We start from the raw sequence: 230,686 nt of genomic DNA on the forward strand, positions 1-230,686 counted from the left end.
TTTTAGATTTATTTATATCTATAACTTTCAAAATGTTATATAAATCCTCTTTAGTTGAATCAATTAAACATCTATTAGTAATAATCTTCTCAATCTCTATAAAGTCCCCTAATCCATTAACATGGGATAGTTCAAGATTAATGTTATTACTATTAAACAAGTATCCTTTTTTCTCCTTTCTTATATACTCTTTAAACCCTAATTGGTTCATAACATATAAAAAATTATCCTTATGATCGATATTAAACTCTTTTTCAATGTTAACTTCAACTTTATCCTCATGGGATCTATCCTTATAGGTAACTATATAACTGTCTCCGTCTTTTCGTAATCGAACCTCTTTTCTAGCTTCTGAAAAACTATCTATACCTTCAAGATAGATATCTTCCTTATGATACTGCTTAACAAACTTATAATTATCTTTTAGTAACTGTAATGTTTTATCAAAGTCATCAACCCAAGCTTTTATCTCTACTTCTATACACATGACTTCATTATAAAACAAAAAAGCCCTGGAAACAATCCAGGGCGTGAAATTAAAAAGTAAGAAGATATTAATAATCTAAGATTGAAGAATCATAATCTTCTGGTGCTTCAAATCCTAAAAAGTTCATACATGTAGCAGTAATTGAACTAATTCCTAATCCCTCTTTTAGCTCCTTTTTATACTCATTGTTGTAAGTAGGATCAAAGATAATACATGGAACAGGGTTTAATGAGTGGGATGTTTTAGCCTTAGGATGACCGTCTTCTAATGTAACATCTCCAGATTTTTTATTATGCTCATACATATCATCAGCATTACCATGGTCAGCAGTTAAAATTAGAACTCCTCCAACTTTTTCTACAGCCTCTTTTAATCTAGCGATTTGTCTATCCATAGCCTCCATAGAAGTCTTAACAGCTTCAAAAACACCTGTATGTCCAACCATATCACCGTTAGGGTAGTTTAATCGAATAAAGTCATAATCTCCAGACTCTATAGCTTCAACAACCTTATCTGTAATCTCTTTACACTTCATCTCTGGCTTCTCTTCAAAAGGGATTACATCAGATGGTACTTCAACAAAAGTTTCTAACGACTCATCAAAATAACCTGACTTATTTCCGTTAAAGAAGTAGGTAACGTGTCCATATTTCTGAGTTTCAGATATTGCATACTGTCTAACCTTATTAAAAGCTAGGTATTCAGACATTGTTCTAGTAATAGTTGGGGGATTTACCAGGTATTGAGCAGGGATGTGTAAATCACCATCGTATTCCATCATTCCAGCATACTCAACATCAGGAACTCTAACTCTGTCAAATTTATCAAAAGAGTCTCCTTCTTCAAAGGCTTTTGTAATCTCTAGGGATCTATCACCTCTAAAGTTAAAGAAGATAACACTATCTCCATCTTCTATAGTTCCAACTGGCTGTCCATCTTCATCTGCAACAACAAAACCAGGAATATCCTGATCGATAGCCTTAGTCTCTTCCCGTAACATTTTTATAGCATCTACTGCTGATGGGAAAATCTGCCCTAAACCTAGAACATGGGTTTCCCAACCTTTTCTAACCATATCCCAGTTAGCATCATATCTATCCATTGTAAGAACCATTCGACCACCACCTGATGCAATTTTAGCATCAAATGATTCATCGGATAACTCTGCTAAGAAAGCTTGGAAAGGCTCAAAATAGTCTAAGGCAGATGTAGCTCCAACATCTCTACCATCTAAAAGTGCATGAATTCTTACAGTTTTAACCCCATTAGATTTCGCAGTTCTAACCATATGCTCTAAATGATCTATATGAGAATGAACATTACCATCTGATAACAGACCAATAAAGTGTAGTGTTCCATCTTTTTCTTTTACGTTATTTGTTAATTTCAACCAAGTTTCACCTTGATATAGATGACCTGTAGCAATTGAGTTAGAAACTAATTTTGCTCCCTGGGAGAAAACTCGACCACAACCAATAGCATTATGACCAACTTCTGAGTTACCCATGTCTCCATCAGATGGAAGACCTACAGCTGTACCATGGGCCTTAACAGCAACATGGGGACAACTTGCTGTTAAACTATCAAGATTTGGAAGTTTTGATGCTTTAACTGCATCACCCTCTTCATATTTACCATAACCTACACCATCCATTATTGCTAATACAACTGGACCATTCTTCTTACTTAAAGAAGGGTGTTTTTTTAATTTTTCAACCATAATATTCTCCTGTTTAAAAGATATATAAATATCGATACTATTTCAACTGTTTTAACCAATATGGAACGCCATCTTCTTTAAAAACTGCAGTAGCTTTAATTAAAGGTCTTCCAATTAAAACCCTATAGGCACCTAATGCCTTAGCTTTTTTAAGATGACTTATAGTTCTTAAACCACCATCAACCCAAACTTCATTAGCTATTTTTTTAAGTTCAGGAATTAGCTCTTTAAACCTATAAGCTATACCTTCACCATTATCAAAAACCCTACCTCCATGATTAGAAACAACAACAATATCCGGCTTAACCTTAATCATTAATTCTAGATCATTTTGGCTCTGTATACCCTTAACTATAAACCTTTTATTACAAGCTTCTTTTAATTCAAGTAGTTGCTCTTCACTTTTTTGCTCTAGGGATACTAAACCCTCCATAGTTGGAATTCTGTAGGAGTCAATATCTACTCCCATAATATCTACATAGGGTTCAACCATTTTAAATCGTTCTAGAATAATGTTGTTTGGATATGGTTTAATAAATGCTGTTCCAGTTATATTATTATCTTTTAAAGCTTTAATCCCACTTTGTAACTTGAAATCTGGAGTTCCATCACCAATACATGGCATAATACCAGCTTTTTTAGCACCAGAAACCATATAATTATGAAAAACCGACTCAGGGTAGACATTCCCCATATTCTGCCCTACTCCTGTCATTGGAGCAATACCAAGGAGGGGAAGATCAACACCTGAGATATCAACTTCAATTTCATTCCATGATTTAAAATTATTTATAAAAGTAAGAGCTTGACCCTTCCCACCCATACCTGGGACTTCACCTCTACAACCGTAACCGTTACAAACAGAACATCCTCTACATGACTTATGCATAAGCTTAGCAACAGTTCTATTAAATTCTCTATTATCCATTGTTACCTTGTAATAAATCCTCATATATCTCTATATACTTAATAGCGGAATCAGACCATAAAAACCGCTGTTTAAATGCTTCCTGTCTAATAAGGTCAAATTTCCCTGGTGTATTGTAATAAACATCAACAGCTTCATTAACCGAAGAAACTAGCCCCTTTAAAACACCTCTTTTAGTTAATCCATTAAAACCAAAACCAGTTCCACCACTTTTTTTATAAGAACGAACTGTATCTTTTAGTCCTCCTACAAAACGAACAAGGGGCGGTGTGGCATTACTTAAAGATTCCATCTGAGTTATACCACAGGGTTCATATAGACTAGGCATTAAAAAGAGATCACAACCAATACTAATAGTTGAGGCTAATTCTTTATCAAAAGCAAGTGTAACAGATACGTTTTCTAAATCCTTAAACTGCTCTAAAAACTCTTCATATTCAGGGAGTCCAGATGCTAATATTGCTATATTTATATTTTTATTATCAGTAATATGCTCTAAAACACTTTTACCATTAAAAATCTCTTGTAAAAGTTTGAACTTTTGTTCAACAGCTCGTCCAACAAAACCAATTAAAAAGTTTTCCGGATTTTTAAAGTGGCTACTAAGCCTCTTTTTTGCATCTTTTTTCTCTTCTAAAACTTCTTGGTAAGATCTCCCCTCTTTATATTCAAAACCATTTAAAACACCGTATAAAGTTCCCCTCTTCCCGTGTTTTCTAATAGATTTCTCCAAGCCATTCGCCCCTGAGAAGTAGTTAAAGTCGCAATCCTTTTTTAACATCTCTTTTTTATATGTAGGACTTACAGCATTAACAGCGTCTGCACACTCAATCCCTAATTTTAGGGGATTTACAGAATTCCACTTATTTCTAGGGTCTTTAAAAACCTTTCTACTATCCTTGTTATATAGATACTCCATAACACTCCAGTTACGAATTGCAGGAATCCACATATTTCCTTGGTAGGAGTTATTATGAATTGTAAGGAGTCTTAAGGCGCTGTTATTGTCATATTTTAACTTTCCTAATAAAAAGCCTAATCCCCAATCATTAACATGAACAATATCTGGTTTAGTTTCTTCAATAAACTTAGCTGAAGCTAAAGAGAAAAAGTGAAACCGAATAAAGTCATCATAAAATGGTGTATGTTCACTAAAAACATAGGGAACACCATAATCACCTTCAAAATATGTAGTATTCTTAATAAAAGTAACATCTATATCCTTGTATGTAGATTTATGGACTGTTACTTTTTCATCTTTTTTTTCACCATTTTTATTCTTAAAGGGAATAATATAACTTTGATAAGAGTTCTTCTCTATCCAAGATTCATCTACTGATGAGTAGTAGGGAGTAACAATTTCAATATCTATTCCCTTATTTTTTAGTGCTAAGGGTAGTTCTAAGGCAACATCCCCTACACCCCCTACTTTTGAAAAAGGTTTGCATTCTAAAGCAAAATATAAAACCTTCACTATTATGGCTCCTTTGTAAACTGATGGAAATTATTATTAATTATAGAAACGAACTCATTATATGGAACTCCCTTAATTTTTGCTATTTCCTTATATGTAGTATTAATATTATCTAAATAGATTTTTTGACCCACAGAGTTAAATTGATCATCATTCATATCTGATTCTATCAATAATTTCCCTATTGGCATAGCTTCAATAACTTTAATTCTCCTATTCATATAACAATCTTTTAAGGAAAAAGAGAAATAACTGTTGGATTTTAAAGCTATCTTTAAAGAGTCTAAACTTCCTGAATATCCATGGAAGAGTTTTGGTAAACTTTGAAATCCCTCATCTAATATACTTAACATAGGCCCCCAAGCCTTTACACAGTGTAGCGATATACTCTTGTTGTATTTTTTTGCTAATCTTAAAAACTCTTTAAATACAACTATCTGTGTTTCTAAACTATCTCCCCTTTTATCTAAACCAATCTCCCCTACATTAGTGTACTTATCTAATAACAGTGTTTCAAATAACTCATAATCAATTTTTGAATCTATATAAAGGGGATGAACTCCAATATTTTTTACTCTTTTATTAATTTCTCTTATATTAATAATGTCCAAGTTAGTAACTGTGTTATAAATAGATAATATAGGTAATTTAGATCGAATATGATGATGCACATCTATTAGCTGGTCCATGAGTACATTATACATGATAAAAAAAATCTATCAATTTATTAAAAAGTATTGACCATTTTTTCATCTTAAAGTATATTTCTTCACGTTGTTAGCCGCTGTAGCTCAGTCGGTAGAGCAGGGGACTGAAAATCCCTGTGTCATGAGTTCAAGTCTCATTGGTGGCACTATACAATAACCGTAGATTTATCTACGGTTTTTTTTTGCACTAAAAATAGATATCTGTTATATTATACCTATGTGTAAAAAAACTCTAATCCTATTTATAATTCTTTTAACATTTGGATGTACTACAATTAAGGTAGAAGATGATACTTATATTGTTAAAGATAATCTATCTAACGTTGAAAAAGAGATAATTATAAAACCAGAGGATATCAATAAACTAAGAAGCGCACTATCTGATAATATCCTTGCTAATTCAGACCCTTATTATGGTGATTTTGCCTCCTTAATTTTAGACTTAATTAGGAAAAAAAAATGGGAGTTTTTATCTGAACTTACAAATATCAGTAAGTATAATAGTTATGTATTAGAGAGTAATGGGTCCTTAATAGACTATTCTATGTATATGTTACACACAGGGGATGAGGGTATATCTACAAACTACTCTATAGATAATATTGAAAATGCATTTTATACCAATAGTTATATAGATGGAGAGAGTAGAGTTTTCGAAGGTATATATATATACCCAACTGGGGAGACTGAGTTTTTTAAGATTGATATAATAGATTCTAAATATGGTTTAATATTAACTAGGGAGTAATATGGAAAATGTAGCTATATTTTGGGATATAGAAAATGTAACACCTAAAAGTAATAATACACTTTTTATAGAGGGAATGTGGGAGTATTCAGAGTCAATAGGCCGGGTTGTATCAAGTCACGCCTATGCAGATTGGAGTAAACCACAATTTAGAAAAATAGGTCCAGTTTTAAGCTCACTTCACTTTCATATGGTCCATATCCCAAGGGAAAAAACAAGAAAAAATAGTGCGGACATGCAACTAGTTACAGATTGTCTAGAACTTTTAAGATATTATCATCATATTGATACCTATGTATTAATCACTGGGGATAGCGATTTTAGGCCACTACTTCATACACTTAGAAAGACAGGGAAAAAAATACATATTATTTGCGATATAACAACAGCAAGTCAGGACCTGCTCTATTTAGCGGATTTTTTTGTTGATTATAGGGATATTATTCATTATAGCGAAAATGAGCATGAAGATTTAGGATCAATGTTTACCGTAGATGAATTTGATGAGGATGTTGACTCTAAGATTTATACTGGAACAGATTCTAGGGAATTTTGGTATCCAGCTATAGGAGAAGCAGCAGCCCTTTTAGAACATGAAGGGAAAAAGTGTAACATGTCTACACTTAAGATAAAGCTAAAGATGTTAAACCCAGATTTTGATGAAAAGAAGTTAGGGTTTAAGAGATGGAGCCTCTGTGTACACCTAGCAGCAAAAGCTGGATATGTAATTTTATTAGAAAAAGATAATCAAACAATAATTAAAGCTATAAAAGATGAGTATAAAAAAGGAGAGTTACAGACTTCCTTCTCACTTCTAGTTAATATACTAAATGAAGTTGATCCAGATGAGTTTAAAACCTACGCTATAATCAACTCTAAAATGGAGAATCAAGGTGTAGTATTTGAGGATTTAGGATATAAGAAGTTTAAAAAATATGTTTTAGCAGCTGAAGTTAGAGGTTTAGTTGAAACAAAAAATATTAATAATGCTCAATATTTAAGAGCAATTAGGAGATAAATTATGATGTGGAGGGCATCCCATATATTAGTAAAGGACCCACAACTTGCAACTCGAATTTTAAAAGAGTTAAAAGATGGAGAAGATTTTAAAATTCTTGCTAAAAAATACTCAACATGTCCAAGTAAAAAAAAGGGTGGAGATCTAGGTTGGTTTGGACCTAACGCTATGGTACAAGCCTTTGAAAACTCTGTTAGAACTCTAACTGTTGGTAAAATAAGTAAACCAATTAGAACCCAGTTTGGGCTACATATTATAAAAAAGACAGGTCAGAGAAATTAAGAGTATTTATATTTAATTGTTTTCTTTTTAGTTATTGATCTTTAAAGTAGTAATCATTATCATTAAATAGAGGTAAACATGGAACTAAGTTATAATAAAAATATAAAAATAGAGGCTTTTGACTCACTAAATACTCTTTCTAAAGATTTGGTAAATTTATTAAAACCCGGAAATATAGCTCTTTCTGGAGGCTCAACTTATTTAAAGCTATTAAAAGAGTGGAGTACTCTAAATCTAGATCTTGATGGGATTACTTTTTTCCCAGTAGATGAGAGAGTTGTGGATTTTAATAGTGAAGATAGTAATTGGGGTAATACCACAAGAAACTTTTTATCTAAATTTAGTATACTCCCAACTAACCACTTTATAGACCCAAAAGAGTATCAAGTTCGATTAAGTAATATAAGTATGGATCTAGTTTTTTTAGGAGTTGGTGATGACGGACACACCGCTAGTCTCTTTTCTACAGATGTGGTATTTGCCCATCCATATAAAAAAGTTATATCCACAATAAGCCCTAAGGAACCAAAAAATAGGATTTCTCTAACTGGGAACTACTTAGTAGAATCTAATAATATTATTATTATATTATTTGGGGATGGGAAAAAAGATATAGTTAATAAAGTTCTAAATAATATTGAACTACCTATAACAACCCTTTTAAAGAGAGTTAAAAATGGTACTATTTATATACATAAACCACTAATAGGAGATATCCATGAGTAAAACTGTTTTACTAATATTAGGAGGATCTGGAGACTTAACAAAAAGGAAACTGATTCCAGCCTTAAGTTCTATACAGAGTAAGAAGTTACTCCCTGATGAATTAGTAGTTATTGGGTCTGGAAGGACAGATTATACCCATGATACATATAGAGAGCATGTTGAGACTACAAAGGAGCTTTGTGACTGTTTATACTACCATGTAGGTTTAGACAATATAAAAGAGTATATAAATAGTTTTGGAGATATTGGTAAAATTGTTGTTTTCTTCTCCCTGCCTCCTAGTGTCTATGCAAAGAGTGTTCAAGAGTTATATAAACAGGGCTTAGTAGGTAATAACGTATCTTTAATTATTGAGAAACCCTTTGGTAGGGATTTAGAGAGTTCAAAAGAGTTAGAAAAAGATATATTAAAATTTTATCCTAAGGAGTCAATATTTTTAATTGATCATTATCTTGCAAAAGAACCTGTACAAAATATTTTAATCTTTAGATTTGCCAATCGTATTTTCGAACCTAATTGGAATAGATTTCATATAGAGTCCATTCAAATAAACTGCTCAGAATCTATTGGAATAGAAGATAGAGCTAAATATTTTGATCAAAGTGGAATGATTAGAGATATGATTCAGAGTCATCTCTTACAACTGTTAACAATTTTAACTATGGAGACTCCTAAAAGTAGTAGTGCTTCAGATATAGTAGCTGAAAAAATAAAACTTTTAAAAAAACTTAAGGTTAAAAATGTTATTAGAGGGCAATATGAGGGGTATAGGGATGAAAAAGGTGTAGACCCTAAATCAAATACAGAGACATTTGCTCAAGTTGAGTTTAGAATAGATTCTGATCGTTGGTATAATGTTCCAATTTATATAACAACAGGGAAGGCTTTAAAAAGAAGAGGAACTGAAATAGGTGTTGTTTTTAGGGATGCGGATACACCAATATTTGAAAATGATAATTTAAAGAAAAATGCAATTGTTTTTACAGTACAACCCCAATCAGGGATTATTGTAGATCTTGTTAATAAAATTCCAGGATGGGGAGTCTCTCTAACTAATACAAATATGAGTTTTTGTTACTCAAATCAGTTTTCAAACAATATTCCGGACGCTTATCAGAGATTATTAGTAGACGCAATTAAAGGGGATAAAACTCTATTTGTTGGTATAGAGGAGACAGGAGAAGCTTGGAGGGTTATTGAACCTGCCCTTTCTGAATCTGAATTAATATACTATAAAAAGGGAGAAGATCCCATAGAAACATTAATTGAAGATCCTTTAGATTTTACAAAATATATAAATATCTGTTAAAAAAAAATCCCCAAATGGGGATTTTTTTTTATACATTATAATTAGTAGAGGATGTTGTACCACCCCGACCTGTCCAGTTTGAATGATAAAAATCATTTCTCTCTTTATCAACTCTCTCATATGTGTGGGCACCAAAATAGTCTCGCTGGGCTTGAATTAAGTTTGCAGGTAATTTACCACTTTTTAATCCATTAAAATAGTTTAAAGCAGATGTAAAAGCTGGAACTGGTATCTCATTTAATAGAGCTATAGAGCATAGGGATTTAAAACCATCTAGTGATTTTATTAATTCCTGTTTAAAATAGTCATCTAATACAAGGTTTACTAGATCATCTTCTTTTCTAAAAGCATCAGCAATTTTATCTAAAAATGTACTTCTAATAATACAACCTCCCCTCCATGTTTCAGCTATCTCTGCCATGTTTAGGTCCCAATTGAACTTTTTATCTGCATCTCTTAAGAGTGTGAAACCCTGGGTGTAGGATATCATTTTTGCACTATATAGAGTTTTTTCTAAATCTGCTAATACCTCATCCCTACTCTTTAATAGTTTAACAACTGGAGTTTTAAACTCCCTTTCAACCTGCAATCTTACATCTTTTATCGAGGATAAGTATCTACTAAAAACCGCCTCAGTTATTAATGTTAAAGGGTTGCCTAAATCCAAGGAGTTTTCTACCGTCCACTTTCCTGTTCCCTTTTGTCCTGCAACATCTAAGATCTTATCAAGAGTATAATCTCCATCCTCTTTAAACTTGAAAATATCAGCTGTAATCTCTATTAGATAACTATCTAAGACGCCACTATTCCATGTTGAAAACTGTTTGCCAATCTCTTCATTACTCATATTTAATAGATTTTTCATAATATTATAAGCTTCAGATATTAATTGCATATCACCATACTCTATACCATTATGAACCATTTTTACAAAGTGTCCTGCCCCACCATTCCCCATCCAGTTGGAACAAGGATCTCCATTTTTAGCCTTAGCTGAAATAGCAGTAAAAATATCTTTTACAAAGGGCCAAGCCTTAGGATTACCTCCTGGCATTAAAGAAGGTCCTAATAAAGCTCCCTCTTCTCCTCCTGAAACCCCAGAACCAATAAATAAAATCCCTTTAGTGGCTAATTCATCAACTCTTCTTTGTGTATCTCTATAATCAGAGTTTCCCCCATCAATTATTATATCATTTTTATCTAAAAAGGGTAGAATAGTATCTATAGTTTTATCAACAACCTCTCCAGCCTTAACCATTAACATAATTTTTCTAGGTTTACCTATAGAATTAACAAAATCCTTTATTTCCTGGGATCCTACAAAGTTTTTACCCTTAGCCCTACCCTCTATAAAGTTTTTTGTTTTACTATATGTTCTATTAAAAACTGAAACAGAGTAGCCCCTACTCTCCATGTTTAATGCTAGGTTTTCGCCCATTACTGCAAGCCCAATGACTCCTATGTCTGTTTTATTCATAAATTACCTCTATTTAAATAATACACTAAAATGATAACGATTATCAATAAGAATAAAAGTTATTTTCTTTAATCAATTAACTTTTATTCTATATCATTTTTATATAGTATTGAAGGAATTAATGGAGAATATATATTGTCTAAGCAAAAACTCGCTATTTTATTAGCCCTACTATCAACACTACTTTGGTCTACAGTTGCGACTTCTTTTAAGATATCCCTTAAACAGTTAAACCCAGAAAATTTAGTTTTATACTCAACCCTAATCTCCCTATTTATTTTCACTATTATATTAGTTAAAAATAGAAGATTTAATTCAATAAAAAACTTGGGTAAGAAAGATATTCTATACTCTATAATTTCAGGATTTTTAAACCCATTTTTATACTATTTAGTTCTTTTTAAAACCTATAGTCTATTACCTGCTCAGGTTGCTCAGCCTTTAAACTATACATGGCCAATTATATTGATAATTTTCTCATCTATAATTTTTAAAGAGAAACTTAAAAGAAAGGATTTTTTATCTTTTTGCCTATCTTTAGTTGGAATTTCTCTAGTCTCATCAAATAGTTTTTCAAATATAGATATTAATGGGTTAGGTGTCATATTAGGTGTTTTAAGTGCTGTAATTTGGGCTCTATATTGGGTAATTAATAGAGTAGACAGTAGAGAGAACGATATTAAACTCTTTCTAAACTTTCTATTTGGCTCTATTTTTATACTTATATATAATTTTCTGTTTGTACCTATTCAGATACCCAATATGGTAGGAATTTTATCAACAATTTATGTGGGACTTTTTGAAATGGGTATTACGTTTTATCTGTGGGCAAATGCTCTTAAGTATGCTAACAAAGCAGCAACTATTAGCCTTATTGTCTATCTATCTCCCTTTTTATCTCTAATTTTTATATCCATTTTTTTAAAAGAGACAATTACTATAACAACAATAATTGGATTAATACTAATTGTATCATCAATATTATATAATAAATTAGCTGGCAAGTAGCCAGCTAATATCTCTATAAGTTACTATAAAACTCTGATAGCTTAGTAAAAATAATTCCAAGAGCCATTGCTCCTGCATCAGGAAAGTTAAGACTTCTCTCCCCAACATAGCTAGCACGACCTTTATTCGCAGTCATTGTTTTAGTTTTTTCTGCTCCCTCTCTAGCTGCTTCTGCTCCTTTATTAAAGGCATCAGAAAAATTAAGTCCATTTTCAGCGGATTTTCTTAATGAGACAGCTGTGGGTATTAAAGCATCTAAAAGAGTCTTATCTCCTAACTGGGCATTTCCCCTTTTTTGTATTCCAGCGACTGCAGACTCCATTAAATCAGCAAATTCCCCCAAGTTTAACTCTGTTTTTCCCTTTGCAGACTTTCCCGCTGACCTAAAAGCAGATCCCCATATAGGACCAGATGCACCACCACAAAACTCAGTAATTATCATTCCTGAATCCTTTAAGAATGAACCAATATTATCCTTAGAAATATCTTCCCACTCACTATTTAACTGTTTAAAACCCTTAGCTACTGACATACCAAAATCACCGTCTCCAGCAACTGAGTCTAGTTCACAAAAATATACTTCATTATCAATGATAATCTCACCCATTTTTTTAATAATATTTACCATGTTTTCAGTTGTAATTATACTCATAATCTCTCCTATTTTTTAAACGCTAATGTATCCGCCTTAGCGTCATACAGGGATTTAAGTTCTTCATCTAATTTTAAAATGGTTAATGATGCTCCAGCCATATCTAACGCTGTCATATAATTACCAACAAGGGTGTCGTAAACATTTATGTTTCTCTCTTTAAGTAGTTTAGATACAGAGTTATTAAATACATATAACTCTTGTAAAGGAGTACTACCAAATCCATTTATCATAACAACTACTTCTTTATCATCATTAGGTAACTCTTTTAAAACTCTCTCAACACACTCTAGGGCTAACTCATCAGAACTCTTAACCTTCTCTCTTGCAACTCCAGGTTCACCATGAATTCCAACACCAAACTCAATCTCATCCTCTCCTAAAACAAATGTAGGAGTTCCCTTTGCAGGAACTGTACATGATGTTAGGGCAAAACCAATAGACTTTACATTTTTGATAACCTTTTCAGCTATCTCTTTTACTTCTAATAATTCAAGCCCCTTCTCAGCTGCTGCTCCTGCTATTTTATGTACAAAAACAGAACCTGCAACACCACGTCGACCAACTGTATAGAGACTATCCTTAACAGCAACATCATCATTTACATAGACTTTTTCAACTTTAATATCATCATCTTCATCTGCCATTTCAACTGCAGCTTCAAAGTTCATAATATCTCCAGAGTAGTTTTTAATAATTAGTAGTGTTCCCTTTTTTGATTCAGAGTCAACAATTGCATTGTAAACTTGAATAGTAGATGGAGAGGCAAAAACATCTCCACATACAGCTACATCTAACATGCCCTCACCTACATAACCTGCGTGGGCTGGCTCATGTCCAGAACCACCACCACTTATTAGAGTAACTTTTTCACTGTTAAACTTTTTTCTAGTTAATAGTTTATATCTTTTTTTAAAATTAAGCTGATTAGGATGAGCGGCAACTATCCCCTCGCACATCTCAACAACTAAATTTTCTGGTTTATTTATTATTTTTTTCATTCTATCTCCCTAATTTATCCGCAGTATAAATTGCTGCAAAAACATCATCTGAAGTAACTTTAAACGGCATGTTATGTATTGTTTCATTCTCTGCACAGGAGAGTTCTGCTACCGCTCTTACTTTTTCATCTGTAATAACATTAACTCCTAAATCTCCTAAACATGTAGGTAGTCCAACAGATTTACAATATGATAAAACCTCATCTAACTCACTTTTTGGTGCATTTTCTAAAACTAAATGAACCAGAGTTCCAAAGGCTACTTTCTCTCCATGGAAAAACTTATGTGTCTCTTCTAGGGCTGTTAAACCATTGTGTATTGCGTGGGCTGCAGCAAGTCCAGATGATTCAAAACCCATTCCACTTAGAAGAGTATTTGCTTCTATAATATTCTCTAGTGCTTGGGTTACACAGTTACTCTCTGATGCTGCAATAGCTTTTAAAGAGTCCTCTAGTAGTGTCTCATAACAGAGTTTTGCAGCAGCTACTGCTAACTTAGTACTCTTACCACCTGGGATATTGTCAGCAAAGGCTCTTTCACAAGCTCTTGCTTCAAAATATGTTGATAAAGCATCTCCCATACCTGCTATTAAAAATCTAGTTGGTGCTTTTGAAATAATACCTGTATCTACTAAAACTAGGTCAGGATTACTTCTATAAAATCTATACTCCTGAAACTCACCTTTCGCATTATATACAACAGATAAAGAGCTACATGGTGCATCTGTTGATGCAATAGTAGGAATTGTAATAACTGGTAACTCTTTTGAGTGGGAAACAGCTTTTGCAGTATCTAAAGCCTTACCTCCACCAAGTCCAATTATAACATCACAACTGTTTTCATTATTAATATTAATAAGTCTTTGAACTTCTTCTGTTGTACACTCAAGATTGAAACCACCATAAATAAGTTCAAAATCACACTTATTTGTTGCTTCATCTAATATATGTTGGACCCTAGATTGATCATCCTTTGAAGCAACTAATAGTGCTTTTTTACCAAATGCTAGAACATACTCTCCAAGATTAGCTAAAGCACCATTATCTTGAACATACTTTGACGGTGAAATTAATATTTTTTTCATAAACAATATCTCCTATATAAGTAAATTATCCCACGGAATTTACCTGCTGGCATTGAGTTATAAAGCTGAGATAGAGTAATTATTAGGTGTATTTTTTTAATATTTTGTGAAATAATAGTAACTTTATGCTCTTATGTGCTTTAAATTACTATTTAAAGATCTAGATTATTTCTATAATTTGATGGAGTCTTCCCTATATATTTTTTAAACACTTTAATAAAATAACCACAATCTTCATATCCTAAATCTAGGGAGATATTTACAATAGGTTCATCAGTAGTTTCTAACATCTCTTTTGCTCTTTTTAACTTAACAATATTAACATAACTAGAAAATGTTTCCCCTGTCTCTCGTTTAAAAATTTTACTAAAATATCCAGGGCTTATATTACATAAATAGGCCATCTTTTCCATATATATTTTATCCCTAAAATTATCTTCTATATACTCAAGGGCCGGTTTTAGTAAACTTAATTTATTATCCTTATATGGTGGGATCCCTTTTGTTTCAATTATATTAAATTTGTTTTCTATACTTCCAATATCTTGTAGTTTTTGGTTCGCTTCATAAAGTTGATTCTTTAAAGCCGCCTCACCTACAATGTGATTAGCTAAGTTATTTATCATATGGGCTATAGCCTCTATCTTCTCTAACTCCATTATACCTAACTCTTTATGTAAACTTTTTAACTCAGGGAAATTATCTAAGTTAACCTGATATTTTTTACTAACGATCCTTTCTAACTCTTCATTATCCTCTAAAAGTTTAACTTGTCCGGCCATTATTGCCCCAATGTATTGATCATTTACAACTATAGGAATTGCAATGTCTACTATATTAAAGTGGCAAAGATAGATATATGCATCTTGATTTCTAGCAGCTTCTAATCCTCCACGGGAGTCACACTTTTCACATAATTCGGTAAGCTTTTTATCTTTTCGAACTCTTGCACAAAATTTACTACATGAGCTATGTTTTGTTATAGGTATGCCCTTGTAATCTACCAATATAACTGCTAGCCCTGTTGCCTTAGCAATATCATCCTGCATTTTCTGAAATTTTTCTATATTTATAATATAATCCAACTGATCTAAATTAGAATTCATTTTGTAATTTTCGCATAGTTTAATAAAATTGAGTAGTTTAAAATAACTTTTTTCAAATAAATTAAACTTTAAAAAGTTACAACTCTCTTAAAATCAATATCTAGACTTAAAGAACTTAGATATTTGAGAAAACTAAGTACTAAACCTTATAACATATAGGAGATATCCCTATTCAATTTGAGTGTTAAACCTCATTCCTGTAATTAAAATTTAGATGTATTATTTATTCATTAGTTAAAGTTAATTATTAAAAGTTATTATATTTAAAAATGTAAATAAAAGTTGATTATAAAAAGTTAAAAAATTATTAAAAATCAGGGTCTGTAATAATACAGATTCTTTTTATCTATCAAAATATTAAACTATAATTTTATATAAAATAAGATAATCATACCTATAATCTATCATACTTTAGAGTTTAAACTCTCGTTAAATGACAAAGGTTGATCTAAATAATATAACTCAAAATTCTATACAAATTGATAACCTCATAATGCCTTTGTTGAGCTGACCAATCTATTGGTTCTGCTCCAACTGTTTATTATGGATTAATCTATCTACTAAATCTCTTAACTTATTATCAGGGTCATTTATATACATTGATTTCCCTTTAGGGTATAAATCAAATTCACCACTATAACTGACAACACCTGATAAAAATAAGTCATCTTCTCTATAATAAATCAAAATATGAGTTGACTTATCATTTTTAATAAAACTAAAAAATATTTTATCATATACCTTTTTTTGTTTCTTAGGCTCAAATATTACACTATTCATTGATGACGTAATAATATTATAATCTTTTGAATATTGTTCAATCTTAATTTTTTTTTCAACATTCCCAGCTGTATCAATAAAAACATGAACAAAATCAAAATTGTTATTTAGTATAAAATCCAACCTATTATTTGCTCTTATTCTACCAATAAATGAAACTAAAATAATTATGAAGAGAACTACTATTAATAATACAGGTCCGATATTTATTGTTTTTTTTTCATTCATTATTTATTAAAAACCTTATTATATCCCCATTCTGCATGTTGTTTATTCCTCAACAGACTATACTCCCATGCAGACATTCCATTAAAGACATTCCCTGCCCCTCCTCTACCAGCTGTAGTACCTGACGCACCTTCTGTCATTGCAGAGTAAAATTGTCTTTTTAATTTATCTTGTGAAAAAGGTACTACATCTCCAATGAGTTCTGTATAACCATTTAGCTGAGCAGAGCCAATAAAGAATCCTTTTCCCAATTTTATTTCTTTTCCATTAGATAGTTTTATGCCTGGAATACCCAAAGATACTCCACGACCTTTCCAATCTCCACTACTAATATTGTGTGTAGATCCTAAAACTAAATTTCGAATATTATCTGTATAAGGTCCAATTAAAGTTTCTGCTACTTTTCTCTGAGATAAATGACGAGGAAGCTTTGCATAGAACTCACTTATTCCTACATCTACACCGAAGCCTATTCCTAAACCTTTACCATTTGTTGAATAATTTGCGTAAGTAGCTTTGAAAACGTCATTTGTATCATGATTAGTTATAGTCGCAAAAGAAAGGCTCCCTGATAAGAAAGAATCAAGATTATCTGTTTGTCCACCAATTCCTGCTAATGCTGATAATTCTGCAAACCCAGCTGAAAATAAATACGTTGGAGCATCAATTGACATACCCTTTAAAGTAGAATCTCCTCCCAACCAATTACCTGAATCATCATATTTATCTCTTACTCCAGCAGCTTCAGCAGCTTCCTGCCAATCAGTAAAGCCAGCTTTATCAACTAAATGGTTGATGTAGTCTGTATCTTCAGTCGCAGTCCATGTTTGATCAGTTTTACTATATTCCCATTCAAGACCTGTCGGATCAATTCGATTTAGGGGGTTATTACCAGCATAAATATACCAGTTGTTACCATCTCAGCGGCTCACCCAAAATTAAAGAAACTAAAACACTATAGCTCTCTCTAAAAAATCCCTTCGCTTATAACTATGTCTATAAATATACAGGAGAACCAAGCTCCTGACCACTACTATTTCTGTTATGAATAATGATAACGACACGAAATTATTGATAGAAGATCTTCATCAACAGCGTAGATTAACCTGTTAGTATGATCTATACGTCTAGACCAAAATCCAGAGAGATTTTTTTTAAGTTCCTCAGGTTTACCAATCCCAACATATGGAGTTCTCATAGTATCCTTGATCAGCTTATTTATACGCTTTAAAGTCTTTTTATCCTGTCCTTGCCAATAGAGATAATCAGACCAAGCTTCTTTAGTCCAGGATAATCTCTCAATCATCAGCTAGCTCATGAGTTTCTGTCTGACCAGACCTATACTGTCCAATTGATTTCTCAAGATGTTTAACATTAGCAGGACTACTTAATAAATGAACAGTTTCCATTAATCCATTAAATTGATCTAAAGACATTACAACAGCGTCCTCAGAGTCTCTTCTTGAAATGATGGTATAATCGGCATCATCTGAAACCTGATCTAAAACTTTTTTAAAGTTGTTTCTAGCTTCTGAAAAGTTAATAACTCTCATAATATGCTCCTCTAACTTACTATAAACCATGAATACAAACATGTACAAGATATAAGGCAAGTGTTTTCTATTATTCATCTGGATAAAGCTCATTTTCTCTTGGATGATAAGTTTTATGTAGTTTCTTTAATCCCTTAACAATAACTTTTTTGTAAATTACAGTTGTTTAAATTGAATAATGTCCTAGAAATTCCTGGACTAATTAATGATAGCTCCGTTTTGTAGAAGATGAGTTGCGCAACTATGACGGAGAGATTAAGGAGTAAACTCCTGCCCATCTAGGTTTGATAACTCCAGGTATTTTTTGAATCTTCTTCTTACCATATCTGCTGTTAGTTTCTGATAGGAGAAGTTTAAAAATAGAGATTTCTGGTTTATATTTACGCCCTTAGGTTTATGACCACTTAAATTCCTAGATACCATTTAGAAAACTATATAGATTACTTTATTGATACTATCTCAATAAAACTATTTCTGCTCTGATTTATAAATAAAAAAGCCAACCAGAAATAAATTCTATTTTCATAAAATAATTTCAAAGGGTTGGCGATCTATATTAACACAGCTTAAAGCTGTTGATTATAAAAGAAAAAGTCTAGCGATCACCTACTCTCCCACTAACGCAGTACCATCGGCGCAACTTGGCTTAACTTCCGTGTTCGGTATGGGAACGGGTGTGGCCCAAGTGCTATCATCACTAGACAAAATTTTAATTAAAAACTCTTTAAAAAAGTGTTTAATTAAAACAACTTAAGGGTAAACTTAAGTCTGTTTTAACGATTAGTTTTAAAAATAAAACTAAATAGGGTATAAAAATCATATCCTGTTAAGGAAAATAAAAATATGGTCAAGCCTCACGGGAGATTAGTACCTCTCAGCTAAATACATTACTGCACTTACACTTGAGGCCTATCAACCAGATCATCTCTCTGGTCCCTTTAGGAGAGTTAAACTCTCAGGAATGTCTCATCTTGAGGCGGGCTTCCCACTTAGATGCTTTCAGCGGTTATCCCTCCCGAACTTAGCTACTCTGCAATTACCGTTGGCACGATAACAGATACACCAGAGGTTCGTCCATTTCGGTCCTCTCGTACTAAAAATAGATCCTCTCAAACATTCAACGCATGTGGCAGATAGGGACCGAACTGTCTCGCGACGTTCTGAACCCAGCTCACGTACCGCTTTAATTGGCGAACAGCCAAACCCTTGGGACCTGCTTCAGCCCCAGGATGCGATGAGCCGACATCGAGGTGCCAAACTTTGCCGTCGATATGAACTCTTGGGCAAAATAAGCCTGTTATCCCCGGAGTACCTTTTATCCGTTAAGTGACGGCCCTTCCACTCGGGACCGCCAGATCACTAAGACCTACTTTCGTACCTGCTCGACTTGTAAGTCTCGCAGTCAAGCTACCTTCTGCCTTTGCACTTACAATCTGATTTCCAACCAGATCAAGGTAACCTTTGCGCGCCTCCGTTACTCTTTAGGAGGCGACCGCCCCAGTCAAACTGCCCACCAGACATTGTCCAAAAACCGGATAACGGCTTCTGTTAGAAAACTAATTAAACAAGGGTGGTATTTCACCAACGACTCACCCCAACCTAACGATCAGGGGTCATAGTCTCCCACCTATCCTACACATGTTTAACCAGATTTCAATATCAGGCTGCAGTAAAGGTTCACGGGGTCTTTCCGTCTAACCACATGTAATCGGCATCTTCACCGATACTTTAATTTCACCGGGTCTCGGGTTGAGACAGCGTCCAATTCGTTACACCATTCGTGCGGGTCGGAACTTACCCGACAAGGAATTTCGCTACCTTAGGACCGTTATAGTTACGGCCGCCGTTTACCGGGGCTTCAATTCGCTGCTTCGATAAATCTAACAACTCCTCTTAACCTTCCGGCACCGGGCAGGTGTCAGTCCCTATACTTCATCTTACGATTTCGCAGAGACCTGTGTTTTTGGTAAACAGTCGATTGGACCTCTTTTTTGCAACCTCTCCTCGCGGAGTAGGCCATACTTCTCCCTAAGTTACGTATGTAATTTGCCGAGTTCCTTAACCCGAGTTATCCCGTACGCCTTAGCATACTCAGCTCGCCTACCTGTGTCGGTTTGCGGTACGGTTCCTGTTAATCGAACCTTAGAGATTATTTCCTGGCACGATGAATCCTCTATCTTCCTGCACCCGTAGGTTTAGTACCCTTAACAACTCACCTCAAAATGCGGATTTGCCTACATCTCTCAAAAGCTTGTTGCTTGGACCGGAACTACCATTCTCCGGCATAGAATCTCCTTATGCGTCATCCCATCGAAATTAACAGAAGTACTGGAATATTAACCAGTTTCCCATCGACTACGCTCTTCAGCCTCGTCTTAGGGGCCGACTCACCCTGGGAAGAAAACCTTTACCCAGGAACCCTTAGGCTTTCGGCGGGAAGGGATCTCACCTTCCTTTTCGTTACTCATGCCTGCATTCTAACTTGTGATACCTCCAGCAATCCTTCCAGATCACCTTCAACAGCCTACACAACTCTCGTCTACCATCCGTATTAATACGAATCCGTAGCTTCGGTACTATGCTTAGCCCCGTTACATTTTAGGCGCTCGACTACTCGACCAGTGAGCTATTACGCACTCTTTCAAGGAGTGGCTGCTTCTAAGCCAACCTCCTGGCTGTCTTTGCAATCGAACTTCCTTCTCCACTTAGCATAGTTTAGGGACCTTAGCTGACGGTCTGGGCTCTTTCCCTCTTGACCATGGATCTTATCACCCACAGTCTCACTGCAATATTTTGTTTATCGGTATTCAGAGTTTGAATAAGTTTGGTACCCGGTGAAGGGCCCTAGCCTAATCAGTGCTTTACCTCCGACAAAAATCATATCACGCTGATCCTAAAACCATTTCGACGAGAACCAGCTATCTCCGAGTTTGATTGGCCTTTCACCCCTATTCACAAGTCATCACTGCCTTTTTCAACAGACTAGTGTTCGGTCCTCCACTTGATTTTACTCAAGCTTCAACCTGCTCATAAATAGATCACTCGGCTTCGGGTCTACGGCAACATACTTGGCGCCCTATTAAGACTCGGTTTCCCTCCGGCTCCGGTACTTCTATACCTTAACCTTGCATATTAACGTAACTCGCAGGCTCATTCTACAAAAGGCACGCCATCACGTCTCAAGGACGCTTTGACCACTTGTAAATCCACGGTTTCAGGTCTATTTCACTCCCCTCCCGGGGTGCTTTTCACCACTTCCCTTACGGTACTCGTTCACTATCGGTAGCTATCTCGTATTTAGCCTTGGAGGGTGGTCCCCCCAGATTCCAGCAGGATTTCTCGTGTCCCGCTGTACTCAGGAATATACTCTACAGCTATATTAGTTTCGCTTACGGGACTATCACCCACTCTGGTACTAGCTTTCCAGCTAATTTCTGCTACTAATATAGTTTCTTACTGCAGTTCGCATCACACAATACAAAACAGTACATCCTACAACACCCCTACTGCAACTCCGTGCAGATATTACACAGTAAAGGTTTGGGCTATTCCCCGTCCGCTCGCCGCTACTAAGGGAATCTCGTTTGATTTCTTTTCCTTCAGGTACTTAGATGGTTCAGTTCCCTGAGTCTCACTCCAATACACTATTTTATTCATGTAAAGGTAATAGACATCCAGTCTATTGGGTTACCCCATTCGGCAATCTGGGCGTCAAAGGATGTTTGCTCCTTAACCCAGCTTTTCGCAGCTTACCACGGCCTTCATCGTCGGATAGCTCCAAGGCATCCACCATGGATCCTTATTCGCTTGACCATATATTTTGCTAGCAAAATATAGTCGACAAAAGTTTCAAAGAAACTTCGACAGACATATCGTTACTATCAAAAATATTTGTGCTTTCACACTATAATTTTTATACCCTTCGCTACTTAGTTGTACCTGACAGAAGTTTTATAGAAACTTCGATAAGGTTGTACTCTAAAAAAGTCTCTTAGAAACTTAAATTGAGTTTTATGCCAATTAAGGCAAGTCAAACATTTCTAATAGAAAAGTTTGATATTTAAGCCACTGGAATCGAACCAGAATTAATCTTACCAAAGACTTAATTTGGGGCTGACAAGAGTTGAACTTGTGACCTCACGCTTATCAGGCGTGCGCTCTAACCAACTGAGCTACAGCCCCGCTTACTGACCAGAGACTAAGTCTTTAGTCAACTATATATTAGTATTGAAACTTCAACACCTTCATAATGCAAGCACTATGAATAATAAAAAAAGAGAAAAAATACAAACCAAAATCATACTGCAGTTTTACTTTACAAGAGTTACCTCTCTTGAATGTCTTTTACCCAAGACATTTAGGGTTTAAAGATAAATCTTTAAGGTACTTAGTAAAAACTAAGCTTCCCTTTCTCGTAGAAAGGAGGTGATCCAGCCGCACTTTCCAGTACGGCTACCTTGTTACGACTTCACCCCCCTTACTAAGCATACCTTCGGCGCCGTCCTCCATAAAGGTTAGACTAACGACTTCGGGTACCCCCAACTCGGGTGGTGTGACGGGCGGTGTGTACAAGGCCCGGGAACGTATTCACCGCATCATGCTGATATGCGATTACTAGCGATTCCACCTTCATGGAGTCGAGTTTCAGACTCCAATCCGAACTGAGACCGGCTTTTTTGCGGTTAGCTCCACCTCGCGGCTTCGCATCACTCTGTACCGGCCATTGTAGCACGTGTGTAGCCCAGGGTATAAGGGCCATGATGACTTGACGTCGTCCCCACCTTCCTCCGGTTTGTCACCGGCAGTCTCGCATGAGTCCCCAACTTAATGATGGTAACATACGATAGGGGTTGCGCTCGTTGCGGGACTTAACCCAACACCTCACGGCACGAGCTGACGACAGCCATGCAGCACCTGTAATAGTGTCCCCGAAAGGAAAGAACTATCTCTAGAACGGTCACTAATATGTCAAACCCTGGTAAGGTTCCTCGCGTATCATCGAATTAAACCACATGCTCCACCGCTTGTGCGGGCCCCCGTCAATTCCTTTGAGTTTCACCGTTGCCGGCATACTCCCCAGGCGGTACACTTAACGCGTTAGCTTCGGTACCGAGGTTTGACCCCCGACACCAAGTGTACAAAGTTTACGGCATAGACTACCAGGGTATCTAATCCTGTTTGCTCCCTATGCTTTCGCGCCTCAGCGTCAATCCAGGCCCAAAATGTTGCCTTCGCCATTGGTGTTCTTTCTAATATCAACAGATTTCACCCCTACACTAGAAATTCCACATTTCCCTACCGGATTCTAGTTAATCAGTTTCCTGTCCGTTTCCGGTGTTGAGCACCGGTCTTTCAAACAAGACTTAATTAACCGCCTACACGCCCTTTACGCCCAATAATTCCGAACAACGCTCGCTCCTTACGTGTTACCGCGGCTGCTGGCACGTAATTGGCCGGAGCTTATTCATGAGCTAACGTCATCTACTACTCATTTCCTAGTAGTTTTATTCCTCACTCATAAAAGGATTTTACAACATCTCTGCATTCTTCATCCACGCGGCATCGCTCCGTCAGACTTTCGTCCATTGCGGAAGATTCTTAGCTGCTGCCTCCCGTAGGAGTCTGGGCCGTGTCTCAGTCCCAATGTGGCCGATCACCCTCTCAGGTCGGCTAACTATCGTCGCCTTGGTAGGCTCTTACCCCACCAACTAGCTAATAGTGCGCAGACTCATCTTTCAGCACAGCAAACGCTGCTTTCCTCTAAAAGCTAAAGCTTAAAGAGATTATTCGGTATTACTCCATGTTTCCATGGGCTATCCCCAACTAAAAGGTAGATCATCTACGTGTTACTCACCCGTTCGCCACTCTCGGAAGTGCAAGCACTTCCTACCGTTCGACTTGCATGCTTAAAACGTGCCGCCAGCGTTCGTTCTGAGCCAGGATCAAACTCTCCGTTATTATGTTTACTAACCGAAGTTAGTAATAACTAAGTTGATCTTTATACTCATTTGGTTCAACTATAAAGTTGTAAACTATCTCTCATAAACACCTTACAAAACTAATAGTTTTGCAACATATTTTATGATTAAAAAGTTTTATGTATTTTTTCCCTTCTCTATTAACAATGTAATACTTAAGAGGTTAATAAAACTGCTTAATAATAAACAAATTAACATTAAGATTTTAGTTACAAAACAAGCTCTTATTAGAAGTTGTTGTTGCAACGCTCAATGAATGTATCAATTCATAGTTTTTTTGTCAATACTAAAATATTTTAATTTAAAAACATTTTAGTAATTTAAACTGTTTAAGCTAAATTGTAACTTCTACAGTGGAGTATCTTTTAATAAAAGAGTTCTCCGTAACAACGAGACGTAATATAGCAATCAACTATATTTTAGTCAATCTCTATATGACACAAGTTATTTAAAAATTATATTGCTGTAATACCCGCATCTACTAAGGATTTAGCAGCAAGATCAATTTTCTCTTTTAAAACTACAACATGATTCGCTTCATAGGATGAAATTATCCAAAATGATACCTCATTCTTAGTAATAGCTAATGAGATTTTCTTAATAATTCCTAAATTATGAAATCCTTCACAATCAGAAATTTTTATAAGTTTTAAATCCTTTAGCTTAGTACAACATGAAAGGTTAATTTCTTCATCACAAATCATTGTTAACTCATTATCAGTTTTTGTAACATTAAAAAATGATGATTGATAAATCTCTCTAGGAACACCCCTATTCTCATCTAATCTGTATAAACAGAAGCTCTTATCTATTATTTCAAATTTCATAACTATATTTATACCATGGGTAAAAAATAACAAACACTTAACAACCATGTAGTATATAGATAATTTACAAAAATTTAATAGTATCACTAAAGATTTCAGACATGGTGGGATGTGGAAAGATTATCTGCTTTAATTGATCTATTGTTAACTCCTGTTTAACTGCTATAACAAAGTTAGATATTATCTCTGATACATCTGTTCCTATAATATGAGCACCTAAAATAATCCGGCTTTCCTTATCAGCTATAACAATACAAAGGCCATCTTTAAACCCGTTCTCCACTAGATATCGACCATTATTGTTTAAGTAATAGTTACTTTTTAATATATCTTTTCCCCTCTCCTTAGCTTCCCTTAGGGTAATCCCAACTGTTGCTATCTCAGGTTCACTATAAATAATAGAAGGTATTAAATCATAATTCATTTTACTAAGTGGATTAAACATATTGTTAACAGCAATCTCTGCCATCTTTATACCTCCATGGGCGAGAAAAGTCTTACCTGTTACATCCCCAGCGGCAAAAACTCCATCTAAATTAGTTCTCATATATTCATCTACTTTAATCCTCCCAGATTCAACTACACCTATAGACTCATACTCTTTTGAGTTGGGTATACGTCCAGTTGCAATTAAAACTTTATCGGCGGCTAAAGACTCTTGGTTGTTTTGCCATTTAAAGATAACACTATTATTTGTGATTTCACTTACAGTAACTCCCAATTTAATTGTAAAATCTATAGCTTTTAAAAAAATTGATGAAACTCTTTTTTCTATAGATGGCAGAAGCTGGTTATTATACTCCAAGACAGTAACATTACTTCCAATAGATGAAAAAATAGATGCAAACTCTAAGCCGATAACACCTGCTCCAATAATTACTAAATTATTAGGAATCTCCTTTAAGTTTAGAATAGATCTACTTGTAAGACAAAGATGGTTATTACTACCTTTAATATTTGGTATTAAGGATTTTGATCCCGCTGCAATTAAAATATTCTCACCTTTTAACTTCTTTCCATCAACTTCCACAACCTTATTGCCTAATAATCTAGCGTCTCCATATTCAACATCGATTTTTTTACTCTTTATCAAAGCGGATAGCCCTTGTTGTAACTGGGAAACCTTAAGATCTTTCCACTCTATTGCTTTAGATAGATCAAAAATAGTTTCTCTACTTACGACACCAAGATCATTTAAATTACTAATTTTTTTAAATAATTTTGAAGAGTGTAATAGGGACTTTGTTGGTATACAACCGGAGTTTAAACAAGTACCTCCAAGTTTAGACTTTTCAATTAATAAAACTTTCTTATCTAAGTTAGCTGCTTCTAATGCCCCGGTATATCCTGCAGGTCCTCCACCTATAACAATTAAATCGTACATCTTCCATCCTCTATTTGTTTTGTTAAATCTAATGCATTATATGAACTACGAACAAAGGGCCCAGAAGAGACACCTAAGAAGCCCATATCTAGAGCAATTTGTTTCCAGTTTTCAAATTCAAGGGGAGTGATATATTTTTTAACCGATAGATGGTTAGATGATGGTGGAAGATATTGGCCGATAGTTAATAGATCACACCTAACACTTCGTAAATCCTTTAATAGAGTTATTACGTCTCCCTCTTTTTCTCCCATGCCAAGTATTAGACCTGATTTTGTTACAATATTAGTGTTATTATCTTTTATATACTTCAATATGTTCAGACTTCTTTGATAATCTGCACCAATTCTAATATTAGGGTATAACCCCTCTACGGTCTCTATATTATGATTGATGACACTTGCTCCAGAGTTAAGAACCTTATCTATGGCACTTTTTTCACCCTTAAAATCTGGAATAAGTAATTCGATTGATGTTTCTGGGTTTATATCTTTTATTACTTTAGAGACATTATAAAAATGACCAGCTCCACCATCAACTAAATCATCCCTTGTAACAGATGTAATTACAACATATTTTAACTTTAGTAGATCTACAGCCTTAGCTATATTTTTAGGTTCATCTAGATTAATTTCTTCAGGTTTATCTTTTAATATATTACAAAACCTACAACCCCTTGTACACTTAGTTCCAAGGATCATAAATGTTGCGGTTCTATTATCGAAGCACTCCGCTCTATTAGGACACTTTGCGGCACTACAAACACTATTAAGATTCAAATCTAGCAGGGTTTTTTCCACAAATAAGATATCCTTTCCATTTAATACTTTTATTTTTAACCAAGCAGGCTTCCTAGCTTTTATCAATAAAAACACTCCATAAAGACAACTTCAATACTCTCTTTAATACTCTCTTTTACAGAATCTATATTAAGTTTTTTATTTAATACTTCTAAACTACTTGTAGCCTTAATATCTTTTAACCCACAGGGATTAATCCAATTAAAAGGTTCTAGATCCGTATTAATATTTATAGCAAGGCCATGAAGAGTAACACCGTTTTTTATCCTTACTCCAACACTTGCTATTTTTTTCCCATTAACCCATACACCATGATTAAGTTTATTTCGACTCCCTTCTACTCCAAATTTTTTAAGGGTAATAATTGTTATCTCCTCAAGTCTTCTTATATACTCTCTTACTCCTATTTTTATACTTTTAATTGATATAACTGGATATAGAATTATCTGACCTGGGCCATGGTAGGTAATATTTCCTCCCCTATCTGTAGGGACTAAATCTATTTTTTTATCTATTAAAAGATCAGTAGTTACTAGTAAATTCTCCTCTCCACCATTTTTACCTAGGGTAAATACAGGAGTGTGTTCTAATATAAAAAACTGATCTTCAATACTGCCCTTAACTCTACTTTTGTAGGTGTCTAACATTAGATCATAACTATTTTTATAACTTAAAAGACCAGACAATATATGAATATCCCCCAATTAAAACTCTCCCTTTAAAATTGGTTTTCTAGCTGCTAATGTTTCATCTACTCTCTCACATTTACAGTTTTTAGGAGAGTTAACTAAGATATTCCCATCCTCTTTTGCCTCTTTAGATATAGAGACCATAGCTTTTATAAAATTATCCAATGAAGTTCGGGATTCACTTTCTGTTGGTTCAATTAACATAGAACCGGTTACAACTAAAGGGAAATATATAGTTGGTGGATGAAATCCCTTATCTTCTAGTCTTTTTGCTATATCTAAAGTTGATACTCCAAACTTTTTTTGATTTTCATCATTAAAAAGGACCTCATGCATTGAGTCAGCATTATAAGGAAGATGATAATAATTTTTTAATCTAAACCTTATATAGTTTGCATTTAAAACAGAGTACTCTCCAACCTTTTTAAGACCATCCCTCCCCATGGATAATATATAGGTGTAGGCTTTTAAGATTACGGAAAAATTCCCATAAAAACCATGAACTCGCCCTATAGACTCTTTACAACTATAATCAAATGTGTATTTCCCACTGTTAAATACAACTTTTGGGTTAGGTAAGTATTTAGAAATGTGTCTTTTAACACATACAGGCCCTGCTCCAGGGCCACCACCACCATGGGGTGTTGAGAAGGTTTTATGTAAATTAATATGCATAGCATCAACACCTGTATCTGCAACCTTTACCTTACCTAATAGAGGATTAAGGTTTGCTCCATCACCATATACAAGACCACCACACCTATGAACTAATTCCGAAATATCCCTAATATTTTTTTCAAATATACCTAAAGTATTAGGATTTGTAATCATAATTCCTGCTATATTAGAACCAAGATACTTGGAGACTTCCTCTACAGTAAGGACCCCATCTATATTGGATTTTACAACCTGGATTTTAAAACCACAAAGGGAGGCTGAAGCTGGATTTGTTCCATGGGCAGAGTCTGGAATTAGTATAGTATCCCTTATTTTCTCTTCTCCATTATCCCGATGAAATTTCTTAAACATCATAAGAGATACTAGCTCCCCATGGGCACCTGCAGCAGGTTGAAGAGTTACATCATCCATTCCTGTTATCTCTTTTAAAAGTTCTCCTGTTTTAAATAGCACTTCCAAACAGCCCTGACTTAAGTCATTCCCCTGTAATGGGTGACAGTTAGTAAAGCCCTTTAAAGATGCAACTTTTTCATTTAATTTAGGATTATATTTCATGGTACAGGAACCTAAAGGGTATATGTTTGTATCAACACCATAGTTCCATGTAGAAAGCCTTGTAAAATGCCTTGATACTTCAGGCTCACTTAGACCAGGGAGTTTAAAACCTCTTCTTTTATGTTTTGATTTAAGTATAGTCTTACCTGTTTCACATCCAGGAATTGAAAAGCCTACACCTTGTCCATCACCAATCTCCCATAATAATGGTTCCTCATATATCATAAAACTCCTCCAATGGCCTCAATAAAACTATCTAAATCACTCTTTTTAAAGACCTCAGTAACAGTTATTAAAAAGGAGTTATCAGGAAGAGTTTTATCAACTACTTCTATTCCAGGGACATAACCTAAGTCAAAAAACTTTTTACTACTTAGTTCCCTAGGATAAGTTACAACAAACTCATTAAAGGTTTCACCAGAAAAATTTATTGAACAGCCTATTTTCAATAGTTCTCTTTTTAAATATTCACTATTATTATAATTTATTTCCCCAAGCTTTTTTAATCCAGAAGACCCAAGGAGGGATAGATAAATAATTACCCGAAGAACACATAATCCTTGATTGGAACAGATATTACTAGTAGCCCTCTCCCGCCTTATATGCTGCTCTCTAGTGGCTAAAGTTAGACAAAAACTTCTTTTACCATTTTTATCTACACTCTCTCCGACAAGCCTACCTGGGGCTAAACGTAATAACTTTTGACTAAAAGCAAAAACACCTAAGTATGGGCCGCCAAAACTCCTACTTAACCCAAAACTCTGCCCCTCACCACAGGCAATATCTGCTCCATAAATTCCAGGAGGATTAAAAATAGAGAATGCTAATATCTCAGAGAATATTGATATAAACAGAGTTTTTTCTTCTCCTATTCTAGGTTTAATTAGATCCTGATCCTCTATAACTCCAAAATAGTTAGGAGATTGAATTACAACAGATGCAATATCTTCTAAAGAGTCCATTTTATCTAGGTTTGTCTTCCCACTTTTATCAATATCCATAAAGATAACTTGAAACCCTATAGCCTCTTTATATGTATTTAATACTTCTAAATATCTTGGATTTATCGCTAATGAGACTAAAACCTTATCTCTTTTTGTTGCCCTAAGGGATAATAAAACACCTTCAACAAAACTTGTTGCTCCATCGTACATTGATGCATTTGAGTAATCCATACCAAGGTATTTTGAGATATATGTCTGATACTCAAATACAGCCTGAAGTGTTCCCTGGGATATCTCTGGTTGGTAGGGGGTATAAGATGTTAAAAACTCTGATCTAGAAGTTAAATAGTTAATAATATTTGGTATATAGTGACTATAACTTCCCCCTCCTAAAAATGATTTTCTACTATAATTCTTATCACTTACTTGTGTAAAATAATCAGTTAAATCCCACTCTGTTAAGCCATTGGCTATATTTAACTGATCCTTTAAAATTAGATCTTCTGGTATTGAAGAAAACAGTTCCGATATAGATTCTAACCCCAATGTTTTAAGCATATCCTCTACATCGTTTTTAGAATGGGGTAGATATCTCACACACTCCCCTCCGCAAGCTCTTTAGCTTTAGAGGCTGATAAAAGATCATCAAAATCATTAGGATTTTCAGCTTCAATCTTAACTATCCATGAGTTATACGGGTCACTATTAATAAGTTCTGGATTATCCTCTAATAGGGGATTTATCTCTATAACTTCACCATCAAAGGGCATATTTATCTCAGATACAGCTTTTGAAGACTCAAGTTCTCCTAAAGCACCATCTTTTTCAATTTTATCCCCAACTTCTGGAAAGTCAACATATACAATATCCCCTAATTGATTTTGTGCAAAATCGGAAATACCTACTATAAAAATATCACCCTCTTTTTTAATCCACTCATGACTAATTGCATACTTTAACTCATCTGGGTAACTACTCATACTCTCTCCTAATTCGATTTATTGACAATCTAGCGGTTCTATTTGGTCTTATATTTTTGACTATTTGAACTTTCAACTCTCTTTTTCCATCATTTAATATAACAATATCCCCATACTCTAAAGGTATATTTACTCTTATAAAACCTGAAACAAGCCCCTTCACACTATAATCCCTAGGTAAGTTGTCTGAAGTAATAGATAGAATCTCTTCATCAATCCTAGTAATGGAGACCTCTGTAACACATGTCAAAACCCTCCCAATAATACTTTTGTTAAATAGAACATCACCCTTTGTCGATTCGTGTAATTTTCTAACATCGTACCCGACATAGGAGTAGGTATAAAAAGGTGAGTTTAAAAATCTATTTTCTACACAAAAATCCCATGGGGTATTACCAAAAGGCCACGGACCAATATCCTGATGGGAAAGGGGCAACCCAGCTCCTGTTCGTAGAGAGTCTCTAGATGCTAAACCACAGGGTGTAATACCCAAATCTGAACCAAGTTCTAATAAGGTATCCCAAAGTTTTGGAGCTTTATCACTCTCCACATATAATTCAAACCCAAACTCACCTGTATATCCAGACCTTGAGATAAGGATATTTCCATTATCAAATGAACCTTTAAATGTAAAGTATCCAAAGTTATTAAATAGTTCTTCCCCCATATAATTCTCTAATAGTTTAAGGGATTTGGGCCCTTGCACATCAATTTTTGCTAAACGATGGCTATAATTAACTATTTTGCATCTATATAGGTCAAATGATTTTAGATGGTTAATTACTATTTCATCCATACCACAATTAACTATTACAAAAAACTTATTTTCTGAGAATTTATATATAACAGAGTCATCTATAACAAAATTTTTATCATCAAGGAAAAGCCCATAAATTAGGTGATTAACTTTTAAATGATCCAAAACCCTAGAAAATGATAAATCTAATAATTCTGAAACTTCACCACCTTCTATTGTAAAAAAAGACATGTGGCTAGTATCAAAAATTCCCACATCCTTTAGAACTGATAGATGTTCATTTTTTGCAGATTTGTACCATAAAGGCATGTTATATCCATTAAAACTAGCCATTTTTCCATTAAGACTCTTATGTTTATTAATTAATACAGTCTCTTTCATTTTATTTCCTGTAGTGCTGAACATGGAATTTTAGTATTAAACTCTTTATAAACTACAAATGTTTCAACTCCCAAGATATCACTAATTAAATTCATCTCTTTTAAATAAAAATCTGCTAAAGAATAGGAATCACTTAATAAGACAGTAGCCATTAGATCAAAACGTCCAGTTACTACTAAAACATTTAAGACACTAGGTAGATTACTAATCTCCTCCCCCTTTCCTACTAAATCCATAGTAGATAGCTTAATACCTATTTGAACCATACTATAACCAGGAAGAGCCTCTAGATCTACTTGTCCCCTTATTTCTAATACTCCTGATTCAATAAGTGAGTTAACCCTATTTCGAACAGTTCCCTCTGAAAGATTTAAATTATCAGCAATTTTCTGAAAGGACTCTCGACCATCTTTAAGGTTTTGTAATATTTTAAATGAAGTATCATCTATATCCATATCTTAAATTATACACAATATTTTTAGTAAAACCAGCAAAATAAGCTGTTTAAATCAAAAATATCCTTAAAAACATCAGCTATTCTAAAAAAAATAGTTAAAGGATATAATTATAAAATGAGAGAAAAATTAATTAAGCTGACAAAAGAACTTATAAACACTAACAGTGTAAGTTCTAATTCAAATAAGTCTATTATTGAAATATTCACGAGACTATTTAAAATTAACAATTTTGATATAGAAGAGATAAACTATTTAGATGATAATGGTGAAAAAAAATATAACCTTGTAGCAAGAAAAGGACATAAAAGTGGAGGGCTGGCTTTTTTAATACACTCAGATACTGTACCACTAGCTAATAATTCCCAACTAAACCCCTATATAGAAGATGGAAAATTATTTGGACGAGGGGCTTGCGATATGAAGGGACCTGCTGCGGCTTCTATCTTAGCAGGAATAGAAGAAGACAATCTAAACTATTCACTTACATATATTATTACAGCAGATGAAGAGATTGGCTGTTTTGGTGCTGATTTTGTTGTAAAAAACTCTAAACTATTAAAAGAGTTTCCACCTAAGTGGGGTATAGCCACCGAACCTACAGAGTTAGTACCTATATATGCTCATAAAGGATTATGTAGTATATCAGTGGAGGCTGATGGGATTGCAGCACACTCAAGTACTTCTATGGGAGAGAGTGCCAATTTTAAAATGATTCCATTTTTATATTATATCTCTAAACTTAAAGAAAAGTACAAAAATGATAAATCATATCAAAATATGGAGTTTAATCCTCCAACAAATACTCTAAACCTTACAATTAGCGATTTAAACTGTGCACCTAATGTTACACCAGCAAAGAGTATATGTAAGATCTGTTTTAGAACTATGCCCCAGAGTAAAACTGATGAAATTATAACTGATATTAAAAATAAAGCGGCAGAACTTGGACTAAGTTTTAGTTATCTATTATTAGATTCAATACATAGTGACCCAGAGTCAATTTTTGTTAAAACCTGTAAGAAGTTAACGAACAGAGAGCCTAGTACAGTCGCATACTTAACTGACGCTTGTCACTTTTCAAAAATTCTAACACCTATTGTTTTAGGTCCTGGTTCTATAAAGAGAGCCCATACAAAGGGTGAGTATATAGAGGTTGATGAACTATATACGGGATATAAATTATACCGAAAAATATTAAGAGAACTAAGCAGGATTTAAATGGATTTTTACATAATTTCAATTTTAACAATTGTAGGATTTATAGCGGGCTTTATAGACAGTATCGCAGGAGGTGGTGGATTAATAGCTCTTCCAGCATATCTTTTAGCCGGGGTTCCCCCTCAAGTAGCCCTTGGAACAAATAAGTTTCAAGGAACTCTAGGAACATCCGTTGCAACAATCAATTTTATTCGTAATGGAAAGGTTTCTGTTAAAATTGTTTTATCTGGTATATTTTTTGCTCTATCTGGAGCCTTTATAGGTTCTAAATTAATTCTAACCCTTGATGTTGAAGTTGTTGGAAGAGTTATTATTTTTTTACTTCCATTGGGGATTTTTGCGACTCTATACCCTAGACAGGGAGTTATGCCTTTTAAACAGTTAGGTCCTAGGGATTATCTGTTAACAATTCCTATAATTTGCCTTTCTATAGGTTTTTATGATGGTTTTTTTGGTCCTGGGACCGGTTCATTTCTAACTTTAGCCTTTTATACCTTCTTAAAACTAAACTTTGTAGAAGCCAATGCTAATGCTAAGGTATTTAATCTAATGTCAAATTTAGGGGCATTAATTTCTTTTCTTATTGGTGGAAAAGTTCTTTTTATTTTAGCTATACCAATGGCACTATCAAATATGGTTGGGAATTTTGTAGGTTCTCACTTGGTATTAAAACAAGGTGAAAAAGTAATTAAGTTTTTTTTAATTATTATACTAATTATATTGATAATTACACTAGCCATTAAGTATTTTTAATTTGTATTTTATTTAAGAATTAAATTAAATAACATTTAAATTGAATGATGGAATCTTCATAAATTTATTGGGGTTGAAATTACGGAATATAGATTCTCTAAATAGAAACCTCCAGTTTCCTGGAGGTATTAAAAAATTATTTTACAGATTTGTTTCCAACTAATTTAGCTGTTTCATCCATTGTAAATGCATCTAATTGAGCTTGAGTAGAAAAGTAAATATCACCTTCAACTGTTGAAGATTTATCTAAAGAAAAACCATCAGCCTCTACGTAAATATCACCTTTAAAAGTACCACCTGTGATTCTAAAGTTAGGACTTTTAACAATCATTTTTGGTGCAGTTACAGTGTACTGCTCAGTAATTACACGATTTTCATCTTGAGTATAAAGTGCTAACTTTCTATCAACTACATCTCTGTTAGTAAATTCACCCTCAACAACTAGAGTTTCGTTAACTACTACATCGTTTAATGTTGCTGCTAACCAAGCTCCATCTGCAGATACAGCTTTTAATAAAGCTTCGCCATTGTCAACAATAGATGCTGTTGTAACAACATCAGCTTCTTTTACTTCCGCAACAACTTTAGCTTCTTCAGCTTTTTTAGAACAACCTGTGAATGCTAATGATACAACTGCAATAGCAACCATTAAAAAAATGTTTTTTTTCATTTCTCTCTCCTTAATATAATAAGTATATCTCTATACTAATTTTCTAAACAAAAAAGCTGATAATAAATGAACCAGCCCATAAAACTCCAAAAACTAAGAGGTTTTTAACTGCTACGATAAAGGTTTCAGCCTTGATTTGAACACTTAAAAAAACTTTTATGTTTTTATATATTGGAATTGCTGCAATTAAAACCAGATAATTTTCAACTGGTAATATTTTAAAAACAACCCCTATAATTACAACTATAAATGGTAAAATATTTAATAATACATATATCAATAGAGAGTTTTTTTTACCTATATAATATGGTAATGTATATCTCCTATTAATCACATCATCATCTAAGTCACAAATATTATTTGCCAACATGATATTAGATATTAAAAATATAAGAGGCAGCGATATAAAAAATATAGATAACATCTCTTCTAAATTTACATTTAAGCTTAACATTAAACTACTTAAATCAGCGCTAATAATATTAGTATCAAAGACCTGTATATAAACCGTAAGAAAGAGTATTAATCCTCCCATTACAACACCAGAGAATAACTCTCCAAAGGGTGTTCTTGAAATAGGGATAGGACCATATGAGTAAGTTACACCTATGGCAAAACTTAAAATCCCTACAAATAGAACAACCAGATCAGTAATTAAAAAGAGGATTATCCCTAAAAAAGAACCAAGAATAAGCAGTGTAATTATTGTTACTAACGCTGCTTTTTCACTAATACCATCTCTAACCATTGCATTGTGGATTTCATAGTTGTAGCCATCCTTCTTAATAGCTTTTTTATAATCCATAAAATTATTTATAGCTGTAGTAGCTAAGTCAATACATAACAGACTAACAAAAAATATTAAAAAAACTAAGATATCAAATCTACCGTATCGATGAAGTGTAAACAGCGTTCCAATAAGTAGTGGAAACAGACTTGCTACTTTAGTTTGTATCTCTACAAGTTTAAAAAATGATTTTAAATTCATTAAAACTCCTATTTAACCCTATCTATAAGCCTTGGCAAAAGCTCCATAAGAAGGTCATAACCACTATTTTTTGGAAGCCTATTAATAACTTGTAATGCTCTATCATGATACCTAATGGCTAAATTTCTACACTTCTCTATAGCACCTGATTTTTTTATTAGTAAAATTACTTGTTGTATATTATTCTCGTCTATACCACAACTAAATATCTCTCTAATTGAATCTTTATACTCAGATTCATCATTTAGTGCAAATATCACAGGAAGACAGTAGTAACCCTTTAAAATATCAGATCTTAAATCCTTACCTACCTCTTCCTCGTCACCTATAAAATCTAGTAAATCATCAACTATTTGGAAAGCCATCCCTAGTTGATAACCAGCATGTGCTAACCGTTTTATTGTTTTATCATCAGCTTTTGTTATATAAGATCCAGCACTTAAAGAGATAGCAAAAAGTGCTGCTGTTTTACCAGAAACAACTCTTAAGTATCCAAAAAGAGAGGTATTCATATTATACCTATTTTTAAACTGTAAAATCTCTCCAATACAAATTCTACTAACAACTTTTGCTAGGGCAATAGCCAACTCTTTTGGGACGTTAAGCTCTGTTAATAGTAAAAAACATTTACTTAATAGATAGTCCCCCATATAAATAGCATACTCCTTAGAGTATTTAGACTGAATAGACTCTTTACCTCTACGCAGTTTTGCTTCATCTATAACATCATCGTGGAGTAGCGTTGCTACATGTAGGGTTTCAATTGCTGTTGCAATATCAACTAAATCATCACCCTTTTTTTTGTATAATTTACCAAACCTGCTACCTATCAATAATAAAATGGGGCGTAACATCTTACCCCCATCCTCTAATAAATAATCCAAAGATTCATTAAAGTAGTTATTACCACTTTTCAAATCTTTTTGTAACTTATCTTTAATAGCATTAAGTTGGTTATTTAGGGTTTTATCCTCAAACCAATCTAACATAGAACCTCATTTTTATAAGTCAGTAAATAAATACCATTTTTTAACAAACTTAAGTTTTCTCCATCTTTTATTTAGGAATGGAAGAACATAATAATCTAAACCAAATGTTGAACCACTACCACCTATCATAGCAATACCACCAGCGATAAACCATAACATCTCAAACGGAGCCATTCCTGAAGCCCAAATCATAATTCCCATAACTACCGAAATAATTGATGCTAAAGCTGTAAAAAGTCCACCTAAAAGACATAAACCAACAACAATCTCTGCTAGAACCATTCCTGTTTGGAATATAACAGCCATAAATGTAAATTCACCAGTAGAAGTATAGAATATCAAGTTCATTGACCAATCAACAATACTAGTAATAAATTCTGGTACAGCTAAGGCTTTTACAGCTTCTGTTGCAGCTTCTGAAGTAGCACCAGTTACATCAACCTTTGAGGCTAACAGAAAAATATAAGTTGGATCAGCAACTATTTTTATTAACTTCTCAATACCCTCATATAACCACATTCCACCTAAAAACATTCTAAATGGAACTAACCAAAAATTCGGTGATCGTTTAGCAAAATGTCCACCAAGAAAGCTTCTTCTATCTTCAACATGGAAAAATTCATACATCCAGTATTTCCACAACTTATGGAATCCAGCAACCTCAACAAAGTAGATAAAGTTGACAAAATGTTTAATAAACATAGCTAAGAAACCAGAAAATACAAACTCTCTTTTAGTTGTATTAATCTGAGCAACTCCATATTTACCACCAATACTAACCATGGCACCATGAAATGCAGGTTTATATGATTTCAACTCTTTTTCTTTAATTGTTGCTTCAATATTATTTGCAACTGTTGCAGAGGAGTGTTCTGCATTTTCAACCATCTGTGGAACAGGTTTATCACTACCCTCTGGGATATAAAATATATTATCACCTACAACAAAAACATCTTCTTTGTTTTTTGCCCGTAAAAACTCATCAGTTTGAACACGATTTCTAGCCAGGATCTCAAGATTATCATCTTCTATAGAACCAATAATATCTGAACCTTCAACACCTGCTGCCCATATTACAGTATTAGTTTCGATTTTACCCTTTCCGTCTATTTCAATACAGTCTTTAGTAACATCTTTGACACCAGAATTAAGCATGATTTCAACATTCATCTTTTCAAGTCGTTTAGTTGTTTTATCAATAAGTTTAGGGTGGAAATTTGGAAGAACTTTTGGAAGTAAATCTGCAACTATCATTCTAACCTCATTCTCTGAAATATTAAATGTATGACAAAGTCTCTCTCGCCACTCAGCTAATTCACCAATCATTTCGATTCCAGTAAATCCACAACCAATTACAACAAAAGTTAATAGTCTTTTCCTAATAAAAGGGTCTGTTTCTACACTAGCTTTTCCAAAAACTTCCCACATATGGTGTTTAATTTTTACAGCATCTTCATAGGACCATAGAGGGAAAGCGTGCTCTTCTGCACCTTTATTACCCCAGAAAGTAGGTTTTGAACCAGTACCTAATACTAAATAGTCATATTTTGTACATGTAACACGGCCCTCAAGAACTTTCTTATCAAAATCAATTGAATGGATATCATCTAAAATTACATCAACGTTTCTACCTGCAAATATCTTATCGAAGTTTATTCTAACCCCATCCTCAGGTATTCTTCCTGCTGCAACCTCATGTAGCTCTGTTAGCATAGTATGATAAGTATTTTTATCAATTAAAGTAATTTTAACTTCTTCACTCTTCTTAAATTTTTTCGCTAGCTTTTTAGCGGTGAGTACACCTCCGTAACCACCACCTAGGACTACAATATGTTTTGCTTTATCCATTTTGACTTCTCCCTTTACTATTTAAATACTAGACTAAAACTAGTATTTATCAATTTAAAATTCTCTTTCATTTCCTTAGGTAGATAAATTTTAGAATCCTTGGTTATATATATAACATATACTCCGCCAATTTTTTTCGCTAATTCTAGACCACTATCTATATCCATCTGAAAAAATATAGTTGACAGAGCATCCCCATCAATCCCCTTATCTGTAATAACTGTTACAGAAGATACATCAGTTACAGCTGGAAACCCACTAACTCTATTAATAATATGATGGTATCTCTTACCATCAACTTCAAAATATCTCTCGTAATCACCACTTGAAATTATTGATTTATTTTTTAGCTCAATGGTACCTAGATAAGAGTTCCTATTATCAAAAGGATTTTGTATTCCCACAATAAAATCACTACCATTTGGTTTATTACCAATTAACTTTACATTACCACCTAAATTAATTATGCCACTATCAACACCATTTTGCACTAAATATTCTGCAACAATATCTGCAGCATACCCCTTAGCAATACCTCCAAGGTCTATAGACATACCCTTATCCATGGATATGGAGTTTTGATCTATTTTGATATTTTTATAATTAACTAAAGGAATTCTCTTATTAATATCCTTAATATCAGGAACTTCAAAACCACCACTTCCTATTTTCCATAATTTAACAAGTGGGCCTATAGAAATATCAAAGAGACCATTTGATAAGTCTCCATAATATAGTCCTTTTTTTATTACACTTAAAGTTGAATTTGTTAACTCTACTGGAGATATTCCAGCGTTTAAGTTTATTTGGGAGACATCACTACTATCGATATTAACTGACATCTTCTTTTCTATATCTAACAATATATCAAATGATCCATCTAATAATTCTCTACTATTATCCGCCCAAATATTAATTGTTACAAATGTACCTAAAATAAACTTTGTATCACTTACAGGCTTATTGTTAACATCTTTTTTTTCACAACCAAGGAGTAAAAAAATGGTTATAAATGTATATATCTTAATTAATCTCATCGACTACCTAAATCCTACCCAAGGAGTATACTATGTTAAGAATCTATTGTCACTATATATTCTGTCTTTTGAATAAAATATTATCTATCTAGATAGGATATTCTACTAAGCAATCCAGGTTTATTAAGAGTGACCCTATTTCGACCTAGCTCCTTTGATCGGTATAGTGCCTCATCAGCCTTATTTATTAAATAACTAACATCATGATTTGTTGCCCAATTAAAAACTGTTACCCCAATGCTTATTGTTACTTTCAAGTCATTCTCTTCGTAAGATATAGATAAGTCCTGGATAGATTTACGAATTCTTTCTGCAATTATAGTTGCTTCTACGCTTTTAGTCTCTGGCAGAAGAACAGTAAACTCCTCCCCCCCAAACCGAGAAATGACATCTTCCTCTCTTAAAACCTCTTTTAACTTATTTGCAATAGCACAAATAACTACATCTCCAGCTATATGGCCGTAGGTATCATTAAAGTTTTTAAATTTATCAATATCCATCATCATAAGCGTAAAACACTCACTTCTTCTTTTTGCTCTAGCAATCTCTTCATTAACTCTTCGAATGAAAAATGTATGATTATATAAACCTGTTTTTAAATCTTTTACAGAGTGCTCATAATGAATATTATTTTGTATTCCTATTGAGATAAATTTCATCAATCGATCAATATATGAAACCTCTTCGTTAGTGTAATCTTCATCTAAAATTTTAGGCCCAAACAATACTAATCCATATAGTCCTGAGTGACCAATTATTGGAATAATAATCTCGGTATTAATCTTCTTAAAACATTTTACTAGTGTAGAATCCTTAATTTCGGACTCAAAAATATAATAACTAATTGTTGAGTTATGATTTTTGAAAAACTCTTCAAAGGGTTCTAAGCTTTTAAGCTCAATATCCATAGTAACTTTTTTTAAGTTTTTAAAATAAAGAACTTTTAATTTATTATTAATGATTTCTTGATTAATAATTATAACAAGATCAGAGGGTATAAATTTTGATGAAAGGCACTCTATTAAATAGTCTACTAACTCTGTAATAGATTTTTTTGTTGATATTGTATATGCATCTTCAATTAAGTTTTCTAACTCTTTATTCTCAATTTTCTGTTTTTGAATATAGTCAAAGATCCCTATATCATTTAATAAACTATAATTTTTAATATATAAAGGATTAAGTGATATATCTTCAAACTCCATAAAGAGAGATTATACCATAATTAACTTTTTTTAAATAGAAATTTACTCAATAATCTCCTGAACTCGACCAATTATACCAGATTCTAATCTAACTTTTATCCCATGGGGGTGAAAACTTGATTTAGTTAACAGATCTTTTACAATACCATTAGTTAAAATACCACTTCGTTGATTACTCTTTTCTACAATATTTACCTCTATACCAGGCTTTATATCTTCTCTATTTTGTCCATTCATTATTTTAACCACCTTTTAATTTTTTTAAGAAAGACTATTTAGGAATTAAAACAAATTTCCCAAAATGCTTTCTAAGAGAGAGCTCTTTTTGTGCCTTAGCAATATCCTCTAAGGGATAAGTTCCAGCTATATGTGGGTGTATTAACCCTTTTTCAATATATTGTATTAACCTGGGAAAACTATCTTCATCCCACGCAGTACATCCATAAAGTGTAATATCCTTTAAATATATCTGTCTTAAGTCAATATCTACAATTGGTCCTGCTATAGCTCCTGAGGTGACAACTCTTCCACCTGGACGTATAAGGGATATAAGTTTTGAAAAGTTATCTCCTGCAACATTATCCACTAGCAGATCAATACTCTTCTCACCAATTTTTTCAACTAAATTTTCAGACCTATCCAGTACAATATCAGCCCCAGCATTTTTAAGAACTTCCATTTTTGACTTTGAAGTTATTGCTATAACTTTTGCTTTACGTATCTTTGCTAATTCTACTGTAGCAGAACCTATACCCCCTGAAGCTCCTGTAATACATACAGTCTCACCTTCCTTTAATTTAGCTCTGCCTAACATGTTCTCCGCAGTACCATAGGCACATGGGATAGCTCCTAACTCTACATCTGTTAAACTACTATTAATTGGGAAAACCTCTTTTTTGGGAACAACCACATACTGGGCAAATGCACCATTAAAATCTGAGCCCATCCATATATGGTCCTTAGATTCAAATCCAGAAGTTCTCATTGATGGTCTAATTAAAACCTTCTTTCCAATAAGCGAGCTACTATCATTTTCATCTATAACAACTAAGCCATAACAATCAGTTCCCTGAATAAAAGGAAATGGAGTTTTCTCCCCCCAGCCACCATCGGTAACACTACTCTCTCCAGTAGTACTATTTGTACCTTTATTAACAGAGGATGAATACCAGCCTAAACGGGTATTAATTTCAGTATTGTTAACTCCACAAGCTAATACTTTAATTAAAACCTCCCCCTTTTTAGGTTTAGGGGTTGGAACTTGACAATAATCTAATTTATCATATCCTCCTACTCCAAGAGTTACCACTGCAAACATTTTATCTGGGATTATCATAACTTAATAATAGTATAGTTTAGCATCCTATAACAAGATGTGAACTAAACAAGACTAATAAGAGTTTAGACAAATTGATATAATAATGATTCAGGGAAAGGATAAATCACTAACAACATATTTTGTTGAGTAATGGCTTAAGTAATGTTTAAACTAGGGAATTGGCATTTTGCTAATAATTACTTTAAAGATTGTCAGAAACTTCTTGTTAGTGATAAAATTGTTAATATATATTTAGAGCGCTGTAGGAACTACCTTTATAAACCACCAATAAATTGGACAGGAGCTATAACTTTAGACTTTAAATAGTATAATGTTAAATCAATTACAATTTAGAAGGTAGATATGAAACAGAGTAAAACAGTATTAATTTACATATTAATTATTTTAACTTTCCCAATATTTGGACAATCCTTTAAAGGTGGGGGGCGTAATAACTCAGGGGGCTTATTTACTGTGGCAACACCAGGTAAAGCTGGTAGAGTTGTAACTGTAGGTGGTAGATTATCTCCAGTTTTAAAAATAAATCATACAGTTCCAGTATCTGGTTATATTGAAACTCTACTTGTAAAGGTTGGGGATAGAGTAAAAGAGGGTCAGCCCCTAATTAAAATTACTAGAAATGTAGCTGGAGAAACATTCCTTCCTGTTTTTATTGAGTCTAGAATTAGTGGCATTGTTTCAGAGATAAATGTATTAAAAAAACAGGAGGTTAATAGTGGAACATCTGCTATTACAATCATTGATAACTCTAGTTTTCTACTGGTTACTAGTTTAAGTGATAGGGACAGCCAAAGTATAAGATATTTAGGAAACATGCCTGTAGTTGGTGTTAATACCGAGGAGAAATACTTTAATGGAAGGATTTTATATGTCTCCCAAGAGCCAGACTACAATACAGGGCTTTTTACACTAAATATACAGTTCCCTTATCAAAAAGGGTTATTTCTTGGTATGGTTCTGTTTGTTGATATAGAAGTACAAAAATCTGAAGGCATCTCTGTTCCCAATAGTGCCATATTTAAAGAAAATGGAAAAAATTACCTATGGAAATTAGGCAAGGATAATAAATTAATTTTATCAGAAATAGTTGTAGATAAAGTGACAACTACAACAGTAATTATACAATCGGGACTATCTATTGGAGAGAGATATATTAATAATATTAGCGGTAACGAAAAGGAAGATATGGACCCAAAGGATCTTATTAAGGCTAATCTAGAAAATAACACTTCCAGGGTAAAAACTGATGCTTAACTATATTTTAAAAAAGTCTACTGGCATCTTTTTAATTACAATAGTACTTCTACTCTTTGGTATTTATACAGTTTTAAGACTTCCTGTAATGATGTATCCACAAACAAGACGACCCCAAGTTCAGATAGATTTAAGACACTCGGGTATATCTGCTGTTGATTTTCAGGAACAGTATGCAGGACAGATAGAGTCAAGGCTACTATCTATAAAAAATGTAGGTCTAATTGAAACTACATACTCTACTGACTCAAGTAGAATTAACCTAACATTTGATTGGAATATTAAAAGTGATGATGCTCGGGTTTCTGTAGAAAATACAATGATAACTATTAACTCCTCGCTACCAAGTGAAATTAGAGACTCCTACAGTGTTAGATTTAGGGATGGAGAGAATGCAGGATATCTTGTTATAGGTATAACATCGGCTAGTATGCAATCAGAAGAGTTATATCAAATATTAAAAAATAATATTGAATCAAAGCTTAATCAATTACAGGATTTAGATGAAATTGGATTTTATAATACCCAAAGATTAATTGTAGATGTCTCCTTAGATCAAAAAAAGATGTTATCCTATGGTATTACAATTATAGATGTTAACAACGCTCTCCAATCTGGTTTTTTACCCCAACCCCTAGGTTCTCTAAATACTTCCACAGGTAGACTTAGCCTACGTTTAGAAAGAAATGGAAGAGGTTTAAGGGATTTACCAAGAATTGAGGTTAAAAAAGTAGGAGATTCTAGCATCACTCTAGATGATATTGCGACACTAAATATAGAATATACCCTACCCTCTAGGGTTTTTCTTGTAGATGAAAAACCTGCTGTTCAACTAACAGCTACCCCTGTTGAAGGTGGTAATATAAATTATATGACTAAAGAGATTGTGGCTATAATGGAAGAGGCTAGAGTAAGTGGTATAATTCCTAGTGACTCAGAATTCTCACTCTACCTTGACCCGGCAAAATACATTAGTAAATCAATTAAAAACGTAATTCAGGCTGCTCTAATTGGTGGATTATTAGCAATTATTATAGTTTTTTTAATTTTAGGAGAGTGGAAAAATACATTTTTAATTGCAGCCTCTCTCCCTGTAACAATAATTTTAAACTTTATTTTAATGGATCTATTTAATGTATCTATAAACTTAATTTCCCTAGGAGGGTTAGCCCTTGCTGTGGGAATGATTGTTGATTCAACTATTGTTGTTATGGAAAATATACATAGGCATAGAACAGATTCTGGAAATATAAACGCTCCCCTAAAACAAATTATAGTTGAATCCGTGGCACAGGTTAGATCCCCTGTTATCGCTTCAACCCTAACTTCAGTTCTTGTTTTTTTACCTATATCTTTTACAGCTCCATTAACAAATGCAATTTTAGGGGATCAGGCAAGAACTGTTGTTTTTTGTCTATTAGTGTCCCTTGTTGTTTCTTTAACAATTGTGCCCTTAACGTCCTACCATCTTTTTCGATTTCATGTAAATAAAAGAAAAAAGATAGGAACTATTCAGATTCATATTGAGGCTGTAATAAATATAATAATTAAAATCTATAATAAGAGTTTAAAATGGATTTTAGATAAGAAGATACGGGCTTTTTCCTTTTTAATACTAGCTTTTACAGCCTTAGCTATCTCAGTTTTAATGGTATTACCACAAATTCCAAAGGAGATTATTTCTACACCTACATCTGATAGAGTAGTACTATTTTTTAGAAATTCAACAATTAGTGATACTGAAGAGTTAATGATAGATATACTACCGGAGATGAATAGTAAAATAGAGGAGTTACTCGGTGATCGCTTAGTAAATAAATATACAAATCTTTCAGGTCGTTTTAATCAGACATTTCTAGATTTAAGAAGTTCTGATGATACAGAAGATGTTATTACACTACTTCAGAGGGAGTTTATATCTAAAGGAGATTGGTATTACAGTATAATACCATGGGACCCAGCAGCCCTACCCCTTCCTAAAAGTTACGACTTTCAGATGAGTATATATGGCTCTGATCCTGGGAAAAAGGTAGAATTACTTGTAGCAATACAAGAGCTTCTAGAAAAAGAAGAACTCTATTCATGGGTTTTTACCCGTCCTTCATCTTCTGCTATAGAGCAATTAAATATGACGCCACGGGAAGAGAGTATAAATAGGCTGTCTCCATGGTCAGAATCAAGCCTAATATCCCTTATTAGAAGAGTATTAACAGGAACTTCTTCAATAACTCTAAATGATGGTATAAATGACGTTAATGTTTCAGCCGACTACCCAAAGGAAGATTTAGATTCAAGGGAAAAAATTGAAGATTTTCTAATACCCTATAAGCAGAGTTTTATCCCTTTAAAACACTTCTTTAACTTTAGTACCAGTAAAGGGGTGTCCCAAATTTATAGTCAAAATGGAGAACCTGCATATCAGATATATGGTTCAGCAGGATTTAGAATTAGCGATGCAGAAAGAGTAGAAATTCAAAATAAGACAGAGAGCTACTTAAAAGAAGTCTTAACCCTTCCAGATGGGTATAGTTATAGTTTTGATAACCCTAGAATGGAGATGGATAAGTCAATAAAATCCCTCTTTTTTGCTCTTTTAATATCAATTATTTTAATCTATATTCTTTTAGCCTTTCAATTTAACTCATTATGGGTCCCGATTATAATTCTTGTTACTATTCCTCTTGGATTTATAGGTGTTATAATCTCTTTAAGAGTATTTAATTCAACACTTAATCTAAACTCTCTACTTGGCACAATTCTTTTAGGAGGGATTGTTGTTAATAATGCTATTATGATGATAGATTTTTATAAAGAGACAAGGGATGATTATATAGATTACAAAACAGCCCTTATTTCAACTGCTACAATACGTTTTAAACCAATATTAATAACAACTTTAACAACAATATTTGGTATGTTACCTATTGCGATAGGCCTAGGAGAGGGTTCTAATATTCTTCAGCCCTTGGGAATTGCTGTATCTGGGGGATTAATTGTTTCTACTTTTTTAACTATTTATGCAATACCTTCTATAATAGTTTTAACCCATAGCAGTAAGTCTAAAAACCAAAACAGTGGAAAAGGAGTAAACTTTTGAAAAGATTTTTTGTAACAATAATTTATATTTTACTATTTATCCATTCAATCCCCTTAATTTCTCAAGCTATGAATATAGATGAGGCATGGATTAAAATGGAAGAGAATAACCCTACACTACTTAGTCTACTAATAGATGAGGAAGCAGCTTTAAGGGAGATAAAAAGTAGAGAGTATCTTATCCCAAGTATAGGTATTTCAAGTAATATTTCTAGAACCTCACCGTTAATTAGTGGTTTAACCAATTCTGATAATATTGGAGCTGAGGCAGATAACTGGTCATTAAGAGGTGGTATAGATCTACGTTTAAACTTAAACAAAACAGTAAAATTAGAAGATAGAATAAAAAGTATAGAGTATAATATTCTTCTCCTAGAAAAGCAGATAAAAATTAGGGATCTAAGAGGAAGCCTAAAGAGATTATATTATCAGATTTCCGCAGGTGAGCAGAGTATTAAACTTCAAGAGAGGATTTTAGGTCTATCCCAAAGTCGGTATAAACAGATAGAGGATCTATATAATAAGGGCTTAAGATCAGAATTTGAACTTTTAAGCTCGCAAATATCAGTTGCTAGGGACAAACCAGCACTCAAAAAGGCCCAAATAGACCAAGATAAAAGACTAATTCAATTTAGGCAATTAATTGGGGTGGAACCAGAACTTAAAATAACCCTAGTTTTCCCAGAAGATTATTACAATAGTATAAATTTAGAACCCAATAATATTAATCTAAGTCGAAATGAAGAGTTAAAAATTTCCCTTTTACAATTAGAAAAAACAAAAATAAATAAAGAAATAATTATTAAAAACCAAAGAACACCTTCCCTTGGTTTTAATCTTGGTTGGTCAACAGGTTTTAATCCACTCTTTAATAAAGAGACCTGGAGTAGTGAAGATTGGAGGGACAGTTTAGGACTAGGAGTATCATTTGCTCTCCCTTTAGACCCATTCTTAAGGGGATCTAAAGGAGAGTTAGAGAGATTAAAAATTGATGATAATATTAAAAAGCTTGAAATTAACCTTGAGGATTCTAAAAGAAAATTGTTTGATAATGTACTCTCTTTACTCCTTGATTTAGATCTTAGTAATTCAAATATAGAAGTAAACAAACTAAATATCAAACTCCAGGAAAATAATTTTGTAAAGGTTCAAAAAAACTATGAGAACGGGAGGACATCTCTACAGGATCTAGATAGTACAAGACAGGAACTACAAAAAGTTCTTATATCCCTTGAAAATGAAAAGCTAAATAGGAACCTAATATTTATCGAACTCGAAAAAATATTAGGAACTACATTTTAATTATAACTCAAGTTTGTTAGCTATCTCTTGTAAGTTACTTGCAGATCTTTTGTTGTTATTAGTCTCTTCAACTAAACCTTCTAGGGCATTGGTTATTTGGGTTAATCCAGCAGATTGTTCCTGTAGTGAATCTGTTATCTCATGGGATAATGATTTAAGGTTTTTTGCATTTTCTAAAATTGTACTAGTAGCAGAAGCCTGCTCATTTGCAGCTGAATCAATTGAATTTATCATATTATCCACACTCTCAATGATATCTACAATTGTATTAATAGAGTTTAAAGACTCATTAATATTAATAATATTAGCTTCAACATCTTTATGGCTCTTATCAGATAAGTCCTTTGTTTGAATAACCTCAAGCTTAATCTCTTTTATAATCTCCTCAATACTTCTTGATGATATTTGAGCACTATCGGCTAATTTCCCAATCTCATTTGCTACAACACTAAAACCCTTTCCTGATTCCCCAGCGTGGGCTGCTTCTATAGCTGCATTCATGGATAAAAGGTTAGTTTGAGAGGATATCTTATATATTACCTTAAGGATATCATCAACCTTTTGAGTCTTCTCATCTAAAGAGTTTATTTTATTAGTTATTAACTCTAAACTCTTATTTATTCCAGACACAATATTTAGTGTGTTTTTAATTTTATTTTCCCCACTTTTTGCAACGTTAACATTCTCTCTAGACATATTTGATGCTTTTGTTGAATTTTGGGAGACAGACTCTATACTTGCACTCATCTCTTCTAAAGCTGCTACAGTCTCTTCTATAACAGAAAACTGTTTAGATGTATTATTACTTATACTATTTAAGTTTTGTGAGAATTCTACAGAAGTAGCTGATATCTCTTCTGTTGTTGAAGCTTCTAACTCTATAGTTTTTAATAGGTTTAGTGATAATTGTTTAATGTGTTCAACCGCTTCATCAAGCCTTGTTTTTGTAGTTATATCCGTTACAATCTCTATATGACCTATCTTTTTACTTCTATCTTTTCTACTGTATAGATACATTGTATCTACTTGAAAGTTTCTATTAACTCCCTCATTTTTAAAGTATGATATTGGATCTCCATTTCTTAACATTTTAACACCACATTTAGGTGTATCACAAATATCGGCTCCCCAATTATTACACTGTTTACCCATAACTTCATCTCTTTCAACACCGATAATATCCTTTACAGGTTTATTTATAAAAGTCCAGTTCATATCAATATCTGTAACAGAGATTGGTTGGGGAATTGCATCTAATAACTGTCCATACCAATCGTCTAAATCATTATAGGAGTTTAGTAGTAGATAAAATGCTAAACCGATAAAAACAGCAAATATTGGAAAAGTAAATATAACAAATGATCCCAATAAACCTTTCAAAATAGTCATAGCAACTATATCAAAGCAGAGAAGAACAAGGGGTATTCCAATAAGTATAATAAGTCTTTTTTTAATTTTTTTATTTATCATAAAAATCTCCTATAAAAATTATAGATTGATTATTAAGACAAATAAAGCTTTATTTTAGTTTCTTATATCTCTTCAAGTTCTTCAAGTTCTTCATTTGCATCAATTTCATTAAAGTACTCAATTCTTTTAATAGTAGAATTATCAATTCCCTTAACTTTAATCTTTTCAAAATCGTTCTTAGTAATATTTTTCATATCTATAATATTATTATTGTCACCATCATAAATTTCAAAAATAGAAATCGGCTGGTTCTTACCTTTTATATCTATTAAACCAATAAACCTATAATTATATGATTCTAAACTATTTAATTCTAAAAAAAGATCATTACTTATCAATATATTACTACCAAACATCTTTGTTAATGATTCAATTCTTGATGCAATATTCACAGTATCAGAAATTACGGGACCTTCTAATTCATTTTTACCCTCCAAAGGCTTAATGTTAAGTGATTTTTCCCATTCATTTAATGAGATGTTTAATAAGTCCCTTGGTTGATATCCTGAAGGAATTGCATTTTTTGCTAATGTTATATAGGGAGCACAAGTTAAGGCACAACCTACTTCATTTTCTAAGACTTCTATAGTATTATGACCTACGTAAATCTCTTTAAATAACACAGACTGGTTTTCACCACATCTTATTATAGAGTTTACAATATTATCTTCAAGATTATCTAAATCTGAATGATTAAACCCCGCATCCTCAATAAACATACATGCATTTTTACTCCTATCTTCAGGTATTGCTAAAGCTATAGCACACCATAAAAGTTCAGGGCCTCTCATAGTTATAGATTTATTAGCACACACAACCATAGCTCTGATTATGCCTTCCAAAAAGTCTCTCTGCTGCATCTAAAAGTGGTTCAACAGATCGAACAGGGATATTAATACTATCATGCCTTTTAATTTCTCTTTTTATATAACTTTCAGACTTAAATTGCTCCTAGGAACAAACATCATACCCCAGATTAATCCATTTAATCCACAAAAAGATGATGCTGTTAACATATTTATTTGCCCCACATAAGCGTCATTTGCTTCTGCAGAATCATATGAAACAATTTTTTCAAGTCAATTATCCATATCAGCGACCACTTTGCCTACTGATAATTTTAAAGCGGCTATATAACCATTACCAGAAGCACTAGGATTTAAATATCCTGCGCAATTGTTTTTAAACGAGCCTATAGCTCCATCAATAATTTTTTTAGAATCCACAAATTTTCCTTTATTAAATATATATATTTTAGTTATGTATAAACTTTATATAAATATTCAACTATAAACAACAATAAAATTTTGTGTTTCCAGATTAAACTTCTATAATTGAGCTAAAAATCTATATTTTCTATTTTGTGGTTATATAACCTAGTTGTTGGATAGGCAAAATCGATATCATTATGCTTTGCAAACTCTCTTAATATTTTTTCATATATAGTATGTTCACTATTTCTTCTTTTTTTAGGCCTACAAAGATATCTTATGGTTAGAAGTACCCCAGAGTCCTTAATACTTGTATAAATTATAGGTTTCATATTTGCATACATTATCAAGTTTTTCTTTGTTGCTTTTGTAAGTTCCATTTTTGCTTCTTTATTAAGGGTATCACTCTCTACCTCAATAATATCTAAAAGTATCTTTTTTGCCTTCTCCCAGTCACTTTCAAATGTTACAAGTATCTTGATCTCATTCCAAATATAATCAAAATTTTTATTAAAGTTGATCTGTTGATTAGTAAAAACAAAACCATTAGGAATATCAATAATTCTACCAGTACTCTGATCAGCATCGACCCAATTTCTTATCTCTAAAATAGAGAATTGAAATAATTTTATATCAATAACATCCCCTGCACTACCATTGATTTCGATACGATCACCAATTGAAAATGGACGACGAATAAATATAAAAAGCCAACCAGCTATATTTAGGAATATATCCTTTAGGGATATGGCTATACCTGCGGTAAACAGACCAAAGACAGTTCCTATTTTACTAAAGTTTACTATCCATATTGAACCTATAACAATTAGTGAGATTAGTGTTACTAAATAGTGAACAATTTTTCTAACTGTAAAACGTGCATTTTGCTCGCTCACTTTTTTATGGATGATATGACTAATAAAAAATTTTAAAATCCATGAAATAGCTAGGGTTATCAATGTATAAACTACTTTTAATAGTATCTCTTTATCCCCACTCAAAAATAAATCATCAATAATTTTATTCATTATATCTCCTAAATTTATTACTATTTACACTATATCCTATAATATATCTAGGGACTACTTCAATTAGTTTATTAGTTCTAATCCCACCAAGCTTGATACTATAGATATTTTACATTAAAATGCACTTTTTAAGGAAACATATGAAAGAGTATTCTAATAATTTTTTACAACTAGGCTTAGTTAAAGATATCTGTTTTGCTGTGGCAGACAGAGGGTATAAAGAACCAACACAGATCCAAAAAAGTGCTATTCCTTTATTGTTAAATAACAATGATTTAATTGGTGTTGCACAAACAGGAACCGGGAAAACAGCTAGTTTTACACTACCCCTTTTAAATAAACTATTTTTGAATAAGGTAAATAGAGATAACGGTATTAGGAGTTTAATATTAGTCCCTACCAGAGAGCTGGCAATTCAGGTTGGTGAAAATGTAAAACATTATAATAAATACATTAAACTTAAGATTAATACAGTATTAGGTGGGGTTAATATAAACCCACAGATGATCTCTTTAAGGGGAGGTGCTGACATATTAATTGCAACCCCTGGTAGACTTTTAGATCTCTTTGATAAAAATGCTATAAATTTTAAATGTTTAGAAACCCTAGTATTAGATGAAGCTGATAAGTTATTAGATCTTGGTTTTGAAGACGAATTAAATAGGATTCACTCTTTATTACCAAATAAAGTACAAACAGTTATGTTCTCTGCTACATTTTCTAATAGTATAAACTTACTTTCAAGTAAATTTTTAAAAGATCCTGTTGAAGTACGAATAGAAGAGGAAGTTACAACAGCAGAGGGTATAAATGAGTGGTTATACCCTGTTGATAAATCAAAAAAAAATCTTCTTTTACTAGAGTTAATACATACAAACTCATGGGATAAGGTTCTTGTTTTTGCTAAAAGTCAAAATAGAGTTGATAGACTAGTTAGATTTTTAGAAAACAAGGGAGTTAACGTTGACTCCATACATGGAAAAAAAACACAGTTTGCAAGAACAGAGACTCTAGATAAGTTTAAAGGTGGTAAAACTAGGGTTTTAGTAGCTACTGATATAGCCTCTAGGGGTATAGATATAAGTAAATTACCAGTTGTAGTTAACTACGATATGCCCCATGTAGCGGAAAACTATATTCACAGAATTGGTCGAACAGGAAGAGCTGGTAATAGTGGGTTAGCTATATCATTTTGTTGTGAAGATGAGTTTGATGATCTTATTAAAGTAGAGCATCTTTTACAGACCCATATAACAAGAGAATTAATTGTAGGTTTTGAGCCAAAGAGTTCTTTAAAAACTTCTCCTAGGATTAAACCATTAAAACCGAAGAAGCCAAAAAAGAAGAAGTCTAAGACTCAAAACATTAGTTAAAACTATTCAATTACTACAGCAGTACCGTAGGCTAGAAGTTCTGCAGCACCATCCATTACACTTGTTGTTACAAACCTTACAGCAACAATAGCATTTGCCCCTAAAGCCGTTGCTGACTCCTGCATTCGATCTAGGGCTTGCTCCCTAGATTCTGCCATCATTTTTGTATAGTCTGAGACTTCCCCACCTACAATATTTTTTAAACCTGCAAGAATATCTCGCCCAATATTTCTTGCTCTTATTGTATTACCTTTTACTAATCCTAAAACCTCTTTAATCTCTCTACCAGGAATTGTATCACTTGTTACAACTATCATCTAACTATCTCCTTATATCTATCTTTTTTAGACTCTTTAACTCTACCTATAACAGTATATATTAGCAGTAGAACTACTCCAGATAAAACTCCTACAGTAGAAACCCTCATTAATAGATACTCATCACTATTATTAATAAAATCCCATATTCCAACAAAAATCATGGTTAAATATGGTACTAAAATTAATATAAACCCTAATGTTCTAATCACCTTTGAAGATCTTTTTTTCTCAAACTCAATAAAAAGATCTTCTGGAGGTTTAACCTCACCGGTAATACTTATCCTACGATTAAGCTCTAATAAATCGTAATACTCATTTCTACAACTAGAGCAACTAGATAGATGAAGAAAAAAGTCACTTGTCTCATCATCTCTTAAGTTTAGCTCTCCATCTGCTAAAGCTCCAATCTTTAATTTGTATTTATCACAAACTCTACCCATTATACTCTCCTTTTAAGTATTCCCCCATTTTTTTTCTTGCACTGTAGAGTCTAGACATAACAGTTCCAATAGGAATACCTAGAATCTCAGAAATTTCGGAATATGAACAATCTCTAAAGTGTTTTAAAATCAAAATCTCCCTATCCTTTGGAGGTAGTTTATTTAAATATTCTTGAATCTCTTTTTTGAGCTCAAATTCAATATAATCCTCCTCAGGAGTCTTAATTTTAGATTTTAGGTCATAATCAACTAAACCCTCACATTTATATCCCCTACTTTTTAATCTATTAAGTGATAGGTTTTTTGCTATAATAAACAGTATTGGGAATTTACTATTAGAAGTTTTACTAAAATCAATTTTATCAAAGGCTTTAATAAAAACATCTTGGGTAATATCCAAAGCATCATCCCGATTTTTAAGATAGAAAAGTGATGTTTTATAAACTCTGCTGTAGTAATTAGTAACAAGCCAGTTGAAAACCTCTTTATCCTTTTTAATCATCTCTTTCATACTCCATATTATATATACAACTCATATCTGTTTTTATTCGTTTTTTTTGTTTTTAATGTATAAATAAATTAAAATTAGAATTAAGAGGGGCTAAAGTGGAAAATAGGCGGATAAATAGAAGAGTTAAACTACAACAACTTATTGAAATTTCTTACTCTAATCAAGAAAATTTATTAGATGCAAACTTAGAAGATATATCTATTTCAGGGCTACGATTTTCTGTTAATAGCCCTATAACAACAGGATCAGAGATTTTTTTAATGTTTGAACTGCCACAAGAAAATGAAGGTAAAATAATTAAGTGTTATGGAGAGGTTCTTTGGCAAGAAAAAAACAACAATACTTATATTATTGGATTAAAATTCAAACATCTATACAGAAGTGATAAAGAAGCATTAGAATCATATCTAAAAAATTCTATATAGTTTTCAACTAATATTCAACTTTTAAACTAATAAGATATTGTACAAACACCACAAAAACTCTATATTAAGGAATATAAAAGAATATAGAGGAATATAAAACTTAATGAAATAGTTGGTCAAATAGTATCATAAGACCTATAATATCTATAATGATATTATTCAAAAAGGAGAGCTACATGAAGCTAAGTTCATTGATAGATAAGGATTTTATATTAACAGGGAATAATTTTAATAGTGTATTAGATTGTGTAGATGCATTTATTGACCTTTTTGAAAAAAAGAAAATCCTTACAGTGTCATCGAATATTGTAAAACAAAAAGTTAGAGATAGAGAGAAGCTTGGTGGAACAGTTTTACCAAATGGTTTAGCCCTACCCCATGGAAGATGTGAAGCAGTAGATGATTTAATTATCGGGGTTTGGGTACCTAAAAAACCATTAAGTACTGAAGATGGTGAGGTAAAAATACTTTTTTTCCTAATCACTTCAATTTCTGGGTCAGCACTCTATCTGCCAGTACTTTCTGCAATAGCTAAACACTGCTTAGATGATGAAACAATGCCCAAAATATTAAATGGTTCACGGGATGAGATTCATGATATTTTCGACACAATAACTATTAAGACAGAAGTTACAGTAGAGGATATAATGACAGCTAACCCAATTACCTGTACGAAACATACAACTCTAGGTCAATTAAGTGATATTTTTTACAAAAATGGTCTTAGCTACCTACCAGTTGTTGATGAAAATAGAAAGCAAATTGGAGAAGTAACAATTAAAGATGTTTTATCTAGAGGGGTTCCTGATTATATAAAAAGAATTGGCAATATAAAGTTTTTAAAAACCCTTGAACCATTTGAAGCTCTATTAAGGGACGAGGATAAGATTCTTGTTAAAGATATTATGAGAGCTAGTAAACGAAATATTTCTAAGGATGCGTCAATAATTGAAGCTGTTGTTATGATGACTGATAAGGGTTATAGACACCTACCAGTTATAGACAACAAAGAGGTTATTGGAATCATAAGTGAGACAGATGTACTCAAAAAAGTAATTAGAGGTTAATTATGCATACAATTATAGGTGTAGTATTTTTTATACTACTATTTGTTCTTATCTCATTAGAAGTTGCAAATAAAACAATTTTGTCCCTACTAGGAGCGGTTTTATTTATCTCTATGGGAATTATTCAGCAACATGAAGCATTTGAAAGTGTAGACTGGAATGTTATATTCCTTTTAATTGGTATGATGGTAATAGTTGGAATTACAAAAAAGTCTGGGGTATTCCAATATATAGCTATTAAGTCTGCAAAGGTAGTTAAGGGTGATCCTATTAAAATCCTAATACTTTTTTCAATTATGACTGCTATACTTTCAGCATTATTGGATAACGTGACTACTATTTTAATATTAACACCTGTTATTATATTAGTTTCTGTTGAGTTAGGAGTTCGTCCTATACCATATATAATTAGTGCTGCTCTAGCATCTAATATAGGGGGTATGGCAACTCTTATTGGAGACCCACCAAATATAATGATAGGAAGTGCTGCAGGTTTAGGTTTTACAGACTTCCTTGTAAATATGGGACCACTTGTTTTAATATTACTAATTGTATTTTGTGGAATAATATATCTATTTTTTAGAAAAGAGCTAGTTGTAAGTATGGAGAGAAGAGCTAGGATTATGGACTTTGATGAAAATGCCTCTATAACCGATGTTCCACTTCTTATTAAAAGCTTATCTGTTTTAGGTGTAGTTCTAATTTTTTTCCTACTACATAGTATTACAGGATTAGAGCCTTCAACAATAGCTCTAGGTGGTGCAGCTATTTTAATGTTAATAGCTGGAGGAGAGGAGATTGAAGAGTTCTTTAACGAAGTAGAGTGGTCTACAATATTCTTTTTTATAGGTCTTTTTATGATGGTTGGAGGTTTAGAAGAGTTGGGAGTTATTGAATTCCTTGCTGAAAAATATCTATCTGCAACCAATGGGGATGTATTAGTTACTTCCACATCAATTATATGGGTTAGTGGTATTTTATCTGCAATATTAGACAATATACCCTATGTAGCAACAATGATTCCATTAGTTGAGAGACTTGGCCAAGAGTTAGGTGGTAGTGCTATAATTCCTGTTTGGTGGTCACTAGCTATTGGGGCCTGTTTAGGTGGAAATGGTACATTAATTGGGGCATCTGCTAATGTTGTAAGTGCTGGAATCTCTTCTAGAAGTGGTTATAAAATCAGTTTTTTAGAGTTCACTAAGTACGGGGTAATAATAATGTTTATCACATTAATAATATCCACAGTTTATGTCTATCTTAGATACCTTATCTAATATATAAGAGTAGGATCAAAACTGATCCTACTCTAGAAAAGATCTTATCTCACTCATAAATATATCACCATACTCTAATAGTTTTTTATTCCCTACTCCATTTACAAGTAAAAAGTCATCAGAAGTTTCAGGTTTTAAATTACTCATATCAGTTAATGTCTTATCTGAGAAAACAACATATGGTGGAACGTTTTTCTCCCTAGCAATATCTAATCTTACCCTACGTAATCTTTCAAATAGTTCTTCATCCTTAGTTAAAGTTATAGCTTCCCTACTTTTTTTACTCTTCTCAATCACAGGTTTAAACATAGAGGTTTTTATTCGTCCATATAGAAGATCTGTCCCCTTTTCAGATATAACTAAAGCGTTGTACCTTTCACTATCCTGAATTAGGCACTCTTGACCTAATAACTCATCTATTACTAAGTGCCAAAACTCTTTTGGCTTACTCTTACCTATACCAAAAGTCTTAATTTTATCATGTTCAAACTTTAAAATTTTACTACTCTTAGAACCTCTTACTACATCAATAGTATGATTTATTCCAAAATTTTGACCTGTTCTAGCAATAGCAGATAAAATCATCTGGGAGTCTACAGTTATATCAATTAACTCATTTTCGTTGTTACAAACATCACAATTATTACAGTTTCCTGGGTGTTCCTCTTCAAAATAACTTAAAAGTTGCTTTCTTCTGCAGACATTCCTTGAAGCATATCTAAGTATTTTATTAAGATTATGTCTAGACTTCTCCTGTTCATGAATATCCTCAATTTTATTAATAAAGTAGTTTATTTTAACACTATCACCTCGACTAAAAAGTAGTATACACTCTGAGTCTGATCCATCTCGACCTGCACGACTGGTCTCTTGATAATACCCTTCAATATTTTTTGGTAAGTCTCCATGGATTACATACTTAATATTACTCTTATCAATACCCATATGGAAAGAAGCTCTTATATACTACTAAGTATTTACATTTTTAATATATCTAGCATTAATAAACGCCTTTGTTTGAATAAGTTATTTATGTTATTATATTTTTATGATCGAAAATACTGATTCATTAAAAAAAGATATTGCACAACGTCTAAATGTTTTAAATCCAGAGAAAATAATACTGATTTAAATTTCTCCTCTCTAGAAAAGCTTATAGAGCTTACTGATTATGCTGTTGAAGGTAGATATGGTCTAATATATATGGACTGATTCGGATTGTTAGACTATTAGGATAAATTCATTATTCTATTAAGAATTCAATTAAGACTTTACCTTTATCAAGTTCTCCTTCAATTATAATCTCCGTTTCATCTGTTGTGGTTACTTGATCAAAACATCTAAAGGAGTAAGGAATTATAATAAAAGACTCTTCCAATGAAGCTCTTACAACCCCTTGTAAAGGATATGAGTTTGAATTAATTTGTAGATTACCCCAATAAGGGTTCAGAACCAACTCTTCACCAGTATAATCATCAACTACTGATGGAAATGAATCAGCTCCATCTTCATTTAAAAGTTGTATCCATTCCAGTAAGAAATCTTCACTTCTAGAACTCAAAGCAAAGGATAAATTCTCCCAACCTGTTTTGTCACTAATCAGAAGTTTCTTTAAAAAAATAAGTCCGCTAGAGTTATCCAATACACCAGGCTTTTGGGAGTTCCATCTAATTCCTCCATGTTTCCAAACTAGATAAGAAAGAAAAGCTGCAACTCCTCCTCTTTTTCCTACGCTATCTAATGATCCGTCTAAATCTGGACCGTTAAACGAAAAGTGACCGGTATTTTCCAGAAACTTAGAGAGAAAGGCAAGGTTTCCTCCGGATTCTCCAAATCCGCATAAACTCTCTGTTAAGTGTGCAAGCCCTTCGTCTAAAAAAAGTTCTTCAGGTTTTGTATTCACAATTCCAGCTTGACCTGGTAAATAGACTTTATTTGAGTAGTTTATCATATGGGTCATTTCGTGGCAAAAGGTGGCAGTTAAAGAGTTTACAGAATACGCAAAATCATCTGGTGAAGCTGATGGATCTCCAAGGTAGATTATATCTATTTGATTACTAAAGATATTATACTCATCAGAGTCTATATTATCGTTATATTCATAAAAGTCCGCTGTGTTGAAAAAACCTATAGCCACTTCTTCTTCATTTATTTTAGGTGATATTAATACATCCACTTTACTGTTTTTGTTTATATCTGCCCAATATCCCCAGATAGCTTTAACTCTGAGAATGCCTATCTTAGATATATTTAGCCACAATTCCTCTAATAACTCTTCATTTTTATTAGAGTTTTCATCCAACCAGAAATTCACTTCATCTGATGTAAATTCTAGAGAAGCTCTCACTATATGAGGATCATTTCCAGGATTTGCGGTATTTGGTAATATAAACTCCTTTACAGTCTCATCTAGAGTTCTTTTTCCCATAGAATTATACAGTAGATTCCCGTATTGTCTCTGAGGTCTTATATTTGAAGATTTAAGGTTTAAAAAATGATTTCCCTCTAAAGTTTGAGAAGCTCCAGAACTTATCATATTACGTGCAGGTATATTTATATTCATATTAGAACTTCCAAATGAATATATTACTGGAGAGTAGATCCCCAGTGGTAGAATATAATGATTAACCTCTTGGTATATAGACCTCGTTATAATATCTCCTTCTGATAATATTTTAGAAATAATATCTATTGAGATAGTATCTAGGATTTTATCTCTCTTTTGAGCTGTTATTTGATGAGTACCTTTGGACAGTCTGCTGTACAAAGTATCTCCCTCTCCAAGTTTACCATCAATATTTGAATACCATTCTATTTCATTATCCCATTGGTCAAGTGAAAAGAAAATTAAATCCTCTACTTCATATATTGACTCTGACGATGGGATTAAGATCATTGAATCTAAAACTTTTGTCCTATTCAGATCAGTAACATTACATGAGAATATTAATAAACAAACAATAAAACTAAAAACAAACTTTTTCAATTTTTTTAATCCAGGTTAAAGTATAAACTAGAGCCAAGGGACTCACTAAATGAGTAATAGAAAGATGACACAAAAAGAGGATCTCCACTGATATATTGCGCATCAACCTTACAATAATAGTCACTTCCTTCCTGAAGAGTTCCTCCATCTATAATACATGTTAAATCACTAGATGATTTTGTATAAATAAGGTTCCCATCTCGATAAACTTTGACTTGGTAGATACTTGCCCCGAGTACTTCAGACCAACCCATATGGATCTTGTCTTCTGAAGAAAGAGTATTACCCTCTAGAGCCGAAAGGCTGTTATCATCCTGAAGCATATTTATTTCTGCTTTTTTACTAAGCCCGTGATATTGAACATCACTAATAAGGGTTTCTTCAATTAAAGCACTTTTAACCCGTATCTCATAAGCGCCACTAGCTGATACAGGAATTTCTCCATAATAACTACCTTCTTCAAAATTAAAGGTTAGAAGAGAAGCTACTCCTGTGTCATTTAGGATAATAACATTACTACCAGTAACTAAATTTCCATCAGATCCTTCTAGAAAAACCTTTGCTTTCGAATTAGAACTGCTACTCCCTTCTATTACGATTTTTATATTTAGAACATTATTATTTGAAGAGTTTTGCCTATCAATCATTTCACATGATAATAAAAGAGTTGGGATTAAAATTATTAACAAATTATTCAAGATTTTTCTCATATTCACCATTTAATCCTCCATCCTTATCGAGACTATCTTTTCTGTTTGTAGAATGTGTAAAATATCATTATTATATGGCATATATCCTTGCCATCGGTATCCAGGAACACCTAAATCCTCGTTTTTACCAAGTAGTTGTCCTGTTTTTTTGTTATATACTCTTAGAGCATCTGAATCAACTACATATAATTTATTGCCATACACAACTGGCTTACAATCTCTGGTATACTTTATCTCATCATTCCAGATTATATCTCCTGTAGGAATATGAACACATTTTAGAAATCCATAAATCGTTGAGTAACCATATTCTCCATCAATAGTTGTGTAATTAGAGCTATAATTACCAACTCTTTCATAAATTATGGTTCCAGTATTTTTATCTATTAAAGCTGCTCCGTCAGATGTTGCTAGATATAGATAATCCTCATCATAAAATTGAAGATGATATGCATTAGCACCAACCCATCCAGCATACTCAAATCCTCTCTCCCAGAGTTTGTTATATTCATTATCTAAAGCATAGAGCTTTATATCACTTTGATGGTAATCTGAAGTTTCTGTAACCTCTTGATCTTCTGGTATACTTGAACCTGCCCCACCGGAAAGTATATACATGCCATCAACATTAAATAGAGGCTGAGTTCTAAATAAAGAGTCCAATCTCGAACCTTGGAGGATAACTTCTGGAACTATTGCATCTGGTTCTGAGTTTGTAAAATCTAGTTCTGAAATATCCACCATGGATAGTTTAATAGCTTCATCAGAAAATGAATTAGATGTGTCACAAGTTGAGAAGTACAATTTATTATTATGTATCACAGACCAATAACCATTTAATCCAACTTCAGGATTATCCATCATATCCTTGAATCTAAATTTATAAATAATTTCCCCTGTGTTTTGATCTGTAAAATAAAGATTATAGTCCTGTTCCTCTTCATACACTGTGTAGACCAAGGATACAATAAATCCTTCCCAAAGAGCAGGGTTTGTTGATGGATCTACTTCGGAATTCCTCCATAACAATTCCCCTGTTGTGAGATTGGTTTTACTTAAACCATTATCAAGCACTTCTGAAATATATAATACATCTACTACAAGTAAAGACTCATAGAGATTGGTATTATTATAGTTATTATCCATCTGTTTAACTATTATAGGTTCAAATGTATTATTGGAGGAACCTTTTATAGGATAGTATGAACACCCGCAAAGGGATGTTCCTAATATAAATATAAGAATATTTTTATAAATCATTTAAACCCCATACTTTTTTTAATTTTAGTAACTTCTCCATCTTCTAGGTGGTAAATCTTCGCTGTAAGATCATCATTAAACCTATTCGCTTTAATATTTGCACTAGTTGGAGGTGTTGAACGTGCATGGTCTACTTTTACATAACGTATATAGTCTAAAGGTGTTCCTGGTATTTTTTGTGAACCCTGAGAAATAAAACCATCATTTGCTCTACCTCCGATTATGTCTCCCCACTCTGTTTTGTAGTTTTTAACCCATTTTTCAGCTGAGAAACACTGGTGTGATTTCGTTACGAAGTATGCAGCTTTCCAGAACTGAGTAACTGCTTTTCCACCATTTACCCATCCTGCAACACCATAAGCAGTTTGAAGTTTATTCATTCCACTTCTCATGTCTTTCTCACCATCCTGTGCCATTCTAAGAGGGTCATTATCCGTTCCAACTATATGACCTATCTTTATATCTTTTGGTAACTTACTACCTCCAGATATATATTTATCTCTGTATTTGTAGTGTTTCTTTGTTGCCCAATAAGTTACTGGATATTTAATCCATCCTTTTTTCTTCCATTTTACAGCAAGGTACTTAGTAGTTTTGTAAACATATTTTACTTTTTCAATCTTTGTATCCCTAACATATTTTTTTACAAAGGTACTATTTCGTCCCATATCTGTTATCTCTTTGATGGATGAGTCTGCTTTACTTTTATTAACTACAGTATCAAAGAGTTCTCTCATTGGTACCTCAGATACTTCGTCGGCGATATTCAACACTAAGTTTAGTTGTGCAGTATCATGTAATCCAATTAAATCCAAGATAATACTTAAATACTCCCCAAATGGTAAGGCTGATACTATACCAGTTACACCTCTTTGGTGTACTTTTACATCAGTTAATATTCTTGTCCTTAGTGTAGAGTAACCATAATCAAGGCCTGCAAACCCAACAACAGGTGAATCTACGGAAATAAATGCATCTATATTACTATTTTTAGCAAGTTCCATTTTTTTTACATAAGCCGCACCTTTTAAACCACCTTGGCTGTGTCCAATTACTACCTGATCTTTAGTGGATTTATTATCATTGTAAATAGTCTGAGACTTACTTTCCAGTGATGTACTGAAATCATGAGAATCAAAATTAAAACCATAAATAATGACATCTTCACTATAAACATTAACAAATATAAAAATAAATAATAAGAATAAAGTTATTTTTTTCATCACACTCTCCCTATAGTCCCACTCGGAAGAGACTATCTTCCAATGTATTTAGTTCAACATCTTCGTATAACTCAATAAATATCTCAGTAAAGTTAGGATCTGTGGGATCTCCTAACCATGGTTCAACATCAGCTTCAGAAATAGAACCTTCTTCTACTAGGGTAGCAATTTCATCTTTAGATATCTCAGGAATATCATCAAGTGTTTCGTAAGTTTCAATATCTGCATCATCAATAGAGATTTCCATGTTTAAATTATTATGAACAGCTGTATATCTTCCTGTTTTTATTAGTTCTCCATTTTCATCTTCATGGAAAAGGTCATAGGTATTAACTGTCATTATAGTTCCGTCAGACTCAGCTACTATCATCTCTGTAGATGCTAGTGTGTTCTCTTCTGTATCAAAGCTAAGTTTGTAACTTAAAACATCTTGGGTATAATCGTTATATACACCCCCGGTCTGTTCAAAAGCTGATGATGGTAGAGAGACTGTTAGGATCCCTGGTGTAACATCTTCAACATCAAATGATAATCGTTTTGCTTCAGTTGTTATACTGTTAAGATCCAATCGACCTAATATAGGAAGCCTATTGTTTATACCTAAGAAATCATTTGATGTTGACTCTATAGGAATTCGTGCTTCCACTTCGTCTGTATCTTCAAAAAAGACAATAGTCTCTGTTGGAGAAGTTACAATTGAACGATTACGTAAATCTGAGAACTGATTTCCAGGGACATCGATTCTTGTGTATAGTTGACTATCAATTAATTTTAAAGACATTCTGTACTCTTGAGTTAATTCAGAGTCAATTCCTTTCTTATCATGTGAATAATAAGATTTTACATTTGCTGAATAACTAATAATATCTTCATCTTTATTGTCTCCATTATAAATAGAGACTTCCTGTTTTTCCAAATCCTCTAGTTTGGACGCACTGTCAATAACCACTCCATTCTCACATGAAAATAGAAACAAAGACAAGATTAGAGAAATACTAAATACTCTCTCTTTCAAAAACTTAGTTTTCATATTCACTTCCTTAATTTATTTTTTTTGATGTTCATGTTATACATCCTCTTATGAAAATACGTCCATCAACCATATAGGTGGATTTTACCAACTAACTCCATCGATAAAATAGGATTACCCGGAGAAAAGTGGGTCAACTTTTTTTATTTACCATAGGTTTTAAAGACATAGTAATCACCTTATAGATGGAAGAATTAAAGTTGTCCTACTTTTGAAACGATGATATACTTGTTAACAATTATGGAACATATTAAGTTATTTTATTATTTAGCCGCATTTTTTTTGTCTATTATCTCTTTTTTAGGAATAATAATTTACTACCATTTTCAAAAAAATAAATCCTACAGACAATTTATTTTCTTACAATTGACTCTAGTGACTCTAGCTGGATCATGGTTACTACACTCCTATGTGGATATTTTACAAGTTAACCAATCTTCCTTACTCAGAGTATTATATATGTGTAGTGAGAATATATCACTTAACACATTAGGTTGGTCTCTATCACTTTTTGCTTTAAAGCTGTTTGATATTAATAATTTTAAGATGTTGAAGTTATATATACTTCCAATAGTCTCAATAACAATGAACATCCTTTTCTTTCTTAATTTCAATAATATAATCAGATTGGGAGATTTCAGTATTCTTGATTATTATAGTACAAGTTATTTGATCTTTGGACTTATAACTGGAATGATAATTGGTATTCTTCTCTTTATGAGGGGTAAGGAAGATAAGTCTCCAGCACAAAATAAATTTATTTTGTTTATGTTATTTGTTGTTCCAATTCAGATAATAGATATATTATTGTCCTCTATTAGAAAAGATATAATTCTAAGCCCTCTATTATTATCAGTGTACAATTTAGTGGTAATTAATATAGGAATTAAAAATCTATTATTACTGCATATAAAGGTAAAACAAAATAGAAATGAAAATATATCATCTAGTTTACAGTTTACTCAAAGAGAAGCTCAAGTAGTAGATTTACTACTAGCCGGTCATACATATAAAAAAATCTCAGATTTATTATGTATATCAACTGCAACTGTTAAAACCCATATTAATCGTATATATAAGAAGGCTGATATACAGAGCCGTCAGGAGCTTAAAGATATCTATTTAGAGAGTTCCATTTATATATAAAATATTAAAAATAATAAATGGTTCTCCCTTGATTTATAACTTAAGTGGGATTACGTTATGAATACCCACCGTAGGTATGTGAAGGGTGTGTTATGAAAGAAGAGAGAGAGATCTGTGAAAAGTTATTGGGTTCATGGTTGTAGTAGATGATAGACATATTGATGATGTTAAGTAAGTAGAGATTTTCGTAAAATTAGGAGTTGACACTATAAGCCAGGAGTTAAAAAAAAGAGAAGTATTCAAAATATGTCCCTGATGTTACCGGTTATATGGATATGGATTTTTTAAGTAACAAGTTCTAATTCTAACGGGGAAGAAAGCTTGGTATGGTTATTATTGGAAACAAACAATCTGATAGTTTGTTTTGGGTAAGTATTCACAATGACAAAAATATTATCAACTCTTCCTATCCAACGATAATTAAAGTTACTCCTACAAATATTTTATAATTATTCCTAGGAATTGATCTCCGTAACTCTCCAGTTTCTTCTCTCCAACACCATTTACTAATAAAAATTCTTCTGAGTTCCTAGGTTTTAAATTACTCATATCTGTTAAAGTCTTATCTGAGAAAACAACATATGGTGGAACGTTTTTCTCCTTAGCAATATCTAATCTTACCCTTCGTAATCTTTCAAATAGTTCTTCATCCTTAGTTAAAGTTATAGCTTCCCTACTTTTTTTACTCTTCTCAATTACAGGTTTAAACATAGTGGTTTTTATTCGTCCATATAGAAGATCTGTCCCCTTTTCAGATATAACTAAAGCGTTGTACCTTTCACTATCCTGAATTAGGCACTCTTGACCTAATAACTCATCTATTACTAAGTGCCAAAACTCTTTTGTTTTACTTTTACCTATACCAAAAGTCTTAATTTTATCATGTTCAAACTTTAAAATTTTACTACTCTTAGAACCTCTTACTACATCAATAGTATGATTTATTCCAAACTTTTGACCTGTTCTAGCAATAGCAGATAAAATCATCTGGGAGTCTACAGTTATATCAATTAACTCATTTTCGTTGTTACAAACATCACAATTATTACAGTTTCCTGGGTGTTCCTCTTCAAAATAACTTAAAAGTTGCTTTCTTCTGCAGACATTCCTTGAAGCATATCTAAGTATTTTATTAAGATTATGTCTAGACTTCTCCTGTTCATGAATATCCTCAATTTTATTAATAAAGTAGTTTATTTTAACACTATCACCTCGACTAAAAAGTAGTATACACTCTGAGTCTGATCCATCTCGACCTGCACGACCGGTCTCTTGATAATACCCTTCAATATTTTTTGGTAAGTCTCCATGGATTACATACTTAATATTACTCTTATCAATGCCCATTCCAAATGCAATTGTTGCAACAATGACATCGGTTTCATCACAGTTAAATTTTTCTTGATTCCCTGTTCTTACTCTCTCTTCTAAACCGGCATGATATGGAAGTGCTTTTATTCCATTAGCAACAAGGAAAGCTGCGGTTTTCTCTACATCATTTCTTGATGTTCTATAAATTATACCAGCTTTGCCGACTCTATCCTTTGTAAGTTTAAGCAGTTGATCTTTTGTTTTTGATTTTCTTACAACCCTATAGGATAACTCAGGTCTATCAAATGAAGCCCTTGTTATAAAAGGTCTAATTAGATCTAGCTTATAAATAATATCCGATTGAACCTGTTTAGTCGCGGTGGCTGTAAAAGCCGCAATTACTGTATTTGGGAAAAACTTCCTTATATTAGTAAGGGATAAATAGTCAGGTCGAAAATCATGCCCCCAGTCTGATAAACAATGGGCTTCATCAATTGCAAAAAGTGATATATTTAACTGACTTAGAGTCTGAATAAATGTTGTTAGAGCAAATCTCTCTGGTGAGATATATAAAAGTTTTATCTTATTTTTTTGTAAATCCCTATATATCTGAATAGTTTTATCTTTATCAAGGGAACTATTTATATATGCTGCAGATATTCCAATTTGTACAGCAGAATCAACCTGATCCTTCATTAAAGCTATTAATGGACTAACAACTACTGTAATCCCTGGTAATAAAATTGAGGGTAGTTGATAACAGAGAGATTTACCTCCCCCTGTTGGCATTGCAGCAAAAACATCCCTACCATCTAATATAGAAGAGACAATTGCTTCTTGATTTTTTTTAAAGGATGAAAATCCAAATACTGACTGTAATGTATTAAAAACTCTATTATTCACTCTCTAACATGCTATCAATAGCCCCTCTCTTCATCATAAATTACATGAAAACGTTCAAAAAGGACAGGGATCTCTTCTGAAAATTCTTTTTCATCGTTTTCATAATCAATTTTAAAAAACTTTTTATGTCCCTCTCTCCAATATTTTAGTGTTTTATTTCCCTCACCTTCAAGTTTTGCTTCATTTTCACTAATTTCATTAAATTTTATAATTTTTATTTCTTTTGTTTCTATAATACATCCAGGTAGACCATTTCCATATGTAATAATTGAGAGATCTCCAACCTGAGGAACTTTATCATCCTTACTATATAGATCATATGCTGAACTAGTTGCAGTTTTAATTCCTGTTTTAACTAGTCCCAATAGTCTATTTGGTAGTATCTCCCCATAACAAAAATTCCAAACTTCATATTCCCTATCTTTATACTCCTTATTTATAGATATAAATCTCTTCCAGTACTCATCAATTTTTCTAGACAACTCTTCTTGATTATATATCTTATATTTAAAAACAATCTGATCTCTACATTTTAAACCATTCTCATAAATTATGGTTTTGTAATTTTTAATAAAGTAGTTTTTATTTATAGAGTCAATTATAAAACCACAGGACTGATAAAGGTATATCTGTTTAATGCTACTATTACCGGTTTTAATTAAAATTTCCTTATAAGAGTTCTCTTTAGAGTATTGAATAGCATACTCTAATAATTCTGATCCAATTTTCCGATCTTGATATTCAATTTCAACTGCAACACAGACAATCTCAACTGACTTATGTATAGTTTCATTTAAACCTATTATCCCTACGATTGATCCATTACAAAATGAACCAAAAAACGTAGTAGAGTCTATATATTTTTTTATTTGATCAGCATCTTCATCGGCTAAGTAGACTAAATTATAGGGTATTTCATTACTCTTTAATTTTTTAATTCCCATACCACCCTCCTAAACCCGTTAATTCTCTCCTATATTTTACAATTATTAAATACTTCTTAAGTAGTATAATTATATCAAAGTAAATTTACTTATGAAAATGCATAAAAAAGGCTTGGGGAGATTGAAAATATTTAACAACTTTTATTGGTAGATTTCTAAATTATTAATAAATGAAATATAAGCTGCTTCATTTTCATCAGTTAGTTTTATTATTTTAATACCATAACTATATTTATTATTATCAGATTTTTTATCCCATATAATATCACCACATATTTTAATTATATCCAGGCTTGGAAATACTAGGGTAAAGGTTATATTTTTATTGTCCTTAAAGGAGTATATTGTCTCTATATTCATTCATTCCTTCCCTACTTAAATTAAGAACTAGCAGCTCAGCATTAGTACATTCAGCCTTGCAGATTACAGGGAATCTTTTGTGTTTTCTTTTCTCTCTCATGATATTCCTCAATTTGTTTTTAAATATATATTCAATTTTTTTATCGGTAAATATTTAAGATTAATAAATGACTGCCAATTATGGCAGCCTAGACTATTTTTTTAAACTTTTTGCAAACTTGGAAATATCTTTCCACTTTTTTTTCTCATCTAACTTAGCTTTAATTGATGTTTTTCTCTCAAGAAAATTAAGCTCCTTCTTCATTTTGAGATACCTATTATACCGATCAAGGTTCAACTCACCACTGTCTAATAACTCTTTGATCACGCAACCAGGCTCTCCATTATGAGTGCAGTTTGAAAATTTACACTCTCTTGATAAATCAATAATATCATTAAATGTACTATCTAAAGTTCTCTCATCACCCCAAAGCTGTAACTCTTTCAAACCTGGACTATCTATTAAAATAGAACCATTATCCAATAAAATTAACTCCTTGTGGGTTGTAGTATGTTTACCTTTTTTATCACTCTCTCTAATCGCCCCAGTTGCCATAACACTCTGACCGCAGAGAGTATTTATTAGGGCTGATTTACCAACACCTGAAAATCCAGTGAATCCTACTGTTTTCCCAGGTTTCAATAACTCTCTCAGTTCGCTAATACCACTTCCATCAATGGTGCTTGTCAATATAACTGCTGTTCCAGCTGCGATTAACTCAGTCTTATAGAGATATTCATCACAACTTTCACATAGGTCAGTTTTATTTAATACTATAATTGGTGTGGCACCACTATCCCATGCTCTAGTTAAAAAACGTTCCACAGCACCTTCTGAGTAGTTTCGACCACCATCTAGTGCAAAAACCAAAAAGATATAGTCTAAATTAGCTGCAATTATTTGCTCTTGGGTTTCATTCCCAGCTCTCTTTCTAGAGAAAGCAGTAGTTCTATCTACTAACTTCTCTATTACAGCCATATTTTTATCTATTTTGACAGCTACCCAATCACCAATTGTGGGATAATCTGCCCTATTTATTGCACTATATTGAAAATGTCCAGAGATTTTTCCAGGGAATCTTCCCTGTTCTGTCTCAATTTCATATAGGTGCCTCGACTCTTTTACAATTCGCCCTATATTTAAACCTTGTGCTACTAAATTTAATGTTTTATCTTTAAAATAGGATGTTAATCCCCATTTTTCTAAATTCATCGTTATAATCCTATTAGGACTTAAGTCCTAGTCATCACTAGAGATTTGATTATATATCTGTCTGTTTTGGACATACCAAACCACTTACACTAAAAATAAAGGTTGATGTCATGTTCGATAATTTAGAATTTTTTAAAATTACTGTATAAAGTAATTATTGAACAGAAACACCAAGGATTTGTTGGCAAGGAATAACTCGGTTATTACTAACCATTTTTACAATTACAATCATTAAAGACCTCCTAGGTTTTTATTAATTATGAAGCATAACTTAAAGTAAAACAAGCTTATGCTCTAAATATATTTTTGATTTATATTTATGAGGTTGAAATATTTATCTGCATTTCAAATGAACCAAATGCTGTAGTAAAAGGTAGACCAATAATAGCTCCTTTATTTGGCCAGTTTATTGTATGATTTTTCCCTTGAACAGTAATAGGAACTGTAATATCAATTTTTTTTTGTGAAATCTTATTTAAAGCATTTCCTGATATGATATTTGCAAATTCACCAACCATTCCATGTATCATATCATCTACATCATTTGATTGAACATTCATTCCAGATTCAATTAATAATCTTACAGCTAAAGATCTAGGTAATCGAATAACAATAACACCCTCTGTGTCACCTACTATTCCAATAATTCCGGAGATCTCCCATCTATGGTTACCTGAACCTGTTACGATATAGGGGGCTCCATGTTGAGGAGTTAAATTAAACATCTCTTGAAACATACTGATAGCAGAATTTAAAAATGGATTAATAATTGTTACATTCATACTTACTATTATAAGTTCATTTATATAAAAAGACTATTGGATATTACAAAAAAATGTATCTATCCCCATTAGGGTGGCTAGAACTATCCATCTATTGAATCTTTTAGGGATGTTATAGATAAAAAAGTGTTGGACTATCACAAAACCAAATTGTGTTGATATTTATGGAGTCCAGACAACTTTTTTTAATTTTTCGTTATGATAAAAATAGGGTAATTATAAAGCGTATTTTAATTGAATACCAAAGGAGATATTATCAGTCCACTCTGTTCCACTTAGGATATCTGTATCATATCCTGTTGCAACCTGCTCAGTCATATATGTAGCTGTAGCTGTATCCATTCCAAAGGCTGTTTCAAAAACTGTCTGTATTTTCGCCTTTTGTTCATCTGTTACTTTATAGTTATCAGGCGCCTTTGCCTTTGTTCCATGTAGGAATATAGATAGAGAAGCTCGTTTACTTAACTCTATTGATGCTTCTAAATTATACATATAGTCTAATCCAACAACTGAGTATGTAGATGAACCAGCTCCACATATACCAGCAAAAGCTGCAAGATCTGCATCATAACTCATACCATTAGCTCCTGCAAAAATTTCTATTTGCTCATCTAAATGTCCATCTTCTATACCATCAAGTCCGTTAAAGTCTTGGGTGCTTACTAGGTTGTATCCACCTGCTATTGTTACCTTTTTACCTAAAGCCTTAGTTTTAATAACACCTCCAGCTGTAATAATATCTAGGTTAGCTGATTTTGTAGAAAATGCAGCATTATCCTGGTAAGCACTAATTGAAGCTTCATCACCCCAAAGTTTTTGATATCCAACATATGGCATAATACTTACACTAGGTAGGTTTAGATCATAACTAACTTGTCCATTAATTGTACTTGAGTTATAACCATAGTCGGCAGTAAGATAAGCATTCCCCGCTTTAGTTTCATTCTCATCCTTTAAGTATCTATTCCCTATTGCATACTGATAAGAAGCATTTAACTGAACTCCGGCAATTCCATATTCAGCATATACAACATTTGTTAATGCGTAGTCATTATCTAATACAGCTGAGTTTTGTATAAAGTCCGAGCATCCTTTAGCGAAGGCGTATCCAATCCCACTATTTTCATTAATATGCAGATCAATGTTAATCATTGGCTTATTAACAAGTGCAGACATTGAGTGTAATACATAATCATTATCTAAGTCTCCACCCCACATATATGAGTAGGCTGTATTTGCTGTAGCTTTAATTGTTTGATTACCTATAGAGATACCTAATGGTCTACCTCCTCCAACTTCTAGTGGTCTCCACATAATAAAAGCGTTTGTTAAATCAACATCTATCTCTTCAACATTATGATTATCACTACCATCAACATTATCTGGAGAATTAGGATCCATGGATAAAGAGAGTACTCCAAACCACTGTGAAACCCCGGGGATACCTGATGAAACATTAATATTCCCCTTTACTCTCATATATTGACTATCTCTGTTACTAGCTCCAGCCCTTTGATTTGCATCCCACGCTGGTGTATCAAAGGGTGACTTATATGATTCCTGCATTTTTAATACTGTGGTGATATCTCCACTAACTACAGGGGTATATAGAGTACCCTCATCTACTTTAGATACAGCTTCTTGAGCCTGTATAAGAGATCCCATTCCTACTAAAACTAAAATGAACATTAGCATTTTTTTCATTATTATTTTCTCCTTTTATAGTAAGTAGATAAATAATATCACGGAATTCTCTAACGGTGTTTATAAATTTAACTAAATTAGTAAAATTAATGACGTTAATTATAAAGTCAAAAAAAATCTGTTACCTAGATATAATTGAGTAACAGATATTTAGATTTAAATTATTAGTTAGCTTTAAGCAGTTCTAACCTATTAGAAATACTAAGATCATTGTTATCTATCTTAAAAAAGCTTATGGTTTCATCTAATATTATTGCTTGACTATTTAACTCTTCGGCCATAGATGATGACTCCTCTGATACCGATGCATTTTGCTGAATAACCTTATCGAGCTGCATTATAGCTTGATTGATCTGTTCTGCTCCTGAATTTTGTTCATGGCTAGATGCACTTATTTCTTGGATTAATTCTGCAGTTCGCTGAATATCAGGGATCATATCAATAATCTTCTTCCCTGCCTTATCCGCCACATCAACACTATCATTAGCAAGAATATTTATTTCAGCTGATGCTAATTTACTTCTCTCTGCTAACTTGCCCACCTCTGAAGCAACTACAGCAAAACCCTTCCCATACTCACCTGCTCTAGCAGCTTCTATAGATGCATTTAGTGCTAATAAGTTAGTATTTCTTGCTATCTCTTCAATAATTGTTATTTTTTCTGCAATTGTTTTCATTGCTGCAACTGTTTGACTAACATATTCTGACCCAACTTTAGCATTTTCTGCTGATTTTTGAGCAATTTTTTCAGTTTGTGATGCATTATCAGCATTTCTTTTAATATTTGACACCATCTCCTCCATAGAGGATGAGATCTCCTGGATAGAGGAGGCCTGCTCTGAAGCCCCCTGGGACATCTGATTGGCTGTATCACTTAACTGACTACTTCCTGAAGAGACGTTTTTTGAACTTGAATCAACCTGAATTATAGTATTATGTATTGTTGAGATTGCTCCTTGAAGATTTTGAGAGATAATTCCTAATTCGTCACTACTATCCAATGATATCTTAGTTGTTAAATCACCAAGGGCATATGACTTAATAAACTTCAGTATTTTTGCAACTGGACGTGTAATTGATAAAATTATTAACACAACAAATATAATACTAAGAATAACAGCTATAAATCCGGTTATTAAAGCGATATCAATACTCTTTTTAGCCATCATCTCTGTATCTTTTGATATAGAACTCATTTCAATATTTGTTTTAGATACAATCTCTGCAATAATAGGTTCTATCTGATGTACAGCACTTCTAAGTTCAGCTGTATACCCCTCAATCTCTATATCTTTATCTGTTAAGTTTTTAAATTTCAGACGATATAGTTCTATAAGTGTCTTTAACTCATTTTTAATATTGGAATCTAAATTTGAATTTTCTATACTCTTTTTTATTTCTAAAATACTACTATCTACTTTTTTAATATATGACTCTTCCTTCCGGAGAAGATAGTCTTTCTCGTTTCTCCTTAGATTAAGATACTCTATTAATATTTTCTCTTCATTATATTTCTCAAGCTCAGCTTCTATATTGTGGGAAGCGGACCTAAACTCTCCCTGTAGACCTTGATCATAACTTAACCCTTTAACTTTATATGCATCAACAACTTTTATAAATAGGTCCTTGTAAGTTGTAATATATTTGATTATATCAGCTGAGGATTCATAGGATACCCCATTGTTTTTATCAATATTTTTTATAAGTTCAGCTTTGGTGATTATCTCTTTTACTGACTGCTCAACATTTGATAAATATATAAGTTCCAAGCGTGAAAAAAAGTCTTTCTCCGATCTTCTAGCCTCAAGCATAGATATTTCAATATCCGTTGAAAGACTTTTTTTAACTTCAACTTCATCTAATAACTTATTATAACTTCTTTGAATTTCTATAAATGAGCTCTGATATTGAATAATTACAACTATAAATAGTAGAACAACAATTGTAAAACTTAACCCAATCTTAAAACCTATTTTCATATTTTTTATAAATGACATATTCATACCCTTTTTATTTACAGCTAACTTTGAATATATGCAGTTATTGATGTAAGTCAAGAATAAAAAGAGTATATAAATATTTATGGAAGTCCATTAAAATCTCTCTGCCATGAGCCTTTTTTATACTCCCTTGGAGGAACTCCCACAACCCTATTAAAAACTTTACTAAAATAGTTAACATCTTCAAAACCTAGATTAAGTGCAATATCTGTTATTGATTCATTAGTATTTCCAAGCATCCATCTTGCTTCCATTACTCTTTTTTCCCTAATATACTCTGTAATATTTTTACCAACCTCTTTTTTAAAAAGCCTTGATAGATATGCTGGGTTTGAACCAATATGAGACGCAATAGTGTCAAGTTCCAATTTTGTATGCAGATTTAAAACTATATACTGACATGTTTTAACAATCTTATAACTATGATTTTCAATACCGTAGTTATGTACCGCATCACAGTAGTGTAATAACATATCAAAAGTTAAATTCTTTATACCATCAACAGATGTTTCTGACTCTATTTTAAAAGCAAAAGACTCTGAAATATTATGTAGTAAATAATTTGGTAATCCACCCTTCTCTGCACTTAATCTACATATACTATTTAATATAATTGCTAAGTTTTTTTGGGAACGTAGAGGGTTATTTGGAAATCTATCTTGAAAGGTAGCAATATTGTATAGCCCCTTAGTAAATAGTTTCTTTAAACCTTCCCTATCACCGCTTGAGATTAAATATCTAATACTCCTCTCTATCTCATATACTTCATCTATCTCAGAAGAATTTAACTTTGATATATCGTCAAAAACTGGATTATGAACTTTTATAGGGTCACTACTAAACTCTAAATCTAATGTTCCTATATCACCTAGACAGAGAAGCTGAGTGTAAGACTTTATCTTTTCGATACTTTTAATTGGAATCTCAATATTAATGGAGTGTCCTCTACCAAGCTTAGGTGGAGGATCAGTATCTAAAATAAATGGCCCTAATATAATATATCCCTTCTGTAACGGACTACATAAAAAGCGTAAACCATTATCATCTTTTATATTAATATATCGTAATCCATCAGCTTTAGAAGCTAAAAACTCTTCTATTTTTGAGAGATCTAACACAGTGGAATTTATTGGCCCTGTATGGAGCCCAATATTACTTTCTTTAGAAATATAATTTATGTTTAGCTCAGTAATATTATAATAAAAGTTTAAATATCTATTAATCATAAGAATATTATAGTAGATAAATTACTTTTTAGGTAAATAAATTACATGTTGAGTTAAAATTTAGGGTGTTTAATATAGAAAGATTAATTTGAGGAGTATTAAATTGAATAAACTCACAAAAAAGAATTATATAGGTTACGGGTTTGGTGATCTAGCAAATGGATTAACATTTGGTATGTCAGCAACATTTTTACTCGCATTTTATACAGATGTATTAGGTATTACAGCTGCTGCTGCAGGTACACTTTTTTTAGTAGCTCGAATTTGGGATGCTATAAATGACCCAATAATGGGTGGTATTGCGGATAAAGTTTTTAGTAAAAGGGTAAAAAATGCTAAAGATCAGGGTAAGGTAATTGAGAAGTTTAGACCATACCTTTTAAAAGGAAGTTGGCCTGTAATAATAGCTGCTATACTTATGTTCATAGCACCTAAGGGTTTAGATGGAACTCAAAAACTAATTTGGGCATATGCAACTTATATTCTATGGGGTATGACATATACATTTATTAATATACCTTATGGTGGTTTAGCAGCAGTTATGACTCAGGATACAGCAGAGAGATCAAAACTATCTGTTTCCAGGGGTTTAGGAGGCCTAATTGGGGCTATGGTTACAAGAATTGTTGTTCCTTTACTACTTGTTCAATTCTCTGATAATGAAGCCAAGGGTTACCTTATTACAATGATTGTTTTTGGAGGTATCACATTTTTATCCTATCTATATAGTTATTTCAATGTTAAAGAGAATATTGTTATACAAGGTGATACAAATGCAAAATTTAAATTCTCAGATATTTTCTCAGTTATTCTTAAAAACAGACCTTTTTTAGCGGTTTCATTAGCATCGGTTGCAATGTTGACAGGTTTATTAATCCAGGGAAGTATGAATATCTACTACTTTAGAGAGAATTTAGATGCACTGGAACTTATGGCCCTAACAGGTTTAACTGCTATAATTCCAATGTTATTTGTATCTGTAATAGTTCCAAAATTAGTAAAAAATTATGGTGTAAAAAAGACAAGCTGGGTATCAAGCTTAATATCTGCATTAATTTTCGCTCTACTTTTCTTTCTACCAACAAGCCCATGGATATATCTAGGTGGAACATTAATAGCTTCTGTTTTTATGATGATACCTAATATGATTGTTTGGGGTATGGTTTCAGACTGTATAGATTACAACCAATACTTATCTGGGACTAGGCAGGAGGGCTCTATATATGGAATTTACTCCTTTGTAAGAAAGATGGGGCAAGCTTTTGCTGGGTTCTTTTCAGGTATAGGATTATCTATTGTTGGATATATAGCTGGAGCTGACATGCAAACTACAGGGACTTTACTAGGGATTAAATTTCTAACAATAGGTGTACCTGCAATAGCTATGTTTATTGCATTTATAGCCTACTATTTTATTTGGAACTTAACACCAGAAAAACAAAAAGAAGTAATTGATACAATAAACAACTCAAACAATAATAAAGGAGACTTAAATGATTAAAAATAATATAAATAAAAATTGGATCTTCAAAAAGCCTGAAGAAAAGAATAAAACCGTAGATCTTCCCCATACATGGAATGGTTTAGATGGACAAAACGGTGGAAATAATTACTTTAGGGGAGAGTGCCATTATACTAAAGAATTAGTAGTAGATTTTACTCCAGAGAATAGAGTATTTATTGAACTTGAAGGTGCAAATAGTATCTGTAAAGTAAATATTGATGGTAAAGAGATTGGTTTACATAAGGGTGGTTACTCTACTTTTAGGTTTGAGTTAACAGACCATATAAAGTCTGGTATAAAATCTACACTAGATATATCCGTGGATAATGCTCACTATGACGATGTATACCCATTAATGGCAGACTTTACATTTATGGGTGGTCTATATAGGGATGTTAATATTTTAATTGTTAATCCTGTTCACTTTAGCCTAACTGACTTTGGATCATTAGGTGTCTATCTACACCAGGAAGAGGTTACTAGTAAGAGTGCAAAACTTAGAGTTGAGTCACTAGTTACTGGTGATAAAGAGTATAAAATTGAAGCACGATTATTAGATAAAGCTGGATCTGTTGTGGCTTCAGGAAGTGGAGAAAAAGAGGATATAATTTTAAATGTAGCTTCACCTAAATTATGGAACGGAGTAGAAAATCCATATATGCATCAGTTAGAAGTTGATCTCTTTGTAGATGGGAAAATATCAGATTTAAGACGAATACCTGTTGGTTTAAGGAGTATTAAAGCTGCCCCTAATAAGGGAATTATTTTAAACGGAGAAGTTATTAATCTAAATGGTGTTAGTAGACATCAAGATAGAAAGGATATTGGTTGGGCTCAGGGTGAAGAAGAGATGGCTGAAGATATACAAATAATAAGAGAGATGGGTGCAAACTCAATTCGTCTTGCCCACTACCAACACAATCAGATATTCTACGATCTATGCGATAGAGAAGGTATTATATCATGGGCAGAGATTCCTTATATAACAACATCTTCCGATGATGATACAACAGGTTCTAATGCGATAAGTCAGATGACAGAGTTGGTAAAACAAAACATCAACCACCCTTCCATAATTATGTGGGGAGTTCAAAATGAGATTACAATTGCAGGGAAAGAGAATAACATAGAAGGTATTGTTACTGAATTAAATGAGTTAACTAAAAAGCTAGATCCTAGTCGGTTAACAGCTCAAGCCCAAGTTGGGCACCACCCTGATGATGATTCAATGAACTCTATAACTGATATAATTGGATATAATAAATATTTTGGTTGGTATTACGATGAAACAGAGACTATGGGAACATGGTTAGATAAATTTCATAGCGAGAACCCTAGTATTCCCCTAGGAATAACAGAATACGGTTGTGAAGCTATCCTAAAATATCATAACTTAAGTCCACAAAAAAGTGATTATAGTGAGGAGTATCAAACAAAATATCATCATGAGATACTTCAGATATTTAATGCTAGACCATGGCTTTGGGGTACTTATGTTTGGAATATGTTTGATTTTGCATCTGATCTTAGAAATGAGGGTGGAGTTCAAGGTATGAACAACAAGGGTTTAGTAACCCATGACCGGAAAACTAGAAAGGACTCATTCTATATTTATCAATCATATTGGACAGATAAAGAGGTATTACACATAACATCAAAAAGATTTGTTAAACGTCCTAAGGGCAAAACATCTATTTCTGTAATATCTAATTTAAAAGAGGTTGAATTAATTGTAAATGGAAAATACTTTGGAAAGAAGAAGCCTGTTGAAAATATGGTAACCTTTAATGATGTTAAGTTAAAAAGTGGACAAAATGTTATTGTTGCAGTTAGTGGGAACAGTAGTGATACAATCTTAATTGAGGGCGTAAAAAAACCAGATAAGTCTTATAACTGTGTAGCAAAAGAGTTAAATCCTGTTGGAGATGTAGCAAACTGGTTCTCAGATGAGGATGATGGATTACCTGTTCCTGAGTTAGAGTTTCCAGAAGGATTCTACTCAATAAAAGACAGAATATCAAAAATTATAAAAAACACTGAGGGTGAAGCAGTTCTAAAAAAACATCTTAGTGAGATGTTTGAACACTCAATGTTTCCTATGGCAAAAAATTTCTCCCTTGAAAAAATGGCTGAAATGAGCCCTGATCTACTAAGTAGAAGATTTTTACACAAAATAAACTCAGACTTAAATAAAATTCCTAAGAATTAAGAGGAGTTATTAGAACGACTTTGCATAGGAGGAATCTTCTGTGCAAAGTTTTTAGATATTAATTATTACTCCTGTTAAATATGGAACTAACCATATTAACCAAACAACTATACTAAACCTATGAAATTTCATGATCATTTGCTCATTTTTTTTAATTAAAACTATAGTTGCCCAAGCTGCATGAAATAGCATTAAAATTAAGGCTAAGGCTCCTGTTACAAAGTGTAAAGTAATCCCATCCTGCTTACTTATCAATGACATTAAAAGAGTTCCTGTTGTATCAAAAAATAGCCCAATCCAAAATAAGATTAAGTTCCAACTTTTTAATCCTCCAGAGAGTTTTTCTCCAAATACACCTATAGTATAAAATACCAAAGCCATAGAAATTGTTACTATTGCAAATATAATCATTTCTCCCTCCTAAATTGCACACTAATGTGTAAATTTGCACTGTTGTGTGCATTTTATATTTTTATTATATTAATAGCAATATGGAAAATAATAATGAATAAAAAGAGCAAAACCCGAAAACTTATCCTAGATATAGCTACTGAACTATTTCTAAAAAAACGCTCATCCCATGTCTCTTTAGAAGAAGTTGCAGATACAGCAGGTTTAGCAAGAAGAACCCTCTACTACCATTTTAAAAATAAGGAGTGTTTGGTCCTTGCTATTGTAGAGCCAATATTTAAAACAGGACTAGACTATATTGGAACATTTAATGATATTCAAGGGATTAAAATTAAGGATATTTGTGGTCTTTGTTTAACTCTTTGGAAAAAACACGATAAAAATCTGGACCTATTAAATATGTTAGATTTTGAAAATTTTAAAGATGTGATAACTCTACATAATAGATTTAAAGCTGCTTATATAGAACTTTTTAAAAAGGTAAATGATACTAACATTGATTTAAGAGGTGATATAATGAGTATAGCGGCAATTATATTTAGGTGTTTTGTACCAATATTGATGAAAATTCACAAGATGCCAGATTATGAGGCAAGATTTATAAATTCAATTTATGGATTAATTGAAGGAATATCAAATCCTGCCTTATCTAATTAATATTTTTTATGAAATACTAATTTTACGGTTCAACTCTTTTGTATTTAGATTTAATCTTTTGGACATCTTTGACAAGTCAAACATAGCATTAGTTATCCCTTCTGTACCTAGAAGAATCTCCTGAAGACCAGCAAAAAGATCAGATATAAAACTTCCCATATTATTTACATTTGAAGATACAGAACTCTCACTATTTTTCACAGAACTTACAGCTTCATTAACTTGATATGTAAGCTCTATCATTTGGCTTGTCGCCCTAAGAATCTCTTCACTTCCTGTACTTAGTTCATGTATATTTTTACTAATTTCATCCATGGAGTCTTTTACTTCCTCTATTTCTACACTTATAGACTTAAAAGCATCACCACTAGCTATAACATGTTCTCCCATAGAATCTATTGATTCTAAAAGTTGATTTAAACTCGAAGATATTTGCAAGGTACTATTAGCACTAGATTCAGCTAATTTTCTTACCTCCCCTGCAACTACAGCAAAACCACGTCCTTGATCCCCAGCATGAGCCGCTTCAATAGCTGCATTCATAGCTAATAGATTAGTCTGATCACTTATATCTGATATGACTTTAGTCATAACCTTTATACTCTCAATATGTTCTGTAACTCTTTGGAATGAAGAGGATGTTTTATCTATTACCAAGGCGCCATTTACAGCTCTATCTTTTAAATTATTAACACTACTCTTTTTACTATGTATAATATTTGCAGAGTTTTTTATTGATGAAACCATCTGCTCAAGGGAAGCACTTGTTTCTGTAATGTTAGCTGATTGATCCTCTGAAATTGTTTCTAAGGTAACTAGACTTCTGTTTATCTGTTCAAGTGACTCTTTAGATATAAAAAATTGATCATTAAGGGTTCCTGCTTTTACAGAGATACTATTTATATTACTCTCTATCTCTGAAATAGAGTCGGCAGTTAATTTTGATTTCTCCATCATTCCATCAGCCTCATCAAGTTGCGAGGTTGAAGCTGATACTAGTTGTACCATTCTTCGGGTCTGTTCATCACTCTCTTTAATCTTTGTAATTGCATCAATAGAGACACGGTCCAATATAATTCTAATTGAAATAAACATAAATAGTATCATTATTATCAAAACACTTGGTATAAATATCTGGTCACTAAATTTAACGGCAACCTCAGTAATACTACCATTATTTACCTTGATAACAATAAATGTAACATAGGTGAGAATTAAGTATGAGTATTGGAAAACCAAGTGTTTTAAATTAGGTACAAAGATAAGGGATATTGACATACTCATTAATACTATAATAGTGAATCTATAATATGCTAATTCTGTATAGGGCATAGTGTAAGCACTATAGGATGAGGTAATAGCAAGAATATATGTAAAGATTAGAGAGACAGATGTATATTTCCCCCTATATATTCTAATATTTTGGTATATAAAAAAAAGGCAAAAAACTAACATAATAATTACTGAATCAAACTCCCCTCTAACTAGGGACCTTGAACCTAAAAGTATCATTAAAGTAAGAAAAACTTTAATAACTATACTAAGCATTGGTGCTTTAAGACGAACTTCATAAGCTGAATCTTTATATTCTTCTGTAATCTTTATCATAATAAATCTAAACCTCTTAATATTATTTTTAATTTTATAAGCTACTAGAAATATAAAAATATACCTTTAAAGGTCTCTTCACATGTAATATTTTTACTTAAAAAGTAATTATTTTACAAATATTAAAGATTAATTAGAATTTAACACTTAGAAATTTTTAATTTGCTATTTGTTCTCCTTTTTTTACTATTTTTTGAAGGTGGTGGTATTAAAGCCTTTGGGCCAAATCCAACTAAATCCTGTCTCCCTGCCTTACCTAATGTTTTTAAAACTGTTACATAATTCTCTGGTCTATTAAACTGTAAAAGAGCCCTTTGTGCCTGTTTATCACTATGATCCGTTGCAACAAATATTTTTTTACCACTTGTTGGGTTGTATCCTGAGTAGTACATAGCTGTAGAGAGAGTTCCAGGTGTTGGATAAAAATCCTGGACCTGATCCGGTGTAAAACCCAACTTCTTTAAATATTCTGCTAATTTAATTGCATCTTCAACAGTTGAACCAGGGTGACTTGATATAAAGTATGGAACAAAAAACTGTTTTTTCCCTAAACTGGTATTAAACTGCTGATACTTGGATATAAAACTTTCAAACACCTCGTGTTTAGGTTTACCCATTACCTGTAAAACCCTATTTGATATGTGTTCAGGAGCTATTTTTAGTTGACCACTAATATGATGCTCTACTAATTCCTTAAAAAATGTCTCATCACTATCCTTTAGTAGATAATCGAATCTTATTCCTGACCTTATAAAAACCTTTTTAATACCAGGTAAATTTCTTAATTTTCTTAGTAGTTTCAAATATGAAGAGTGGTCTACTTTTACATTTTTACACATATTGTGACCAAGGCAGCTTCTATCTTTACACGAGCCACTTTTAGCCTGTTTATCACATGCGGGTCCACTAAAGTTTGCAGTAGGTCCACCTACATCATGGATATAACCTTTAAATCCTGGTTTATTTATAAGATCTTTAGCCTCTTTCATTACAGAGTCTTCACTTCTTGATGTTACAATTCGTCCCTGATGAAATGTTAGGGCACAAAAACTACAACTTCCAAAACAACCCCGATTGTTAATTATTGAAAATTCAACTTCATTTAGAGCAGGGACGCCTCCACTCTTTTTATATATAGGATGGTAAGTTTTTGTAAAAGGAAGTTCATATACTGAGTCAAAGTCCTCTTTACTTATTGGGAAACTAGGCTTGTTCTGAACAACCCACCTGCTTCCATCTCTTTCAGCTAGAACTTCTCCCGTATAGGGATCAGTATTTGAGTGCTGAATATTAAAGCTCCTAGAAAAGAGCTCTTTATCTCCTGTGATCTCTTCAAAAGATGGGAGCTCTACAACATCCTTAGGAAGTTTAGATGTCGCGTATACTGTTCCCCGAACATCTGTTATCTCTCTAATGCCCTTTCCCTGTTTTAATTTATTTGCAATTTGAACAATAGGATACTCTCCCATTCCATAAATCAAAAGATCTGCCTTTGAGTCTAATAATATTGAGTGGCGAACCTTATTACTCCAGTAATCATAGTGGGCTAATCGTCTTAAAGAACTCTCTATCCCTCCGACTATAACTGGTATACCTTTATATGCCTGTTTTATTTTAGATGTATATACAATAGTTGCCCTATCAGGTCTTTTTCCAGCTTCACCACCTGGGGAGTAGCTGTCCTGTCTTCTCTTCTTCTTATTTACTGTATAGTGATTAACCATACTATCAATATTTCCAGGTGCAACTAAAAAACCATACTTAGGTTGCCCTAAAACTTTAAAACTCTCAACATTAGTCCAGTCAGGTTGAGCTATTATTCCAACTTTAAATCCCTCTTTTTCTAATACTCTAGATATAATTGCATGACCAAATGAGGGATGATCCACATAGGCATCCCCTGATACAAGGACAAAGTCTAACTCATCCCACCCTCTTTTTTTCATATCATTTTGGTTAATAGGTAAAAAATCACTCATGGTGCAACTCTATCACTTTTTATATGCCTCTTTCCATAGATAGATAGTACAATTATAGTGAATTAGTTAAAGTAGATTTAAGCGGAGTTGAATGATAAATCCTCCGCTATTTAAGTTTATAGTATTTACTTTTAGAAAGCACGTATAGGTCTAACTCTGTACTCCCTATATTTACGCCTAGTATCTACCCCAAATTTATCCTCACCAAAGTATACAATCCATCTTAGGTTATTAAACATACTTTCTGAGGAAGATGAATAATCATCATATTCAAGGCCCTTAACATCATTCATCATACTATGCAAAAGTACTAACTCCCCTACAGAAGGAAGAAACCAATCGGATAGACCTCCACCATTGTAATTTCTACAAAGATGGGCTGCTGTACCCTCTTCCTGGGTATTTTCTTTAAGATAGGATATTATAATTTCTGTGTTCCGACGTCCATTACCTACAGTATCACGAATATTATCACTCTCTGGAGTAAGTAAATTGAGATCTAAGTCTGATATTTCATCTATATTTGAACTATCTCCACCCCATTGAGATACAGGGTCATCCCTTGTATCAGGTAAATTCCATCCCCTAGGAGCAACTTCAAGGAAACGACTCTTTGTAAGATATGAATACTGAAGTATATTTTTTTCATCTTCAGATATAGTGCCATCATAGTTAAAATCAAATCCAATTAAATCATCATAAAAAATAATTCCTCCACCTGGGCCTTTCCCTCCTAGTTTGTACTCTTTAGGTATCATCTGGTTGGTATTTGAATCAAGACGTTCTGTTTCATTAGATTTAGTAGTAGTACAACCTAAAATAGAAATTACGCTAACTAAAATAATTATTATATTAACTTTGTTTTTCATAACAAAACTCCTCCTATTAATTATTATAATACAAACCTGTATGATTTTTGGAATAATTAAGCAGATATCTCATTGTTTGCAGGATTAGAAAACAATGTACAATTAGAGATAGAATGTACCCATTTAAAATAAAACGAATCCCCAGTTAAGAAGATTGGTAGTTACATCAAAATTTATTCTCATGTGTAATCAATTCTGTAAACACCATATTTTATAATTTTGTTACCTATTTGAGTAATATCATTAAATCATAACCTTTACTTGCTATCATTTTAAGATTTAAAAGATATAAATCATTCTCTATGTTTTTTAAATCATTTTTCCTTGATTCATAATTAAATTTAGCCTGCTGGACTAACAGAGGTGTGGTTCTACCAATACCCAAAAGTTTTTTTTCACCATCAAAAAGAGTTTTAGCGTAATTTATACTGCTAAAAAGCCTCTCCTTTCTATCCTTTAATATTTTATAATTATCAGATAATAACTGTAATTCTAATTTCTCAGTTCTATCAGTATCCTCATATTCTTTTTTAGCTGTATCATAATCTAATTCCACAATTTTACCCTGGGTATTTTGTTCTCTTATATTTTTACTGGATAACTTAAAGGTTACTGATAAAGAGTAATCGATATAACTATCTTCTGTACCAAAGTTTAATGAATCTGAGAATGATGATGGATCATTTCTAATTCCATATTTAGGTGCTATAGAGAATGATGTTGTTAAATAGGATGCATTCTGTTTTCTATAAACTGTTGATTGTAATTCAGCCTTTTCCAATTTAATCTTTTGTAACATCATTAACAACGAAGGTGTAGGATTATCATTAAGTGGAATAGTTGGTAGTTCTGGGAATTCAGGCATGTTTAAACTATCTTTTTTAGAACTATACCCATAGTTATTTAGAAATCTACTAACAATTAATTCTAAGTTGGATTTCTTTTCCCATAATGAATCCTGAATAGTATCTCTTTCCAGTTGTTTTTTCCAATAGTCCGTACCAGAAACCAACCCTTTATCTCTATTTGATTTAAAGACTTCAAGTTCATCATCGGCTATTTTAAAATTCATCTCCAGAAGTTGTACTTCCCTCTTTTTATTATCAATATCCAAAAGATCTTTAATAAGATCATAAATTAAATTGTTTCTATCTATTAAATATTTAATTCTATCTTCGTTTAGGGGTATATCCAGTTGAAGTCTATGGATTTTAGAATATAGTGATGGTTCAATAAACTTTCCACTAAGCCATGTAGGTTGTGTATAACTAAATGATAAAACAGGTGACTGACTTATTACATTATCATCATCTGTCTGGGCATAACTTATAGTATCTAAAGCAGAAATAGATAGAGTCCCATCTGTTGGTAACCACCAATTCATTTGGGTTATTAGGGATATGTTATGATAATATTTTTCACTTTGGGAACCATAGGTATATATAGGTGTTTGTCCATCGCCAAATGAAAAATCAGGTAAAAAGCTCTCTTTTAACAGTACAGTATTTAATTTTACATTTTCCCTATTTTTTTCTAAATTAATCCAACTACTATGATTTTTTGATGCATTATTTAAAATATCTACTATTGATATGATATCCTTAGAGAATAAAAATGGAGAGATACAAAGAACAAAGGCTATCAGAGAAATAATTTTCATGATTTAAAGTCCAATTTTTCCAATAAGTAGCCTAGTATTTTTTGTTCCCTGGTTATAATTCTAACATCACAAAACATTCCACTTTTTAAAAAGACAGGAATTCCATCTTTATTATCAAGTTTATTTGAATTAACACTTCCTTCAAGGACATAAACATTTCCATTGGCACCATTTGATGTGATATCCCCAGGAATAGAGAGGACTTTGCCTTCTAAAACACCATACTCACTTTGAGGAAGCGCTGAGAATCTGTAGGTAACAACATTTCCAACTGTTATTCCAGCTATATCCTTATTGGAAACCATAATGTCAACTTTTATTGATTCACTCTCTATTGGAAGAACCCTTAATACTTCAGAACCAACTCCTAAAAAATCCCCGGTATTAAGATCCTGTATCTTCTGAATCCTTCCGGATATTGAAGCATTTACCTGACTCATTTTAATATTTTCTTCGAGGGCCATTTTATTTCTATTTAAGGTTATTAACTCTTCATTAATTGTGGTTATTTCATTTTCAATATCAATAAAATTTCTACTAACAAAGGTCTCGACATTAAGGAAATTATATCGAACGTTGGCTTCTAATTCATCGAGTTTTCTTTGGGTTTTCATATTATCTAAAAGTGAATTTTCGTCATCATACTCTCTTAATGCCTTAAGGTATGTCATATTCAACTTCTCTTTTTCCAGCTGATAAGTTAGAAATCTGTTGTAAAATTTAATGTTATCCGATGAAAATAAATTTTTGTTTTCACTTATAGACTTTTGTAGTTTAATTACATCTTCCTTAGTTTTATTTGATCTGGATAATTTAGATAAAACTTCGTTATAATCTATATCCAGGGATGTAGTATCAATTTTATATAATGGTTCATCTTTAGTAACATAATCCCCATCTTTAAACCATATATTTTCCAGGGTTCCTGAAACCACATTTCTTACAATACTTATATCATCTATTGGTCTTATTATTCCTGGAGATTTTGTCGTAATTTCAATTGATGATACAGATATCCAGATAAATCCAGTTACTAACATAAATAGAAGGAAATATATAAATATTTTAATTACCTTTGGTGGTTTTGACTCTAAAAGTTCTCTACTATCAGAAAGATCTTTCATATCAATTATATATTCATGCATACACTTTCCTTTTGTCCCTGCCATAAATCAGTATAAAATCCACCATTAGATATAAGATCAGAATGTGTACCAACTTCTACAATTTTCCCTTTATCCATCACAACTATTCTGTCACAACGCATAATAGTTGAGAGTCTATGGGCAATAATTATTGTTGTTGTATCCCTGTTTATCTTCTCAATGGTTTCATGTATTGCCCTCTCTGCAATACTATCTAAATTACTTGTTGCCTCGTCAAATATTAATACATCTGGAGTTCCAAGTATTGCTCTTGCCAGGGCGATTCTCTGTTTTTGTCCACCAGATAAAGTTGCACCCCTCTCCCCGACCATTGTCTGGTAACGGTTTGGCATCTCGTTAATAAAATCGTGGGCTTTTGCTTTTTTTGCAGCTTCAACTATCTCTTCAAAAGTTGAGTTTTTTTGACCAAAGGATATATTATCAATTATAGTTCCTGAAAAAAGCAGTATATCCTGGGGAACATAACCTATTTTATGTCTTAAATTTGATGTCTGTAGATCCTTTATATTGTTGTTATCATATAAGATCTCACCTTCTTCCGGGAGGTAATACTTCATTAGTAATTTAATAAGTGTAGTTTTACCTGAACCACTCTCACCAACAAAAGCAATCTTCTCTCCAGGTGTTATAAAAAGATTTATATCTTCTAGTACATATTTTCTGGTTCCATATCTAAACCGAAGGTTTTTAATGTCAATTCCACCATATATTTTAGAAGGAGTTAGTAGTTTTTCATCATTTGGAGCTTCCACTTCCAGATCCAGAATCTCACCTAATCTATCAGCAGCTACATAGGCTTCCTGGAGTGCAGGCTGTAGTCCAATAAGATTTTTAATAGGATCATAAAAGTATACTAATAAAGAGTTAAATGTTATTAGTTGTCCAATACTAAGGTTCCCTGCAAGTACCTGAACTCCACCAACCCATAAAATAACTATTCCACCAATTAGTGTTAAAAATCCCTGGAGTGATCCCTGAATATTCTGCATCCATCCGATTTTGAAACCAGAATTAATTGTTTTAATAAACTTCTTCTCGGTCTCCCATACAGCCTCTTCTTCACCATTTACAGCTTTAATTGTTGCAATACCACCTAAAGATTCAACTAAATATGATTCAGTTTCTGCGGCCTGAGCCATTAAAGTTCTATGTCCTTTCTGGAATGGTTTAGTAAAAGCCCATACAACTATTATTGAAAATGGAATAAAAATAAGTGCAACTAAAAAGAGTCTCCAACTTTGCATATAGAGGACAATACCACCACCTAAAACCATTAAAGTATCTATCATAACAGAAAGAGTAGCCCCGGAAACTGCAGCTCTAATTTTAGATGCATCGTTTAACCGGGATAATATTTCCCCTACTTTCCTTGTATCAAAAAAAGACATAGGTAATTTTAATACATGCCTATAGTATTCAAAGATAAGTGCCACATCAATTTTCTGACTGAGATGTAATAAAAGATGTTGCCTAAAAGAACTTAACAAGACTTTAAAAAGTGTTAAAATAACCATACTAATGGAAATAACATGTAAAGATTTTTTTAGTCCACTTGCAAAGACTTCATCTATTAGATATTTAAAATAAAATGCACCTAAAATCCCAAGAAGGGTAAAAATTATTGATGATAAAAATATCTCAAACACAAGTTTTTTATGGGGAAATATCAAAGATAAAAACCGGCTAAAAAGCCCCTTTGTCTCATCCTTCTTCTCAAAAGATTTATCAGGTATCATTAAAATAAGAACACCTGACCAAATCTTACAAAAATCCTCTATGGTATAAGTAACTAATCCCTCTCCAGGATCTGCAACTAATAAAGAACCTTTCTTGATCCTATGAATTACAACATAGTGTAATAAATTATCTTTAATGACATGGGCAATTGCAGGAAGAGGAAAATCTCCAGATAAACTAGATTGATCCCCCTTAACACCTTTAGCAATAAAACCAAGCTTTTCAGCAGCCTTCACCAATCCTAAAGCATTAGTTCCCATTTTATCAGTGCCAGCAATCTCCCTAATCTGAGAAATAGGCTTCTTATACCCATATTGCCTACAAATAGTAGCCAAACAAGCTGCACCACAGTTTGTTATGTCGTGTTGTTTTATACAGTTATACTTCACGTCTAGACCTCAACGTAGATTTAGAAATGATTCGAAATAAGAAGAACAAACCAAGCGATAAACACACTATACCCAAAATATCAAGATACCATACTTGAAATGAAACTGAATTATCTCTCGTATAACCGTTAATATTATGAATAATTTTAGAACTAATAAAACCCCATAAATTACTAAAAAAATGAATTACTACGCAATAAACAATTGAAGAACTGTAAACAAAAATAATAGCCAGAAGAATTCCTATTGGTAAAGCATATATAAATCTTAACACACCACTATGAAATAGTGAAAAAACTATAGAAGAAATAAGTATTGATTTAAAAACTGTTAAATATCGACAAAGGTAAGTCAAAAAAAGAAATCTAAATATCCACTCTTCCAACACAGAAGGGATAATACATAACTTAATGACACTTAGAATACTTATTTCATTATCATCAAAAAAAGAATTACTATTTTCGATTTTAAAAAAAAATACAAATATATTATTTATTTCAGAGCTTACAATATCATAGCCAAAAACAATAAGTAGTATTGGTATCAAAGATAGTAGGTTGAATCCTAGATGCTGCTTTTTAATTTCAAATAATTCCATAATTATTTTTGACTCCTTAAACCTCCCAATTAATTGAGAGGCTTTTGCTATTTGTTATCTATTATGTGTATTGATTCCTTCTCTACCATCTTTATACCCTGCAACAAATGACTTCCCTGCATCATATATTGCAGCAGCTGTTAATATTAAGCCGATAACTGCTAAGGGTGCAATTCCACCATTTACTCTTTGAGAATCTTCTTCAGTTAATTCTGTAAAACCTTTAAAATTTTTCATTATATACCATCCTATTAATATCTAGAATAACCAGGTAACTGGCTAACCGTTTTATTTACTACATATGTAGCTGCTTTTACTACTAAACTTTTAGCTGTATTGATAGTCGAAGTAACTGCCGAACCCACTTTATTACCTAACTCATACAGAGAGTCATTGATAATACTGCCTCCTGTACGTCCTCCATCAATCATTAACATTTCAGATTCATCAAGATTGTTAAAACTTATTGATTTCATTTTTTGTTCTTTTTTACTGGCCAGTTTTTATAGAACTTTTTTATCTAAACCTACATCAACGATGTATTAGTTTTTAATTATAACTTGTTAGGATTAACTCCTATATAAACATCAATCTCCATTTCATCAACAGAAATACCATGAGTCTGATCTTTTACACTTATATTGTAACCAGATGTTATAGGTTGTAGTCCATTTACTTGAATGTAAGTATTCATTTCATTATATGTATTTTGAATTAAATTAGGATTACCTACATGTTTCTTAAATATTGCATTTGTTAAATGGAATTCTTTTTTTAATAAATATGTATTATCAATTTTTACACTATGTTTTATAGGTATTAATATTTCCATATCTACAATTTGTTCATTAAGTATCTGTTCAACTGAAAATGTTGTAGTAACTATAGGACCATTTTTTTCAATATTGTTTTCTTTTAAATATTACTCTAGATTTAACATCTCTTCCTGAATCTGTTTCATTGTCATCTTTTTTCTTACCGATAAAAGATTCTCAAGTTTTAATTCTCTTGCTGTTTGTATCATTTTTAATAACCTCAACTTACATTACGAAGCAATATAAAAATTAGCAATCGCTCGTAAGAGTGAGTTCTAAAAGTACTCTAAAGTTCAACTAGAGTAAGATATTCATCCTTAAGAGTGATATAATTTACTCTATATTTTTATTTTTAAAGAGTGAAATATTTATGTTTGTTACAAAATATTTCACATCCTAAAGTTTGGATGTCTACAATATTCAAAAATAAGTGCTATATCTATTTTTTGACTAAGATGTAGTGTTTAGATTTGGCCTATGGATATAACGTGTAGTGATTTTTTTAATCAACTTACAAATACTTCATCGATTAAAAATAGAATGCTCCTAAAATTCCTAAAAATGTGAATATTATGGATGATAAAAATATCTCAAACACAAGTTTTTTATGGGGAAATATCAATGACAAAAAAAGGCTATAGAGTCCTTTAGTTTCATCCTTCTTCTCAAAGGACTTATCATGGATCATTAAAATAAGAACTCCTGACCAAATCTTACAAAAGTCCTCTACGGTATAAGTAACAATACCTTCTCCGGGATCTGCAACTAATAAAGAACCTTTCTTGATCCTATGAATAACAACATAGTATAATAAGTTATCTTTAATTACATGGGCAATAGCAGGCAGAGGGAAATCTCCAATAAGACTAGATTGATCCCCTTTAACCCCCTTAGCAATAAAACATAGCTTATCTGCAGCTTACCAATCCTAAAGCATTGGTACCCATCTTGTCAGTACCAGCTATCTCCCGAATCTGGGAAATAGGTTTTTTATACCCATACTGTCTACAAATTGTCGCCAAACATGCGGCACCACAGTCTGTTATGTCGTGTTGTTTTATACAGTTATACTTCATTAAAAATCTTATATTTTCTGTTAATTATATTTACAACATGAAAGATAGTAAATGCAATTGCATAAGCAAATAAAAAACCTAATGATACCATCGAATTATCATAAAAGGATTTTGAAATGTGGCTTAGTATTAGTAACTATAGGCGAAAAATCCTAAATTAACTCGATTATTTATAAAATTCTTTAAATGTAAAACAATTGCTGTTGATATAAAACCACAGTAAGGATCAAAAGAATTATTTAGGGTTTAATTCAATATTTTATGGCATAAAAGAGCCTAAATCTATATTGTCACCCTTATCTGCTATTTCTGAAAAGATAGAATTTAAGTATTTATAAGGTTCAATATTATTAATCAAGCACTCTCTATTTATGAGTATAAAATAGCTCTTGAATACACACCATCAGGATAGTTATTTGCTGTTAGTACTGAAGAAGTTAATAGAATCACGCTACCCGCATAAGAAATTAAGACAAAAAATATACATAAATCTATCACTCTTAAGGATGAAAAAATACTTCTAACCTCATTGTAAAGCACTTTAATTATTCATCCCTAAGAGCGATTGCTAATTTTTATATTGATTCGTAATATACGTTGAGGTTCATAAAAATGATACAAACAGCAAGAGAATTAAAGCTTGAAAATCTTTTATCATTAAGAAAAAAGATGACAATGAGGCAAATTCAGGTAGAGATGAAAAATATTGAGTTATATTAATAAATGAATTAATATAAGAAAAATCTAATGAAATGAATACATATATTCAAGTCAATGGGATACAACCATTAACATCTGGTTATAATATAAGTGTAAAAGATCAACCACATAGTATATCTGTTGATGAAATGGAGATTGATGTTTGTATAGGTGTTAATCCTAATAAAATATAGTTTAAAACTAATACATCGTTGATGTAGGTTTATATAAAAAAGTCTGTTAAAACTGGCCAGTTGGGAATAGAACTAAAGTAGGGAATAAATGAAAGTTATTAGTAAAAAAGAATTAGAGAGTATTAATGGTGGAATGCTTCCTCAAGATTTTTATGAAACAGGTAAAGATATGAGTATGTTAACAGAAAAACAATGGGCCTCAGCACGTAAAATGCAAAAAGCTGTTGTAAGAGAACTCGTTGATACTGTTGAAGCAGCAAGAAGTTTTCTGGATCCTATATCACTTATTGGTAAAGGTATAAAGTATCTAGCTAGATAGGTTTTGGTGGTCTATAGTACCACCATTTGAGGATCATAATGAATAAAACCATCATATTATCAATAATTTACCCATTAATTCTATTAGTTTTATATCGTTTAGATATAAAAAATAAGAAAAATATTAATGTCATTGTTAAAAGTATTATAATTCAATTTTATTATATTGTTGTATATATAATTAACCATATTAATATTCGCGATATAATTCATTACAATTTTAACTCTGATAATGTTTTTTTAGAAGACATTTTATTCATCATGAGTATAATTCTCATTATATTATTTGATTATTTATTATTAAAAAGAGCTATAATAATAATAATAAAAAGTTATAAGAGTATATATATTGAAACCTTCTTTAATAAGAAGTTTATTTTCGGATTATATTTTGTGTTATTGACTATACTATATTTGTTATTAAAATTTTATTTTTTAGGTTTTGATTTTAAAAACTTTAGTCCAATTTTAATCTTTTATATTATATTATTAGCATCATTGGAAGAATGTATTTTTAGATTATATCCGTTATTGGTTATCAAAAAAAATAAGCTAATTACCAATAAGTTTAAGTTGCAGATAATGTATTCACTTATATTTATTGTATATCATCTGGGTTTTAATGTTCCCCAGCTTATTTATTTATTATTTTTCTCACAATATATGTTTTTTATATTGGAAAAAACTCGGAATATATTATTTCCAATAATCATACATGCTTTATTAAATATTTTTGATTACTCAATGATTTAATATGATTATTCTATTGTCCATTAAATATGGAAAAGTACTTGCCATTCTCACTTGGTCGCAGTAAGAATACCTGTGGAAATGGCAAGTATAATTGTAACCGTCAATTTAGTATGCCCTTAAAAAAATAAATAAAATATTACACCCTTAAGTCCGAGGGATAATATGAAAAGTCGAAAGAGCCACGAAGAGTGGAAATTATTAGTATCAGAGTTCAATAAATCAGGCCAGTCAGTTGCAGCTTTTAGTAGAGAAAATAACCTAAAAGCATCAACTTTTATTTATTGGGTTAAAATGTTCTCTATAAATACTGAAAAATCAAATTTGGTTAAGATAAAACCTAAAACGAGTAATTCTAAGAAAACTCATGATATTAAAATTATTGTTAATGATACAAAGATTGAGATCTGTGGAGTTATAAATTCAGATAAAATTAGTAAAATAATCGCTGTACTAATGGAAGTTAACTGATGTTTTTAGACCTAACTAAAATATCAATCTTCGTTCGCCCTGGATCAACAGATATGAGATCTCAGATTAATGGGTTATCAGTTTTAGCTGAAAGTGAAATGAAATTAGATTCTGGTTCTGGAAGTTTATTTTTGTTTTGTAGCAAAAACAGAAAAAACTTGAAATGTATATACTGGGATAAAAATGGTTTTGCAATGTGGCAAAAGAAACTCGAGAAAGATAAGTTCCCATGGCCACAAACGGCAGATGATGCAGAAGAGATAACTTTAGAACAATTAAAACTTCTATTGTCTGGTATAGATTTTTGGAAAGCCCATAAAGAAATATATTTTAAAGAGATGAATTAAAAGGGTTTTATAATCTTTTATAAAATTGTAGTATTTACTCGATGGGCGGAATAAAAAAACAGGTAATCCCTGAAGAAATATCTACATATATTGAGTCTCTTGAAAACTCAAATAAATCTCTTGAAAATAGGGTTAAAATACTAGAAGAAGAGTTGCGTCTCGAAAGAGTAAAGAGATTTGGAAAATCTAGTGAAAAGGTTACACCTTTACAATCTGAATTATTTGATGAGTTTGAGCAAACCGCCTTGGATATAGAAGAAGAGGATGAACCTGAAGTTATATCTATTCCAGCATATAATAGAAAAAAGAAAGGTCGAAAACCTATAGATCCATCCCTACCTAGAAAACAAATCATTCACGATATATCAGAAGATGATAAACAGTGTGCTTGTGGATGTCAGATGGTTAAAATTGATGAAGTAGTAACAGAAAGGGTACAGATTATTCCTGAAAAGTCTTATGTAGAACAACATATAAGACCAAAATATGCCTGCAGGAATTGTGAAGGTTCAGGAGATGAAGATAAACCAACTTTTAGAGTTGCTCCTGCACCACCATCATTGATTTCAGGAAGTATAGTGACTGGTGGTCTTCTTGCTTACATCCATACAAATAAATTTTGTGATTACCTGCCATTTTATCGGCAAGAGAAAAGATTTGAGAGGTATGGGATTCCGATAAGCAGACAGAATATGTCAAACTGGACTATAAAAGCTTATAGAAAATTAAAAGGTCTTAATGATATTATGAAAGATCACATAAAGACTGGTACATATCTTCAAATGGATGAAACAGTCCTCAAAGTTCATGGGGAAGTTGGTAAATTAGATTCTAGTAACTCTTACATATGGGTCACCTGTGGTGGGCCTAAAGACTCAAGTATAGCTCTCTATGAATATAATAGATCTCGAAGTTCAAAATATATTAAAGATTTTACTGAAGGCTTTTCTGGGTTTTGTCAGTCAGATGGTTTCCCAGGTTACAATGCCGTTTTTAAAAATAGTGACAAAATAACACATGTAACATGTTTAGCACATTGTCGGAGAGAGCTTTACGATGCCTATAAAGCTTCTAAGCAACTAAATAAGTCTAATGTTGTAATTAATAAAATTCAAAAGATATATGTTGTAGAAAAACAACTTAGAGATAAGAACCTCAAACCGGAAGAATTTGTAGCAGAAAGAAAGAAGTTAGCGACACCATTACTTGATAACCTAAAAGACTGGCTTGATAAAAAGGCTATAAATATTAGACCAGAAAGTAAATTGGGGAAAGCTGTAAAATATACATTAGGCCAATGGGATAAAATGATAAATTACCTTGATTGTGCAGAGCTTACTCCAGATAATAACGCTGCGGAGAGAGTGGTAAAACCACTTGTTATGGGTCGTAAAAATTTTTTATTTTCGGGTAGTCCTGAAGGTGCGGATGCATTATGTTTTTTCTACTCTTTAATTGAAACGGCAAAATTAAATGATTTAAATCCATACGCATATTTAAAATGGTTATATGATAAGGCTCCATTATTACCAGAAGGCTCCTCATTAGAAGAATTAGCTCCATGGAAATGTGATCCAATAGAAGTTAATAAAATTATGTTACCTTCTTAGAGAGCTATTCCCTTTTTAAAATATTAAATATTTAAATATCAGTTGTTACTGCCTTTAGATTTGACGGTTACGTATAATTCCCCAATTAATTGAAAATTAAAATCCCCACTATAAATAAAAACTTATTCCTCCTTCCTGTTTTTTATTCTATATGATTCTCCACTTATGGAGAAAATCTTAGCATGGTGTAATAAACGGTCAAGCAGCGCCACAATCTGTTATGTCGTGTTGTTTAATGCAGTTATATTTCATTAGTTCAATTTATTAATTTCAACATCATAATAGACATCTAATCCCTCTGAGTATGCATAGTTATATGGGCTAGAATAGCCATTATATCCAAGATATATATATCTATTATCCATTTTCTCGGGAAATCTTGAGATATAATTCCCTTTGGGAGTAGCATCTATAGGAATCCAACCATAATTATCAAGATATACTTCACTCCATTCATGAGCAAATGGAATATTCGTATTACAATTAGAAAAATAATAGCCCATTATCGTTCTTGTAGGAATATCATTCAGCATACATAATGTTGCAAATAGATCTGAAAATTCTGTACAATCACCTTCTCCTCTTAAGTAAGCATCATATCCACTAAGTTCTTCATCATGTATTTCATAAATCATATTCTCACTTATAAAGCGTAATATATTGTTTATTGTCATTTTATTACTTTTACCCGTTAAATCTTCAGCTATTACTAGCAATTCATCAGAACCAGAATAAACGAGAAAGTCATCTAAATTTTCAGGCCTTTTCTCTTTTATATTTTCAAACTGATTAGCAACAATATAATCATATCTATAAATCTTAATATGATGGGTTACAATAACTTCATCTATCCCATTATCAATGTAAATTCTAGCAAGTTTATCTTCTCCATCCATATAAATATCATCCGGTTTAACAGAAAATTTAGATGAGAGGACTTTCTGATGGTATTTATAATTTTTTGGAACTCGTATAATTAGAAGATCGTTATTATCTGATGAGTTAATATGATAAATTTCAGTAATCTCAAGTTCTATAAAGTCCTTTTTTTCATTACAAGCTATTAAAAAAGTAACTATCAAAATAATTACTAATATTTTTACTATTTTCATTTAATATTGAATACTCCTTTTATTTAATACTGCATATTTTAGTCATTATACAGTATAATTTTTCTATAAATTAGTCGATAATATATGCTCCACCAACCCTTGAACCACCATACTTATGTGCACTATGCCTATCAATTCTAGGGTTAGTACTAAAATTACGCCCTCGAGGGTAAAACTGTTTATTAAAGCGGTGAATAGCTTCTACGCTTGCTTCTCTACCACCATTTACATTTTCTAATTCTGTTAAATTTAATTCTTTCATTAATTTACTCCTTGTCTACAACCTGGCTGGTTATAGAATCTTAGGTTTCTTATAACCATATTGACGACAGATAGTAGCCAAACAAGCTGCTCCACAGTCTGTAATGTCGTGTTGTTTTATGCAGTAATATTTCATTTTCCTACTTTAATCCCCTGAGAAATCAGGGGAATATTTTATTTTATAAAATTGAAACAATCATCATTTTTTCCTGATTCAAATCCTGCTTTTGCTGCAGATCCGATACCTACAACTCTTTCCACAACCTTAACAGCACTAATAGCTGCATCTTTAATTTGCTTCCCAACGAATCTTACTGTATCTCCAATAAATGACCCACCACCATTTACATCTAAAGATTCTTCCATTGATAATGATTCAAAATTTTTAAAGTAGTTATCTTCTTTCATTTTTAGTTCCTTATTCCGCCAATATTATTTACTACTGCAATTTGCCTTGATTTTTGTTTGATATACAATCCTACAGCTACTGCTTTTGCTATAACCGTTACTGATCGGACTGCTACAAATACAGCCGTTCTAGCCGCAATAATTCCTACAGTCGCACCCAATGCACTTCCACCATTGATACTTAATAAAGCATCATTTTCTAAAGTTTCAAACTTTTCTATTTTTTTTATCATTTATTCTCCTAAATAATATATTTTTATTCTGGCCAGGAATATTTATATTTTAATAATAATTAAAAAAAATTAAATATTTCATTTTGAACTCTAATAAGTACTACACAAACGAGCATGAATATAACAAACTTTACTAAAGCTTTACAAAAGTTTGTTATATTTGACTCATTCTTAATAAAGTATCCATACTTAAATACGATGTAAATATTGAAAAGAGGTATTAGCAATATTAAAAAAAACTTTAACCATTCAGCATCTGAAATTATTTTTTTATATAATATTTTAGTAAAAAAACTACTCTTTTGATCATTAAGATCAACATTGAGAAGTAAACCACAATTTTCACAAATAGGTTTATTATAATCTGTCATTTGTGAACAAAATTTACACTTAATCATATTATTTTCCATAAAATCCTTCAAATTTTTTAAAATGTTATAATTATTAAAATAATAATTTTATACTAACTTTAATATGCTAAAGCTTAGGTATATAAAACTAAACTTATTAAGCTTTTATTAATTACATTGAATGATTTGACAAAAACAAACAATCGCTCTTAGGGATGAATGCTTAAAGTACTTTACAGTAGGGTTAGAAGTATTTCTTCATCATTAAGAGTGATATATTTAAACATGATTAAAGTAAGTTTTTTATGAAATAAATAACATAATCGTTGTTTTCTTTACAGTAATTAACTCATTAAAATAACAACATCTAAAATACAAATTTTAATATCTCCATTGAGTTTAGAAAAGTTATTAGAATCCTATAATTAATTAAAACAATGTTGAATTAAGGACATAAGAAGAAGGGATTATTCGGTTGTAAAATATCCTTTACAAAGATCAATTAATTGATATCTATTTTCGGCACCAATCTTATTAAGAATATTTTTTATATGAGATTTAATTGTATGCTCAGACTTAACTAATCTAGTTGCTAAATCTTGATTAGTTTCCTTGTATTTACATAAAGATTCTAAAACTAATAATTCGGTTTGACTTAAACCTGATTCTACTGGATCAACAAATTCATTAATTTCCTTAATTTTATGCTTTAACTTAAATATTTCTTCTTTCAATAATTGTTCTTTTTTTAAATAAACTTGAATCTCTTCATACTTTATTATGATAAATGAAGCTCCAAATACAATAAGGAACAAGATAGGAGGTAAAATATTAAATAATATCTCTTTTTTGAATAATACGGTGATGACAACTATGCTAATAAAAGTCAAAACAGATAATATTACTTTTATTAGCATATTTTTTTTAAAAAAACCATATTTTTGAGATAGTAAAACAATGATGATAACTTGTCCTATTCCATATCCAGAACTCTGATCAAGGAAAAAACTAACTATTGTTGTACTTATTAATGAAAAGACCTGAATATATTTACCTATTTTGAATCGGCTTGATATAACCATGATTAATGAAATAAATAGTAGCGTAAAATAATAGTAATGATTTTTTAATGTACCTTTATCATTATATATTACTATAATATCAGTTAAAAAAATTATAAATACAATTATACCAATATATAATCCAAATCTTTTTGATAAATTTTTATCCATAATTCCTCAATTAGTTAACCAACACGATAGCCCCAATATGCGAATGGTGCATCAGTAATAGTAAAGTATTTATCCATTTCTTTAAAGTTAATTTTAGATATATCATTTTGTAGTTCTTTTACAATTTTACCATAATTCCATACTCCAGCAGATATAGGATTATATTTGTTTTTTATTTTATCTTCTTTTATATCTCTAAGATAGTCATGAACCATATTTAGTGCTAATAGCTTCATACCTTTCTCTATAACTAATCTATCACCTCCAACGAAAGTATTAATTGATTTTAACCGTGATAATACATCTTCATTATCGTAATCATTATGATAAAAAATATCTTTACTACCTCTAGATGCTATTATATATGTGGCAAGATGTCTTAAAGAAGTTCTTTCAGCATCTTCACAATTTGCTAAAATAGGTAAAATTCCAATTAGTTTAGCAATTTTTGATTTGCTTAACTTATCTTTTCTTCATCATTTAATCTAAAAGAATCTGCTATCTGAGAAACCTGATTATTCTAATTAAATTCATTTTGTAATATTTGTCTATTTTTATTCATAATTTTTCTCCTAACAAAGTATTATTATTACATACATTGAATATAGTAAACAACTTTTTATGATCAAATATAAATTATTGTAAAAATACATTTTAATTTATAATTTTCATCCCTAAGAGAGATATAATAAACTTGACTTTTTCTTGACATTTGATTTCAAACAGCAGTTTAAATACACCAAATACTTCTCTAAATTATTATTTAACCAAAATCACATATGGAGAAATTATAATTTGTTATATATAAAAGAGTTATATCATTGTTTGCAGGATTAGAAAAACAATGTACAATTAGTTATGAAATATGAACTAGAAACAATACCAGTTTGGGACGCCTTTAAAAAAGAGTGTGAATGCCCTATATGTATACTAAAAGATAAAGCCCAAGAGACATATCTTAAATTTTTCCTAGGAAACTCAGTAATGGTTCCTGAAATGAGGGTTAACGTTAATAAAACAGGGTTTTGCCCTGATCATTTTAGCCTTCTATTACAGAAGAGAAGTCCTCACTATCTTGGATTAATGACCCATACACACTTTAAAGAGTATAGAGAGAAACTTAATAAAAAATTTAGTCAAATTAATAAGTTAGCAGTTAACGCTTCCTCTAAGATAAAGACACCTTTAAAGGACAAAAAACTTATTGAATCATTAAAAGATTTAGAATCATTTGTAAATGAAAGTGATAAAAAGTGCCTAATATGCGATAAAATTGACTACACAATGAAGAGATATATATTTACTACAGTCTATTTATGGAAAAAAAATAGTGAGTTTAGGAACTATTTTAAGGAATCCAAAGGGTTCTGCTTAGAGCATCAAAACCTAATATCCAATATGGCTGCAGAGTACTTAAATGGAGTAGAGTTAGGGGAGTTTATTAAAGAGTTATTAGAAGTTCAAGATAGAAACCTAAAGAGACTTGAAGAAGAGATTCTATATTTTACACAAAAATTTAGCCAAGAGAATGATGATAAACCATGGAATGGAACAAAGGATGCCCATTATCGACTGATTCAAAAGATCACAGGAAAAACAACGGAACACTAAATAGAAGGTCGCTATAGACCTTTTATTGTTTTACCAATAATTCTTATACCCTCTTTTACTACTCTCTCTTCCCCAGAGTAGTTTATCCTTATGCACTGATCAGAGTGATCCCAATACTCCTTCAAACCAAAAAAGAAGTAGTTTCCAGGAATAATAAGCACGTTTTTTTCTTTTAAAATAGTGTATAACTCTTTACTAGTTATTGGTAGACTTGGAAACCAAACCCATAAAAATAGAGCCCCTTCACTTACATGTACTTTATAATCAATACCTTGAAAATATTTATCCATTAGTTCTAGGGTTAAGTTTGACCTTTTTTGATAAAATGGTTTTACTAAGTTTTTACTAATATTAATTAATCTATCATCATCTAACATAGGATATGTTATCCCTTGACCTAGACTCCCAGAGGCTAAACTAGTTATGGCATTAACCCTTGATAGAGCTAAAATAATCTCCCTATTTGCAACAACAATCCCTGTTCTTGTAGAAGGTAGACCTATTTTAGATAGGGACATTGATAAAACAATATTTTCATCCCACTTTAGGGTAATATCTTTAAATAGGATTTGAGGGAATGGTGCCCCGTATGCGTTATCAATAATTAGAGGGATCCCCCTCTTTTTACTAAAAAGGTGGAGAAAATCAATCTCATCATCTGTTAAGACATTTCCTGTAGGATTAGTTGGCCTTGATACACAAAGAGCCCCTAGATTTTCTTTGATCTTATTTAGATTATCTCTATCAATTCTATACTTATATCTGTTAAAGCCTAAATCCTCTATAATCGGCTTTAAGGAGAGAAAAACATCATCCTCTAAGTGTAGGTCTGCATATCCTATATACTCAGGGACTAGGGGAAATAATACTTTTCTCTTTATACCATCCTCCCCTGTTCCGCCTAAAATATTTAAAAGATTAAACATGGCACACTGGCTACCATTTGTAATAACTACATTTTCCCTTGTAATCCCAAAATTAAAATGTCTATTAAAAAAACTAACTATTGAATTAATAAAGTTCTCATTACCCTGGGGAGTATCGTAGTTTCCTAGGACTGAATCAATCTCATTAGAGCTGTTTACCATCTCATTTAATCTATCTCTCCACAGGGTAGCAACTTCTGGGATATAACCAGGGTTACCACCACCTAACATAAGTTTATCCCCACTAGCCATAGCCTGGCCAAGATCATCCATTAGTTCACCAATTCCAGATTTTCCAGCAAATCGTTTAGTAAAGAGAGTTCTATTTTTGGGCATTTTAGTTTAGTCCTTTTTTAGAAGTAGTATTCCACAAATTATTACAGGTAGTACCATAAAAATATTTTTAATAAGGATGTAGTAGATCCCTGATATAAAAAAAACAATTCCAATTATTTTAATAAATATGGGCCTATTGAGTTTAAGTGTATCTTTTATTAGATATATAAAGAGTATAAATAACAGGCCAACAAACACTAAAGGTAGTGTAGATAGTTGGCCATTATTATTAGCAAGAAGTGAAAAAATAGAGCCTAGAAAGAATATAAAATTTATAATCCATACTGTTGTTATTAAGTATCTTAGGCTCTTTTTATTCATATTATCCCTCAAGGCCTTTTAAGTGAGTAGTCATCTTCTCTATTGCAGAAGTAAACTCATCTAACTTACCCTTCTCTTTTGCTATTATCTCAGGTTTAGCCCTTGAAACAAAGTTCTCATTTGATAACTTTTTCTCGGTCTGTTCCTTTAATTTAATATTTTTCTCAATACCCTTTTTAAGCTTTTTAATCTCTTCATCTACATCAATTACATCTTTAATATAGACAAGAGCTTCAAATCCGTTACCTAGAGCAGCGATACCACCTTCTGTAGTATCTAGATTTACATTAAACATTTTAAAGTCGTCTGATCCAGTTAAAGAAGCCATTAATGCTGTCTCATTAGTAAAGAAACCACTACCAGTAAAGCCGTCATCACACTTAACCCTAACCTTTATTTTTTTACCAGGAGGTAGATTAAACTCACTCCTTAGGGTTCTTACTGATTGAACTAACTCTTTTAACGAATCAAAGTTCTCCTCGATTAAACTATCTTTTCTACTATCCTTAACAACAGGGTAGTCTGCAATAATTAAAGCCCCCTGGGTATTTGGAAGTTTCTGGTATATCTCCTCAGTTATAAATGATAGAAACGGATGAAGTAATCTTAGGGACTCTTCTAAGACAGATACTAACATAGTAACAGCCTTATCCTTAATCTTATCATCATTAGAGTATAGTTCTAACTTTGTACTCTCTATATACCAGTCACAAAAATCATTCCAGAAAAAGTCATAACATAGGTGGGTCATATCGTCAAAACGATACATCTCAAAAGCCTTTTTAACCCCGATGATTGTCTCATTTAATCTGTGTAAAATCCATTTATCAGCACCGGTATACTCATTTTCAGAGATATCAACTAGCTCCCGACCCTCTAGGTTCATTAAAATATATCTAGATGCGTTCCATATTTTATTGGCAAATTTACTACCTATTTTACATGTATCATCTCCAAATGGAATATCTAATCCCTGGGTAGAGAGGTAAGCAAGGGTAAATTTAAGAGCATCTGCTCCAAACTCATCAATTACATCTAATGGGTCAATTCCATTACCTAGAGACTTGCTCATTTTTCTACCCTGCTTATCCCTAATAAGAGGAGTCATATATATGTCCCTAAAGGGAGCTTTACCAGTAAACTCTTTACCTGCCATAACCATTCTAGCAACCCAGAAGAAAATTATGTCATAACCAGTTACTAAAGTTGATGTTGGGTAGTACTTTTTAAGATCCTCTGTCTCCTCTGGCCAGCCAAGGGTTGAAAATGGCCACAACCAGGATGAGAACCATGTATCTAAAACGTCATTATCCTGTTCTATATTAGTTGAACCACAGGAAGTACACTTTTCTGGAGAATCCTTAGAAACAATCATCTCTCTACAATCTTGACAATAATAAACAGGAATTCTATGTCCCCACCATAACTGTCTAGAGATACACCAATCCCTAATACCATTCATCCAGTGAGCATATGTATTATCCCACTTTTTAGGAAAAAACTTAATCTCTTCGTCCTTCCAAGCCTGAATAGCCTGGTCTGCTAATGGCTGCATTCTAACAAACCACTGTTCAGACATATAGGGTTCAACCACAGTTTTACATCTATAACAGTGTCCTACTTGGTGGGGCTTGTCCTCATCGGATATAAAAAGACCAGCTAAAGTTAAATCCTCTATTACAAGGGCTCTTGCATCACTACAACTTAGTCCACGGTATTTTTCTGGAACGATATTATTTAATGTACCATTATCATTTAGAATATTAATCTTCTCTAAACCGTGTCTCTCTCCAATCTCCCAGTCATTAGGATCATGGGCAGGAGTTATTTTTAATGCACCAGTACCAAACTCAATATCAACATAACTATCACCAATTATTTTAAATGTTCTATTAGTTAAAGGTAGTTCTAACTCCTTTCCAATAAAACTTGAGTATCTTGGATCCTCAGGGTTTACTGCTACAGCACTATCACCAAATAGAGTTTCAGGTCTTGTTGTTGCAATTGTTAAATAGTTATCCTCACCAACAACCTTATACTTAATATTATAAAGTTTCCCAGGTTTCTCTTCATGATCTACTTCATCATCAGCTAGTGCTGTACCACAGGATGGACACCAGTTAACTAAATACTCACCTCTATAAATTAGGTCTTTTTCATATAGTTTAACAAAAACATCTTTTACAGCTTCTGTTAGACCATCATCCATAGTAAATCGTTCTCTAGTCCAGTCACAGGATGCACCTAATTTTCTTAACTGGGAAGTAATAATCTTATGATGATCATCCTTAACTTCCCAAACTTTATCTAGAAATTTCTCTCTACCAAGGTCGTGTCTACCTAGACCCTCTTTTTTAAGTTTTCTCTCAACAACATTTTGGGTAGCTATACCTGCATGGTCAGTTCCCGGCACCCAAAGAGTTGGCCTGCCTAACATTCTATTATATCTAATTAATATATCTTGAAGTGTATTATTTAAACCGTGTCCCATGTGTAAAACACCTGTAACATTTGGAGGAGGAATGACGACGGTAAAAGGCTCTTTATCACTGTTTTCATTGGGTTTAAAATAACCATTCTCTTCCCAGAACCTGTACAACCTATCTTCAAAGTCTTTAGGATTATATACTTTATCCATCTCTATAGCCTTCATACTATCTCCTTTGGTGTTATGGGCTAGTTGGTTTATAAAACCGACCTGCCTAATTTTCTATTAGTAGGGACATAATAACAAATGAAAGCTTTATGGTCTATATTCGGTTTTTCTTTATTCTATCCATTTTCCGGTAATAGGCACATTGAGACCTGATCTCAGAGACATCTGATGAGTGTAATTTCCCATCTTTTTCTGATATCTTATGATTTTTATACAACTCAACTAGGGATTCATCAACTTTATCCCGAGGAATTCCTACAATATTTATTAGCTCTTTAATACCAAAATTAAATTTTGCAGACTCTTTTGTATTAAGTGGTACATTCATTTTTTCTAACTCAACAGATAACCAATCATACAATCGGCCTACATAGTCAGATATATTTGCATTTTCAATAAGTTTTGTAGTTCCCCAAATTCTATCTGCCAATAATATTGTTAGTTTAGTTACAATTTGTGGTTGTTCAGAAACCATTTTTTTAAAGTTACTTCGACTAATTACCATTAGATCTGCATTCTCATAACTAATAGCCGATGCAGACCTAGGTTTATCTTCTAGAAGAGCCATCTCTCCAAACATATCTCCAGCTTTTAATATTGCTAAAATAATCTCTTTATTTTCAACAATCTTAGTAATTTTTACCTGTCCCTTCTGGAGAATATAGAGTTCAGTACCCTTTTGCCCCTCTCCAAAGATCATACAATCCTTTGGATAGTGACGAACAAAGGATGTATCTCCCTGTAAAGCTATCTGAGATTTAGCATAGGGTTTTAATCTCTCCATCCGTAATTTTGCTTTTTTGATATTTTCACTATTTGATGATTCTGAAATGTATTTATTATATAAAAAATAGGCTTCATTATATCTATTACTTTTAATATAGACTTCAGCTGATGAGTATAGGGTCTCTGGGCCAATTTCCTGTTTGCTTATACCACTTTTTCTAACTAACTCTTTATTTAGTACTCTAACTCTTTTTGAAAATCCATTAATAATATTCATAGCTACTGCTGTATTATTTTGGATCAGAAATTGGAATTGATCCTTTTTGACTGTAATAATCTTTGTATCTTCAATTGCTTGGGCTGTATCTATATGGGGGTGATGACTCATAGTAGAAACAACACCAAAGAAGTCTCCAGGTTTTAAAACAATACTCTTAGACTCACCTTTGATGTCGATCTCTCGGGTTACACGTACAGAGCCTGAACGAATAATATAAAAACAATCAGCTTTGTTCTCTCCAATTGTTGTGATATATGCGCCCTTTCTACAGGACATTATTCCTAACTGTGCATTACTCATATAACCCTCTATATTTATATTATATACTAAAGTTTCGGATAAAGTGGAAATGATTCACAAAGAGTTTGAACCTTTTCTTTTACACTACTAATTACGACCTTATCTCCACCAGACTTAAGAACTTCAACAATATAACTTGCTATATGTTTCATATCAGCCTCTTTCATACCTCTTGTAGTAACTGCTGGAGTTCCAATTCTAATTCCAGATGTTATAAATGGGCTTCTAGTTTCAAAAGGAATTGTATTTTTATTTACAGTTATTCCTGCCTCATCTAATAACTTCTCTGCATCTTTCCCAGTAACACCTAGAGGTGTAAGATCTACAAGGGATAAGTGGTTATCTGTACCACCAGAAACAATACGTGCTCCAAGGTCTGTTAAAGATTGACTTAAAACAATTGAGTTTTTAACAACCTGTTCTTGATAATCTTTAAAGTCTTGGGTTAATGCTTCCTGAAATGCAACAGCTTTAGCTGCAATAACATGCATTAATGGTCCACCCTGACATCCAGGAAAAATAGAACCATCGACTAACTCAGAGAACATTTTTACCCTACCAGATTTAGGAGCAACAATACCAAGATCATTCTCCCTATCTTTACCCATTAAAATCATCCCACCCCTAGGGCCTCGTAGAGTTTTATGGGTTGTTGTTGTTGTAAAATCTGAATATGGAACAGGACTTGGATGAACACCTCCTGCAACTAAACCTGCAATATGGGCCATATCTGTCATTAAATACGCACCTACTTCATCTGCTATTTCTCTAAATTTCTTAAAATCAATAATCCTTGAATATGCTGATGCACCAGCTACAATTAGTTTAGGTTTAACCTCTTTTGCTTGGGCCATTAGAGCCTCATAATCGATCTGCTCACTATCTTTTGAAACACCATAACTAACAAAATTATAAAGTTGTCCTGAAAAGTTTACTGGAGAACCGTGGGTTAGGTGCCCTCCATGGGATAGATCCATTCCTAAAACTGTATCTCCTGGTTTTAATACTGTTAAATAAACACCCATATTTGCCTGACTACCAGAGTGAGGCTGAACGTTAACATAGTCACAATTAAAAAGTTTTTTTGCCCTATCTCTTGCTAAGTTTTCGGCAACATCAACTCTTTCACATCCACCATAATATCTTTTTGAAGGATAACCCTCTGCATACTTATTTGTTAATACGGATCCAGCCGCTTCTAATACCGCTCTAGAAACAATATTCTCCGAGGCAATTAGTTCAAGATTACCCCTCTGTCTAGTAAGCTCACTACTTATTGCTTCGAATAATTCTGGGTCAGTTACCTTTAAATTTTCCATATTTACTCCTGTAATCTATTTAATTTCAATATTATGCCATAAGGTATCATAACTTTCTATATTACCATGAAAATTACTGGTGCTATTCTGTAAAGCATAAAAACCGTTCTGTAAATTATCACTCTGATAGTCAATAAAAGTTAACCCCTTACTAAACCCTATAATATTGTTTTCAAGGGTTCCTATAGGGTAGTCTCTTTGAACCTTTTTCTGAACTAAATCTACAGGAACCCACCCTCCACTAGGTAGGTAAAACTCAAGCCACCTATAGTTAGAGACATTCTCATCAATTTTTATCCCATATACAACTCTACTAGGAATTCCTATACTTCTTAACATTGACGTAGTTATATTAATTAACCCTAGGTTAGATGCAGATCTATTTTTAAATGCAATAGAAGCATTATCAGAGGACTCATCCTCTATTTTAATATACTTTAAAATCCAGTCAATAATTATTTCAGCCTGACTTACCCTATTTTTACTATTTCTAACTAACCAGACTCCTGTACCTGAAATATCTTTATCACTTTTATCTACATTAGGAATATAGGAAAAACCATCAATATAGGCAGGAGACTCTTTATCGTATACACGGCCAATATACTCTCTACGTATTTTTGTCTCTATAGAGCTTACATTTAATGTGGTGTTTAATGTTATAGAATAATTCTCTCCAGTTTCGTAAAAATTTAACTGATAGTTATATACTTTGTACTTAGATATAAAACTTCCTAGAGCCGAATCAAAAACAATATCATCCTGTCTATAATCCGAGAATACAGTAGGTAAAAAAAGCTCTACACTTCCTTCACCTAGGGTAATAACATTATAGATATCAACAATCTGTTTTAATTGATACTCCTTCTTGTTATCTTTTATATAGATAACAGGTGGGATATCGTTCCTATGTAGAGCGAACTCATTACTTATACCATTACTGTTCTCAACAGTTATAACCATATTATCGATTCCATAGGGAATGAAAAAAGTAATTAAATAATCATGCCACTGGGTAATTAAACTCTTATCTATATCTATTACATTACCATCAAGATCGTGAATCTTTAAAAGGGAGAACATCTCCCTTGTGCCAAATGAGTTTCCATATACATCTATTTTTAAGTCTGTATTATTTGAGTAGACAGCATCTCTAATAAAGGGTTTATTTATAGAGTAGCTATCATCTCTAATCTCAGGAACATCTTTTAAACTAGTTATTAAATATGGTGAACTCTGGCCAAACATATTGTCTACAACTATCATACCAGACTTAAAATCATCTGATAACTCTATGATAATTTGATCATTACTCCATGATTTAATAAACTCTTTAAAAATCATTTTATCATTTATATATACCCGGCCTCTAGAGACTTCTCCTCCAAAGTATTTACCTTTTAAAACAATTATATCACCTGGTGAGGCGACACTTTTGGATAGGTTAAGTAACTGAGGACTCCTACCAACACTATTAAAATTAAAAATTAAAACTAAAGATAAAACTGTTACAAGTCCAATAAGAATAACAACTAATTTTTTATTTATTTTCAATATCTACCCCAAGGATTTTTTTTATTTCAAGCTCCATAATTACATTTGGAATATTTTCAAGATTACCAATTGGGTAAAAGATAATTTTTTCATTAAATCCTGCGACTAACTCTTTATGACTAGCTTTAATTATTTCACCTGTGTCTAAACTTTTTATAATTGATGATGTTTTAAGTAAAACCAACTCACTATTAATTTCCACTGGTGTAACAGTAGCTAGAAGCTCTCCATCAAACCCTTTTAAATTAATACTTATAGCCCGTTCACTAATTGTATATTTTGTTAAATCAAGACTCCATAACTCTTCTGATTCTCCAGAGATGACTTTAACAACAACATCAATTTGTAAAAGCCCCTCCATTCCATTGGTTTCTGCAAATAAAAATACAGGAAATACAAGGAATAACCAAAAAAATTTATTCATAACTCCCCTTTGAAAAGTTAATATTTGATATAAGATTTGCCTCCCCTGCTGCAGCAAAGGATATCGCCCCAGGAAGTTCAATAGTTGTTTCATTTTCTAGTATTTGAGATTTCATTAATTGCTCTAAACTGTAGTAGTTAACATCATTAGATAAAACATTTTTTTGACCCAATATAACTGTTTTTAAATAGAGAGCTGTACATATTGTGGTTATGAAAAAAAGTCCTAAAAAAAGTGAATATTGATATAGACTAGGTCTCTTTTTTTCTCTCTAAGGGCACCTTCTATACGGTTTTTTATTAGAATCTTACTATTTGAAAAATCAGGCAGTGTGTCCATGTTCAATCTCCTTTAACTTCTCTTTAAAAATATTTTTTGCCCGATGTATGAGTATTTTCACATTTGAAACTGATGAGTTTATTATTTTACTTATCTCAATATAACTCAACTGCTCATACTCTTTTAAAATCAGTGGTAGTCTATATTTATAAGGTATCAATAGAAGTGCTTTTTGTATATCAGAAATTTGCTCTTTTTTAACTAAATCTGATAAACCAGATTCGTTATCATAGGATAGAGACTCATTTTTATACTGATTGAACACTCTATACTCAATTTTTCTTCTTTTTTCATAGTTTATTGATAAATTTTTTACAATTTTAATGAGATAGAAAACAGATTTCTCATTTTTATTTGAGTGTTTATTCCCAAATTTTTCAAAATATTTTATAAAAGTATCCTGACACAAATCTTCAGCAGCTTCTAGATCTCCTGTAAACCTATAAGCTATACGCATTATTAATTCAAAATTTGCATCATAAACTTCGCTAAAATCTGTCATTAAACCCTTTCAAGAACAGAGCCATTCCCTGAATCTTTAACAACCCAACCCTCTTCTAACAACTCATCTCTTATCTTATCAGATAAGGCATAGTCCTTATTTAATCTGGCTTCATTTCGATTTTCAAGAAGCTTAAGCAGTCTCTTATCTGTACAAATCTCTTTTTCTAGGGTTAAAAGATCCAATGATAGTATTTTATCCATCTGATTAATAACTGCAAGCTTATCACAAGCTGGAACACTTTTATCTTTTAATAGATCCCAAAGGTCGGCTAAACATCTAGGGGTATTAAGGTCCTCATTAATATGTGTAACAAAGTTATCTAGATACTTTTTACCACTATCACCTATGGATTCGATCAACCCTATGTCATCTTTCTCTAATAATAGTGAGATTTTATTCCTTATACTCTTTAATGCGGATTTTGCTCCATCAAGGGATTCCCATGAAAATGTTAACTGGGTTCTATAGTGGGCACCTAATAGGAAATACCTATAATCTAAGGGTTTATACCCCTTATCAACTAGGGTTTGAAGTGTTAAAAATCCATCCTTACTCTTAGACATCTTACCAGTTTTATTTACTAAAAACTCCCCATGTAACCATCTATTAACCCATTTTTTACCTGTATAAGCTTCAGTTTGTGCAATCTCGTTTGTATGGTGAATATTTACATGATCTACACCACCACAATGGATATCAAATGTGTCTCCTAGGTATTTAAGACTCATAGCTGAACACTCTAGGTGCCAACCAGGGTACCCTTTACCCCAGGGAGAGTTCCACTGCATAGCTTGGTTCTCAAACTTACTATTTGTAAACCATAAGACAAAGTCCTGGGGATTTTTTTTAGCACTATCCAGGGCTGTACTAGCTCCATAATTAAGATCCTGTTTTTCTAAACCAGCCATTGAACCGTAAGCAGGAAATTTTGATGTATCAAAATAGACATTTCCATTACTTACATATGTAAATCCCTTATCCTCTAGACCCTTTACAAGTTTAATCATATCACCTATATGCTTAGTAGCCCTACATACAATATCTGGTCTACTAATATTTAAGGATTTTGTATCCTCGAAAAAAGCTTTCTCAAAAAACTTGGCAATATCATAAACATCCATTCCCTTATCCCTTGAAGCTTTTATCATCTTATCTTCCCCATCATCACCATCATCTGTTAAATGACCAACATCTGTTATATTCATACAGTGTTTAACATGAAAATTATTATAATTTAGGGTTTTTATTAATATATCCTCAAAGAAATATGTTCTTAAGTTACCTATATGAGCAAAATTATACACTGTTGGACCACAGCAGTATAAAGAGACACTATTTTCCTTTATTGATTGAAACTCTGTTACTTCTCTTCCTAGTGTGTTGTAAAGTTTTAACATATTGATAACTCCTGCGGTTGCCTATAGAGGACTCTTGTTATACTATTATTCTGTGAATAGAATATTGGATATTGTAAATAAAATCAACATAACAGGAACTGTAACTAGTAATGAAAACATGGCTAAACACACGACTTTCAAGTGTGGTGGTAAAGCTGAGATATTTATAGAAGCTGGGAATCCCCAGGATATAGTAGAGATAAAAAAAGTATCAAAAGAGAATGATATACCCCTATTTATACTTGGCGGTGGAGCCAATATATTGGTTTCTGATTTAGGAATACCTGGAATAACTCTCTCTTTAAATAGATTAGACAGTGTAGAGTTTTTAGATAACTGCGTTATAGCTGAATCGGGAATATCGGTAAACAATCTATGTAGTCTAGCACTTAACAGGTCTCTAAGTGGTCTAGAGTTTATAAATGGTATGCCAGGAACTATTGGTGGGGCGGTATGGATGAATGCCCGTTGCTACGGGGATGAGATTTCAAATATTTTTTTATGGGCAGAGTATATTGATCAAGATGGTAATTTACAAAAAATTCATAAAAATAGTTCCCATTGGGATTATAAAATATCTCCATTCCAAAATAACGACTCAATAATTACTAGGATTGCACTACAATTAAAACCAGGAACAAAAGAGTCTATTAAAGATATAATGGATAAAAACAGTAGAGATAGAAGGGATAAGGGTCACTTTAAATACCCATGTGCAGGTTCTGTTTTTAAAAACAATAGGGAGTTTGGTTTTCCTAGTGGTAAAATTATAGAAGATGCTGGACTAAAAGGACAGATAAAGGGTGGAGCACAAATATCAACATTCCACGGTAATATTATTGTAAATCTAGGAGATGCCACTGCTTCTGATATTAACTATTTAATAGATAAAACTATAGATGTAGTTAAAAATAAAACTGGTTATATTCTTGAACCAGAAGTTCTAAAAGTTGGTATATGGGAGTAATTAATGCATCAATCAATAAAAAATATTAAAGAGTATTTAGATATATTTGATGAAGATGATTTAAATAATGCAATTAGAGATCTAACGATAACTGAGATTTTAGATCAGTGGGATGAGTTTACTAAAGAGGAGATGGTTCGCCTCTTTACCCACGTAGATCAAGAGTTTAAGGTTGGATTAATTTCTGAAATCCCTACCCAAGACCAAGAGACCATTCTTATAGAACTATCAGCTTCTGGTATAAACAATGTTTTATCAGACATGGAACCAGACGATTTAGTTGACTTAATTCAGCAGATTTCCCCAGATGTACGACAGTCTGTTTGGGACTCTTTACCCAATGAGGTAAAAGAAGAGACTGAGTTTTTACTTAAATTTGATGAGGATGATGCAGCAGGACTAATGACTCCTAGATACGCTGCTATTAGAAAAGACATTACAGTTTCCCAGGCCATCAATTTTATTAGAAAGAGGGTGGAAAAGGTAGAAACAATATACTACTTATACGTTGTAGATGAGTTTAAAAAACTCGTTGGAGTTATATCACTTAAAGAGATATTAACCTCTGAAGACAACGTTACAATTGATACTATTATGGAGAGACACGTCTTATCAGCTAGGGAGGATACAGACCAGGAACATGTTGTAAAGATAATGGAAGATCACGATCTTTTAGCCCTACCAGTAATTAATAGATACAATAAACTTCTAGGTATTATAACTATAGATGATGCTATTGATGTAATGAGGGAAGAGCAGACAGAAGATGTATATAAAATGGGTGCCATGTCCGGGGATACCGACAGCTATCTAGAGTCAGGTATTTTCAAACTTATCTTAAAAAGAATTCCTTGGTTAATAATCCTATTACTGGCAGGTACTGCTTCTACAAATGTAATTGCTGCCTTCTCAGATGTTACCTCAATGGCATTTGTTATTCTATTTATGGGTGTTATAACACAAACTGGAGGGAATTGTGGGACACAATCCTCAACACTAATGATTCGGGGTTTAGCTACTGGGGAAATCCACTTTAGAGATTTTTTTAAAATAATAAGAAAAGAACTGTTAGTTGGTAGCTTAATTGGACTAGTTACAGGGATAATTATTATACTTAGAAGTTTTTTACTTCCACCTGGAGGAATTTTAATCCAAGAAGCTTTAACAATAGGATTATCCCTGAATTTTGTTGTAATTTTTGCAACTATAATAGGGGCATCAATACCCCTAACTCTACATAAGATTGGTTTAGATCCAACAGTTGCAGCAGGACCATTAATGTCAACAGTAATTGATGTTTGCGGTTATGCTATATATTTTACAACAATTAGGTTGGTACTTTTTTAACCTAAAAGCTAAGACCCAAAATAATACCAAAAATATCACTGTCAAACTCATTATTTGATATACTTTCAATATGGGTTAAATTGTAAAATAACCCTAACTTTCCAAATCCAATATTTATTCCTAACTTTGACTCAATAAAGTAGTTATTATTAAACTCACCATCAAAGAGATAGATATAAGCACTTCCGCCAAACCACAAATTATTAAATATAAAATTATTATTTTTAACTGCAAGAAAATAGGTCTCTGTATCAAAACCAATATAAGGAATAATATCTTCACTATCATAGGAGAAATTACTTACTCCCAATTTAAGGTCAAAATAACCTCCATTATCAATTATATTAGAAAAGGGCTTATACCTATAACCTAGGGATAAGTCACTATGATAATTTCCTAAGTCAACTAAATCTTCAATGGGCAATTGGCCTAAATCAATATTGATAAGGTTATAATCAAAGGATTTTGATTTGAGTTTAAATTCCAATACTGGAATACCAAATAGTATTGTAGTCCTATTTTCAACTACTAAATCATCACTACTATCTTTACCAACATATATACTATTTGTAATAATATTTTGACTTTTCCTTATAGAATCTTGTTTAGAATCTAATATGATAACTTCTTTTTTATCTGTTAGAAGGTCTTCTGACTCAAGGGATTTTTTAATACTCTCCTGTTCCGCCTTTGTCTGATCGATCTGTATAACATCCTCTATAGTCTTTTTATACATTAATGCTATTTCATTTTCAGGTTCAACTATCAAGACCTCATCGATTATTCTAAGAGCCTCATTGTAATTCTTTTTTGAGAACTCTTCTATAGAAAGATCTAACTGCTCATCTGTATATTCATCTGAATATAAAAGTATTGAGGAAGTTATTATTAAAGTAAAAATAAGTAAAATTCTCTTTATCATATATATATTATACTCCTAAAATTCTTTTTAAAGGGTCAAAATCTTGAAATTCAGTAAATATTTCTCCCCAATTACCCTTATAAGTAGAGAAATTTAATGATTCATTTAATAATTTATAAAAATTATCTCTTTTAACACTTTTGGCTCCTAAACTCATTAAATGTTGGGTCTCCTGTTGACAATCGATAAATTTAAACCCTTTCTCTTCTAAAAATAGAGCAAGAGTGATAAATCCATACTTTGAACTATTAGACTCTAGGGCAAACATACTCTCCCCAGCAAAGTAACCACCAATAGAGACTCCATATAGTCCTCCACATAGTTTTCCTTCCCCATTCCAAACCTCCACAGAGTGGGCAAAACCCTCTTCATGTAGCTTTGTGTAAGCTTTAATAATTTCATCAGTTATCCATGTACCATCTTCATGGCTCCTAACTATATTACTGCAACCCTTAATAACATCAGAGAACGTTTTATCTAATGTTACATGAAAGGCTCTCTTTTTAAACAATTTTCTCATAGATTTTGTTACCACAAGATTCTCTGGTAGTAAAATTAATCTAGGATTTAATGACCACCAAAGTATAGGTTCTTCATCATACCAAGGAAATATTCCCTGATAATATGCAGAAAAGAGCATACCAGGAGAGAGGTTTCCCCCTACCCCAACAATACCCTCGTCATCTTCGAGGGTTTTAGGGTCAGGGAATGTATAAAAATCGTTAATACTTAAATATGGGAACTCATCTGACAAGACTCTCTACCTTTACAGATATTAAACCTTTTTTAATGGATACGTGAACACTACCACCATTAACTAAATCCCCAAATAGGATCTCATCAATAAATTTTGATTTAATTTCATGATCAACCACCCTAGCCATATTTCTAGCTCCAAACTCCTCAGAATAACCAATTGTAGAAAGTAGACTTATTGCATCCTTAGTTACTTTTAATGAGACATTCTTTTTATATAACATCTCTTTTAGTTGGCTTATCTCTTTAACAACAATGGACTCTATTACATCTTGCGGGAGCCTGTTAAATGTAACAACCTTATCTAACCGGTTTCTAAACTCTGGAGTAAAAGCCTTCTCGACAGCTTTGAAAATAGCATCCCCTGTAACTTTATTTTCACCAAAACCAATAATAGCCTTACCTAAGTCCTTTGCTCCAGCATTACTTGTCATTATAATAATTACATTTCTAAAGTCGGCTTTTCTTCCTAAATTATCAGTAATAGTAGCATAATCCATTATCTGCAGTAGCAGATTATAAATATCCGAGTGGGCTTTTTCTATCTCATCTAATAGAAGAACGCAGTAAGGATTCTTTTTTATACTATCTACTAACTGTCCCCCCTCTTCGTAACCGGTATAACCTGGAGGCGCACCTATCAATCTAGCCACAGTATGCTTCTCTTGATACTCACTCATATCAAATCTAATTAGGGGTATAGCTAATTCTAAGGCTAACTGTTTAGCAAGCTCTGTCTTACCTACACCTGTACTTCCGGCAAAAAGCAGGGATGCTACAGGTTTATCTTCAGCTCTAAACCCAGCTCTTGATCTTTTAACAGACTCTACAACTAGGTCAACAGCGGCATCCTGCCCAAAGAGTTTTCTCTTTATTTTCTCCCCAAGACCTTTTAACATACTATTTTCAGATGAAGAGATAGTTTTATTTGGTATACCTGCAATAGAGGATAATACATTCTCTATATGTGCTTTTGTAATTGTTTGAACATCTCCAGAACTATTCATTCTAGCCCGTGCTCCAGCCTCATCTATAACATCTATAGCTTTATCTGGTAACCTTCTATCATTTAAATATCTACTAGAGAGCTCTACAGTAGCAATTATTGCTTCCTTTGTATATTTAACGTTGTGATGGGACTCATAGGAGTCTATTATTCCTTCTAAAATCTTAATAGTATCTTCTATGTTAGTCTCCGGAACATCAATTTTCTGAAATCTTCTAGTAAAGGCGTGGGCTTTTTCAAAGTGTTTTTTATACTCATCAAACGTAGTACAACCAATACATTTTAACTTCCCGGTTGTTAAAGCTGGTTTTAATAGGTTAGAAGCATCAAAGGAACCTCCAGATACAGCCCCGGCTCCAATAATATTATGGATCTCGTCAATAAAAAGTATTGAGTTACCCCTTATTTCAAGCTCCTTTATTACAGCTTTTAATCGCTCTTCAAAATCCCCACGATATTTAGACCCAGCTAATAAAGAACCTAGGTCTAGAGAAAAAACCTCATGATTTTTTAATCCAGAAGGTACCTCATCATTAATTATTTTAAGTGCTAACCCTTCAGTTAATACGGTTTTACCAACACCTGGATCACCTACATGAATAGGATTGTTTTTATTTCTTCTAAGTAGAACCTGTATAGTTCTCTCAATAATATCTTCCCGACCTATAAGTTTATCAAGTTCACCATTTCTAGCTCTTTTTGTAAGATTATGGGTATAACTCTCTAAAGCACTAGTTCTCTTTTGACTCTTTGAGTCATCAGCTGCTGTTTTTGAATCATCATCCTTCTGTACAAACTTATGACTACCATGGGAGACAACAGAGAGCAGGGTCATTTTATCAATTCCAACCTTCTTCATATAGTAAGAACCATAGGACTCCTTCTCTTTAAATAGTGAAACTAAAAGATCTCCCTCATCTACAATCTCCTTACCAGTGGACTCTAGATGCATCATTGTTCTCTCAATAACATTTTGCAGACCTACAGACTCTGAAGGATCCTCTCCATTATCTAGGGTTGGCATATACTTGGAAAAGTACTCTTCTAAGTCCTTTTTTATAAGTTCAGGATCAGCACCACACTCCTTAATTATTGAGATTGTCCCATCAAAAAATAGGGCTGAATATAGTATATGCTCAGGAGTAAAAAATTCATGTTTTTTTAACCGTGCATCATGATAAGCTGCATTTATTATGTTTTGAACTGCTTCATTAACCTTCATATTTATACCTTTTCCAATGTGCATAACAGAGGATATTTCTCAACCTTTGCTCTTCTTTTAACCTCATGAACCTTTGTTATTCCTATATCATAGGGATAAACTCCGGCAATACCTGCACCTTTTTTATGTACTTCCATCATAATTTTGGAAGCTTCAACACTGTTTTTTCTAAATATAGATACTAATACATCAACAACAAAATCCATAGATGTATAATCATCATTATGCAATAAAACATTGAAAAGGCCTGGCTCTTCAAGCTTATTACTTACGCTACTCTCATTAGATATAGATGTTTTATCAGCCATTTTTTCTCCTTTTCCAGAATCTGACACTCTTAACATAACCACAACTACTAGGTAGGTATGGGTTGAACAGAGCTTCATATAAATTCACTTTTTTACAATCAGGATTAATATTGAATCTTTTATTATATACAGTACAACAGTTACTGTTACAATCTAAGAATTTACACGGTTTTTCCATATTAATAAATATGATATCCTCGTCACTAAACTCTTTTTCATAACAACAAAGTCCACATCCACAACATAGACTCTCCCACCATTTATCTATTTTCTTTAGCACTAAACCTACTCTAAAACCTTAACAGGAACAAAATACCCAGACTCACTACGTCCACTTTTACGAATAAAGTCTATCTCAACTTCAACTGTAGTAAACTGTTCGCCATTATCTATATTTTTAAGGGAGTCAAAGCTTAAAACATAAAACCCAGACTTTTTTTCCCTCTCTTTAGTTATTATTCCTTTTGTCCCAGGACCATCAAATAGATATCTTGTTGATCCACCACTTTGCTTAACTATATAATCTAGCTCAGGATTATTTCTATCCTCCAGATATATAATACTCAATGATATTCTATTATTAATTAGAAGATCATTTATTTCATTAAGAGAGTACTGTACAAAGTCACTCTCCTTTTGTACTCCAGTAGTAACTAATACAATCTCTCTTTTCTCTCTAGATGGTATTAGGGTTGAAGCTGCTAACTTTATAGAGAGATCTATTCCATCCCTATCAATAAAGGAGTTATTATCAATTTCTAAAATATCATTACCAAAATTTAGCTTCCTACTTGATACAACTTCTGGATACTCTCCAGCTGTTATTAAGGATACTCTATCTCCAGCTATTAGTTCACTATCAAAAGCCTTAGAAATGTCATATAAATTATTATAATATGGCGCTACTGTTGAGTCTAGATCAATAAGTAGACTCATATTAACTAAGTTGTTATCACTACCTTTAAAAACAACATCCCTTGTTCCTACGACTCTGTTATTCTCTGAGATTAAAAAATTACTGTTATCTAGTCCAATTATTGGCTCTCCAAGTCTATTATAAACTTGAAGTTCTACATCAATCTTAGGAAAATTAATACTTGAAACTCTATCAATTACAACATAGAGCCCACCATATAGGGATGAGATATCAGTTAATGAATAAAACTCTCCTAAGTTAAAATCTGTAGTTAAAGTGTTCCCGTTAACATCAACAACACCCTTTGTTATCCTACTTGCCTTACCTTGTAGATCCGTAACATCGGATAAAACTCTACTATTTAAATTAAATTCCTTTAGTTTTACACCATCAGCAATTAATAGGGTCACTTCATCCTTAAAGCTAAGACCTTCAGGACTATCTAAACCAGAGGAGACAACAGTTTTTATATAGTTACCACTCTCATCAAATAATAAAACTGTTTTATTTACTGAGTCAGCTATATAAACTTCATCCCCGGCAGCTAAAACACCAGTAGGTCTTTTTAAATTTTCATTAATAATAGAGAGTATAAGATTACCATCCATATCAAATTTACAAACCCTTCTATTTCCCCAATCAGAGACATAGAAGTAACCACTACTATTTTTAGAAAGAAATCCAGGCCCAGAGAGTGGAGAGTCATTAGGGTTAATACTCTTAATTTTTATACCTAAATCATTAATAAATGAAATTCTATCACCCATAAACTCTGAAACAATATACCCTCCATTATCTGACTCAATAATATCAAAGGGTTTATCAAAGGGTTCAAAACCTCCATTATATGTCTCTATTACTGCTCCATTACTGTTTAGTTTTGTTAATAAACCATCCATAAATGAGACTATTATACTATCTCCATTATTTAGGGATAAAACAGAAGATGCCCTATTTATATCTTTTGAATAGAGAGTTACCCACTCTTCAACTGAGTACATTCTGTTAATAACACCCCGTCTAGCGGAGATTATTTCTACAGCCTTATCAAGCCATATAGGGGCTTCATCCTTCTCCTGAAGTAGGGACCACTCACCAAGGGCTGCTTCCACATCTCCCTTCATAAAATATGCCTGTCCCAACCAGAGGTGAGTCCTTAAATCTAATGAGTCATAGGATAGAGACCTTTCAAAGGAGAATACAGATTTTTCATATAAACCCTGATTATAAAATTTAACACCCCACTTAAATTCATCTAGTGCATTTATTCTGTTAAGCTCCACATCCTGGGAGAATATTAATGTAGATAAAGATAAAAGAAGAAGTATTAAAAATCTCTTGCTCATAATTTAGGACCAACCTTTTCTAATTCTTTTATATGTTTAGTTATTACATCGTTTTTAGGAGATAACATTAGTGCACGATTAAAAAAGGATTGGGATGCACTAAACTTGTTATTTTTTAAACAGACCCAACCTAGAGAGTCTAAATAAGCAGGATTATCAACATTTATAGATAAAGCCCTTCTGCACAGGGTTTCAGCCTCTTTTAAGTCATCTTTATAATCTGCTAAGATATAACCAAGGGAGTTTAACGCATTTGCATTTTCCGGATCTATTGAGATTGCCAGCCTATAATATTTAACACTCTTGGCCATCATTTTCTTTTTGTAATATATAAAGCCAAGTAGAGAGTATAGTTTTGCAGACTCATAACCTGAGTCTAGAAGTTTATCTAGATGTAACTGGGCTTCTTTATAATCCTCTAACTGAATTGAAGCAAAGGCTAATAACATTCTACCTTGAAAAACTCGTAGTAGGTTGTCATCAAGCTCTATATAGTGTTCTAAACTCTCTTTTCCACCTTCATAATCACCTATTTTAATATAACAAAGACCTAAATAGTAGTAAACTATAAAGTCTTCATCCGAGTAATCACTTAATAAAAGTGTCGATATTACTTCTGAGTACAAACCCTTATTATATTCATTAATTGCTTTTTTCAACTGATTTTCTAACATGTATTAATATTATATCAACGCTTTAAATATATGTATAGCCTGAATAAATTTAACTATTAATTTCTGGATAATTTTTTGACATTCCATTACAGAGTTTAATACTCATTATTTTTGCTTTAAATCCAAAAATCTTATCATAATCTTCTATATGTGTAGAAAAGTTATCAATTCCGTTTTGCTCCATAATAAAGACAACAATACCACTAGAAATCTCTCCTGATGATTTACCACCATAAACACCATCTGTTTCAACTCCCCTCTTTATTAGCCAGTCTACTTCAGGACACGTAGATTCAAAAAGATCCCTTAATCCCTCATGGGATCTAACAAGGTATCGCCCTAGAAGATCAATATTACCATTTGAAACAACCTGCTTTATATCAAGAGACCTTTTTATCTCTTCAACTATAAATATGGCCTTTCTTTTTATACGTTCAGGAATATCGATACAACTTCTAATCTCCTCTACCCTATAATTTCTTAAGGAGTGATTGTTTTTACCCTTAGATAGTTTTGAGGCTAACTCATAAAGTCCATCCCTATCATCAATATAATCCATCTCTACATCTGCATTACTAACACCTGGATCTAATAGGACAACCCTATCTATAAGAGAGTCTAATTTTAGACTCTCATAATCTAGTGTAGCAGCATCAAAACAGAAGAGACTATTCTTATTGTTAAAAAACATTGTTAAAGCATCATCTAAACCCGCATATAAACCCATAAAAACAGATTCTGAAAATCTGGTAGACTCTACTAAGTTAAGCCAAGAGAGATCAAGATTATATAGTTTTTTTAAACAGCAGGCTGTAGCTAAACACATAGCAGTTGAAGATCCAAGACCTATCTTCTCTGGTATATCACTAAGAATAGTGATATTCATTCCACTTAGGGGTGTGCCTGTCTGTATAATTGACATAATTACGCCTTTTATATAGTTAGACCAGCGATCTTCCCTTTTATTTTTAATATTTGAAATTGAGGTTTTTTTTCTCTCATTATAATTTACAGAGTAAAATCTTACTGAGTTATCATCCCTTTTTGAGATTGCTACTTGGCAGTACAAATTTATAGCAGATGATATAATAACTCCATCGTTGTACTCTGTATGCTCACCGGATAGAGTTATCTTTCCTGGGCATGAATAAAATACTCCAGGTTTATGTCCATATTCTTCTTTATGTTTCAATTCAATTTCAGTCACTCACATCTCCATCTAAGAACCATACATTTTAATAGTAAATGAAAAATTGTAAGAAAACAATAAAAAAAAAGAGACGTATAAACGCCTCTTTTTGATACATAATGAATTGATATTTATTTAACCTTGTATCTCTTGTTAAATTTCTCAATTCTACCAGCAGTATCCACAAGCTTTTGTGTTCCTGTGTAGAATGGGTGACAAGCTGAACAGATGTCCATTTTAATATCACCAACAGTCGTTCTAGTTTCGATTACGTTTCCACATACACAAATGCATTTTGCTGATTCGTACTTTGGATGTATATCTTTTTTCACAATTCCCTCCTAAGGTTATAAAAGACCACGAATTAACTATTCATAGATCTTAAAAACGCCTCATTATTCTTTGTTTTTTTCATTTTATCAACTATGAGCTCAGTAATTGCTAAATCATCCATTGGAGCAATAGCATTTCTAAGTATACCCATCTTATTGGATTCTTCGGAAGTTAGCAATAGGTCTTCTCTTCTTGTCCCTGATTTTTTTACATTTATGGCTGGGAATAGACGTTTATCAGAGAGTTTTCTATCTAGATGAACTTCCATATTCCCTGTACCTTTAAACTCTTCAAATATAACCTCATCCATTTTACTTCCAGTTTCGATAAGTGCAGTAGATACAATAGTAAGGCTTCCACCCTCTTCAATATTTCTAGCAGCTCCAAAAAATCTTTTAGGTTTATGAAGAGCATTTGAATCAACACCACCGGAAAGTATTTTACCTGAGGTTGGTACGGTCTGGTTATAGGCCCTTGCAAGCCTAGTAATAGAGTCTAAAAGTATAACAACATCTTTTTTATGTTCAACTAGACGTTTAGCCTTAGATATTACCATCTCTGCAACTTGCACATGTCTTGAAGCTTGTTCATCGAAGGTAGAAGCTATAACTTCCCCCTTAACGTTTCGCTTCATATCTGTAACCTCTTCAGGTCGCTCATCTACAAGTAAAACCATAAGGGTAATTTCTGGGTGATTTTCAGATATAGCATTGGCAATTTTTTGTAGAAAAACTGTTTTACCTGTTCTAGGAGGCGCAACAATTATACCTCTTTGCCCCTTACCTATAGGATAAAAAAGGTTGATCATTCTTGTAGAGACATCACCACAGGAGGTCTCCATATTTATTCTCTCATCTGGAAATAGTGGAGTTAAACTCTCAAAAGCTACTCTTCTTTGAGCTACAGATGGGTCATCTTCATTTACCTTCTCTACCCTTAACATAGCAAAGAATCTCTCCCCCTGCTGAGGAGTTCTTATTTGACCATATACATTGTCACCAGTTTTTAAATTAAATAGTCTTATTTGTGAGGGAGATACATAGATATCATCATTACCAGGTAGATAACTGTTACCAGGAGATCTTAGGAAACCATAACCATCAGGAAGTATTTCCAAAGAACCAAATGCAAATACAACACCATTTTTAGCTTCAATATGATTTTTTAGAACTAGAAAAATAACTTCTTGTTTTGTTAAAGATATTAAGTCATCACATACAACACCATCTTCAGTTGCAAAGGCCCTTAAATCAGGAAGGGTCATATCTGTTAAGTTATTTATCAGAATTCTTGGTTGATCAGGTGTTGGAATTGGTGCACTGTTAGGATTATCATTTCTTCTATTCCTGTTATTTCGGTTTTTATTAGTATATGAATTTCTATTATTGTTCCTATTATTATTACTGTTTTTAGTATTTTTTCTTTGAACACTGTTATTATGGTTTGTCGAATGTGGAGTATTTGAAGTCTCATTGGACTTCTCAGGACTATTTGCTGCAACCACTTTTTTTAATCTATTCATTGGTTCGTTTTCAGATTTGGAACTATCAGATACATTTACAACTTTCTTTTCTGATTTAACCGAAACAGGTTCTTGGTCTTTTTCTTGTTCTGTCTTTGTACTAGGCTCTTCAACCTTCTTTCTTCTTACTCTTTTTCTAGTAACTACTACTTTTTTTGCCTTATCATCAGACCCTTCTTCTACTTGTGGAACTGTTAAATCTAATTCCTTCTGAATTACTTTAACCTCTTCCGGATCAGTTTTTTTGCTGTCATCTGACATGATTTCTCCATTAATTATTGTTTGATTTATATAAAAAACGATTAGTTTAGAATTGATTATTATTTTATAAGTTTAATACATTGCTTTTTATTTTGTCAAGTATAGAATAACCTAAATATATACTTGACCTATTTGTTTAGATTATTGAAACTGATTTTTTTAACTGACTAACAGATGTTGAGAAAATATCAACTGTGTCAGAATCTTGTATCATCTGACATCGTCCTTCAATTTGAACTCCATCAGCAATCTTTATAGTTGGTGCAATTAAATTACCCTTGATAACAGAGTTTGATAGAATATCAATTCTCTCTGTAGCTGTAACATCGCCTAAAATTTGACCTGCAATTACAGCCTCTTTTACGTTTATATCACCCTCAAATAAAGCACTATCTTCAATGTATAAAGTTCCTCCAGATAGGATTGAACCATTATATTTACCCTTAATTTTTAAATGTTTATCAAAGGTTAAGTTTCCCTTATAAGATGTATTTACCCCTAGTTCTGCGATTTTATTTTCATTCTTCAAAATTAGCTCCCCTGTAAGTCCTTAAATAAAACATTTATAAAAAAAATTAGACCCTAATCAGATAAACTCCGACTAGAGCCTTGGTTAAAAAAATTATTTTTTAACATTCCATGTTAACTCTTTTAATTCTTTTCCTGGTCTAAAAACAGTAACACCATGACTATCAACTGGAATTATTTCACCGGTTTTTGGGTTTCTAGCTTTCTCTCTGGCCTTTCTTGTTTTAACTTCAAAAGTACCAAAACCTCTTAATTCCACAACCTTAGAGTCAACTAGAGCATTTTTTACTTCATCAAAGAAGTTGTCAATAATCGCATGAATATCTTTTTTATTTACATCAACAGATTCATAAATATTATTAACTATTTCAGCTTTAGTAAGTTTCACTAATAAACCCGATTTTTAAGCGTTTATACCAGCTAATGCTGCGCTCATTCTTGATTTTTTTCTTGCAACTGTATTTTTGTGAAAAATACCTTTACCAGCTGCAGAATCAAGCATTTTAACAGAAAGCTTGAATTTTTCTTCAGCTACTTCCTTGTTATTATCCTTTAAAGCAACTTCAAATGCTTTAATAGCAGTTTTACAACTACTCTTAACAGTTCTGTTTCTAAGTCTTCTTGAAACATTTTGTCTCTGTCTCTTTGCTGCATTTAAATTATTTGGCAAAATAGACCTCCATTTTTCTTTTTTTTATTCAAAACAAAGCAATTATCTAAAATCGCTAGGTTTTCTCTCAACTCTTTTACATTTTTCACACTCAGCGTGGTGCTTCATTCTACCTGCAGAAAATACAGACTTCATTTTAACTTCACCGCCACATGGACATTCAAATTTATGAGTTCCTGATCCAATACGGGCATTTTTACTTGCTTGCGCCATAAAACATCTCCTTATATTTGCAAATGGATATTACTCAAAATAGTCATCAATGTCAATAAAACATCTATTCTACTTCGAATTTTATAATTTCCCACTTACCTTTAATTTTTTTATATCTGTAAAAGGAACTTTAATAAAGCTCCTATCATAGCCAGAAACAGTTATAGTCTTAGAAAAGATATTAACTTCATCTATGTTATATAAATCCTTCTGATATCTTATTTTAGAGCCTTGATTTGGAAGCCTGGCCTTCTCTGATTCGTAAAAATCATACTCATACTCAAGACAGCACAACAACCGGCCACATGGCCCTGAAATTTTCATAGAGTTTAAAGATAAGTTTTGCTCTTTTGCCATCTTAATAGAAACAGGTTTTAAGCTATCTGTTAATCCGTGACAGCATATTACTCTACCACAAACCCCCATTCCACCTAAAAGCCTAGACTCATCCCTTACACCAATTTGCCTTAACTCGATTCTCATCTTAAAGATAGATACAAGGGATTTTACAAGCTCTCTAAAATCAACTCTGTTATCCGCTGTAAAATAGAAGAGTATCTTAGGTTCGTCTAAAAGGTAATGAACACCGGTAAGCTTCATATCAAGGTTTAGTGAAGATATTTTTTCCTTACAAGTTACAAAAGCTTTTTTCTCTTTAATAACATTCTCTTCTAATCTTTTAATATCCCTCTCATTACATATTCTTAGAATTGGAATAATATCATCTTCAACAACATCTTTGTGATTTTTAACTACACCAAGAACAATACCAAGATCCTTCCCATAACGAGAGTTTACTATAATATTATCCCCAACAGAGATACCAGATTTTATTCTTGCAACCTCTGTTTCACCGGAATAAACCAGCTTTATTTTATATAAGGGTTCTTTAATTACAGACCCCTTCTTTTTAGGTGGTCTTTGCACTACAACTTCATCTTCAAGTTTCTTTAATTCATTATGATCTATACTCATTTGGTCCTCAACTTATCAAATCTACAATAAGGCCATTAATCTCCTCTACAGCTCCTAGAAGATCAAACTGTTTTCTTTGCTCTCCTAAAACACTCTTTGCAATGTCATCAATTTTTCTATCAACAACACTAATCAAGGCATAACACTTTCGTTCAAAGGTCTTTGGATTCAATCGGCCTTCAACTGAATCAAAGTTTAAACTATTTTTAATAACAAACTTAAAAAAGAGTGAAACAGAGTTTCGATATAATCTAAGGTTATGTATTGTAGGATCTTTTACTAAATCCTCACCTTGATTAAATAGATCATCCATAAGCTCAGCAAGCTTTTCATCTCCACTTAATGAAGGTGAACTATCAACGGAACCCTCAGCTTTGCTAAGTTCCCGCCTAAATAGATTTTTTTTATTACTTTTTAATTTCTCTTTTTTCTGACTCTTAAAAGCTGACTCATTTGCCACACTATTAAAGCCATTTAAATTAGAAATTTCCATTTTATTTATTATTTACTTCAAATGGAGAGAAGCTCTTAGAGCTATTTGTATCCATTAAATCCCCATACTCATCACTATGGGTTATAGTTAGCTCTCCATTAAAAAGCACACCCTCTTCCATTACAAGCCTAGGAGACCTAATATTACCTAAAACCATTCCTGTAGAGAGAACAACTACTCTATCTTCAGCGTATATATCACCTTTTACAACGCCACCAACAACAACGGTCTTAGCAAAAATACTACATTTAGCTCTACCTGTATGTCCTATTAAAACTTTACCTTCCGCTTTTACACTTCCAGAAAAATCACCATCTATCTTTAATAAACCTGTTAAATCCAAATCTCCGGTAAAAACAGTTCCAAACCCAATTATTGAGTTAATTACATTTACATTTGTATTATCCACGTCTTATCCTATTATCTAATTTAGTTTGAGCTTCCTATATAGTCAGCTGGATTTACATATGTTGGCCCAATACGAACCTCATAGTGTAAATGTGGTCCTGTTGAACGCCCTGTACTACCCATTAGTCCAATAACATCCCCCTGTTTAACCCACTGCCCTTTAGAGACTAAAACCTTGTCTAAATGGGCATATCTAGTATTATAGGACCACTTATGACTTATAACTATTGAGTTTCCATATCCACTAGGTTGATACTCTACAACTTCGACCTTTCCATTTGCAGTTGCAACGATCTGGGTTCCTCTACTATAAGCTATATCAAGACCTCTATGGAGATACCACTTACCTGTAAATGGCTCTTTTTGGGGTCCAAAACTAAGGGTAAACCGACCTATAACATTTTTTAATGGTAGTATAGAAGGCATATCAACAAAGTGTCCAACCTTTTTTTCCATTTGATCAGTAAGCTCTTCAAGTTGGGGTATAGAATTATTTAATAGGGCAGTTACACTATCAATAGTTTTAACATCACTAGAAGATGATGCGTCTGACTCCTGTATATTTAAAAGATTATTTAAATCTCCACCTCGCCCAGTTACTCCATCTACACCACTATTATTAATATTTACAGTTTGTAGTGTCCTATTTATAGCCTGCTTAAATTTCTCAGCACCTTCATTTAATTTCTCTACCGCTTCAGATGTTCTATAAAGATCAGCCTCAGCCTGGATAATTCTTCCATCCCTATCATCTATAACCCTAAGACTACCTGAGTAACCTGAAGATAAAATAAAAAAAGAGAACAAAAGAGCCACAAATAGAGTAATCACCCCAATTATAGAAAAGAGTGAGACCTGAACATTAAAAACCTTCTTTTCACTATGGGGTATCAACATTAAGGTTATTCTTTTTTTAAAAAACCCCTTAAACTTGTCAAAAGCCCCACTATCCGCTGTTGTAACATAATCAACACTGTTTTTTTTCATATATATTTAATCCAACCAATTTTAAAACAATTATGTATAAATGTATCATTACAATAGCATTTAAGGCAAGCATAGAGCCCTTAGGGTATTATATTTTTTTTATTTATTGACTACTTAAAGATTAAATGACTATTATATTTTTATGAAACATTTTGATTCACATGTGCACATTGGTCTAATTAATGATGATCCAATGGAGCAACTAATGGTAATACAAAAAAGTAAACAGCAAAAAATTAGTAAGATGCTTAGTATTTGTAACAATCTTATTGATTTTGATAATGTTTACAATAATCTCATTTCTGAATCCGCAGTGTATCATGCTGTTGGAGTATCTCCATCGGAAGTGATTCACCCAGGAAAAGATTGGGAGAGGAAAATTGAAGAGAGAGCTGCACTAAAACGAGTAGTGGCAGTTGGGGAAACGGGTCTAGATTATTATAGAAAATTTGGTGATAAAAATTCTCAAATAGATCTTTTTATTAGACAGTTAGAGATTGCGGATCATTTAGATCTTCCTGTTGTTATACATAACCGGGAAGCTGGTGTTGACATTTTAGATATCTTAAAAGATAAACTCCCAAGAAGAGGAGGAGTGTTACACTGCTACTCAGAGGATTGGAAGTTTGCACAAAAAGTACTTAACAATCATGATAACTTATACATATCATTTGCAGGTAATGTAACTTATAGAAATGCTAGGACTCTACAAGAGACAGCATACAATATGCCGCTAGAGCGTATGGTTGTAGAGACAGAGAGTCCATTTATGGTTTCAAGCGCCCACAAGGGTAAAAGAAATATGCCATTCTACCTTCCAGCTACTGTTGAGTTTTTAGCAGAATTAAGGGAGATGGATGTAACAGAATTTGCAGATACAATCTACAAAAACACTTTGGAATTATTTAATATCAATGAGTAGACCAGCTCAACTATACAAAAAATAAAGGTAAAGGATTTGGAGTTAGAAGGTAATATTTTTCTAGCTCCAACTGCTGGATATTCAGATAGACCATTTAGGCAGATTTGCACTGATTTTGGCTCAGTACTAAATTTTTCAGAAATGGTATCCTGTGAAGCGATAATTAGGGATAATCCAAAAACCCTACAACTTATGGAACCTGCTAATAATGAGAAACATACAGCTATTCAGATTTTTACAGGAAATCCAGACTCAGCGGCTAAATCAATTAAGAGTGTACTTAAATTTAACCCTTCAATAATAGATTTAAATTGTGGATGTCCCGTACCTAAAATTTTAAAATCAGGATCTGGTAGCGATCTTATGAAAACGCCTAAAAAGATTAATGAAATAGTTAGGGCAATATGTAATGAGACAGATATCCCTGTCTCAATAAAAATAAGGTCAGGTTTTACCCATGAGAGTATAAATTTCCTAGAATGTGCTAATGAAGGGATATTAGGTGGGGCATCCATGGTATCTCTTCATCCTCGAACAAGAAGTCAAGGGTACTCAGGTTTTGCAAATTGGGATTATATAAAAGAGCTTAAATCCATGGTAGATGTACCTGTTATAGGCTCTGGGGATCTTTATACACCATATGATGCAAAAAGAATGTTAGAAGAGACAAATTGTGATGGAGTAATGTTTGCAAGGGGAATATTTGGAAATCCATTTCTATTTGCCCAAACAATAGAGCTTCTTACCACAGGGGAGATAAAGACCCAACCAACCTTAACAGATAAGATGGAAATAGCCTTTAAACACTTAAAACTTTCTGTTGAGTTCTACGGAGAAGATGTTGCCTTAAAAGAGATAAAAAAGCACCTATGTTCCTATACAAAGGGTTTTCCTGGAGCAAAGGAGACACGGGATAAATTGGTTAGATGTAGTACTTTAGAAGAATATGAGACTGTTTTTCAGAGTTTACTCTAGTAATAGAAACTTAAATACATTAATCAATTGACTTGAACATTTTTAAAATGATATATCTTTATGTGTGAATAATAGTATAGATAAAATTAAACATTACTGTGGAATCGTTGGTATACACTCTTTATCAGAGAGAAATATACCACAAGATCTCTTTTTCCCTCTATTTTCATTACAGCATAGAGGTCAAGAAGGAGCTGGGATTTCCTATTTGAATAACGGAAAGCTTGTAACCTACAAGGATTTAGGTATGGTTTCTGATGTCCTTGGTAGATACCTTGAAGAAGATAGAAAATCAACAGTTGGTATTGGCCATGTTAGATACTCTACAACAGGTGGAAACCAAGTTGAAAATGTTCAACCGATACAGGCGTCCTGTAATAAAGGTGATATCTCCATTGCCCATAATGGTAATTTTTCAAACTCTGACTTCTTAAAGAGTAAGTTAACAGAAAAAGGTGCTATATTTGGCTGTACAACAGATTCTGAACTAGTATTACACCTTATAGCTCACTCAATGCAGGATACCTTTTACAAAGCCCTTAAAGAGACTCTTTGTTATCTAGAGGGTGCTTTTAGTATGGTGATGGTTAGAGAAGATAATCTATACATTATGAGAGATCCTATGGGTTTTCGACCCCTATATATAGGTCAAAAAGACGGTTTTACAGTATGTGCCTCTGAGTCATGTGCATTAGATATTTTAGATATTACTGATTATAGGTCAGTAGAGCCTGGTGAACTTATTGTTGTAAACAGTAATGGGATTCAAAGTGAAATATTTGCTACGGCTAAAAGAAAAGCTCAATGTTCCTTTGAACTAATATATTTTGCAAGGCCTGACTCACAAATATTCGATACATCTGTTTATGCATCTAGACTTCAAATGGGTAGAGTACTAGCTCAACAAGATGGAGATGAAATTGAAAATTTTGACCTTGTTATGAGTGTTCCCGACTCTGGAAACACCGCTGCACTTGGTTACGCTAAAGAGTCTGGACTATCCTATGAACTAGGTTTAACTAGAAACCACTATACCGGTAGATCCTTTATTCTTCCTACACAGAAAAAACGTGAATTAGCAGTTAAGATGAAGCTACATCCTGTAAAAGAGATTGTAAAGGATAAAAGAATTGTATTAGTTGATGACTCTTTAGTTAGAGGAACTACAAGTTCTATAATTGTTAAGCTATTAAGATCCGCTGGAGCGAAGGAAGTTCATGTAAGACTATCTGCTCCAGAGATAAATGGTCCATGTTATTACGGAATTGATGTACCTACAAAGGAAGAGTTAATTTCAACAACAAAAACACCTGAAGAAATTGCAAAGCACATTGGTGCAGATAGTGTAAAGTTTCTTCCTGTGGACAAATTAAAAACTTGTTTTGATAAGTCTGAAGATTTTTGTTACGCTTGTTTTAATAATGATTACCCGGTAGAACCAAAAACCGGTAAAGATAAATAAAGGAGTTAGAAGATGGGATTAACCTACTCGGAAGCAGGTGTTGATATAGAAAAAGGTGATAGATTTGCCTCTTTTATAGGAAACATAAAGTCTAAGGCAGTATCCAATAGTATTGGAGGATTTGCTGGCGGAATTGAACTAGATGTAGAGAAATACAAAAAACCCGTTTTACTCTCTTGCACAGATGGTGTAGGAACTAAACTAATGGTAGCACAGCAACTTCAAAAATTTGATACATTAGGTATCGATTTAGTAGCTATGTGTGTAAATGATCTAATAGTTTGTGGTGCATCACCCTTAGTTTTTTTAGACTACATTGGTTGTGGTAAATTAAATGAGGATGTTCTCAAAGAAGTTATTAAAGGTGTTGTTGAAGGGTGTGAACAAGCTGGTTGTACCTTAGCCGGTGGAGAGACAGCAGAGATGCCTGATATGTACTCGGACAATGAGTTTGACCTAGCAGGATTTAGTGTAGGGATTGTAGAGAAGAGCCAAATGTTACCCCAATTAGATCGAGTTGAAAAGGGTGATATTCTTTTTGGAATGGCTTCTGTTGGTGTACACTCTAACGGCTTATCATTAGCAAGAAAGACAATTGATATTAATGATAGAGAAAATATGGAGAAACTATTAACTCCAACTAAAATATATGTAAAAGAGCTTGAAGAGTTACTTAAATCGGAGATGATAATATCAGCTGCCCATATAACAGGTGGTGGTCTTGAAGGAAACATAGTACGAGCTCTACCAAAGGAACTAAAACCAGAACTTACATGGGATTGGGAAGTTCCTGAAATATTTTTTACAATACAGAAAAATGGTAATATTAGTGAAGATGAGATGAGAAAGGTTTTTAATATGGGTATTGGTATGGTACTGGTTATTAAAAAAGAGAATGAGAAATCTTTTTCAAACTTTGCTAAAAAGTGTAATATTGATGTTTTTAAAGCTGGTATTGTAGGGTAATGTCTAATTTAGCAATTTTAGCTTCAGGAAGTGGTAGTAATTTTCAAGCTATTAGTGAAGTTATTAAAAAATCTCATCACAATGTTTCTTGTTTAATTTGTGATAGGAAGAGTGCTTTTGTAATGGAGAGAGCAAAAAAATTAGGAATAAAAGTATTCTATGTAACCTACTATAATAGGGATAAATCCGAGGCTGAAAAAGAGATTGATAGTATTTTAAATAGCCAAAAAGTAGATTTAGTAGCCCTAGCTGGTTTTATGAGAATACTTTCCCCTCTCTTTACTAATAAGTGGAAGAATAGAGTTATAAATATTCACCCATCACTACTTCCTAAGTATCCAGGTTCCCATGGAATTGAAGATAGTTTTAACTCTGGAGATATTGAACTAGGAGTTACAATTCACTATGTTGATCAAGGGATGGATACAGGTCCGATAATATACCAAGAATCATTTACTAGATGTGATGGTGAAACCCTGGAGAGTGCTGAAGAGAAAATTCATAGATTAGAGCATAGAGTATATCCGCAAATTCTTATCAAGAAACTTGATAATTTTAATAAAGCCATTTAGGAGAATAAGTTGAGAGTTTTAGTTATTGGTTCAGGTGCTAGAGAGCATGCTGCTACATGGAAATTTAGTAAGAGTAAAAGAATATCCGGTCTCTTTGTAGCTCCGGGTAATGCTGGTACAGATGAGATTGCAAAAAACATCGATATTGATGTTATGAATAGTCAATCTGTAATCGATACGGTAAAGGCAAATAAGATTAACTTTGTATTTATTGGCCCAGAAATCCCCCTTGCAAATGGACTTGCTGATGACCTAAGAAAAAACGGTATTAACTGTTTTGGTCCAGGGAGAGAAGCGGCACAACTAGAGTCTAGTAAATCTTTTTCTAAAGCTTTTATGAAAAGAAATAATATACCCACTGCTGATTATGATGAATTCTCAAATAAAGAAGATTACACAAAATTTATACAAAATTTAAATAAAAAAGTTGTTGTTAAAAAAAGTGGTTTAGCTGCTGGTAAGGGTGTTTTAGAGTCAGAAGATAAGGATGAAATGCTAGCTTTTGGTCTTGAAGCTTTAAATAATGATAAAGTTGTGGTTGAAGAGTTTTTGGAAGGGTTTGAGGTTTCGATATTTGTATTATCAGACGGTAAAAACTATAAAATCTTACAACCTTGTACAGATCACAAAAAAGCTTATGATGGGGATAAGGGTCCTAACACTGGTGGTATGGGTGCAATAACACCTGTTCCTTGGGTTGATAGTAAATTAATGCAACGGATTGAAGAAGAAGCTGTTATTCCAACTATAAACGGATTAAATAGAGACTCTTTAAACTATAAGGGAGTTATTTATATCGGATTAATGATATCCGAAGAGGGGCCTAAAGTACTTGAGTATAACGTGCGTTTTGGGGATCCTGAGGCTCAAATCATATTCCCAACTATTGAGTCTGACTTTTGTAATATAATGGATGCAATAACTGAAGAGAGCTTAGATGATTACAATATTAGACTCTCAAATAAATCAGCTGTATGTATTACTGTAGCAGCAAAGGGGTATCCGGGAAGTTATACAAAAGATTTAAAAGCTGAAGTTCATAATTTAACTGAAAAAGAAGGTTATATATTCCATGCTTCAACCTACCTTAAAAGTGATGATATTTATACTAACGGAGGGCGATGTTTTACAGCTGTATCTACTGGAGAGAATACATTAGATGCATGTGAAAATGCATATAAAGTTGTTAAAAAGGTAAGTTTTCCTGGTTCTTGGTATAGAAAAGATATTGCTAGAAAGTTCTTTAAGTAATTCCTATTATTACAAACAATTATTATAGTTACAAATAATATCAGATAGTTTAAAGCCCGGTAAAACCGGGCTATTTTTTTAATATAGGAATTATTTTATCAATCGATAATGATTCAAAAAAGTCTAATAGAGTTGGTGATATCCTATTAATTCTTAAAAGAGTACCTTTACTTATAGCCTTCTTGTTAATAAAAAGTAGTTTTCCAATTCCAGAACTATCAATGTAATTTGTTTTTTCTAAATTAATAGTTAATGTTTTAAAACCATCTTCAATAAGTTCTAAGGCATCTTTTTTTAGATTTTCCACTGATAGACCAATTAAGGATGTCTCAGAGACAATAATTTCTGCTTCATTCTCTTTTTTAATAATTTCAATTCCCATTAATATTATCCTTTAAGATTAACTCTGTTGTCTTTTAACTTCATACATTAATATACCAGCTGCTACAGATACATTTAATGAGTCTACATTACCTGTTGTAGGTATAGAAACAATTCCATCACAACTCTCTTTTACCTTCTGATGCATACCACTCCCCTCTGATCCCATAACTATAGCTACACGGCCTTTTAAGTCTAACTCCTGACAGGATGTTCCTCCCATATCTGCTCCATATATCCAGAAACCGATATTTTTTAACTGCTTAATAACTCTACTTATATTTGTCACAACAGCAACATCAACATAATTAACAGCCCCAGCCGAGACTCTAGTAACTACAGGTGTTTCACTAGCTGTTCTTCTAGAAGGAATAATTACCAAATCAGAACTAAATTGATCGCAGGACCTTAGTATAGCCCCATAATTGTGGGGGTCTGTAATTCCATCAAGGATAACAACCATTCCATTATCTTTATCAAAGGTCTCAAGGAATGACTCAAGTGTTACAACTTCCCTTTTCGCTCTACTCTGTTTGTTTTTAACTTTTAATAAATAGCCTCTATGACCATCAGAAGCCATCTTATCCATCTCTTCAATAGATATATTTTTTACAGGGATCTCCTTTACTTGAGCCATTTTCTTTAATATCATAGCTCTTTTACTCTGTTTAGAGAGGTATAAAACTCCCTCTACTTCACCCTTTTTTAAAATCTCTTCACATCCATGAAAATCTGTTAAATTATTTGCCATCTTCTTTATATACCTCGAACTCTTTAACTTTGTCGACTACCCCATCAAAATCTAGATCTTTTTCATAACTTGAAATAGACTTACCATCATTTGTTATATAAACCCATATATCAATTTTTAGATCATAATTAGAGTCAACTTCTTGCCTAACTACAAATCCATCTTCATAAAAATAGAAATTATCCATTATACCATCAAGGTTATAATCAGTTTCTTCATATAGAGTCAGTTTTGCCCCATTCATTGCAAGTTTTTTATCAACATTACCATCAAAGTTAGTATCAGACGATATTATAATGCTATTATCCTCTAACTCTTCAACCCAGATATCCAATATGCCATCACTATTGGAATCTAATGAGTAATCAGCAAACAAGACTGAACTAACAGATAAGGTGAAGATAAGTAAAATTATTTTATTAAACATAAATTCCTCAGTTATTTATCGACAACTCATTATATTAGCTAAAGTCTTATAAAACAACTACTACAAATTTTAGTACTTTATTGCTATAATATCTACATGGATGAAACAATTTATAAAAGAAGCAAGGTCGCAGATAAAAATAGTAGAGAGAAAAAGAAGTCTTTAAATTTAAAATGGCAGAATAATTCTATGACTTTAGGAAGAACTATTACAATAGGAAGGGATAGAAATAATACTATAGTATTAGATGATCCTCTTGTATCAAGAAGGCATGCGATTATTGAGGAAAAAATGGGGACTTATTACATTAGAGACCTAGGAAGTACGAACTCTACATATGTCAATAAGAATCCAATTCTACCAAACCAAGAGAAAAAACTTCAGCCTGGTTCGGTTATTAATATTGGAAAAAGTGAATTAAAAATTACTTAGGTACAATCTCATATAGAACATTAAAGGATCTTTTTATCTCTTCAACTCCAGATGAAATTGGTCCTTTAGGTCTAGATTCTGCCATACTATATGCATAATTAGTTATTGGATTTTGTATAGCTATCCCCTCTTCTGCTATTGAGATAACTCTCTTTACCTTCATGCCTTCAAGGGACGCTAAAAACTCAGCTTTTTCTCTGGCATCTTTAATAGCTTTCTCTCTTAGATTATTTTCATAAATATCAGAATTCTCAAAGGTGAAGTATATTCCATTAATCTTATTAGCTCCAAGAGTTATTATGGTATCTATAACAGTATCAACTAGCTCTAACTTCTTAATATTAATTGTAATTGAGTTAGAAACACGATACTCCTCTTTGTTTTTATCATCATCGTTATATGGCCTATAAAGATATACATTATAGTTGTTAGTCTCTATATCATCACTCTCAATACCAAGATCAGCTAAGCCCTGGGTAATTCCAGTCATAATTTTATTATTCTCTTCTAATGCAACCCCAATAACAGGATCTCCACTATCAACTCCAGTAGATATAACAACAGTATCTGGCTTTATAACCATAGAACCACGACCTATAACATTTATAGTTCGTAGAACATCATCTGCAAAAGCTATACTTGTAAAACTTAATAGTACTAACAACAACCTCTTCATAAAAAACTCCTTGTTTAATAAAAAAAAGCCGCCTAAGCGACTTTGTATTATAATGTGTGTAGTGGTATTGGATCAGGTGAACTATTTTCACCCATAGATTCAGAGAGATCTTTTAGCAAACTCTTATCTTTGGAAGACAATTTAGTAGGTATGTTTACAATTAATTTAACATACATATCACCACGTCTAGTAGTATTTAGGTGATAAACACCCTCACCTTTAATCCTTAAAAGTCTACCACTTTGGGTTCCTGGACTAACTTTTAACTTTATCTTTTTATCATCCAAGGTTTTAACAAACAGTTCACAACCTAAAGCAGCTTGTGTTATGCTAATTGGAAGAGCACAATAGAGGTCATGTCCATCCCTTTCAAAAGTTCCATGGGACTCTACGCTTATATATACATATAAGTCTCCAGGTACTCCACCTTTTGGAGCTGCATCACCTTGATCTCCAAGTCTTATTCTCTTTCCATGGGATATACCAGCAGGAATAGTTACATTTAACTTCTGAGCCTTCTCTTGAATACCCCGACCATGACATGATTCGCATGGATTTTCAATAATTGTACCTTCGCCACCACATGTAGGACAAGCTTGAGCAACAGAGAAGAAACCACTATTTCTTCTAACTTGCCCCTGTCCACCACAGGTACCACAGGTTTTTTTATTCGATCCAGACTTAGCTCCAGTACCATCACAGGTCTCACATGGAGTATCCTTTCTATACTTAATCTCTTTTTTAGTACCAAAAACAGATTCAAAGAAAGTTATTCTTAAGTCGTATCTTAAATCACTACCCTTTTGCTGTTGTCGCCCACGACTCCTTCTTTGGCCACCTCCGCCAAAAAAGGAATCAAAGATTGTTTCGAATCCACCACCAAAGATATCCTCGAAACCATGGAAAGCATTTGCATTAAATCCTGGACCACCCATTCCATCAACACCAGCAAAACCATATTGGTCATAGGCCTGTTTTTTCTGATCATCAGATAAAACTTCGTATGCCTCTGTAGCCTCTTTAAACTTAGCCTCAGCAGTTGCATCACCTGCATTTTTATCTGGATGGTACTTAATAGCCAATTTTCTGTATGCTTTTTTTATTTCTGGACTAGATGCAGATTTATCTACACCTAAAACCTCATAATAATCTCTTTTAGACAACCTATTACCTCTTATTAGTCTACAACTTCAAAGTCTGCATCTTCTGCATCCTTAGCTTGTTTTGGCTCGTTACCAGCAGAATCATTTCCTTGAGTAGGATCTACTTCCTGTGGCTCTGATGCTCCACCAGCTCCCTCTTGCTTATACATCTCTTCTGCAAGTTTATGAGCAGCTGTAGTTAAAGCTTCAGTTTTACTTTTAATCTCTTCTAAATTATCACCTTTAAGGGCTTCTTTAACATCTTCAATTGCTTTTTCAATGGCTGTTTTATCATCTGCAGAAATCTTATCTCCATACTCTTTTAAAGATTTTTCTGTTTGGAATACAAGAGAGTCAGCATTATTTCTAATTTCAACTTTCTCTTTAGCAGCTTTATCTGCTTCAGCATTCATCTCAGCATCCTTAACCATTTGATCAATCTCTGAATCACTTAAACCTGAAGAAGACTCAATTCTGATTTTTTGCTCTTTCCCTGTACCTAAATCTTTAGCACTTACATGAACAATACCATTTGCATCAATATCAAAAGTTACTTCGATTTGAGGAACACCTCTAGGTGCAGCTGGAATATCTACTAAGTCAAACTTACCTAAAAGTCTGTTATCCTTAGCCATCTCTCGCTCACCCTGTAGAACCATAATTGATACAGCAGTCTGATTATCTGCAGCTGTAGAGAACACCTGGGACTTTTTAGTAGGTATAGTAGTATTTCTCTCTATTAGTTTAGTCATAACACCACCTAAAGTCTCTAAACCTAGGGATAGAGGTGTAACATCTAAAAGAATAATATCATCAACTTTTCCACCTAAAACTCCACCTTGAATAGCAGCACCCATTGCTACAACTTCATCAGGGTTTACACCTTTATTTGGCTCTTTTTGGAAAATCTTTTTAACTAACTCTTGTACTGCAGGGATTCTTGTAGAACCTCCTACTAATAAAACTTCATCTATATCTGCTGCTGTAAGTCCTGCATCTTTTAAAGCTTTCTCACATGGGATTTTACTTCTTTGAACTAAAGCCTCAGTCATTTGATCAAATTTAGATCTTGTTAAGTTATACTGTAAATGTTTTGGTCCTGTTGCATCAGCTGTAATAAAAGGAAGGTTTATCTCTGTAGATTGGGAAGAAGATAACTCTTTTTTAGCCTTCTCTGCAGCTTCTTTTAATCTTTGAAGTGCCATAGTATCCTTAGACAGATCAACTCCTTGATCGTTCTTAAACTCTTTTACTAACCAATCAATTATCTCATGGTCAAAGTTATCTCCACCTAAGTGAGTATCACCATTTGTAGATTTTACTTCAAAAACCCCATCAGCTAGTTCAAGAATAGAAACATCAAAAGTACCACCACCTAAGTCATAAACTGCAACAATCTCTTCTTTATCTTGGTTCTTTCCAAAACCGTAGGATAGTGCAGCTGCTGTTGGTTCGTTTACAATTCTTTTAACATCTAAACCAGCAATTCTACCTGCGTCTTTAGTTGCTTGTCTTTGTGCATCATTAAAATAAGCTGGAACAGTAACAACAGCTTCTGTTACAGGCTCACCTAAATAGTCCTCTGCAGTCTCTTTCATTTTTTGTAAAATTGCAGCAGAAATCTCTGGAGGAGTTAAGTGTTTATCATCTACATCAATCTTAACCTGGTCTCCACTTCCTGATGTAACAGTATAAGGGATCATGCTTAACTCTTCAGTAACCTCAGAGTAAGCTCTACCCATAAATCTCTTCGCTGAGAAGATTGTATTTTTTGGATTTGTAACCATCTGGTTCTTAGCAGGTTGTCCTACTAATCTTTCACCCTTTGTATATCCTACAATAGAAGGAGTAGTTCTTTGTCCTTCAGCATTCTGAATTACTACCGGTTTTCCTGATTCGTCCATAACTGATACACAAGAGTTTGTAGTACCTAAATCAATTCCAATTATTTTTCCCATTTTGTATTTCTCCTTATTCCTTCTAATTATTTCCAATAGGTAAACTATTGGTCTATTGGTTTTTGAACCTTAACTTTTGGTGCTCTTAATACTTTGTCATGTAACTTGTATCCAGATTGAAATTCTTCACAAACTGTTGGAACTTCAACATCTGCAGAATCTTCCATAAACATAGCTTCATGTATTTGAGGATCAAACTCTTTACCAACAGATTCTATTCTTGAAAGCCCCCAGTTGGAGCTTAACATTCCTTTAAACTGCTTCTCTATCATTTCAATACCCTCTTTAAAAGAGTTGAAATCTTCGTTGTCATTTGCAGATAATAATGCTCTATCAAAGTTATCTACAACTTCAATTAAATCAGTGATTAAGGACTCATTGGCATGCTTAATAGAATCACTCTTCTCCTTAAGCATTCTCCTCCTGAAATTCTCAAAATCAGCGTGTTTTCTTAAATAATTAGCTTTATGCTCTTCTACACTCTCTTCTAATTCTTTAATTCTTGCATCTTTAAAAGCTAATTCATCCATTGGAGTTTCATCTGAAGTTTCCTCTTCAGTTTCTCCTGTTTCAACTTCCTGGTCTTCAACCTGAGGAGTCTTAGATTCTTCTTCTAAGATCTCTTCTTTATCCTTATCTTCATTCATGAAAATAAAATACTAACCTAAAATGAATTCGTCAAGAGTATATGATTTTTTTTATACTGTTTTTAATTTTTATTATTTTCGTGGAGATAATTCTAAAATAAGTTCAACTTCACCTCTACTTAATTTTGTAGTTCTAGCAATATCTTCTGGCTTCCAACCATTATGGGCTAATTTAATTACCATATCCCTCATATTCATATTTGGAGCACTTGTATCCGATTTTTTACTACTGCTATCATTTTTATTTTGTGCCAATGCTCCCATAAGTTTTACCTGCTCATCTGCAACCCTAACACTCTCATTTAATCTAGTTTCAACACCAGCTATCCACTCCCTAGCCTTATCCATCTTCTCTATCTTATTATCCATATCAACTATTGCAGAGTCTAGGATGGTGAGTGTATCTATAGCCTTGTTTATCGACTTCTCCCTCTCTTCAACTTTTATTAACTTCTCTTTAAAGTTATCAATTTGATTATTAAAAGGAGTTATATTATCTCTAAGAAGTTCTAACTTATTCTCTATTATCTGAACATGGGAGAAGCCACTATCTATTGCCTTATTTGTCTCTTCTAGGATAGCCTCTTTATTTTCAAGTCTATTAAACTCTAAGCTTACACTATCCTCTAACTCTTTAAGTTCCCTTAGTTTTAATTGAATCTCCCCAATATATCCTTCAGACTCTTTTATTCTCTTAAGTTTATCATCAACACTATTCGATAGGTCTAGGACCTTATTAACTCTATTCTCTAGGGAATCGATTTTAGCTCTCTTATTTTCAATATTATCGATATCCCCATTAATTTGGTCTAAAAGTGGCCTTAAAACCTCTAATTTATCATTGGTTAAATCAACAAAGTCACTCTTCTCGTCTGTCTCTTTTAACTTTTGACTTAGTATATCAATGGATCTCTCTAAATCACTTTTTAACTTATCGGTTCTACTGAAAATCTCAGTTTCTGAAATATACTTATCTTGTTCTTCTGATATACTGCTTAGAGTATCTTTTAATTGGTTAGTTTTACTATTTACTTCACTTACTATTAGATTTAACTGATCTTTAACCTCTTGTAAGTCACCTTCAACTCTGGATTTAAACTCGTTAGAATCATTAAGGACCTCACTTTCTCTGCTTTGTAAACTAGCAATAAGAGACTCTATCCTTTCGCTAAACTGTAATTTAAACCCTTTAAAATCACCTTCTAGCTCATCTTTAAAACTATTAACCCTAGTATTAACCTGTTCCATATTCTCTAAGATAGAGGTTGTAGTTTCATCCTTTAAAACATTGATAGAGTCACCTAATTTATTACGCCATGAATCAGTTTCAACATCAATTAAAGACTCCCTCTCTCTAAGTTTAGCAAAGTACTCATCCTCAAAGAGGTCCAACTTCTCTGATATATTTGTAAATGATCGCTCTTTAAGTTTATTTATTTCTAACTCCAGCTCGACCTTATCCCTATTAAACTCTTCGGTAAATAGATTTAGTACGGATTTTTCATCGTCCATTTTTTGATTTAGTTTTTCATGGAACTGATCAATATCTTTTTCTAGAGCACCGTGAATCTGTTTCATATGTGCCTCTAATTTCTCTTTAGCACTATTTATCTCTTCGTCAAAATCTGTAAAGGTATTTATTTTGTCTAAAAATTCACTTCTAATCTCATCTAGTTTACTAGTTAAATCAGCATCTACACTGGATATAAGTCTATCCCTTTGTAGTTTAACTTGTTCCCTTATCTCTTTTTCATTACTAATTAGATCTTCTTTTAATTTATCATTATTTTGCTTAAGGCTCTCTAAACTTCTAAGCATACTCTCTTTTTCATTATTTAATAGGGCCTCATTCTCTTTAGACTGCTTAGAGACATCCTCTTTTATATTATCTAGTTCAGAGAAAATACTAGTTTTCTTTTCTAAAATATTACTATTTAGCTCTTTAAATTCTAACTTAACATCATCTTTTATGCCTAAGATACTGTCATATAGACTCTCTTTAGTAGACTCTATTTCACTCTTAACACTTACTAGATCACCTAACTTTAACTCAACATCTTTCTTATATGACTCAATAGATGAAGCAATTTTATCTGTTGCTGCTTTCCTAATCTCATTTTCTTTATCTTGAATACTTCTTGTAACATCATAAACACTACTATCAACTCTATCTTTTATTTCAGATAGCTCACCTTCTACATACTCTTCTACTGATGAGATATTATTAACAACCTCATCTCTATACTCTTTAACATTTGTAAGTTTATCGTTTATATCAGTTAAAAGTGTTTCACTCTCTCTCTTTGTTTTCTCAATTTCAGAAATAGAAATACTTCTAAACTCATTAAAATTAATTTTAAATTCTTCCTGAAGCTCTTTTACACCTACAGAGTTTAACTCTTTAATTAGCCCTAATTGTTTATCTATTTGGTCTTTAATTGAGTCTAGCCTTTGTTTGTTTTCCTCTTTTATATTGTTAGCTATAAGCTCTACATTCCCCATATCCATGGATAACTGACTTATTTTACTCTTATTCTCTTCTTCTATAGCTAATAGTTTATTCTCAAGTAGTTGAACTAATGTAGAACTTCTTTGATCTATTTTATTTTTTATTTCTGTAAATGATGAATTTTCTAAATCTTCACCATCCTGTGTAATTTTAAGAACAGTGTTTCTATGATTTTCTAACAGCTTATTTAAATCCTCTTTAAAAGTATCGTAGCTTAATTTAGCTGTTGTATTGTAGTTGTTACTTAGCTCATTAACCTTTGAGTCTATATCATCCAAATAGAGGGAACTCTTATTAATTCTTTCCCCAAGCTCTTCTGTAAGCTCCTTAGATTGTAAATAGATACTATCTTTTAACTTATTTATAGATCGATTATTGTTCTCTATAAACTCAGTAGCTATATCATCGATACTCTTCTCAATTAACCCTAATTTCTTTTTACTATCCCGAACCTTTTTATCAACCTGCTCTAGAAATAGAGAGTCCTTTTTTAACCCACTATACCTCTCATCAAGCTCCTTAGAAAGATTCAACATTTTATCCATTGTTGAATTATACCCAACAACCTTTTTATTTAACTCTTCTATTCGTTCAATTTTTTCTGAGAGTTGATCAACTTCTCCAGCAATTCTATTTAGTATTACAGCCCCAGTTTTTTCCTGAACTTCTAGAGATATAGAGAGATCTTTAAGATTTGATATACGCTCTTCAACATAGAGATCAAACTCTTCGTTACGTTTTGAAGCGTATTTTTTTACCTGTTCAAGAGATTTGCTATTTTTATCTGTTTTCCTAAATAGTACTAATACTACACTGACAATACCTAAAACTATTAGGTTTCCCAGGACTGAAAGCATCTCCATTAAACTCCCTTAATTAAATTATCAAACTTTGAAATAAACTCATAATAATTTTTAAATGTAAAATCTGCTTTAACATCACCATCAATCTCTTTTTTAGATATATGTGCAGCATACATACCAGCTTTTTTTGAGCCAAGAATATCATATTGGTAGCTATTACCAACATACAGTATTTCTTCTGGTTTGACACCTACTTTTTCCATAACATAACTATATGCATCAGGATGAGGTTTAAGATGACCACAAGCTTCGCAGGTATAAGCACTATTTTCAAAAAGATCATCTAAACCGAAATATTTTAATTTATCTAGAATAGGAAAGTCAGAAAGACATGCTGTCTTAAATCCCCTATTTTGTAATTCTACAATAACGTTTCGTACATTATCAAAGGGTTTAACCCTTTTAAGGGATGCAGTCCACTCTGTATAGATATCACTTTCTATCTTTTTCATAACCTGATCTACTGGAAGTCCAAGTTTTTTAGCAGTTAAGTCTGCCTGTATTTCATAAAAATTATCCACATGTTTATCAGGCATTAATCTTAACTCTTTTCTAACAGTTGCAAAGGCAGAAAAAAGCCTTATATTTCTTAAAACAACAGGAAATGTCATTAAATTCATTCGCCAGTTTGGATAAAAAGTTCCATCTATATCAAAAATTACAGCTTTTATATTCATATAGATAAAGATACCTTAATTTTTTTAAGCTTGCAAGTTTACTTTTCTTATTTAAAAATCTATTTACTTCATTAAAGATAACTATAAGTATATAAAACCATACTTACTTAAAAGAGTATTTAAAACGACCTTTAACACTTTCATCAGTATTGTTAGAGTAAGTACTCTGTTTAAATCCGTATAGTACAGCCTCATCTACTTCAGAAACACCACTAGAGGAGACAATCTCTGCACTTTTAATAGCATTCATTCCATTGGAGTTTTTATTTATTTCAAAGGCAATTATTACTGGCTTTAGGCTATTATCCAGTTTATATTCAGCACTTTCAACCTTATAACCTGCAGCCTCTAATATTGCCCACATATCAGGTCTATTCTCCATAGGAACATCTATACTTAATGAAAAGAAACTACCTCTATCTTGATAATATCTATTGAAAAAATTCCTATTATACTCTTTATCCCCAAAACCAGTAACATCCCCACTAATAAAGGAGTAGATATCAAGGGTAATAGATTTAGGTAGAGGCATATATTGATATATTGGAAAGTATCCACTTCTACTTATTTTACTAGAGTCACTTTGAAATGAAGTTTCGTGGGAGTTACCACTCTCCCTGCCCTTTTGAACTACAGGTTCACTAACCTTAACCGGTTCCTTTATACCTTTTTTAATAGGCTCAACTTCTTTAGTCTCTTCTATTTTTGGTTTATCATTTAAGATCTCCTCAGATTTAGACTCTATAACTTCAGATTCTATTTCTTCTAAGATCTCCTCTGGAATTTTCTCCTCTTCTACCGGTTGCTCTTCAATTTTTTCAGGAGTGGGTTGTTTCTCTGGGATCACATCTATTTCAGATAGTGGAGAACCAAATGTAATTTTAACTGGTCCTGTATACTCATTAAAATCCTCAAATTTTAATAGATCAAATAGGAAAAGAAAAAGAAAGACCAGTAGTGTAGAACCAAAAACATATAGTGTACTTAAAAGAACCCTCTCTCTCTCTTTTTTCTCTCGATATCTATTCACAATCAATCCTGTTTTGTATCTGTAATCATATTTATTTGACTATATCCTGTAGAACGAAGAACACCCATTACCTGAACAAAAGTTCCATAGGAGACATCCTTATCCCCTTTTAAAACAACGTTTGTAGTTTTATCATCAATACTCTCTTTATAATCTTGTAGAGCCTCTTTTAAACTATTAAAGGGAATTAGATTTTTATTTAAATAAATATCTTCTGTACCAGTAATTGTAACCACCAGGGGTGTTATCTCCATTGTTTGGACACTCTCTCCCTGGGGTAACTCTATATCAATACCAGGAGCTGTATTAAATACACTAGATATCATAAAAAAGATTACTAGCTGAAAAATAATATCGATCATTGGAGTCATATCTGCAACGGCTGTTCTTTTTAACCTTCTTCTGATCTTCATTATACGTCCTCGTTTACAATATCATCCTTGTTTAAAAGCAGTATCATATCATTTACCTGATTTTCCATTCTTATTAATATAAGATCCACTTTAGATACTAAAAAATTATAAAATATAACAGCTGGAATAGCTACAATCAGCCCTGCTGCAGTAGTAACTAAGGCTTGGGAAATTCCAGTAGCTAATAGACCTGGATCACTTACTGAAACAGATCCACCTAATAATCCAAATGATGAGATATTTCCTGTTACAGTTCCTAAAAGACCTAATAGTGGAGAGATGTGTGATATTGTTCCCAAGGATGATAGGTGTTTTTCCAATGCAGGGACCTCTAGATTTGCCTTCTCCTGGAGTATCTCTTTTTGAGTATGCTTAGGGAAATGCCTATGATTAATCCCAGATTTCATTAATGATGATAGTGGAGACTCATTTGTATCACAAATAGAGAGTGCCTCATCATAGTGTTTCTTCTCTATTGCGGACTGAACCCTAGAGAAAAGTCTCTCTTCATCTACACGAATCTTTTTAAAGAATAAAATTCTCTCTACAATAATTATTGCTGCTAAAAAGAATAGAACCATTATTATCCATAAAATTGGCCCACCATTTATTAATATTGATATCATTAAAATCTCCTTGGTTTATTTAATTTAATTCAACATGTACCAGGTGCATAAATTCACCCTTATATCTTCTCTTTAATGAGTCTATACCAGTTACGGTTTGTCTTTCAACAACATCAATAACAAACTTACCATTTGTATCAAAATAAGGGAAAAGAACAACAACATGAACATGCTGTCTTAATATGTTTGTATCTCCAAAAGGAGTGTTTACTGAACCTAGATATATTCGACCAGGATTTTTAATTGCTGCAAGAAATAGTACAGCAGGAATCTCATCGATTTCATAACCAACATTCTCTTTATAAGAAAAATATGGTGTGTAGTTTATATCACAACTTAATAGGGATATATCCTGTTTAGGATATAGGGCTTTTCTGTAATAAAAAGCTAAATTACGGGTCCAGTCTAAACCAAAGTATGGATCACGAGCTTCTTCTGCTCTATTTGACCAACTATTACCCCTTAGATTATACAGTTTTTTCTTAAGAGGCTCTATTGGTAGAATTGAACCTGTTATTTTTTGGTATAAATTATCAACAGTCCACTTACTAAAACCAGAGCAGTTCAATCCTGACTCACCAACCTGGGGCTCTAGAGTCTCAATATAAACATACTCTCCATTAGTATTTATAGCCCCATCATCAGCATCCCCTAGATCTTTTGATTCTATTTGTATAGTGTTGGAAAACTCTTTTACGTCCTTCCATTCACTAAAAGAGATATCCGTAAAAAGATCTTCCCATGGAATTTTATTTTTAGTTAAAGATACAATTTTAGATAGAGGTAGTAGAATCAATTTCTCAAATGGAAGTGGAATCATTACTCCGTTATAGATCTGTTTACCAAATAGATGAAAGTCAAGGCGACTTCTACCAAACTCTGGGTATATTCTGATAAAGCTCTCTTCATCGTTATACATAAAAATTTTAGCCTGGAGAAACTCTCCAGTTAGCGTATCCTTTTTTATGATATATGAGCCACTACTCCAAACAGGAAATCTACCTTCAAACTCATTTAAAAACATGAGATAAAATGCATCAGCTGTCTTTCGAACTTCAAACCGAACATTTACATCAGACTCAGTTTGGGAAAAGACTCTTTTTGGAGCATTAACTGCTTCAAATGTTTTTGATAGGATTACGGCCCGGTGTTTTTCCCTAATTTCGTAATTTTCATATACACCAGAATTAGTTAACATTTCCCACTCTCTATTTAAAGTTTGAGAAACTAAACCTGTTGTTAGAAATGTTAGTGTAAAAATACCAAACAGAAATCCCTTCATTTAACTTTCCTTAAGATCTAAAGTTATAGGTACGTTTTTAAAACCAAACTCCTTTCTTATCTGGTTTAATATATATCTCTTATAGAAGTCTGGAAAATTCTTCTCTCTATTAACAAATAAAACAAATTTTAATGGAGATACTGATACCTGGGTTAAATATCGACATTTTATAGCCTTACCTTTAACAATTGGAGCTGGATTGAAATCTTGCCACTCTGCTAAAGCATCATTTAAGTGGTTTGTTTCTACCCTTTTTTCAAGCTCATTATAAAGTTCTACAGTTTTTTTAAGAAGGTCCCTAAAACCCCTTTTTTTTAGGGCTGAAATATTTAAAATTGGTGCAAATCCTAGAACAGGGAATAAAAACCTAACTCTATCTTGAACTGCGTTAAAATCATTACCAAGCTCCTTCATAACATCCCATTTATTAAGAACTAAAATAACACCTTTACCGTGTTTAATTATTTGTGAAGCAATTTTTTTATCCTGATCTGTAAGACCCTCTTCAACATCAATTAAAAGGTATACAATATCCGCATCTGCAATGGTTTTAATTGCCCTATTAACGGAGTAGTACTCCACATCCTCTTTTACCTTACTCTTTCTTCTTATTCCGGCAGTATCGAGAATTTGAAAATCATACTCTTCATATTTAAAGTGTCCCTCAACAACATCCCGTGTAGTACCTGCAATATCGGATACTAAGGAGTTTCCACTCTTTGTTAATGCGTTTGCCAGGGTGGACTTCCCTGCATTTGGTTTACCTAAAATTGTTATTTTTATATCAGGTGAGTTGTGTAACTCCTTTCCTTCAATATCAACAAACTCAAGTCTTGAGGTAATTGCATCTTCTAGATCATAGATATTTCTATTATGTTCTGCCGAGATACCTAAAACTGTAGAGAATCCGTAGGAGTATAAATTCCATACCTCATTCTCTTTTTCAACTGTATCTACCTTATTAGCTACAAGAATAACCTTCTCTTCGTAGGGTCTTAAAAGTTCGATAAAAGCTTCATCTTCTGGGGTAACATCCATTACATCCATAAGAAATAGAATAAGGTCTCCCTCACCGATCATTTGTACAGCTTTTTTAGAGACTAATTCATCAAACTCATCATCCCTTTCTAGCTTAAACCCACCAGTATCAATAAGTAACAACTCTCTATTACCAATAATACATGAGGCCTCAATTGGGTCTCTAGTTACCCCGGGAGTTGGGTCAGTTATTGCTTTTCTCTCCCGTAAAAATCTATTAAAAAGTGTTGATTTACCTACATTAGGTCTACCAACAACGACTACTTTAGGTAATATCTTATTTGAAAGATTTGATCCCAAATTTTTCCTCCATGTATGCTGTAGTATATTTATCTACATCTTTGAAGGATTTCATTTCCATTATAGTTCCAACTAACTCTTGTGCTTCTAAGATTGAGACTGACCTAATTATCTTTTTAATTCTAGGAATACCAAATGAACTCATACTAAATTCATCTAAGCCTAGGCCTAATAGAATAACAGAAGCTAGGGCATCACCTGCCATCTCTCCACACATACTTACAGGAATACCCTCTTTATGGGCATTCTCTACAACCAATTTTACAAGCCTTAAGACACCTAAATGAAATGGTTCATACATATGTGCAACCTTTTCATTACCCCTATCAATAGCTATTGTATACTGAATTAAGTCATTGGTACCAATAGAAAAGAAATCAACCTTCTTTGCTAAGATGTCCGATGTTAATGCGGCAGAAGGTACTTCAATCATAATTCCAACTGGGACATCCTCTTTAAAAGAAATCTTCTCCGCTCTTAACTCTTCCTTTACCTCTTTCAAAATTTCTAGAACAGCATCAAGTTCTTCAATTCCAGAGACCATAGGAAACATAATCCTTAATGTACCAAAAATAGATGATCTAAGCAAAGCTCTTAACTGTGCTTTTAATAATTTTTTTTCATGAAGACCAAATCTTATAGCCCTCCAGCCTAATAGAGGATTTTTTTCTTCATAACCACCGGTTACTTTTGGTATAAGTTTATCCCCACCAACATCAAGGGTCCTAATTGTAACTGGTTTACCCTTTAACATCTCTAATATTTGACTATATGTTTCTAATTGCTCCTCTTCCGAAGGAATATCCCCTGACCGAAAAAACAGAAACTCACTTCTAAAAAGACCTATTCCATCAGCACCATGGGATAATACAGAGTCAACCTCTTCTTTAACCTCAATATTTGCCTTTAGATGAATTAGTTTCCCATCCTTTGTCTCAGCAGGTAGCTGATTCATGGTTAATAATTCACTCTCCATCTTTTGGAATTCACGTTTTTTTATTTCATACTGATCAATAGTTTTTTTATCTGGATCAATTATAACCTCTCCAGTATAACCATCTACAATAATATATTTTCCATCTAGAGTATTTGATGTAACAGATACTAGGGCTAAAACAGCAGGTATACCAAAACTCCTTGCTAAAATAGCTGTATGGGAGGTTCTCCCACCACCATTTAAGGCGATACCTTTAATATGAACCTTATCCATAACAAGAGCATCAGATGGAAGTAGATTATTGGTTACTAATATAACATCCTCTGTTAAGTGCTCTAGGGATTTTCTCTCCTTATACATTAAATGGGATAGAAGTCTCCTTGCAACATCTTGGATATCTAAAGCTCTCTCTTTTAAATATGAATCAGATGAATCATTCATCTGGGCTATTATCTGATTACTTACTTTAAGGAGTGCTGATTCTACATTTAATAGAGTCTCTTCAACCTCTCTATGAACTTTATCATGAAGACCTACATCTGTTAACATTAGTAGATGGGCATCTAAAAAGCTACCATCATCTGCTCTAACAATACCGTCAGCTTTAGTCTTAATCTCAACAAGTTCATCAACTGCACTCTCTACAGCTAATTCTAATCGTTGTTTTTCACTCTCAATTTCGTGGAACTCTATTTTATATGATGGAACAGCTTCCCTTTCAGACTCATCAAAATAGAGTAAAACCTTACCTATTGCGATTCCTGGAGATGCTGATATACCTTTTAAAACTATCATACATATAAATGTACTCATATTTTATAAAAAAAACAACTTTTTTTATAAACTAGACAGAGTTTAATATATTATCTAAACTTTGCTTATGAAGAAGTTACTAGAAAAGCTACCTGTAGAAGGTCTGCTTATCATTGTTGTTATATTATTAGGATTAATAATTACAATTTATTTTACTAAAATTGATTCTGTAGTCCAATCCCACAATAAAATTATTATTACTAACGTTAACGAGCAGGAACAAAATGATGCTCTTTTTATATCTAAAAATGAACCTACCACTGCTACTGTAATTAATACAGAACCAAATATTGATGAAAAACCGGATATCACTGAGATAAAAAAGAAGGTTAGAATCTTTTTTATTAAGGTAAATAATGATGGGGAGATAGAGCTTAAAAGTGAACTAAAACTTATGTATGTAGGAAAAACTCCCCTCAAAAAATCTATTGAAAAGTTATTAGAAGGACCGGATACAACGGATATAAATAGAGGATTGTTAACTCTAATACCTGATGGATCAAAACTTCTATCAGTTAGTATTAAAGATGGTGTAGCATACCTGAATTTTAATGAAATGTTTAGGTTCAACCCACTAGGAGTGGAAGGTTATATAGCACAAATAAAACAGATTGTTTATACCGCAACTGAATACGAAACTGTTGAGAGTGTTTTATTTAGTATCGATGGAGCTAGGCAGGAGTATTTAGGCCCAGAAGGTGTTTACATTGGTCGCCCTATCTCTAGGGCTGATTTAGAATTATAATGTAAGGTTTATATTCTGAATAATACTCTTAACAAAATCATCTACAATGTTATAAATTCTTTTATTTCCATCAACCTTAGAAGTAACAATTCCTGCATCCTTTAGAATAGCTAAATGCTGGGATATAGATGGCTGTGATGTATTTAGACACTGCCATAGATCTCCAACACAAGAGGATTTATCCTCAATTAAAATTAATATTTTCATTCTAAGAGGATGGCCTATAACTTTAAGTTTTTTAGCGTACTCGTTAACTAGTTCATCATTTTTGCATTTTTCCATAAATGAATTATAGATAAATAATTATTTGTTCGCAAGTATTTAGATTTATTTGATTTATATTATATAATAAAAAAATGATATATTTAGATTGGGCTGCAACAGCTAAACCAAAAAAAGATATTTTAAGAGAGAGCTTAGAGGAGAGTTTAACACTTTATGGGAACCCTTCTTCTGTTCATGATACAGGTGTAAGCTCTAAAGAAGTATTAAACAGAGAGAGAGATAATATTTCAAAAATTCTAAATTGTGATAACTCACAAATCTACTTTACTAGTGGAGGAAGCGAGTCAAATAATCTAATCCTATTATCTTTTTTAAAGAAGCATGGAACTGGGGAGGTTATAACAACTTCAATTGAGCACCCTTCGGTGGGGGAACCAATTGAGACACTAAATCAATTTGGATGGAAAATAAAAAGAATAAATCCAGATACAAATGGAATTATACAGTGTAATAAGGTATTAAAAAGCATAAATGATAAGACAAAAATTATATCAATTATATATGTTCATAACGAGACAGGAGTAATACAACCTTTAAAAGATATTGTAGAGTCTGTACGTAAGAAAGAAAATGAGATTGGTAAAAAAGTCCACATACATATTGATGGTGTACAAGCTGTTGGTAAGATAACAATTGATTTAAAGGATTTAGATATCGACTCCTTCTCAATATCCGGTCATAAATTTGGTGGCCCAAAGGGTATTGGTATTCTCTACCTAAAAAAACCTAAAAATGTATTATATAGAGGTGGTGGTCAAGAAGGTGGTATTAGACCTGGGACAGAGGATCTTTTTGGTATAATTTCTATATCTAGATGCTTAAAAGAAGCTACTGAAAATTTAGATTCCCGAGTTTGTGAAATAAATAGATTGATGGATCAACTTATTTTAGGGGTAAGGGAAATTGGTGTTAAAACAATTCCTAAAAACAGAGGTTTATCCGATGATAATTTTATTCCCAATATTCTCTCCCTTACATATCCACCACTTCCTGGAGAAGTAATAAATAGGGTTTTAAACTCTAAGGGATTTATGATATCAACAGGCAGTGCATGTTCTAGTAATAAAAAAAGCACCACTAAGGGTATACTCTCCATGGGTATTTCAGAGAAAGAGGGATTTTCATCTTTTAGGGTATCTATTGGCCGGGATACAACAGAAAAAGATATCGAAAACTTTATAAAAGCCTTAGAAGAGACATTAAATGAACTTGCCCCATAAACTTAGGATGTGATAAGTTATTATCATGGAAGATTTATACTTAATTAAAATCGGTGAGATCTCTTTAAAAAAGGGAAACAAAAAGATTTTTGAGAAACAACTAAAGGATAATATTAAAAATGGCCTTAGGGATTACAAGACAACTGTAATAATTAGAAGCGGCCGTTTTTATTTAACAATACATGACAGCGAAGAGAGTGTGGTTCATGATGTTCTCTCTAAGACCCAGGGGATAGTATCCTTCTTTAAAGCACACATGTGTGAAAAAAACATGGATTCAATTAAAGAGGTAGCTTTTAATCTTGTTAGACAAAACCTGGAAAATAATAAGGGTAAAACATTTAAAGTTGAAACTAGACGAACTGACAAATCACTTAAAATGGATTCTTATGAATTCTCTGCAGAGCTAGGAGGATTAATATTAGATGAGTTTAAAGATATACTATCTGTTAATGTTAAAAACCCAGATTTTGTTATAAACCTAGAATTAAGGGAGCACGCTTACATATACGGTTTTGGAGGTAGAGGACCGGGAGGTCTACCTGTAGGTAGTGCAGGAAGAGGAATGTTGCTCTTATCTGGAGGAATAGACTCACCTGTTGCAGGTGTAATGATGGCAAAAAGAGGGGTAAAGCTGGATGCTATATACTTCCATACACCACCATATACATCAGAAGAGTCCTTTAATAAGGTCGTTGATTTAACCAAAATAATATCACCTTGGTGTAGTGGTTTAAACCTTTTTACCGTGCCTTTTACTAAGATACAACTGAAAATTAATCAAGAAGTTCCTGCACCATATGCAACTCTTATGGGTCGGGCATGTATGATGAGAATAGCCAATATAATTGGAAAGAGACGGAAGGCTTTATGCCTTGTAACTGGAGAAGCTGTGGGTCAAGTTGCAAGTCAAACGATTCAGAGCCTACACTTTACAGGTTCAAACAGTGAACTTCCTGTTTTTAGACCATTAGTTGGTATGGATAAGGATGAGATAATTAAGATATCTAGAAATATAAAGACATATGAAACTTCAATCCAGCCATTTGATGATTGTTGTGCAATGTTTGCTCCTCCCCACCCAGAAACAAGACCAGATTTTGTAAAGACAACTGAGATTTTCAACTCATTAAATATTGAAGAGATGTTAATCGAAGCAGCGGAAGAAGCAGAGTACCATAAACTATAAAATTACAATCATGGCCTTTATCAAAGGCCATGATTACACTTACTATACAATTCTTACAGATACTCCTAACTCTTTTAATTCATTTTTAATACTAGAGACTGTGTAATCACCATAATGAACCATACTAGCAATAAGTGCTGCATCAGCCTTTCCTTCAGTTAATACATCGGCTAAGTGTTTTGGAACTCCAGCCCCACCAGATGCAACAACAGGAACTGAAACAGCCTCTGATATCATTTTTGTTAAGTTCATCTCGTAACCTGTTTTCATACCATCAGCATCAATTGAGTTTAAAACAATCTCCCCAGCACCTAACCTAACACCCTCTTTTGCCCACTCTAAAGCGTCCCACTGTGTCTCATTTCTTCCACCACTAGTAACAATTCTATATCCCGAGGGACAGGTATCATCAGCCTTAGCATCCATAGCTAAAACTATACACTGATTACCAAAAACTTCAGCACCCTCTTTAATGATATTAGGGTTTCTAACAGCTCCTGAGTTAAGACTAACCTTCTCAGCCCCCGCATCAATAACGGCTCTTATATCTTCTAAACTATTAATTCCACCACCAACTGTAAAGGGTATAAATATCCTCTTAGCAACCTCTTTCACAACGTCAATCATAATTCCACGCTTATCACTTGAAGCAGTAATATCATAAAAAACTAGTTCATCAACACCTTGTTTGTAATACTCCTCTGCCATTAAAACAGGATCACCGATATCTACATTACCCTTAAATTTTATACCCTTTGTAGTCTTTCCATCCCTTACATCTAGGCATACAACAACTCTTTTCTGAAACATATCCTACCTCTTTTACTATTTTAGCAAAAAGTTGTAATTAAAAAAAGAGTTATTTCTTTTGCAGTTTTATTGTTATATATGTATAATGGCAATATGGTAGAAACATCTGCAAAGATTCACAACAGTAAAGGTATACATGTAAGACCAAGTGGTTTAATTTTTAAGGCTATAATGAATTATGGTGGGGAAATTCTAATAATTAAGGATGGAGTTACAACTCCTCTTAGAGATATTATATCAATATTAACCCTAGGTTTAGCTTATAATGATGAGATAACAATTAGAGTAAGTGGTGTAAACGAAGAAGAGATGATAGATATTTTAAAGGATCTATTTGAAAAAGATTATAGATTTGAAGAGCAGTAAAGGGGTTTTTTACAGTATATTACTATAATAACCCCTTTAATACGAAAGTTAATTTACTTAAGCTTCTTTTATATATTGGCAAAGAATATCACCCATTTGTGAACAAGTAATTGACTTCCCTCCACATGCAATATCCCCAGTTCTTTGGCCTCCAGTAACAGCTTTATCAACAGCATCTCTTATAGCTTTAGCTGCAGCATCTTCATTAAAAGATGACTCTAACATCATAGCTAAAGATAATATTTGTGCAATTGGATTTGCAATATTTTTACCTGCAATATCCGGTGCGGAACCTCCTGATGGTTCGTAGAGACTTATACTCTCTCCATATGAAGCTGATGGTAACATACCAAGTGATCCACAAATGGCAGCAGATTCATCGGATAAAATATCACCAAAAAGATTTGTTGTTAATATTACATCATACTGAAGTGGATTTAACATTAGCTGCATTGCCGCATTATCCACATATTGATGGTTTAATGTTACTTCTGGATACTCTTTTGCAACCTCTTCTACAACCCTTCTCCACAGTTTAGAACTAGATAGAACATTTGCCTTATCTACTGATGTAACCCTTTTGTCTCTTTTCATAGCAATATCAAAGGCAGCCCTTGCAATCTGCTCTACATTCTCTTTTCTATATCTCATAGTATCAAAAGCTTCATCTTCTTCTAACATTTTTGGTTGACCAAAATATACACCGTAGGCTAGTTCTCTTACTGTTACAAAGTCAACTTTATCAGTTAGAATCCTCTCGGAAAGTGGAGACATCTCCTTTAACTCTTCATATATAACTGCAGGTCTAATATTAGCATATAAATTTAATAATTTTCTTAAGGCTAATAATCCTCCTAATTCTGGAGTTAGTTCAGGTGGAAGATTTTCCCACTTTGGTCCACCAATACTCCCAAGAAAAACAGCATCAGACTTAAGACAGATCTCCTTTGTCTCCTCTGGTAAAGGGTGTCCAGCAGCATCATACCCAGCTCCACCAATTAATCCCTCTGTCAAATTACAAGAAAATCCAAATTTTTCTTCTACTACTTTTAAAACTCTAAGAGCCTGAGCCATTACCTCAGGACCAATACCATCACCTGGTAAAACTGCAATATTATATGCCATTTTTATCCCCTATTTATTCTATTCTACTCTATTTAATGCACATAAAAGTGCTTTTATTGAAGCTGTATTTATACTTGAGTCTATACCTACTCCAAATATAATCTGTCCCTTAACTTCCATCCCTATATAAGCTACAGCCTTTGAGTCAGCACCCTCTGTTAATGAGTGTTCACTATAGTCATGGAATTTTATATCACTACTTATTACTTTTTTTACTGCATTGAAAAAAGCATCAATTGGTCCATTTCCAAAACTTGAAATATCTATTTTATCAGTTTTATACTCTAATTTTGCACTAATTTTAGTTTCTAATGAACTTGTGTTAATTGTATAATCTAACAGTCTGTATGGACCATCTACCTCTAGATACTCACTATTAAATGTTGAAAATATATATTCAGGTGATAACTCATTTCCTGTTTTATCAGTTATTTTTTGAATTATTTGACTAAATTCAGGATGCATTGACTTTGGAAGTTTATATCCATAACTATTCTCAAGAACAAAAGCTACACCACCCTTACCTGATTGTGAATTAATACGGATTATCTCCTCGTATACCCTGTTTAAATCAGAGGGATCTATAGGTAGATATGGAACTTCCCATATATGACTATCCGAATTATTATGGGCTTCTAGACCCTTTTTAATAGCATCCTGGTGGGAACCTGAAAATGCTGTGTAGACTAAATTCCCAGCCCATGGGTGTCTAGGACCAACCGTCATTCTTGTACATCTTGAATAGATCTCAACTATTTTATCAATATTGGAAAAATCAAGCTTAGGATCTATACCCTGGGTGTAAAAGTTCATTCCTAAATTGATAATATCAACATTTCCAGTCCTCTCACCGTTTCCAAATAGTGTACCCTCTACCCTATCTGCACCAGCTAACAAGCCTAGTTCAGTTGCTGCTGTTGCTGTTCCCCTATCATTATGGGCATGAAGACTAATTATAACACTATCCCTATCTTTTATATTTTTACAAAACCACTCAATTTGATCAGCGTGTACGTTGGCTGTTGACATCTCAACTGTTCCTGGTAAATTTAGTATTAGTTTATTAGTAGGTGTAGGTTTTATTACATCCATTACAGCTTCACAAATATCCTTTGCATAATCTAATTCTGTTCCAGTAAAACTTTCTGGGGAGTATTCATATCTAATGTTTCCAGAAAAATTCTTTGACATCTCTTTAATTAATTTTGCTCCAGAGACAGCAATCTCTTTTATTTCATCCTTACTCTTTTTAAATACAACTTTCCGTTGTAAAGTTGATGTTGAGTTATAAAAGTGAACAATAGCATTTTTAACACCTTCTAACGCTTCAAAGGATCTTTTTATTAAGTGATCTCTAGATTGAGTTAAAATTTGAATATGTACATCATCTGGTATTAGATTATCATCTACTAGCTTTCTTAAGAAATTAAACTCTGTTTCAGACGCTGATGGGAATCCAACTTCAATCTCTTTAAATCCCATTTCCACTAAAAGATTAAAGAACTCTACTTTCTCATTTATACTCATAGGAATAGGTAGAGATTGATTCCCATCCCTAAGATCTACACTACACCAGAGAGGAGCCCTATCCAATTTTTTAGACGGCCATTCTCTATTATCCAACTTTACTGGTGGATACTGTTTATATTTTGTATAGTCCATTTTCCCCTCCTTGGTTGCATAGGCGAGCAGTAATTTTTATTACGACCCCAAAAGTATATCTTTGTTACAAATTGTAATTTTAAGCATTACAATCCTTTAAGAATACTTAAGTAACTTTACTAATTATTCAGAGTGTTTTCAAGATTAAAGCAAAAAAAAGACTGCATAAATGCAGTCTTTATCTATATTGGGTGAATTATTTTGGGAGGGCTAGTAAAACCCTTATTAGTTCTTTGTATAGTTCTTCCATTAACTCACCTATTATGCTTAAACTTTATTATATATATTAAAACTATCCCTTAATTGCTCCTCCAACTACACCTTTAGTTATATGCTTATTAAAAATTGCATATAAAATTATCATAGGTACAATTGAAATTACTAAACCGGCCATTTGTAAGTGATACTCTGGAGTCCTAGGGTTAGCAAATGCAATAATCGTAGGTGGTAATGCCTTAGTAAATCTATTTGATAATATAAATCCAAGTAAAAATTCGTTCCAAGTACCAAGAGCAGTAATTATAGCAACAGTTGCCATTACAGGTTTTGTCATTGGTAATATAATGTGGAAAAATGTTAAAAATCTTCCAGCTCCATCAATCTGAGCAGATTCAACTAGAGAGTCTGGTAAACCTTTAATAAAGTCAGTAGCCATAAATACAGCCATAGGCATACCAACGGCAGAGTAAGTTAAAATAATTCCTAATCTAGCATTGTCTCCTGTTAAACCAGCGGATCTTAACATTAAAAACAGTGGTATTAAAACAGACTGTGTAGATATTAGTATACCTAATCCAACAGCAGATTTTAAAATAAGTGTAAGTCTTTTAAATGGGGATTTAGCAAATACATAAGCTGCCATCATAGAGCCCATAACAACAATAATAAGTGTAAATACAAGATATATAGTAGAGTTTAAATAACCTAAACCAATATTACCAACTTCCCATGCTTCTGAAAAGTTTCCCCACTGTATTACTTCCGGGAAAGCTAAAGGTGCATTCTGAATCTCCTGTTTTGTTTTAAGAGATGAGTAACCAAGCCAAAATAAAGGATAAGTGGTAAATAATACAAAAGCTATAAAAATTGCATTTATTCCTATTTTTGTTGGGATTGTTTGTTTATTTATCTGATTTGAGTTTTTCACCTTAAGCCTCCTGAAGTGGGTCGAGTTTTTTACCTGCCCAGTTTGATATAGCAATAAGAACTAAACTTATTGATACAATTATCACAGAAACTGCGGATCCAAATGCCATTTTATATGCTTTAAAACCTCTATGATACATATAAGTAGCCAAAACAATATTATTATTACCAAGCCCTTTACCATCATTTGGTGCCATTGCATAGATTAAATCGAAACTCTTTAACGATCCAGCAATAGCTAGAATTGAATTAATAATTATTATTCCAGATAGTGCAGGAGCTATTATTCTAGCAAAAATCTGCATCTCAGATGCACCATCAATAGAAGCAGCTTCAACTATCCCACCATCTAATTTTTGCATATTAGCTAAAAACATTAACATATAAAAACCAGTATATATAAATAACATACCAATCAGTATAGGAATCATAGCCTGCCCTGGCTCTAAGAACCATCTAAAAGTAAATTTAGGGTCATTTGTAATAAGTCTTACAAGCCCTGTAGCAGCACCTCTTATATCAAAGAAACTTTGAAAGATTCGTCCAATAACTACTGTAGATATAACTTGAGGCATAAAAACCATAGCCTGATAAAAACCAGGAGCTTTAACCATATTTCTAAATAAGAAATAAGCTAATAATAGACCAAGAGGTATTTGACCAAAAACAGATAGAGCAACAACTAACATATTGTTTTTAAAACCAAGCCAAAATACAGGATCTGAAAAGATTACTTTAAAATTATCAAATCCAATAAAACCCCACTCCTGATTAGGTCTAAAGTCATTGTTTGTAAAGGCTATACCTAAACTAGCTAATATAGGCCCTGCAATAATTGCCAAGTAAAGCACCATGCAAGGAGCTACCATAACTATGTAGAATAGAAGGTCCCCTCTTTTACGTAATTTGTTTTTCACTATACTCTCCCATAGACAAAAGAAGTACAGAGATCTCCTTTTAATAAAAATCCTGTACTTCTTTTTTTAAATATTTTTATACTAATTAAAACTAGTTTGCTTCGTAGATAGCCTGTGTCTCTTCAGCTAACTGCATAGGAGTTTTAGTTCCTAACCAGATTTCAATTATACCGTCACAGTAGTGACCATTTGTAGTACCATCGATATAGTCACCAACAGTATCAGTAATTTGACTTAAGCTAGCAATATATTCAGCAGCTGGCTCAGTTCCTTCTTTGTAAACAATATCACCTTTTACTTTAAATGTTGGTACAGCACCAGAGTATAATGCTCTTACAATAGAAGCATCTTCTCCAGTCATATATTGTAATAATTTAGTTGCAGCAGCTTTTCTTGCTGGATCTAAAGTAGCAGACTTCATGATAGAGTAACCAGCAGAATAACCACCGTTTCCTGAACCTGGAGCAACTTCACCTGGTACAGCAAAGAATTTGTTCCATGTAAAGTTAGGAAGAGTTACTTGAGCAGCTCTCCAACCACCATCAATAAAGTATAAAGCTTCGTTGTTATTAAACTGAGCTAAAGATACACCGTAGTCTGCTTGTAATGTATCTTCTGTTACAAGACCATCATCGTACATTTTCTTAATAAATTCAAATGCTTTTACAGTAGGCTCATCAGTAAACTTAGCTTTTTTAGCAATTAAGTCTTTAGCGTGTTGAGCTCCACCAAATCGACCAACTAATACAGAGTATACAAAAGTATTGTGAGCCCATGCTGTAGCACCTGGGTAAGCTAATGCAAATTTACCAGCAGCTTTAGCAATTTCGTTTTGAGCTAACATCTCTTCATAAGTTTTAGCAACAGTTAAACCTAACTCTTTTAATAAGTCATCGTTAGAGTACATAACTGTATGAGCACCTTTTGATACAGGAATTGAAAATAATTCACCATTAGCACCACCACCAATTAAAGCAGCAGGATCATATTGTGTTGCATCAACAAATTGTAATTGATCAATCTCTTCACCAGCATCTTTAACAGGTTGATGTCTTGAACCACCATTCCACATATATGCAAGATCTAATTGCTCACCACCAGCTAACATAGCTTGTAATTTTTGGTGATATAACTCGTCGTATTGCATATCCCATTCAACTTCAATCTCAGGGTTTGCAGCGATAAAGTTCTCAATATTAATTTGAAACTGCTTACCATCAGGAGTACTTGCGTCCCCATAACCTAAAACAACTAATTTTACTTTTTCAGATGTTTCTGCATTGTTACTTGCAAAAGCACTTCCAACTGTTAATAAAGCAACCATTAACATTAAAACAACATTTCGAATTTTCATTAAATTCCTCCAATTTAATTATATCAATAAAATTAGGAAAAGATATTTTCCCAATTTATATCGCAAATACTATCTACCTCTGATATCTCTGGCACCCTAAAAAGTTTTTCCAAAAACATACAAGCAGAACCAACAGCAACATCATACTCTCCAAAATTGGATCTTACAAAGTTACAACCAGAGATCTCTTTTGATATGTAGTGATCACTATACTCTGTCTCAATTAGAGCATTTATCCTATCCGTATAACGGCTAACATCACCACCAACAACAACTCTCTCTGGGTTTAAAACAGATATTATAGGAGTAAAATTAAGTAACAACTCCTCTAATACTTCATCTGTTAATACACCTTGAAGTCTACTAAAAGACCTCTTAGCCTTATCTGAACCAAACTGATAATCATCTTTACTTCTCCAGAAAAGACTTTTAAATTCACCTGACTGATTATTAAAACCAGGATAAACCTTATTATCAATTACAATTCCCATACCAAAACCAATACCAACTTCAATATTATGTACTAAGTAGTGTTTGTTAAGCTCTCCTAATAAAAATAGAAAATTCCCATCTCTATCATTATTAAAAAATATCTCACCCCACGCACAACAGTTAGCATCATTCTCAATTAAAAAAGGAAACTTATACAACTCTTGTAATTTATTTCCAATTTCATAGTCAAAAATCTTAAATGGATCTGATTTAATAATAGTCCCTGAAGACGTATCAACATTACCAGGAAGACCTATTGTACATCCTAGAATCTTTTTTACACCTTCAAAATCAGATCTTACCCTCTCAATAGCAAGGGTTACAATTTCATCTAAGGTAAGTATCTCATGTAACTTTATCTCTTCTTTAAAAACAACTGATCCATCTAAACACAATATTGCCAGCTTACACTTATCAGGTTGTATATTAAGACCTAAAACATAACCAAAATCAGCTTTAATTCTTAAATTTATAGGTTTTCGTCCCCCCTTAGGCATAGACTCACCTACATTTGCAACCTCAATTAAGTTGTTTTCAAGTAGAACAGATACAATATTTGAAACAGAAGTTTTATCCATCTCAATATCCTTCGAAATATCTACCCGACTAATCCCTTCACTCTTCCATATACTTCTAGCAACCAGGGCAAGGTTATGTTGCCTTTGAAAACTCTTATTTGATGCTTTCATCTATTATCCCTGCCTCCTAGGTTAGTAAGTTAACTTAACTAACATCAATCTACTCCCCTTTATGTAGCCTGTCAAGAAAAAAAACGAAAATAATAAAAACACCTTCTAACCCTTATATTTAGGGGTTAAACAGCTATATTATCGTGAAAACTAGAACAAAACAAGCCGAATAAAACAAAATATTTCTAACATTTATTTTTTTATTTTATAATCATCATAATAAAAAAAATAACAATAAGTATTTAAAATCATACAAACTAATTGCTTTTTCGCTAAAACCGTATAATAATGGGTTAATAATCAATTTAAGGAGTTTTAAATGAGCTGGAAGCTTACTGATAAACATTTTATACTTACAAATCCACAGGAGTTGCGAAGTTGGTATAACTATATATCAAATTCTGACTATGGAATTAAAATATCCCATTTAGGAGATGCCTACTCAACAACAATAAAGGAGCCTAGAACTGTTGTAACAAACTATGATTTTTTTACACCAAATAAAGGTAGATTTGTATATATAAAAGATTCCGATACAATCTGGAGTCCCTCATTCTATCCTGTAGAAGAGAGTCTTGACTCCTATAAGTGTTTACACGCTCCAGGTTACACTCAGTTTGATTCAATTAAAAACGATGTTAGGGTTTGCCATTCTATATTTTTACCACAAAAAGGAACCTTCGAGATTGGATTAATTAATATTAAAAACCATTCAAATAGGGTTAAAAAAATATCAGTAACTCCGGAGGTTGAATTTCTACTATATGACTCCTTTGGTGTTGATCCTGTATACTACTCATGGTATACAAACTCATCCTATGAAAAGGATACTAACTCATTAATCTTTAAAAAGTTACAGGGTGGAGCTGATACAGTTACTGGATTTTTTACTTCAACTCTCTCTCCATCATTTTATGACGCAAGTTTTTTTGCTTTTAAAGGTAACGGTTCACAAAGAAAACCTGAGTCTGTTATAAATGGACAACTTAAAAATTCCACTAGTGGTGGTGATCCATATATAGGTGCATTCCAATTTGACTTAGAGTTAAAACCAGGAGAAGAGAGGGAGTTTGCAATTTTTCTAGGAGTTGATAAAAATAATATTCAACTAATTAAAAAAGATTTCCCTACAACAGATGAGGTAAAAAAAGAGTTCACTATTGTTAAAGAAGATTGGCTAAAAAAGATAAATAAGGCTGAAATTGAACAACTTGATGATAGTATCTTTAAAAACTACTTAAAAACATTCTTCCCATATCAAATTTATCAACAGTCCGAAGGTTTAGTTAGAATACCTTTTAGAGGATATAGGGATGTAGCCCAGGACGCTATGAGTCTAAGTTATTACAACCCAAAGGGTGCTAAAGATATTATTCTTACAATGTGTACTAAACAGTTTGATAATGGTCGTTGTCTACGACAGTGGAATACTGGTGGTGGTTTTAATGATGAGAGAGATTTCAGAGATCTTGCATTTTGGTTACCTATAGCAGTTGAACGTTATATACAAAATACTGGGGATAAAGGGATTTTAGATATTAAAATGAAATACTTCCAGTCAGAAACTGAAGAGAGTGTCTACTCCCACTGTATAAAAGGAATTAATTACAGCCTACAAATTGGTGATCATGGCCTTGTAAAAATGGGAGTTGGGGACTGGAATGATGCTCTATCAGGCCTTGGCCTAGAAGGTGGAAGTGTTTGGCTAAATCAATTTGCCTACTACGCCCTTGAAAAATTAGAAATATTAGATAATTTAACAGTAGAAAACCATAATCTAAATATAAACTCTTTAAAAGATACCCTATACAAGGGAGTAATGGAGTATTGGACTGGCGAGTGGTTTGGAAGAGGAATTTCTGATAAAGGTGTAAAACTAGGACTTGAAGATAGGATTTTCCTTCTTCCCCAAGCATGGTTTACAATATCTGGAATGGGAAAACGAGATCCAGAAAAAGCGTCTATTGCCCTAGATAATATGGTTAAAAAACTTTCTACACCAAACGGATTAATGATCTGTGATCCAGGATGGGATGAACCTGATGAAACTGTTGGGAATTTATCAGCCCTAGCCCCAGGATTAGCAGAGAATTTTGCAGTATATAATCACGCCTCACTTTACGGTGTATACGCCCTTTTAATGGCTAACAAGAATAGTGAAGGTATGGATTTCTTAAAAAGAGCACTTCCTATGTATAAGGATTATACTCAAACACGTAGTGAACCATTTGTATTAGTAAACTACTACAATGGTGGATATTATAAAGATAAAGAAGGAAATGGAGGTATACCTTGGCTTACTGGAACAGTTTGTTGGTTAGCCCTTGGACTTTTTGATTTTATCATCCCCAAAAAACTAAAAATAGAAGAATAAACATAGAGAGGTCTAAATGAAAATATATATTAGTCATCCAGGTTATACAGTCTCCACAAGTAAAAAAGCTGTTTTAAAAACCACAAAAGAGTTCGCAACTAAGAGTTTTAATATAATTGATAGAGAAACAAATCAGGTTGCCTACACTGGATCTATCCAACGTGTTGGATATGTGGAAAAGTGGAAGGATTGGTATTTCTTTACATTAGACTTCTCTAATTTTAAAACCTTAGGTAGGTACTATATTGATATAGATGGATCTACCTCGGAGGTATTTAATATTGTTGAAACCATATTCGACTCTAACCTTCACAATGAGATATTATGTTATTTTAGATCCCATAGGTCTGTAGGAAAATGGGACAGACATGATAAAAATGCCTCCTTTATTGGGGAAAGAAGTGATACAAAGGATGTTAGTGGTGGCTGGTATGATGCCTCTGGGGATTACAGTAAATATTTAACACACCTAAGTTACGCAAACTTTATGAATCCTCAACAAATCCCAGCATCTGTTTGGCATATGTTAAAACTATCTGAAAATGCCAGAGAGAGTGGTTCAAACACTTTTAAATTCAATGCAAAAATTGTTGAAGAGGCTCTATTTGGTGCTGATTTTCTAGTTAGAATGTTTGATGAGAAGGGATTTTTCTACCAAGTAGTATTTGATAAATGGTCAAAGGACCCTAATCAGAGGGATATATGTTGTTATGAGACCCAAGCAGGGAATAAGTATGATAACTACCAAGCAGGATATAGACAGGGTGGTGGCGTAGCTATTGCTGCACTTGCAAAGGCAGCTGCCTTTGATGATAGTTATAGTGAATTTGATTCTGAGATATATTTAGATATTGCAGAGAGGGCTTTTGACCACTTAGAGTCAAATAACTTAAAATACTTAGATGATGGTAAAGAAAATATAATTGACGACTACTGTGCCCTACTTGCTGCAACAGAGCTATATAAAGCATCAAAAAAAGAAAAATTTAAAATAGCAGCTGATAAGAGAGCTAGATCACTAATGAGCAGACAGATGTCTGACAGTGTTGCTAATAACTGGTTTAGAGCTGATGATGGAAACCGACCCTTCTTCCACGGGGCTGAAGCTGGATTTCCTATAATAACTCTTATTGAGTATTTAGATATTACAGACCAAAAAGAGGTAGTTCTTGATGTAATTAAAAAATCATTAGAGTATGAATTAAATATAACCAAGGAAGTAAAGAACCCATTTGGATACGCTAGACAGTATACTAGAAATACTGAAGGTGTTCAAAAGAGTGCTTTTTTCCTACCCCATAAAAACGAGACAGGTTACTGGTGGCAGGGAGAGAATGCTAGGTTAGCATCATTAGCTGCCGCAGCGTATTTAGGTTCAAAACTATTTAATAAGGATACTGAGTTCTCTAATAGTTTAATAGAGTACGGTAATAACCAGATCCACTGGATTTTAGGATTAAACCCTTATGATATGTGTATGTTATATGGTAGAGGAAGAAATACTCCAGATTATCACGAATCATGGCCCAGTTATCCAGGGGGGATTTGTAACGGTATTACAAGTGGTTATTTAGATGAGGATGATATTGACTTTAGCCCAGAATCCGCAAATACTATGGATAATACATGGAGGTGGGGCGAGCAATGGATACCACACGCTAGTTGGTTTTTATATGCATCCTCGATTATAAAGTGATAAAAAAATACTATTTAGATAACAGAAAATATAACTTTGAAACAAGTATAAAAAAGATTGTTAAAATTGATGATAATTTATACGACATCGAACTAAAAGAGACATATTTCTACCCAGAGGGTGGAGGTCAACCTGCTGATAGGGGAACAATTGATTCCCTTGAAGTAGTTGATGTTCAAAAAAAGAGTGGTGGTGTAGTCCACCGTGTTAAGGGGGAGCCTAAAGGCCCTCTTGTTAACTGTATTATTGATAAAAATCATAGAGATCACTATATGGTACAGCATACAGGACAGCACTTAATCTCTGCAGTTTTAAAACATGAGTTAGATATAGATACACTATCTGTTCACTTAGGGAATTTATATACAACCATAGAGATAAATAGGTCTGATATTCTAGATAGTGAGATAGCAGTTTTAGAAGACAAAATTTATGATCTAATATCTCAAGGAAACAGAGTTATATACCATGAAACTGATGACGAGGGATTAAAGAACTTCAACATTAGAAGAGAATCAAAATATAAGGGTTATATTAGAATTGTAGAGATAGAGAACTTTGACTTTGTACCATGTGGAGGAGTCCACCTCTCCAATATACATGAAATTGGTTTAATAAAGATTGTTGGATATGATAAAATACGGAGTCATATTAGACTTAATGCTCTAATTGGTAAAAATGCATATATAGATTACAGGACAAAAGACAGAGTAACTAACATTCTTAATAAGGAGTTATCAACCCAAACAGAGGATATTCCTAACAGTATCAGCCAGCTTAAAAAAAATATTGATACATTAAAGCTAGATAAAAAAAATATAAGTGAACTCTATATAAAAAAACTAGAGACAGAGATTAAAAGCAGTAGAGAAACAGTATTTATATATAACAATATTCCAAAAGAGATAGTTCAAAAATTAGGTGTAAAACTGACAAATACCCTAACAAGACCTACCCTTCTAATAAATAAGCATGAAGGATTAAACTGGATTTTAATTGATTCTAAAAGTGAAGAAGTAAACTACTCTAATTTTAAAGAGAACTTAATGCCTCTAATAAATGGAAAAGGTGGAGGTAAAAAGAGTATATGGCAGGGTACAGGCGATCTAGATGGTATTGATACTTTTATAGATAAGTTCAAACTTTTGGCTTAAGAAGAACAAACTTAGTATCCCCATCTATGTTATAACTGATATCTTCGATATCAACCTTCTCTCCAACAATAATATTAACATCTCCATTTAACCATGAATCTTTTATTTGCTCCCAATTCTTATATATTTTAATCTGAGCATTGGGAAACACACTCTTTAATAGATCAGTTTTATCATGATTTATTAGTGCTATTTCCTCCTCTACACCTCTAAAGTAGCTTCTTAAATTTACTCCAACTGGAGTATTTTGTAAAAGAACCCCTAACTCTCTCTCTATAAAATCAACACTATTAGGTTTTGATATTATAGAACTACAAACCATATTTAAAACTGTTGTAATTAAGGAAACAATTGGAAACAATATAACTGATATAGAGATAATACTACTTGCAACAGTAGATAATGGTATTCCAAAGGGTTTTAATAGGGAATATAACATGGATATAATTAATAGATATCCAAAGTTTATTGATAAAAAACCAGCTAATATAGAAAAAAGTAGAATAAAACTCAAATTCCCTATGGATAACTCTATGTTGTAGATCTGCAGTATAAAGATTGTTGTTAAACTATAAAAAAAGCTGCTACCAAAATTTCCAAAGGTAAAGCCTAGAGGTAGAAATAAATTTGTACTCTCCTTATCAAACTTTAGCTTTTTGCTCATTACAGTGATTACAAAGGGTAGTTTTACAAGGGGAGAGGGTGTTGCTAAACTTAATAAAAGAGATTTAGTTGTGTAAATAAAGACATTAATAAATTTTTGATGGCTTTGACCCCAAATAATTATAAGCCCCAACAAACTTATAATAAGTCCTATAATATAAAAAATAAGAATATAGTTACTTGAGAGTTTTATAACATCTAATTGCAGATCTGAAAAGCTAGATGCTATTAAACAGAAAACTCCCAATGGTGTAAAAAAGCTAATCCAGTTTATTACAATTAGTAAGCCAGAGGATATTCCATCTATAAAGTTAAATACAGTCTCACTTTTTTTAAAATTTATAGCCCCAACAGAAGCACCTAAGAGTAGAGAAAAAATCGATATAACAAATAGATTACTCTTTAATATTGATAAAAAAATATTACTCGAGATAAGACTTTCTGCCTGCTTTTTTAGTGATAGTGGCTCAAAACTCGTAACCCTACTAGAACTAAAAAAACTATTAGAAATACCTAAACCAGGTTTTCCAACTACCCCAGTTATTATACCTAAAACTGAACTTATAATTGTAAATAGCATAATAAATAATAGTATCTTAAAAATGTGAGACTTAAATTTAGGAAATCTAGCAAGGGATGCTGAACTTGAAATTACTGATGTAATAAATAAGGGTAGTGAAAATAGAGTAATTATTTTGATAAAAAGCTCACCATAAACAAATAATTTACTAGAAAACAGAGGATAATTTACACCAAAAAATAGACCTGCAACTAAGCTAACTAGTATTGTTATAGGGTTATAGAACACTCTTGTTATATTTCCGTCCATTCTCATATATAATCTCCTTTTAATTACTATAATTATAGTGCTCATTATGGCTCATTTCACTATTTTTTTTATTTGCTCCCTTTAGACAACTCCATTGACTTATACCCTTAAGAATATTATGTTTTTATAATGGAAAATGTATTAAATGCTATCATAAATAACGGCCTAGAACGGGAACTTATCTGTGGAGTTTGGGGCCTTGAAAAAGAGAATATAAGAGTTGATAGCAATGGAAAATTAGCACTAACACAACACCCATTAGGGTTGGGAAATAAGATAGAACATCCATATATAACAACAGATTTTTCTGAGAGCCAGGTTGAAGTTATAACTCCTCCCTGTAAATCTATGGATGAAGCCTATTTTATGCTTGAAAATTTACACGATATTGTAACTGAAAACCTAGAAAAAGATGAGTACCTTTGGCCTAGTAGTATGCCACCTATAATACCTAAAGATGAGGATATTCCTATTGCAAACTACGGTAATTCTAGTGAAGCAAAAGATAAAATGGAGTATAGGAACTATATAGCTAAAAAATATGGCAAACATAAACAGCTAATAAGTGGAATCCACTACAACTTCTCTTTTAACGAAGATTTTCTTAAGAAACTTCATGTTTTAAGTAGTGTTAATGAGTCTTTTTATGATTTTAAAAATGGAATATACCTTACAGCAGCACGTAATTTATTAAAACATCAATGGCTTTTAACATATCTTTTAGGGGCAAATGTAGCAACTCACTCATCATATAAACACTGTTGTAATAAGGATAGAGAAAATATTAAGGAAGAGGTTCTATTTAAAGGTGCGTGTTCATACAGAAATAGTCTCTGTGGTTATAGAAACAAAGAGGATTTTAGGGTCTCCTTTGATACTTTAGAAGAGAATATTAGAGACTTAAAAAACCTAATATCCCAGGGGCACCTACGGGGAGTTAAAGAGTATTATAGCCCTGTAAGGTTAAAGAACAGTAAGGATACTGATACTTTTGAAGCTCTAGAAAGGGATGGGATTGAGTATATAGAGTTAAGAATGATTGATTTAAACCCTCTATCTAAGGTGGGTATTTTTAGGGAAGATCTATCCCTTGTTCACCTCTTTATACTTTCTAGTCTGCTCTACCCATGTAGTAGTTATAACCATAAAGAACAGAAAAAAGCGATGGAAAATCAGAATGAAGTTAGTTTTAATGGTCATAATCTGTCTAAAGAGTTAAGGGATGAGGGGTTATTCTTTTTTGATAGAATGGAGAAAGTCTTAGATAAACTCTCTATCGATTGTGGTTACTATAATGATATTATTAGGGCTGCGAAGAGAAAACTATCCCATAAAGAGGAGTTATACTCTTATAAGGTTTATAATCTTGTTTTAAATGAAGGTTATATAAATCACCATCTCTCAATCTCTAAAGAGAATAAAAAGATAAGTCTAAATGAGAGTTACTCTTTAAAGGGGTACGAAGACCTTGAACTATCAACTCAGATACTACTAAAAGAGGCGCTATTAAAGGGGCTTAGGGTTGAAGTATTAGATAAGAGAGAGAATTTTATATCAATTAGCAATAAAAGAAAGATAGAGTATATTAAGCAAGCTACTAAAACATCACTAGACAGTTACTCTACTGCCTTAATAATGGAAAATAAAGCGATTACTAAAAAAGTACTACTTAAAAGTGGTATATCTGTTCCAAACGGTGGTATATATACAGGTATAGATAGAGCATTAATGGATTTTAATAAGTATTTAAAGAGTAAAATTGTAATTAAACCAAACAATACAAACTTCGGAATAGGTATAACCATATTAGAAGCAAACTTCTCAATAGAGCAGTACCAAGAGGGTCTAGAGTTGGCCTTTAATAATGATGATACAATTCTAATTGAAGAGTTTTTTAAAGGAAATGAGTATAGGTTCACAATAATCGATGGAAAAGTTGCAGGAATACTTCAAAGGGTCCCAGCCAATGTAGTTGGAGATGGGAAGTCAAATATTTTAGAACTTATAGAGATTAAAAATAGAAACCCACTTAGAGGAAGAGGATATAAAAAACCCCTAGAGCAGTTAAAAGTTGGAAGTGAAGAGTTATTCTATTTAAAGAGTAAAAATTTAACCCCTAATTACATACCCCAAAAGGATGAAATAGTTTTTTTAAGGGAGAATTCCAACATTAGTACAGGTGGTGATAGTCTAGATTTTACAGATTTAATTGATACTAGTTACAAGGATGAAGCAGAGAGGGCGGCCAAGGCGGTTGGAGCAAATATAACAGGTGTAGATATGATGATTGAAAATATACAAAACAGAAGATCAGATACAAATGCAACTATAATTGAACTAAACTTTAACCCTGCAATCCATATACACTGTTACCCTTTTAAAGGAAAAAATAGACGGTTAGGACTGCAGGTATTAAATGCCCTTGGCTTCTAAACTATATTAAGCTCTTAAAATATTTATAAAACGTATCATTATTTGTTACCTCTGGGTGAAAAGAGGTAACAAATATATTTTTAGACCTTACTGCGATAGGTTCTCCATTATAAATTGATAAAACTTCAATACTACTTCCTAGTTCTACAATTTTAGGCGCTCTAATAAACCTTACTTTAGACTTATTATTAAAAAAATCTATTTCAGTTTCAAAACTATCAACCTGGGAGCCATAACCATTTCTATCCACAACAATATCAATTAAACCTAGGGGAGAAAAACTATTACAGAGTATCTTTTTTGAGAGAAGAATTAACCCTGCACAAGTTCCCCATATTTTTAGACCACGGTTAGAGGCTTCTACTAATGCTCTATCTAACCCTTTAATTTTAAGAAGTCTAATTAAAGTTGTACTCTCTCCACCAGGAATTATTAATGCATCAATTTTATTTAAATCCGATGGATGTTTTACCAAAATAGTTTTATCACAATTTGATAAAACTATATTACAGTGCTCTTCTACTGAACCCTGAAGAGCTAAGACACCTATAACCAACTACCAGCCCCTTACTGAGAACTCAGTTTCTACCTGGGATGCAACGACAGACTCCATACACTCCCCAAGCCCTTGGGAAACTTTAGCCAATAAATGGATATCATCATAGTATGCCACAGCCTCTACAATAGCCTTAGCCCTCTTAGCCGGATTAGAAGATTTGAAAATTCCTGATCCAACAAAAACTCCATCGCACCCTAACTGCATCATTAGAGCAGCATCTGCAGGTGTAGCAATTCCTCCTGCTGCAAAATTTATTACAGGTAAACCACCTAATGCTTTTACCTCTTTTACCAGTTCGAAAGGAGCTTTTAGATCTCTAGCTATTGTCATTAACTCCTCATCTGAAGCTAATTGAACTCTTTTAATATTTTTTGTCATCTCTCTCATATGTCTTACAGCTTCAACAACATCCCCTGTTCCCGCTTCACCCTTTGTTCTAATCATAGAAGCCCCTTCTCCTATTCGTCTTAAAGCTTCTCCTAGATCCCTAGCCCCACAAACAAATGGAACCTTATATTTTGTTTTATCAATGTGATAATCCTCATCTGCATAGGTTAAAACTTCACTCTCATCTATAAAATCAACTTCTAAAGCCTCTAAAATTTGTGCTTCAACAAAGTGTCCAATCCTAACTTTAGCCATTACTGGAATAGATACTGCATCTTGTATCTCTTTAATCATTTTAGGGTCAGACATTCTAGAGACTCCCCCATCCTTTCTTATATCAGATGGAACTCTCTCTAGTGCCATAACAGCTACAGCCCCTGCTGCTTCTGCAATTCTAGCTTGTTCAGGATTAATTACATCCATAATAACTCCACCTTTAAGCATTTTAGCTAGGTCTCTATTTATCTCAACTCTACTCTTCATATATACTCCTACAAAACCTTAATTGTACCCATACAATACTATAAATAAATCTATAATTACGGTACAATTAAACTCTTTATTTGCTTAAATCTACAATCTACCTTAAAATGTGTCAATACAATTAAGTAAAAGTAGATCATATTGTAAATAATTCCATATCAAAGTATTATTGTATCGAAACAATCAGAGGGACTTATGGATTTAAAAGATATAAAGCTAGAAAAAAATGGAGAACACCTTTATATTCAACTTTTTAATGAGTTAAAAAAACTTATTACTAACCAGACTATTAAAGATAAAACAAAACTACCTCCTATAAGAGATTTTGCAACCAGCTTAAACGTAAATAGCGTAACAATTATTAATGCGTATAAGTTATTAGAAAAAGATGGTCTTATATATAAAAAAGTGGGTAGTGGCTCTTTTGTTAGTTATAATAAGAACTCTATAGATATAGGGTATATGGATTTTAGTGGAAAAGATTCAAATATAGACTCTTTTCCGTTAAAAGAGATTTCAGGATCGATTGTAAAAATCCTTGAAGATGATGGAGTTAACGCATTTAAATATGAAGATCCAGATGGTTATTTACCTCTAAAAGAGGCCTTAGCCAACTATTTTAAATTTTACAACATAACAACAAGGGCAGAGCTAATACAAATTGTTTCAGGAGGGCAACAGGCAATAGACATAGTATCCAAAGCCCTTTTAGATTTTGGAGACACTGTTATAACTGAGCAACCAACATATCATGGAGCAGTAAAAAGTTTCTTAAGTAGAGAGGCTAGGATAATAAGTATAGATATACAAAAAAATGGTTTAGATATTGATGCTTTAATTTCAAAAATTGAAGTTAGAAAACCTAGCTTTATATATATAATGCCTTACAATCAAAAGCCTACCGGAGTAACATATAGCTATGAAAATAGAGTACAACTTTTAGAAATTGCTCATAAATATGGATTTTACATTTTAGAAGATGATTTAGGCAGTGAGTTAGAGTTTGATTTAAATAATAGAAGCTTAAAAAGCCTAGATAAGTATGACCGAGTAATATACATAAAAAGCTTTACCCCCCTATTTATGCCAGGGCTTCGACTAGGGTGTATTATCCCCCCGGAGAAGATTTTTAATAAATTTTTAAACATTAAAACTAGTACAGATATATCCACTCCTGGGCTAATTCAAAGGGCTTTTACAAACTATCTAAATAATAATAACTGGAATGAGTATTATAAAACTTTATCAATTAATATACGAAGTAAAAGCTTATTAATTAAAGATATACTTATGTCAGATTTTAAAGATTTAATATCCTTTGATAGTGAGTTAAATTCACCCCATTTCTGGATAAAACTTTTAAAAGGAGATAGTAGAAGATTAAGAGATATATGTATAATATATGGTATTGATATAACTCCAGGGGAAACTATAGGTGTTGACTACTCAAACTACTTTTTACTAAATACAAAAAGTATACCTAAAGAGAATATAGAGCCAGGTTTAATTATATTGAAAAAAGCTATAAATTTACTCTATTTAGAATATTAAACACTTTTAGAGCTAAGTATAAACTGATTATTTGAAAATATATCTAAAAGCTTTTTACAAAATGTATCACCCTGACTACTAGAGTGGTATTTGTCAGTTACATCGATATATACACCATCATCTATCTGTCTTGATGTTATATATATTATATCACTTCCACTATCAATCTGTTTAGATACCATATATAGAGTACTTAGAAGAGTTGAAATTTTATCTTCCTTTGAAATTGAAACAATATCAATATTAAAATAACAACCACCACCATACTGCTTGTAAATAGCTAAACAGGTAATAGCACCAGATACAAAATCCTTATATTTTAAGTTTAAATTACTTTGATTAAAAACATAGGTTAATAGACGAGTATCTACAACAAAGAGATACTCTATAACATCTGTAGTATTATAAAAATACTTTCTTAGCTGCTCAATCTTATCAATAACATTAAATTCAGACTCATCTAAACAGCTACTAACAGCAAGCTCAACTCTCTCTATTCTATCAATAGATTTATTAATATAAAAAATTGTAAAAAAATAAAGAGGGGTTATTAAGATATAAATATTAAAATAGGATGATAAAGCTATACCAAACTTTATATATAGCCCCAGAGTGATAGTAGATAATAGTATTATACATCTTCTTTCAGTAATTAACATTTATGTTCCATTTTTTTAAATTTATTTTAATTATATTAGTTTTGAGCTATATCACAAGGATTTTTTTTTAAATGTTCAAAATCAATATCGTAGATCAAGGAAATATATCTATCTATTACCTCAAAATCAATATCATTATTAATAAAATCCTTAGCGAGGGTGTTTAAATCCTCAATTTGTTTTTTACTAAGTATTGGTATGGGTAGGGATTCAATATCACTACGAAGTATTTTTATAGCGTTAAACTTTTTTCTAAAAATAAATTTAAATAGGGATGAGTTTAAGATAACACCAATAACCTTTATAGGAATGTCCTCTATTTTCGGAATCATTATATTTGCGCTATTTAGTGTAAGGTGTTTATTATTATCATAAGCAAAAACCAGTTCCTTATTAATAAATTTATATACTAATTTCTCTTTAGCCCTATATAGATCAATAGGAGCACACTGCTGATATAACTGGGGATTAAAATTGATATAACTAGTAGGGGGTAATAGTGTCATACAGGATAGATCCTTTCCCTTATATATAGGTTCCATACCATCCTTATAAATAGATGATAAGTGTTTTGAATTATTTCCAGTAACAATACCTAAAGCCCATTTAGCCCTACCCTTTAAAGTTAAATGGGGATAAGAATAAACTTTATCAATTAATTCTTGATCATTATTATCACAATATATATCAATAATATTGTTTGTATTGCTTAAAAATCTACTTCCTTCCACCTGGTATGTGTCCATATCCGTTTTAATTGTTGTAATTGATCCTTTACTTCTAAAATTAATCGACCCATCTAACCTAATAACCGATGAGAATACATTTTTAAAAAGTCGGCCACAACTCTCTATATAGTCAAGGCAGGAGTTATTTAAAAGATAGGATCTAATATCTTTATGGTTTTTAACATAGAGAATGGATTCTGGAAGTACAAAAGAGTATTTTCCCCCTATCTCTAGATGGTTTATTGCAAAGTGTATAAAGTATGAAAAACTCTCCTTAGATTGTATACTAACATACTTCTCCTTTAAAAGTTCTAAGTCAATTTTACTAAATTTTGCACCCCAGGGAGGATTGGTTGCTATAAAGGAGAAGTTTTTCTCCTTAAAATCTAAAAGAGAGTTCATATGATAGATGTTTGGTTTAAAATCCCTATCCTTATAGTAGAGAAGTAGATTAATTCTAGTTATATTTACAGCATTTTCATCTATATCAGCCCCCCATATTCTACTGGGATCACCTATTTTTTTTGCCATTAAAAGTAAAAACTGCCCTGTACCACAACAGGGATCCAAAACCTTTCCAATTAGTAAATTATCATCAACAATCTGTTCTACAAGTGATGTGGGAGTATAGTAGGAGCCTAATTGGGACTTCTCCCCCTCATGCATTATTGACTGATAGATAATACCTAGAAAGTCAATCTCCTTAGGTAGAGGAGCTTCTAATAAAAATTTACAAAACCTATTATCTTCTTTAATCTCCCCATTACTAATAGTAGAAAACCATGATTTTAGCTCAAAATAGACACTCTCTCTTTTAAAGTAGGACTTATCCTCAAACTTAATAGCTTTATATAGGGTGCTCTTTTCTATATCCCCACTATTAATAAGTGCATTTATTGATAAAAGGAAAAGAGCTTGGGAAGGCTTAATATTATACTCTAAAATAAAATGAATAATATCCTCTATTAATACTAGGGAGTTCTGATTATTTACATACTCTAATGGGATAAAATGTGTTCTAGAACTGCTTTTATTCGCCCTAGAGTCTAGTCTTTTTATCTCTCCAGTACGAATTTTATCTTTTAAATCCTCAACTTCCACATTTGAGTACAGGTTATTATGTATAGCCTTAATGTATCCATGCCGTTCCCAATTTTTTAAACTAGCAACAGAGATACCTAATATAGAAGCTGCTTCATTTTTAGTAAGTAAATTCATATCTGTATAATAAATAGTTTATCCCTTGGTTACAAGGTTAATTTTATTCTATAAATATCTTGAAACTTATTAAGTTATAAGGTTTATTATAATAATGAAAAGAATATATATAGTTTTATTTGTTTTAATTTCAACTTTTACCTTTGCCCAAGAAGATAGAACATCCTTTGTTATATCTGGTGGGACACAGTATTTAGATAACTTTTTTGTAGATTTTGGTTTTTCTATTATTAAACCATTAGCTGGAAATAAAGAGTTAGATATAAAGGTATCTTTAGATCTAAGAACTGAGAATGATGGTGAGAGTGTTAAACCTGAGTTTAATATCCCTGTTTATTTTGATATAAATTTTTTATTCCCAATAGGTGAAAAGCTTACTTATTTAGTTGGAACTGGTATCACTCCTACACTAAGACCTCTAGGTGATGAAAGTATCTTTTTAATTGGACCAAATGCAAAAATGGGCTTTAGATATAAGATCCATCCATCAATGAGCCTACTACTTGAAGCAACACAATCCCTATTAATAGGTCCACCAAACTGGATGTATTCAGCTACCCAGATAATTTTTGGAATTAACTTCTTTATTTAAATTAACAATAAAGCTTAACCATATAAGGTGGATAAAGATTGATATACGACCCTATATGGTTAATAATGAAATTGTTGGTATAATATGGAATTATCAAAAAAAAAATAAGAAAGATATACTACCTATCAGGTTCTCTAATATTAATAATAATAGTTATTGCAATATCTGTTCCATTTAATTTCCTTTTAAACATAGAGTATAATAAAAAGATATCCCAACTTTCAGATAGCATATTAAAACAGAAACATGATTTTTTAACCGAGTTAGTAAATGAAAAGATATCTGATATTGATTATATATCTACATTAACCAAAGATGAACTTGAAATCTTCTCTAATACCGCAATATTCCAAATCCAGACAATATTAGACAACTATAAAAAGCCTGAAGAGATTAGGTTAACTATTAATCGCTTTTTACAAAGTGCAAACCTAAGCTCTATTTCTTATAATATTACATATAATGGTAGAATTATATCCAACGTTATTGACCCATCTAAGCCAACTTTGTTAAGTAAAAAAGTGAGCTATAGAGATAGTGGAAGTATAGAGATAATTATTTACGCAGAAGATTATAACTCAATTGTAAAAAAAAGAGTTATAAAGTCTATTAGAAACTCTAAACTCTCAGATAACGGATATTTTTGGATAAATGAAATAATTGATTTTGATGGGGGTGATAACTATGCAATTAGATTAGTACACCCTAATCTTATAGAGACCGAAGGGAATTATCTTTCAACTAACTTTAAAGATAATCATGGGAATCAACCCTATTTAACTGAACTTAATGGAATAAAGAGTGATGGTTACGTCTTATTTGATTACTATTTTAAAAAGCTGAACAGCTCTAAAGTCTCCCATAAACTATCCTATTCAAAGCTTTATAAACCATTTAACTGGGTTGTTGCAACTGGGATATACTTAGATGATGTTGATGAATTTATATCAAACGAAAAAAATATAATGGAGACTTCATTAAGAAGAATAAGAGTAGCCTCGGTTTTTGCCATTCTTATAGCCATACTTATATGCGGTATTATAGTTTGGTTTTTTGAAAAAGTTATTAGTACTATGATTAAAGAATTTAACCTAGATATTAATAAAGCCTATAAAAAGTTAGAAGTGATAGCTTATAAAGATACCCTATCTGGCCTATTAAACCGTAGATCAATGGCCCATCATATGGATGAGGAGTTATCTAGGGCTTCAAGAAATAATACCTATTTTGGAATCATTATGCTGGATATAGACCACTTTAAAAATATTAATGATACATATGGCCATGATATTGGTGATATTGTAATACAAAAAGTTTCCCAAGTTTTAAAAAATACATGTAGAAGTGAAGATAAGCTAAGTAGATGGGGAGGTGAAGAATTTTTAATATTAGCAATTTCCCCTAACATAGAGAACTTAATATCCATGGCAGAGAAGATTCGAGTGGCTATTTCTGAATTAAAGATACCAGTAAACAAGGAAGAGATAAGCGTTTCAGCTACATTTGGATTATCTTATTATAATGGTAATAAAAATATAAAAGAACTTATAAAAGAGGCTGATGATAACCTATATATCGGTAAAAAGAGTGGCCGTAACCGAGTTGTTTCTTAAAAGAGTATTTAATATGTAACATAATTCCTGTAAGATTAGAAATATTTTTTTAAGGACACTAAATGAATTCCATACTTTCAATTCTACCTATAACACTACTTTTCTTGTTAGGACTACTTATTAAGAAAAAAGGGATATTAAAGCAATCGACAATTAAGGACTTAAAACTTATAGTGGCTGATTTTGCACTTCCAGCCCTGGTTTTTAAGGCTTATTTAGATGTTATAATTGATTCAGGTAATATTGTCATTGTATTAATAATGTTTACTATCCCACTAATTATGGGATTAATTGGTAAACTTCTATACTATCCTTTAAAAATAAACAGTAGTTATTTCCCCTACCTATTAACAGGATTTGAAACAGGAATGTTAGGTTATGCCATATTTATTGCTTTTTTTGGTACTGATCAATTAAGTAGCCTGGCAATAGTGGATCTAGGCCAGGGTCTATTTGTATTTTTTGTATTGCTTCCATCCCTAAAAAAGATGATTGTAGGTAAACAATCTTTAAAAGAGACTACAATCTCATTTATAAAATCACCTGTAATAATCGCAATATTAGGAGGACTAACATTAGGTAGCTTAGGTTTTAATCTAGAGAGTAACCCACTTCTTACCTCTTTTTCAGGGTTCTTAGATATTGTAGGAAGCTTAACAATGCCTTTAATAATGATTAGTCTTGGATACGAGATTGAGTTTAAAAAAGATGGTTTTATTAAAGCCTTTAAAACTATCCTTATCAGGAAGACAATACTTATATTAATTGCAATCCTATTTAACAAGTACATAATAATTGGCCTATTAAAACTCCCAGAGATATATACATCCGCAGCTTTTATAGTTTTTCTAATGCCACCACCCTTTGTAATTTCTATATTTATGGACCAAGATGATAAAGACAACCTAGGGTATGTTACAAATACCCTTTCAATAAGCATAATAGTCTCAATTGTGTTATTACTGTTTATTCTCTCCTAGTTTTTTTTGACTTCCACCTTAATAACCTCATCCCATTAAATACAACTATTAAGCTAGCACCCATGTCTGCAAAAACAGCCATCCACATGGTTCCAAATCCAAGTATTGTTAATAGTAGGAATATCATCTTTATACCTAACGCAATAACAATATTCTGAACTAAAATCTCTCTAGTTTTTTTAGAGAGTAGGATAAGTTGGGGAACTTTTCTAATATCATCATCCATGATAATTATATCTGCAGTTTCAATTGCAATATCTGTTCCAATACCTCCCATGGCAATACCAATATGAGCATTTGCCAAGGCAGGGGCATCATTTATTCCATCACCAGTCATTGCCACCACAGAGTTTGTTTGTTTTAACTCATTAATAATGGAAGTTTTATCCTCTGGTAGAAGACCACCTTTATAATCATCTACACCAGCTTGTAGACCAATATATCTAACAGTTCTTAAATTATCACCAGATAAAATTGTAGATTTGATACCTAACTTATGTAGGTATGATATAGCCTCCCTACTACTCTCCTTAATTGTATCTGAAACTCCAAATATAGCTAAAGCCTCTATATCATTAAAAAGAATTGTAACAGTTTTACCTTCCTCTTCTAACTTATTAACAGTTTCTTCTAACCGAGCATTAGATTTACCATATTTTTCGATAAATCTTTGATTACCAAGATAATAAGTTTTGCCATTAATAACTCCATGAACACCCATCCCTGGTGTAGCACTAAACTCTGAAACCTCCCCTTCTATCTCTTTAAAATCCTTAGTATACCCTCTAGTTATTGCCTGGGATATAGGGTGGTTAGAGCTTCTTGCTAGTAGAATACCAATATCTAAGATATTTTCTTCTCTACCAATTACTATTTGATCTACTAGTGCTGTATCACCCTTTGTTATTGTTCCTGTTTTATCAAGGGCTATATAGTCTATTTTAGCTGCCTGCTCAAGATAGACTCCCCCTTTAACAATTACTCCTAAACGGGAAGCCATTGCTAAACCACTTACAATGGTAACAGGTGTAGATACAACAAGGGCACAGGGACAACCAATAATTAATAGAACAAGGGCTCTATATATCCAAACTAACCATGGTTCAGCAAGTATAATAGGTGGTAGAATAGCTATTAGTAGTGATATACCCATTATTATTGGGGTATAATATTTGGCAAATTTATCAACAAACCTCTGGGTTACAGAACGGTGACTCTGAGCCTCTTCTACTAACTGAATTATTCTAGATAGTGTTGAGTGGGACTTATCTGCAGTAACCTCTATATCAATTTCACTATTCTTATTTATTGTTCCTGCAAAAACCTCTGCCCCTATTAACTTCTCAACAGGTGTACTCTCACCAGTTATTGCAGACTGGTCAATATAACTACTTCCCCTACATACTAAACCATCATGGGAGATTAACTCTCCAGGTCTAACCCGTATAACCTGTCCAACTTCCACAACTGTAGAATCGACCTCTAGTAGTACCCCATCTGCCTGTATAACAACTGTTTTATTTGGGCTTAGGTTCATTAAACTAGATATTGCATTCCGGGCTTTATCTAGGGATAAACCTTCTATCTTTTCTGAAATTGTAAATAAAACCATAACCATGGCTGCTTCGGGCCAAACTCCAATAATAAGAGCGCCAGTAACTGCAATACTCATTAATGCGTTTATATTAAGATTACCACTTGTTATAGCTAACAAACCTTTTTTATATGTGGTTACCCCACTAATAATCACTGCACCAAGGGCTAATAGAGCTGGAAGATAGGGGTGGAATAGTTCAAGAATTTCTGAAACCTCCGAGAGTATAGCCAGTAAAAGGGCAAATATTATTGGGCCCCAACTCCTATAGATAGACTGTTTTTTCTTTTCAATAATATCATCATCTAGATCTATGGCATCAAAACCTAACTCATTTATAGAGTATTTTAAAATCCCTATATCATCTAAACTGTGCTCTACAGTTAAAACCCTCTTAATAAGGTTAAATCCCAAGGATTCAACGCCATCAAGCTTCTCTAGTTTATTACGTATCATAGCCTCTTCAGTTGGGCAATCCATCTCTTGGATACTGTATCTTTTAATCTTATTCATTATTCTCCATCCTTATTGATTAATATCAACCCTGTAGTTACTATAGGGTCAAGGATGTTTAAATGAAAATTGGAGAATTATCAGATCAGACTGGTTTAACTGTTGAAACTATACGTTATTATGAAAAAAAATCCCTACTGCCAGAGCCTAATAGGACTGCTAGTAACTATCGTGATTACTCAAAAATTCATCTAGAGAGACTACTTTTTATTAAAAACTGTCGTAGCCTTGATATGAGCCATGAAGAGATAAAGGCTCTACTACTGTTTCAAGATAGAAAAGAGGATGACTGTACATGTGTTAATATTATAATTGAGGAACATTTAGAACATGTTACCCAGCGTATGGAGCAACTAAAGAGTTTACAAAAACAACTTATAAATCTAAAGAAACAGTGCAAGGGAGGTTTATCCCAAGATGATTGTGGCATTATTAAAGAGTTATCTAATAAAAAAAGATACAAAAAAAGTAGACATAATCATATCTCTTTAGATAATAAGATTCATAAAAAATAGTTACTCGATTACATTATTTTAAAAACTTCTTTTTTAAGTATTCAGACTTCTCATAAGTAGTTTTTAAAGATTTAGCAGATGGGCTTCTAAGTCCCATCTTAATTATATTCCTGTTTTTAAGATTATCCTGTAAATCATTTTTTTCAATAAATTGATCAATGAAACTCTCTAACTCTTGGATATTCACAACTCCTCCATATATTTATAGTACTAAGTATTATAATAGACATAATTCTATATAATTTCAAGGAACTGTTGTTTAATTAGGTATTTATAATTAGTACACTAACTATAAATACCTGTTTATCAATTAAAATTTAAATTTTGATAACTCTACTTATAAAATGTCATTACTCTGTTTTAAATCTTTGAATCTCAGACTCTAAATCTGTAGTATTATTAGAAAGATCTAATGCAAGTTTTTTAATGGTTTCTGAGCCATTAGCAATACTTGAGCTGTCTCCAGAAATAGCAGTAACCTTATCTAAAACACTTTGGGATATATCTTTTATCAGTTTTATTGCTAGGCTCATATCAATAGCGCCTTGCTTCATATCTACAGCTCCATCCCTTACTTTAGTACTTACATCTTGAAGAATATACATAGCTTCAATTATCTGCTCTCCACCATTTGATAACTCTTCTGTAGCAAGGTTAATTTCAGATAGTGCTTCAGAAACAGATTTAACCTCGGAGTTAATCTCTAAAAAGGCACTGTTTGTTTCACTACTAGCACTTGTGGCTTGATTAACTTGGGCCCTTATATTTTCAAGAACCTTTGTAATTGAAGAAGCATTACTTCCAGTGGATTCTGAGAGTTTCCTTATTTCATCTGCAACAACAGCGAATCCCTTTCCCTCATCACCTGCATGGGCAGCTTCTATTGCAGCATTCATCGATAGCAAACTTGTTTGAGAAGCAATATCGTTTATTATTGTTACCATATTAGATATTTCACTTACACTATCGTGGATATCATTAACCAAGGAGTTCATTAGAGTTACTTTCTCTCCACCTACCCTAGTTGTTTCGACAAGTCTAAGTGTAGATTCATACTTGTTAGTTGTTATTCCTGATACATTTTTTAAAGATGCAACCATTTCATTAACAGAGGCTGTAGACTCTTCAACAGCGCTAACCTGGTTCTCAACTTCCCGATCTAACTCCTCTAAGCTATTCTCTATTTTTTTCTCAATTGTTAAGCTATTAGTAACTTCATTATCAAGCTTAAATATCTCGTTAGTAATATTCTCAACATTAACAGATATTTTAAGGCTGGTCTCTGCAGACTCCTTAGCCTCATCATTTAGAATATTTTTTATTTTCTGGGTTTCTGCTGATCTTAGTTTTATATTACCAACAATCTGCCTTAAGCTAGAAACAAACTCATTTATACCACTAGCTAACTCCCCAACTTCATCATCACTTTTAATTGAAATTTTTTGAGTTAAATCCCCTTCCCCTTCAGAGAGAATTAAAATCTTTTTATTTAAGGATTTTAAAGGTGAGCTTGCCATCTTTGTTAATAGAGAGATAATTACTATTGAAAGTATTAAACCTACTAACACAGATGTTATAATTAATATTCTATCCATATTTTTAACTGGTGTCATATATGGATCAACATAAACTGATGCACAATAAATATTATTCCCAGCCTTTGCATATGACATAAACTTATTTTCATTATTAAAATTGTAGTAGAAGTTACCTCTATCACCCTCAAGTAGTTTTTTGCCCCAATCGTAATCTTCACTAACATTTACTCCAATAAAGTCTCTATTTTTATGTTTTAAAGTAACTCCACTATTATCAATAATAAAGGTTGATCCACCATACTCATCAACTTGAAAAGTATCAATTAAGTTTTGAAGATCAACTCTTTTTAAAACCTCTTGAACTACATGGGCACTCATACCTATCTGCACTATTCCAGGTTTATCTACTCTTGAAACTCCAATATACTGGAAAAGAAGATTATCTGTTCCTCTTAATTGGGGCTCCTGGGCTAATGTATATTTATTATCATTTAAGATTTTAATAAATGGTTTTGTTTGATCAGTGGTATTAAAGTCAAAACCAAAAAATCCTGGAACTGACCCCCACATTAAAACACCATTTTCGTCTGTTACATGGATCTCATCAACTCCAATATTCTCTGCAATTTTAGCGTACTCTTCTGTCGAAATATTTTCAGCATTATCACCAAGGTAGATAGCTAGTAACTGGGCTATTTGTATATAGTTATCAGCCATAGCCCTAGAAATTACTTCCACCTGGTTATTTCGATCAAGAGACTGACTTATTAACACTTCTAATGAAAATTTTGTGCTTGTAATAAGATCCTCTGTGAGGATTTTTTTAGTTGTATTGTGTGCTATAAATGACACTGTAAATAACCCTAAAAAGAGAATAAATAGCGATGGTAATAATATCTTAGATGATAAAGAAAACTTCATATATACTCCTTAATGTATAAACCTAAATATTAATATATTTCAAAAGGCTAATATATATTTAATACATTACATAGTAAAGAACACGAATTAGCTATTTCTAAATTTTAAGACTAAAAAAAAATATTTGCAAACTTTTTACTGCCATACCTGTTTTTCTGATAAAATAGGGGACTTATTATCTATAGCTTTATGCATTAATATAGATATATATGAGTCTTGTAAAGCCTCCTTTAAAGGATAGAACTCAACTCCAGTATCTATATATCTCTTCATTCCCATTAATATATCAAGAACTAACTTTTGGTCAGTATTAATATAATCATCTAATTCATACGGGATATATTTAGTTTTTACTATATTATTTTTATTAAGATATGTAATTATATTGTTATTAATCTCCCCTCTAACACCCTGTACGACTATGTTTTTACTTATAATATCAGAAAAATACTGTACGCCTGAGAAGTTGTATAAAACACTCTTTCCATTTTTAAACTCTATTGTTATTATATTTCGCTTAAATTCCCCTATACTTCCATCTAGAATTTTACCATCTCTAGAGTCTGTTGTAGTTACTTTCGAATTAATACTACGACCAAAAATTGTAAACTCTTCATCTGTTACTCCTAGAGCTTGGCGAAAAATACTAGCGGCATGGTGATCGTGGATTGATGATATAGAGATAAATTGTGTTTCCCCAATTATACCTGATTTAATATTATGTAAAATCTCCTTATAATAAGGATATAGAAAATACTGTTCTGCTACTTGTAACTTAGACCCGGAACCAGTTCTAAGAGACCACAAACTTGTAAGATCCTTTACTCTTACAGCCCCAGGAGTCTCTACTAAAACCGGTATACCTAACCCTAGATACTCTTTAGTTACAAAAAAAAGATCACTTTTACTTACGGCTACTACAATAAAGTCAGGTTTACTATTAATTAGCTCTTCCTTTAGAGTAGTTACTGTTATATCAAACTCTTGTTTAAAAAGTTTAGCCTTACCTCGGCTTCTAAATAACATAGATGTTAACTCTAATAGTTCAGGATTTTGCTTTACGGATCTTATATAAAACTTTGATCTCCAGCCAGAACCAACAATTGCAAATTTAATTTTATCCATATTCCAACTTTCCCCTTGTTGATATAACTTCAAATAGTTTATGTTTTAAAACTATACATAAAATATCTATTTAAGCTAACCATTATCCCTATGGATATAGATAAATAGGGATACCTAAAGGAGTATAATTAATAATATATAATAAATTACTGTTATTTATAGTCTAAGTAGAGGGGATATTCACAGTAGGAACACCATGGATTTGATATAAAAAATATTATTTTTTTTATTTAAAATCCTTAGCTCTCTTTACGCTAATGAGTTTACCCTCTACCCTACTCTTATGTAAATTTTTAATAGCTAGAAGTCCCTCTTTTTCATCATCCATTTCAACAAAACCAAAACCTTTTGATTTCCCGGTTGCCTTATCCATGATTATAGTTGTGGATGAAACCTTCCCAAAGGGTAGAAATATTTTTGTTAATTCATCTTCTGTCATCTTTCTTGAAAGATCTGTTATTTGTATATTCATATGGATAATTTAACAGATTTATGGTGAATAGTATATTACTTTTCCAATATATTTAAACTATAGATTAATTCTAATAATTATTCTAAAAATACAGATTATGGAATATTTAAATAGAATAAAATTATTAGTGATTCTTCTTTTTACCCTTTCACCTATCTACTCAAATAATGACTTTTCTCCTAAGGCTACAGGTAGAGTATTCTACAAAGAGTTCTATAGTCTTCAGTATAATGAAGAGTATGAGCAGGCGGACTGGGTTTACTATCGGCTAACAAAAGATATGGTTTATGGGGATGAAAAGAGGAGAGACTCCTTTAAAGTAGATAGTGATATAGAAACAGGTTCTGCAGCTTTAAAGGATTATAAGAGCTCTGGTTTTGATAGAGGACATCTTGTCCCAGCAGCAGATATGAAAATATCTAAAAAAGCTATGTCTGAATCCTTTTATATGAGTAATATGAGCCCTCAAAGACCTGGTTTTAATAGAGGTATTTGGAAAAAACTTGAAAGTTTTGTTAGATTTTGGGCTGTGGAGAATGAAGAGCTTTATATTGTAACAGGCCCTGTATTTACAGAGGAGACCTATCTTACAATTGGAGAAAATAGAGTAGGGATTCCAGAATACTTTTATAAAGTCATTTTAGATTATAAGGGTGAAGAGATTAAAGCTATAGGTTTTTTACTACCTAATAAAAAGAGTAGTATACCAATTATGAAGTATGCACTTAGTGTAAATGACATTGAAGACTTAACCGGCATAGACTTCTTTTACAATTTACCAGATGACATAGAAGAGTTTATTGAAAAAGATATAGATATTAATCTTTGGCCTACAGATAGATAATACCCCCTACCCTTAAAGAATAGGGGGCTTATATTTATAGTAGTCCTTCATACTCCTTAACAGGGGCATCATTTAAAAATAGTTCAATTATCTCTCTCCCTAGGGGATCAAGATCATCTTCTAGAAAGAGGGATACTTCTTCCTTAAAAAAGTCTACTAACATTTTAGCCCCCTGATCATAGACCTCGGTTCCAACTTCTGGCTGTGTTTCGACCCTTAACATACCCTCAGGAATATTAAATGACCCAACTTTTGCAGTTTTAGGAGTATATCCAAGTAGTGGGCAACGGGCAGGAATTAAATTATCTTTATCAAAAAAAGTTTCAGGATAGGATGTAAGAACAGACCTTCCTAACCACTCTGACATAAATTTAACATTCCATGCACCAACATTTTGATTAGGAGTAATTGTATATTTTACATCTCCTGAGTCCTTTATCTGATTTAAAAGTAGGTTTGCTTGGGTTACTTTCCGTCCTGTTGCAAACGGCCAGTATGAACCTACTCCCTCAGATTGCATTAGTTTCCCACCCGCTGTTATTGATGGATTAGCATGCCCTCTTGGAGATACAAGTCTCCAAACCCATGCTAGAGCTGGAGGTAATATATGCACCATTCCAACTATACCGTAGGAGACATGACCTTTATATGTAGCTGGTGATCTTAATCCAAAGTTCCGAACATCCACATCAACTGTCTCTTCTAATATTCCCGGAACAAACCTACGTGGCATTATTACCCTTGGATTTGGACATGGAACTCCTGGCTCATCCTCTGTATGTTCCCAAACTTTTATAGGCTCTCCCTCTACAGATTTTAGATTTAAAAATATTAGAGGTTCTGGTGCTTCTAGAGTCATATGCTCCATATGGGGATCAATTCCTTTATGGGTAACATGGTCAACTCGTAAAAACCATGCGTCCTCTGCATCACATGCACTTAGGGTATCCTTTGTTGCACCATGTCTTGGATGACACATAGCCATATCGTCTGTTATTGGATATAACTCATCTTGGTTTTCCATTTTAATTGTAGGAACTTCTCCAGTTACTAGGTTAGTTCCTAGAACTAAATCACCATCGGAATTTCTATGGGGTTGCTCTAACATCTCAGACTTACCTGCACCAGAAGCACCTTCATGCATTAAAACAGTTTCACCTTTAATAGAGTTTACTGCTTTTACTGTGGATGCATGTAGTGTAATCCAATCTTCCTGTTCTCCTATTGTAAGAAGTGCTCCATAAACTCCTTTTTTAGCAGAAGGTCCTGGGTATAGGTTGTTAGAAAAGATCTCATGTAATCCGTTGTGTCTATTATGTACAACAACCTGTTTTCCATTGTAGTGGGTGTGTCTAAATGGAGGAGCAACAAACATAACTGATCGAACTTGAAAATTATCATCTATTTTTTCTAATGTAACTAATCCTTGTAGATCAGCTAAACCCGCAATAAAGAATCCCATATTTTTAGGTGCAATAAGTATTCCACCATACTGTTTCCCATGGGTAAATGGTTTTCCAATATAATATGCAGTAACAGATAGGTCCTGTTCTTGTAACCATTTCAACATTTCTGTCCGAGTATTTGAAAAACTCTCACCAAATCTTTCCATATAAGTTGGTTTATCAGTTGGTAATTCATCCCCAATAACCATACACTCAGGGTCTCTTCTTCTCATGTAGGGTTCAAAATAGTTTACCGCAACCCCATTTGACCTCTTCTCTGTAATAACTTCGTCAATAACACCTTGACCAGGAATTTGATAAGAGGTTGTAAATGAGGTGGAACCCGGTCCACCTAGGGCTAGTTCGATTAATTCATCCCTAGTAGATGGATAAATTACTGATGGAGCGTTATCTAAAACACTTTGAATATCCTTTGGTAATCCCAATTTTTTATACATATAACATCCTTTATATTTGTGATATACAGAAAAAGACCTGTATTAATAATATTTTCTTTTATACTTCATTTAGTTCATTAAATAGAAACATAGCTTTTTCTTTAGCTATTGCAAGAACACCATCACCCTCAGTTGTTATACTGTAATAGTTTCTATTTTTTCCATTTTCTAAACGAGTCTCTTTTTTAAGAAGCTCACTTTCCTCCATTTTTGCTAAAAGTGGATAGATAGTCCCTGGACTAATTTGATACCCATAACTATTTAACTGCTCTATCATCCAAAGTCCAAAAAATGGTTTTTTTTTCGCCTGTATTAAAATATGTATCTGCATAAAACCTAATAACATTTTTTTTGGTACTTTATTTCTCATGGCAACTCCTTGATATCAATACTCGATATCTAAAACTGATATTAGCAAAACTAATTTATAAAGTCAATATTTCTAATAAGTAAATATGATATTTTGGTTAAATTTCAATTTATCCTAAGGTTTGACATATAAATAACAACAAATTACTATTAACTATGAAGAAAAGAGTGTTAACAGTTACATTAAATCCAGCGGTTGATTTCACTATAGAAGTACCTAATTTTAAAATTGACTCTATTAACAAAGCTACACATAGTAGAAGAGATCCAGGAGGTAAAGGGATAAATGTATCTACTGCTCTATCTGATGGAGGTTTTATAACCAGTGCTACTGGGTTTATCGGAAAGGAAAATAGAGATATTTTTACTAGTCACTTTAGAAAAAAGTCAATAATTGATAATTTTATATACGTAGATGGTTTAACCCGGGAGGGAATAAAAGTTACTGATACAGAAAATGAAATTACAACTGATATTAACTTTAATGGAATAGATTTAAAACAGAAGGATATCGACAATTTTATTATTAAATATAAAAAGATTATTAAGGGTTTTGATTTTGTAATACTATCTGGTAGCCTTCCTAGAAGTCTTCCTTATGACTTTTATACTCTACTTGCAAAAATAGCTAGGGAGAACAGGGTTTTTGTGGCTTTAGATAGCAGTAAAGAAGCTCTTCTATCCAGTATTAATTCTGGTTTTATAAACTTAATAAAACCCAATATAAATGAGCTTACGGAGATATATCCAGAGATACAAAAAGCAACCAATAGAGAAAAAACTGTGGATCTTTTAGCAAAAAAGTTACTTCAAAAAGTTGAGATAGTAGCCCTATCCCTGGGAGAGGACGGAAGTAAACTGTACACAAGAGATAGAATATATATTGCGAATGCTCCTAAAGTAAAGGTCAAAACAACAGTAGGTGCTGGAGATACATTTTTAGCTGGGTTTATTTTTGGATTAATTAATACTTGTACTATAAAAGATGCACTAAAAACTGGTGTAAGTTGGGCTACATCAAAAATAACAAAATATGGTCCAGGTTTATCGAAAACTAATCCTCCACAATTGTTTTGTGAAAAAATATTAATAGAGGAAAAATAAGTAATTAGACTATAGAAGATTTTATATTATATAATATAAGGAGAGGAGAACTTATGAAGGTACTATTTATCGGTGGGACAGGAACTATTAGCACGGCTATTTCTAAAGAATTAATACAAATGGGTACAGATTTATATATACTAAATAGAGGTAGTAGAAACGATACTCTTGGTAGTCGTGGTGTAAAATACCTAACCTGCGATGTATATAAAGAAGATGAAGTTAGGGAATTAATAAAGGAATTAACATTTGATGTAGTGGCAGATTTTATAGCCTTTGATACTTCAGCCCTTGAAAGGGATTATAGGTTATTTAAAAATAAAACTAAGCAGTTTATATTTATAAGTTCTGCCTCAGCATATCAGAAACCTTTATCTAATTATAAAATAACTGAGGGTACAACCCTATCAAACCCCTTCTGGGAGTATTCAAGAAATAAAATAGCTTGCGAAGAGTTCCTATTTAAAATGTATAGAGAAAATGGATTTCCTATAACTGTAGTTAGGCCAAGCCATACCTATGATGATAGATCCATTCCCCTTGGAGTTCATGGAGATAGAGGTAGTTGGCAAGTAGCAAAGAGAATGTTAGAAGGGAAAAAGGTTATAATACACGGAGACGGTTCATCACTGTGGACAATGACATCAAGTATAGATTTTGCTAAAGCTTTTATCGGTCTAATGGGAAATAGTCACTCTATAGGAGAGTCTGTTCAAATAACTTCCGATGAATCTTTAACATGGAATCAGATATATAGTTCAATTGCAGATGCATTAGGTGTTGAGTTAAAACCATATTATGTTCCTTCAGACTTTCTAGATGCAGTGGGAAAGTATGACTTTAAAGGTGGCCTAATTGGAGATAAGGTAAATAGTGTGGTATTTGACAATAGTAAATTAAAAAATTTAGTTCCTACATTTACTCCATCTATTAGATTTGATCAAGGAATTAAGAGAACAGTAACTAATATTTTAAATAGTCCAGACCTACAAGTAGAAGATAAGGAGTTTGATATTTGGTGCGACAGAGTAATCCAGGCATTAGAGGTTGCTAAAGAGGGTTTAAATCATAGTTGATCTATAATCCTGATTTAAAGATGTATGACGATACTCCCCAGGTGTTACTCCATAATATTTTTTAAATACTTTTATAAAGTAGTTTGGACTCCAATAACCTACTCTTTTGCTAATGTCCTGGATCTGTATAGAGTTATCCTCTAACAGCTCTTTAGCCAATAACATACGTTTATTCTTTAGATAGTTAGAGAAGGAGTCATTACATACATTTTTAAAGATACGGCTAAGATAAAAAGATGAGAACCCCATCTCATCTGCAATACTTGAAAGAGATATATCTTCACCTAGTTTAGAATCTATTATCCTTTTAGCAATACGCACATAATCTATTGTTTTATCGTCCTCATTAAATGAGACTATACTCTCCCCTACTTCTAATAGAAAGTTATATATAAGAGTCTGAGTATTCTCTCTTGTTCGAACATGATATAGAGACACAAAAAACCTGTCTATTCTTTTATTATTTGATTCCATAGAGAAGCCCTGCTCTTCTAATCTAGAGATTATGGTTCTTATGAATAAAACATAAAAACTTAAAACATCTACAGAAGAACTATTAACTGAATCTATATCTATAAGTTTAAACTGCTTATTTATTAAACTCTTAATATTTTTTTGATCATTATTCTTAAGGGATAAGGAGTATGGTGGACTTTACTCATTTGTTGATATCCAAGGAAAACAACCATCCCAGGTTGAGTGGGATATGAAGTATTGGTGGCCCCATTGTGAAACTATATATGCCCTACTTCTAGCCTATGAAATTACAGGTGATAAAAAATATGAGCACTGGTTTAATCTGGTACATGAGTATACGTGGGAAAAATTTCCAGATAGGGAAAAGGGTGAGTGGTTTGGATACCTAAGACGTGATGGCTCTGTCCAGGTAAATCTGAAGGGGAATCACTTTAAAGGCCCTTTTCATATTCCCCGGTTTTTAACTAAAGTTATAACTCTACTAGATACTATGTAAACAATCATTTATTCCATAAAGGAGTGTCTATTATTTGACACTTCTTAAACATACAAATATACATCCTTATCTCCATTTTTTTGCTTTATTTTTTTTTAAATCCAATTATACTGGTATTGGATAAGGAGTATATTGATGATTAGATTTAATACAGTTAAAAATAAGTTGAGCTTACTTATGGTTTTATCTGTGGTTTTGTTAACCTTAATACTACAGTTAAGTTCATATATTACTACCAATAGATATATGAAAAAACTGACTATAAGTGTTTTAAAAACCAAACTTGACGGGGATATTGAATCCTCAAAAAATCTATTAAATATTCACTTTGGAAGTTTAACCCTAAAAGATAGTCGTCTAATAGATTCAAAGGGTAACTCTATAGAAGGGAACTCTTTGTTTGTAGACCAAGTTTTGGATCAATTAGGAGTATTATGTACTATCTTTGTCAGCAAGGAAAGTGATTTTACAAGGGTTTCAACAAATATAAAAGATGCAAATGGAGAGAGGGTTTTAGGAACAAAACTAGGTTCAAATAGCGCAGCATTTTTAGATATTTCAAATAAAAAACGATATATTGGAGAGGCAGTTATTTTTGGAAGTAATTTTCTAACAATGTATGAACCAATATTAGATAGATCAAATAAACTAATAGGAATTCTTTTTATAGGGATACCTATGACAAATATTGAAGACACAATTACTATCTTCATAAAATATATACTATTAAATACATTCCTTTTTGCATTAGTAATATTAATAATAATTTTAATAATTCAAAATATATTCCTAAATAAAACTTTAGCTCCTTTGAATAAGACAATAGTTATGCTTAAAGATATCTCCCAGGGGAATGGTGATCTTACAAAAACTATCGAAATTAATTCAAATGATGATATGAAGGATCTAGGAGATTATTTCAATTTAACAATTGCAAAAATTAGAGAATTAATTTTATCTGTAAAAAAAGAATCTTATACGCTTAATAATATAGGGGAGGATCTATCATCAAATATGACTGAAACTGCTGCAGCTATTTACCAGATAACCCAAAATATTAGTAGTACAAAGGAGCAGTCACTAAAACAAGCCTCGAGTGTAGATAATACCAAAAAAAATATGGATCAGATAATTGAGAGTATAAATACATTGGATGAATCCATCTCTAGTCAGTCTGCAAATATTGTAGAGTCATCATCAGCTATTGAACAGATGTTAGCGAATATAAGAAGTGTTGGAAATACCATCGAAAAAAATACTAGCTATGTAAAAGAGTTAAAAAAGGTATCAATAGAAGGTAAAAGTGGTGTAGACAATGTATCTAATGTGATTAGTAATATTACAAACGAATCAGAAGGTCTATTAGAAATTAGTACAATAATTCAAAAAATAGCCAGTCAAACCAACTTATTATCTATGAACGCAGCTATAGAAGCCGCCCATGCAGGGGATTCAGGGAAGGGTTTTGCTGTTGTTGCAGATGAAATAAGAAAATTAGCTGAAGACTCGGGTAACCAGGCTAAAATAATAAGTTCTGTATTAAAAAAGATGAAAAGTTTAATTGACTCAGTTTCAAGTTCTATTTTAGAGGTTTCTCAGGTTTTTAATAAAGTTACAGATAAGATAAATATTGTCTACACACAAGAGATATCAATTAAAAATGCCATGGATGAACAAAACCATGGAAGTAACGAAATTCTTACAGCAATAAATGAGCTAAATAGAATTACAAATGAAGTAAAAGAGAGATCTTCATTGATGCTTAGAAATAGTAGTGATGTATTAGAAGAGATGAATTTATTAACCATGATTACAAATGAAATAAATAACGGAATGGATGAGATGAATGTAGGAGCTGGAGAGATTAATACTTCAGTTTCCGAGGTAAATAGAATAAGTGGTGATAATAAAAATAGTATAAAGGTTTTAACTGACGATATTGATAAGTTTATAGTTTAATTATATTAATTTTACGATAATATTGGCACATTTTACACTAAACTAGTTTACAATTATAAAATGAAAGATTTGTTTTACTAGCAAGAGGTTAATATTGGTAAATAAAAAGTTTTATATATTTCTAATTATTTTAAAATCTTTACTATTAGAAGCAAGTGATACCCCATATATATTTGATATAATAAATAAGGAGCAGGGGCTCTCTAGTAACGCAGTCTCAAGTATTCAGCAGGATAGTAGAGGTTTTTTATGGTTAGGAACAAAGAGTGGTTTAAATTACTATGATGGTTATGAGTTTAAAGTTTTCCATAATGACCCCTTTAATGATAACTCATTAGCCCATGACCTAGTTCAAACCCTATATATAGATAAGGATGATACAGTTTGGGCTGGTACATATAATGGTATATCTCGACTTGATATAGCTACAGAAAAATTTACTAATTATGTTTATAACAGTGAAGATGAGAACTCAATTAGTAATCCAATTGTTACAGGGTTAGATAGGGACAATTTTGGTAATTTATGGATTGCAACACTAGGAGGTTTAAATAGACTAAACCTAGAAACAGGGAAGATTGTTAGATACCTTAACAATCCAGAAGACTCTACCTCACTAATGAATAATGTTGTTCGATCTGTAATGGTTGATTCCAAAAATAGAGTTTGGATAGGGAATTTATCTGGATTAGACCTTTATAATCCCACAACCGATAGTTTTATTCATTACCCATATATAGAGGGTATAGAGAATGGATTACCTAGCCCAAATGTAATGAAGATTATAGAGAGGGGGGAGGATATTCTCTATATAGGAACTTGGGGTGGTGGAGTTACAAAATTTAATATCAAAACAGATACTTATACAAACTTTCCAACATTAGACAATAGAATTTACACTCTAAACTTCGATAATAATGGTTTTTTGTGGGCTGGGTCCTGGGGTGGAGGTATATCTATTATTGATGTAGATAGTGGAAACATAAAGCAGTTATCAAGTACAAAAAATTTAGCTGGTGGAATTAGTTCTGATACTATATACTCCCTCTTTCAAGATAATACTGGTATTTTTTGGATTGGAACTAATGGTGGTGGTCTAAATAAGTTAAACTACCAAAAACAGCAATTAAACTTTTTAACTTATAACAGTGAGGAGAAAGAAGGCCTATCTTCAGGAAAAATTGATGTTATTTTTAAAGGTAAAAATGATAATTTATGGTTGTCGATTTATAATGAGGGTTTAAATATATACAATCCAAAAACTAAAAAGGTTAAACATTATAGGCAGGATAATAAGGATCCAAACTCCATAAGCAGTAATATTATTGGAGATATTTATGAAGATAGTATAGGCAGAATATGGCTTGCAACTAATGATGGATTAAATATATATAATCCAGATAAAGATAATTTTGAAAAGTTCACAGATAGTTTTATCAAAGAGCAGGGAATTTCAGATACATATACAAAGATAGCTGAGGATAAGGAAAATAATTTATGGATAGGTACATATTTTAACGGCCTATTAAAAATGGACTTAGATTTAAAGAATATCAAACATTACAATAATTTATCAGATAATTTAACTAGGGAAATTGTTGTTAGAGAAAATGGTGATATCTGGATAGGAACAAACCGTGGCCTAAACAAGTACAATCCTGAAACCAATGACTTTACCCACTATTTTTTGGACAAAACAGATATAAAAGGAATAAATAATAATAATATACGTAGCATAATAGAGGATAGCAATAAACATCTTTGGATTGGAACATTAGGCGGTGGAGTTATGCGCTATAATGATAGTGATAATACATTTACCCACTTTACAACGAATAATGGCTTAAGTAGCAACTATGTTATGTCAATGGCTGAAACTAATGACAATCAGATATGGATTGGGACTATGAATGGTGTCTCTATAATAAATATTTTAACATACGAAATAGATACAATTACTAAAGAAGATGGTTTAGTTGATATGGAGATGTCCGAGGGTATTTTAGTTGATAAGAACAAGGTGTATCTTGGATCTTTTGATACTCTATCTCTATTTGAGAAATCAGAGAAAATTATAAATAAATATAGCCCCTTGGTATATATAAAATCAGTTAAATTAGGGAATAAGTTAGTACCGGGATTAAACCCTTATACAGATAAAACAAAAATGGAAGTAGATTACGCAGATGCCCGTTATATAACTTTTAATTTTGTTGGACTTAGCTATCTACACCCTTTAAAAACTGAATATTCATACAAACTGGAAGGATTTGATAAAAAGTGGAGTAAAAGAGATCCCCGTAATTTTGCTCTTTACACCAACCTCTCCCCCGGGAGATATAGACTACTTGTAAAAGCAGTTAATAATGATAATGTATGGTCATATAAAGAAGCTCAGCTCGAAATTGTAATAAAACCACCTTTCTGGAAAACATGGTGGGCGTATTTATTGTATATAATAATTATATTAGTTTTCATATATCTACTTTTTGGTTTTAAAGCCGGAATGGATAGAAGAAAAAGATTACTTGAATTAGAAATTATAAATAAAAAGAATATAGACTTAAGTATTAGGGACCCATTAACTGGGATATATAACAGAAGATATCTAAAACAGAGGTTTGATATAGAGATTGAGGCGTGTATTGTGTATGGAACACCAATTTCAACCCTTATGTTGGATATAGATAACTTTAAAATATTTAACGACACCCATGGACACTTAGCTGGAGATAAATGCCTTATCTCCGTTGTTAAGGCTGTGCAAAAAGTATTAAACAGACCAGATGACTCATTTGTTCGTTATGGTGGTGAAGAGTTTTGTATATTACTTCCAAGAACCGATTTAGAAGGGGCAAAGATAATTGCTGAAAATATTAGAAAGTCTGTAGAGGAGACTGGCATAGTTACAGTAAGTATTGGTGTTTATACTAAAATCCCAGTTTCTACAGATGTAAGTAATAAACTTATAAAATGTGCAGATGAAGCGTTGTATCTAGCAAAAAAGCGGGGTAAAAATAGATTTGAAATAGGAGGATAATGGATATTTATGCATGATTTATGCATATTTAGATAAAAATGGGTTGTTTTAATACGAAACATATACTATGTTGTTATTCGCTTAGCATATAGGTAGGTCTTATATAGTGCTTAGTTTTAAATAAATTTATAACAATAATGAGAGAAGCTAAATGAAAACAACTAGAAATATTTTACTTTTTATTATTCCATCTTTAGTAGGAATACTCCTATTTATGACCCCGGTTCTTTACAATGGAAGTGTTACAATCCCTGTAGCCATACTTGCAAAGATTCTTCTAAACTTTGTAGGTTCAATCCAGAGGGAGATAGTTACTATCCTAATAGCTGTATCATCAGTTCTATCCCTAATATTTACTACATTAAAACCTACATGGTTAAAAAATAACTCCTTTATTAAATCAATTTTTGTAACTACGATCCCTTGGTTAATTATTCGAGTAATTGGTGCAATTTTTGTTCTTTTAACCTACTTTAATATTGGTCCTGAAGCTATTTATAGTGGATCTACAGGAGGACTACTTTTAAACGATCTATTAACTGTTCTTTTTTCAGTATTTATTTTTGCAGGACTATTTCTTCCCCTACTTCTAAATTTTGGACTACTTGAATTTTTTGGGACACTTCTTACAAAAATTATGCACCCTCTATTTAAACTACCAGGACGAGCGGCTATTGATTGTATTACATCATGGCTAGGAGATGGAACAGTAGGAGTTATGCTTACAAATAGCCAATATGAAGATGGAATTTATACCCAACGAGAAGCAGCTGTAGTTGGTACTACATTCTCTGCAGTTTCCATTACATTTAGCATGGTAGTAATAACTCAAGTTGGCCTTGAACATCTATTTGTTCCATTTTATCTTACCACATGTGCAGCAGGTATTGTAGCAGCAATCATTATTCCTAGAATCCCCCCCTTAAATAAAAAAAGAGATACATTTATTAGTGGAGAAGAAGAGTCTAAAAATGATGAAGCAATTCCAACAGGAAAACACCTTGTTAGTTATGGTTTTGAACTCTCCTTAAAACGGGTATCTAAGATTAAAAATATTGGATCTGAGATGATTCATGGCTGTCAAATTGCATTAGAAATGCTTTTTGGGGTACTCCCTGTTGTAATGGGAATTGGAACTTTAGCTCTAATCCTAGCAGAGTACACTCCTTTATTTAACATTTTAGGTGTACCATTTATACCATTTTTAAAACTACTTCAGATACCAGAGGCAGAAGCTGCTGCAGGAACAATAATTGTTGGATTTGCAGATATGTTTATTCCTTCAATTTTAGCAACTTCTATTCAAAGTGAATTAACTCGATTTATTATAGCAGCTCTTTCTGTTACACAGTTAATATATATGTCAGAAGTTGGTGCTCTTCTTTTAGGTAGTAAGATACCGGTTAAGTTTTGGGAACTATTTGTTATCTTTCTTTTAAGAACAGTAATAACTCTTCCTGTAATAACATTATTAGCACATTTTGTAATAGGATAAGCAAGCTTATATATATCTAACAACCTATTCATAATTAATAAAATGAATTAGGTTGTTGGTTTTTAATCTATACAAATTATAATATTATCCTATTAATATAACTTTTTAATATCTTAAATACATCCTTAAATATTGGATCGTAATTAAAAGAGAGTTTTTTTGGTAAACTATCTAAACCTACCCAACTCCAACCATCACACTTATCAGGTTCTGGATTTTTTAATATTTCTCCCTCTTTAATAGTTGAAATAAGAAAAATAGAGATACTATGAAACTCTCTATCAAGAAATAAGTTCTCCCCAATTGTAGCTATTTCAATATTTTCAATTTCAATACCTACTTCTTCAAAAACTTCCCTTTTTGCACACTCTATTAAAGTCTCTCCAAATTCAAGATGACCACCTGGGAGACTATAACCCTCCGGTTTATATACCCTTCTACCCATTAAGATCTGACCATACTTATTAAAGACAACAACACCTGTACCAATACTTGGTTTTTTATTAATCATACTCTATTCTATATTCCAAACAAAATTATGAAAATATAAAGTTAACAAGTAGCTATGTAGATAAAACTTTTTCTAATAGTTCACTAAGTTCCTCAAGATTATATGGTTTTTTCAATATTCCATTTAATCCCATTTTTTCCATTTTACGAATATCATCGTTATCAGAATATCCAGAAATAAGTATTATTTTAGAGTTTCTATTATACTCTCGTATTTTAATAAACTCTTCATAACCATTCATTTTAGGCATCATGAAGTCTGTAATTACAATAGAGATCTTATTCATATTCTTTTTATAAATCTCTACAGCTTCAAAGCCATCTGAAGCTGTAATAACACTGTATCCTAGGGCTTTAAGACTTTCATTTCCAACTAGTCGGTTAATCTCCTCATCATCTACAAATAAAATAAGTCCCTTCCCCTTTTTAAGAATCCCTTTATCCTCTTCTATAATAGGGTCAGATGTTAGAGGTAGAGTAATCCTAAATGTTGAACCTTTAGATACTTCGCTTTCAACCTCAACAGCTCCTTTATGCTCTAAAATAACATCATGTACTACAGCTAAACCTAAACCGGTACCCTTTCCATGGCTCTTTTTAGTATAAAAAGGTTCAAATATTTTAGAAAAGTTATTCTCACCTATACCATAACCACTATCTGTAATTTCAACGTAGAAATATAAACCTATATCTAATTTAAAGTCATAACACCTAAACTCTTCATTATATTTTATATTTCCTGTTTTTATCTTAAGATTTCCCCCCTGAGGCATTGCTTGAACAGCATTTACACATAAATTAAGCAAGCTGTTATGTATTTCATTCTCATCACCGTTAATAATAAATGTTTTAGCATCAAGAATTGTCTCAATTTTTATATTTTTATTTATGGTATTAAATAGTATTTCTGTAATTTCATTAATAACCGTGTTCATATTTACAGGCTTAAAAAGTGTTTTATTATTTCGATTAAATGATAAAAGTTTTGCTGTAAGATTTGTTGCTCGGTTGGATGATTTCAATATTAATTTAACATAACCTAAAGCTTTATCACTAAGATGTAGGGATTCCATCTGCAAAAGTCTAGCAGAACTAACTATCCCATTCATGATATTATTAAAGTCATGGGCAATACCCCCAGCTAACTGACCTACTACATCTAGTTTGCTTTTTTCTAATAGTTGTTTTTGAAGTTTCTTTTTAGAAGTTATATCATTTGCAACTGTTAAGTAGAGGCTACGTTCCATATATGGCTGTCCAATATTAATTGTATCAATCCCAGTTTTTTACTTCTTGGTCAAAACATATTAATTCATACTCACCTTTTGTTAATATGGAAGCATTGTTAGTTGTTGAACCTATATTATCTCTTATATTGGTTAATCCTATATTTAATAAATCCCTAATTGTTGGTATAGAACTAATCGTATAACCAGAAACTTCAATCCAACTATTATTTACATAAATAATTGTTCCATCATCTTCTGATATCATCATTGGTATTGGTGCTTGATTTATAACAGATTTAAACCTTTCTTCACTTCTTTTTAGTTTCAACTCAACATTTTTTATATTTGAGATATCTATAGATGTACCTAATATAATAGCACCTCCAAATGAGTTACTTTTAATTCTCTGTAAACTTGTATGGTACCACGTAGTCTCTTTATTCATGTTTAAAGAGTGACTATCGTAAACTATGGAATCTTTTCCACTATTTAATAGTTTATCAATCTTAATAAAATCCAAGAGTTGAGATAATGAACTATCCTGTACTGATTTACCAATTATATCTTTTTCATTTAAACCTAACCTATTTAACAGGGAGAATTCACAGTAATAAGTCTACCTGTCTCATTTACTACAAAAATAAAGGAGTCTATACTATCTATAATTAAACTAAGTTTTTCCTTCCCCTCTTTAAGTTTAAATATTGTATATTTTGTTAATAAAAAAAGTATTAACGCTATGATAATTTGTATGAAAAAAGCTGGTGTTACAAGTTTTCTTCCATAAAAAAATCCAATTTGAACTCTCCAAAATCCAGATGGTAAATGGACTATAACCTCTTCAGAAAATAGATTATCTTTAAACCCTGAATCAAAAACTATATGGCTCTCACTATTATAGTTATTATATTGTGAAATTAAGTATTTATATTTTTCTAAATCTAATGTGAGTTTTTTAATTATATCATCAAGTTTCATCATATAACCTACCTGCCCCCAGTAGGAACCATTAGGCAATACTATTGGTAACCTTGTAATAATAATACCTATACCACCTTGGACTACCTCATCAGGTGGTGTAATAACTACATCTAAATCCTCTTTTACCCTTAATGCATTCTCTTTAAATCTAGGAATTTCTACTAGATTAATATTAAGCATACTCTTATTAGCCTCATATGGATATAAATAAATTGCTGTAGTATCTTTAAATACCCCAATATTACTAATAATATTTCTATCAGAGTGTACAACACTATGTACAAAATAGTTTAACTCTTCTATATCTACCTCAGTATGAATACTTAAATATGTAGTAACTCCAATCATCTTACTTATATAGTGATTAGTAACAGAGTTCACTTTTGATTCAACTAAAGCCAAGTTCTGTATCATATCCTGTTTTTCATCTGAAATTCTTCTGGAAAAGTCCGTATAAATAGCAATAATTAAACTAAGGAGGATTATATATGGGATTGTATTTAACAATAATTCCGATCTCTTCAAATAGCCCCCCTTTTAATAATTATTAGTAGAGAAATAACTTATTGCAATTAAATTAAAAAATATGACTCTACTACTTTCTCATATTTCTAGCCAAAACCTTACTAAGTTCAGAGATTTTATATGGTTTTGAGATAAAATCTGCTACCCCTTGTTCAATTAAAACTTTTATCATCCCATTTTCAGCATTACCAGATGTAATAACTACGTTGCAATTTTCATCTATCTCTCTCATTTTATAAAATGCTTCTGAACCACTCATTTTAGGCATAATCATATCCATAAGAACCAAATCAATCTCTAAATGATTTTTACGAAATATTTCAACTGATTCTTCTCCATCTTTAGCTAATAAAACTTTATATCCTAGAGATTCAAGAAGATCTTTATTTAATATTCTATTAAACTCCTCATCATCTACTACTAAGACTGTACTTGAACCACTAAAAATAGGAGTTATCTTATCCTCCTTTTCAATAGCATTATCTGAACATGGTAGTAATATAGAGAATATTGTACCTACTCCTTCTTGGGATTGAACATCTAAACTACCTTGATGATCCTTAATAGTGCTATATACTGTAAATAAGCCTAATCCAGTCCCCTTCCCCTGTTCCTTAGTAGTATAAAATGGTTCAAATATTTTTTTAATATTATCATTTGGAATACCACAACCTGAATCTTTTATACCTATTTCTATATACTCTCCAGGTAAAATATCAAAGGTGCTTGAATCACAATAATTTTTATCAATAGAGATATTTTTTGTATTAATATGGATTTGGCCACCAGAGAGTATTGCATGACTAGCGTTAATACAGATATTTAATATTGAGCTCTCTATGGCTGAATAATTACCAATAAATTTTCTTTTTGTTGCACCTTTGTTTATTAGTATTTCAATTTTTTTATCTATTGTACCTTCTAGAATCGAAACAACATCATCTAATATTTTATTAATATCAATTGTTGAAGTTGTAACTGTTCCTTTTCTACTAAATATCATTAATTTTTTAATAATATCTGTCGCCCTTTCTGAAGATTTAAGAATAAGATCTGCGTAGATAATACTCTTTTCATCAAGATTTCTTTTAGGTGATTTAAGAAGTTGAGCAGCACTTATTATACCGGTTAATACATTGTTAAAATCATGAGCCATTCCACCTGCAAGCTTACCAATAGAATCCATCTTGTTCTTATGTTGTAGTTGTTCCTGTATTTTTATTTTTTCAGTGATATCAACCTTAGTTGCTATAAAATGAGTGATTTTTCCCCTTTGATATAGAGGAGATATTTGGGCATCCTCCCAATAAACTTCTCCACTCTTTTTTTTGTTTATAAATGTCCCTTTCCATGTATCTCCAGATGTTATAGTACTCCATACCTCTTTATAAAAACTATCATCTAACTCTCCACTTTTTAGTACTCTTGGATTTTGACCTATAAGCTCTTTCTCTGAATAACCTGTAAAACTACAGACCTTTTTATTAACATACTGAATATCTCCATTTGTATTTGTAATAACGATAGAAACTGGACTTTGATCAAATGCAGCTTGATAGATTTCTATATTTGTTTTCATCTTTTTAAGACGTTTATCCTCCATAGGTATCCACTTTTTTAATAGAATAAAGATGATTAACAGTGAAACTACTAAATTTAAAATCTTAGGGAAAAAAACTATTTGTGGTTGGGACAGAAAATCAAATATATAGATTGGTAATAAGCCAGAAAGGGATGTATACCAGAACCCAAAGTAAGTACTCTCTAAAAGAGTTCTTAATGAGTCAATAGAGAGAATTATAAAAAGAGTTCTTAACAGTGTATCGCTATATTTTTTCCTTTTTATTCTTCTAATATAGAAGCTAAAAATGAATAACCATAATAGGATTAGCATCCAATAAACTAAAGGTGTTAAATATCTAAAGAGAGAATATATTGATTCCATAAGATGCCCCCCAAAATGCAATTTTTTTAATTTTTAAACAAATTATAGTACACAAATATTCTCTTTTCAAAAGTTTTATACTTTGATTATATCCTCCAAGTTAAGAACATTTAATAAACTACATTTAAATGTTTTATTTTTTAAATATATAATTAAACAAAATGTTTACGTAAACACTACCCTGTGTTAATCTTATTAAAACATAATAAATTAATACAGAATGGGGTTTTATGATAAATTTATTGAATAATAAAATTTTTAATAATGTGTTTCTTTTTGATTCATCAATGGATATGAAATACATAGAAAATTTTATAGATAATATTGGAAACAAACAGAGATATGACGAGTTCAGTTTAAATCGATATACCTTTCTATTTAAGCCTGGAACCTACAATATAGATATAACTCTAGAATACTATATGCAGGCTGTAGGCTTGGGAAAGAGCCCTTACGATGTGGTAATTATAGGTTCAGTTCAGTCGATAACTACAACAAAAAATAGTAATGTAACCACTATGTTTTGGAGATCTGCTGAGAATTTTACAGTAAAGCCAAGGGATAAAAATGAACCAATAGTATGGGCTGTATCTCAGGCAGCTCCATATAGAAGGATGAACATAAAAGGTGATCTTGTTTTTGACCAAAATGGTTGGGCAAGTGGAGGATATCTTGGCAACTCATTAGTTGAAGGTGTTGCTGGGACCAGAAGTGGGCAGCAGTGGTTTACCATTAATTCAGAACTTGGGAGCTGGTTTGGAGGTCAGTGGAATAGGTTTTTTATTGGAACAAAAGGAGCCATGGAGGAGAATTGGCCTAAAGAACCTATAACCAACGTAGATAATACAGAAGTACTAAGAGAGAAACCTTTTCTAACTATAAATGGGGATGGAAGTTTTAGTCTATTTAGACCATCAATAAAAGAGAATTCTATAGGAGTTAGCTGGAAGGAAAACAATGAACCAGGAAATTTGATACCCCTTGATAAGTTTTATATAACGGATGTAAACACGGATACTTCATTTACAATAAATAAAGCTCTAGAGAGAGGAAAACATCTATTAATTACTCCTGGTATTTATAAGCTGGATGAACCAATTATTATCAATAGAGAAAATACAGTAGTTTACGGTATGGGAATGGCAACACTTATACCTGTTTATGGTAAATCAGTTATCGAAGTAAAAGATATTCAAGGTGTATCAATTTCCGGCCTAATTATTGATGCGGGGGAAGTGGAGTCTAAAAGTTTAATCCGAATTGGAGAAAATAAATTATCAACCAATAACTTCTCAGATAATCCAATAACAATACATGACTTAATATGTAGGGTTGGAGGCATGCTTCCAGGTAGAGCTGAAACCTGCTTAGAAGTGAATAGTAATTATGTAATATTAGACCATTTATGGTTGTGGAGGGCCGATCATGGAAATGGTGTTGGATGGTCAGATAACAGGTGTTCTACCGGAGTTATTATTAATGGAGATCATGTAAAAGCTTATGGTCTTTTTGTAGAACATTTTCAAAAGTACCAAACCCTTTGGTTAGGTGAGTATGGAAAAACATTTTTCTATCAGTCAGAGTTACCCTATGACCCACCTAACCAAAATAGTTGGAGTACAAAAAACAGACTAGGTTACGCCTCATATAAAGTTGGAGATCATGTTCATAACCATGAAGCTTATGGTTTAGGTATATATGCATTTATGGGTATAAAAGATAATACTGATAAGAATGTACATATTGATTGCGCTGTTGAGACACCAGAGAGACCTGGAATTAATATCCATCATATTACATGTTTCTCTAAAGGTTATGGTACAATATATAACTGTCTAAACAGTAGAGGTGGTTCAGTTCAGCCAGGTTGTTGTTATTACTATTAAATAAACGTTCTGTTACTAAACTATATAATGCCCCCCTTTAAAATAATTAAATTCTAGATATTCTAAAGGGGAGTTAATTTAAATGGATATGCCAAGGTACTATTTTCTTTTCTATAATATCTAAAGAGAGATACAGACCAAGACCTGTAAAACTTAGCATAATGATTCCAACATACATTTGAGGATAATCGACCATAACCCAACTATTCATAATATAATAACCAATACCAAAAACTGTTGCAAAATTTTCACTAAAAAACAGTACAGATAAACTTATTCCAATACTTATTCGAATTGCAGATAATATAGAAGGTAATATCCCTGGGAGTGTAATTTCAAAAAGTATCTGCTTCTTAGTTAATAAAAATACCTTAGCGAGATAGTCATACTCTTTAGGTAGTTGTTTTGTTCTATCCCTAACAGCAATTGTAATAGGAAAAAATAAAATTGAACTAATAAGAATAATCTTAGGTGTATTCCCCAATCCAAAAAGAACCATAATAATTGGCAAAAATGCGATTTTAGGTATAGGATACAATAAATACAATATTGGTGAAAAAATAGAGTCTAACTTTTTGATTTTTGCAGTAATTATTCCAACTGGAATTCCAATAGTAAGAGATATAAATAGGCTGCTAATTATCCTTAATATACTTGCTAGAAGATGTAAAAAAATAGTCCCTTTACTAAACTCAATAAAGAGCTGTTTAATAACTACACTCGGTAAAGGTATTATTGGTTTATTGATAATAATGGAGAATAGAAACCAAATAACAAATATAGTTGATATACCTAATAAAATAGACTTCTTATTCATAAACGTTGGCCTCTTTTAATGATTGACGAACTTGACAACAGACTTCAAAAAATGACGGATCACTACGTGAGTTATTAATACTATAACTAGGATTATCAATTTTTTTAATAATCTTTTTTTGTTCCATTATCAAAATTGATTTACCAAGATAAACAGCTTCTTCTATATTATGAGTAACCAATATTAAGGTTAATCCAAATAGATCTGCTGTCTCCTTTAGTTGATTTTGTAGAAGCTCTTTGGATATCTCATCCAATGCTGATGTTGGTTCATCTAATAACAAAAGGTCTGGACTGTTTAGAATAGTTCTTGCTAAGGCTGCTCGTTGTCTTTGACCACCACTTAGTTGGGAGGGATATTTATAGGCCTGATCCTGAATATTATACATTTTTAGTAAATCCATAGCCTCTTCTTTTTTTCTTTTATTATTTTTAAGGCCTAAGAGGGTGTTATTTAGTATATTTTTCCAGGGAAGAAGCATATCTGTTTGAAATAACAAACCTTTTTTCATAGGTTTGTTATATGTATTACTAATATTACCAGAGGTGGGTTTTAGCAGATCTGCAAGAAGATATAAAATACTTGTTTTCCCACAGCCACTGGCCCCCACTATTGCAAGGGTTTCACCTCTATCTATACTAAAGTTAATGTTATCTAAAGCATGTTCGCTTCCATACCATAAATCAACATTTTGCAATGAAATCATTATTTAATAAAACTAGTATCAAAGAGATCTTTATCGGTTAACTCTATTTTATGCTTACTTATTTCTGCAGTCCAAGTCATAATCTTTTTAGTGAACTCTGAACTTGGAACTGTTGGATTAGTATAAATAGGTAACTCTATAGAGTCTTTAACTGTTGGAGGTAAATTAGGGATAGAACGAATTAATACTTCTCTAGCTAAATTTGGATTTTCCTGAAGTGCTAATACAGCCTGTGCATAAACTGAATGAAATACTTTTATAGAACTCTTCTTATCTTTTAGTGATTGATTAGTAAAAACCAGGATATCAAGACTTTCTTTAGGAATCCCTGGGTATGATTTTTTTATTAAGCCTTTCATCTGGCCAATTGATGCCAATGGTTCAGGGAATAATCCCATATCTATATGACCTGCAGCTACTGCTTCTAGACGCATAGGTATAGCATTAATAAAAACTTTAGAATAACCTTGATCTTTCATATATTCAGATACTAGATAATTAGAAACACTAACCTCCATCATACCAATTTTAGGGTTAGTTTGATAATCAAAATTGGGATTGATTAGTAGTGGAAATGATCCGTTTGTTGATAGTGTACCTTTAATTGGGAACCCAGCTGCTACATTACTAATAAGAGCCACCATATCTGTCATTGCCCCATCTATACTATTGGTCTGTAGTGCAGTTTGTCTATTCCCTGCATCTGTAAAAATTGTTAACTCAACATCAATTCCGGCTTTGGTAAAGAGTCCTTGTTCCTGGGCGTAGAAAAAAGGTGCTGTATCCACAGCAGGCATTAAGCCTATTTTTAATTTTCCATTGTCATTTGTGTTTTTACAAGATGATAATACTAAATAAAAGATCAATGTTAAAAGTAGAAATGTAATATTCTTTTTCATCTATTTAAAATCCTAAAAAAATAATTTAACTTAAAAACTATATCATAAACTAGATGGAAATAGGAATAGTATGCTCTATTTGATTGCTTGAAGATAGATATTATGAAATACTTCATAAAAAAGGAAGATTCTGTTGGAAATAAAAAAAATATTACACTTGGGAAAAATGTATTTTATTGCTTTACGCCCATTTTCATTAACACTAGCCTTTGCCTCTACTTCTTATGGAATATTAGCTGCATTTATAAATGATTTACTTTTTACTGATAGATTTTGGCATGACATTTTGTTAATTATATTAATAACTATTGCGGGAATAGCTTCTCAAGCAGGGGCGAATCTGATTAATGATTATTTTGAAGGTAGTTTTAAATATAAAAATAGTTCAAAAAAAACACGAAATTTTCTTGGCAGACAAAGAACTAATTTTGATATATTTGTTTTTATATCCGGAATAGCTGCACTTGGTATAGCAGGTTTAATAGGTATATATTTAATTTATTTAACAGATTTATGGATGTTAGTTATCGGGTTAATTGGTTTAATAGGTTCATACGCATATACCGGAGAACCTTTTGTATACAAAAGAAGAGCCCTAGGGGTTCCTTTATCATTTGTTTTAATGGGACTATTTTAATAACCTTAATAGTCTCCTTAATAGTATAGAGTAGATATAAAGTAACATAGATAAATAATATAAAACTTGATTAATTAAGAAACTGAAAGTCTATAAATATGGTAAGTGGGTATAGGTACTATATTTAACCCCTGGTAACAATTTTGACCAGGGGTAATTAGTCATATTTTGTACAACTTACTATGCTAAAATTTCCCATGGGTTTTTTTCCCCATTTTTAAAATAGTAAAGACTTTTTAATCCACATTCAACCATGTCGTAAACAGCTTGATCTGTATAAAAAGCTAGGTGTTGTGTTAATATAACATTTGGCATACACCTTAGAATAGACATATTATGATTAACAAAAGATTCAAAACGTTTATCGTTATGGTAAATACCTACTTCACCTTCTAAAACATCTAGACCTGCAGCACCTATTTTCCCCTGTTCTAGCCCATTAATTAGAGCTTCAGTATCTATTAGCTCTCCTCTTGCTGTATTTATAATAATGACATTCTCTTTCATTTTACTAATTGTATCTCTATTTATTAAGTGATGGTTCTCCTCAATATAAGGTGCATGGAGGGTAATGATATCCGATTCTCTATAGAGTGTTTCTAGATCAACATAGTTCATATAATCTTTTATCTCATCATTTTGATAGAGATCATACCCTATTATTTTTGAACCAAAACCGCTAATATTTTTTATAACTGTTCTACCAATTCGACCGGTACCAATAACACCGACAACTAGGTTTTTCATCTCTAGGCCTCTTAAACCTCTTAAAGAGAAATCCTTAGCCTCACCTCTTAGTAGAGATTGTTTTGCATTTCTTATACACATTAACATTAACATTAGGGTAAAGTCTGCAACACAATTTGGGGAATATGATGCACTACTTACTCTAATTCCGTACTCCTTTGCCGCTTCTATATCAATATTATTGTATCCAGCACTTCGTGATGAAATATACTTAACCCCTAAGGAACTCAATTTTTTTAGTACTTCTCTAGAAGCATCACAATGTCCTAAAATAGTAACATACTCATATCCAGCAGCTTCCTCTGTATTACCTAAGTTTAACCCATCTGTTACATATTTAAGCTCGACTTGTAACTCTGCAGAAACTTTATCAAACCCATATTGCTCATCTTTTCTAGCTGCATAAGCTATTATCTTCATTCAATACACCTTTTAGAATTTAATCTCGTAATCTTTTTCTTCTACGTAGTTTAGTTTAGTAATAAACAGATATTTACATATAATTCCTATTACTATAGGTGCTACTACAAAAATTAGTATAGTTAAAAATACATTCCCTACTGTATACCCAACAGCTGATAAATGATTTATAGGTCCAATTAGACCACTAATACCAAACCCAGCACTCATAGGTGTTCCTTGGATATTAAATAATCCTGCAAAAACTCCAACTACTGCTGCATTAACCAATATAGGCAAAATCATTTTAGGATTTTTCGCAAAGTTAGCCATCTGCATTTTAGGAGAACCTAAAAAATGCGCAAGACTTGTACCTGTTCCATTTACTTTAAAGCCTAATATGGCCAATCCAAAACCAGCGGAGCAAATACCTAGGTTTGCAGCACCAGAACCAAGTCCTGATAAAGAAATAGCCAATGCGACACCAACTGTGGATACAGGTGATATAATTAGAAATGCGAATGTTACAGATATCAAAATACCCATTATTACTGGCTGTAAGGTTGAAAAGACATTTACTAAAGAACCTATATACCCTGTTAACCTAGAAACATAGGGTAGAGTTGTCAACCCAATAAGTCCTACAACAATAATTACAATTGTAGGTACTAATAGAATAGTATAAGCTTTTAATTTATTACCTATAAGTAGTAATAATGCTACAGCGATTGATGCTGTAATACCTGCATTAATAACATCTCCTAGCCCTGCTAATAAGAACCCAGATTCAGTTATCTTTATAGCACCAGAACCTATCATAGTTGTTATAGATAAAGTTCCAGCTTGAATTGGGGAAAATTTGAATTGTCTTGCAATACATAAACCCATAATTGCAGATAGTAGCCTTGATCCAATTTGTATTATTACTAATATTGTAGTAAAACCTAATGCTTTACTAATCTCTCCTAGTAATGCAAATGGTACTAATGCAACAACTATTCCAGTACTCATACCTGTAAGAATTTTAATAAAATACTCTTTCACATTTATTTTGTTTTCCATTGAAATCTCCTTGTAATGTATTCAATGTAAACGATGACCTAAGAGCACAGTCAATAAAAATTTAAGAATATTTATATTTTTTTATAGATAATAATAAACCTATTCAACTAGAACCTGTAATTCCATGATCATTTCATCTTCATTATCTGTAAAAGATCTATCAACAATACAAAAATCATAAAAATCTCCAATAGCTTTATAGTTATTGTTATTTAACCAATCCATAAGAAATGTTACGGCTTTTTCATTATAATATGATCCCATATGATACATGCTTATATATTTACCCCTTGGAAGAATATTCTGTCCCTGGATTTTGAAATCTGTAGGTAGAAGAATAAAAGAGCCAGATCTCTTAGGTAACTGTTCTCCATTGTTAAAATATATAGAACCATACTCTTGATGAGAAAAGTGGTCTAACTCTCTTAAACGGCCTAAAACCTTTCTATATGCTAACATTATTCCTTCTTTATCATTCTGTTCAGCATCTAACATAAAAACTTTTCTTGTATCATGAATCTGAATAGAGGGTCTATTAAGGTCATTTTTATTGATCTTTTTGGCACGTTCATAGAAATTAATAAGATACTCGATACTTCTTTTTTTTTGAGAGAGTTTATCAATATCTTCTGATACAATATTTAACCTTTTATGTAATTCGCTGATCATGAGTTCATGGGTCCGATTTTCTAGAAGATATTTTGTTTCTGATAAGGAAAACCCTATATCCTTTAAATAAATGATCTGTTTTAAAATTGGAAAATTTTTTCTAGAATAATATTTATAATTATTTAATCCACCAATTTGATCTGGTTTAAATAAGTCTATTTTATCGTAATATCTCAACGTTTTTTTTGTAATATTATGTAGTTTGGCTACATCACCCATTTTATATAGTTTTTCTGGCAAAAAAAGCTCCTAAAATCATGACCCAAGGGCACAGTATATTTAGGTTAGTATAATATATGATGGATAATTTGGGGATACAATTACTCTTTTTGAATTCTACTGTATAATTTTTCTATATATGCATATATGGAAGACCTAATAAACAGTAAGTCAAAAGAACTTTTTGGTATAAACTATGTATTCCCCTTTCAAAGGCTTGTTATATCTAATACATTGGCAGCAGCAGGATATTTCTCTGAAGATGATAGATTAGAGAGCATTCCAAGGCAGATTGTTTTACTACCAACAGGAGCTGGGAAATCCCTCTGTTTTATGTTACCTGGGGTATTATTAGAAGGTATGACACTAATAATATTCCCCCTACTCTCTTTAATGGCAGACCAGGAGAGAAGAATAATAGAGGGAGGGGGATCTGTTACCATATTAAAAGGGGGAATGTCTAAGGATGAAAAGGATGAGGCATATAAACTAATTAGAACAAACAGTGTAAAATTCATTCTTACAAACCCAGAAACCCTAGGAAGTGTTAAAATACTAGATCTATTAAGTGGTGCTGAGATTACCCATGTAGTTATAGATGAAACCCATACTGTTAGTCAGTGGGGGGAGAGTTTTAGACCTACATATTTAGAGGTAGGAAAACATATTAAAACAATTGGTGTAGATTTAGTTACAGCCTATACAGCAACAGCATCTGAATATATTTTAGAGAGTGTAATTAAACATATATTTTTAGGGGAGCAGGTAAATATTGTTAGGGGCAATCCAGATAGGACTAATATTCACTACTCTGTTATTCCATCTATATCCAAGGATGAGACACTTATAGAGTTAGTTAAAAGTGTAGAAACACCAGCAATTATTTTCCACTCATCAAGGGTCAGTGCCGAAGTAACAAATAGACTATTAATAAACAGGTTAGAAAGGGATGATATTGTATACTATCATGCTGGATTAACAAAAGATCAGAAAAGTAGAATCGAAGAGTGGTTTTTTACATCTGACACTGGAATACTAAACGCAACTTGCGCCTACGGAATGGGTGTTGATAAGCAAAATATTAGAAGTGTAATCCATTTAGAAGTCCCCTCCTCCATAGAGGCATTTTTACAGGAGTCAGGGCGGGGAGGACGGGATAGAAAACTTGCAAAATCTTTTTTAATAACAACAAGGGTTAATAAAAAAAGTAGAATACTAGATGCTATTAATACAGGGTTATGCCGTAGAGAAGTTCTTCTTAGGCTTATGGGACATGAGATAGAGTTCTGTTCGGGATGTGATATTTGCGATAATAGTTTTCAAGCAGTTGAAACAGGATTTATACAAATTACCCAGTTCCTGATAAAAAATCGATTTATATATAATATAGATCAGTCAGTAAATATTTTAAAAGGTTTTTATACATTTACTGCTAAACAGGAACAGTATCACAATGCCTGTGGTTTTGGTATTCTTTCCAGGTGGGATAAGGACTCTATTAAAGATAGTATAAATATACTAACTAAAAGTAATGTTATTATAAAAAGATGGGGGAAATTAGGTTTAACTAAACATTTAATTATAGGGGATGAAACTTCTCCATCCCCAAATACCCTATAATCTATTTAAGTTATATCCATCTTTTTCTAAAAGATCTATTAAACTACCCTCTCCGCATAAGTGACCAGCTCCTACTACAATAAAGTAGTTATCACCAGTTTCTAAATAATTTTTAACTTGTTCTAACCAGTTTTTATTTCGTTGGAAAAGAAGTCGGTCTAAAGCCTCCTTAGAACCTGGAATATCTTGCCCTTCAGAAGTCATAATTTTATAGATAGCTTCTGTATCTCCAGAAATCCAAGCATTCATTAGTCCATTAAAAGTCTCTTTAAGAGCATTTTTATCCTCTAAAAGTGATAATAATTCAAACTTTTGATACTCTAAAGAATTAGAATCCATCATTACTATTTGGGACTCCGCACTCTCTAGATAGAGAGGGTTTAATTCTATTTGATTTGCAACATTTTGCAGATGGACATCTACACCATTCCCGGAATAGAATCCAAGTTCCTGACCTAAGAACTCAGTTAATATTGTAGTTACCATCCAGGGCTTAAAAATTCTTATTTGATTAAAATTCATATTAAAAGGTGAGAGAATCTCATTTAAAACCTCTATATTATCCTTATCAATATAGTTAGCAAGATCATCTTTTTGGGGAAGTAGAGCCCTTTCCATAACAAATTTTTGGAAATCAGGATCTGTTCCTGCATAGGTTACATCAGCCTCCATAACAAAATGGTCTGATTGCCCTAAAGATTCATAATAGATATCATCTAATGGATAGATCTCATCTGGAGCGATATGTATTGACCCTGCAATAAATATTGAAGTATCTCCATTTGTTAACTCCCATAAAAGAGCTCTTTTTTCTACACTTTGTGCTACATCTTTTTTAGTTGTGGTACAAGAGGCGGTTACAATAATCCACAGTAGGATTAATACTAATTTTTTAGTTATTTTTTTATTCATATAAAACTATATCATAAATAAATAGAGGATGTCCAAATAGACATCCTCTTTTTTTTACTAGTTATTAAAAGTAAATTATCCTTTTACTGAACCGGCCATTAGCCCTTTAACAAAAAATCTTTGTAGTCCAAAAAATACCATTAGAGGTATTATCATACTCATAAATGCACCAGAAGTTAGAAGGTGCCAATCTTGACCTTTTTCTCCAACCATTGCAGCTAATGCACTAGTAACAACTCTATTTTTATCACCAAGGAAAATAAGTGCTACTAAGTAGTCATTCCACACCCATAAAAACTGGAATATTGCAAAACTTGCTAAAGCAGGAACAGAAAGTGGTATTACAAGTAAGACAAAGGTTGTAAAAGGTGTAGCTCCATCTAGATAAGCGGACTCAAAAATATCCCTAGGAAGTGTACTTATATAATTATAAAGTAGATATACAGCTAAAGGGAGCCCAAATCCTGTATGAGCCAACCACATACTAACAAATGTACCATTTAACCCCCAAGCAGTAAAATCTCGAAGTATAGGTATTAATGCTATCTGTAAAGGAACAACTAAAAGTCCTACAATCATAATAAAAAGAGGTTTTCTTCCAGGAAACTCCATCCAAGCAAATGCATAGGCTGCAAAAGCTGCAATTAAAATAGGTATAACAGTTGCAGGTATGCTAACAGCTATAGAGTTCAAAACAGCATCTGCAAAATTATTCCCCTGTCTTGTTATCTGATTACCCTGGGCATCTTCGAAGGTAACTGTACCAGCAGCTAAAACATCACGGTAGTTACTTAGGGTTAAATTTGCTCCAAATCCTACCCATTTTTTCTCATAAACCTCTACAATTCTGGATCTTTTATTACCATACCATCTTAATATTCTACCCTCTGAAACTTCTATCCCTTCCCGCCACTGGTTAAAATTAGCCGTATGTCCTTCTAGGGTAATAGGTCCATCTGGGTCTATATCCTGTGGTAACTCAATTTCTACTGTTTTTACAATATCTTTATGAGGTAGAACACTCCACCACCCGGAACTATAAATATCTTTAGAATCTCTAAAGGATGTAATAAAAACACCTAGAGTTGGAACTGTCCATAATGTAACGATAAGAATTAATACAGCAGCAATTACTATTTGTGATTTTTGTATTTTTGGTTTTACTTTTTTCATTTTAACACCTTCCTGCTTCTAAACTCTTTTAGGTTGTAATAAAGCACTGGAACAATAACAACTAATAACACAATAGCGATAGCTGATGCCTCTCCTGTATTCCCGTATGTAAATTGTCGTAGATAGAACTCATTCGCAATAACATTAGTACCATAATTACCACCTGTCATAACCCGCACAATATCAAATAGTTTTAGACTAAAAATTAGAATCGTTGTGGTTACAGTAATGATAGTAGGCATAATAAATGGAACAGTTATTTTAAAGAAAATAGTAAAACCATTTGCTCCATCAACTCTAGCAGCTTCATTTAATGAACTAGGAATAGCCTTAATTGCTGATGAAATGATAACCATGGCGTAACCTGTTTGTAACCATACCATTATGAATATTAGAAAAAAGTTATTCCAGAATGGAACCAATAACCAGGGTTGGGCCTCTCCTCCAAATGCAGTTACAATTGCATTTAAAAGTCCGATTTCAACAATATTTATTCCCTGCCCCTTATATGCATAAACAAACTTCCATATAACACCAGCTCCTACAAAGGAAATTGCCATAGGCATAAATATTAAGGATTTAAAAACTTTTTCATGTTTACTTTTATCTCCAAGAACTGCGATTAATAGCCCTAGTATTACACATGTAGATGTTCCAAATATCATCCATAATAGGTTATTTCTAAAGCTTTCAAGCATTATTGGATCTGTAAATGCAAACATATAGTTTTTTAGGCCAACAAATTTTGATCCTGTAGCATCAAAAAAACTAAACCAAAAAGTACGAAGAGTTGGCAAAACAAGGGCCCAAAATAGTATAAGAACAGCAGGCCCTGCAAACACTATGGCAACAGCAACTGAACGCATTTTTCTTGGTAGAGATTGGGCTATAGAGTTCATAGTAAAATATAGAAGAGCCGCAGAACCAACCCCCCAAACAACTGCAAATAGCGTCATTAGAATTTTAACGTTCTGCATCTTTTGGAGTAAAACAAATCCTCCAATAAGTATTGCAAAAGTTATAAGAACTAAAACTAGAACATATCTTTTACTAGTTTTAGGTCTATTTATTAAGTCAGTTAACACAAAGTTACCTCCTCTTTGTATAAGAAAGAAGGGGGCATACTGTGTGTAGCCCCCATTTAAGTTAATTTTTATTATTTAGGCCATGAAGCGTCAATCGCTTTAACAGCCTCATCTAATGTTTTAGCACCAACAACATAATCTGTCATCTCTCTCCAGAATGAACCAGCACCAACAGCACCAGGCATTAAGTCAGAACCATCAAATCGAACACTTGTTGCATTTTGAATTACTTCAGCAACTTTTCTATCTACACTATTAGTATACCAGCTAAGCTTTGAATCTTTATGAGGAGAAATTGCTCCACCTGCTTTAACCCAGCCTTCAACAGAAGCACCAGTAGCAAAGTACTGCATAACCATTCTAACTTCTGGTCTATCATTAAACATTGCGTAGATATCACCAGCTACAAGAACAGGTTTACCAAGGGAAGGATCTTTACTTGGTAGATAGAAGAAATCGTAGTCCTCGTTTGCAACCATATTATCTGGGAAGAAAGAAGTTATAAAGTTACCCTGTTTATGTAACCATGCCTTAGGTGGTTGCTCAAACATAACCTTTGGAGCATCCCCAAAACTAGTAGTTGCTATACTATTTCTACCACCATAAACCATTCCATCTGCAAACCAGATATCAGCTACTGCTTGAATTGCAGCTCTAACTTCAGGGGAGTCAAATTTAAGTTCACCACTTACCCATTTATCATAGTTTTCTAAAGAAGTTGTTCTTAACATCATCTCTTCAACCCAGTCAGTCATTGCCCAACCAGTTGCTGCACCAGACTCAATACCTATAGCCCAAGGAGTATCTCCATCAGCTATTATTTGACTTTGTAATGTCATTAACTCTTTCCATGTTGTAGGAACTTTATATCCAGCTGCATCAAAAGCCTTTTTATTATACCAAACTAATGACTTACCATTTACACGAGCCCATAGACCAGCCATAATATCGCCTTCTGGTCCTGTCATTGTTGCCATATCTAACCAACTTTGAATATAGTTGTCCTTAACTTTTTTCATATCTAAAGTTTTATTTAAATCGATTACATAACCTTTTTTAACAAAGTTTTCTAAAAGACCTGGTTGTGGGAAGTCAGCTATATCAGGAGGATTTCCACCTTCAATTCTTATTGCAATTGAAGCTTCAAACTCTTTTGAACCTTCATACTGAATATCAATACCAGTCATCTCTTCGAAACTTTTAATTGAGTTTTCAAACTTAACTGCATCATTATCCACAAATGGACCAGACATTGTTACAACCTTTCCTCTTACTGCTGCATAAGGGTCATTCTTATCTGCCATTGCTGCTGAATCTTTTTTATCCGCCTCTTTGTTACTGTTAGCAGATAAAAAAGCTGCAGAACTTATTACTAACATAAAAATAGCAATAATTTTTTTCATTTTTGTTCTCCTTTAATTTTTTATATACTTAAACTTTATAAGTAGCCTAAGTAAATTTCCAATCTTTTTTATTTTTTATACATTATATGTACAAAAAACAACACAAACTAATGCACACGTTAGCATAATCCTTTTTAATAGTTTACATTGTAAGGACTTGCTGTTACGCAAACGTGTGCGTTAAAATAATATTATGATAGGTTCTTATATCTGTCAAACATTTTTTTTGGTTTATGAGGATTTTCTTAGAACTAAAGTTGGCTTTACTACTTCTACAGTGTATTTATCATAATTGACTTTATTAATAAGCTCCATGATACGGTTAGCGGCTAACCGAGCTAACTCTTTTTTAGGTTGGTGTATTGTAGTTAAAAGTGGAGATGTATACTCGCATACTGGTGTATCATCGTATCCTATAACAAGAAGCTTTTGGGGAATTTTTATTCCGCTCTCCTTTGCGGCTGTTAAAAACCCAAAGGCCTGTACATCTGTTTGAAAGAAAATTCCATCCGCTTTTTTAATAAGATTGGGTATCGATTGTACAAGATCATAGCCTTTAGTATATGAGCAATCAATTTTTATTACATATTCAGGATTAAACTCTATTCCATTCTCTTCTAAAGCGAGGAGATACCCCTTTGTTCTATCTATATACTCAAGGGATTTTTCCTCATTAGGAAGTACAGTTAAAATATTTCTACAGCCCTGTTTAATAAGGTGGTTTGTTGCAAGTTTTCCCCCATAAATATTATCTGATGAAAAAGCATTTAACTTTTCCCCTTTGAAAAACCTCGGCCTCATATGTAGCTGAACAAGGGGAAGCCCTGCCTCCTGTATACTATTATAATCTCTATTAGTTATCTGATCATGGACAATAAGAAAACCATCAACCTTTTGCTGACGTAATAATCTTTCAATATTACTTGCTCCTGTATCTGGGTGGTAACCCTCAATAATAATAGCATCCATATCCATACTTTCTAAAATATGCCTTAGTTCTGTAAATAGCTGATTAATATATAGGGATGAACCAAATTGATCTATATAGGACTCGTAAATTACAGCGATATTACCAGTTCGAACCCCTTTTAGACTTCTAGCACCGGCATTAAACTCAAAGTTCATGGATTTTGCGAGGTATTTTATTTTTTCCTTTGTAGCCTTACTTATTTGAGGACTATCATTTAAAGCCCTTGAAACTGTAGAGTGACTTACACCAGCGACAGCTGCAATATCTTTTATTGTAACCTTCATAACCCCTCTCTTTGCACACGTTACCGAAATAATTTTGATTTAAATCCCGGTTGTTGTCAACAAAGAGAGGTATTTAACTACTTTATTTTAGGCCTAAAGCCTATAAACTCCCTGTTCTTTCTCCAAGAATCCCTATATAAATTTTCAAGGTCATCATTTGTCTTTAAATCGGGTTGGGAGAAATAGTTAAGATATTTAATTATATTATCACCACTACTTATAATCATAACTTCCTCAGGTAGCAGATCATGTTTGTTTATATCATCAAATATAGACTCTTCCATATTAAGTCTATCCTGGGTGGAATCAAGTTTAATATGTAACTTAACCCTAGGATATAGACTCATAGTTTTAGTCTCATTTTTACTTAGCAGAATTAGATTACTAAAGTGAAAAATCTCTATGTCCCCATCTATAGGTGTATAGGAGATCTTATCATCCTTAATTTTTATATTTAATTCCCCCCCCATAATAGAGACATTAAGTTCTAAATTATTAATATATCTAGGTAGTCTAGGACGAAACATTAAATTTCCATCCCGGGTATCTAGACCTAAAAAACCAAATAGTATTATTAGGTATGATCCCCCCATAGAGGCTGTATGTAGTCCATGGAATACATTTTGGTGTAGGTCTTTTAAGTCCGTATGAACAGTCTCTAAGAAATACTCCCAAGCTAAATCCTCGTAACCTAACCAGTTAGCATTTATCCCCTGGGCGCAGGCGCTTAAGGATGAGTCCCTAGTTGTGACCTCTTCATAGTAGTCAAAATTTCTTTTAAGAAGTCCTGGAGGAAAGAAGTCTCTGAATAGAAATTGGGCCATTACTGTATCAGCCTGTTTTAAGACCTGTTTCCTATATATATTTAAAGGATGAAAGTTTAATAAAAGTGGATATTTATCATCACTTGTATTTTTAAAGTCCCACTTCTCTTTACCTAGAAAACTATCATCCTGGGGGGTTATATCTATATTTTTTGGAAGATAGATCTCCCCTGCCCTTTTTATCCATAGGTTAACTTCCTCGGTATCATGACGTCCATTTAACCAATATGCAGCCATCTCCAGGTTTTTTTTAGCCATAATATTTGTATAAAAGTTATTATCAACTAATGCTGTATACTCATCGGGACCTGTTACCCCATTAAAACAGAAACCCTTTCCCTCTATAGTATCTCCTAAACTACACCAAAAGTTAGCAGTACCTGATAGAAGTTCACAACCTCCTTGGTCTAAGATTGTTAAATCCCCAGTTATTTCTAAGTACTTAGAGAGTCCAAGGGCTATGTCTGCATTTATATGGTATTGGGCAGTACCTGCAGGAAAGTATGCCGAAGACTCCTCTCCATTAATTGTCCTCCATGGGAAAAGTATACCCTTATGACCTAGGATATCTGCTCTCTCCCTCGCCTTATCCATAATAGAGATTCTATATAAAAGCATACTCTTAGCAATTTCAGGGTTAGTATATATAAAAAATGGTAGAACATAGGTCTCTGCATCCCAAAAGTAGTGTCCTTCATAACCTGGTCCACTTAAACCCTTTGCAGCTATAGATCTCTTCCCATCTCTACCTGTAGACTGAAGAAGTTGAAACAGATTAAACCTTATACTTCTTTGAATATCTATATTTCCATCTAGTTTTATATCACTTCTACTCCAGAAACTCTCCATAAATGATCTCTGATTTAAGATGATAGATTCAAATCCATCTTTTAAAGCTTTGCTCTGTTGGGATATTAATCTTTTTGATAATAGATTCCTGTTTTCTTCAATATCATAATCGTAGGTAATAATTTTTGTTATACTTAATCTGCTCCCAGCAGAGATATCTATAAAACTACTCAGACCTTCATCTAATTCACTATTTTGAACTTTGTACTCACCACCACTTACTTGATGATCCATTATTGATGATAAAATCAGAGAACTTCCTGAGGTAACTATATTTAAAATCTTAGAACTATTATCACTCTCTGATTTATCTACACTAATTGAGTTATGATCAAAATGTGCAGAGATTCTAGGATCCTTTGTAGTTTCTGTTTTTGGTCTATTATAGGTTATTTTACTATTAATCTTTACCTGGTTATTTGAGTTAGCAAATTCAAAATCCCATCTGTATAAAACAGTACCTCTATAGTCAAATGGAACAATGGTTAAAAGACTTCCACTAATTATATTACTTTTGGAATCCTCCCATTTAAAGGACCACTTAGTATAGGATTCCCTCATATTTAAGATTCGACAACTCTCTATAAAACGCCCTTTAGGGTTAAACAGTTTCTCATTGTTTATTACAAAATCAATCTCTTTACCTTCGGGAAGACTAATCATTGTCTGCCAATTCTGGGCATAACCATAGGCATTTTCACCATATTTTATTGGACCTTTTTCATAAAAACCATTTATATACGTACCTTTTTGGAAGGATTTTTCCTCTTGGATTAGATCTCCCCTAATACCTAGAAAGCCATTTCCTAAAGTAAATAGAGTCTCATTTTTCTTAAGATCTTCTATATCCTCAAAGTTATTTTGTCTTATTACCCATTCTTCATCCATAAAAACCCCTTGATAATGTAAGTCCTTACATGTAAACTATTACAAAGATTAAAGCCCAGTGAATAAAAAGTCAAGTTAACGAAACCCATAGGAGTAAATATGTCTAATAAAAATTCAAATATTTATGATGTTGCTAAAAGAGCTGGTATTTCTATCGCTACAGTATCAAGGGTTATTAATACCCCAGATAAAGTAAGTAGTAAAACCAAGGATAGAGTCCTATCTGCCATGAGAGAGCTTGAATTTACACCAAAAGCTGAAGCTAGAGAGAGGGCTAAAAAGAGTATTGGGAAAATTGGAGTTATAGCAAGTAACTTAAAGTGTCTCTCCTTTGTACATAGACTAAATGGTATATCTACAGCTTTAAATGGAACACCCTACGAAATAGTAATAGTTCCAACTAAAAAAGATGAGGATCTAGGTTACTACTTAAGTACTGCTGAACTTAAAAATAACCTAGATGGAATTATTGTTCTTAGTCAAAAACTGGAAAATAAGACACTTAAAATACTAAAGGAAATCTCGGCCCATGTTGTTTTTGTAGAATTTGGAGAGAGGGATTTTTCCAGTATATCAATAGATAATAACTATGGTGGTTCCCTAGTTGCTAGTTACCTATTGGATAGGGGGTATAGATCATTCTCTATTTTAACAGAAGAAGAGAGTAATTTAAAACTACACCCTAATCAGATGAGGGTTACTGGTTTTATTAATCAATTAATAAAAAAGGGAATTAATATCCCTAATGATATGATTAAATACTCATCTGTCGATTTTGATGAGAGTGTGAAAGTTGCTAGGGAACTATTAAAAGATATTGTACGTCCCCAGGCTATTTTTGCAACAACAGACCTTTTAGCTGCAGCAACACTAAAAGCTGCTAGGGAGTTAGAGATATCTGTCCCTAATGAGTTAGCTATTATAGGTTTTGATGGAACAGATACATCTAACTATCTTAATCTAACTACTGTAGATCAATCCTTAGAGCAGTCTGGAAAGCTAGCTGTGGAGTTACTGCTTAAAAGAATTAAAAACCCTAAGGATCCTATACAAAATATATACTTGCCCCTTAAAATAATTGAAAGAGGCACTGTTTTGTAAAGAACTATCTATTACTTTTCATCTTCATAAAAAAATCAAATAAGATATCAGATAGACCAGGAAGATGTTCATGTCCATAATCGTAATAGATTATTGACTCTTTCCTTGACTCAATATTGTTATATGCAGCAAATTGTGTGGATGGAGGACATATATTGTCCATTAGAGTAATAGTCATTAGTACCTCTCCCTTAATCCGGTTGGTAAGGTTCTTAATATCTATATAACCAAGAGTATTAAAAATCTCATCCTCTTTAATATGTAGTGGATCATACTGTCTAAAGTAGTGCCGAATCTCTGCATATGCATCTATATCCAAATCCATATCCCATACTCGTTTATAATCGCTTAAAAATGGATAAATTGGTGCAACATATTTAATTCTTGGTTCCAATGAAGCACAGGCTAGAGTTAACCCTCCCCCCTGGGACGCCCCTGTTACAGCAATGTTATCCTCATCAACTTCAGGCAGATCCATAACAATTCTTGTCAACTGAACACAATCTAAATATATATCCCTAAAAGCTAAATTATCTTTTCCATCTTCTAGACCACGAACTATTTGTCCATTAAATGTATGCCCATATAGCTCTGTCTTATCCTGGGATTTACCACTTTGCCCTCTACAATCTAATGCAGCATAGGAGAAGCCAGCAGCAACAAGGCTGAATCCATCTTGCCAGTCCCCACTATTTCCATGATAACCGTGGAATTTAATAATACCTGGATTTTTTTTACCTTCTACTGATGGTTTAATATACTTTGCATATATACGGGCACCTTTCACACCTGTAAAGGTTAAATCATAACAACTTGCATAGGGTACACCCTTCTCTACCCTTGTAAATTTCACATCCCAATCAAATGTATCAAGTAGGGATAAAGCCCTCTCCCAATACTCATCTATATCAATTGGGCATGGGCTAATACCCTTATATTCTTTTAACTCTTCTAATGGTTTATCTAACTGTGGCATAATATCTCCTCTATTTGTATAATAGACCTATATTTTCCAATTATATAGAATAAAAGAACCATTTTTTTGTATAATAGTCCAATGAATGATTTAAACCCACTCTTTAGCTTTATCAGTATTCCTAAGAATAAAATATTCTCCGTTAATTTTTATCACAGGGAAAATAGGGATGATTGGTTTATAAAAAAACATTATCACAATATTTATGAGATTGTTTTATATAGAGAAATTTCCGGTTCTGTCTCTTTAAATAACAGTGAGCATTTTATTGATTCTTTTAAGCTACTATATATTCCTCCCTATGCAGTCCATGGTTTTACCCTACCTAAACAGAGTTGTGACTATATAGTCCTTCATACCTCTCACTCTTTTTTAGTCGATCTTCCCCAGTATCCAAAACTTTTTAACCTTGATATAAAAACTAGGGATACATTAGAGGAGTTGCTACATTGGGTTAATGACTTATCTAATTCTGATGAGTTTAAATACAGTATAATAAAAACAATATTTTCATGGATAAATGAAAATCAAAATGATTCTAATAAAAAGTTTCACTACAATACTAACTACTTTACTCCCCTATTAAAGTATATAAACGAGAATAAAGTGTATAACATTACAGTTATAGAAGCTGCAGAAATATCAAATATGTCTAGGTCATCATTTTTAAAACATTTTAAGGGATATTTTAATGTGAGCTTTCACAATTTTTTATTAGAAAGAAGAGTTGATGAAGCTAAATACCTGCTACTTAATAGTGACCTAACTTGTCTTGAGATCTCTTTACAATTAGGATTTAGTGACTCGTCTCATTTTACAAGGGTATTTAAAAAAATTACTGGTCAACTACCTAAAAATTTTAAAAGTAGTGATAGTTGACCTAATAAGTTAAGATTTTATACTAAAATTATGAATTGTCTTTTGTCTGTAAACTTCACCCGGGTTTAATACAATAGATTCAAATTTAGGATTATTTATGGCATCTGGGTACATCTGAGTCTCTGCACAAAAGAAGTTATGTTCCTCAAATCCAGTATATATCTGTACACCAGGTTCTGTTGTTAATATCTCCATAGCTCTTCCACTTTTAGGATGTTCTATATACATTCTATTTACAGGTTTATCCTTCTTTTCTAAAGATAGATTAAAATTATGGTCATATCCACCTGTTTTTGTAATGTTATCACCAATTTTAGTAAGCTTCTTAAAGTTAAATGGTGTATTTTCAACACTTTTTAATTCCCCTGTGGGTATTTGATCTTTATCTAAGGTTAGGTAACTATCTGCTTCAATTAACATATTATGGTTATGAATACTCTCTTTAAAAGCACTTAAATTCCAGTATGCATGATTTGTTAGATTAACAGGGGTTTTTTTATCTGTTACTGCTTTATAGTTTATAATAAATTGACTGTTTTTATTTAAAGTATATGTTACTTCAACCTCCAGATTTCCTGGAAAGTTCTCCTCCATATCCCTACTTAAATATGTAAAAGTAACTCCTGCTTCATCTTCATTATTAAACACAGAGTAGTTCCAGATTACTTTATCAAAACCAACATTCCCACCATGAAGACAATTTGTTCCATTATTTACAGCAAGATTATATGTAGTGCCATCTAGGGTAAATTGAGCTTTTGCTATTCTATTTCCAACCCTACCAATAGTAGCACCATAATATGCTTTATGCTCTTCGTACTCTTTAATACTATCAAAACCAAGGATGCACTCCTCAAGATTATTATCCCTATCTTTAAATTTAAATGAAGTAAGAGTAGCTCCTCTATCTATTACTGTAAACTCAATTTCACTATTTGAGATTGTTGTTCCCATAACAGTTTGACCTTCATTTGTTTTTCCAAATTCAAACTCATTTATTTTCATATTTTCTCCATATTTTATTATTTATATTACGATGATTGTCTAATAACAAGTTCTGGGGCTACTACTGTCTGTGAAACAACCTCTAAATCTTTTTTATTAATTAGATCTATAACCCTAGCACAGGCTAACTCTGCTAACTTAGTTTTTGGTTGTTTTATAGTTGATAAGTTAGGAGTAATAGCTTTACATAGGGGAGAGTCATCATAACCTATAATTTTAAGATCCTTAGGGATACTCATGCCCCTCTCTTTAGCGATTGTTAAAAATGCAAAGGCTTGAATATCAGTTTGAAAAAAGAT

216 protein-coding genes, 2 tRNA genes, 3 rRNA genes and 3 pseudogenes (2 of these 224 running past the window's edge) are annotated in these 230,686 nt (G+C 32.5%); 61 read left to right on the forward strand and 163 right to left on the reverse strand.

Features of this window, described 5'->3' with window-relative positions; translation table 11 throughout:
• From cyaB to EW093_RS01805, 5 genes are all read right to left on the reverse strand, one after another.
• Nucleotides 1–487: the 5' portion of a class IV adenylate cyclase gene (cyaB, locus tag EW093_RS01785; RefSeq protein ID WP_149566745.1), read on the reverse strand. Its footprint begins 44 nt before the window's first position; only the first 487 of its 531 coding nucleotides appear in the window; the start codon lies at nucleotides 485–487; its stop codon lies beyond the left edge, outside the window.
• 67 nt (nucleotides 488–554) lie between these two features.
• Complete coding sequence (gene gpmI, locus EW093_RS01790; RefSeq protein ID WP_149566746.1) at nucleotides 555–2,207, reverse strand: 2,3-bisphosphoglycerate-independent phosphoglycerate mutase; 1,653 nt, start codon at nucleotides 2,205–2,207, stop codon at nucleotides 555–557.
• 37 nt (nucleotides 2,208–2,244) lie between these two features.
• Nucleotides 2,245–3,135, reverse strand: a complete 891-nt coding sequence (locus EW093_RS01795) for an alpha-hydroxy-acid oxidizing protein (RefSeq protein WP_246745061.1) — start codon at nucleotides 3,133–3,135, stop codon at nucleotides 2,245–2,247.
• A complete protein-coding gene (locus EW093_RS01800) occupies nucleotides 3,128–4,609 on the reverse strand; it encodes a glycogen synthase (RefSeq protein ID WP_149566747.1) in 1,482 nt (493 codons plus the stop codon). The genes EW093_RS01795 and EW093_RS01800 overlap by 8 nt, the downstream gene beginning before the upstream one ends.
• A gap of 2 nt (nucleotides 4,610–4,611) precedes the next feature.
• On the reverse strand, nucleotides 4,612–5,298 hold the full coding sequence (locus EW093_RS01805) for a TatD family hydrolase (RefSeq protein ID WP_187759787.1): 687 nt from the start codon (nucleotides 5,296–5,298) through the stop codon (nucleotides 4,612–4,614).
• Between the two features lie 91 nt (nucleotides 5,299–5,389).
• Between EW093_RS01805 and EW093_RS01810 the strand changes: the two genes are divergently transcribed.
• From EW093_RS01810 to zwf, 6 genes are all read left to right on the forward strand, one after another.
• Nucleotides 5,390–5,462 (forward strand) — tRNA-Phe (locus EW093_RS01810).
• A 71-nt stretch (nucleotides 5,463–5,533) separates the two neighbouring features.
• Nucleotides 5,534–6,064, forward strand: coding sequence for a hypothetical protein (locus EW093_RS01815; RefSeq protein ID WP_149566749.1), 531 nt, complete (start codon nucleotides 5,534–5,536; stop codon nucleotides 6,062–6,064).
• Between the two features lies 1 nt (nucleotide 6,065).
• Nucleotides 6,066–7,082, forward strand: a complete 1,017-nt coding sequence (locus EW093_RS01820) for an NYN domain-containing protein (protein WP_149566750.1) — start codon at nucleotides 6,066–6,068, stop codon at nucleotides 7,080–7,082.
• Nucleotides 7,083–7,085: 3 nt separating this feature from the next.
• Nucleotides 7,086–7,364, forward strand: coding sequence for a peptidylprolyl isomerase (locus EW093_RS01825; protein WP_149566751.1), 279 nt, complete (start codon nucleotides 7,086–7,088; stop codon nucleotides 7,362–7,364).
• Between the two features lie 78 nt (nucleotides 7,365–7,442).
• Nucleotides 7,443–8,090: a 6-phosphogluconolactonase gene (locus EW093_RS01830; protein WP_149566752.1), complete on the forward strand. Its 648-nt coding sequence runs from the start codon at nucleotides 7,443–7,445 to the stop codon at nucleotides 8,088–8,090.
• Nucleotides 8,083–9,399, forward strand: coding sequence for a glucose-6-phosphate dehydrogenase (gene zwf / locus EW093_RS01835; RefSeq protein WP_149566753.1), 1,317 nt, complete (start codon nucleotides 8,083–8,085; stop codon nucleotides 9,397–9,399). The genes EW093_RS01830 and zwf overlap by 8 nt, the downstream gene beginning before the upstream one ends.
• 28 nt (nucleotides 9,400–9,427) lie before the next feature.
• On the opposite strand, the gene gnd is transcribed toward zwf, so the two are convergent.
• Complete coding sequence (gene gnd, locus EW093_RS01840) at nucleotides 9,428–10,876, reverse strand: decarboxylating NADP(+)-dependent phosphogluconate dehydrogenase (protein WP_149566754.1); 1,449 nt, start codon at nucleotides 10,874–10,876, stop codon at nucleotides 9,428–9,430.
• Between the two features lie 135 nt (nucleotides 10,877–11,011).
• Between gnd and EW093_RS01845 the strand changes: the two genes are divergently transcribed.
• Nucleotides 11,012–11,884, forward strand: coding sequence for a DMT family transporter (locus EW093_RS01845; protein ID WP_149566755.1), 873 nt, complete (start codon nucleotides 11,012–11,014; stop codon nucleotides 11,882–11,884).
• Between the two features lie 13 nt (nucleotides 11,885–11,897).
• Here the strand turns inward: EW093_RS01845 and dhaL are convergent, their stop codons facing one another.
• From dhaL to EW093_RS01945, 22 genes are all read right to left on the reverse strand, one after another.
• A complete protein-coding gene (gene dhaL / locus EW093_RS17590) occupies nucleotides 11,898–12,536 on the reverse strand; it encodes a dihydroxyacetone kinase subunit DhaL (protein ID WP_246745062.1) in 639 nt (212 codons plus the stop codon).
• Between the two features lie 8 nt (nucleotides 12,537–12,544).
• Nucleotides 12,545–13,537, reverse strand: a complete 993-nt coding sequence (dhaK, locus tag EW093_RS17595; protein WP_246745063.1) for a dihydroxyacetone kinase subunit DhaK — start codon at nucleotides 13,535–13,537, stop codon at nucleotides 12,545–12,547.
• Nucleotide 13,538: 1 nt separating this feature from the next.
• Nucleotides 13,539–14,621: a glycerol dehydrogenase gene (locus EW093_RS01855; RefSeq protein WP_149566756.1), complete on the reverse strand. Its 1,083-nt coding sequence runs from the start codon at nucleotides 14,619–14,621 to the stop codon at nucleotides 13,539–13,541.
• Between the two features lie 152 nt (nucleotides 14,622–14,773).
• The gene (locus EW093_RS01860) at nucleotides 14,774–15,727 is read right to left on the reverse strand and encodes a PocR ligand-binding domain-containing protein (RefSeq protein WP_149566757.1); all 954 of its coding nucleotides are present in this window, start codon (nucleotides 15,725–15,727) and stop codon (nucleotides 14,774–14,776) included.
• A gap of 516 nt (nucleotides 15,728–16,243) precedes the next feature.
• Nucleotides 16,244–16,735, reverse strand: coding sequence for a hypothetical protein (locus tag EW093_RS01865; protein WP_149566758.1), 492 nt, complete (start codon nucleotides 16,733–16,735; stop codon nucleotides 16,244–16,246).
• Nucleotides 16,735–17,409, reverse strand: a complete 675-nt coding sequence (locus tag EW093_RS01870) for a hypothetical protein (RefSeq protein ID WP_149566759.1) — start codon at nucleotides 17,407–17,409, stop codon at nucleotides 16,735–16,737. Before EW093_RS01870 ends, EW093_RS01865 begins: the two co-directional genes overlap by 1 nt.
• 368 nt (nucleotides 17,410–17,777) lie before the next feature.
• Nucleotides 17,778–18,041, reverse strand: a complete 264-nt coding sequence (locus EW093_RS01875) for a Txe/YoeB family addiction module toxin (protein WP_149566760.1) — start codon at nucleotides 18,039–18,041, stop codon at nucleotides 17,778–17,780.
• Complete coding sequence (locus tag EW093_RS01880; protein WP_149566761.1) at nucleotides 18,034–18,288, reverse strand: type II toxin-antitoxin system Phd/YefM family antitoxin; 255 nt, start codon at nucleotides 18,286–18,288, stop codon at nucleotides 18,034–18,036. The genes EW093_RS01875 and EW093_RS01880 overlap by 8 nt, the downstream gene beginning before the upstream one ends.
• A 255-nt stretch (nucleotides 18,289–18,543) precedes the next feature.
• Nucleotides 18,544–18,711: a hypothetical protein gene (locus EW093_RS17230; protein ID WP_187759788.1), complete on the reverse strand. Its 168-nt coding sequence runs from the start codon at nucleotides 18,709–18,711 to the stop codon at nucleotides 18,544–18,546.
• Nucleotides 18,712–18,881: 170 nt separating this feature from the next.
• A 5S ribosomal RNA gene (gene rrf / locus EW093_RS01885) occupies nucleotides 18,882–18,990 on the reverse strand.
• Nucleotides 18,991–19,131: 141 nt separating this feature from the next.
• Nucleotides 19,132–22,101 (reverse strand): 23S ribosomal RNA (locus EW093_RS01890).
• Nucleotides 22,102–22,396: 295 nt separating this feature from the next.
• Nucleotides 22,397–22,470 (reverse strand) — tRNA-Ile (locus tag EW093_RS01895).
• 236 nt (nucleotides 22,471–22,706) lie between these two features.
• Nucleotides 22,707–24,246 (reverse strand): 16S ribosomal RNA (locus tag EW093_RS01900).
• Together the 16S, 23S and 5S rRNA genes with 1 tRNA gene alongside form the textbook arrangement of a ribosomal RNA operon.
• Before the next feature lie 475 nt (nucleotides 24,247–24,721).
• Nucleotides 24,722–25,093 carry an ACT domain-containing protein gene (locus EW093_RS01905; protein WP_149566762.1) on the reverse strand — a complete coding sequence of 124 codons (372 nt, stop codon included), beginning with the start codon at nucleotides 25,091–25,093 and terminating at the stop codon, nucleotides 24,722–24,724.
• Nucleotides 25,094–25,157: 64 nt separating this feature from the next.
• Nucleotides 25,158–26,477: a dihydrolipoyl dehydrogenase gene (gene lpdA / locus EW093_RS01910; protein ID WP_149566763.1), complete on the reverse strand. Its 1,320-nt coding sequence runs from the start codon at nucleotides 26,475–26,477 to the stop codon at nucleotides 25,158–25,160.
• The gene (lipA, locus tag EW093_RS01915) at nucleotides 26,465–27,343 is read right to left on the reverse strand and encodes a lipoyl synthase (RefSeq protein WP_223111633.1); all 879 of its coding nucleotides are present in this window, start codon (nucleotides 27,341–27,343) and stop codon (nucleotides 26,465–26,467) included. The genes lpdA and lipA overlap by 13 nt, the downstream gene beginning before the upstream one ends.
• Nucleotides 27,340–27,981, reverse strand: a complete 642-nt coding sequence (lipB, locus tag EW093_RS01920; RefSeq protein ID WP_149566764.1) for a lipoyl(octanoyl) transferase LipB — start codon at nucleotides 27,979–27,981, stop codon at nucleotides 27,340–27,342. The genes lipA and lipB overlap by 4 nt, the downstream gene beginning before the upstream one ends.
• Entirely contained in the window at nucleotides 27,982–29,424 is a 1,443-nt protein-coding gene (gene gcvPB / locus EW093_RS01925) for an aminomethyl-transferring glycine dehydrogenase subunit GcvPB (RefSeq protein WP_149566765.1), read from the reverse strand.
• Entirely contained in the window at nucleotides 29,421–30,740 is a 1,320-nt protein-coding gene (gene gcvPA / locus EW093_RS01930) for an aminomethyl-transferring glycine dehydrogenase subunit GcvPA (RefSeq protein WP_149566766.1), read from the reverse strand. Before gcvPA ends, gcvPB begins: the two co-directional genes overlap by 4 nt.
• A complete protein-coding gene (gcvH, locus tag EW093_RS01935; protein ID WP_149566767.1) occupies nucleotides 30,737–31,123 on the reverse strand; it encodes a glycine cleavage system protein GcvH in 387 nt (128 codons plus the stop codon). The genes gcvPA and gcvH overlap by 4 nt, the downstream gene beginning before the upstream one ends.
• Nucleotides 31,116–32,261 (reverse strand): aminomethyl transferase family protein, encoded by a 1,146-nt coding sequence (locus EW093_RS01940; RefSeq protein WP_187759789.1) that lies wholly within the window; start codon nucleotides 32,259–32,261, stop codon nucleotides 31,116–31,118. The genes gcvH and EW093_RS01940 overlap by 8 nt, the downstream gene beginning before the upstream one ends.
• Entirely contained in the window at nucleotides 32,258–32,716 is a 459-nt protein-coding gene (locus tag EW093_RS01945) for an Lrp/AsnC family transcriptional regulator (RefSeq protein ID WP_149566769.1), read from the reverse strand. Before EW093_RS01945 ends, EW093_RS01940 begins: the two co-directional genes overlap by 4 nt.
• Before the next feature lie 117 nt (nucleotides 32,717–32,833).
• Between EW093_RS01945 and EW093_RS01950 the strand changes: the two genes are divergently transcribed.
• Complete coding sequence (locus EW093_RS01950; protein WP_149566770.1) at nucleotides 32,834–33,937, forward strand: M20 family metallopeptidase; 1,104 nt, start codon at nucleotides 32,834–32,836, stop codon at nucleotides 33,935–33,937.
• Nucleotides 33,938–34,690 (forward strand): TSUP family transporter, encoded by a 753-nt coding sequence (locus EW093_RS01955; protein ID WP_149566771.1) that lies wholly within the window; start codon nucleotides 33,938–33,940, stop codon nucleotides 34,688–34,690. It abuts the gene before it with no gap.
• A 136-nt stretch (nucleotides 34,691–34,826) separates the two neighbouring features.
• Here the strand turns inward: EW093_RS01955 and EW093_RS01960 are convergent, their stop codons facing one another.
• The 8 genes from EW093_RS01960 to EW093_RS01995 all read right to left on the reverse strand — a co-directional run bounded on the left by EW093_RS01960 (nucleotide 34,827) and on the right by EW093_RS01995 (nucleotide 42,763).
• Nucleotides 34,827–35,360, reverse strand: a complete 534-nt coding sequence (locus EW093_RS01960; protein ID WP_149566772.1) for a hypothetical protein — start codon at nucleotides 35,358–35,360, stop codon at nucleotides 34,827–34,829.
• Between the two features lie 43 nt (nucleotides 35,361–35,403).
• Nucleotides 35,404–36,348, reverse strand: coding sequence for a 1,4-dihydroxy-2-naphthoate polyprenyltransferase (locus tag EW093_RS01965; protein ID WP_149566773.1), 945 nt, complete (start codon nucleotides 36,346–36,348; stop codon nucleotides 35,404–35,406).
• A gap of 8 nt (nucleotides 36,349–36,356) precedes the next feature.
• The gene (locus EW093_RS01970; RefSeq protein ID WP_149566774.1) at nucleotides 36,357–37,337 is read right to left on the reverse strand and encodes a polyprenyl synthetase family protein; all 981 of its coding nucleotides are present in this window, start codon (nucleotides 37,335–37,337) and stop codon (nucleotides 36,357–36,359) included.
• Nucleotides 37,338–37,349: 12 nt separating this feature from the next.
• Entirely contained in the window at nucleotides 37,350–39,185 is a 1,836-nt protein-coding gene (locus EW093_RS01975; protein ID WP_149566775.1) for an FAD-dependent oxidoreductase, read from the reverse strand.
• Nucleotides 39,186–39,202: 17 nt separating this feature from the next.
• Nucleotides 39,203–40,222 carry an FAD:protein FMN transferase gene (locus EW093_RS01980; RefSeq protein WP_149566776.1) on the reverse strand — a complete coding sequence of 340 codons (1,020 nt, stop codon included), beginning with the start codon at nucleotides 40,220–40,222 and terminating at the stop codon, nucleotides 39,203–39,205.
• An 80-nt stretch (nucleotides 40,223–40,302) separates the two neighbouring features.
• Complete coding sequence (locus tag EW093_RS01985; protein ID WP_149566777.1) at nucleotides 40,303–41,427, reverse strand: GGDEF domain-containing protein; 1,125 nt, start codon at nucleotides 41,425–41,427, stop codon at nucleotides 40,303–40,305.
• Nucleotides 41,428–41,469: 42 nt separating this feature from the next.
• Nucleotides 41,470–41,664, reverse strand: a complete 195-nt coding sequence (locus tag EW093_RS01990; RefSeq protein ID WP_149566778.1) for a YwbE family protein — start codon at nucleotides 41,662–41,664, stop codon at nucleotides 41,470–41,472.
• Between the two features lie 34 nt (nucleotides 41,665–41,698).
• Nucleotides 41,699–42,763: an alcohol dehydrogenase family protein gene (locus EW093_RS01995; protein WP_223111634.1), complete on the reverse strand. Its 1,065-nt coding sequence runs from the start codon at nucleotides 42,761–42,763 to the stop codon at nucleotides 41,699–41,701.
• 345 nt (nucleotides 42,764–43,108) lie between these two features.
• Between EW093_RS01995 and EW093_RS02000 the strand changes: the two genes are divergently transcribed.
• Genes EW093_RS02000 through EW093_RS02010 form a run of 3 tightly spaced genes read left to right on the forward strand, consistent with a single transcriptional unit; the run spans nucleotide 43,109 to nucleotide 48,418 of the window.
• Nucleotides 43,109–44,020: an efflux RND transporter periplasmic adaptor subunit gene (locus EW093_RS02000; RefSeq protein ID WP_149566779.1), complete on the forward strand. Its 912-nt coding sequence runs from the start codon at nucleotides 43,109–43,111 to the stop codon at nucleotides 44,018–44,020.
• The gene (locus EW093_RS02005) at nucleotides 44,013–47,117 is read left to right on the forward strand and encodes an efflux RND transporter permease subunit (protein WP_149566780.1); all 3,105 of its coding nucleotides are present in this window, start codon (nucleotides 44,013–44,015) and stop codon (nucleotides 47,115–47,117) included. The genes EW093_RS02000 and EW093_RS02005 overlap by 8 nt, the downstream gene beginning before the upstream one ends.
• A complete protein-coding gene (locus tag EW093_RS02010; RefSeq protein WP_149566781.1) occupies nucleotides 47,114–48,418 on the forward strand; it encodes a TolC family protein in 1,305 nt (434 codons plus the stop codon). The genes EW093_RS02005 and EW093_RS02010 overlap by 4 nt, the downstream gene beginning before the upstream one ends.
• On the opposite strand, the gene EW093_RS02015 is transcribed toward EW093_RS02010, so the two are convergent.
• The 4 genes and pseudogenes from EW093_RS02015 to EW093_RS02025 form a co-directional block, all read right to left on the reverse strand.
• A complete protein-coding gene (locus EW093_RS02015) occupies nucleotides 48,419–49,888 on the reverse strand; it encodes a methyl-accepting chemotaxis protein (protein WP_149566782.1) in 1,470 nt (489 codons plus the stop codon).
• Nucleotides 49,889–49,950: 62 nt separating this feature from the next.
• Nucleotides 49,951–50,730, reverse strand: coding sequence for a histidine decarboxylase, pyruvoyl type (locus tag EW093_RS17430; protein ID WP_223111635.1), 780 nt, complete (start codon nucleotides 50,728–50,730; stop codon nucleotides 49,951–49,953).
• Nucleotides 50,731–50,811: 81 nt separating this feature from the next.
• Nucleotides 50,812–51,114: pseudogene (locus EW093_RS17600) on the reverse strand (histidine decarboxylase, pyruvoyl type).
• A 113-nt stretch (nucleotides 51,115–51,227) separates the two neighbouring features.
• Complete coding sequence (locus EW093_RS02025; protein WP_149566783.1) at nucleotides 51,228–52,127, reverse strand: mechanosensitive ion channel family protein; 900 nt, start codon at nucleotides 52,125–52,127, stop codon at nucleotides 51,228–51,230.
• Between the two features lie 140 nt (nucleotides 52,128–52,267).
• Between EW093_RS02025 and EW093_RS02030 the strand changes: the two genes are divergently transcribed.
• Nucleotides 52,268–53,500, forward strand: coding sequence for a DEAD/DEAH box helicase (locus EW093_RS02030; protein WP_187759790.1), 1,233 nt, complete (start codon nucleotides 52,268–52,270; stop codon nucleotides 53,498–53,500).
• A gap of 2 nt (nucleotides 53,501–53,502) precedes the next feature.
• Here EW093_RS02030 and EW093_RS02035 read toward each other — a convergent pair whose 3' ends face one another.
• Genes EW093_RS02035 through EW093_RS02045 form a run of 3 tightly spaced genes read right to left on the reverse strand, consistent with a single transcriptional unit; the run spans nucleotide 53,503 to nucleotide 54,771 of the window.
• The gene (locus tag EW093_RS02035; RefSeq protein ID WP_149566785.1) at nucleotides 53,503–53,817 is read right to left on the reverse strand and encodes a YbjQ family protein; all 315 of its coding nucleotides are present in this window, start codon (nucleotides 53,815–53,817) and stop codon (nucleotides 53,503–53,505) included.
• The gene (locus EW093_RS02040; protein ID WP_149566786.1) at nucleotides 53,814–54,260 is read right to left on the reverse strand and encodes an anti-sigma factor family protein; all 447 of its coding nucleotides are present in this window, start codon (nucleotides 54,258–54,260) and stop codon (nucleotides 53,814–53,816) included. The genes EW093_RS02035 and EW093_RS02040 overlap by 4 nt, the downstream gene beginning before the upstream one ends.
• Nucleotides 54,253–54,771 (reverse strand): RNA polymerase sigma factor, encoded by a 519-nt coding sequence (locus tag EW093_RS02045; RefSeq protein WP_149566787.1) that lies wholly within the window; start codon nucleotides 54,769–54,771, stop codon nucleotides 54,253–54,255. The genes EW093_RS02040 and EW093_RS02045 overlap by 8 nt, the downstream gene beginning before the upstream one ends.
• Nucleotides 54,772–54,866: 95 nt before the next feature.
• Here EW093_RS02045 and EW093_RS02050 point away from each other — a divergent pair, with 95 nt between their 5' ends.
• The 3 genes from EW093_RS02050 to EW093_RS02060 all read left to right on the forward strand — a co-directional run bounded on the left by EW093_RS02050 (nucleotide 54,867) and on the right by EW093_RS02060 (nucleotide 57,540).
• Nucleotides 54,867–55,196, forward strand: coding sequence for a PilZ domain-containing protein (locus tag EW093_RS02050; RefSeq protein WP_187759791.1), 330 nt, complete (start codon nucleotides 54,867–54,869; stop codon nucleotides 55,194–55,196).
• A gap of 176 nt (nucleotides 55,197–55,372) precedes the next feature.
• Nucleotides 55,373–56,263, forward strand: coding sequence for a CBS domain-containing protein (locus EW093_RS02055; protein ID WP_187759792.1), 891 nt, complete (start codon nucleotides 55,373–55,375; stop codon nucleotides 56,261–56,263).
• Nucleotides 56,264–56,265: 2 nt separating this feature from the next.
• Nucleotides 56,266–57,540, forward strand: coding sequence for an ArsB/NhaD family transporter (locus EW093_RS02060; protein ID WP_149566790.1), 1,275 nt, complete (start codon nucleotides 56,266–56,268; stop codon nucleotides 57,538–57,540).
• 27 nt (nucleotides 57,541–57,567) lie between these two features.
• Here the strand turns inward: EW093_RS02060 and EW093_RS02065 are convergent, their stop codons facing one another.
• The 6 genes from EW093_RS02065 to EW093_RS02090 all read right to left on the reverse strand — a co-directional run bounded on the left by EW093_RS02065 (nucleotide 57,568) and on the right by EW093_RS02090 (nucleotide 64,749).
• Nucleotides 57,568–58,485 (reverse strand): RQC domain-containing protein, encoded by a 918-nt coding sequence (locus tag EW093_RS02065; protein ID WP_149566791.1) that lies wholly within the window; start codon nucleotides 58,483–58,485, stop codon nucleotides 57,568–57,570.
• Nucleotides 58,486–58,783: 298 nt separating this feature from the next.
• A complete protein-coding gene (locus EW093_RS02070; RefSeq protein ID WP_149566792.1) occupies nucleotides 58,784–60,526 on the reverse strand; it encodes a hypothetical protein in 1,743 nt (580 codons plus the stop codon).
• A 5-nt stretch (nucleotides 60,527–60,531) separates the two neighbouring features.
• Complete coding sequence (locus EW093_RS02075) at nucleotides 60,532–61,245, reverse strand: hypothetical protein (protein WP_187759793.1); 714 nt, start codon at nucleotides 61,243–61,245, stop codon at nucleotides 60,532–60,534.
• Nucleotides 61,246–62,496 carry a hypothetical protein gene (locus tag EW093_RS02080; protein WP_149566794.1) on the reverse strand — a complete coding sequence of 417 codons (1,251 nt, stop codon included), beginning with the start codon at nucleotides 62,494–62,496 and terminating at the stop codon, nucleotides 61,246–61,248.
• Complete coding sequence (locus tag EW093_RS02085; RefSeq protein WP_149566795.1) at nucleotides 62,493–63,719, reverse strand: hypothetical protein; 1,227 nt, start codon at nucleotides 63,717–63,719, stop codon at nucleotides 62,493–62,495. Before EW093_RS02085 ends, EW093_RS02080 begins: the two co-directional genes overlap by 4 nt.
• Nucleotides 63,720–63,729: 10 nt before the next feature.
• On the reverse strand, nucleotides 63,730–64,749 hold the full coding sequence (locus EW093_RS02090) for a hypothetical protein (RefSeq protein ID WP_149566796.1): 1,020 nt from the start codon (nucleotides 64,747–64,749) through the stop codon (nucleotides 63,730–63,732).
• Nucleotides 64,750–65,208: 459 nt separating this feature from the next.
• On the opposite strand from EW093_RS02090, the gene EW093_RS02095 reads away from it, so the two are divergent.
• Nucleotides 65,209–65,895, forward strand: coding sequence for a helix-turn-helix transcriptional regulator (locus tag EW093_RS02095; protein WP_187759794.1), 687 nt, complete (start codon nucleotides 65,209–65,211; stop codon nucleotides 65,893–65,895).
• A 432-nt stretch (nucleotides 65,896–66,327) separates the two neighbouring features.
• On the opposite strand, the gene recQ is transcribed toward EW093_RS02095, so the two are convergent.
• The 8 genes from recQ to EW093_RS02135 form a co-directional block, all read right to left on the reverse strand.
• Nucleotides 66,328–68,109, reverse strand: a complete 1,782-nt coding sequence (gene recQ, locus EW093_RS02100) for a DNA helicase RecQ (RefSeq protein ID WP_149566798.1) — start codon at nucleotides 68,107–68,109, stop codon at nucleotides 66,328–66,330.
• A gap of 14 nt (nucleotides 68,110–68,123) precedes the next feature.
• Complete coding sequence (locus EW093_RS02105) at nucleotides 68,124–69,053, reverse strand: GNAT family N-acetyltransferase (protein WP_149566799.1); 930 nt, start codon at nucleotides 69,051–69,053, stop codon at nucleotides 68,124–68,126.
• A gap of 141 nt (nucleotides 69,054–69,194) precedes the next feature.
• Entirely contained in the window at nucleotides 69,195–69,413 is a 219-nt protein-coding gene (locus EW093_RS02110) for a hypothetical protein (RefSeq protein ID WP_149566800.1), read from the reverse strand.
• A 193-nt stretch (nucleotides 69,414–69,606) separates the two neighbouring features.
• Nucleotides 69,607–70,665, reverse strand: a complete 1,059-nt coding sequence (gene rsgA / locus EW093_RS02115; protein WP_149566801.1) for a ribosome small subunit-dependent GTPase A — start codon at nucleotides 70,663–70,665, stop codon at nucleotides 69,607–69,609.
• Between the two features lie 317 nt (nucleotides 70,666–70,982).
• A complete protein-coding gene (locus EW093_RS02120; protein WP_149566802.1) occupies nucleotides 70,983–71,447 on the reverse strand; it encodes a chemotaxis protein CheX in 465 nt (154 codons plus the stop codon).
• A gap of 216 nt (nucleotides 71,448–71,663) precedes the next feature.
• Nucleotides 71,664–73,151, reverse strand: a complete 1,488-nt coding sequence (locus EW093_RS02125; protein WP_149566803.1) for a hypothetical protein — start codon at nucleotides 73,149–73,151, stop codon at nucleotides 71,664–71,666.
• Between the two features lie 164 nt (nucleotides 73,152–73,315).
• Nucleotides 73,316–75,148, reverse strand: coding sequence for a methyl-accepting chemotaxis protein (locus EW093_RS02130; RefSeq protein ID WP_187759795.1), 1,833 nt, complete (start codon nucleotides 75,146–75,148; stop codon nucleotides 73,316–73,318).
• 83 nt (nucleotides 75,149–75,231) lie between these two features.
• Entirely contained in the window at nucleotides 75,232–76,377 is a 1,146-nt protein-coding gene (locus EW093_RS02135; protein WP_149566805.1) for an AraC family transcriptional regulator, read from the reverse strand.
• Nucleotides 76,378–76,480: 103 nt separating this feature from the next.
• Between EW093_RS02135 and EW093_RS02140 the strand changes: the two genes are divergently transcribed.
• Both EW093_RS02140 and EW093_RS02145 read left to right on the forward strand, forming a co-directional pair.
• Entirely contained in the window at nucleotides 76,481–77,878 is a 1,398-nt protein-coding gene (locus EW093_RS02140) for a glycoside-pentoside-hexuronide (GPH):cation symporter (protein ID WP_223111637.1), read from the forward strand.
• Nucleotides 77,871–80,090, forward strand: a complete 2,220-nt coding sequence (locus EW093_RS02145) for a glycoside hydrolase family 2 protein (RefSeq protein ID WP_149566806.1) — start codon at nucleotides 77,871–77,873, stop codon at nucleotides 80,088–80,090. Before EW093_RS02140 ends, EW093_RS02145 begins: the two co-directional genes overlap by 8 nt.
• 51 nt (nucleotides 80,091–80,141) lie before the next feature.
• Here the strand turns inward: EW093_RS02145 and EW093_RS02150 are convergent, their stop codons facing one another.
• Complete coding sequence (locus EW093_RS02150; protein ID WP_149566807.1) at nucleotides 80,142–80,501, reverse strand: HsmA family protein; 360 nt, start codon at nucleotides 80,499–80,501, stop codon at nucleotides 80,142–80,144.
• Between the two features lie 93 nt (nucleotides 80,502–80,594).
• On the opposite strand from EW093_RS02150, the gene EW093_RS02155 reads away from it, so the two are divergent.
• Complete coding sequence (locus tag EW093_RS02155; protein WP_187759796.1) at nucleotides 80,595–81,158, forward strand: TetR/AcrR family transcriptional regulator; 564 nt, start codon at nucleotides 80,595–80,597, stop codon at nucleotides 81,156–81,158.
• A gap of 6 nt (nucleotides 81,159–81,164) precedes the next feature.
• Here the strand turns inward: EW093_RS02155 and EW093_RS02160 are convergent, their stop codons facing one another.
• The 12 genes and pseudogenes from EW093_RS02160 to EW093_RS18025 all read right to left on the reverse strand — a co-directional run.
• Nucleotides 81,165–82,766: a methyl-accepting chemotaxis protein gene (locus EW093_RS02160; RefSeq protein WP_149566809.1), complete on the reverse strand. Its 1,602-nt coding sequence runs from the start codon at nucleotides 82,764–82,766 to the stop codon at nucleotides 81,165–81,167.
• A gap of 140 nt (nucleotides 82,767–82,906) precedes the next feature.
• Entirely contained in the window at nucleotides 82,907–84,745 is a 1,839-nt protein-coding gene (locus EW093_RS02165) for a YgiQ family radical SAM protein (RefSeq protein ID WP_149566810.1), read from the reverse strand.
• A gap of 131 nt (nucleotides 84,746–84,876) precedes the next feature.
• Entirely contained in the window at nucleotides 84,877–85,614 is a 738-nt protein-coding gene (locus EW093_RS02170; RefSeq protein ID WP_149566811.1) for a hypothetical protein, read from the reverse strand.
• Nucleotides 85,615–85,840: 226 nt separating this feature from the next.
• The gene (locus tag EW093_RS02175; RefSeq protein ID WP_149566812.1) at nucleotides 85,841–87,274 is read right to left on the reverse strand and encodes a TolC family protein; all 1,434 of its coding nucleotides are present in this window, start codon (nucleotides 87,272–87,274) and stop codon (nucleotides 85,841–85,843) included.
• On the reverse strand, nucleotides 87,271–88,419 hold the full coding sequence (locus EW093_RS02180; protein ID WP_187759797.1) for an HlyD family secretion protein: 1,149 nt from the start codon (nucleotides 88,417–88,419) through the stop codon (nucleotides 87,271–87,273). Before EW093_RS02180 ends, EW093_RS02175 begins: the two co-directional genes overlap by 4 nt.
• Entirely contained in the window at nucleotides 88,404–90,566 is a 2,163-nt protein-coding gene (locus EW093_RS02185; protein WP_149566814.1) for a peptidase domain-containing ABC transporter, read from the reverse strand. The genes EW093_RS02180 and EW093_RS02185 overlap by 16 nt, the downstream gene beginning before the upstream one ends.
• Nucleotides 90,556–91,164, reverse strand: a complete 609-nt coding sequence (locus EW093_RS18020) for a CPBP family intramembrane glutamic endopeptidase (RefSeq protein WP_149566815.1) — start codon at nucleotides 91,162–91,164, stop codon at nucleotides 90,556–90,558. Before EW093_RS18020 ends, EW093_RS02185 begins: the two co-directional genes overlap by 11 nt.
• Before the next feature lie 54 nt (nucleotides 91,165–91,218).
• Entirely contained in the window at nucleotides 91,219–91,401 is a 183-nt protein-coding gene (locus EW093_RS02195; protein ID WP_149566816.1) for a class IIb bacteriocin, lactobin A/cerein 7B family, read from the reverse strand.
• 14 nt (nucleotides 91,402–91,415) lie between these two features.
• Entirely contained in the window at nucleotides 91,416–91,640 is a 225-nt protein-coding gene (locus tag EW093_RS02200) for a hypothetical protein (protein WP_149566817.1), read from the reverse strand.
• Nucleotides 91,641–91,717: 77 nt separating this feature from the next.
• Nucleotides 91,718–91,996: a hypothetical protein gene (locus tag EW093_RS02205; RefSeq protein WP_149566818.1), complete on the reverse strand. Its 279-nt coding sequence runs from the start codon at nucleotides 91,994–91,996 to the stop codon at nucleotides 91,718–91,720.
• A 512-nt stretch (nucleotides 91,997–92,508) separates the two neighbouring features.
• Nucleotides 92,509–92,667 carry a hypothetical protein gene (locus EW093_RS17605; protein ID WP_246745064.1) on the reverse strand — a complete coding sequence of 53 codons (159 nt, stop codon included), beginning with the start codon at nucleotides 92,665–92,667 and terminating at the stop codon, nucleotides 92,509–92,511.
• A 51-nt stretch (nucleotides 92,668–92,718) separates the two neighbouring features.
• Nucleotides 92,719–93,055: pseudogene (locus EW093_RS18025) on the reverse strand (cysteine peptidase family C39 domain-containing protein); the annotation flags it as partial.
• A gap of 752 nt (nucleotides 93,056–93,807) precedes the next feature.
• Here EW093_RS18025 and EW093_RS17235 point away from each other — a divergent pair.
• The 6 genes from EW093_RS17235 to tnpC all read left to right on the forward strand — a co-directional run bounded on the left by EW093_RS17235 (nucleotide 93,808) and on the right by tnpC (nucleotide 97,444).
• Complete coding sequence (locus EW093_RS17235; protein WP_187759798.1) at nucleotides 93,808–93,948, forward strand: hypothetical protein; 141 nt, start codon at nucleotides 93,808–93,810, stop codon at nucleotides 93,946–93,948.
• An 88-nt stretch (nucleotides 93,949–94,036) separates the two neighbouring features.
• A complete protein-coding gene (locus EW093_RS02215; protein WP_149566819.1) occupies nucleotides 94,037–94,267 on the forward strand; it encodes a bacteriocin in 231 nt (76 codons plus the stop codon).
• A 260-nt stretch (nucleotides 94,268–94,527) separates the two neighbouring features.
• Nucleotides 94,528–95,019 carry a CPBP family intramembrane glutamic endopeptidase gene (locus EW093_RS18030; RefSeq protein ID WP_425473395.1) on the forward strand — a complete coding sequence of 164 codons (492 nt, stop codon included), beginning with the start codon at nucleotides 94,528–94,530 and terminating at the stop codon, nucleotides 95,017–95,019.
• Between the two features lie 162 nt (nucleotides 95,020–95,181).
• Nucleotides 95,182–95,487 (forward strand): IS66 family insertion sequence element accessory protein TnpA, encoded by a 306-nt coding sequence (gene tnpA, locus EW093_RS02225; RefSeq protein ID WP_149566821.1) that lies wholly within the window; start codon nucleotides 95,182–95,184, stop codon nucleotides 95,485–95,487.
• Complete coding sequence (tnpB, locus tag EW093_RS02230) at nucleotides 95,487–95,834, forward strand: IS66 family insertion sequence element accessory protein TnpB (protein ID WP_149566822.1); 348 nt, start codon at nucleotides 95,487–95,489, stop codon at nucleotides 95,832–95,834. Before tnpA ends, tnpB begins: the two co-directional genes overlap by 1 nt.
• Before the next feature lie 41 nt (nucleotides 95,835–95,875).
• A complete protein-coding gene (gene tnpC, locus EW093_RS02235; RefSeq protein ID WP_149566823.1) occupies nucleotides 95,876–97,444 on the forward strand; it encodes an IS66 family transposase in 1,569 nt (522 codons plus the stop codon).
• Between the two features lie 122 nt (nucleotides 97,445–97,566).
• On the opposite strand, the gene EW093_RS17785 is transcribed toward tnpC, so the two are convergent.
• The 9 genes from EW093_RS17785 to EW093_RS02280 all read right to left on the reverse strand — a co-directional run bounded on the left by EW093_RS17785 (nucleotide 97,567) and on the right by EW093_RS02280 (nucleotide 101,276).
• Nucleotides 97,567–97,656, reverse strand: coding sequence for an ATP-binding protein (locus tag EW093_RS17785; RefSeq protein ID WP_281283465.1), 90 nt, complete (start codon nucleotides 97,654–97,656; stop codon nucleotides 97,567–97,569).
• 39 nt (nucleotides 97,657–97,695) lie between these two features.
• Nucleotides 97,696–98,556, reverse strand: a complete 861-nt coding sequence (locus EW093_RS02245) for a transglutaminase-like domain-containing protein (RefSeq protein ID WP_149566824.1) — start codon at nucleotides 98,554–98,556, stop codon at nucleotides 97,696–97,698.
• A gap of 70 nt (nucleotides 98,557–98,626) precedes the next feature.
• Complete coding sequence (locus EW093_RS02250) at nucleotides 98,627–98,818, reverse strand: hypothetical protein (protein ID WP_149566825.1); 192 nt, start codon at nucleotides 98,816–98,818, stop codon at nucleotides 98,627–98,629.
• A gap of 30 nt (nucleotides 98,819–98,848) precedes the next feature.
• On the reverse strand, nucleotides 98,849–98,953 hold the full coding sequence (locus EW093_RS18035; protein WP_223111639.1) for a cysteine peptidase family C39 domain-containing protein: 105 nt from the start codon (nucleotides 98,951–98,953) through the stop codon (nucleotides 98,849–98,851).
• A gap of 38 nt (nucleotides 98,954–98,991) precedes the next feature.
• Nucleotides 98,992–99,225 (reverse strand): hypothetical protein, encoded by a 234-nt coding sequence (locus tag EW093_RS02260; protein ID WP_149566826.1) that lies wholly within the window; start codon nucleotides 99,223–99,225, stop codon nucleotides 98,992–98,994.
• 2 nt (nucleotides 99,226–99,227) lie between these two features.
• On the reverse strand, nucleotides 99,228–99,458 hold the full coding sequence (locus EW093_RS02265) for a hypothetical protein (RefSeq protein WP_149566827.1): 231 nt from the start codon (nucleotides 99,456–99,458) through the stop codon (nucleotides 99,228–99,230).
• 59 nt (nucleotides 99,459–99,517) lie between these two features.
• Nucleotides 99,518–99,856 (reverse strand): hypothetical protein, encoded by a 339-nt coding sequence (locus EW093_RS02270; protein WP_149566828.1) that lies wholly within the window; start codon nucleotides 99,854–99,856, stop codon nucleotides 99,518–99,520.
• Nucleotides 99,857–100,275: 419 nt separating this feature from the next.
• Nucleotides 100,276–101,040, reverse strand: coding sequence for a helix-turn-helix domain-containing protein (locus tag EW093_RS02275; protein WP_149566829.1), 765 nt, complete (start codon nucleotides 101,038–101,040; stop codon nucleotides 100,276–100,278).
• 14 nt (nucleotides 101,041–101,054) lie between these two features.
• Complete coding sequence (locus EW093_RS02280) at nucleotides 101,055–101,276, reverse strand: hypothetical protein (protein ID WP_149566830.1); 222 nt, start codon at nucleotides 101,274–101,276, stop codon at nucleotides 101,055–101,057.
• A 622-nt stretch (nucleotides 101,277–101,898) separates the two neighbouring features.
• Between EW093_RS02280 and EW093_RS02285 the strand changes: the two genes are divergently transcribed.
• Complete coding sequence (locus EW093_RS02285; protein ID WP_149566831.1) at nucleotides 101,899–102,651, forward strand: DUF6062 family protein; 753 nt, start codon at nucleotides 101,899–101,901, stop codon at nucleotides 102,649–102,651.
• Nucleotides 102,652–102,662: 11 nt separating this feature from the next.
• Here EW093_RS02285 and EW093_RS02290 read toward each other — a convergent pair whose 3' ends face one another.
• The 10 genes from EW093_RS02290 to cysS form a co-directional block, all read right to left on the reverse strand.
• The gene (locus EW093_RS02290) at nucleotides 102,663–103,913 is read right to left on the reverse strand and encodes a valine--pyruvate transaminase (protein WP_149566832.1); all 1,251 of its coding nucleotides are present in this window, start codon (nucleotides 103,911–103,913) and stop codon (nucleotides 102,663–102,665) included.
• A gap of 6 nt (nucleotides 103,914–103,919) precedes the next feature.
• Nucleotides 103,920–104,234 carry a hypothetical protein gene (locus EW093_RS02295; RefSeq protein ID WP_149566833.1) on the reverse strand — a complete coding sequence of 105 codons (315 nt, stop codon included), beginning with the start codon at nucleotides 104,232–104,234 and terminating at the stop codon, nucleotides 103,920–103,922.
• Between the two features lies 1 nt (nucleotide 104,235).
• Nucleotides 104,236–106,887: a valine--tRNA ligase gene (locus EW093_RS02300; protein ID WP_149566834.1), complete on the reverse strand. Its 2,652-nt coding sequence runs from the start codon at nucleotides 106,885–106,887 to the stop codon at nucleotides 104,236–104,238.
• A 97-nt stretch (nucleotides 106,888–106,984) separates the two neighbouring features.
• Entirely contained in the window at nucleotides 106,985–108,196 is a 1,212-nt protein-coding gene (locus tag EW093_RS02305) for a cyclic nucleotide-binding domain-containing protein (protein WP_149566835.1), read from the reverse strand.
• 26 nt (nucleotides 108,197–108,222) lie between these two features.
• Nucleotides 108,223–109,515: a serine hydroxymethyltransferase gene (gene glyA, locus EW093_RS02310; protein ID WP_149566836.1), complete on the reverse strand. Its 1,293-nt coding sequence runs from the start codon at nucleotides 109,513–109,515 to the stop codon at nucleotides 108,223–108,225.
• Between the two features lie 15 nt (nucleotides 109,516–109,530).
• Nucleotides 109,531–111,069 (reverse strand): transglutaminase domain-containing protein, encoded by a 1,539-nt coding sequence (locus tag EW093_RS02315; protein ID WP_149566837.1) that lies wholly within the window; start codon nucleotides 111,067–111,069, stop codon nucleotides 109,531–109,533.
• Nucleotides 111,056–111,493, reverse strand: a complete 438-nt coding sequence (locus EW093_RS02320) for a hypothetical protein (RefSeq protein ID WP_149566838.1) — start codon at nucleotides 111,491–111,493, stop codon at nucleotides 111,056–111,058. The genes EW093_RS02315 and EW093_RS02320 overlap by 14 nt, the downstream gene beginning before the upstream one ends.
• Nucleotides 111,486–111,665 (reverse strand): hypothetical protein, encoded by a 180-nt coding sequence (locus EW093_RS02325; RefSeq protein WP_149566839.1) that lies wholly within the window; start codon nucleotides 111,663–111,665, stop codon nucleotides 111,486–111,488. Before EW093_RS02325 ends, EW093_RS02320 begins: the two co-directional genes overlap by 8 nt.
• 150 nt (nucleotides 111,666–111,815) lie before the next feature.
• Entirely contained in the window at nucleotides 111,816–112,334 is a 519-nt protein-coding gene (locus EW093_RS02330; protein WP_149566840.1) for an RNA polymerase sigma factor, read from the reverse strand.
• A complete protein-coding gene (cysS, locus tag EW093_RS02335) occupies nucleotides 112,334–113,734 on the reverse strand; it encodes a cysteine--tRNA ligase (RefSeq protein WP_149566841.1) in 1,401 nt (466 codons plus the stop codon). The genes EW093_RS02330 and cysS overlap by 1 nt, the downstream gene beginning before the upstream one ends.
• Before the next feature lie 52 nt (nucleotides 113,735–113,786).
• On the opposite strand from cysS, the gene murB reads away from it, so the two are divergent.
• Nucleotides 113,787–114,701 (forward strand): UDP-N-acetylmuramate dehydrogenase, encoded by a 915-nt coding sequence (murB, locus tag EW093_RS02340; RefSeq protein ID WP_149566842.1) that lies wholly within the window; start codon nucleotides 113,787–113,789, stop codon nucleotides 114,699–114,701.
• 3 nt (nucleotides 114,702–114,704) lie between these two features.
• A complete protein-coding gene (gene mgtE / locus EW093_RS02345; RefSeq protein WP_149566843.1) occupies nucleotides 114,705–116,048 on the forward strand; it encodes a magnesium transporter in 1,344 nt (447 codons plus the stop codon).
• A gap of 1 nt (nucleotide 116,049) precedes the next feature.
• Here mgtE and EW093_RS02350 read toward each other — a convergent pair whose 3' ends face one another.
• The 18 genes from EW093_RS02350 to EW093_RS17790 all read right to left on the reverse strand — a co-directional run bounded on the left by EW093_RS02350 (nucleotide 116,050) and on the right by EW093_RS17790 (nucleotide 130,777).
• On the reverse strand, nucleotides 116,050–116,970 hold the full coding sequence (locus tag EW093_RS02350; RefSeq protein ID WP_149566844.1) for a hypothetical protein: 921 nt from the start codon (nucleotides 116,968–116,970) through the stop codon (nucleotides 116,050–116,052).
• Nucleotides 116,971–116,977: 7 nt separating this feature from the next.
• Nucleotides 116,978–117,724 (reverse strand): leucyl/phenylalanyl-tRNA--protein transferase, encoded by a 747-nt coding sequence (aat, locus tag EW093_RS02355; protein WP_246745065.1) that lies wholly within the window; start codon nucleotides 117,722–117,724, stop codon nucleotides 116,978–116,980.
• Nucleotides 117,714–119,978, reverse strand: a complete 2,265-nt coding sequence (gene clpA, locus EW093_RS02360; protein WP_246745066.1) for an ATP-dependent Clp protease ATP-binding subunit ClpA — start codon at nucleotides 119,976–119,978, stop codon at nucleotides 117,714–117,716. The genes aat and clpA overlap by 11 nt, the downstream gene beginning before the upstream one ends.
• A complete protein-coding gene (locus EW093_RS02365; protein WP_149566845.1) occupies nucleotides 119,957–120,262 on the reverse strand; it encodes an ATP-dependent Clp protease adaptor ClpS in 306 nt (101 codons plus the stop codon). Before EW093_RS02365 ends, clpA begins: the two co-directional genes overlap by 22 nt.
• A complete protein-coding gene (locus EW093_RS02370; protein WP_149566846.1) occupies nucleotides 120,255–120,542 on the reverse strand; it encodes a CxxCxxCC domain-containing protein in 288 nt (95 codons plus the stop codon). Before EW093_RS02370 ends, EW093_RS02365 begins: the two co-directional genes overlap by 8 nt.
• Nucleotides 120,543–120,547: 5 nt before the next feature.
• The gene (locus EW093_RS02375) at nucleotides 120,548–122,524 is read right to left on the reverse strand and encodes an NHL repeat-containing protein (protein ID WP_149566847.1); all 1,977 of its coding nucleotides are present in this window, start codon (nucleotides 122,522–122,524) and stop codon (nucleotides 120,548–120,550) included.
• The gene (locus EW093_RS02380) at nucleotides 122,521–123,198 is read right to left on the reverse strand and encodes a tetratricopeptide repeat protein (protein WP_149566848.1); all 678 of its coding nucleotides are present in this window, start codon (nucleotides 123,196–123,198) and stop codon (nucleotides 122,521–122,523) included. The genes EW093_RS02375 and EW093_RS02380 overlap by 4 nt, the downstream gene beginning before the upstream one ends.
• 49 nt (nucleotides 123,199–123,247) lie before the next feature.
• Nucleotides 123,248–124,405, reverse strand: a complete 1,158-nt coding sequence (locus EW093_RS02385) for a galactokinase (RefSeq protein ID WP_149566849.1) — start codon at nucleotides 124,403–124,405, stop codon at nucleotides 123,248–123,250.
• Between the two features lie 113 nt (nucleotides 124,406–124,518).
• A complete protein-coding gene (rpmE, locus tag EW093_RS02390; protein WP_149566850.1) occupies nucleotides 124,519–124,719 on the reverse strand; it encodes a 50S ribosomal protein L31 in 201 nt (66 codons plus the stop codon).
• Nucleotides 124,720–124,751: 32 nt separating this feature from the next.
• Nucleotides 124,752–126,503 (reverse strand): transcription termination factor Rho, encoded by a 1,752-nt coding sequence (rho, locus tag EW093_RS02395; protein WP_149566851.1) that lies wholly within the window; start codon nucleotides 126,501–126,503, stop codon nucleotides 124,752–124,754.
• 136 nt (nucleotides 126,504–126,639) lie between these two features.
• Nucleotides 126,640–127,032: a bactofilin family protein gene (locus tag EW093_RS02400; RefSeq protein WP_187759799.1), complete on the reverse strand. Its 393-nt coding sequence runs from the start codon at nucleotides 127,030–127,032 to the stop codon at nucleotides 126,640–126,642.
• 93 nt (nucleotides 127,033–127,125) lie between these two features.
• On the reverse strand, nucleotides 127,126–127,419 hold the full coding sequence (locus tag EW093_RS02405; protein WP_149566853.1) for an HU family DNA-binding protein: 294 nt from the start codon (nucleotides 127,417–127,419) through the stop codon (nucleotides 127,126–127,128).
• Nucleotides 127,420–127,434: 15 nt separating this feature from the next.
• Entirely contained in the window at nucleotides 127,435–127,701 is a 267-nt protein-coding gene (rpsT, locus tag EW093_RS02410; RefSeq protein WP_149566854.1) for a 30S ribosomal protein S20, read from the reverse strand.
• A gap of 42 nt (nucleotides 127,702–127,743) precedes the next feature.
• Entirely contained in the window at nucleotides 127,744–127,914 is a 171-nt protein-coding gene (locus EW093_RS17240; protein ID WP_187759800.1) for a hypothetical protein, read from the reverse strand.
• Nucleotides 127,915–127,995: 81 nt separating this feature from the next.
• The gene (locus tag EW093_RS02415) at nucleotides 127,996–128,889 is read right to left on the reverse strand and encodes a PSP1 domain-containing protein (RefSeq protein WP_149566855.1); all 894 of its coding nucleotides are present in this window, start codon (nucleotides 128,887–128,889) and stop codon (nucleotides 127,996–127,998) included.
• Between the two features lie 7 nt (nucleotides 128,890–128,896).
• Nucleotides 128,897–129,382, reverse strand: coding sequence for a YaaR family protein (locus tag EW093_RS02420; protein WP_149566856.1), 486 nt, complete (start codon nucleotides 129,380–129,382; stop codon nucleotides 128,897–128,899).
• Between the two features lies 1 nt (nucleotide 129,383).
• Nucleotides 129,384–129,791 (reverse strand): bactofilin family protein, encoded by a 408-nt coding sequence (locus EW093_RS02425; protein WP_149566857.1) that lies wholly within the window; start codon nucleotides 129,789–129,791, stop codon nucleotides 129,384–129,386.
• A 20-nt stretch (nucleotides 129,792–129,811) separates the two neighbouring features.
• The gene (locus tag EW093_RS17790; protein WP_149566858.1) at nucleotides 129,812–130,777 is read right to left on the reverse strand and encodes a M23 family metallopeptidase; all 966 of its coding nucleotides are present in this window, start codon (nucleotides 130,775–130,777) and stop codon (nucleotides 129,812–129,814) included.
• A gap of 142 nt (nucleotides 130,778–130,919) precedes the next feature.
• Here EW093_RS17790 and EW093_RS02435 point away from each other — a divergent pair, with 142 nt between their 5' ends.
• The 6 genes from EW093_RS02435 to purD all read left to right on the forward strand — a co-directional run bounded on the left by EW093_RS02435 (nucleotide 130,920) and on the right by purD (nucleotide 136,925).
• Nucleotides 130,920–131,699, forward strand: a complete 780-nt coding sequence (locus tag EW093_RS02435; RefSeq protein ID WP_149566859.1) for a TatD family hydrolase — start codon at nucleotides 130,920–130,922, stop codon at nucleotides 131,697–131,699.
• A gap of 36 nt (nucleotides 131,700–131,735) precedes the next feature.
• Nucleotides 131,736–132,674 carry a tRNA dihydrouridine synthase DusB gene (gene dusB / locus EW093_RS02440; protein ID WP_187759801.1) on the forward strand — a complete coding sequence of 313 codons (939 nt, stop codon included), beginning with the start codon at nucleotides 131,736–131,738 and terminating at the stop codon, nucleotides 132,672–132,674.
• Between the two features lie 64 nt (nucleotides 132,675–132,738).
• Entirely contained in the window at nucleotides 132,739–134,136 is a 1,398-nt protein-coding gene (gene purF / locus EW093_RS02445) for an amidophosphoribosyltransferase (protein WP_187759802.1), read from the forward strand.
• Between the two features lie 12 nt (nucleotides 134,137–134,148).
• Nucleotides 134,149–135,102 carry a phosphoribosylformylglycinamidine cyclo-ligase gene (gene purM / locus EW093_RS02450; protein ID WP_149566862.1) on the forward strand — a complete coding sequence of 318 codons (954 nt, stop codon included), beginning with the start codon at nucleotides 134,149–134,151 and terminating at the stop codon, nucleotides 135,100–135,102.
• Nucleotides 135,102–135,674 carry a phosphoribosylglycinamide formyltransferase gene (purN, locus tag EW093_RS02455; RefSeq protein ID WP_149566863.1) on the forward strand — a complete coding sequence of 191 codons (573 nt, stop codon included), beginning with the start codon at nucleotides 135,102–135,104 and terminating at the stop codon, nucleotides 135,672–135,674. Before purM ends, purN begins: the two co-directional genes overlap by 1 nt.
• A gap of 9 nt (nucleotides 135,675–135,683) precedes the next feature.
• On the forward strand, nucleotides 135,684–136,925 hold the full coding sequence (purD, locus tag EW093_RS02460) for a phosphoribosylamine--glycine ligase (RefSeq protein WP_149566864.1): 1,242 nt from the start codon (nucleotides 135,684–135,686) through the stop codon (nucleotides 136,923–136,925).
• A gap of 70 nt (nucleotides 136,926–136,995) precedes the next feature.
• On the opposite strand, the gene EW093_RS02465 is transcribed toward purD, so the two are convergent.
• Genes EW093_RS02465 through EW093_RS02475 form a run of 3 tightly spaced genes read right to left on the reverse strand, consistent with a single transcriptional unit; the run spans nucleotide 136,996 to nucleotide 138,484 of the window.
• Entirely contained in the window at nucleotides 136,996–137,307 is a 312-nt protein-coding gene (locus tag EW093_RS02465) for an STAS domain-containing protein (protein WP_149566865.1), read from the reverse strand.
• 18 nt (nucleotides 137,308–137,325) lie between these two features.
• Entirely contained in the window at nucleotides 137,326–138,057 is a 732-nt protein-coding gene (gene rlmB, locus EW093_RS02470; protein ID WP_149566866.1) for a 23S rRNA (guanosine(2251)-2'-O)-methyltransferase RlmB, read from the reverse strand.
• Nucleotides 138,047–138,484, reverse strand: coding sequence for a hypothetical protein (locus tag EW093_RS02475; RefSeq protein WP_149566867.1), 438 nt, complete (start codon nucleotides 138,482–138,484; stop codon nucleotides 138,047–138,049). Before EW093_RS02475 ends, rlmB begins: the two co-directional genes overlap by 11 nt.
• 96 nt (nucleotides 138,485–138,580) lie before the next feature.
• On the opposite strand from EW093_RS02475, the gene EW093_RS02480 reads away from it, so the two are divergent.
• Nucleotides 138,581–138,916, forward strand: coding sequence for an FHA domain-containing protein (locus EW093_RS02480; protein WP_149566868.1), 336 nt, complete (start codon nucleotides 138,581–138,583; stop codon nucleotides 138,914–138,916).
• Here EW093_RS02480 and EW093_RS02485 read toward each other — a convergent pair.
• From EW093_RS02485 to ptsP, 12 genes are all read right to left on the reverse strand, one after another.
• Nucleotides 138,909–139,592: an SIMPL domain-containing protein gene (locus EW093_RS02485; protein WP_149566869.1), complete on the reverse strand. Its 684-nt coding sequence runs from the start codon at nucleotides 139,590–139,592 to the stop codon at nucleotides 138,909–138,911. The two genes, EW093_RS02480 and EW093_RS02485, sit on opposite strands and share 8 nt — an antisense overlap.
• A gap of 47 nt (nucleotides 139,593–139,639) precedes the next feature.
• Nucleotides 139,640–140,755 (reverse strand): molecular chaperone DnaJ, encoded by a 1,116-nt coding sequence (dnaJ, locus tag EW093_RS02490; protein ID WP_149566870.1) that lies wholly within the window; start codon nucleotides 140,753–140,755, stop codon nucleotides 139,640–139,642.
• Between the two features lie 14 nt (nucleotides 140,756–140,769).
• Nucleotides 140,770–142,692 carry a molecular chaperone DnaK gene (gene dnaK, locus EW093_RS02495; RefSeq protein ID WP_149566871.1) on the reverse strand — a complete coding sequence of 641 codons (1,923 nt, stop codon included), beginning with the start codon at nucleotides 142,690–142,692 and terminating at the stop codon, nucleotides 140,770–140,772.
• Between the two features lie 44 nt (nucleotides 142,693–142,736).
• Nucleotides 142,737–143,339, reverse strand: a complete 603-nt coding sequence (grpE, locus tag EW093_RS02500; RefSeq protein WP_149566872.1) for a nucleotide exchange factor GrpE — start codon at nucleotides 143,337–143,339, stop codon at nucleotides 142,737–142,739.
• Between the two features lie 72 nt (nucleotides 143,340–143,411).
• The gene (locus EW093_RS02505) at nucleotides 143,412–146,711 is read right to left on the reverse strand and encodes a SpiroCoCo family coiled-coil protein (RefSeq protein WP_149566873.1); all 3,300 of its coding nucleotides are present in this window, start codon (nucleotides 146,709–146,711) and stop codon (nucleotides 143,412–143,414) included.
• Complete coding sequence (locus EW093_RS02510; RefSeq protein ID WP_149566874.1) at nucleotides 146,711–147,388, reverse strand: HAD family hydrolase; 678 nt, start codon at nucleotides 147,386–147,388, stop codon at nucleotides 146,711–146,713. Before EW093_RS02510 ends, EW093_RS02505 begins: the two co-directional genes overlap by 1 nt.
• A 103-nt stretch (nucleotides 147,389–147,491) precedes the next feature.
• The gene (locus tag EW093_RS02515) at nucleotides 147,492–148,418 is read right to left on the reverse strand and encodes an energy transducer TonB (RefSeq protein ID WP_149566875.1); all 927 of its coding nucleotides are present in this window, start codon (nucleotides 148,416–148,418) and stop codon (nucleotides 147,492–147,494) included.
• Between the two features lie 2 nt (nucleotides 148,419–148,420).
• Nucleotides 148,421–148,831: an ExbD/TolR family protein gene (locus EW093_RS02520; RefSeq protein WP_149566876.1), complete on the reverse strand. Its 411-nt coding sequence runs from the start codon at nucleotides 148,829–148,831 to the stop codon at nucleotides 148,421–148,423.
• Nucleotides 148,831–149,457: a MotA/TolQ/ExbB proton channel family protein gene (locus EW093_RS02525; RefSeq protein WP_149566877.1), complete on the reverse strand. Its 627-nt coding sequence runs from the start codon at nucleotides 149,455–149,457 to the stop codon at nucleotides 148,831–148,833. The genes EW093_RS02520 and EW093_RS02525 overlap by 1 nt, the downstream gene beginning before the upstream one ends.
• Before the next feature lie 19 nt (nucleotides 149,458–149,476).
• Complete coding sequence (locus tag EW093_RS02530) at nucleotides 149,477–150,739, reverse strand: hypothetical protein (protein WP_149566878.1); 1,263 nt, start codon at nucleotides 150,737–150,739, stop codon at nucleotides 149,477–149,479.
• Nucleotides 150,740–152,077, reverse strand: a complete 1,338-nt coding sequence (der, locus tag EW093_RS02535; protein ID WP_149566879.1) for a ribosome biogenesis GTPase Der — start codon at nucleotides 152,075–152,077, stop codon at nucleotides 150,740–150,742.
• On the reverse strand, nucleotides 152,055–153,809 hold the full coding sequence (gene ptsP / locus EW093_RS02540; protein WP_149566880.1) for a phosphoenolpyruvate--protein phosphotransferase: 1,755 nt from the start codon (nucleotides 153,807–153,809) through the stop codon (nucleotides 152,055–152,057). Before ptsP ends, der begins: the two co-directional genes overlap by 23 nt.
• 85 nt (nucleotides 153,810–153,894) lie before the next feature.
• Between ptsP and EW093_RS02545 the strand changes: the two genes are divergently transcribed.
• Nucleotides 153,895–154,572 (forward strand): GerMN domain-containing protein, encoded by a 678-nt coding sequence (locus EW093_RS02545; RefSeq protein WP_149566881.1) that lies wholly within the window; start codon nucleotides 153,895–153,897, stop codon nucleotides 154,570–154,572.
• Here EW093_RS02545 and EW093_RS02550 read toward each other — a convergent pair.
• Complete coding sequence (locus tag EW093_RS02550) at nucleotides 154,567–154,854, reverse strand: ArsR/SmtB family transcription factor (RefSeq protein ID WP_149566882.1); 288 nt, start codon at nucleotides 154,852–154,854, stop codon at nucleotides 154,567–154,569. The two genes, EW093_RS02545 and EW093_RS02550, sit on opposite strands and share 6 nt — an antisense overlap.
• Nucleotides 154,855–154,928: 74 nt before the next feature.
• On the opposite strand from EW093_RS02550, the gene EW093_RS02555 reads away from it, so the two are divergent.
• On the forward strand, nucleotides 154,929–156,077 hold the full coding sequence (locus EW093_RS02555; RefSeq protein WP_149566883.1) for a cysteine desulfurase family protein: 1,149 nt from the start codon (nucleotides 154,929–154,931) through the stop codon (nucleotides 156,075–156,077).
• Nucleotides 156,078–156,102: 25 nt separating this feature from the next.
• The gene (gene thiI / locus EW093_RS02560; RefSeq protein ID WP_149566884.1) at nucleotides 156,103–157,266 is read left to right on the forward strand and encodes a tRNA uracil 4-sulfurtransferase ThiI; all 1,164 of its coding nucleotides are present in this window, start codon (nucleotides 156,103–156,105) and stop codon (nucleotides 157,264–157,266) included.
• Nucleotides 157,267–157,308: 42 nt separating this feature from the next.
• Here thiI and hisF read toward each other — a convergent pair whose 3' ends face one another.
• Nucleotides 157,309–158,076: an imidazole glycerol phosphate synthase subunit HisF gene (hisF, locus tag EW093_RS02565; RefSeq protein WP_149566885.1), complete on the reverse strand. Its 768-nt coding sequence runs from the start codon at nucleotides 158,074–158,076 to the stop codon at nucleotides 157,309–157,311.
• Nucleotides 158,077–158,169: 93 nt separating this feature from the next.
• Here hisF and EW093_RS02570 point away from each other — a divergent pair, with 93 nt between their 5' ends.
• Nucleotides 158,170–158,442, forward strand: a complete 273-nt coding sequence (locus tag EW093_RS02570) for an HPr family phosphocarrier protein (protein ID WP_187759803.1) — start codon at nucleotides 158,170–158,172, stop codon at nucleotides 158,440–158,442.
• Nucleotides 158,443–158,499: 57 nt separating this feature from the next.
• On the opposite strand, the gene leuB is transcribed toward EW093_RS02570, so the two are convergent.
• The 6 genes from leuB to EW093_RS02600 form a co-directional block, all read right to left on the reverse strand.
• A complete protein-coding gene (leuB, locus tag EW093_RS02575; RefSeq protein ID WP_149566887.1) occupies nucleotides 158,500–159,567 on the reverse strand; it encodes a 3-isopropylmalate dehydrogenase in 1,068 nt (355 codons plus the stop codon).
• 18 nt (nucleotides 159,568–159,585) lie between these two features.
• Complete coding sequence (gene leuA / locus EW093_RS02580; RefSeq protein ID WP_149566888.1) at nucleotides 159,586–161,229, reverse strand: 2-isopropylmalate synthase; 1,644 nt, start codon at nucleotides 161,227–161,229, stop codon at nucleotides 159,586–159,588.
• 292 nt (nucleotides 161,230–161,521) lie between these two features.
• The gene (locus EW093_RS02585) at nucleotides 161,522–162,376 is read right to left on the reverse strand and encodes a carbohydrate ABC transporter permease (protein ID WP_149566889.1); all 855 of its coding nucleotides are present in this window, start codon (nucleotides 162,374–162,376) and stop codon (nucleotides 161,522–161,524) included.
• Between the two features lies 1 nt (nucleotide 162,377).
• Complete coding sequence (locus EW093_RS02590; RefSeq protein WP_246745067.1) at nucleotides 162,378–163,292, reverse strand: carbohydrate ABC transporter permease; 915 nt, start codon at nucleotides 163,290–163,292, stop codon at nucleotides 162,378–162,380.
• A gap of 91 nt (nucleotides 163,293–163,383) precedes the next feature.
• A complete protein-coding gene (locus EW093_RS02595; RefSeq protein WP_149566890.1) occupies nucleotides 163,384–164,646 on the reverse strand; it encodes an ABC transporter substrate-binding protein in 1,263 nt (420 codons plus the stop codon).
• 32 nt (nucleotides 164,647–164,678) lie between these two features.
• A complete protein-coding gene (locus tag EW093_RS02600) occupies nucleotides 164,679–165,827 on the reverse strand; it encodes an ROK family transcriptional regulator (RefSeq protein ID WP_149566891.1) in 1,149 nt (382 codons plus the stop codon).
• A 319-nt stretch (nucleotides 165,828–166,146) separates the two neighbouring features.
• On the opposite strand from EW093_RS02600, the gene EW093_RS02605 reads away from it, so the two are divergent.
• Genes EW093_RS02605 through EW093_RS02615 form a run of 3 tightly spaced genes read left to right on the forward strand, consistent with a single transcriptional unit; the run spans nucleotide 166,147 to nucleotide 171,051 of the window.
• Entirely contained in the window at nucleotides 166,147–168,201 is a 2,055-nt protein-coding gene (locus EW093_RS02605) for a GH36-type glycosyl hydrolase domain-containing protein (protein WP_149566892.1), read from the forward strand.
• Between the two features lie 16 nt (nucleotides 168,202–168,217).
• Complete coding sequence (locus tag EW093_RS02610) at nucleotides 168,218–169,897, forward strand: glycoside hydrolase family 9 protein (protein ID WP_149566893.1); 1,680 nt, start codon at nucleotides 168,218–168,220, stop codon at nucleotides 169,895–169,897.
• On the forward strand, nucleotides 169,894–171,051 hold the full coding sequence (locus EW093_RS02615; RefSeq protein ID WP_187759804.1) for an alanyl-tRNA editing protein: 1,158 nt from the start codon (nucleotides 169,894–169,896) through the stop codon (nucleotides 171,049–171,051). Before EW093_RS02610 ends, EW093_RS02615 begins: the two co-directional genes overlap by 4 nt.
• On the opposite strand, the gene EW093_RS02620 is transcribed toward EW093_RS02615, so the two are convergent.
• A complete protein-coding gene (locus EW093_RS02620) occupies nucleotides 171,035–172,549 on the reverse strand; it encodes a dicarboxylate/amino acid:cation symporter (RefSeq protein ID WP_187759805.1) in 1,515 nt (504 codons plus the stop codon). The genes EW093_RS02615 and EW093_RS02620 overlap by 17 nt on opposite strands.
• Before the next feature lie 123 nt (nucleotides 172,550–172,672).
• Here EW093_RS02620 and gshAB point away from each other — a divergent pair, with 123 nt between their 5' ends.
• Entirely contained in the window at nucleotides 172,673–174,976 is a 2,304-nt protein-coding gene (gshAB, locus tag EW093_RS02625; protein WP_149566896.1) for a bifunctional glutamate--cysteine ligase GshA/glutathione synthetase GshB, read from the forward strand.
• A gap of 1 nt (nucleotide 174,977) precedes the next feature.
• On the opposite strand, the gene pdxT is transcribed toward gshAB, so the two are convergent.
• Complete coding sequence (gene pdxT, locus EW093_RS02630; protein WP_149566897.1) at nucleotides 174,978–175,532, reverse strand: pyridoxal 5'-phosphate synthase glutaminase subunit PdxT; 555 nt, start codon at nucleotides 175,530–175,532, stop codon at nucleotides 174,978–174,980.
• Nucleotides 175,533–176,405: a pyridoxal 5'-phosphate synthase lyase subunit PdxS gene (gene pdxS, locus EW093_RS02635; protein ID WP_149566898.1), complete on the reverse strand. Its 873-nt coding sequence runs from the start codon at nucleotides 176,403–176,405 to the stop codon at nucleotides 175,533–175,535. It abuts the gene before it with no gap.
• Between the two features lie 195 nt (nucleotides 176,406–176,600).
• Here pdxS and EW093_RS02640 point away from each other — a divergent pair, with 195 nt between their 5' ends.
• Nucleotides 176,601–177,956, forward strand: a complete 1,356-nt coding sequence (locus EW093_RS02640; RefSeq protein WP_149566899.1) for an aminotransferase-like domain-containing protein — start codon at nucleotides 176,601–176,603, stop codon at nucleotides 177,954–177,956.
• On the opposite strand, the gene EW093_RS02645 is transcribed toward EW093_RS02640, so the two are convergent.
• The gene (locus tag EW093_RS02645; protein ID WP_149566900.1) at nucleotides 177,953–178,615 is read right to left on the reverse strand and encodes a hypothetical protein; all 663 of its coding nucleotides are present in this window, start codon (nucleotides 178,613–178,615) and stop codon (nucleotides 177,953–177,955) included. The genes EW093_RS02640 and EW093_RS02645 overlap by 4 nt on opposite strands.
• A gap of 35 nt (nucleotides 178,616–178,650) precedes the next feature.
• On the reverse strand, nucleotides 178,651–180,561 hold the full coding sequence (locus EW093_RS02650) for an N-6 DNA methylase (RefSeq protein ID WP_149566901.1): 1,911 nt from the start codon (nucleotides 180,559–180,561) through the stop codon (nucleotides 178,651–178,653).
• 94 nt (nucleotides 180,562–180,655) lie between these two features.
• On the opposite strand from EW093_RS02650, the gene EW093_RS02655 reads away from it, so the two are divergent.
• The 3 genes from EW093_RS02655 to EW093_RS02665 all read left to right on the forward strand — a co-directional run bounded on the left by EW093_RS02655 (nucleotide 180,656) and on the right by EW093_RS02665 (nucleotide 183,746).
• Nucleotides 180,656–181,153, forward strand: a complete 498-nt coding sequence (locus EW093_RS02655; protein ID WP_149566902.1) for a hypothetical protein — start codon at nucleotides 180,656–180,658, stop codon at nucleotides 181,151–181,153.
• Between the two features lie 521 nt (nucleotides 181,154–181,674).
• A complete protein-coding gene (locus tag EW093_RS02660; RefSeq protein WP_149566903.1) occupies nucleotides 181,675–182,766 on the forward strand; it encodes a sensor domain-containing diguanylate cyclase in 1,092 nt (363 codons plus the stop codon).
• A gap of 62 nt (nucleotides 182,767–182,828) precedes the next feature.
• On the forward strand, nucleotides 182,829–183,746 hold the full coding sequence (locus tag EW093_RS02665; RefSeq protein WP_149566904.1) for an AEC family transporter: 918 nt from the start codon (nucleotides 182,829–182,831) through the stop codon (nucleotides 183,744–183,746).
• On the opposite strand, the gene EW093_RS02670 is transcribed toward EW093_RS02665, so the two are convergent.
• Nucleotides 183,733–185,853: a heavy metal translocating P-type ATPase gene (locus EW093_RS02670; protein ID WP_223111640.1), complete on the reverse strand. Its 2,121-nt coding sequence runs from the start codon at nucleotides 185,851–185,853 to the stop codon at nucleotides 183,733–183,735. The genes EW093_RS02665 and EW093_RS02670 overlap by 14 nt on opposite strands.
• 62 nt (nucleotides 185,854–185,915) lie before the next feature.
• Between EW093_RS02670 and cadR the strand changes: the two genes are divergently transcribed.
• Complete coding sequence (gene cadR / locus EW093_RS02675; RefSeq protein WP_149566906.1) at nucleotides 185,916–186,368, forward strand: Cd(II)/Pb(II)-responsive transcriptional regulator; 453 nt, start codon at nucleotides 185,916–185,918, stop codon at nucleotides 186,366–186,368.
• A 13-nt stretch (nucleotides 186,369–186,381) separates the two neighbouring features.
• Here the strand turns inward: cadR and EW093_RS17245 are convergent, their stop codons facing one another.
• From EW093_RS17245 to EW093_RS02690, 4 genes are all read right to left on the reverse strand, one after another.
• The gene (locus EW093_RS17245; RefSeq protein ID WP_187759806.1) at nucleotides 186,382–186,555 is read right to left on the reverse strand and encodes a hypothetical protein; all 174 of its coding nucleotides are present in this window, start codon (nucleotides 186,553–186,555) and stop codon (nucleotides 186,382–186,384) included.
• 163 nt (nucleotides 186,556–186,718) lie between these two features.
• The gene (locus EW093_RS02680) at nucleotides 186,719–188,827 is read right to left on the reverse strand and encodes a methyl-accepting chemotaxis protein (protein ID WP_149566907.1); all 2,109 of its coding nucleotides are present in this window, start codon (nucleotides 188,825–188,827) and stop codon (nucleotides 186,719–186,721) included.
• A gap of 135 nt (nucleotides 188,828–188,962) precedes the next feature.
• Nucleotides 188,963–189,952 carry a Gfo/Idh/MocA family protein gene (locus EW093_RS02685; RefSeq protein WP_149566908.1) on the reverse strand — a complete coding sequence of 330 codons (990 nt, stop codon included), beginning with the start codon at nucleotides 189,950–189,952 and terminating at the stop codon, nucleotides 188,963–188,965.
• 226 nt (nucleotides 189,953–190,178) lie between these two features.
• On the reverse strand, nucleotides 190,179–190,424 hold the full coding sequence (locus tag EW093_RS02690; protein WP_149566909.1) for an RNA recognition motif domain-containing protein: 246 nt from the start codon (nucleotides 190,422–190,424) through the stop codon (nucleotides 190,179–190,181).
• Nucleotides 190,425–190,521: 97 nt separating this feature from the next.
• Between EW093_RS02690 and EW093_RS02695 the strand changes: the two genes are divergently transcribed.
• Nucleotides 190,522–191,268, forward strand: coding sequence for a DNA/RNA non-specific endonuclease (locus EW093_RS02695; RefSeq protein ID WP_149566910.1), 747 nt, complete (start codon nucleotides 190,522–190,524; stop codon nucleotides 191,266–191,268).
• Nucleotides 191,269–191,302: 34 nt separating this feature from the next.
• Here EW093_RS02695 and EW093_RS02700 read toward each other — a convergent pair whose 3' ends face one another.
• Together EW093_RS02700 and EW093_RS02705 are read right to left on the reverse strand one after the other, a co-directional pair.
• Complete coding sequence (locus tag EW093_RS02700) at nucleotides 191,303–193,171, reverse strand: DUF4914 family protein (RefSeq protein ID WP_149566911.1); 1,869 nt, start codon at nucleotides 193,169–193,171, stop codon at nucleotides 191,303–191,305.
• Nucleotides 193,172–193,229: 58 nt separating this feature from the next.
• The gene (locus tag EW093_RS02705) at nucleotides 193,230–193,541 is read right to left on the reverse strand and encodes a PadR family transcriptional regulator (RefSeq protein ID WP_149566912.1); all 312 of its coding nucleotides are present in this window, start codon (nucleotides 193,539–193,541) and stop codon (nucleotides 193,230–193,232) included.
• Between the two features lie 155 nt (nucleotides 193,542–193,696).
• Between EW093_RS02705 and EW093_RS02710 the strand changes: the two genes are divergently transcribed.
• Both EW093_RS02710 and EW093_RS02715 read left to right on the forward strand, forming a co-directional pair.
• The gene (locus EW093_RS02710) at nucleotides 193,697–194,644 is read left to right on the forward strand and encodes a 1-phosphofructokinase family hexose kinase (protein ID WP_149566913.1); all 948 of its coding nucleotides are present in this window, start codon (nucleotides 193,697–193,699) and stop codon (nucleotides 194,642–194,644) included.
• Between the two features lie 53 nt (nucleotides 194,645–194,697).
• On the forward strand, nucleotides 194,698–195,720 hold the full coding sequence (locus EW093_RS02715) for an SDR family oxidoreductase (RefSeq protein ID WP_149566914.1): 1,023 nt from the start codon (nucleotides 194,698–194,700) through the stop codon (nucleotides 195,718–195,720).
• On the opposite strand, the gene EW093_RS02720 is transcribed toward EW093_RS02715, so the two are convergent.
• Nucleotides 195,706–196,194, reverse strand: a complete 489-nt coding sequence (locus tag EW093_RS02720) for a helix-turn-helix domain-containing protein (protein ID WP_149566915.1) — start codon at nucleotides 196,192–196,194, stop codon at nucleotides 195,706–195,708. The two genes, EW093_RS02715 and EW093_RS02720, sit on opposite strands and share 15 nt — an antisense overlap.
• Before the next feature lie 172 nt (nucleotides 196,195–196,366).
• On the opposite strand from EW093_RS02720, the pseudogene EW093_RS02725 reads away from it, so the two are divergent.
• The 4 genes and pseudogenes from EW093_RS02725 to EW093_RS02740 all read left to right on the forward strand — a co-directional run.
• Nucleotides 196,367–196,693: pseudogene (locus EW093_RS02725) on the forward strand (AGE family epimerase/isomerase); the annotation flags it as partial.
• A gap of 135 nt (nucleotides 196,694–196,828) precedes the next feature.
• Entirely contained in the window at nucleotides 196,829–198,652 is a 1,824-nt protein-coding gene (locus EW093_RS02730) for a Cache 3/Cache 2 fusion domain-containing protein (protein ID WP_149566917.1), read from the forward strand.
• 94 nt (nucleotides 198,653–198,746) lie between these two features.
• Complete coding sequence (locus EW093_RS02735; protein WP_149566918.1) at nucleotides 198,747–201,692, forward strand: ligand-binding sensor domain-containing protein; 2,946 nt, start codon at nucleotides 198,747–198,749, stop codon at nucleotides 201,690–201,692.
• Nucleotides 201,693–201,843: 151 nt separating this feature from the next.
• Nucleotides 201,844–203,187 (forward strand): YjiH family protein, encoded by a 1,344-nt coding sequence (locus EW093_RS02740; protein WP_149566919.1) that lies wholly within the window; start codon nucleotides 201,844–201,846, stop codon nucleotides 203,185–203,187.
• Nucleotides 203,188–203,263: 76 nt separating this feature from the next.
• Here the strand turns inward: EW093_RS02740 and EW093_RS02745 are convergent, their stop codons facing one another.
• From EW093_RS02745 to EW093_RS02765, 5 genes are all read right to left on the reverse strand, one after another.
• Nucleotides 203,264–203,698: a nucleotide triphosphate diphosphatase NUDT15 gene (locus EW093_RS02745; protein ID WP_149566920.1), complete on the reverse strand. Its 435-nt coding sequence runs from the start codon at nucleotides 203,696–203,698 to the stop codon at nucleotides 203,264–203,266.
• A gap of 52 nt (nucleotides 203,699–203,750) precedes the next feature.
• Nucleotides 203,751–204,944 (reverse strand): hybrid sensor histidine kinase/response regulator, encoded by a 1,194-nt coding sequence (locus EW093_RS02750; RefSeq protein ID WP_149566921.1) that lies wholly within the window; start codon nucleotides 204,942–204,944, stop codon nucleotides 203,751–203,753.
• Between the two features lie 25 nt (nucleotides 204,945–204,969).
• The gene (locus tag EW093_RS02755) at nucleotides 204,970–205,521 is read right to left on the reverse strand and encodes a PAS domain S-box protein (protein WP_342781928.1); all 552 of its coding nucleotides are present in this window, start codon (nucleotides 205,519–205,521) and stop codon (nucleotides 204,970–204,972) included.
• The gene (locus EW093_RS02760; protein WP_149566923.1) at nucleotides 205,515–206,432 is read right to left on the reverse strand and encodes a hypothetical protein; all 918 of its coding nucleotides are present in this window, start codon (nucleotides 206,430–206,432) and stop codon (nucleotides 205,515–205,517) included. The genes EW093_RS02755 and EW093_RS02760 overlap by 7 nt, the downstream gene beginning before the upstream one ends.
• 70 nt (nucleotides 206,433–206,502) lie before the next feature.
• Nucleotides 206,503–208,377 (reverse strand): hybrid sensor histidine kinase/response regulator, encoded by a 1,875-nt coding sequence (locus EW093_RS02765; protein WP_149566924.1) that lies wholly within the window; start codon nucleotides 208,375–208,377, stop codon nucleotides 206,503–206,505.
• Nucleotides 208,378–208,607: 230 nt separating this feature from the next.
• Between EW093_RS02765 and EW093_RS02770 the strand changes: the two genes are divergently transcribed.
• Nucleotides 208,608–210,263, forward strand: coding sequence for an adenylyl cyclase (locus EW093_RS02770; RefSeq protein WP_149566925.1), 1,656 nt, complete (start codon nucleotides 208,608–208,610; stop codon nucleotides 210,261–210,263).
• Between the two features lie 73 nt (nucleotides 210,264–210,336).
• On the opposite strand, the gene EW093_RS02775 is transcribed toward EW093_RS02770, so the two are convergent.
• The 3 genes from EW093_RS02775 to EW093_RS02785 are packed head-to-tail and all read right to left on the reverse strand — an operon-like array spanning nucleotide 210,337 to nucleotide 212,685.
• Nucleotides 210,337–211,080, reverse strand: coding sequence for an ABC transporter permease (locus EW093_RS02775; protein ID WP_149566926.1), 744 nt, complete (start codon nucleotides 211,078–211,080; stop codon nucleotides 210,337–210,339).
• Entirely contained in the window at nucleotides 211,073–211,786 is a 714-nt protein-coding gene (locus EW093_RS02780; RefSeq protein WP_149566927.1) for an ABC transporter ATP-binding protein, read from the reverse strand. Before EW093_RS02780 ends, EW093_RS02775 begins: the two co-directional genes overlap by 8 nt.
• A complete protein-coding gene (locus tag EW093_RS02785) occupies nucleotides 211,786–212,685 on the reverse strand; it encodes an ABC transporter substrate-binding protein (RefSeq protein ID WP_149566928.1) in 900 nt (299 codons plus the stop codon). Before EW093_RS02785 ends, EW093_RS02780 begins: the two co-directional genes overlap by 1 nt.
• A 133-nt stretch (nucleotides 212,686–212,818) precedes the next feature.
• On the opposite strand from EW093_RS02785, the gene EW093_RS02790 reads away from it, so the two are divergent.
• Nucleotides 212,819–213,322: a prenyltransferase gene (locus tag EW093_RS02790; RefSeq protein WP_223111641.1), complete on the forward strand. Its 504-nt coding sequence runs from the start codon at nucleotides 212,819–212,821 to the stop codon at nucleotides 213,320–213,322.
• Between the two features lie 180 nt (nucleotides 213,323–213,502).
• Here EW093_RS02790 and EW093_RS02795 read toward each other — a convergent pair whose 3' ends face one another.
• The 3 genes from EW093_RS02795 to EW093_RS02805 all read right to left on the reverse strand — a co-directional run bounded on the left by EW093_RS02795 (nucleotide 213,503) and on the right by EW093_RS02805 (nucleotide 216,439).
• A complete protein-coding gene (locus tag EW093_RS02795) occupies nucleotides 213,503–214,489 on the reverse strand; it encodes a D-isomer specific 2-hydroxyacid dehydrogenase family protein (RefSeq protein WP_149566929.1) in 987 nt (328 codons plus the stop codon).
• Between the two features lie 12 nt (nucleotides 214,490–214,501).
• Nucleotides 214,502–215,530 carry a PTS sugar transporter subunit IIC gene (locus EW093_RS02800; RefSeq protein ID WP_149566930.1) on the reverse strand — a complete coding sequence of 343 codons (1,029 nt, stop codon included), beginning with the start codon at nucleotides 215,528–215,530 and terminating at the stop codon, nucleotides 214,502–214,504.
• Between the two features lie 99 nt (nucleotides 215,531–215,629).
• On the reverse strand, nucleotides 215,630–216,439 hold the full coding sequence (locus EW093_RS02805; protein ID WP_149566931.1) for a MerR family transcriptional regulator: 810 nt from the start codon (nucleotides 216,437–216,439) through the stop codon (nucleotides 215,630–215,632).
• Between the two features lie 126 nt (nucleotides 216,440–216,565).
• On the opposite strand from EW093_RS02805, the gene EW093_RS02810 reads away from it, so the two are divergent.
• Entirely contained in the window at nucleotides 216,566–218,038 is a 1,473-nt protein-coding gene (locus EW093_RS02810) for a helicase-related protein (protein WP_149566932.1), read from the forward strand.
• Here the strand turns inward: EW093_RS02810 and EW093_RS02815 are convergent.
• From EW093_RS02815 to EW093_RS02840, 6 genes are all read right to left on the reverse strand, one after another.
• Nucleotides 218,033–218,950, reverse strand: a complete 918-nt coding sequence (locus tag EW093_RS02815; protein WP_149566933.1) for a TraB/GumN family protein — start codon at nucleotides 218,948–218,950, stop codon at nucleotides 218,033–218,035. The two genes, EW093_RS02810 and EW093_RS02815, sit on opposite strands and share 6 nt — an antisense overlap.
• 75 nt (nucleotides 218,951–219,025) lie before the next feature.
• Nucleotides 219,026–220,123 carry a carbohydrate ABC transporter permease gene (locus EW093_RS02820; protein ID WP_149566934.1) on the reverse strand — a complete coding sequence of 366 codons (1,098 nt, stop codon included), beginning with the start codon at nucleotides 220,121–220,123 and terminating at the stop codon, nucleotides 219,026–219,028.
• Entirely contained in the window at nucleotides 220,120–221,208 is a 1,089-nt protein-coding gene (locus EW093_RS02825) for a carbohydrate ABC transporter permease (RefSeq protein WP_223111642.1), read from the reverse strand. Before EW093_RS02825 ends, EW093_RS02820 begins: the two co-directional genes overlap by 4 nt.
• Before the next feature lie 71 nt (nucleotides 221,209–221,279).
• Complete coding sequence (locus EW093_RS02830; RefSeq protein WP_149566935.1) at nucleotides 221,280–222,611, reverse strand: ABC transporter substrate-binding protein; 1,332 nt, start codon at nucleotides 222,609–222,611, stop codon at nucleotides 221,280–221,282.
• Nucleotides 222,612–222,842: 231 nt separating this feature from the next.
• Complete coding sequence (locus EW093_RS02835; protein ID WP_149566936.1) at nucleotides 222,843–223,865, reverse strand: LacI family DNA-binding transcriptional regulator; 1,023 nt, start codon at nucleotides 223,863–223,865, stop codon at nucleotides 222,843–222,845.
• A 77-nt stretch (nucleotides 223,866–223,942) separates the two neighbouring features.
• Nucleotides 223,943–226,426, reverse strand: coding sequence for a glycoside hydrolase family 65 protein (locus EW093_RS02840; protein ID WP_149566937.1), 2,484 nt, complete (start codon nucleotides 226,424–226,426; stop codon nucleotides 223,943–223,945).
• Nucleotides 226,427–226,525: 99 nt separating this feature from the next.
• Here EW093_RS02840 and EW093_RS02845 point away from each other — a divergent pair, with 99 nt between their 5' ends.
• On the forward strand, nucleotides 226,526–227,527 hold the full coding sequence (locus EW093_RS02845) for a LacI family DNA-binding transcriptional regulator (protein WP_149566938.1): 1,002 nt from the start codon (nucleotides 226,526–226,528) through the stop codon (nucleotides 227,525–227,527).
• 4 nt (nucleotides 227,528–227,531) lie between these two features.
• Here the strand turns inward: EW093_RS02845 and EW093_RS02850 are convergent, their stop codons facing one another.
• Nucleotides 227,532–228,503, reverse strand: coding sequence for an acetylxylan esterase (locus EW093_RS02850; protein ID WP_149566939.1), 972 nt, complete (start codon nucleotides 228,501–228,503; stop codon nucleotides 227,532–227,534).
• Between the two features lie 81 nt (nucleotides 228,504–228,584).
• Here EW093_RS02850 and EW093_RS02855 point away from each other — a divergent pair, with 81 nt between their 5' ends.
• Complete coding sequence (locus tag EW093_RS02855; RefSeq protein WP_149566940.1) at nucleotides 228,585–229,382, forward strand: AraC family transcriptional regulator; 798 nt, start codon at nucleotides 228,585–228,587, stop codon at nucleotides 229,380–229,382.
• A 9-nt stretch (nucleotides 229,383–229,391) separates the two neighbouring features.
• On the opposite strand, the gene EW093_RS02860 is transcribed toward EW093_RS02855, so the two are convergent.
• A complete protein-coding gene (locus EW093_RS02860) occupies nucleotides 229,392–230,387 on the reverse strand; it encodes an aldose epimerase family protein (RefSeq protein WP_149566941.1) in 996 nt (331 codons plus the stop codon).
• 26 nt (nucleotides 230,388–230,413) lie between these two features.
• Nucleotides 230,414–230,686 carry the end of a LacI family DNA-binding transcriptional regulator gene (locus tag EW093_RS02865; RefSeq protein ID WP_149566942.1) on the reverse strand. The gene runs 750 nt beyond the window's last position, so the window shows 273 of its 1,023 coding nt (coding positions 751–1,023); its start codon lies beyond the right edge, outside the window; its stop codon occupies nucleotides 230,414–230,416.

The organism is Thiospirochaeta perfilievii (genome assembly GCF_008329945.1).
Lineage (GTDB): Bacteria > Spirochaetota > Spirochaetia > DSM-2461 > DSM-2461 > Thiospirochaeta > Thiospirochaeta perfilievii.

Excerpts from the sequence above, each read along its gene's own strand:
- gpmI (WP_149566746.1), bottom strand. The coding sequence starts at position 2,207 with ATGGTTGAAAAATTAAAAAAACACCCTTCTTTAAGTAAGAAGAATGGT.
- EW093_RS01795 (WP_246745061.1), bottom strand. The coding sequence starts at position 3,135 with ATGGATAATAGAGAATTTAATAGAACTGTTGCTAAGCTTATGCATAAG.
- EW093_RS01805 (WP_187759787.1), bottom strand. The coding sequence starts at position 5,298 with ATGGACCAGCTAATAGATGTGCATCATCATATTCGATCTAAATTACCT.
- EW093_RS01815 (WP_149566749.1), top strand. The coding sequence starts at position 5,534 with ATGTGTAAAAAAACTCTAATCCTATTTATAATTCTTTTAACATTTGGA.
- EW093_RS01820 (WP_149566750.1), top strand. The coding sequence starts at position 6,066 with ATGGAAAATGTAGCTATATTTTGGGATATAGAAAATGTAACACCTAAA.
- EW093_RS01825 (WP_149566751.1), top strand. The coding sequence starts at position 7,086 with ATGATGTGGAGGGCATCCCATATATTAGTAAAGGACCCACAACTTGCA.
- EW093_RS01830 (WP_149566752.1), top strand. The coding sequence starts at position 7,443 with ATGGAACTAAGTTATAATAAAAATATAAAAATAGAGGCTTTTGACTCA.
- zwf (WP_149566753.1), top strand. The coding sequence starts at position 8,083 with ATGAGTAAAACTGTTTTACTAATATTAGGAGGATCTGGAGACTTAACA.
- gnd (WP_149566754.1), bottom strand. The coding sequence starts at position 10,876 with ATGAATAAAACAGACATAGGAGTCATTGGGCTTGCAGTAATGGGCGAA.
- dhaL (WP_246745062.1), bottom strand. The coding sequence starts at position 12,536 with ATGAGTATAATTACAACTGAAAACATGGTAAATATTATTAAAAAAATG.
- dhaK (WP_246745063.1), bottom strand. The coding sequence starts at position 13,537 with ATGAAAAAAATAATAAATAAACCAGAAAATTTAGTTGTTGAGATGTGC.
- EW093_RS01855 (WP_149566756.1), bottom strand. The coding sequence starts at position 14,621 with ATGAAAAAAATATTAATTTCACCGTCAAAGTATGTTCAAGATAATGGT.
- EW093_RS01860 (WP_149566757.1), bottom strand. The coding sequence starts at position 15,727 with ATGAATTCTAATTTAGATCAGTTGGATTATATTATAAATATAGAAAAA.
- EW093_RS01865 (WP_149566758.1), bottom strand. The coding sequence starts at position 16,735 with ATGAATGAAAAAAAAACAATAAATATCGGACCTGTATTATTAATAGTA.
- EW093_RS01870 (WP_149566759.1), bottom strand. The coding sequence starts at position 17,409 with ATGTCAATTGATGCTCCAACGTATTTATTTTCAGCTGGGTTTGCAGAA.
- EW093_RS01875 (WP_149566760.1), bottom strand. The coding sequence starts at position 18,041 with ATGATTGAGAGATTATCCTGGACTAAAGAAGCTTGGTCTGATTATCTC.
- EW093_RS01880 (WP_149566761.1), bottom strand. The coding sequence starts at position 18,288 with ATGAGAGTTATTAACTTTTCAGAAGCTAGAAACAACTTTAAAAAAGTT.
- EW093_RS17230 (WP_187759788.1), bottom strand. The coding sequence starts at position 18,711 with ATGGTATCTAGGAATTTAAGTGGTCATAAACCTAAGGGCGTAAATATA.
- EW093_RS01905 (WP_149566762.1), bottom strand. The coding sequence starts at position 25,093 with ATGAAATTTGAAATAATAGATAAGAGCTTCTGTTTATACAGATTAGAT.
- lpdA (WP_149566763.1), bottom strand. The coding sequence starts at position 26,477 with ATGTACGATTTAATTGTTATAGGTGGAGGACCTGCAGGATATACCGGG.
- gcvPB (WP_149566765.1), bottom strand. The coding sequence starts at position 29,424 with ATGATATATGAGGAACCATTATTATGGGAGATTGGTGATGGACAAGGT.
- gcvH (WP_149566767.1), bottom strand. The coding sequence starts at position 31,123 with ATGAGTAGTTACCCAGATGAGTTAAAGTATGCAATTAGTCATGAGTGG.
- EW093_RS01940 (WP_187759789.1), bottom strand. The coding sequence starts at position 32,261 with ATGAAAGAGACTGTATTAATTAATAAACATAAGAGTCTTAATGGAAAA.
- EW093_RS01945 (WP_149566769.1), bottom strand. The coding sequence starts at position 32,716 with ATGGATATAGATGATACTTCATTTAAAATATTACAAAACCTTAAAGAT.
- EW093_RS01950 (WP_149566770.1), top strand. The coding sequence starts at position 32,834 with ATGAGAGAAAAATTAATTAAGCTGACAAAAGAACTTATAAACACTAAC.
- EW093_RS01955 (WP_149566771.1), top strand. The coding sequence starts at position 33,938 with ATGGATTTTTACATAATTTCAATTTTAACAATTGTAGGATTTATAGCG.
- EW093_RS01960 (WP_149566772.1), bottom strand. The coding sequence starts at position 35,360 with ATGAAAAAAAACATTTTTTTAATGGTTGCTATTGCAGTTGTATCATTA.
- EW093_RS01965 (WP_149566773.1), bottom strand. The coding sequence starts at position 36,348 with ATGAATTTAAAATCATTTTTTAAACTTGTAGAGATACAAACTAAAGTA.
- EW093_RS01970 (WP_149566774.1), bottom strand. The coding sequence starts at position 37,337 with ATGTTAGATTGGTTTGAGGATAAAACCCTAAATAACCAACTTAATGCT.
- EW093_RS01975 (WP_149566775.1), bottom strand. The coding sequence starts at position 39,185 with ATGGATAAAGCAAAACATATTGTAGTCCTAGGTGGTGGTTACGGAGGT.
- EW093_RS01980 (WP_149566776.1), bottom strand. The coding sequence starts at position 40,222 with ATGAGATTAATTAAGATATATACATTTATAACCATTTTTTTACTCCTT.
- EW093_RS01985 (WP_149566777.1), bottom strand. The coding sequence starts at position 41,427 with ATGGAGTTTGAAGATATATCACTTAATCCTTTATATATTAAAAATTAT.
- EW093_RS01990 (WP_149566778.1), bottom strand. The coding sequence starts at position 41,664 with ATGAATGGACAAAATAGAGAAGATATAAAGCCTGGTATAGAGGTAAAT.
- EW093_RS01995 (WP_223111634.1), bottom strand. The coding sequence starts at position 42,763 with ATGATAATCCCAGATAAAATGTTTGCAGTGGTAACTCTTGGAGTAGGA.
- EW093_RS02000 (WP_149566779.1), top strand. The coding sequence starts at position 43,109 with ATGAAACAGAGTAAAACAGTATTAATTTACATATTAATTATTTTAACT.
- EW093_RS02005 (WP_149566780.1), top strand. The coding sequence starts at position 44,013 with ATGCTTAACTATATTTTAAAAAAGTCTACTGGCATCTTTTTAATTACA.
- EW093_RS02015 (WP_149566782.1), bottom strand. The coding sequence starts at position 49,888 with ATGATAAATAAAAAAATTAAAAAAAGACTTATTATACTTATTGGAATA.
- EW093_RS02025 (WP_149566783.1), bottom strand. The coding sequence starts at position 52,127 with ATGAATAAAATTATTGATGATTTATTTTTGAGTGGGGATAAAGAGATA.
- EW093_RS02030 (WP_187759790.1), top strand. The coding sequence starts at position 52,268 with ATGAAAGAGTATTCTAATAATTTTTTACAACTAGGCTTAGTTAAAGAT.
- EW093_RS02035 (WP_149566785.1), bottom strand. The coding sequence starts at position 53,817 with ATGATAGTTGTAACAAGTGATACAATTCCTGGTAGAGAGATTAAAGAG.
- EW093_RS02040 (WP_149566786.1), bottom strand. The coding sequence starts at position 54,260 with ATGGGTAGAGTTTGTGATAAATACAAATTAAAGATTGGAGCTTTAGCA.
- EW093_RS02045 (WP_149566787.1), bottom strand. The coding sequence starts at position 54,771 with ATGAAAGAGATGATTAAAAAGGATAAAGAGGTTTTCAACTGGCTTGTT.
- EW093_RS02055 (WP_187759792.1), top strand. The coding sequence starts at position 55,373 with ATGAAGCTAAGTTCATTGATAGATAAGGATTTTATATTAACAGGGAAT.
- EW093_RS02060 (WP_149566790.1), top strand. The coding sequence starts at position 56,266 with ATGCATACAATTATAGGTGTAGTATTTTTTATACTACTATTTGTTCTT.
- EW093_RS02065 (WP_149566791.1), bottom strand. The coding sequence starts at position 58,485 with ATGGGTATTGATAAGAGTAATATTAAGTATGTAATCCATGGAGACTTA.
- EW093_RS02075 (WP_187759793.1), bottom strand. The coding sequence starts at position 61,245 with ATGGTGAATATGAGAAAAATCTTGAATAATTTGTTAATAATTTTAATC.
- EW093_RS02080 (WP_149566794.1), bottom strand. The coding sequence starts at position 62,496 with ATGATTTATAAAAATATTCTTATATTTATATTAGGAACATCCCTTTGC.
- EW093_RS02085 (WP_149566795.1), bottom strand. The coding sequence starts at position 63,719 with ATGAAAAAAATAACTTTATTCTTATTATTTATTTTTATATTTGTTAAT.
- EW093_RS02090 (WP_149566796.1), bottom strand. The coding sequence starts at position 64,749 with ATGAAAACTAAGTTTTTGAAAGAGAGAGTATTTAGTATTTCTCTAATC.
- EW093_RS02095 (WP_187759794.1), top strand. The coding sequence starts at position 65,209 with ATGTGTAGTGAGAATATATCACTTAACACATTAGGTTGGTCTCTATCA.
- EW093_RS02105 (WP_149566799.1), bottom strand. The coding sequence starts at position 69,053 with ATGGGAATTAAAAAATTAAAGAGTAATGAAATACCCTATAATTTAGTC.
- EW093_RS02110 (WP_149566800.1), bottom strand. The coding sequence starts at position 69,413 with ATGAATATAGAGACAATATACTCCTTTAAGGACAATAAAAATATAACC.
- rsgA (WP_149566801.1), bottom strand. The coding sequence starts at position 70,665 with ATGAATTTAGAAAAATGGGGATTAACATCCTATTTTAAAGATAAAACA.
- EW093_RS02120 (WP_149566802.1), bottom strand. The coding sequence starts at position 71,447 with ATGAATGTAACAATTATTAATCCATTTTTAAATTCTGCTATCAGTATG.
- EW093_RS02125 (WP_149566803.1), bottom strand. The coding sequence starts at position 73,151 with ATGAAAAAAATGCTAATGTTCATTTTAGTTTTAGTAGGAATGGGATCT.
- EW093_RS02130 (WP_187759795.1), bottom strand. The coding sequence starts at position 75,148 with ATGTCATTTATAAAAAATATGAAAATAGGTTTTAAGATTGGGTTAAGT.
- EW093_RS02135 (WP_149566805.1), bottom strand. The coding sequence starts at position 76,377 with ATGATTAATAGATATTTAAACTTTTATTATAATATTACTGAGCTAAAC.
- EW093_RS02145 (WP_149566806.1), top strand. The coding sequence starts at position 77,871 with ATGATTAAAAATAATATAAATAAAAATTGGATCTTCAAAAAGCCTGAA.
- EW093_RS02150 (WP_149566807.1), bottom strand. The coding sequence starts at position 80,501 with ATGATTATATTTGCAATAGTAACAATTTCTATGGCTTTGGTATTTTAT.
- EW093_RS02155 (WP_187759796.1), top strand. The coding sequence starts at position 80,595 with ATGAATAAAAAGAGCAAAACCCGAAAACTTATCCTAGATATAGCTACT.
- EW093_RS02160 (WP_149566809.1), bottom strand. The coding sequence starts at position 82,766 with ATGATAAAGATTACAGAAGAATATAAAGATTCAGCTTATGAAGTTCGT.
- EW093_RS02165 (WP_149566810.1), bottom strand. The coding sequence starts at position 84,745 with ATGAGTGATTTTTTACCTATTAACCAAAATGATATGAAAAAAAGAGGG.
- EW093_RS02170 (WP_149566811.1), bottom strand. The coding sequence starts at position 85,614 with ATGAAAAACAAAGTTAATATAATAATTATTTTAGTTAGCGTAATTTCT.
- EW093_RS02175 (WP_149566812.1), bottom strand. The coding sequence starts at position 87,274 with ATGAAAATTATTTCTCTGATAGCCTTTGTTCTTTGTATCTCTCCATTT.
- EW093_RS02180 (WP_187759797.1), bottom strand. The coding sequence starts at position 88,419 with ATGCATGAATATATAATTGATATGAAAGATCTTTCTGATAGTAGAGAA.
- EW093_RS18020 (WP_149566815.1), bottom strand. The coding sequence starts at position 91,164 with ATGGAATTATTTGAAATTAAAAAGCAGCATCTAGGATTCAACCTACTA.
- EW093_RS02195 (WP_149566816.1), bottom strand. The coding sequence starts at position 91,401 with ATGAAAAATTTTAAAGGTTTTACAGAATTAACTGAAGAAGATTCTCAA.
- EW093_RS02200 (WP_149566817.1), bottom strand. The coding sequence starts at position 91,640 with ATGAAATCAATAAGTTTTAACAATCTTGATGAATCTGAAATGTTAATG.
- EW093_RS02205 (WP_149566818.1), bottom strand. The coding sequence starts at position 91,996 with ATGGAAATATTAATACCTATAAAACATAGTGTAAAAATTGATAATACA.
- EW093_RS17605 (WP_246745064.1), bottom strand. The coding sequence starts at position 92,667 with ATGATCCATGATAAGTCCTTTGAGAAGAAGGATGAAACTAAAGGACTC.
- EW093_RS17235 (WP_187759798.1), top strand. The coding sequence starts at position 93,808 with ATGAATACATATATTCAAGTCAATGGGATACAACCATTAACATCTGGT.
- EW093_RS02215 (WP_149566819.1), top strand. The coding sequence starts at position 94,037 with ATGAAAGTTATTAGTAAAAAAGAATTAGAGAGTATTAATGGTGGAATG.
- EW093_RS18030 (WP_425473395.1), top strand. The coding sequence starts at position 94,528 with ATGAGTATAATTCTCATTATATTATTTGATTATTTATTATTAAAAAGA.
- tnpA (WP_149566821.1), top strand. The coding sequence starts at position 95,182 with ATGAAAAGTCGAAAGAGCCACGAAGAGTGGAAATTATTAGTATCAGAG.
- tnpB (WP_149566822.1), top strand. The coding sequence starts at position 95,487 with ATGTTTTTAGACCTAACTAAAATATCAATCTTCGTTCGCCCTGGATCA.
- tnpC (WP_149566823.1), top strand. The coding sequence starts at position 95,876 with ATGGGCGGAATAAAAAAACAGGTAATCCCTGAAGAAATATCTACATAT.
- EW093_RS02245 (WP_149566824.1), bottom strand. The coding sequence starts at position 98,556 with ATGAAAATAGTAAAAATATTAGTAATTATTTTGATAGTTACTTTTTTA.
- EW093_RS02250 (WP_149566825.1), bottom strand. The coding sequence starts at position 98,818 with ATGAAAGAATTAAATTTAACAGAATTAGAAAATGTAAATGGTGGTAGA.
- EW093_RS18035 (WP_223111639.1), bottom strand. The coding sequence starts at position 98,953 with ATGAAATATTACTGCATAAAACAACACGACATTACAGACTGTGGAGCA.
- EW093_RS02260 (WP_149566826.1), bottom strand. The coding sequence starts at position 99,225 with ATGAAAGAAGATAACTACTTTAAAAATTTTGAATCATTATCAATGGAA.
- EW093_RS02265 (WP_149566827.1), bottom strand. The coding sequence starts at position 99,458 with ATGATAAAAAAAATAGAAAAGTTTGAAACTTTAGAAAATGATGCTTTA.
- EW093_RS02270 (WP_149566828.1), bottom strand. The coding sequence starts at position 99,856 with ATGATTAAGTGTAAATTTTGTTCACAAATGACAGATTATAATAAACCT.
- EW093_RS02275 (WP_149566829.1), bottom strand. The coding sequence starts at position 101,040 with ATGGATAAAAATTTATCAAAAAGATTTGGATTATATATTGGTATAATT.
- EW093_RS02280 (WP_149566830.1), bottom strand. The coding sequence starts at position 101,276 with ATGAAGCTATTAGCACTAAATATGGTTCATGACTATCTTAGAGATATA.
- EW093_RS02285 (WP_149566831.1), top strand. The coding sequence starts at position 101,899 with ATGAAATATGAACTAGAAACAATACCAGTTTGGGACGCCTTTAAAAAA.
- EW093_RS02290 (WP_149566832.1), bottom strand. The coding sequence starts at position 103,913 with ATGCCCAAAAATAGAACTCTCTTTACTAAACGATTTGCTGGAAAATCT.
- EW093_RS02295 (WP_149566833.1), bottom strand. The coding sequence starts at position 104,234 with ATGAATAAAAAGAGCCTAAGATACTTAATAACAACAGTATGGATTATA.
- EW093_RS02300 (WP_149566834.1), bottom strand. The coding sequence starts at position 106,887 with ATGAAGGCTATAGAGATGGATAAAGTATATAATCCTAAAGACTTTGAA.
- EW093_RS02305 (WP_149566835.1), bottom strand. The coding sequence starts at position 108,196 with ATGAGTAATGCACAGTTAGGAATAATGTCCTGTAGAAAGGGCGCATAT.
- glyA (WP_149566836.1), bottom strand. The coding sequence starts at position 109,515 with ATGGAAAATTTAAAGGTAACTGACCCAGAATTATTCGAAGCAATAAGT.
- EW093_RS02320 (WP_149566838.1), bottom strand. The coding sequence starts at position 111,493 with ATGAATAAATTTTTTTGGTTATTCCTTGTATTTCCTGTATTTTTATTT.
- EW093_RS02330 (WP_149566840.1), bottom strand. The coding sequence starts at position 112,334 with ATGACAGATTTTAGCGAAGTTTATGATGCAAATTTTGAATTAATAATG.
- cysS (WP_149566841.1), bottom strand. The coding sequence starts at position 113,734 with ATGTTAAAACTTTACAACACACTAGGAAGAGAAGTAACAGAGTTTCAA.
- mgtE (WP_149566843.1), top strand. The coding sequence starts at position 114,705 with ATGCATCAATCAATAAAAAATATTAAAGAGTATTTAGATATATTTGAT.
- EW093_RS02350 (WP_149566844.1), bottom strand. The coding sequence starts at position 116,970 with ATGATAAAGAGAATTTTACTTATTTTTACTTTAATAATAACTTCCTCA.
- clpA (WP_246745066.1), bottom strand. The coding sequence starts at position 119,978 with ATGCACATTGGAAAAGGTATAAATATGAAGGTTAATGAAGCAGTTCAA.
- EW093_RS02365 (WP_149566845.1), bottom strand. The coding sequence starts at position 120,262 with ATGGCTGATAAAACATCTATATCTAATGAGAGTAGCGTAAGTAATAAG.
- EW093_RS02375 (WP_149566847.1), bottom strand. The coding sequence starts at position 122,524 with ATGAGCAAGAGATTTTTAATACTTCTTCTTTTATCTTTATCTACATTA.
- EW093_RS02380 (WP_149566848.1), bottom strand. The coding sequence starts at position 123,198 with ATGTTAGAAAATCAGTTGAAAAAAGCAATTAATGAATATAATAAGGGT.
- rho (WP_149566851.1), bottom strand. The coding sequence starts at position 126,503 with ATGTCAGATGACAGCAAAAAAACTGATCCGGAAGAGGTTAAAGTAATT.
- EW093_RS17240 (WP_187759800.1), bottom strand. The coding sequence starts at position 127,914 with ATGGCGCAAGCAAGTAAAAATGCCCGTATTGGATCAGGAACTCATAAA.
- EW093_RS02415 (WP_149566855.1), bottom strand. The coding sequence starts at position 128,889 with ATGAGTATAGATCATAATGAATTAAAGAAACTTGAAGATGAAGTTGTA.
- EW093_RS02420 (WP_149566856.1), bottom strand. The coding sequence starts at position 129,382 with ATGGAAATTTCTAATTTAAATGGCTTTAATAGTGTGGCAAATGAGTCA.
- EW093_RS17790 (WP_149566858.1), bottom strand. The coding sequence starts at position 130,777 with ATGAAAAAAAACAGTGTTGATTATGTTACAACAGCGGATAGTGGGGCT.
- EW093_RS02435 (WP_149566859.1), top strand. The coding sequence starts at position 130,920 with ATGAAACATTTTGATTCACATGTGCACATTGGTCTAATTAATGATGAT.
- purM (WP_149566862.1), top strand. The coding sequence starts at position 134,149 with ATGGGATTAACCTACTCGGAAGCAGGTGTTGATATAGAAAAAGGTGAT.
- purN (WP_149566863.1), top strand. The coding sequence starts at position 135,102 with ATGTCTAATTTAGCAATTTTAGCTTCAGGAAGTGGTAGTAATTTTCAA.
- EW093_RS02465 (WP_149566865.1), bottom strand. The coding sequence starts at position 137,307 with ATGGGAATTGAAATTATTAAAAAAGAGAATGAAGCAGAAATTATTGTC.
- rlmB (WP_149566866.1), bottom strand. The coding sequence starts at position 138,057 with ATGGCAAATAATTTAACAGATTTTCATGGATGTGAAGAGATTTTAAAA.
- EW093_RS02475 (WP_149566867.1), bottom strand. The coding sequence starts at position 138,484 with ATGTTTAATAAAATAATTTTACTTATCTTCACCTTATCTGTTAGTTCA.
- EW093_RS02480 (WP_149566868.1), top strand. The coding sequence starts at position 138,581 with ATGGATGAAACAATTTATAAAAGAAGCAAGGTCGCAGATAAAAATAGT.
- EW093_RS02485 (WP_149566869.1), bottom strand. The coding sequence starts at position 139,592 with ATGAAGAGGTTGTTGTTAGTACTATTAAGTTTTACAAGTATAGCTTTT.
- dnaK (WP_149566871.1), bottom strand. The coding sequence starts at position 142,692 with ATGGGAAAAATAATTGGAATTGATTTAGGTACTACAAACTCTTGTGTA.
- grpE (WP_149566872.1), bottom strand. The coding sequence starts at position 143,339 with ATGAATGAAGATAAGGATAAAGAAGAGATCTTAGAAGAAGAATCTAAG.
- EW093_RS02505 (WP_149566873.1), bottom strand. The coding sequence starts at position 146,711 with ATGGAGATGCTTTCAGTCCTGGGAAACCTAATAGTTTTAGGTATTGTC.
- EW093_RS02510 (WP_149566874.1), bottom strand. The coding sequence starts at position 147,388 with ATGAATATAAAAGCTGTAATTTTTGATATAGATGGAACTTTTTATCCA.
- EW093_RS02520 (WP_149566876.1), bottom strand. The coding sequence starts at position 148,831 with ATGAAGATCAGAAGAAGGTTAAAAAGAACAGCCGTTGCAGATATGACT.
- EW093_RS02525 (WP_149566877.1), bottom strand. The coding sequence starts at position 149,457 with ATGATATCAATATTAATAAATGGTGGGCCAATTTTATGGATAATAATG.
- EW093_RS02530 (WP_149566878.1), bottom strand. The coding sequence starts at position 150,739 with ATGAAGGGATTTCTGTTTGGTATTTTTACACTAACATTTCTAACAACA.
- ptsP (WP_149566880.1), bottom strand. The coding sequence starts at position 153,809 with ATGATAGTTTTAAAAGGTATATCAGCATCTCCAGGAATCGCAATAGGT.
- EW093_RS02545 (WP_149566881.1), top strand. The coding sequence starts at position 153,895 with ATGAAGAAGTTACTAGAAAAGCTACCTGTAGAAGGTCTGCTTATCATT.
- EW093_RS02550 (WP_149566882.1), bottom strand. The coding sequence starts at position 154,854 with ATGGAAAAATGCAAAAATGATGAACTAGTTAACGAGTACGCTAAAAAA.
- EW093_RS02555 (WP_149566883.1), top strand. The coding sequence starts at position 154,929 with ATGATATATTTAGATTGGGCTGCAACAGCTAAACCAAAAAAAGATATT.
- thiI (WP_149566884.1), top strand. The coding sequence starts at position 156,103 with ATGGAAGATTTATACTTAATTAAAATCGGTGAGATCTCTTTAAAAAAG.
- hisF (WP_149566885.1), bottom strand. The coding sequence starts at position 158,076 with ATGTTTCAGAAAAGAGTTGTTGTATGCCTAGATGTAAGGGATGGAAAG.
- EW093_RS02570 (WP_187759803.1), top strand. The coding sequence starts at position 158,170 with ATGGTAGAAACATCTGCAAAGATTCACAACAGTAAAGGTATACATGTA.
- leuB (WP_149566887.1), bottom strand. The coding sequence starts at position 159,567 with ATGGCATATAATATTGCAGTTTTACCAGGTGATGGTATTGGTCCTGAG.
- leuA (WP_149566888.1), bottom strand. The coding sequence starts at position 161,229 with ATGGACTATACAAAATATAAACAGTATCCACCAGTAAAGTTGGATAAT.
- EW093_RS02595 (WP_149566890.1), bottom strand. The coding sequence starts at position 164,646 with ATGAAAATTCGAAATGTTGTTTTAATGTTAATGGTTGCTTTATTAACA.
- EW093_RS02600 (WP_149566891.1), bottom strand. The coding sequence starts at position 165,827 with ATGAAAGCATCAAATAAGAGTTTTCAAAGGCAACATAACCTTGCCCTG.
- EW093_RS02605 (WP_149566892.1), top strand. The coding sequence starts at position 166,147 with ATGAGCTGGAAGCTTACTGATAAACATTTTATACTTACAAATCCACAG.
- EW093_RS02610 (WP_149566893.1), top strand. The coding sequence starts at position 168,218 with ATGAAAATATATATTAGTCATCCAGGTTATACAGTCTCCACAAGTAAA.
- EW093_RS02620 (WP_187759805.1), bottom strand. The coding sequence starts at position 172,549 with ATGAGAATGGACGGAAATATAACAAGAGTGTTCTATAACCCTATAACA.
- gshAB (WP_149566896.1), top strand. The coding sequence starts at position 172,673 with ATGGAAAATGTATTAAATGCTATCATAAATAACGGCCTAGAACGGGAA.
- pdxS (WP_149566898.1), bottom strand. The coding sequence starts at position 176,405 with ATGAAGAGTAGAGTTGAGATAAATAGAGACCTAGCTAAAATGCTTAAA.
- EW093_RS02640 (WP_149566899.1), top strand. The coding sequence starts at position 176,601 with ATGGATTTAAAAGATATAAAGCTAGAAAAAAATGGAGAACACCTTTAT.
- EW093_RS02645 (WP_149566900.1), bottom strand. The coding sequence starts at position 178,615 with ATGTTAATTACTGAAAGAAGATGTATAATACTATTATCTACTATCACT.
- EW093_RS02650 (WP_149566901.1), bottom strand. The coding sequence starts at position 180,561 with ATGAATTTACTTACTAAAAATGAAGCAGCTTCTATATTAGGTATCTCT.
- EW093_RS02655 (WP_149566902.1), top strand. The coding sequence starts at position 180,656 with ATGAAAAGAATATATATAGTTTTATTTGTTTTAATTTCAACTTTTACC.
- EW093_RS02665 (WP_149566904.1), top strand. The coding sequence starts at position 182,829 with ATGAATTCCATACTTTCAATTCTACCTATAACACTACTTTTCTTGTTA.
- EW093_RS02670 (WP_223111640.1), bottom strand. The coding sequence starts at position 185,853 with ATGAATAAGATTAAAAGATACAGTATCCAAGAGATGGATTGCCCAACT.
- cadR (WP_149566906.1), top strand. The coding sequence starts at position 185,916 with ATGAAAATTGGAGAATTATCAGATCAGACTGGTTTAACTGTTGAAACT.
- EW093_RS02680 (WP_149566907.1), bottom strand. The coding sequence starts at position 188,827 with ATGAAGTTTTCTTTATCATCTAAGATATTATTACCATCGCTATTTATT.
- EW093_RS02685 (WP_149566908.1), bottom strand. The coding sequence starts at position 189,952 with ATGGATAAAATTAAATTTGCAATTGTTGGTTCTGGCTGGAGATCAAAG.
- EW093_RS02690 (WP_149566909.1), bottom strand. The coding sequence starts at position 190,424 with ATGAATATACAAATAACAGATCTTTCAAGAAAGATGACAGAAGATGAA.
- EW093_RS02695 (WP_149566910.1), top strand. The coding sequence starts at position 190,522 with ATGGAATATTTAAATAGAATAAAATTATTAGTGATTCTTCTTTTTACC.
- EW093_RS02700 (WP_149566911.1), bottom strand. The coding sequence starts at position 193,171 with ATGTATAAAAAATTGGGATTACCAAAGGATATTCAAAGTGTTTTAGAT.
- EW093_RS02705 (WP_149566912.1), bottom strand. The coding sequence starts at position 193,541 with ATGAGAAATAAAGTACCAAAAAAAATGTTATTAGGTTTTATGCAGATA.
- EW093_RS02710 (WP_149566913.1), top strand. The coding sequence starts at position 193,697 with ATGAAGAAAAGAGTGTTAACAGTTACATTAAATCCAGCGGTTGATTTC.
- EW093_RS02715 (WP_149566914.1), top strand. The coding sequence starts at position 194,698 with ATGAAGGTACTATTTATCGGTGGGACAGGAACTATTAGCACGGCTATT.
- EW093_RS02720 (WP_149566915.1), bottom strand. The coding sequence starts at position 196,194 with ATGGAATCAAATAATAAAAGAATAGACAGGTTTTTTGTGTCTCTATAT.
- EW093_RS02730 (WP_149566917.1), top strand. The coding sequence starts at position 196,829 with ATGATTAGATTTAATACAGTTAAAAATAAGTTGAGCTTACTTATGGTT.
- EW093_RS02740 (WP_149566919.1), top strand. The coding sequence starts at position 201,844 with ATGAAAACAACTAGAAATATTTTACTTTTTATTATTCCATCTTTAGTA.
- EW093_RS02745 (WP_149566920.1), bottom strand. The coding sequence starts at position 203,698 with ATGATTAATAAAAAACCAAGTATTGGTACAGGTGTTGTTGTCTTTAAT.
- EW093_RS02750 (WP_149566921.1), bottom strand. The coding sequence starts at position 204,944 with ATGGAACGTAGCCTCTACTTAACAGTTGCAAATGATATAACTTCTAAA.
- EW093_RS02765 (WP_149566924.1), bottom strand. The coding sequence starts at position 208,377 with ATGGAATCAATATATTCTCTCTTTAGATATTTAACACCTTTAGTTTAT.
- EW093_RS02770 (WP_149566925.1), top strand. The coding sequence starts at position 208,608 with ATGATAAATTTATTGAATAATAAAATTTTTAATAATGTGTTTCTTTTT.
- EW093_RS02775 (WP_149566926.1), bottom strand. The coding sequence starts at position 211,080 with ATGAATAAGAAGTCTATTTTATTAGGTATATCAACTATATTTGTTATT.
- EW093_RS02780 (WP_149566927.1), bottom strand. The coding sequence starts at position 211,786 with ATGATTTCATTGCAAAATGTTGATTTATGGTATGGAAGCGAACATGCT.
- EW093_RS02785 (WP_149566928.1), bottom strand. The coding sequence starts at position 212,685 with ATGAAAAAGAATATTACATTTCTACTTTTAACATTGATCTTTTATTTA.
- EW093_RS02795 (WP_149566929.1), bottom strand. The coding sequence starts at position 214,489 with ATGAAGATAATAGCTTATGCAGCTAGAAAAGATGAGCAATATGGGTTT.
- EW093_RS02800 (WP_149566930.1), bottom strand. The coding sequence starts at position 215,530 with ATGGAAAACAAAATAAATGTGAAAGAGTATTTTATTAAAATTCTTACA.
- EW093_RS02810 (WP_149566932.1), top strand. The coding sequence starts at position 216,566 with ATGGAAGACCTAATAAACAGTAAGTCAAAAGAACTTTTTGGTATAAAC.
- EW093_RS02815 (WP_149566933.1), bottom strand. The coding sequence starts at position 218,950 with ATGAATAAAAAAATAACTAAAAAATTAGTATTAATCCTACTGTGGATT.
- EW093_RS02820 (WP_149566934.1), bottom strand. The coding sequence starts at position 220,123 with ATGAAAAAAGTAAAACCAAAAATACAAAAATCACAAATAGTAATTGCT.
- EW093_RS02830 (WP_149566935.1), bottom strand. The coding sequence starts at position 222,611 with ATGAAAAAAATTATTGCTATTTTTATGTTAGTAATAAGTTCTGCAGCT.
- EW093_RS02835 (WP_149566936.1), bottom strand. The coding sequence starts at position 223,865 with ATGAAGGTTACAATAAAAGATATTGCAGCTGTCGCTGGTGTAAGTCAC.
- EW093_RS02840 (WP_149566937.1), bottom strand. The coding sequence starts at position 226,426 with ATGGATGAAGAATGGGTAATAAGACAAAATAACTTTGAGGATATAGAA.
- EW093_RS02845 (WP_149566938.1), top strand. The coding sequence starts at position 226,526 with ATGTCTAATAAAAATTCAAATATTTATGATGTTGCTAAAAGAGCTGGT.
- EW093_RS02850 (WP_149566939.1), bottom strand. The coding sequence starts at position 228,503 with ATGCCACAGTTAGATAAACCATTAGAAGAGTTAAAAGAATATAAGGGT.
- EW093_RS02855 (WP_149566940.1), top strand. The coding sequence starts at position 228,585 with ATGAATGATTTAAACCCACTCTTTAGCTTTATCAGTATTCCTAAGAAT.
- EW093_RS02860 (WP_149566941.1), bottom strand. The coding sequence starts at position 230,387 with ATGAAAATAAATGAGTTTGAATTTGGAAAAACAAATGAAGGTCAAACT.